This is a genomic window from Paenibacillus sp. FSL K6-2859, assembly GCF_038008265.1.
In the GTDB taxonomy this organism is placed as follows: Bacteria; Bacillota; Bacilli; order Paenibacillales; family Paenibacillaceae; genus Paenibacillus_AQ; species Paenibacillus_AQ nitricinens.
Genome location: NZ_JBBOYU010000001.1, coordinates 1,614,525 through 1,845,210, shown reverse-complemented (window position 1 = coordinate 1,845,210; position 230,686 = coordinate 1,614,525). Strand labels below are relative to the sequence as shown.

General features: G+C 44.7%; 177 protein-coding genes and 1 riboswitch (2 of these 178 only partly in view). Of the genes, 44 read left to right on the top strand and 133 right to left on the bottom strand.

Translation table 11 applies throughout. The features are described from left to right. The 9 genes from glcT to MHB64_RS08010 form a co-directional block, all read right to left on the bottom strand. Window positions 1–134, bottom strand: partial view of a glucose PTS transporter transcription antiterminator GlcT gene (glcT, locus tag MHB64_RS08050; RefSeq protein WP_094870606.1) — the 5' portion only. It extends 742 nt beyond the left edge of the window; the window shows 134 of its 876 coding nt (coding positions 1–134); it begins with the start codon at window positions 132–134; the stop codon falls past the left edge of the window. A 128-nt stretch (window positions 135–262) separates the two neighbouring features. Beyond that, entirely contained in the window at window positions 263–1,876 is a 1,614-nt protein-coding gene (locus MHB64_RS08045; RefSeq protein WP_341134124.1) for a hypothetical protein, read from the bottom strand. Beyond that, a complete protein-coding gene (locus tag MHB64_RS08040) occupies window positions 1,869–2,576 on the bottom strand; it encodes an ABC transporter ATP-binding protein (protein ID WP_094870604.1) in 708 nt (235 codons plus the stop codon). Before MHB64_RS08040 ends, MHB64_RS08045 begins: the two co-directional genes overlap by 8 nt. A 110-nt stretch (window positions 2,577–2,686) precedes the next feature. After that, window positions 2,687–4,261, bottom strand: coding sequence for a flotillin family protein (locus tag MHB64_RS08035; RefSeq protein WP_280787410.1), 1,575 nt, complete (start codon window positions 4,259–4,261; stop codon window positions 2,687–2,689). Then, window positions 4,261–4,797, bottom strand: a complete 537-nt coding sequence (locus MHB64_RS08030; RefSeq protein WP_341134123.1) for a protease — start codon at window positions 4,795–4,797, stop codon at window positions 4,261–4,263. The genes MHB64_RS08035 and MHB64_RS08030 overlap by 1 nt, the downstream gene beginning before the upstream one ends. A gap of 290 nt (window positions 4,798–5,087) precedes the next feature. Next, window positions 5,088–6,251, bottom strand: coding sequence for an iron-containing alcohol dehydrogenase (locus MHB64_RS08025; protein WP_094870603.1), 1,164 nt, complete (start codon window positions 6,249–6,251; stop codon window positions 5,088–5,090). 152 nt (window positions 6,252–6,403) lie between these two features. Next, complete coding sequence (locus tag MHB64_RS08020; protein ID WP_341134122.1) at window positions 6,404–7,984, bottom strand: UDP-glucose--hexose-1-phosphate uridylyltransferase; 1,581 nt, start codon at window positions 7,982–7,984, stop codon at window positions 6,404–6,406. A 55-nt stretch (window positions 7,985–8,039) separates the two neighbouring features. Then, window positions 8,040–9,026 (bottom strand): UDP-glucose 4-epimerase GalE, encoded by a 987-nt coding sequence (gene galE / locus MHB64_RS08015; RefSeq protein ID WP_094870601.1) that lies wholly within the window; start codon window positions 9,024–9,026, stop codon window positions 8,040–8,042. A 4-nt stretch (window positions 9,027–9,030) separates the two neighbouring features. Then, window positions 9,031–10,206, bottom strand: a complete 1,176-nt coding sequence (locus MHB64_RS08010; RefSeq protein ID WP_341134121.1) for a galactokinase — start codon at window positions 10,204–10,206, stop codon at window positions 9,031–9,033. Between the two features lie 218 nt (window positions 10,207–10,424). On the opposite strand from MHB64_RS08010, the gene MHB64_RS08005 reads away from it, so the two are divergent. After that, complete coding sequence (locus MHB64_RS08005) at window positions 10,425–11,291, top strand: AraC family transcriptional regulator (protein WP_094870599.1); 867 nt, start codon at window positions 10,425–10,427, stop codon at window positions 11,289–11,291. An 86-nt stretch (window positions 11,292–11,377) separates the two neighbouring features. Here MHB64_RS08005 and MHB64_RS08000 read toward each other — a convergent pair whose 3' ends face one another. The 5 genes from MHB64_RS08000 to MHB64_RS07980 form a co-directional block, all read right to left on the bottom strand. Continuing rightward, the gene (locus MHB64_RS08000) at window positions 11,378–12,376 is read right to left on the bottom strand and encodes an aminoglycoside phosphotransferase family protein (RefSeq protein WP_094870598.1); all 999 of its coding nucleotides are present in this window, start codon (window positions 12,374–12,376) and stop codon (window positions 11,378–11,380) included. A 32-nt stretch (window positions 12,377–12,408) separates the two neighbouring features. After that, window positions 12,409–13,413: an L-glyceraldehyde 3-phosphate reductase gene (gene mgrA / locus MHB64_RS07995; protein ID WP_341134120.1), complete on the bottom strand. Its 1,005-nt coding sequence runs from the start codon at window positions 13,411–13,413 to the stop codon at window positions 12,409–12,411. Window positions 13,414–13,512: 99 nt separating this feature from the next. Then, the gene (locus MHB64_RS07990; RefSeq protein ID WP_341134119.1) at window positions 13,513–14,253 is read right to left on the bottom strand and encodes an NAD-dependent protein deacylase; all 741 of its coding nucleotides are present in this window, start codon (window positions 14,251–14,253) and stop codon (window positions 13,513–13,515) included. Between the two features lie 34 nt (window positions 14,254–14,287). Next, window positions 14,288–15,052, bottom strand: coding sequence for an HAD family hydrolase (locus MHB64_RS07985; protein ID WP_094870595.1), 765 nt, complete (start codon window positions 15,050–15,052; stop codon window positions 14,288–14,290). Window positions 15,053–15,086: 34 nt separating this feature from the next. Next, window positions 15,087–15,830, bottom strand: a complete 744-nt coding sequence (locus MHB64_RS07980) for an alpha/beta hydrolase (RefSeq protein ID WP_094870594.1) — start codon at window positions 15,828–15,830, stop codon at window positions 15,087–15,089. Between the two features lie 199 nt (window positions 15,831–16,029). Here MHB64_RS07980 and MHB64_RS07975 point away from each other — a divergent pair, with 199 nt between their 5' ends. Further along, window positions 16,030–17,070, top strand: a complete 1,041-nt coding sequence (locus MHB64_RS07975) for an acyltransferase family protein (RefSeq protein WP_341134118.1) — start codon at window positions 16,030–16,032, stop codon at window positions 17,068–17,070. Window positions 17,071–17,158: 88 nt separating this feature from the next. Here MHB64_RS07975 and MHB64_RS07970 read toward each other — a convergent pair whose 3' ends face one another. The 8 genes from MHB64_RS07970 to MHB64_RS07935 form a co-directional block, all read right to left on the bottom strand. Then, entirely contained in the window at window positions 17,159–18,106 is a 948-nt protein-coding gene (locus tag MHB64_RS07970; protein ID WP_094870592.1) for an ArsR/SmtB family transcription factor, read from the bottom strand. A gap of 144 nt (window positions 18,107–18,250) precedes the next feature. Next, entirely contained in the window at window positions 18,251–19,645 is a 1,395-nt protein-coding gene (locus tag MHB64_RS07965) for a family 43 glycosylhydrolase (RefSeq protein ID WP_341134117.1), read from the bottom strand. 42 nt (window positions 19,646–19,687) lie between these two features. Continuing rightward, window positions 19,688–21,436 (bottom strand): glycoside hydrolase family 2 protein, encoded by a 1,749-nt coding sequence (locus tag MHB64_RS07960; RefSeq protein WP_341134116.1) that lies wholly within the window; start codon window positions 21,434–21,436, stop codon window positions 19,688–19,690. Between the two features lie 27 nt (window positions 21,437–21,463). Then, window positions 21,464–23,245, bottom strand: coding sequence for a glycoside hydrolase family 2 protein (locus MHB64_RS07955; RefSeq protein WP_094870590.1), 1,782 nt, complete (start codon window positions 23,243–23,245; stop codon window positions 21,464–21,466). A 57-nt stretch (window positions 23,246–23,302) separates the two neighbouring features. Then, a complete protein-coding gene (locus tag MHB64_RS07950) occupies window positions 23,303–24,238 on the bottom strand; it encodes a carbohydrate ABC transporter permease (RefSeq protein WP_094870589.1) in 936 nt (311 codons plus the stop codon). Between the two features lie 15 nt (window positions 24,239–24,253). Beyond that, window positions 24,254–25,225, bottom strand: a complete 972-nt coding sequence (locus MHB64_RS07945; RefSeq protein WP_094870588.1) for an ABC transporter permease — start codon at window positions 25,223–25,225, stop codon at window positions 24,254–24,256. Between the two features lie 11 nt (window positions 25,226–25,236). After that, window positions 25,237–26,982 (bottom strand): extracellular solute-binding protein, encoded by a 1,746-nt coding sequence (locus MHB64_RS07940; RefSeq protein ID WP_094870587.1) that lies wholly within the window; start codon window positions 26,980–26,982, stop codon window positions 25,237–25,239. 404 nt (window positions 26,983–27,386) lie between these two features. Continuing rightward, entirely contained in the window at window positions 27,387–28,340 is a 954-nt protein-coding gene (locus MHB64_RS07935; RefSeq protein WP_341134115.1) for a glycoside hydrolase family 43 protein, read from the bottom strand. A gap of 493 nt (window positions 28,341–28,833) precedes the next feature. On the opposite strand from MHB64_RS07935, the gene ilvD reads away from it, so the two are divergent. After that, the gene (gene ilvD, locus MHB64_RS07930; RefSeq protein ID WP_094870585.1) at window positions 28,834–30,519 is read left to right on the top strand and encodes a dihydroxy-acid dehydratase; all 1,686 of its coding nucleotides are present in this window, start codon (window positions 28,834–28,836) and stop codon (window positions 30,517–30,519) included. A gap of 172 nt (window positions 30,520–30,691) precedes the next feature. Here ilvD and MHB64_RS07925 read toward each other — a convergent pair whose 3' ends face one another. Then, window positions 30,692–32,092: a polysaccharide deacetylase family protein gene (locus tag MHB64_RS07925; protein ID WP_094870584.1), complete on the bottom strand. Its 1,401-nt coding sequence runs from the start codon at window positions 32,090–32,092 to the stop codon at window positions 30,692–30,694. A 209-nt stretch (window positions 32,093–32,301) separates the two neighbouring features. Between MHB64_RS07925 and MHB64_RS07920 the strand changes: the two genes are divergently transcribed. Continuing rightward, window positions 32,302–33,492: an AI-2E family transporter gene (locus MHB64_RS07920; RefSeq protein WP_094870583.1), complete on the top strand. Its 1,191-nt coding sequence runs from the start codon at window positions 32,302–32,304 to the stop codon at window positions 33,490–33,492. On the opposite strand, the gene MHB64_RS07915 is transcribed toward MHB64_RS07920, so the two are convergent. The 8 genes from MHB64_RS07915 to MHB64_RS07880 all read right to left on the bottom strand — a co-directional run bounded on the left by MHB64_RS07915 (window position 33,453) and on the right by MHB64_RS07880 (window position 44,653). Continuing rightward, window positions 33,453–35,261, bottom strand: coding sequence for a peptidoglycan D,D-transpeptidase FtsI family protein (locus MHB64_RS07915; RefSeq protein WP_341134114.1), 1,809 nt, complete (start codon window positions 35,259–35,261; stop codon window positions 33,453–33,455). The genes MHB64_RS07920 and MHB64_RS07915 overlap by 40 nt on opposite strands. Window positions 35,262–35,443: 182 nt before the next feature. Next, window positions 35,444–37,516 (bottom strand): methyl-accepting chemotaxis protein, encoded by a 2,073-nt coding sequence (locus MHB64_RS07910; RefSeq protein WP_341134113.1) that lies wholly within the window; start codon window positions 37,514–37,516, stop codon window positions 35,444–35,446. 48 nt (window positions 37,517–37,564) lie between these two features. Then, on the bottom strand, window positions 37,565–38,527 hold the full coding sequence (locus tag MHB64_RS07905) for an acetylxylan esterase (protein WP_341134112.1): 963 nt from the start codon (window positions 38,525–38,527) through the stop codon (window positions 37,565–37,567). A 702-nt stretch (window positions 38,528–39,229) separates the two neighbouring features. Beyond that, the gene (locus tag MHB64_RS07900) at window positions 39,230–40,261 is read right to left on the bottom strand and encodes a glycoside hydrolase family 130 protein (RefSeq protein ID WP_094870579.1); all 1,032 of its coding nucleotides are present in this window, start codon (window positions 40,259–40,261) and stop codon (window positions 39,230–39,232) included. Between the two features lie 76 nt (window positions 40,262–40,337). Next, complete coding sequence (locus MHB64_RS07895) at window positions 40,338–41,171, bottom strand: carbohydrate ABC transporter permease (RefSeq protein ID WP_042186110.1); 834 nt, start codon at window positions 41,169–41,171, stop codon at window positions 40,338–40,340. A 3-nt stretch (window positions 41,172–41,174) separates the two neighbouring features. Next, window positions 41,175–42,056, bottom strand: coding sequence for a carbohydrate ABC transporter permease (locus MHB64_RS07890; protein WP_042186108.1), 882 nt, complete (start codon window positions 42,054–42,056; stop codon window positions 41,175–41,177). A gap of 128 nt (window positions 42,057–42,184) precedes the next feature. Beyond that, a complete protein-coding gene (locus MHB64_RS07885) occupies window positions 42,185–43,555 on the bottom strand; it encodes an ABC transporter substrate-binding protein (RefSeq protein ID WP_341134111.1) in 1,371 nt (456 codons plus the stop codon). Window positions 43,556–43,873: 318 nt separating this feature from the next. After that, window positions 43,874–44,653 (bottom strand): response regulator transcription factor, encoded by a 780-nt coding sequence (locus tag MHB64_RS07880; protein ID WP_094870577.1) that lies wholly within the window; start codon window positions 44,651–44,653, stop codon window positions 43,874–43,876. Window positions 44,654–44,949: 296 nt separating this feature from the next. On the opposite strand from MHB64_RS07880, the gene MHB64_RS07875 reads away from it, so the two are divergent. From MHB64_RS07875 to MHB64_RS33880, 4 genes are all read left to right on the top strand, one after another. Then, a complete protein-coding gene (locus tag MHB64_RS07875; protein ID WP_280787430.1) occupies window positions 44,950–45,900 on the top strand; it encodes a glycoside hydrolase family 113 in 951 nt (316 codons plus the stop codon). Between the two features lie 22 nt (window positions 45,901–45,922). Continuing rightward, on the top strand, window positions 45,923–47,137 hold the full coding sequence (locus MHB64_RS07870) for an AGE family epimerase/isomerase (protein ID WP_094870575.1): 1,215 nt from the start codon (window positions 45,923–45,925) through the stop codon (window positions 47,135–47,137). Then, entirely contained in the window at window positions 47,137–48,309 is a 1,173-nt protein-coding gene (locus tag MHB64_RS07865) for a glycoside hydrolase family 130 protein (RefSeq protein ID WP_094870574.1), read from the top strand. Before MHB64_RS07870 ends, MHB64_RS07865 begins: the two co-directional genes overlap by 1 nt. Window positions 48,310–48,516: 207 nt before the next feature. Further along, window positions 48,517–48,756 (top strand): manganese catalase family protein, encoded by a 240-nt coding sequence (locus tag MHB64_RS33880; protein ID WP_373455820.1) that lies wholly within the window; start codon window positions 48,517–48,519, stop codon window positions 48,754–48,756. Here the strand turns inward: MHB64_RS33880 and MHB64_RS07855 are convergent. The 14 genes from MHB64_RS07855 to MHB64_RS07790 form a co-directional block, all read right to left on the bottom strand. After that, the gene (locus tag MHB64_RS07855; RefSeq protein WP_341134110.1) at window positions 48,643–49,203 is read right to left on the bottom strand and encodes a GNAT family N-acetyltransferase; all 561 of its coding nucleotides are present in this window, start codon (window positions 49,201–49,203) and stop codon (window positions 48,643–48,645) included. The two genes, MHB64_RS33880 and MHB64_RS07855, sit on opposite strands and share 114 nt — an antisense overlap. A 65-nt stretch (window positions 49,204–49,268) precedes the next feature. Next, entirely contained in the window at window positions 49,269–50,333 is a 1,065-nt protein-coding gene (locus MHB64_RS07850) for a LacI family DNA-binding transcriptional regulator (RefSeq protein ID WP_094876584.1), read from the bottom strand. A 45-nt stretch (window positions 50,334–50,378) separates the two neighbouring features. Further along, entirely contained in the window at window positions 50,379–51,686 is a 1,308-nt protein-coding gene (locus MHB64_RS07845; RefSeq protein ID WP_094870571.1) for an ABC transporter substrate-binding protein, read from the bottom strand. 22 nt (window positions 51,687–51,708) lie between these two features. Beyond that, window positions 51,709–53,589 (bottom strand): cache domain-containing sensor histidine kinase, encoded by a 1,881-nt coding sequence (locus tag MHB64_RS07840; RefSeq protein ID WP_341134109.1) that lies wholly within the window; start codon window positions 53,587–53,589, stop codon window positions 51,709–51,711. A 162-nt stretch (window positions 53,590–53,751) separates the two neighbouring features. Beyond that, entirely contained in the window at window positions 53,752–55,929 is a 2,178-nt protein-coding gene (locus MHB64_RS07835; RefSeq protein ID WP_341134108.1) for a methyl-accepting chemotaxis protein, read from the bottom strand. 318 nt (window positions 55,930–56,247) lie between these two features. Next, window positions 56,248–57,579 carry a peptidase U32 family protein gene (locus MHB64_RS07830; protein ID WP_094870568.1) on the bottom strand — a complete coding sequence of 444 codons (1,332 nt, stop codon included), beginning with the start codon at window positions 57,577–57,579 and terminating at the stop codon, window positions 56,248–56,250. 97 nt (window positions 57,580–57,676) lie between these two features. Then, on the bottom strand, window positions 57,677–58,609 hold the full coding sequence (locus tag MHB64_RS07825; RefSeq protein ID WP_341134107.1) for a peptidase U32 family protein: 933 nt from the start codon (window positions 58,607–58,609) through the stop codon (window positions 57,677–57,679). A 56-nt stretch (window positions 58,610–58,665) separates the two neighbouring features. Beyond that, a complete protein-coding gene (gene mltG / locus MHB64_RS07820) occupies window positions 58,666–59,715 on the bottom strand; it encodes an endolytic transglycosylase MltG (RefSeq protein ID WP_341134106.1) in 1,050 nt (349 codons plus the stop codon). Window positions 59,716–59,891: 176 nt separating this feature from the next. Next, on the bottom strand, window positions 59,892–60,200 hold the full coding sequence (locus tag MHB64_RS07815; RefSeq protein WP_094870566.1) for a DUF1292 domain-containing protein: 309 nt from the start codon (window positions 60,198–60,200) through the stop codon (window positions 59,892–59,894). Next, a complete protein-coding gene (locus MHB64_RS07810) occupies window positions 60,193–60,501 on the bottom strand; it encodes a DUF1292 domain-containing protein (protein ID WP_038569507.1) in 309 nt (102 codons plus the stop codon). The genes MHB64_RS07815 and MHB64_RS07810 overlap by 8 nt, the downstream gene beginning before the upstream one ends. Before the next feature lie 13 nt (window positions 60,502–60,514). Then, window positions 60,515–60,931, bottom strand: coding sequence for a Holliday junction resolvase RuvX (gene ruvX / locus MHB64_RS07805; protein WP_094870613.1), 417 nt, complete (start codon window positions 60,929–60,931; stop codon window positions 60,515–60,517). Next, window positions 60,931–61,206, bottom strand: coding sequence for an IreB family regulatory phosphoprotein (locus MHB64_RS07800; RefSeq protein WP_042125473.1), 276 nt, complete (start codon window positions 61,204–61,206; stop codon window positions 60,931–60,933). The genes ruvX and MHB64_RS07800 overlap by 1 nt, the downstream gene beginning before the upstream one ends. Before the next feature lie 316 nt (window positions 61,207–61,522). After that, complete coding sequence (gene alaS / locus MHB64_RS07795; RefSeq protein ID WP_094870565.1) at window positions 61,523–64,156, bottom strand: alanine--tRNA ligase; 2,634 nt, start codon at window positions 64,154–64,156, stop codon at window positions 61,523–61,525. A gap of 229 nt (window positions 64,157–64,385) precedes the next feature. Then, the gene (locus tag MHB64_RS07790; RefSeq protein WP_341134105.1) at window positions 64,386–64,556 is read right to left on the bottom strand and encodes a hypothetical protein; all 171 of its coding nucleotides are present in this window, start codon (window positions 64,554–64,556) and stop codon (window positions 64,386–64,388) included. Between the two features lie 462 nt (window positions 64,557–65,018). Here MHB64_RS07790 and MHB64_RS33875 point away from each other — a divergent pair, with 462 nt between their 5' ends. After that, window positions 65,019–65,339 (top strand): CPBP family glutamic-type intramembrane protease, encoded by a 321-nt coding sequence (locus tag MHB64_RS33875; RefSeq protein ID WP_445671605.1) that lies wholly within the window; start codon window positions 65,019–65,021, stop codon window positions 65,337–65,339. A 203-nt stretch (window positions 65,340–65,542) separates the two neighbouring features. Here the strand turns inward: MHB64_RS33875 and MHB64_RS07785 are convergent, their stop codons facing one another. From MHB64_RS07785 to MHB64_RS07760, 6 genes are all read right to left on the bottom strand, one after another. Then, window positions 65,543–66,928 (bottom strand): MATE family efflux transporter, encoded by a 1,386-nt coding sequence (locus MHB64_RS07785; protein WP_094876576.1) that lies wholly within the window; start codon window positions 66,926–66,928, stop codon window positions 65,543–65,545. Between the two features lie 2,563 nt (window positions 66,929–69,491). Next, window positions 69,492–70,409, bottom strand: coding sequence for a DUF5692 family protein (locus tag MHB64_RS07780; protein WP_094876867.1), 918 nt, complete (start codon window positions 70,407–70,409; stop codon window positions 69,492–69,494). 440 nt (window positions 70,410–70,849) lie between these two features. After that, window positions 70,850–72,112, bottom strand: a complete 1,263-nt coding sequence (locus MHB64_RS07775; protein WP_094871637.1) for an FAD-dependent oxidoreductase — start codon at window positions 72,110–72,112, stop codon at window positions 70,850–70,852. 3 nt (window positions 72,113–72,115) lie between these two features. After that, complete coding sequence (locus MHB64_RS07770) at window positions 72,116–73,153, bottom strand: helix-turn-helix domain-containing protein (protein ID WP_341134104.1); 1,038 nt, start codon at window positions 73,151–73,153, stop codon at window positions 72,116–72,118. A 124-nt stretch (window positions 73,154–73,277) separates the two neighbouring features. Beyond that, window positions 73,278–74,009: a metallophosphoesterase family protein gene (locus tag MHB64_RS07765; protein ID WP_341136058.1), complete on the bottom strand. Its 732-nt coding sequence runs from the start codon at window positions 74,007–74,009 to the stop codon at window positions 73,278–73,280. 185 nt (window positions 74,010–74,194) lie between these two features. Continuing rightward, window positions 74,195–74,716, bottom strand: coding sequence for a MarR family winged helix-turn-helix transcriptional regulator (locus tag MHB64_RS07760; RefSeq protein ID WP_094871634.1), 522 nt, complete (start codon window positions 74,714–74,716; stop codon window positions 74,195–74,197). Window positions 74,717–74,933: 217 nt separating this feature from the next. On the opposite strand from MHB64_RS07760, the gene MHB64_RS07755 reads away from it, so the two are divergent. Further along, a complete protein-coding gene (locus tag MHB64_RS07755) occupies window positions 74,934–76,565 on the top strand; it encodes an MDR family MFS transporter (RefSeq protein ID WP_445671629.1) in 1,632 nt (543 codons plus the stop codon). Between the two features lie 75 nt (window positions 76,566–76,640). Here MHB64_RS07755 and MHB64_RS07750 read toward each other — a convergent pair whose 3' ends face one another. Continuing rightward, window positions 76,641–77,108, bottom strand: coding sequence for a MarR family winged helix-turn-helix transcriptional regulator (locus tag MHB64_RS07750; protein ID WP_042186061.1), 468 nt, complete (start codon window positions 77,106–77,108; stop codon window positions 76,641–76,643). Between the two features lie 216 nt (window positions 77,109–77,324). Between MHB64_RS07750 and MHB64_RS07745 the strand changes: the two genes are divergently transcribed. Further along, window positions 77,325–78,824, top strand: coding sequence for an amidase (locus MHB64_RS07745; RefSeq protein ID WP_341134102.1), 1,500 nt, complete (start codon window positions 77,325–77,327; stop codon window positions 78,822–78,824). 29 nt (window positions 78,825–78,853) lie between these two features. Here MHB64_RS07745 and MHB64_RS07740 read toward each other — a convergent pair whose 3' ends face one another. After that, complete coding sequence (locus MHB64_RS07740; RefSeq protein ID WP_341134101.1) at window positions 78,854–79,408, bottom strand: TetR/AcrR family transcriptional regulator; 555 nt, start codon at window positions 79,406–79,408, stop codon at window positions 78,854–78,856. 183 nt (window positions 79,409–79,591) lie between these two features. On the opposite strand from MHB64_RS07740, the gene MHB64_RS07735 reads away from it, so the two are divergent. Both MHB64_RS07735 and MHB64_RS07730 read left to right on the top strand, forming a co-directional pair. Further along, a complete protein-coding gene (locus tag MHB64_RS07735) occupies window positions 79,592–80,479 on the top strand; it encodes an ABC transporter ATP-binding protein (protein WP_094871622.1) in 888 nt (295 codons plus the stop codon). Next, entirely contained in the window at window positions 80,476–81,288 is an 813-nt protein-coding gene (locus MHB64_RS07730; protein WP_341134100.1) for an ABC transporter permease subunit, read from the top strand. Before MHB64_RS07735 ends, MHB64_RS07730 begins: the two co-directional genes overlap by 4 nt. Window positions 81,289–81,384: 96 nt before the next feature. Here MHB64_RS07730 and MHB64_RS07725 read toward each other — a convergent pair whose 3' ends face one another. From MHB64_RS07725 to MHB64_RS07710, 4 genes are all read right to left on the bottom strand, one after another. Then, window positions 81,385–82,347: a glycoside hydrolase family 43 protein gene (locus tag MHB64_RS07725; protein WP_341134099.1), complete on the bottom strand. Its 963-nt coding sequence runs from the start codon at window positions 82,345–82,347 to the stop codon at window positions 81,385–81,387. Window positions 82,348–82,452: 105 nt separating this feature from the next. Beyond that, the gene (locus MHB64_RS07720) at window positions 82,453–83,364 is read right to left on the bottom strand and encodes a carbohydrate ABC transporter permease (protein WP_094871617.1); all 912 of its coding nucleotides are present in this window, start codon (window positions 83,362–83,364) and stop codon (window positions 82,453–82,455) included. 53 nt (window positions 83,365–83,417) lie between these two features. Continuing rightward, a complete protein-coding gene (locus MHB64_RS07715; protein ID WP_094871615.1) occupies window positions 83,418–84,296 on the bottom strand; it encodes a carbohydrate ABC transporter permease in 879 nt (292 codons plus the stop codon). Between the two features lie 79 nt (window positions 84,297–84,375). Further along, window positions 84,376–85,620, bottom strand: coding sequence for an extracellular solute-binding protein (locus tag MHB64_RS07710; RefSeq protein WP_341134098.1), 1,245 nt, complete (start codon window positions 85,618–85,620; stop codon window positions 84,376–84,378). 275 nt (window positions 85,621–85,895) lie between these two features. On the opposite strand from MHB64_RS07710, the gene MHB64_RS07705 reads away from it, so the two are divergent. The 3 genes from MHB64_RS07705 (at window position 85,896) to MHB64_RS07695 (ending at window position 93,085) form a co-directional block, all read left to right on the top strand. After that, a complete protein-coding gene (locus MHB64_RS07705; RefSeq protein WP_042186035.1) occupies window positions 85,896–86,801 on the top strand; it encodes an ArsR/SmtB family transcription factor in 906 nt (301 codons plus the stop codon). A 460-nt stretch (window positions 86,802–87,261) separates the two neighbouring features. Next, window positions 87,262–92,004 (top strand): LamG-like jellyroll fold domain-containing protein, encoded by a 4,743-nt coding sequence (locus MHB64_RS07700; protein ID WP_341134097.1) that lies wholly within the window; start codon window positions 87,262–87,264, stop codon window positions 92,002–92,004. A 172-nt stretch (window positions 92,005–92,176) separates the two neighbouring features. Then, window positions 92,177–93,085 carry an ArsR/SmtB family transcription factor gene (locus MHB64_RS07695; RefSeq protein ID WP_280787446.1) on the top strand — a complete coding sequence of 303 codons (909 nt, stop codon included), beginning with the start codon at window positions 92,177–92,179 and terminating at the stop codon, window positions 93,083–93,085. Between the two features lie 148 nt (window positions 93,086–93,233). On the opposite strand, the gene MHB64_RS07690 is transcribed toward MHB64_RS07695, so the two are convergent. The 13 genes from MHB64_RS07690 to MHB64_RS07630 form a co-directional block, all read right to left on the bottom strand. Further along, window positions 93,234–93,521 carry a hypothetical protein gene (locus MHB64_RS07690; protein ID WP_341134096.1) on the bottom strand — a complete coding sequence of 96 codons (288 nt, stop codon included), beginning with the start codon at window positions 93,519–93,521 and terminating at the stop codon, window positions 93,234–93,236. Between the two features lie 12 nt (window positions 93,522–93,533). Next, window positions 93,534–95,030, bottom strand: coding sequence for an alpha-N-arabinofuranosidase (locus tag MHB64_RS07685; RefSeq protein ID WP_341134095.1), 1,497 nt, complete (start codon window positions 95,028–95,030; stop codon window positions 93,534–93,536). Window positions 95,031–95,138: 108 nt separating this feature from the next. Next, a complete protein-coding gene (locus MHB64_RS07680) occupies window positions 95,139–95,846 on the bottom strand; it encodes a DUF421 domain-containing protein (protein WP_094876856.1) in 708 nt (235 codons plus the stop codon). 161 nt (window positions 95,847–96,007) lie between these two features. After that, on the bottom strand, window positions 96,008–103,975 hold the full coding sequence (locus tag MHB64_RS07675; RefSeq protein ID WP_341134094.1) for a polysaccharide lyase family 8 super-sandwich domain-containing protein: 7,968 nt from the start codon (window positions 103,973–103,975) through the stop codon (window positions 96,008–96,010). Window positions 103,976–104,016: 41 nt separating this feature from the next. Continuing rightward, the gene (locus MHB64_RS07670) at window positions 104,017–105,843 is read right to left on the bottom strand and encodes a glycoside hydrolase family 35 protein (protein WP_341134093.1); all 1,827 of its coding nucleotides are present in this window, start codon (window positions 105,841–105,843) and stop codon (window positions 104,017–104,019) included. 25 nt (window positions 105,844–105,868) lie between these two features. Beyond that, window positions 105,869–107,143 carry an alpha-L-fucosidase gene (locus MHB64_RS07665; RefSeq protein WP_341134092.1) on the bottom strand — a complete coding sequence of 425 codons (1,275 nt, stop codon included), beginning with the start codon at window positions 107,141–107,143 and terminating at the stop codon, window positions 105,869–105,871. Between the two features lie 115 nt (window positions 107,144–107,258). Continuing rightward, a complete protein-coding gene (locus MHB64_RS07660) occupies window positions 107,259–108,656 on the bottom strand; it encodes an ABC transporter substrate-binding protein (RefSeq protein ID WP_341134091.1) in 1,398 nt (465 codons plus the stop codon). Window positions 108,657–108,800: 144 nt separating this feature from the next. Then, window positions 108,801–109,637 (bottom strand): carbohydrate ABC transporter permease, encoded by an 837-nt coding sequence (locus tag MHB64_RS07655; protein ID WP_042186014.1) that lies wholly within the window; start codon window positions 109,635–109,637, stop codon window positions 108,801–108,803. Window positions 109,638–109,653: 16 nt separating this feature from the next. Next, entirely contained in the window at window positions 109,654–110,583 is a 930-nt protein-coding gene (locus tag MHB64_RS07650) for a carbohydrate ABC transporter permease (RefSeq protein WP_042125419.1), read from the bottom strand. A 170-nt stretch (window positions 110,584–110,753) separates the two neighbouring features. Further along, window positions 110,754–112,337 (bottom strand): response regulator transcription factor, encoded by a 1,584-nt coding sequence (locus tag MHB64_RS07645; protein ID WP_094871601.1) that lies wholly within the window; start codon window positions 112,335–112,337, stop codon window positions 110,754–110,756. Next, a complete protein-coding gene (locus tag MHB64_RS07640; protein WP_094871600.1) occupies window positions 112,337–114,058 on the bottom strand; it encodes a sensor histidine kinase in 1,722 nt (573 codons plus the stop codon). The genes MHB64_RS07645 and MHB64_RS07640 overlap by 1 nt, the downstream gene beginning before the upstream one ends. A 67-nt stretch (window positions 114,059–114,125) precedes the next feature. Next, window positions 114,126–116,288 carry an alginate lyase family protein gene (locus MHB64_RS07635; protein ID WP_341134090.1) on the bottom strand — a complete coding sequence of 721 codons (2,163 nt, stop codon included), beginning with the start codon at window positions 116,286–116,288 and terminating at the stop codon, window positions 114,126–114,128. After that, on the bottom strand, window positions 116,278–117,399 hold the full coding sequence (locus MHB64_RS07630; RefSeq protein ID WP_094871596.1) for a glycoside hydrolase family 88 protein: 1,122 nt from the start codon (window positions 117,397–117,399) through the stop codon (window positions 116,278–116,280). The genes MHB64_RS07635 and MHB64_RS07630 overlap by 11 nt, the downstream gene beginning before the upstream one ends. A gap of 258 nt (window positions 117,400–117,657) precedes the next feature. Here MHB64_RS07630 and MHB64_RS07625 point away from each other — a divergent pair, with 258 nt between their 5' ends. Further along, window positions 117,658–118,920, top strand: coding sequence for a TraB/GumN family protein (locus tag MHB64_RS07625; RefSeq protein WP_341134089.1), 1,263 nt, complete (start codon window positions 117,658–117,660; stop codon window positions 118,918–118,920). 300 nt (window positions 118,921–119,220) lie between these two features. Here the strand turns inward: MHB64_RS07625 and MHB64_RS07620 are convergent, their stop codons facing one another. Beyond that, complete coding sequence (locus MHB64_RS07620; RefSeq protein ID WP_341134088.1) at window positions 119,221–120,507, bottom strand: Gfo/Idh/MocA family protein; 1,287 nt, start codon at window positions 120,505–120,507, stop codon at window positions 119,221–119,223. Between the two features lie 146 nt (window positions 120,508–120,653). Here MHB64_RS07620 and MHB64_RS07615 point away from each other — a divergent pair, with 146 nt between their 5' ends. Then, complete coding sequence (locus MHB64_RS07615) at window positions 120,654–121,481, top strand: helix-turn-helix transcriptional regulator (protein ID WP_341134087.1); 828 nt, start codon at window positions 120,654–120,656, stop codon at window positions 121,479–121,481. Between the two features lie 3 nt (window positions 121,482–121,484). On the opposite strand, the gene fucU is transcribed toward MHB64_RS07615, so the two are convergent. Genes fucU through MHB64_RS07595 form a run of 4 tightly spaced genes read right to left on the bottom strand, consistent with a single transcriptional unit; the run spans window position 121,485 to window position 125,837 of the window. After that, entirely contained in the window at window positions 121,485–121,913 is a 429-nt protein-coding gene (fucU, locus tag MHB64_RS07610) for an L-fucose mutarotase (RefSeq protein WP_341134086.1), read from the bottom strand. A gap of 12 nt (window positions 121,914–121,925) precedes the next feature. Continuing rightward, window positions 121,926–122,576, bottom strand: coding sequence for a class II aldolase/adducin family protein (locus MHB64_RS07605; RefSeq protein WP_094871588.1), 651 nt, complete (start codon window positions 122,574–122,576; stop codon window positions 121,926–121,928). A gap of 18 nt (window positions 122,577–122,594) precedes the next feature. Continuing rightward, window positions 122,595–124,040, bottom strand: coding sequence for a rhamnulokinase (locus MHB64_RS07600; RefSeq protein WP_341134085.1), 1,446 nt, complete (start codon window positions 124,038–124,040; stop codon window positions 122,595–122,597). A gap of 30 nt (window positions 124,041–124,070) precedes the next feature. Then, window positions 124,071–125,837 carry an L-fucose isomerase gene (locus MHB64_RS07595; protein WP_094871585.1) on the bottom strand — a complete coding sequence of 589 codons (1,767 nt, stop codon included), beginning with the start codon at window positions 125,835–125,837 and terminating at the stop codon, window positions 124,071–124,073. Between the two features lie 244 nt (window positions 125,838–126,081). On the opposite strand from MHB64_RS07595, the gene MHB64_RS07590 reads away from it, so the two are divergent. Continuing rightward, window positions 126,082–126,852, top strand: coding sequence for a DeoR/GlpR family DNA-binding transcription regulator (locus MHB64_RS07590; protein ID WP_341134084.1), 771 nt, complete (start codon window positions 126,082–126,084; stop codon window positions 126,850–126,852). Window positions 126,853–126,895: 43 nt separating this feature from the next. Here MHB64_RS07590 and MHB64_RS07585 read toward each other — a convergent pair whose 3' ends face one another. Then, window positions 126,896–127,564 carry an SGNH/GDSL hydrolase family protein gene (locus tag MHB64_RS07585; RefSeq protein WP_094871583.1) on the bottom strand — a complete coding sequence of 223 codons (669 nt, stop codon included), beginning with the start codon at window positions 127,562–127,564 and terminating at the stop codon, window positions 126,896–126,898. 109 nt (window positions 127,565–127,673) lie between these two features. Here MHB64_RS07585 and MHB64_RS07580 point away from each other — a divergent pair, with 109 nt between their 5' ends. Then, entirely contained in the window at window positions 127,674–128,648 is a 975-nt protein-coding gene (locus MHB64_RS07580; RefSeq protein ID WP_341134083.1) for an aldo/keto reductase family protein, read from the top strand. Between the two features lie 58 nt (window positions 128,649–128,706). On the opposite strand, the gene MHB64_RS07575 is transcribed toward MHB64_RS07580, so the two are convergent. Continuing rightward, window positions 128,707–131,382, bottom strand: a complete 2,676-nt coding sequence (locus MHB64_RS07575; RefSeq protein WP_341134082.1) for a YhgE/Pip domain-containing protein — start codon at window positions 131,380–131,382, stop codon at window positions 128,707–128,709. A 235-nt stretch (window positions 131,383–131,617) separates the two neighbouring features. Here MHB64_RS07575 and MHB64_RS07570 point away from each other — a divergent pair, with 235 nt between their 5' ends. Then, entirely contained in the window at window positions 131,618–132,145 is a 528-nt protein-coding gene (locus MHB64_RS07570; RefSeq protein WP_341134081.1) for a hypothetical protein, read from the top strand. A gap of 92 nt (window positions 132,146–132,237) precedes the next feature. Here the strand turns inward: MHB64_RS07570 and MHB64_RS07565 are convergent, their stop codons facing one another. Both MHB64_RS07565 and MHB64_RS07560 read right to left on the bottom strand, forming a co-directional pair. After that, complete coding sequence (locus tag MHB64_RS07565; protein ID WP_341134080.1) at window positions 132,238–133,197, bottom strand: glycoside hydrolase family 43 protein; 960 nt, start codon at window positions 133,195–133,197, stop codon at window positions 132,238–132,240. 12 nt (window positions 133,198–133,209) lie between these two features. Next, complete coding sequence (locus tag MHB64_RS07560) at window positions 133,210–134,475, bottom strand: glycoside hydrolase family 27 protein (RefSeq protein ID WP_445671604.1); 1,266 nt, start codon at window positions 134,473–134,475, stop codon at window positions 133,210–133,212. Between the two features lie 326 nt (window positions 134,476–134,801). Between MHB64_RS07560 and MHB64_RS07555 the strand changes: the two genes are divergently transcribed. Together MHB64_RS07555 and MHB64_RS07550 are read left to right on the top strand one after the other, a co-directional pair. Beyond that, a complete protein-coding gene (locus tag MHB64_RS07555; protein ID WP_094871572.1) occupies window positions 134,802–135,758 on the top strand; it encodes an ArsR/SmtB family transcription factor in 957 nt (318 codons plus the stop codon). A gap of 127 nt (window positions 135,759–135,885) precedes the next feature. Further along, the gene (locus MHB64_RS07550) at window positions 135,886–136,044 is read left to right on the top strand and encodes a hypothetical protein (protein WP_036675694.1); all 159 of its coding nucleotides are present in this window, start codon (window positions 135,886–135,888) and stop codon (window positions 136,042–136,044) included. A 132-nt stretch (window positions 136,045–136,176) separates the two neighbouring features. Here the strand turns inward: MHB64_RS07550 and MHB64_RS07545 are convergent, their stop codons facing one another. From MHB64_RS07545 to spoVAC, 15 genes are all read right to left on the bottom strand, one after another. After that, window positions 136,177–136,947 (bottom strand): class I SAM-dependent DNA methyltransferase, encoded by a 771-nt coding sequence (locus MHB64_RS07545; protein ID WP_280787459.1) that lies wholly within the window; start codon window positions 136,945–136,947, stop codon window positions 136,177–136,179. Between the two features lie 154 nt (window positions 136,948–137,101). Then, a complete protein-coding gene (locus MHB64_RS07540; RefSeq protein ID WP_094878361.1) occupies window positions 137,102–138,028 on the bottom strand; it encodes a CvfB family protein in 927 nt (308 codons plus the stop codon). Beyond that, entirely contained in the window at window positions 138,025–138,372 is a 348-nt protein-coding gene (gene rsfS / locus MHB64_RS07535; protein WP_042185972.1) for a ribosome silencing factor, read from the bottom strand. The genes MHB64_RS07540 and rsfS overlap by 4 nt, the downstream gene beginning before the upstream one ends. Beyond that, the gene (gene yqeK / locus MHB64_RS07530) at window positions 138,369–138,947 is read right to left on the bottom strand and encodes a bis(5'-nucleosyl)-tetraphosphatase (symmetrical) YqeK (RefSeq protein WP_094878360.1); all 579 of its coding nucleotides are present in this window, start codon (window positions 138,945–138,947) and stop codon (window positions 138,369–138,371) included. Before yqeK ends, rsfS begins: the two co-directional genes overlap by 4 nt. Then, window positions 138,919–139,521, bottom strand: coding sequence for a nicotinate-nucleotide adenylyltransferase (locus tag MHB64_RS07525; RefSeq protein ID WP_094874286.1), 603 nt, complete (start codon window positions 139,519–139,521; stop codon window positions 138,919–138,921). The genes yqeK and MHB64_RS07525 overlap by 29 nt, the downstream gene beginning before the upstream one ends. Before the next feature lie 34 nt (window positions 139,522–139,555). After that, entirely contained in the window at window positions 139,556–139,849 is a 294-nt protein-coding gene (yhbY, locus tag MHB64_RS07520; RefSeq protein ID WP_042185967.1) for a ribosome assembly RNA-binding protein YhbY, read from the bottom strand. 57 nt (window positions 139,850–139,906) lie between these two features. Further along, window positions 139,907–140,782, bottom strand: a complete 876-nt coding sequence (aroE, locus tag MHB64_RS07515) for a shikimate dehydrogenase (protein WP_256990039.1) — start codon at window positions 140,780–140,782, stop codon at window positions 139,907–139,909. Window positions 140,783–140,798: 16 nt separating this feature from the next. Continuing rightward, window positions 140,799–141,926 (bottom strand): ribosome biogenesis GTPase YqeH, encoded by a 1,128-nt coding sequence (gene yqeH, locus MHB64_RS07510; protein WP_094874287.1) that lies wholly within the window; start codon window positions 141,924–141,926, stop codon window positions 140,799–140,801. A 2-nt stretch (window positions 141,927–141,928) separates the two neighbouring features. After that, window positions 141,929–142,450 carry a YqeG family HAD IIIA-type phosphatase gene (locus MHB64_RS07505; RefSeq protein WP_094874299.1) on the bottom strand — a complete coding sequence of 174 codons (522 nt, stop codon included), beginning with the start codon at window positions 142,448–142,450 and terminating at the stop codon, window positions 141,929–141,931. An 88-nt stretch (window positions 142,451–142,538) separates the two neighbouring features. Continuing rightward, complete coding sequence (locus MHB64_RS07500; RefSeq protein ID WP_341134078.1) at window positions 142,539–144,776, bottom strand: DUF4129 domain-containing transglutaminase family protein; 2,238 nt, start codon at window positions 144,774–144,776, stop codon at window positions 142,539–142,541. Window position 144,777: 1 nt separating this feature from the next. Further along, the gene (locus MHB64_RS07495; RefSeq protein ID WP_094874289.1) at window positions 144,778–146,022 is read right to left on the bottom strand and encodes a DUF58 domain-containing protein; all 1,245 of its coding nucleotides are present in this window, start codon (window positions 146,020–146,022) and stop codon (window positions 144,778–144,780) included. Between the two features lies 1 nt (window position 146,023). Beyond that, window positions 146,024–146,980, bottom strand: coding sequence for an AAA family ATPase (locus MHB64_RS07490; RefSeq protein WP_076284318.1), 957 nt, complete (start codon window positions 146,978–146,980; stop codon window positions 146,024–146,026). Window positions 146,981–147,171: 191 nt separating this feature from the next. Beyond that, the gene (spoVAE, locus tag MHB64_RS07485) at window positions 147,172–147,522 is read right to left on the bottom strand and encodes a stage V sporulation protein AE (RefSeq protein WP_036675923.1); all 351 of its coding nucleotides are present in this window, start codon (window positions 147,520–147,522) and stop codon (window positions 147,172–147,174) included. A gap of 2 nt (window positions 147,523–147,524) precedes the next feature. Beyond that, window positions 147,525–148,556 carry a stage V sporulation protein AD gene (spoVAD, locus tag MHB64_RS07480; RefSeq protein WP_094874290.1) on the bottom strand — a complete coding sequence of 344 codons (1,032 nt, stop codon included), beginning with the start codon at window positions 148,554–148,556 and terminating at the stop codon, window positions 147,525–147,527. Beyond that, window positions 148,553–149,056, bottom strand: a complete 504-nt coding sequence (spoVAC, locus tag MHB64_RS07475; protein ID WP_042185955.1) for a stage V sporulation protein AC — start codon at window positions 149,054–149,056, stop codon at window positions 148,553–148,555. The genes spoVAD and spoVAC overlap by 4 nt, the downstream gene beginning before the upstream one ends. A gap of 547 nt (window positions 149,057–149,603) precedes the next feature. Between spoVAC and MHB64_RS07470 the strand changes: the two genes are divergently transcribed. Further along, window positions 149,604–150,677, top strand: a complete 1,074-nt coding sequence (locus MHB64_RS07470) for a M42 family metallopeptidase (RefSeq protein WP_042185952.1) — start codon at window positions 149,604–149,606, stop codon at window positions 150,675–150,677. 55 nt (window positions 150,678–150,732) lie between these two features. Here the strand turns inward: MHB64_RS07470 and MHB64_RS07465 are convergent, their stop codons facing one another. From MHB64_RS07465 to MHB64_RS07425, 9 genes are all read right to left on the bottom strand, one after another. Continuing rightward, window positions 150,733–151,881 (bottom strand): mannitol-1-phosphate 5-dehydrogenase, encoded by a 1,149-nt coding sequence (locus tag MHB64_RS07465; protein ID WP_094874292.1) that lies wholly within the window; start codon window positions 151,879–151,881, stop codon window positions 150,733–150,735. Then, on the bottom strand, window positions 151,881–152,315 hold the full coding sequence (locus MHB64_RS07460; protein ID WP_341134077.1) for a PTS sugar transporter subunit IIA: 435 nt from the start codon (window positions 152,313–152,315) through the stop codon (window positions 151,881–151,883). The genes MHB64_RS07465 and MHB64_RS07460 overlap by 1 nt, the downstream gene beginning before the upstream one ends. A gap of 16 nt (window positions 152,316–152,331) precedes the next feature. Beyond that, entirely contained in the window at window positions 152,332–154,398 is a 2,067-nt protein-coding gene (locus MHB64_RS07455; RefSeq protein ID WP_341134076.1) for a BglG family transcription antiterminator, read from the bottom strand. 96 nt (window positions 154,399–154,494) lie between these two features. Next, window positions 154,495–155,964 (bottom strand): PTS mannitol transporter subunit IICB, encoded by a 1,470-nt coding sequence (locus tag MHB64_RS07450; RefSeq protein ID WP_341134075.1) that lies wholly within the window; start codon window positions 155,962–155,964, stop codon window positions 154,495–154,497. 351 nt (window positions 155,965–156,315) lie between these two features. Beyond that, complete coding sequence (locus tag MHB64_RS07445) at window positions 156,316–156,513, bottom strand: hypothetical protein (RefSeq protein ID WP_341134074.1); 198 nt, start codon at window positions 156,511–156,513, stop codon at window positions 156,316–156,318. Between the two features lie 101 nt (window positions 156,514–156,614). After that, a complete protein-coding gene (locus MHB64_RS07440; RefSeq protein WP_341134073.1) occupies window positions 156,615–157,514 on the bottom strand; it encodes an aldo/keto reductase in 900 nt (299 codons plus the stop codon). Window positions 157,515–157,648: 134 nt separating this feature from the next. Next, the gene (locus MHB64_RS07435) at window positions 157,649–157,963 is read right to left on the bottom strand and encodes a DMT family transporter (protein WP_042125359.1); all 315 of its coding nucleotides are present in this window, start codon (window positions 157,961–157,963) and stop codon (window positions 157,649–157,651) included. Beyond that, the gene (locus MHB64_RS07430; RefSeq protein ID WP_094874297.1) at window positions 157,964–158,311 is read right to left on the bottom strand and encodes a DMT family transporter; all 348 of its coding nucleotides are present in this window, start codon (window positions 158,309–158,311) and stop codon (window positions 157,964–157,966) included. It abuts the gene before it with no gap. 86 nt (window positions 158,312–158,397) lie between these two features. Then, a riboswitch (guanidine-I (ykkC/yxkD leader) is annotated at window positions 158,398–158,506 on the bottom strand. Window positions 158,507–158,739: 233 nt separating this feature from the next. Continuing rightward, complete coding sequence (locus tag MHB64_RS07425) at window positions 158,740–162,915, bottom strand: S-layer homology domain-containing protein (protein ID WP_341134072.1); 4,176 nt, start codon at window positions 162,913–162,915, stop codon at window positions 158,740–158,742. 354 nt (window positions 162,916–163,269) lie between these two features. Here MHB64_RS07425 and MHB64_RS07420 point away from each other — a divergent pair, with 354 nt between their 5' ends. Continuing rightward, window positions 163,270–163,590: a hypothetical protein gene (locus MHB64_RS07420; protein ID WP_280787468.1), complete on the top strand. Its 321-nt coding sequence runs from the start codon at window positions 163,270–163,272 to the stop codon at window positions 163,588–163,590. A gap of 65 nt (window positions 163,591–163,655) precedes the next feature. On the opposite strand, the gene MHB64_RS07415 is transcribed toward MHB64_RS07420, so the two are convergent. From MHB64_RS07415 to MHB64_RS07390, 6 genes are all read right to left on the bottom strand, one after another. After that, window positions 163,656–164,072 (bottom strand): HIT family protein, encoded by a 417-nt coding sequence (locus tag MHB64_RS07415; protein ID WP_341134071.1) that lies wholly within the window; start codon window positions 164,070–164,072, stop codon window positions 163,656–163,658. 38 nt (window positions 164,073–164,110) lie between these two features. Next, the gene (locus MHB64_RS07410; RefSeq protein ID WP_341134070.1) at window positions 164,111–166,942 is read right to left on the bottom strand and encodes a glycoside hydrolase family 3 protein; all 2,832 of its coding nucleotides are present in this window, start codon (window positions 166,940–166,942) and stop codon (window positions 164,111–164,113) included. Window positions 166,943–167,514: 572 nt separating this feature from the next. Next, the gene (locus MHB64_RS07405; protein WP_094874734.1) at window positions 167,515–168,192 is read right to left on the bottom strand and encodes a winged helix-turn-helix domain-containing protein; all 678 of its coding nucleotides are present in this window, start codon (window positions 168,190–168,192) and stop codon (window positions 167,515–167,517) included. 393 nt (window positions 168,193–168,585) lie between these two features. Beyond that, window positions 168,586–168,954, bottom strand: coding sequence for a rhodanese-like domain-containing protein (locus MHB64_RS07400; RefSeq protein ID WP_094874735.1), 369 nt, complete (start codon window positions 168,952–168,954; stop codon window positions 168,586–168,588). Continuing rightward, window positions 168,954–169,367, bottom strand: a complete 414-nt coding sequence (locus MHB64_RS07395; RefSeq protein WP_256990719.1) for a rhodanese-like domain-containing protein — start codon at window positions 169,365–169,367, stop codon at window positions 168,954–168,956. Before MHB64_RS07395 ends, MHB64_RS07400 begins: the two co-directional genes overlap by 1 nt. A gap of 10 nt (window positions 169,368–169,377) precedes the next feature. Further along, the gene (locus MHB64_RS07390) at window positions 169,378–169,698 is read right to left on the bottom strand and encodes a rhodanese-like domain-containing protein (RefSeq protein ID WP_094874737.1); all 321 of its coding nucleotides are present in this window, start codon (window positions 169,696–169,698) and stop codon (window positions 169,378–169,380) included. A 102-nt stretch (window positions 169,699–169,800) separates the two neighbouring features. On the opposite strand from MHB64_RS07390, the gene MHB64_RS07385 reads away from it, so the two are divergent. Together MHB64_RS07385 and MHB64_RS07380 are read left to right on the top strand one after the other, a co-directional pair. Next, entirely contained in the window at window positions 169,801–170,085 is a 285-nt protein-coding gene (locus MHB64_RS07385; protein WP_036675735.1) for an ArsR/SmtB family transcription factor, read from the top strand. A 6-nt stretch (window positions 170,086–170,091) separates the two neighbouring features. Continuing rightward, entirely contained in the window at window positions 170,092–172,677 is a 2,586-nt protein-coding gene (locus tag MHB64_RS07380; protein WP_341134069.1) for an FAD-dependent oxidoreductase, read from the top strand. Between the two features lie 173 nt (window positions 172,678–172,850). On the opposite strand, the gene MHB64_RS07375 is transcribed toward MHB64_RS07380, so the two are convergent. The 5 genes from MHB64_RS07375 to MHB64_RS07355 all read right to left on the bottom strand — a co-directional run bounded on the left by MHB64_RS07375 (window position 172,851) and on the right by MHB64_RS07355 (window position 182,130). Continuing rightward, entirely contained in the window at window positions 172,851–172,982 is a 132-nt protein-coding gene (locus MHB64_RS07375; RefSeq protein ID WP_256990073.1) for a hypothetical protein, read from the bottom strand. 190 nt (window positions 172,983–173,172) lie between these two features. Next, window positions 173,173–175,005, bottom strand: coding sequence for an RCC1 domain-containing protein (locus MHB64_RS07370; protein WP_341134068.1), 1,833 nt, complete (start codon window positions 175,003–175,005; stop codon window positions 173,173–173,175). Between the two features lie 52 nt (window positions 175,006–175,057). Continuing rightward, a complete protein-coding gene (locus MHB64_RS07365) occupies window positions 175,058–177,574 on the bottom strand; it encodes an exosporium glycoprotein BclB-related protein (protein WP_341134067.1) in 2,517 nt (838 codons plus the stop codon). A gap of 13 nt (window positions 177,575–177,587) precedes the next feature. Further along, window positions 177,588–179,429, bottom strand: a complete 1,842-nt coding sequence (locus MHB64_RS07360) for a glycosyltransferase (RefSeq protein WP_094874744.1) — start codon at window positions 179,427–179,429, stop codon at window positions 177,588–177,590. A 436-nt stretch (window positions 179,430–179,865) separates the two neighbouring features. Beyond that, the gene (locus MHB64_RS07355) at window positions 179,866–182,130 is read right to left on the bottom strand and encodes a beta-glucosidase family protein (RefSeq protein ID WP_341134066.1); all 2,265 of its coding nucleotides are present in this window, start codon (window positions 182,128–182,130) and stop codon (window positions 179,866–179,868) included. Between the two features lie 111 nt (window positions 182,131–182,241). Between MHB64_RS07355 and MHB64_RS07350 the strand changes: the two genes are divergently transcribed. The 4 genes from MHB64_RS07350 to MHB64_RS07335 all read left to right on the top strand — a co-directional run bounded on the left by MHB64_RS07350 (window position 182,242) and on the right by MHB64_RS07335 (window position 185,403). Further along, the gene (locus MHB64_RS07350) at window positions 182,242–183,525 is read left to right on the top strand and encodes an AraC family transcriptional regulator (RefSeq protein WP_341134065.1); all 1,284 of its coding nucleotides are present in this window, start codon (window positions 182,242–182,244) and stop codon (window positions 183,523–183,525) included. A gap of 175 nt (window positions 183,526–183,700) precedes the next feature. After that, window positions 183,701–184,018, top strand: coding sequence for a PadR family transcriptional regulator (locus tag MHB64_RS07345; RefSeq protein ID WP_094874741.1), 318 nt, complete (start codon window positions 183,701–183,703; stop codon window positions 184,016–184,018). After that, the gene (locus MHB64_RS07340; protein ID WP_094874740.1) at window positions 184,011–184,604 is read left to right on the top strand and encodes a DUF1700 domain-containing protein; all 594 of its coding nucleotides are present in this window, start codon (window positions 184,011–184,013) and stop codon (window positions 184,602–184,604) included. The genes MHB64_RS07345 and MHB64_RS07340 overlap by 8 nt, the downstream gene beginning before the upstream one ends. Continuing rightward, on the top strand, window positions 184,585–185,403 hold the full coding sequence (locus MHB64_RS07335; RefSeq protein ID WP_341134064.1) for a DUF4097 family beta strand repeat-containing protein: 819 nt from the start codon (window positions 184,585–184,587) through the stop codon (window positions 185,401–185,403). The genes MHB64_RS07340 and MHB64_RS07335 overlap by 20 nt, the downstream gene beginning before the upstream one ends. Window positions 185,404–185,505: 102 nt before the next feature. Here the strand turns inward: MHB64_RS07335 and MHB64_RS07330 are convergent, their stop codons facing one another. Both MHB64_RS07330 and MHB64_RS07325 read right to left on the bottom strand, forming a co-directional pair. Then, window positions 185,506–186,666 (bottom strand): serine hydrolase domain-containing protein, encoded by a 1,161-nt coding sequence (locus MHB64_RS07330; protein ID WP_341134063.1) that lies wholly within the window; start codon window positions 186,664–186,666, stop codon window positions 185,506–185,508. 188 nt (window positions 186,667–186,854) lie between these two features. After that, complete coding sequence (locus tag MHB64_RS07325; RefSeq protein ID WP_280787478.1) at window positions 186,855–187,688, bottom strand: metallophosphoesterase family protein; 834 nt, start codon at window positions 187,686–187,688, stop codon at window positions 186,855–186,857. A 228-nt stretch (window positions 187,689–187,916) separates the two neighbouring features. On the opposite strand from MHB64_RS07325, the gene MHB64_RS07320 reads away from it, so the two are divergent. The 4 genes from MHB64_RS07320 (at window position 187,917) to MHB64_RS07305 (ending at window position 192,710) form a co-directional block, all read left to right on the top strand. Continuing rightward, on the top strand, window positions 187,917–189,569 hold the full coding sequence (locus tag MHB64_RS07320; RefSeq protein WP_341134062.1) for a helix-turn-helix domain-containing protein: 1,653 nt from the start codon (window positions 187,917–187,919) through the stop codon (window positions 189,567–189,569). 176 nt (window positions 189,570–189,745) lie between these two features. After that, window positions 189,746–190,693, top strand: coding sequence for an iron-hydroxamate ABC transporter substrate-binding protein (locus MHB64_RS07315; RefSeq protein ID WP_341134061.1), 948 nt, complete (start codon window positions 189,746–189,748; stop codon window positions 190,691–190,693). Window positions 190,694–190,698: 5 nt separating this feature from the next. Further along, a complete protein-coding gene (locus tag MHB64_RS07310) occupies window positions 190,699–191,706 on the top strand; it encodes a FecCD family ABC transporter permease (protein ID WP_341134060.1) in 1,008 nt (335 codons plus the stop codon). Further along, window positions 191,703–192,710 (top strand): FecCD family ABC transporter permease, encoded by a 1,008-nt coding sequence (locus MHB64_RS07305; protein WP_094872244.1) that lies wholly within the window; start codon window positions 191,703–191,705, stop codon window positions 192,708–192,710. Before MHB64_RS07310 ends, MHB64_RS07305 begins: the two co-directional genes overlap by 4 nt. Before the next feature lie 189 nt (window positions 192,711–192,899). On the opposite strand, the gene MHB64_RS07300 is transcribed toward MHB64_RS07305, so the two are convergent. Genes MHB64_RS07300 through MHB64_RS07290 form a run of 3 tightly spaced genes read right to left on the bottom strand, consistent with a single transcriptional unit; the run spans window position 192,900 to window position 194,249 of the window. After that, window positions 192,900–193,598 (bottom strand): SDR family oxidoreductase, encoded by a 699-nt coding sequence (locus tag MHB64_RS07300; protein ID WP_341134059.1) that lies wholly within the window; start codon window positions 193,596–193,598, stop codon window positions 192,900–192,902. Window positions 193,599–193,600: 2 nt separating this feature from the next. Continuing rightward, window positions 193,601–194,068, bottom strand: a complete 468-nt coding sequence (locus MHB64_RS07295; protein WP_094872241.1) for a VOC family protein — start codon at window positions 194,066–194,068, stop codon at window positions 193,601–193,603. Window positions 194,069–194,126: 58 nt separating this feature from the next. Beyond that, window positions 194,127–194,249 carry a hypothetical protein gene (locus MHB64_RS07290; protein ID WP_341134058.1) on the bottom strand — a complete coding sequence of 41 codons (123 nt, stop codon included), beginning with the start codon at window positions 194,247–194,249 and terminating at the stop codon, window positions 194,127–194,129. A 125-nt stretch (window positions 194,250–194,374) separates the two neighbouring features. Here MHB64_RS07290 and MHB64_RS07285 point away from each other — a divergent pair, with 125 nt between their 5' ends. Continuing rightward, a complete protein-coding gene (locus MHB64_RS07285; RefSeq protein WP_094872239.1) occupies window positions 194,375–195,256 on the top strand; it encodes a carbohydrate ABC transporter permease in 882 nt (293 codons plus the stop codon). Then, window positions 195,256–196,095 carry a carbohydrate ABC transporter permease gene (locus MHB64_RS07280; RefSeq protein WP_076284347.1) on the top strand — a complete coding sequence of 280 codons (840 nt, stop codon included), beginning with the start codon at window positions 195,256–195,258 and terminating at the stop codon, window positions 196,093–196,095. The genes MHB64_RS07285 and MHB64_RS07280 overlap by 1 nt, the downstream gene beginning before the upstream one ends. Here MHB64_RS07280 and MHB64_RS07275 read toward each other — a convergent pair. Beyond that, the gene (locus MHB64_RS07275) at window positions 196,092–196,241 is read right to left on the bottom strand and encodes a hypothetical protein (protein WP_341136142.1); all 150 of its coding nucleotides are present in this window, start codon (window positions 196,239–196,241) and stop codon (window positions 196,092–196,094) included. The two genes, MHB64_RS07280 and MHB64_RS07275, sit on opposite strands and share 4 nt — an antisense overlap. Here MHB64_RS07275 and MHB64_RS07270 point away from each other — a divergent pair. Beyond that, window positions 196,236–197,399: an ABC transporter substrate-binding protein gene (locus tag MHB64_RS07270; protein ID WP_445671603.1), complete on the top strand. Its 1,164-nt coding sequence runs from the start codon at window positions 196,236–196,238 to the stop codon at window positions 197,397–197,399. The genes MHB64_RS07275 and MHB64_RS07270 overlap by 6 nt on opposite strands. Window positions 197,400–197,467: 68 nt before the next feature. Here MHB64_RS07270 and MHB64_RS07265 read toward each other — a convergent pair whose 3' ends face one another. Further along, complete coding sequence (locus MHB64_RS07265; protein ID WP_094872235.1) at window positions 197,468–198,049, bottom strand: TetR/AcrR family transcriptional regulator; 582 nt, start codon at window positions 198,047–198,049, stop codon at window positions 197,468–197,470. A gap of 294 nt (window positions 198,050–198,343) precedes the next feature. Here MHB64_RS07265 and MHB64_RS07260 point away from each other — a divergent pair, with 294 nt between their 5' ends. The 3 genes from MHB64_RS07260 (at window position 198,344) to MHB64_RS07250 (ending at window position 203,057) form a co-directional block, all read left to right on the top strand. Then, a complete protein-coding gene (locus MHB64_RS07260; protein ID WP_256989924.1) occupies window positions 198,344–199,786 on the top strand; it encodes a DHA2 family efflux MFS transporter permease subunit in 1,443 nt (480 codons plus the stop codon). A gap of 257 nt (window positions 199,787–200,043) precedes the next feature. Next, the gene (locus tag MHB64_RS07255) at window positions 200,044–200,661 is read left to right on the top strand and encodes a TetR/AcrR family transcriptional regulator (protein WP_094872232.1); all 618 of its coding nucleotides are present in this window, start codon (window positions 200,044–200,046) and stop codon (window positions 200,659–200,661) included. A gap of 29 nt (window positions 200,662–200,690) precedes the next feature. After that, complete coding sequence (locus tag MHB64_RS07250; protein ID WP_341134057.1) at window positions 200,691–203,057, top strand: MMPL family transporter; 2,367 nt, start codon at window positions 200,691–200,693, stop codon at window positions 203,055–203,057. A gap of 381 nt (window positions 203,058–203,438) precedes the next feature. Here MHB64_RS07250 and MHB64_RS07245 read toward each other — a convergent pair whose 3' ends face one another. Beyond that, a complete protein-coding gene (locus MHB64_RS07245) occupies window positions 203,439–207,986 on the bottom strand; it encodes an endo-1,4-beta-xylanase (protein ID WP_341134056.1) in 4,548 nt (1,515 codons plus the stop codon). Window positions 207,987–208,507: 521 nt separating this feature from the next. On the opposite strand from MHB64_RS07245, the gene MHB64_RS07240 reads away from it, so the two are divergent. Beyond that, window positions 208,508–211,162, top strand: coding sequence for a cation-translocating P-type ATPase (locus MHB64_RS07240; RefSeq protein ID WP_094872227.1), 2,655 nt, complete (start codon window positions 208,508–208,510; stop codon window positions 211,160–211,162). A gap of 320 nt (window positions 211,163–211,482) precedes the next feature. Next, the gene (locus MHB64_RS07235) at window positions 211,483–213,414 is read left to right on the top strand and encodes an ATP-dependent DNA helicase (RefSeq protein WP_341134055.1); all 1,932 of its coding nucleotides are present in this window, start codon (window positions 211,483–211,485) and stop codon (window positions 213,412–213,414) included. A gap of 360 nt (window positions 213,415–213,774) precedes the next feature. On the opposite strand, the gene MHB64_RS07230 is transcribed toward MHB64_RS07235, so the two are convergent. The 5 genes from MHB64_RS07230 to MHB64_RS07210 form a co-directional block, all read right to left on the bottom strand. Beyond that, window positions 213,775–216,435, bottom strand: coding sequence for an ABC transporter permease (locus MHB64_RS07230; protein ID WP_341134054.1), 2,661 nt, complete (start codon window positions 216,433–216,435; stop codon window positions 213,775–213,777). Then, window positions 216,432–217,118: an ABC transporter ATP-binding protein gene (locus tag MHB64_RS07225; protein ID WP_094872222.1), complete on the bottom strand. Its 687-nt coding sequence runs from the start codon at window positions 217,116–217,118 to the stop codon at window positions 216,432–216,434. Before MHB64_RS07225 ends, MHB64_RS07230 begins: the two co-directional genes overlap by 4 nt. Window positions 217,119–217,222: 104 nt before the next feature. Then, window positions 217,223–218,467, bottom strand: a complete 1,245-nt coding sequence (locus MHB64_RS07220; protein ID WP_341134053.1) for a HAMP domain-containing sensor histidine kinase — start codon at window positions 218,465–218,467, stop codon at window positions 217,223–217,225. Window positions 218,468–218,470: 3 nt separating this feature from the next. Continuing rightward, window positions 218,471–219,166, bottom strand: coding sequence for a response regulator transcription factor (locus MHB64_RS07215; protein ID WP_094872219.1), 696 nt, complete (start codon window positions 219,164–219,166; stop codon window positions 218,471–218,473). Between the two features lie 120 nt (window positions 219,167–219,286). Then, window positions 219,287–220,192, bottom strand: coding sequence for a DMT family transporter (locus MHB64_RS07210; protein WP_341134052.1), 906 nt, complete (start codon window positions 220,190–220,192; stop codon window positions 219,287–219,289). 125 nt (window positions 220,193–220,317) lie between these two features. Between MHB64_RS07210 and MHB64_RS07205 the strand changes: the two genes are divergently transcribed. Further along, window positions 220,318–221,214 (top strand): AraC family transcriptional regulator, encoded by an 897-nt coding sequence (locus MHB64_RS07205; RefSeq protein WP_341134051.1) that lies wholly within the window; start codon window positions 220,318–220,320, stop codon window positions 221,212–221,214. Between the two features lie 88 nt (window positions 221,215–221,302). Here the strand turns inward: MHB64_RS07205 and MHB64_RS07200 are convergent, their stop codons facing one another. The 6 genes from MHB64_RS07200 to MHB64_RS07175 all read right to left on the bottom strand — a co-directional run. Next, window positions 221,303–222,484, bottom strand: a complete 1,182-nt coding sequence (locus MHB64_RS07200) for a sensor histidine kinase (protein ID WP_179281671.1) — start codon at window positions 222,482–222,484, stop codon at window positions 221,303–221,305. A gap of 382 nt (window positions 222,485–222,866) precedes the next feature. Next, a complete protein-coding gene (locus MHB64_RS07195; protein ID WP_179281670.1) occupies window positions 222,867–224,084 on the bottom strand; it encodes an MFS transporter in 1,218 nt (405 codons plus the stop codon). A 260-nt stretch (window positions 224,085–224,344) separates the two neighbouring features. Further along, window positions 224,345–225,325, bottom strand: a complete 981-nt coding sequence (locus tag MHB64_RS07190; protein ID WP_445671628.1) for an ROK family protein — start codon at window positions 225,323–225,325, stop codon at window positions 224,345–224,347. Between the two features lie 195 nt (window positions 225,326–225,520). Beyond that, window positions 225,521–229,246, bottom strand: a complete 3,726-nt coding sequence (locus MHB64_RS07185; protein ID WP_341134049.1) for a GH32 C-terminal domain-containing protein — start codon at window positions 229,244–229,246, stop codon at window positions 225,521–225,523. Window positions 229,247–229,354: 108 nt separating this feature from the next. After that, entirely contained in the window at window positions 229,355–230,248 is an 894-nt protein-coding gene (locus MHB64_RS07180; protein WP_094872207.1) for an ROK family protein, read from the bottom strand. A gap of 21 nt (window positions 230,249–230,269) precedes the next feature. Continuing rightward, window positions 230,270–230,686: the end of a glycoside hydrolase family 32 protein gene (locus MHB64_RS07175; RefSeq protein ID WP_341134048.1), read on the bottom strand. The gene runs 1,065 nt beyond the window's last position; only the last 417 of its 1,482 coding nucleotides appear in the window; its start codon lies beyond the right edge, outside the window; it ends in the stop codon at window positions 230,270–230,272.

Here is a 230,686-nt window from a genome sequence, read left to right as displayed (position 1 = left end):
GATAGGTTAATCCGATCATGCAATTTTCGATTAAACCCTATCCCTTTGCCAATCACTACAACCTCGGAATATTGGGGATGGTCCGCAATGATAACGTTGTTATTTAACACCTTTGCTACAGTTATGCTACTCATTATTGCCACCTCTTTTATCTCTAAACACCTGACTTCCAAGCAGCAAACGCAACATGAAACGGTACGATTAAAAAACTCTCGTTACCATCATATCATCAACATTCCGATATTAGAAGGATACCCGCGTTCTATTTTACCCGGAAAGTTCTGCTGGAGAACTTATATACCAATGTGAGGGCAATAACCATATAAGCAATCGTTCCCACAAGAACAACTAGTGTAAAAATTGACGATCCTTTTGGGAATCCGATAGAAGCCACGCTTAGTCCTAATACAACGCTATTGACGATAAAAAAGAATGGATTCTTCATATTGAGCTCCGTGCTGTATGGTTGAAAAATATAATACATGAACAAGTGATGCACGGAGAAGAACAAGGAAAGACACAGAATCGTCACCCAAAAAATCAACGCATCCCTCAACCCCCAATCCTCACCCGAGAATAGAAACAGTAGAGTACATGCTAAACATATGGCGACAGCAGGAAGAAGATTAAGGCCACTCAATTTAATAAGACGAATCTTAAAATTGTCCAGAATCGCAGCTTGCTCACGATAGAATCCATAGCGCAACAAGCTTAAATCACAATTGTAAAACATCGCTTTGCATACGCGCTCACCTATAGAGGTATAGTTCATAATAAATACAAAAAAGGGAAGTCCACCAAGCAGATAAGTCGTATACTTAGACGAAGTCTCCGGCGAAATGAGTATGATTAGAACAGCCGCTATAAAGAGCACACCAATGATAATTAAGCGTCTCTGGATGGGTTGAATTAACAAGCGTTTATGTCTGGAGAAAAAAATAGCATTCAGGTAGGCGTAACCTTTTTTTCCTTGAAAAGCTTTCCCCTTAAGTTCTTCCAACGAAAAGTCCTTCTCCTTGGTCTGAACATCTGCTACCCTTGCTTCTTTCATCATCCGGTTCATATCCAGCAGTGGATCATCTATCTTGGTAACGACGTCTACAGCGCTGCGGTAGTTAGGATATTTTCCAATATACACAGCTGCAATTCCTCCAAGTACAACGATCACAAGACTCACTGGGATACTAAATCCTGTCGCATCATTTACGAAAGCATATCCTAGATAAAGGGGCATATAGGCAAATAGAGCACCTAGTCCAATCACCGACCATACCCAGCTCATCTTTTTAACTAACACAATTCCTTTTTTGTCAAAAAACCAAAGATTCAGCGCCTCGGTGACTATTCTCCAAGCCGTTAACAGTAGTGCAAGCCATACGCCATGCCACAACGGGGCCCCAAAAAAGCCCGCAAACACGGTTAATGCCGGAATAAAATATAAAAAGAACGTTAGCCCTTTAAGCAAAAGTGTAGCATGCATATACTGTTTAGCCTGAATTCTCATCAGCTTCACACATATATATTTATCCCGTTTGGGCTCTAATATAAACACATTCGAAACCGCAGCCACAATAAAGCTAAGAATTATAAAAATATGTAAGAACAAAGCATACTGTTCGGCGAGCGGCAATTCTTTGTGTGTGAGGACAATTGGCAAATAGATCACAATTCCCAAATAGGCAAACTTGCCTAAAAACCCCCACACCACCTTCAATGCAAGTACTATCCCAGCGAAGAGTTGTTTTAGTGCAATGTTAGAATAAATATCCCCATTTAAAAGTTTGCCAAGAACAGGTAGCATCTTGAAATAGTAAATCAGCCGATTGGCTCCGGACGAACCTCTAATCCTCTGAATGCTGCGAAGTGTACTAATCATTGTTGCCATCCTGAAGTAAAGCTATAATTTGCTCCTCAAATTCTGGACTTTGCAGAGTCTCACGCGGAATTTCTTGAAGGGTTCCATGATTTAGAATAACCAACTCGTCACATAAATCGGCGGCTAATTGTAAAATATGCGTAGAAAAAATAATGATGTGATCCTGCTTCATCTCACGCAGCAATTTCTTGATCTCAAGAGCCACAACCACATCAAAAGAAGTTAGGGGCTCATCTAGCAAAATCAAAGGCGGGCGAGTAATGATAAAGCAGAGCATTTGGATTTTATTCTTCATCCCGTGGGAATAACCCTTAATCAGCCGGTGTCGATCTTCTTCCTCAAACTTAATAATGGAAAAATAATCTTCAATGCTTTTATCCGGATCGATCTTCTCACGGTTAATGTCCATATAAAACTTAACGAACTCATAACCTGTCAGAAACTCAGGCAAAATGGGTAGGGAAAATACATATCCGATGTCCTCGTCACGAAGCGGACGGGTACTATCCTTCTCACCAATAAAGGCAGCTCCGCTATCCATTGGAATCTCACCACTTAGGCAATTGAAAAGTGTGGTTTTACCTGCTCCATTCCGTCCGAGTAGCCCATAGATCTTCCCTCTTTCAAAGGTGAAATCTGCATCTTTAATCACCTGTTTACCATCGAAGCTTTTATGGATATGGTCTAAAATTAGTTGCACGCTCGCGCACCTCTCCCATTCTATAGCTAAGACCTAGAAACCTAGAGTAAGCCCGGTAGCAATCACCGAGCTTACCTTAAGTTAAATCATTCTAGTAGTTATTGCTTTAACTATTCTTCAGGTTGCTCAGCCACAGAAGTTGAAGCTTTGCTCGATACAACAGATGCTGCTGGAGTTGGCAGGGAAGCTGCCGTTGCGACTGGAACAGCCTTGCTTCCAGTTGACCCTGAGGATCTAGTCGTCAGCCCTTTGATCATGGCCTCTACGTCAATTCCAGAGACACTCTTCAGCATCTCAGGAGCCGTAGACATCAACTGAGTTACATAGTTGCTGACACGTGCCGCACCTTCACCATTACCGGTATCTACAACAGTAAGCTTATCAATGGATGCCAGCGGCTTCGCAATTTGTCCAGCCAAATCTGGCAGCATTTTGACGATAATATCCAGCACAGCGGCTTCCCCGAACTTCTGGAACGCTTCCGCCAGTTTCTCTTTCGCTTCCGCTTCCGCTAGACCACGCAACCGGATAACTTCAGCATCCGCTGTACCTTTAGCCAGCTCTGCATCCGCCATCGCTTGACCTTCAAGGCGCTTCTGCTCCGCTGTAGCCTTAGCTTGCGTCTCGATACTGTATTGCAAGGCATCCGCTTCGCGCATTCTCTTCGCCTTATCGGCTTCCGCTGCTTGCTCTACTGCGTAACGATCCGCTTCCGCTTTTTTCTTCACTTCTGCATCGTACTGCTTCTCACGAACTTGAATTTCTTTAGCCTGTAGATCGATTTCACGTTCCTTACGTACCAGCTCAACCTTCATTTGCTCTTCAACAACGGTCTGCTTCGCACGTGCCTCTTGAATATGGTAAGCCTGATCGGCTTCCGCTTTCGCCGTGTCCTGATCCCGTTTAAACGCAGCCACCTTAAGCTGGTTTTCCTTGGAGGCTTCGGCGATATTCGTATCCCGCAGCAGTTCTGCTTTTTGCCCTTGCTCTTCAGCGTTTGCCTTTTGAATTCTCGCATCCCGCACTGCTTCTGCTTCAGCGATCTCTGCATCACGCTTCACCGCAGCGATTCGCGGTTTACCCAATGCGTCAAGATATCCATGTTTATCTCGCACATCCTTGATAGTAAAGGAAACAATTTGCAGACCCATTTTCTTAAGATCACGTGCCGCCACGCCTTGAACCTCTTGCGCAAAACGGTCGCGGTTACGATATACTTCCTCAACGGTCATTGAACCGAGAATGGCCCGCAGATGACCCTCAAGAACTTCTTGCGCCTCACTTTTCAGTGCTTCGATCGGTTTGCCCATGAATTGCTCAGCAGCTGTCGCCACATCTTCAGTCGAGCTGCCCACTTTAATAATCGCTACACCGTCAGCAATAACCGGAACCCCTTGTTCGGTATATACTTCCGGAGTCATCACATCGAGTTTATGAGAAAGAAGCGACATAAATTCAGCCTTCTGAAAGATAGGGAGGATAAAGGCCCCGCCCCCACGAACAATTTTAATCTTACGTCCAGATCCATCGTCAGAAATGTGATTTTTACCTAAAAACGAACCTGTTACGATCATCCCTTCATCTGGTCCAACAGTTTTGTAACGTGCCCAGAATGCGATACCTAGCACAAACAAAACAGCAACGACAACAGCAGGGACTAACAAATACTCAGGAATACCGAACATTAAAGATCCACTCCTCTTCTCTTTTCGAATTCTGACACCAATGCAACGCCTTCTCTAACCTCCACTACAACAACTTTGATCCCTGCCGGAAGCAGCTCATGATCAAAGCTTGCTGCCGTATGCAGGCTATTGCCGGCGCCAAACTTTACCATAATCTCACCATAACCCGCGGCGGGAACAGGAATTGTGATTTCCCCGATCTTGCCAGGCAGATCACTCATTGAGAAACCATTGGACATTTCGCTTTTTTCCATGGGCTTAACCACCCCTAGATACATAAGTACTCCCAAAAAAGCGGCGGCTAACAAAGACAAAGCAATGATCGCCCCAGCTTCCAGAGCGCTGTACCGGGTTAGAAGAATGCCCGCTCCGCCGAACACGGTTATTCCTCCTGCCAGTACGGTGGGATTCAGAAAATCTACGGATACGAAATCAAAGACTCCATGCAAAGCATCTCCGATCACATCACCCACCAGGACGCTGACTATGGCAAATATGACGCCTAGCGCCAAGCAGCCTAAATACAGCGTTTGCATATTTACTTCCTCCTGTCTTCATTCAGGACTGTCATATTAGTTTAAACGAATAAAGTAGGTCATTGGTTTCACAAACTTTGGATATTCACCCATAAAAGTTCCATTCTGAGGATAAACGTACGAAAAATGCGGTCAGCAGCAGCGGAGATCGGGGACGAAGTCGAGGAGAAATCCACAGTAGAGCATAAACGCAAAGAAGCGATTCATCCATAACAGGAGAATCGCTTCCTTGACTTTCAAGTACGTCTTCTAGAATAAAGACTGATAGTCTTTTTCGTAGATGAATCTACTTACAGAGCCATTTTATAAATTTCTACTACATCCTCACGGTCAAGCTTGCGGAAATTACCAAACGGTCCGAAACGAACAGCCTTATCAGCCATACTGCCGATCTCGCTGTCATCAATATCATAATCAGCGAGTGTCTTCGGTGCACCAATGGAATCCCAGAAGCTACGTAGCGCTGCAATTCCTTCCAGCCCTATTTCCTTATCGTTCTTGCCAGTAGGATCAATTCCAAACACGTTTACAGCAAGCTTGCGGAAACGGGCAGGATCTGTATCGATATTATATTTCATCCATTGCGGGAACAGAATGGCCAGTCCTCCACCGTGTGGAATGTCGTATACTGCTGATACTGCGTGCTCGATATTGTGAGTCGCCCAATCTCCTGCAAAACCCATGCTAACCATACCGTTAAGCGCCATTGTTCCGCAGTACATGATCGTCTCACGCAGTTCGTAATTATTCAAATCTTCAATAAGCTTCGGTGCGGTTTCGATCACCGTACGTAGCAAAGTCTCACAGAAGCCGTCTTGTACCGGTGTGTTGGTGTCGTTATGGAAATAGTGTTCCAGAACATGAGACATGATATCCACCATGCCGTAGACCGTCTGATCACGCGGCAGAGTGAAGGTATTCTCTGGGTCAAGAATCGAAAATGCCGGGAATGCATGAATACTGCCCCAGCCCATTTTTTCCTTGGTCACCTCGTTAGTGATTACAGAGCCGCTGTTCATTTCTGATCCTGTAGCTGCCATCGTCAGCACTGTACCGAGTGGGAGAGCATCTTGAGCAGCTGCCTTACGTTCAACAAAGTCCCACATGTCACCTTCATATTTCGCCCCAACAGCAACTGCTTTAGCGCAGTCCAATACGCTACCGCCGCCTACAGCAAGGATGAGGTCGATATTATGCTCGTGACACAGCTCTACACCTTTATGTACGGTGGAAAGGCGTGGATTAGGCTCTACGCCCGAGAGTTCAGTGACCACAGCATCTATTGCGCTCAACTCAGCCATTACTTTATCGTACAGTCCGCTACGCTTGATACTACCGCCACCGTACATCAACAATACATTCTTACCGTACTTAGGAACCTCAGTCTTCAACGCTTCCAGCGTACCCTGTCCAAAGATCAACTTGGTAGGATTATAAAAATCAAAATTACGCATATGTGTAAACCTCCATTAGTTATTTCAGAATGTTGTGCCCACTCGTATTATAAACCTCTGAATAGCTGCATTCAAATGGAGTAGCTTCAAGCGTCATAAAAAAGGGGGATATCCTTAAGACCTAAGGCCTTAAGAACATCCCCTATCCAAACTTACAACGCGCCGAAGCTCTTCACGAAACGACGGAAAGCAGCTTGCCCTTCCGGAGTCCGTTTATAGACGCCCGCGTGTTCAAGAATATGAGTAAACTTGATGCCGACTTCGTTCTGCACAATCTTGACGGCTTCATCATGCTGCAACGCCGTTCCGAAACGTTCTACAAGCTCCTGAACCCAAGCAGCATGCTGCGCAAGTGGATGACTAGGATCATTCTTTACCGATTCTAATAGCGCTTGATCTCCTGCAAGGATGCTCGCAATAGAATCAAGCTCTTCCTTCAGACGGCCTGGCAGAATTGCGAGTCCCATGACCTCAATCAAGCCGATATTTTCTTTCTTGATATGGTGCATCTCCCGATGGGGATGGAAAATCCCTTCCGGATATTGCTCGTTAGTTCGATTATTACGCAGCACAAGATCCATCTCAAAGCTGCCATCTTCTGCCCGACGAACGATTGGAGTAACGGTATTATGAGGCTGCACTTCACCATCAGCTTCACTGAACGCCAATACTTCTGCTTCAAGATCACTATACACTTTCCAAGCTTCATAAAGTGCATTACCACACTCCAGCAATACCGCCGGATCTACACCATTCAAACGTAATACGGACATAGGCCATTTTACGATATTAATGCTGACACCCGGATAAGATGCATGCGTGAACGTATCTTCCTTAGGCGCTTTCTGAATAGGGAAGGTATGACGTCCACCTTGAAAATGGTCATGCGTTAGAATCGATCCGCCCACAATCGGCAAATCTGCATTCGAGCCAATAAAATAGTGCGGAAAAGATTCCACGAAGCTAAGCAGCCGCTTCAAGGTATCCTTGGTAAGCTTCATTGGCACATGATCATGATGGAATACAATACAGTGCTCGTTGTAGTAAACATATGGCGAATACTGAAAGAGCCATTTCTCATTATTCAGCTGAAGTGGAATGACACGCAGGTTCTGACGCGGCGGATGATTAACCCGACCAGCATACCCCACATTCTCGCGGCACAGCAGACATTTTGGATAGACCGGCGGCGGGAGCAAACGGGCCATAGCAATTTCCTTCGGGCTCTTCTCAGGCTTGGACAAATTAATTGTCATCTCGATATCACCGTAAGGCGAATCCTGCAGCCAGTAGACATTCTTGGAAATCCGGTCCATCCGGATATAGTTGGAATCTATGCTTAATTTATAAAAGCGATCTGTAGCCGCGGAGATACCTTTTTCAGCAGCTAAACGGTTGAACTCTGCATTTACGTCTGATGGACGGGCCATTAAGAGTCCCATAATCTTAGCATCCAGTAAGTCACGGTAAGTGTCGCTATTCTCTGGAATCAATCCGATTTCAAAACCATAATCAATCAGTGTATCCAGTGGAACCTGCGGACCTGTAAGTGGACTTTGATCGACCTCGCCAACGAACGGCTCACTAAATCCGAACTGATCTAGCAGCACATTACGGCTATAGTCTTCATCAGTTGGAGCAATGAGCTGCTCACGTTGTGCGAACAGAACTAGCTGCTCAATCGCATGTAAGGCTTTCTGGTCAGTAGACGCAACCTTATTCTCGTTGTGCATTTTCAATTCTCCTTAAGTAGGGTCTCATGCTCTAGTTAAGCTATGCTAAAGCCCCTTATTCTCCGTACCCCTGCGGATTGGCAGAATGCCAGTTCCAGGCGCTTTGAATGATATTCTCTAAGTCCGCATGCTGCGGGTTCCATCCAAGGATAGAACGCGCTTTGTCGGAGGAAGCTACCAGTACAGCAGGATCTCCAGCACGGCGTTCTTGAATAACTACAGGGATTTCTAGTCCCGTGACTTTCTTTGCAGTTTCAATAACCTGTTTCACCGAGAAACCAAGTCCATTTCCCAAGTTAAAAATATTACTGCTGCTTCCGCTACGCAGATAAGTTACTGCACGAACATGGGCGTCAGCCAGATCGCTAACATGAATGTAGTCGCGCACACAAGTACCGTCTTCTGTAGGATAGTCGTCTCCGAACACGGCGATGCTCTCTCGTTGCTTCAAAGCGGTTTGCAATACTAGCGGAACCAAATGACTTTCCGGACGATGATCTTCACCAATTTTGCCACTAGCATGTGCACCTGCAGCATTAAAGTAACGAAGCGCTACATATTTGATACCCAGTACTTTATCAAACCATGCCATCATGCGTTCCATAGTCAGCTTAGTTTCGCCATATACGTTTGCTGGCTCGGTACGGTCTGTTTCTTCAATCGGCACCTTTTCCGGTTCACCATAGGTTGCAGCTGTAGACGAGAATACGATTTTGTTCACGCCAGCTTTTTGCATAGCTTCCAAAAGGCATTGTGTGCCGTATACGTTGTTGTCATAGTATTTCACAGGGTCCTTCATGCTTTCACCAACCAATGAGCTTGCCGCAAAATGTATAACCGCATCAATCTCATTCTCGGCGAACAGCTTGCCAAGCAGCTCCTTATCACGCAGATCACCTTCGTACAGCTTGCCACCCAATAGTGCCTCACGATGCCCTGTTAGCAGATTGTCGATGACTACCACTTCTTCGCCGCGTTCCAACAGCTCTGCTACCGTATGAGATCCAATATACCCCGCTCCACCTGTTACTAAAATTGCCATTTGATTACACTCCCTTCAATTCTTGGACACCATTACCGATGCCGCAAACGTAGAACTCACCAACCAAACCAGATCTTGTGGTATATGCCTCGCCTACTTCACGAATGAAACGTTCTATATCATCTTCATGTACCAAGGATACAGTACAGCCACCGAAACCTGCGCCAGTCATACGGGAACCGAGTGTACCGGGAATACGCTGTGCTTCTTCAACCATAATATCCAGCTCATCACAGCTAACTTCATACAAATCACGTAGGGAAGTATGTGAGTCATTCATGAACTGTCCAAACTGCTTCAGATCATTGTTCTTTAAGACCTCAACGGATTCTAGTACACGTTGATTCTCTTCCACAACATGGCGAGCGCGGCGTCTAACAATTTCATCTGTGATTTTATCTTGATGCGCTTCAAACTGTTCACGATTGAACTGTGCCAGATAAGCAAGTGAAGGCACTTCTTTTTGCAAAATAGACAGGGCCTCATCACACTGCTGACGACGCTCATTGTACTTGGAATCTACAAGTCCTCTGCGTTTGTTCGTGTTGCCGATAACCAGTTTGTAAGCACCTGTGATGAAAGGTACCAGATTATATTCAAGCGTATCGCACATTAACAGGATTGCATGATCTTGTTTGCCATTAGCAACTGCGAACTGATCCATAATTCCGGAGTTTACACCTACATACTGGTTCTCAGCACGCTGAGACAAGAGTGCAATCTCAACGGTATCCGTGTCGCCGCCTTCGAGCGTCAGGAAAGCATAAGCAGTCACGACTTCAAGAGAAGCCGATGAGGACAAGCCTGCGCCATTCGGAATATCACCATGGAACAGCAGATCGTAACCTTTAGATACCGGAGTGTTTTTCTTCTCCAATTCAACCATTACTCCAACCGGATAGTCGATCCATTCTCCGGTTTTGGCCTTGCCAATTTCACTATAATCAATAGTTGCTTCATAAGGAAAATTAGTAGATGCAAAATTCACTTTGCTGTCACTGCGTGGACGCACAATCAACGTTGTTCCGAATTCCAAAGCTGCCGGCAGCACGTATCCACCGTTATAATCCAAGTGCTCTCCAATGAGATTAACACGGCCTGGTGCATAAAATACTTGAGCTTCTTGCTCGCTTACCCCGTACTTTTCGATGAATTTCTTGTTAAGTTCCTGTATGCTCATTAATGCCACTCCATCCTTTCGCTGCTTCAGCCAGTGGGAATTAGTAAAGCGTTCTTTATGTATTCATTATAATAGAATCAGTCATCCTCTGATAATGCAATCATGTGTGTAATGTATGGATAAATGTGACTTCCCATAATATAATAATTACACAAATAATTAACACACCTTAAACTATAAGCCATAAAATTACAATAACACAAGAAAGGCTGTCTCAAATGGAGCATACTTATTCCGTAGGATCTAATCCCGTGTATTACGATAAACAAAATCTCCATGTACTGTTTGCTGGTCAGAGTCAGACGATTCCTATGCATCAAGCTGGCCCTAAGATTTACGATTATTATTTACTTCACTTTATTGAGTCTGGCTCAGGGGTTTTCCGTACTGAACATCATCAATATGCACTGGAAAAAGGTGACTTCTTCCTTATTCATCCAGGACAGCTGGTCAGTTATATTTCGGATAAAGATCAGCCCTGGTGCTATCGCTGGGCAGCTTTTACAGGGAGTGAGGCTGATAGCCTTGTGCTGCAGACAGGCTTTACACCTCAAAAACCTGTGGTGACTACAACAGGTGATAGCGTCATCCCAGGTGCCCTTTCCAGTATCATGCAAGCCTTCAAAGCAAACAAAGAAAGTGCCCACCTGACTTCTCTAGGGTATCTTTATCTCATTGTAGGTGAAGCTGCAGATTTACTCTCTTCCTTCTCCCGTCTTCCTGGAGCTGAATCACAGGTTAAGCGTACTGTGAAGCAAATGATCCACTACATGGCCTCCCAATATGCTCATCCAGTATCCATTGAACAAATGTGTGATACTCTTGGCTATAACCGGGCTTATCTATCCCGTGTATTTAAGCAAGAGACCGGATTATCTCCGGTGACCTACCTGCTGAAGCTGCGCATTGAAAAATCCAGACAGCTGCTGCGTGAACGGCCCGAGCTGTCCGTGGAACAGGTAGCAGCATCCGTAGGGCTCACCGATGCTTTATACTTCTCACGCCAATTCAAACGGTTTTGTGCTCAGTCACCCACCGCTTACCGTCTCACAACGACTAGACATGTAAAAAAGACAAATGAGTAAGGGAGGCCTTAAAAAAAGGGATTCACATATTAGGCAAGTCCAATATGTGAATCCCTTTTTTAAGCTGATCTTTCAGTTTGCTGCGGTTATTTTGCATATTGATTCAGATATTCAGGGTAAGCTCGTAGATGTATCTCTTTCGCCCTTTTCTGAGCCATTTCTTTCAGTTCTGGCACATGCTCCGCATCCACATAGTCAGCGAGAACATCAATCACATCATCAAGAAGCTTCGCTCTAAAATAAAACTCAATCCGTTCCATTATTGCAATGCCTGCTAAATCAATAACCAGATCTCTACAGTAAGTCCAATCTTTTGATTTATAGAGCGGCCAAAGTAGTACGGAATAATCCATGGCAGCGTCTCCAAATACCGTTAGGTCATCCCAATCAATGATCCAAAATTCATTAGGATCATTGACTAAGATATTCTGCCAATTCACATCATTGTGTACGATGTCGGACGCCTTTCTCTGAAAAGAAGGGTGCTGACTAACCATTATTCTCAAAGCTTCCACTTCTGTATCGAACCATTCTAAAGTGTCCGCCGTTACGAAGTCTAGCAAATGCTTCTCCGCTCTAATAATTTGCAGATCTTCTTCAAATCGATTGATGTATTCGTCAGTAAATGCGGCGGCATAGTTGTAGTTCTTATCTTCACTTGCAACTGCCAGCCTAATCTCTTTATCCCCATGTAATTGATGAAGTGACCTCAGAACCTTTTCAATCACTGGCAGTGGATCGGAAATGGAGCTTAATGGTTTACCTTCGATAAAATCAAACACTAAACCATAAGAATAACCAGAGGTTATTTCTTGTGTAATCTCCCTAATCAACCGTGGTGCTTTGTAATTATAAGTCAAATGTTCACTGATCTTAACCCACTGTTTAAGTCCTGCTGCTTTTTGTACTTGCGAGAGTTTTAAATGACGAGAGGATTGACCATCCGTTATGCGATAAGATTGGTTTACAAACCCTCCAGGATTCCAAATATACTTAGCCTCAATCTTCGACCTGTTTAAGCCCATAGATCCCGAGTTGGCTTCGGCCCACTCTTTCACCTTGTTCTCATCTTGAAGCAACTCCATTGATGTCGCTCATCCCTTCACCCGCGTCTTCATCAAGTTCCATTCCCCGTTTGAAGAATAGTCTCAATGCGATCCAATTCTGCCTGCGAGAACTCCAAATGCTGAAGTGCAGCTATATTCTCTTCAATCTGACTAATTCTGCTAGCCCCTATCAATGCAGAAGTAATCCTCCCATCACGTAGTGTCCAAGCTAGTGCAAGCTGCGCTAAACTCTGGCCTCTTGAAACAGCAAGCTGATTTAACGCGTGGATCTTGCGCTTCACATCCGGTGTTATCCGGCTTTCATTTAACGCAGCAGAGGGTTTGGTCGCTCTTGATCCTTCTGGGATTCCATTTAAATACTTATTGGTTAACAATCCTTGAGCCAAAGGTGTAAAAGCGATACTGCCAACTCCGCTCTGTTCCAGCACATCCTGTAAACTACCCTCAATCCAGCGATCGAGCATAGAATAACTAGGCTGATGAATTAAGAGCGGTGTTCCTAAACTATTCAGAATTCTAATCGATTCGAGCGTCTGCTCCGCGGTATAGTTAGATAATCCTATATACAGAGCTTTGCCGGAACGGACAGCATGGTCAAGCGCCTGCATGGTTTCTTCAAGAGGTGTTTCCGGGTCCGGCCGGTGCGAATAATAGATATCAACATAATCTAGGCCCAGCCGCTTCAGACTCTGATCCAGACTGGCCAGCATATATTTACGCGAACCCCATTCTCCATAAGGGCCGGGCCACATGTTATACCCTGCTTTCGTTGAAATTACCATTTCATCTCGATATGGAGCCATATCACTAGCAAGCACTTTTGCAAACAGTTCTTCTGCTGAACCTGCTGGTGGTCCATAGTTGTTGGCCAGATCAAAATGAGTAATTCCAAGATCAAAGGCACGGGTGATCATTTCTCGGCCATTCTCGTAAGGATCAATTCCACCAAAATTCTGCCATAGTCCTAATGAGATTGCCGGAAGCTTAAGACCTGAGTTCCCGCAACGGCTATAACACATCTCAACATACCGTTCATCACTTGCTACATATACCATTGCTTACCCCTGCCTCTCATTGCGCGCTACTTCGTTCTTCCTTATCTTTAAACTTCTGAGCGCAATAATAATCTGACAAAAGACAAGCCATGAGAACCTCTAACCAAGCATATCCTTTACACTTCCAAGTACTTTCCCAATCCGGTCTGTAATCAAAAGATCAGCTTGATCATCAAAAGGGGTGGGGTCCCCATTCAGCAGCACCGTGCGTTTGCCCCGAAAATAAGTGACCAGACTAGCCGCAGGCTGAACTGTAAGAGAAGTTCCACCAATAATTAGCATATCTGCAGCGGCTATCGCTTCGACAGAACTAATCAGCAACGAATGGTCCAGTTCTTCTTCATAAAGCACAACATCTGGTTTGATAATGCCACCACAGTCGGGGCAGTGAGGGACGATCTCAGTGGTACCCAGAAGCTGATCCAGCCCGTAATAACGTGAGCAGTCCATGCAATAGTTACGATGAATGGAACCATGCAGCTCAAGTACCTTTTGGCTACCCGCCAGCTGGTGTAAGCCATCAATATTTTGCGTAATCACTGCCTTAAGCTTGCCCTGCCGTTCCAATTCTGCAAGCAGCTGATGCGCGCCATTTGGACGAGCATCAGGATGAAGCATTTTACTACGGTAAAAATCAAAAAAAATGTCCGGTGAGGACATAAAAAAAGTACGGCTCAGCATCACTTCAGGCGGATAAGGTGAATTGTGCTGAGTCTGGTATAATCCTGCTGCCGAGCGGAAATCCGGAATCCCACTCTCGGTTGATGTACCTGCCCCTCCGAAAAAAATGATGTTGTCACAGTCTTTAATCCAAGAAGCAAGTGTCTGCAATTGATCCATTTGTTGTAGCACATCCTTTCCATTAGTATGCTGATCAGTAGGTGATCCTTAGCTCATTAAAGCTAGAAATAATCACATCTGCGTCAATCAAGTGATTCCCATCACCCATGTTGGAGATTCCAACGGCGAGGCGTAAGCCTGCACCTTTACCCAATTGCATATCTGCATTACTGTCACCAATTATAATCGTCACTTCAGGAGACAGCCCAAGCTCCCGGCAGGCTAATTCAGCCATTTCAGGTGCGGGTTTTCCGTTTAATACTCTGTCTCTTGTAACTACCGAATGGAAGTAATGAGCAATACCAAGCCAATCCAGATGCTCCTGAGTGGTCTTTGCGCCATCTGAGGTAACCACCCCTAGCTTGAGTGATGCAGCCGCGCACTGTTCCAGAAAAGGAAGAAGCCCTTCCAGGGGTTGTGCCGTGCGGCGTTTGCGTAATTCATACATAGCGTCCTTAGCTATACTCTTTACACGGGTCAACGCTTCATTCCAAGGAACACCCGCAGCATACAGCTGCCATGCAAGCACACCATAACTTTCTTCTTCTGTAGCCATGGTGAGCGGCCCTGCCGGATCATAACCAATCAGCTTTCCTGCAGCATCATGCTGGGTACCCAGCACTTTACTCCGATCCACGATAAAATCGGTTTCCATAATCGCAAGCTGATTTTCCATTCCACACAGTACAAGCTCGGCCCAATTCCCCCAAGTGGCTAATAGATCCAATAACGTCCCGTCTTTATCGAACAATATTCCGGTGCAGGGAACGCATTCATCTTTAATGTGTAATACTGGCATGAATTGTTTCCTCCCTCTGTTGAATGAGCCATAGCTACCTCAGATTTCCCAGCCAATCCAACAGGGCACTTACTGTGCGACTCTGCTGCTCTTCCTCAGATATTGTGGCTTCACCGTCCCCCTTCTGAGGCCCGTAGCTGCCAAATTGCGCGTGATTCCCACCTATAATTGAACTATAAACTGTGTTATCTGGCAGATAGGAACGGCCTTTGTTGTAACTGTCTCTGTCAATCACTTGATCCTCAGTACCCACAACCGACAACACTGACAATGTAGTCTCTCGCAGACTTCCTTTGTCATCTGGATAAGAGGCTAAGAAAAACACACCTTCCAGCTGGTCCGCATGCTGAATTGCGTAACGTGAGGCCATAACACCCCCAAGTGAATGTCCACCCAGCACAAATGACTGCTTCGGATGCACACGAATGATCTCTTCTGCGGCATCACCCTTGGTTACGGCTAAATTAAACGGCATTTTGGCGATGTAGAAGGGATGCCCTTCAGCAGCGACGCTCTTCGCAAGAGGGGAATAAGCTTCCGGTTTAACCAAAGCCCCAGGATAAAATATAATCGAGGCGCCTTTAGTGATGGAAGGTTCGAACGAGATCCAATTATCATTCTGTTCGACGGTAACTCCACCACTTGAAATCAGTGCAGTTTCGGCTTCTTGAGCCGGTGCATATGGCGTTAAATATCTCCACAACAGCAATCCGGCTACAACAAGAATGATTATTACAATTAAACCAATACGACGCTTAGTTATTCTTTTCTTCAACATGCTCCACTCCCGGATGTTACTGCATATAAGAAAATTATAGTAGAAACCCACTATTCTAACAACCTTCAACACATCGCCACATTTGATACTTATGACAACGCTTTCAATAGTGAGTTAATTCACAATTCAATTGAAGAAAATCTTGTATTTTAAAATTAAATTAATCAATTTGCATACAGCACAACTTGGAGGCTAAATCATGGTAGGGGGAAACTCGCTGGAAGCGCGCGGAGGAATCTTTTTTCTCAACCTGCGTTTTATGCTTATGATCACTGTTTTTGCCGGTAATGCAATTGAACCTCTGATTAACAAAATAGGCGGAATACACGGATTATATATGTGGATTTTCAGCTTTCACATGCCGCTGTTCGTACTGGTAACCGGCTATTTCGCCAGAAAAAGCCTTGCCGGAACTAACGGCCGCAAAATGCTGCTGCAAATTGGATTGCAATACCTCATTTTTCAAAGCTTATATTCTGCACTCGACGTTTCTCTCTTTCACGTAAGTAACATCCAGCATTCCATTTTCGCACCCTATCTGCTCCTGTGGTTTCTGGCCAGTCATGCCTGCTGGCGCCTCCTGATGCTCGGAATGAGCAAATGGTCCGTAACCGCTAAGCTCCTCTTCGCTGTAACAGCGGGGGTGGCTGTCGGATATCTCCAGCTGGACGGTGTATGGTTCAGCATCAGCCGTACCTTTGTATATTTGCCTTTTTTCGTTATCGGCTATCATTTTTCGTTCGAAACCTTCGTCAAGCTCTATCAGAAATATATCAAAATCATTGCAGCTGCTGCCTCTATTATACTCTTTGCCGTCATGGCAGGATGGGGTGCGGGATTCCCCTTAGGCTGGTTATATGGCAACATGACCTATATGCAGCTTGATGCCAATGTATGGTATGCAGGCGTATACCGCCTGGGACTGTACGGACTACAAATTGTCGCTTCGCTCGCTTTCCTCGGCCTTGTACCTTACGGAGCGAGCCGCATGACCGACTGCGGGCGCCGCACATTGTATGTCTTCCTGCTTCATGGTTTTATCGTTCGTCTGGCCGCTGTTTCCGATATTTACACCTATATTGGCAATGCTGCTGGGGCAGTGGTTCTGCTGCTCACCGCCGTATTATTCACCATATTGCTGGCTCAGCCGTCAGTTAAACGTCTCTTTCACCCGCTGGTTGAGCCGTCCGTTGACTGGATGATCACCCTTCAGCGTGCCGCCCTAAGGCGCACACTCTGACTTTACATCCAGAACGAACAAATCAAGGCGGTTCCTTGGATACAAAGATTCGTTTCCGAGGCCCCCCTTGATTTGTTCATCTCCTAAGCTAAAGCTCTACTTCATCCTGATCCATTGTATATTTTACTTTCATCATAATATGTTGTTCATAATCACCAAACTGGCGCCCGAACAGGTTCAGTCCGCCCTGATGAACTGCATCAGGATTGATTCCGATGCGCAGCCGCAATTTGGGGCTCCGGTTTATCAGAAGATCATTTAAGGAAACATTCGACACCTTCTCCATATCAAGCGTCGTCTTTTCATTGTCAACACGCCAGGTCTTGAGAAACCCGTATTGTGTGGATCCATCCCACCACCAATTAGGATTCAGCTTGCCCCGCCGGTCACCGAAATCACCAGGACTGGTCCACATGCCGATCTCGGAACCATTCACCCATACGGAAATGTTCGAAGGCCAATTCTGGTCATAATTCGGAGCTTCGGAACAGATCTCCATTGATAATTCAAGCGATTCAATTTGTGCTCCGGAGGGGATATCCATAGGCAGCAAATATTCCAGGAATCCTTTGCGGAGCCAGATCAGCTGAGCGTTGACATGTTTTGGGTGATAGAAGCTCGACGGTTCATCTTCTTTGATAATAAGACCCTCGCTATTAGCCATCCCGCAAGTAGGAGATACCTCACAGTCGCTATAATGACCGATTGGCATCTCTACTTCATAGACATGTGTTAATCCCTTTGACATTGGTTCTTTCAGATTCAAGGCAATATGAAGATCATCATAATTCCGGCTGCAGACTTTCATCGCCCCGCGTGAAGCCGGAAGCAATTCTGTATGAATTAACTCTGCTGCTTCTAATACTTTGATGTTGCTGGCTACTGTCGACACTGGAAGCTTCAGCTTCTCAGCGATTTCAATAATGTTTAAGTTTTTGGAGTTTAAGAGCCGAAGAATATCAACCCTAGAACGAGTTGATAATGCATGCGTTACTTTGACTAATTTTTCCGGGTCGTTTAAGCTAAGTTCCAGCACAAATCAGCTCTCCTTGTATCCTAATAATTATCCTAATCTTACTTCTTAATGAGATGAAAAACAATTACACCAACAGGTCCTTTCACCTAAAATGACCTCCGGAAAACCGGAAGCCATTTCATAGGTCTCTTTGGTTTGTTCGATTCACAATGGCTTAATATCAATGAAATCAATTTCTCCGTAACCATCGCCTTTGGTAAAACGAAGCTTGTTCATGCCTGCCTTCAGTTGAATCCGTGCTGTGGACAGCCCCCAATTCTCCCACCCTTTATTGGTGATATAAAATGGGCTGGATGGTCCTGCATTGACACTCAGCTGAAAATCCGACCAATTCCCGCCAGCCGTTCCATTCGCCGTTCGAGCCAAAAGAATATATTCGCCTGCGGCTGCCCCATCAACTGAAAATTCCACGTAACTGTCCGGCGTATCAATATGGCCAGCCTTCAGTCCACCCGAGCCCTTGGGACTAGAAGAAGCATAGGCAATACCGCCAAACGCCCCTTTTTCTGCTTCGTAGCGGGTATGCATGGTTTCACCTGAAGGTAAAGCTATCGGAAGATTAGGGTCAACGGGAATACCCAGATTAGGGGTATGATCAGCATTCCAGCTGAATTGCTGCATCCGCACCTCGCGGTTCCAGCCTGCGTTATTGTATTTGGCGACATGGTACATAATCCAATCCTCTTGGCCGTCAGGAGACTTAGTAAACGAATGGTGTCCAGGTCCGTAAAGTCCATTGCCTGAGAAAAAGATAGGCTGATTGCGTTTATGCCATGATGCCGGATTTAACAGATTACTGGAGATGTCTGCGGTGATCAGCCCCAGACAATAATCATTGGTCCAGCTTCCACTTGCCGAATAGACCAAACTAATGACTTCTCCATTTATAATCACCTGCGGTCCTTCATTCACATATGGGGAATGATTCGTTTCCCAGCTATACGTTGGTCTTGAAATCTCTACGCGTTCGGAATCAATAGTCCAGGGATTACTCATATGCGCGATATAGAGATTCTGCCGCACATTGACATTCTCCTCCCAGCCGGACCAGATAAAATACAGCTCGCCGTTCACTTGCAGTACAGTACCGTCTATAGCCCACATATTGCTTGAATCTGTAATCTGGCCTTTATACTGCCAAGTTCCCTGCATCGGATCTGCCGCTGTGTTCTCCATTACATGCATGCGGTGGTTGACGTTATCTCCATCGTCCATCGCATAGTAAATATACCAAGCTCCGTTTATATAATGCAGCTCAGGCGCCCAGATACCGCTTCCGCCCGTGTTGACAACTTTTGTAGGCGCTGCATCAATAGTGGTCAACTGGGCTGACTTCCAGAGGGTAACATTACCGCCAGTTGTTTTGGTGAAATAATAGAAGCCGTCTGTATGTTTATATACCCATGGGTCCGCCCCGTCCTGCATGACCACGTTGTAAAAGTCATTATGATCAGAGACTGCAAGGGTCGCCTTCTCCATTGGAAGAATAAGAAGGACACTTAAGGCGACCAGACATTTTTGCCGGAAATTCACTTTCATAATCTATCACATTCCTTTCGAATGAATAGTTACGTAGCGCCTCTAATCTTCAATTGCAGCCTTGCGCGCATTGATGCGGCGGATACGCTCCGGATCGAACTTCGGCTGTCTGTCATAAGTGTACAGTCCATTGACTTCCTGCTCCACATCGTACAGCTGGGTATAGCAGAATCCAAACATCAGCGGATGATCCAATAGTACATTCGTCAGCCCCTCGTAGCGTTCGATAAACATTTGCTCTGAGGTCGGTCTGTCCCCATACCCCCATGATTTCTCATCTTTCTGCTGTGGGTTCCACCAAATTCCGCCATATTCGCTGATGAAGTAAGGTTGACCTTCATACGTTTGGCGAGCCGGGAAGGTATTAAATACTTCACCGCCATGCTTCATCGGTTCATATCTTTCCCGGAACGTCTGCGGATTCTGGTCATAGTCATGAAGATCGAAGATATCTGTAGCCACATGGAAGTTACCGCTCGTATCAATTACCGGACGAGTTGGATCCATACATTTTGATACGTCATAAACAATCTGGAGCACAGCGTTATGCTGTTTCACACCGTCCCGGTCCCAGGTCTCATTAAAAGGACACCAGCCGATCAGCGCAGGATGATTGAAATCACGCTGCATACCTTCAAGCCATTCCGGCAGGAAGTGCGATAGACTATCCGCTCCAGTAATATCCAACCCCCAATTGGCATGTTCTCCCCAGACAAGATAACCTAATTGGTCAGCCCAATAAAGATAACGCGGCTCAAAAATCTTCTCGTGAAGTCTCGCACCATTAAAACCAAGCCCCATCGAGATTTCGATGTCTCTGCGCAGATCTTCATCAGTAGGAGCGGTATAGATTCCCTCCGGATAGAAACCTTGATCCAACACTAACCGCTGAAATACGGATTTTCCATTGATCCGGAATTTCATCCCATCCAGTCGTACAGTGCGGAGTCCAAAATAAGAATGGACGACATCACTCTCCCGTCCCTGACTATGCAAAGACAGCTTCAGGTCATACAATCTGGCGTTTCCAACTTCCCATAAGTGAATCTCTGTCAGTGGAATCGTAAGTTTTATAGAGAGCCCGGAAACAATCACACTGCTGTCCCCAACGGATTTGCCGCCATAAAGAGCAGTAGCGCTAAGTATATCTCCCGCTGCGTTCCCTTGTACCTTCATTTCCAGATGTACGCAGCTATTGTCGGGATCAGCGATAACTTTCATAGTAGACAGATAGGTTTCAGGCACTTGCTCAAGCCATACCGTCTGCCAGATTCCTGTAGTGCGTGTATAATCACAGCCATGCGAATGGAACTGTTCACTCTGCTTGCCCCGCGGCTGTCGTCCCGATCGAACGTCGTCTTCAGCATATACAGTAATCACATTACTGCCCGGTAAAAGATTAGAAGTAATATCAAAGCTAAACGGAGTATATCCTCCGCGATGCGTACCTACGGATACTCCATTCACCCAGATCTCTGCCATATAATCAACGGCGCCAAAATGAAGGATAACTCTGCCATTTATCCAGTTCTCCGGCATATTAAACTCCCTTTTATACCATACGGCAGCCATAAAATCTTTGTATTCTACACCGGACAGCTTGCTTTCCGGACAGAAGGGCACAGTAATTGTCCCTGAGAGATTATGTTCGTTAACAGGGTATCCGCGTTCCTTCCCACTTTTGCCATGATCAATTTCAAATTGCCACTGGCCGTTCAGATTGATCCACTCTGGTCGAACAAAGTCAGGGCGGGGATATTCAGGACGTGGAAGCGTTACTTGTTGTGTCATGGTGTAACTCCTTTTAGTAATCGTTATTTATTGGATATGCATCATGATATTGCGGATCGCTTCAAGCGGAGCTTTGGACTGTCTATCATAGGTGAGCAGTCCGTTGATTTCCTGCTCGACATCCGTCAGCTGAGTATAGCAATAACCTTGGATCACCGGGGAAGTGAACATCGGGTCAACCACTGCCTTGAGCTTCATCAGGAAATCCTCTTCGTTCTCTGCCCCAGAATAACCCCAGCCCTCCCACTCGCTTTTCTTGAAGGCAATTCCACCAAACTCGGATACGAGAATCGGCTGGCCTTGATACGAAGCTCCACCGACGAATATTTTGCGGTTGGCCGGCATCGCATTTACAGAAGATTCTGCCGTGGCATATCTCTCCTCCAGTACTTCCTGATGGCTCTCATAGTCATGAATAGTTACAAGATCTGTAGTCATATGCTCCCACCCATCGTTATACACAACAGGTCTCATCCCATCCAAGGATTTCGTTAAATGATACATTGCCAATCCGTGCTGCTGCTGGCGTGTATCAATCTGGACATTGGGAACGCCCCAGCTCTCATTAAGCGGAACCCAGGTCACGATACAAGGATGGTTATAGTCGCGCTCAATGATCTCCTGCCATTCCTTCGTGTAGCGGCGCACATACGCCTCGGAATATTCATAAGCATTAGCCGCCTCACTCCATACCAACAGGCCGAGCTTATCACACCAATACAGAAACCGGGGGTCCTCTGTCTTCTGATGTTTTCTCACCCCGTTAAAACCCATTTCCTTTGTCAGCTGGGCATCACGTTTCAGCTCTTCGTCTGTAGGTGCAGTTAATATCCCGTCAGGGAAGTACCCCTGATCCAGCACCAGTCTCTGGAAATATGGACGGTTATTCAAGCATAGCTTGCCATTTTCAATCGACACCTTGCGCATGCCGAAATAACTCACTGCTTCATCAATTACTTCCTCATTTCGAAGCAATTGGAATTGAATATCATACAAATTCGGATGCTCAGGGCTCCATAAACGTCCAAGACCATGATCCGCAAAATCACCCAAGCCGATAGTCCGCAGCTGTTCAGCATTCAGGACCAAATATTGATCTTCTGCAATCACTTCACCGTCATACGATACCGTTATGCGCAGCTTGAGCTGCTCAGCAGACTTAAATCCTTGCAGAAATGTCCGAAGCCGTATTTCATTGCGGTCAATATCAGGTGTCATCATAGCTTTGCTCAGATGCACTGCAGACAGCGGTTCAAGCCAGACACTCTGCCAGATTCCGGTTGTGCGGGTATAGAAGATGGCAGCAGACTGTTCCAGCCAATATTGCTTGCCCCGCGGCAAAGTGACATCCCGGCTGAAATCCTCTGCGCGCAGTATAATAGTATTACTTCCTTTAATTAGCGAAGGAGTGATATCAGCCTGAAATGGCGTATGTCCGCCTTCATGCATGGCCACCAGCTGACCATTCACCCAGACTTTTGCCAAATAATCAACGGCACCGAAATGGAGGACAATCCTTTTCCCGTTCCAACCCTCAGGAACTTCGAAAGCTCTTCTATACCACACAACATCATGAAAGGAAGGATCTTCAATTCCGCTCAGCTTGCTCTGAAATGCAAAGGGCACTTGAATAGCCCGTGAAAATAGACCCTTAATGTCCGCCCGATACCATTGTTCTTCCTCACCGACATCTTCATCATCAAACGTAAAATCCCATTCTCCATTTAGGCTAAGCCAATCCTTACGGGCAAATTGGGGTCTTGGATATTCTGGACGTGGAACGGATGTGCTGCTCGCTTCTGTCAACATGGTGTACTTCACTCCTATTAATAATTCTATATAAGATGAACTTGGGGGTTTTGCCCGCTATCCTTTGATCGAACCTACGTAAACACCTTTAACAAAATATTTTTGCAAGAAAGGATATACCATTAATATAGGAAGCGTAGAAACGACGATCGCACAATACTTAACCAGCTCGCGGAAAGCCGTCTGGCTCTGGGCACTATCGATGACTACACCGCCTGCACTGCCGATCGAGGTTGCGGTTGCATCATTAGCTACTAATATTTCCTTCATTAATAGCTGCAGCGGGAACAGCTGTCTGTCCTTCAACAACACCATCGCATTAAACCATGAGTTCCAATTCCCAACTAAATAGTATAAAAAGATTACAGCCAGCGTAGCTTTGGACAGCGGCAGAATCACTTTCGTTAAAATATGGGCCTGACTTGCCCCGTCAATGGTAGCCGCTTCTTCCAATTCCTGCGGAATGGCTTGAAAGCTTGTTCGTAAAATAATAATGTTCCATGTACTTAAAGCACTTGGCAAAATCATAGCCCACAAATTATTGTACAAACCAATATCCTTCATTAATAGGAACCAAGGAATCAACCCGCCACCAAAGAACATGGTGATTGTAATCAGGATCATGATGAAGTTTTTGAAATACAAACCTCGTCTGGACAATACATAAGCTCCCAGAATGGTCATGATCATGTTGACTAATGTGCCTAACCCTACATATATAATCGTGTTTTTATAGCCGTTGATCAGACTGTTATCTTTAAACACCAGCTTATAGCCATCCAAAGTAAACCCCAGCGGTCTTAGCAAGATTCCTTTATGGGCAACTAATGAGCTAGGATCACTGACGGAAGCAAACAATATATGCAGGATAGGATAAAAGCACACCAGCGTTAATGCGGTTAATAAGGCATACAGTGAATAGTCGAATATTCTGTCCCCTGTGGATCTATGCTTTCTGATTTTTTTCGATTTAGGCTGCAGATTATCTTTCATGGCTGTCCCTCTTTCTTACCATAAGCTGGCCTCGGATCTGCGTTTGGCTATACTATTGGTCATCCACAGTAGCCCGAAGTTAACAATCGAACTGATTAACCCCACCGCCGTAGAATAACTGAGACTGGCTTCTCTTAAGCCGCGACGGTAAACATAAGATGCAATGACATCAGCAGTATCGTAAATCAGAGGATTGTATAGCAGAATAATTTTCTCGTAGCCGGATGACATTAACCCTCCAATTGCAAAAATGAACAAGATGATGATCACCGGGCTAATCTGCGGCAATGTAATATGCCACATTTTCTTTATTCTTCCTACGCCATCGATTTCAGCTGCTTCATATAAAGAAGTATCAATTGAGCTCATCGCAGCGAGGTAAATGATACTGTCCCAACCAATGCTCTGCCAAATGCCAGAGAATGTATAAAGCGGCCGGAAGAAAGAAGAATATCCGAGCAGTGAAGAATATTCTTTTCCGGTAATAAATTGCAGGATTTGCGTAATAATCCCTTCATCCGCAGCAAAAATATGGATGATCCCGCAGACAACCACGAGTGAAATAAAGTGAGGCATATAGGTAATGGTTTGAACGGTTTTCTTAAACTTAGCCCCACGAATTTCATTCAGCATTAAAGCTAAAATAATCGGCGCTGTAAATCCGAAGACGATTCCCCAAACATTAAGCAGCAAGGTATTCTTAACAACTCTCCAAAAATACGGACCTTGGAAGAAATCAATAAAGTGCTTGAACCCTACCCACTCGCTCTGGCCAAACCCCAGCAGGGGTTTAAAATCCTTAAAAGCGATCATAACCCCCCACATCGGCCCGTAGCAGAAAATCAGGAACCACGCCACTACAGGAACGGCCAACAGATATACAAACCAGTTTTTTTTCAAATCTTTCTTAATCACTAGCTTGGTATTTTTAGGTTTAGCGAACTCAGGAATCGGCTTTATTTCTCTATTTTTTCTTAATATCTCCATAAAACAACCACCTATCGTTTGTTATATCGATCTAAGGCTGCCTGATGGATATTTAAGAATTCATCCAGTCCCATATTCTGAGCTTCTTTCAAGAACTTATCATAGGCATCAACCGACAATTCTCCCATTACAATCTTTGCAAAATACTCTCCACGTAGAGTTGACAATTGGTTACCAAGTTCAGCTTCCCGTGAGGCCTCCTCTTTGGTAAAGGAAATCGGCGGCATGGCCATGCTGGTATCCATATTCTCAGTCCAGTATTTCCGGATATCTCCGGAGTAGCTTCCTTTGGTAGCAATCAGCGGATTGGCATGATGCTCGTCACGGATATTCGGCCAATTATGCATACGGTATTTGAATAACGTAGTCGATACCGGCTGACCTTCAGGATCCTTATAGATATAGCTGTTCTCCGGATAATAAGGCATTCCCGCCTCATCAATTAGATGTACCGTTCCATACTCGCCAAAGTTAATCAATTCCCAGCCCTTTTTACTGTAATTGAAATCAAGCCAGGCCATTGCCGCTTCCACATTCTCACTTTGGGTAGTGATCGCAGCTTCGGTCCCTGCTCTTTTAAAATTCTTGTATGTGGTAGCAGATTTATCCCCTTTATTCAGAACCGGGTTCAGCGCCCCCACAAAGTCGATTCCGCTTTGCTCTTTCCAATAACTCCACATCGTATCCGGAGAGTCCATCATCACAGCGGTGTCCCCCGAAATAGCGCTGGCCATTCTTTGGTTAAAATCTGCCGTCGCCCAGTCCGGGTTCAACAATCCTTCTTTGTTCCATTGCTGCATAGTGGTCAAATATTCCTTAGCTTTCGGCTGCGCCGGCCCCCAGGCTACTTTGCCGTTCTTATCAAGGAAGGTCCAATCCCAAACTCCATAAGCACCATTTATGATGCCGGTGAAGATCTGCCCATAAGTCGATCCGTAATTGAGTGGAGCTTTGTATCCAACTTCCTTTGCTTTTGTCAGGAAGGTATGCCATTCGTCAATCGTATTTGGAACCTCAAGCCCAGTTTTATCCAGTGCCTCCTGCTTAATCAACGTCCCAAACCAAGTCCACTCCGAGTATGGGGCAATCCCATAAAAACCGAGCAGCTTGCCGTCATCCGTGACCGTGGTTTTTCTTCTTGATTCATCCGAATTGCGCCACTTCGTATAGTTCGGAGCATTTTTTTCCATCAGATCAGTCAGATCGATATAAGCACCGTCATTTACACCTGCTTCAAGTCCCCCTGGGTAGCGTCCCGGCTCAATGATAATGTCTGGCAGATCACCGGAGGAGATCATCAACGTAAAGGCATCCGCTTCCTGGCCGATTGGCGGCGTGATGAAGTTTACTTTGATGCCCGTCAATTGCTCGACCTGCTTCTGGACGGCATGATTGTTCATATCCGGAATATTAGAATTCGCAGGCATCCATACATCCAGAACCACATCACCTTTAACAGGGTAAGCTGAGTAATCATTTGGAATGACTTCATCGAAGACGTCGCCGAGGTATGTATCATTCAAGGAATGATTAACTTCGTCGATTTGCTCTTGGGTTGGGGCTGTATTGCCGCGTATGTCCGCGCTGATATCTGTAAAATCAACCGGGTCTTTGGCTGTGCTCTCTTTCTCTTTGTTGTTGGAGACACCTTTATCCGCCCCATTGTTTGCACTGTTGCCACTACATGCTGTTACAGTCGAAATGATCAGTATTAACACAAATAAAAGACTAAAATAACGCTTTGCATTGTTCTTCATACTTAACCTCCCACTATAAAATATTTGCCACAACGCCTTAAGCAAATCCAAAGCTTGGAACCACGCCCTTTTTGCCACGTAGATAGCTCCCCTTGATTAATACAGTTTTTCTGTATCTCAGATCGAATTATAAGCATCCAAAATCAAAATGTCAACGCTTTCATACAATATTTTTGTAACCTTATGGACTTTCCTCAAATAAATATATGACTATATCACACTACAAATCTATTAAAAAACATACCAGCAAAACTATAGATTTATGAAATAACCCTTACCAATCAGGCGTTTTCCGTCAATCATTATGGACAATGATTAAAAATATCCACATTAAATGAAAAGGCCATTCATTACAGTTTTCCTGTAATGAATGGCCTTTTCTATCTTGATTTTATGTTTTAATGTTACTCTCCCGATGGCGCAGTCTGAGCAAGCGTATCACTACAAGGTACCCCAAAATCCGGTGTTCCATCCACATTCCAGCCAAATTTCTGGATACGGGTTGCGCGTAAAGACACATCCGCTCCAGCGGAAGGAAGCGCATGATAGACTATCCAATCTTCCTCGCCGTCAGGAGATCGGGTGAAACTATTGTGTCCCGTAGCAAAAATCCCGTTCTCTACACTTTTGCAGAATACAGGTGACATTGATTTCTCCCATGAGAGCGGTTGCAAAGGATCTGCTGCTTCGCTCATGGTGAGCATACCTAGTGCGTAATCCTCAGACCACGTCGTACTGGCCGAATAAACCATGAAAATACGATTGTTTCGCTGCAAAATAACCGGACCTTCGTTAATCGCCATGCCACCTTGCTTCTCCCATGACAGAGTTGGAGCTGTGAGCAGATGTTGCTCACCTTCCAAGGTCCATGGATTACTCATTCGCATAATGTATATGGCTGACCCATAATCAGGGAAATGACCATATCCCGCATACAGAAAGTACAGCTGTTCCCGCAAAGTCATTACTGTTCCATCCAACCCTGAGACAGGTGTCTGCAGTGCACCTCTCCATACCCACAGTCCTTCCAGCGGATTAGCCGTTTCATTTTCCAGCACGCAAATCCGCCGAGACTCGTCGCCTCCTCCGTCATTCGCAGTGTAGTAAATGTACCATTTGTTATCCAAATGATGAATTTCCGGCGCCCACAGATTGTAACTGTAGGTGCCCCCAGGTTCGGGAGACCAGATCACTTTCTTGTCACCCTCTGCAAGACCGGTCAATGTTCTAGATCTCGTCAGCTCCAGACATTTACCTTTCGTTGCCATAAAGTAATAATAGCCATCGGTATGTTTGAATACCCACGGGTCTCCCGAGCTTGCTACAATTGGATTTAAAAAAGTTGTACGCTGTGACATTCTCTTTTCCTCCTTAGCTATTCATCCCCGTACAAACAATCTACCACGGCGGTAATTGTAGACGAATCCCGATTTTCCAGCACCTCCCATAAAATAATAATTCCCATCATACTCAGCTCTCCTAAAGTTGTCTAGAGTGGCAAATAGATCCATCAGAACCCTGATCTATTTCCAAATAAAGCACTTTCCTTACGAAAATGGGCTTTTCCTTCACTTCCCACGCTCTTCGTCAATCGACAAATCTCACATTGTCCGGTAGAAAAAACGTGCTCTTTGTGATAGACTCACTAATAACAATGACTTCTCCGTTCATTTTAGGCGGTAACTGTTTATACCAAAACAGCGGCTTTTTTTATAGAAACGGCATCGCTTTTCTTATTCAGGAAGCAGGTCCCCGTTCTTTCTATAAACCGTATATACGCAGGTCTTTGGAGTTCATTGCGTTAATGCGACACTATATTTGATTGAAATTCATTTAGGGGGGAATGTCATTATGGCAGCCAAGAAAATGCGTTCAGACATGATTAAAAAAGGCTTTGACCGTGCTCCACACCGTAGTCTCCTGCGTGCAGCCGGAGTAAAAGAAGAAGATTTCGGAAAGCCGTTTATTGCGGTCTGCAATTCCTATATTGATATTGTTCCAGGTCATGTGCATCTTCAAGAGTTCGGTAAGATTGTTAAGGAAGCGATTCGTGAAGCTGGCGGCGTTCCTTTCGAATTCAATACGATCGGTGTTGATGACGGTATCGCAATGGGACATATCGGTATGCGTTATTCCCTGCCAAGCCGTGAGATCATCGCTGACTCCTTGGAAACTGTCGTTTCCGCGCATTGGTTCGATGGCATGGTCTGCATCCCTAACTGCGATAAAATCACACCAGGCATGATGATGGGCGCATTGCGCGTCAACATCCCGACCATGTTCGTAAGTGGCGGTCCAATGAAAGCCGGCGTAGACAGTAAAGGTAAAAAACTCTCCCTTACCTCCGTATTCGAGGGCGTAGGTGCTCATCAAGTTGGAAAAATCAATGATGCTGAGTTACTTGAATTAGAACAATTCGGTTGTCCTACCTGCGGATCTTGTTCAGGAATGTTCACTGCCAACTCCATGAACTGCCTTGCAGAGGCACTTGGACTGGCATTGCCAGGTAATGGTACCATCCTAGCTGTAGCCGATGAGCGCAGAGAATTTGTACGCAGATCTGCTACTCAACTGATGGAATTGATTAAGTTGGACCTTAAACCAAGAGATATCGTAACTAAAGAATCACTCGATAACGCGTTTGCACTGGATATGGCAATGGGCGGTTCTACTAACACAGTACTGCACACCCTTGCCCTGGCTCAAGAAGCTGGTATCGATTATCCGCTTGAACGCATTAACGAAGTGGCTAACCGGGTTCCTTATTTGGCGAAGCTGGCTCCAGCATCCGATATTTTCATTGAAGATGTGGACCGCGCAGGCGGCGTTAGTGCCGTCTTGAATGAATTGCTGAAGAAACCAGGTGCTCTTTACGGAGACTGCATGACAGTTACCGGCAAAACATTAGCCGAGAACGTAATCGGTCATGAAATCCAAGATACTTCCGTCATTCATAAGATCGATAATCCTTACTCCGAAAGAGGCGGTCTCGCCGTCCTATACGGCAACCTGGCTCCAGAAGGTTCCATCATTAAAGTAGGTGCAGTTGATGCTTCTGTTGGTGGATATCACAAAGGTCCTGCGATCTGCTTTGATTCCCAAGAATCCGCACTCGAAGGTATCGCTAACGGTAAGGTTAAAGAAGGTCATGTAGTCGTTATTCGTTATGAGGGTCCAAAGGGTGGACCGGGTATGCCGGAAATGCTAGCTCCTACTTCGCTAATCGTGGGGATGGGTCTTGGTGCTAAGGTCGGTCTGATTACAGACGGACGTTTCTCGGGGGCTTCCCGCGGAATTAGCATCGGTCATATCTCTCCAGAAGCTGCAGAAGGCGGTCCAATCGCTTTTGTTGAGGATGGAGACATCATTGAACTGGATCTCAACAACCGTAAGATTGAATTGCTGGTTGAAGAAGAAGTTTTGGCGGTTCGCCGTACCGGCTGGAAAGAGTTTGAGCCTAAAGTTAAGACTGGTTACCTGGCTCGCTATTCCAAAATGGTTACCAACGCAAGTAACGGTGCAGTCCTGAAGATTTAATTAGCAAACCCGAATTCTAGTTGTTCCTTGCATACAAGAGCAGTCTACCTTAGATAATCTATGGTCGGACTGCTCTTTTTTATTGGACACAAGAAAAAATGCCCCACAATCCATTGCTGGTTTGTGAGGCATCTATATTACGGCTCATTATAAGTCTAAATAATATCATGAATCAATTCGTTACTGTTGCTCCTGGTAATTCCACTTCTGTGAGTGAATCGTTAAGCGACAATGCTTCCTCTTGCTGTGGTTTACGCTTCCTTACCGACCTTTCATCATGAGGCAGTTGCTTATTCATCTTCTTGAATAATTCTGAGACAGGCATCAGGATTAGCTTCGGTACAAGTACCTCACTACGCTCCTTGAGCCTAGCACCACCATCTGGATGAATTACACTTAACAGGATCTTTAAGTAAAACTTGGTGGAGCGTGCGAATATGCCATCGGGCAAATCATGTACACTAAAACCGAATTTCTCTGGCCCACGGTTAATCATACTAACACCATAAAGTGCTTTGGCTTGCGCGAGGTTTACATCATCGGCAATAACTTCTGCTAGCATCGGTAACCCTTTCTCCATTCTGCGGATCATTCGAATCGCAAGTTGAGCAGAAGAACGAGAATGAATACCTAACTCGAATAATTGCCTGTTATCAATATGCAGCTCAATGACTTTATCACCTTTACTCAGCAAGGTTCCATCACCAAGTTCAACAGGTTCTCCCTGATATTTACGCATTCGATAATGCATGAACGGATCGGCCGGGTTAATCGTCTTGAGCTGGAACAATACTTGGAATACCTGCTCCCAAGCCAACCAGAGTCCGACCAGTACTCTTTTACTAAAGGATAACCGCCGAATCGGTGATTTCTCCGCCATTTTGATCATGTCGTCCACTCGAATACTGCGCAATCCTCTTTTTTGGGCCTCCTGCAGCGTCAGTTCAAGAGCTATAAGCATATTCTCGGGTGCGCCCGGATCGGCACCTAATGTTGTGCCACTATCATGCAGCAGCATCACTTCACCGGGGTTCAATCGCGCCAGCATCTTCTCAGTGAGACGCTGCGCACCAAGCTTCTCACGCCAATCTCCAAACATTACCGACCATAGAACAATTTCAACTTGGCGACGTTTGGAAATATCGAATAAATTAACAATCCCCCAAGGTGGACGGTAATAAGTACTACGCTCGCCTATTATGTTATAGATAATATCATTCGTGCGCTGAATCTGCCGACGAACGGTTGCGGGCCGCATGAGCCAGTTCGTCTTGTGAACATAATTATGAATTCCAATAAGATGTCCCTCTCCATGTATCCGCCTAATAAGATCCGGATAACGTTCAGCGTTAGATCCTACTACAAAAAAGGTAGCTTTTGCATCGTACTTCTTCAATAAATCCAGAAGTAACGGCGTAAACCGAGGGTCAGGCCCATCATCAAAGGTCAACGCAAACTCATTTTGCCCAGTTCCTTTACGAAAGACACGAAAACCAAAAATGCGACTAATCATACCAGGGATAAAAGCATAAAAAGTGGAGATATAAAATAACCAGAGCAGCAAAGTCTGCATATGAATTCCTCGCTTTTCCAGAGTTGACTTTGGCTCGCCTTACGTCTGCAAGCAGAACCTGTGATACGGCCAAGTGAAGTTAGTTAAAAAATACGTTACCCCCTATTTTAACACATGTATCAAAGAAATAGACGGTTTTTACGTAAAATCATGTACAATGTATTCAAGCTGACCTATCAACTTAATTAAAAAGGGAGTTGTTTATATCTATGCTGCCGTTGTACAAAAAATATTGGCGCACGTTCTTCGACATTGGATTAATTGTCCTCACGGTCTATCTGGTTATGTTCGCCTTCAGTAAATTGTATCAGTTAGCTGCACCTGTATTCCTATCTTTTTTTGTATTTTTGCTTATTGAACCACTTGCCCGTTTCTTGAACCGGCGCGGACTTGCCAAACCCTTCGCTTCGGCGATCTCAGTGCTGCTATTCCTAATCATTCTTCTAGGTACGTTATTTGGCGCTGGACTATTGGTCACCATCCAAGCTCTTCACTTTCAAGAAAACCTTCCTAAATATACATATGTGGTACAACAACATTTCGTAGAATCCACAACCTATCTTCAGCAAAAAATCAATAATTTGCCGCCGGATATTACCGACAAAGTAAATGGATACTTTAAAGATGCCACGAATGTCCTTACACATTGGCTTGTTACTTTTCTAAAGTATATGGTCGGTGTGCTCGGATCCTTCTCCTCCTTCATGGCTAATTTTGGGATCGCCATTATTTTAGCATTTTTCCTTAGTATGGAGATTAAAGATTGGCGCAAGGTTGCCCATGACAAAATGCCAAAAACATTTAAAACCGCTTATGCCTTTTTGCAGGGCAACGTCTTCAAAGCCATCGGCTCTTATTTAAAAGCCCAGCTTATTCTGATTAGCATTACCTTTGTTATCGTACTGGTTGGCTTATTCATACTAAGGACCGGTAACGAAATCACTATGGCGCTTATCTGTGCTGTATTTGATGTCTTACCGCTCCTTGGTGTAACGACGATTTTAGTCCCTTGGATCATCTACCTGTTTATTGTTGGTAATACCTCTTTAGCCATCGGTTTAATCGTACTCCTGGCGATTGTATTGATTGTAAGACAACTGCTTGAACCGAAGATTACCGGGAATTCGATCGGCGTATCATCTGCTTTTCTGATGCTGTCCTTTGTCATTCTGTCCACATCCGCTTTCGGTATGGCCGGTCTGATCCTGTCGCCGATTCTGCTTATTCTGATCAAAGAACTAATTCAACAAGGATATCTTCAGAGCTGGATCTATTTGCCTCAAGAGGAGTTTATCGTTTCGCCCTTTGCTGCAAATGGCCCTTCATCTAAGGGCAAGGCCACTGCTACTCCTCCGGAGCCTCAAGCTTCTGTAGAAGATGATAATAAATCAAATATCTGACCGAACAGCTTAATGGCAAGATGCGGACTATCGGGAGCGACATTCTCTACAGCAACTGATACAGCATATCTTGGGTGATCATCCGGACCGTAGCCGATAAACCATTGATTATTGCGTGCTACGCCCTTAACCAGCGTCTGTGCTGTCCCTGATTTACCTGCAAGAGGCCAGTGTGTGCTTTGTAGACGGGCTCCCGTTCCATCAGTCACAACTTTGCGCATCATAGACAGTAACTGGCGGGCTGTAGACTCAGAAATCCTCCCTGCAGAAGAAGGGGACAGATGTCCCGGCAGATCCTCCAGCTTCTGCCCGTTGGCAAATGTGACTCGCTGCAGAATCCTTGGCGCTCTTACTTCACCTCCATGCAGTAGCGTTACAATAAGATTAGCTGCTTGTAGAGGGGTTACTTGTACATCTCGCTGTCCAATTGCAGTCTGCACCCTGGCTCCCTTGTCATCCGGCAGTAAGGTAGTAAAGATGGTTCCCTTTTGCTCTCCGGATAGTGGTTTTAGAATTGGAAACCCAAGCGTCTTCTCGGCTTGCCAGCTGATATCTCTACCGAGTCCTAGCGCCAGTGCAGTCGATTGAAGCTGGATACCGCTTAAGCGCTCTGCCAGAGCAGCAAATACAGTATTACAGGACACGGCGAATCCTTGCGCCAGCGTAAGGGGGCCGTGTCCTTTTCCTGTCATACAAGACAAACCATATTTCTCGTATTGCCCTGAACAATAAAAAAGCTCATCAGCGGAGGTTATACCTGCTTCTAACGCCGCGGCGGCTGTAACGATTTTGAAGATCGATCCAGGAACGGCAGCCTGGAGTGCCCGATTGTTCCATTCCCCTCCTTGCGGAGATACCTTCTCTGGATTATAGAAGGGTAAAGATACCATGGCTTCAATATCGCCCGTCCCGGTATCTAACACCACTATGGCTCCTTCCTTCATTCCGGATTTGAGCGCAAGCTCCTCAATTCCCTCCTGAAGCTTCTTATCAACCGTTGTATATAAAGAAAGAGGGAAATATGGATTGCCCGGAGCTTTAACTTGAATGGGACTGCCTGGAAGGCGATTCCCACGCGCATCCACTTGAACATATGCTTCCGTGTGTCCTACCCCTTGAAGCAAAGGCTCTAATGTCTTCTCTAAACCGTCCGTTCCCGTCATAGGAACTCTAAGACCCGTAGGAGAAGCTTTAGCTCCAGCATGCATAGTGGCTTCCGATAAATAGCCTAGCCATTGCCGACCTGAAGAAATTCCATCATATCTGCGTGCGAAAGGGAGCACGCCTACTCCGTCGATCCCCAGTGTACTCACTTCTTCTGCCTGTGCCTGAGACAACGCGAGTGGTCCTTTTCCCACTGAAGATGGCCATAGCAAAGGTTCTTTCAGTGACGACCGCTTATTTAACAGTTGTTCATAGCTGACACCCAGAATCTCCGCCAGTCGGTGCATGGGTTTAGCTTCTTCGTAAACAACCTTCGTCACAGATTTCTTAGCCATCTCCTCTTGTGGAAAAAAAGCCGCTGTCCAAATGGTTTCCCCCGCAAGAGGCTCATTCTTGCGGTCATACAGACGTCCCCGACCGCTGTCCAGTACAGTTTCCCGTTCACTTTGAATTTCCGCCATCTTCGCAAGTGTATATTTTGTTCCAGGAACCTTCTGTTCCTTCATAATTAGTTGAACCCACGCCAGCCTAAGGATCAACACGGCTACAGCCGCAGATAAAATAAGAAGACCGCTGAATACACGCCGATGTTTGTTATTACGCAATGTCTTCCCTCCTGAGCAGAATCCACACCTATTATGTCCTATCTACATCCATTAGAATCGCCATAAAATGTTCATTACAACATCACAATCAAAAAAATATTTAAATTAAAAGTAAAAATCAAAGAACCGCTTCTCCTAAAGGAATAAGCGGTTCTTTAATTTAGTATTCTGTTACGGCTATCCTACACGCTGAATTTCGATAACTTCTCCTTTAACTGTAAAGATGCATCCTCCAGCTTCAAAGAAAGCTCTACCAAATGATCACTTACACTTTGTTGCTCTCCACTAAGCGAGGCAACTTCTTGAGAGGCAGCTGATGATTCCTCAGCTATAGAGCTTACGTTACTCATCGAATCGGATAGAACCTTTTGCGATTGACTCAGGCTGTCCATCGACACAGTTACAGCATTCAGACGAGCGATAAAATGCTGCATTTGATCCTGCACAGATACGAAAATATCGCTAGTGCTCTGCACGGAAGTCATTTGCTGATTAAAGAGCGGTGCAACTTCTGAAAGGACCACAACCGTCTCGTTCATATCTCTCATAACGGTATCTGTTATTTCAGCCACAACAGCAATAGACTCTTTCGATTGATCTGCAAGCTGACGTATTTCATCGGCTACCACCATGAATCCGCGTCCAGCCTCGCCTGCTCTTGCTGCTTCAATGGTGGCATTCAGTGACAGGATATTCGTCTGCTGTGTAATATTTTGCATGACATTAAGAACCTTTATAACGGAAGATGCCGTTTCTGTCAGCTCGTTAACCTTCATCACAAGCTGATTCGTCTTCAGGCCCGTCCTATTTGTCTCATTAAGCAGTTCTTTTAATCTATTGAAGCCTTCCTCACTGAGTTCGCCGATGCTGTGTGCGGTGTGATCCATCTCGTGAGTAGCTGAATTAACTAAATCCATCTGTACCGAAATTTGTCCTGTCAACTCATTGCCACGATCAGCTTCCAAGGCCAAACTTCCTGCACCACCCGCAATTTCTTCCGTGGCCGCGGCAATATCCATAGCTGCATCAGCTGTCTTCCGCGAAACACCGCTAAGCTCATCGGCGGTTTCCAGTACCTTCCGGGCGGTTTCATTCGTATGAATAACCAGCTCTGTTATCCGTTCCATCATCATGTTAAAAGAGCTGGATAACTGACCGATCTCATCACGTGAGGTGATATTCGTACGCACCCCTAGATTCCCTTCGGCTCCCTCTGACATCAAATTCTTAAGTCTGGTCAGGGGCCGAGATACCATTCTGAACATCCAATATCCAATCAGAATGGCGATAACAGCAGCTACAGCAACAATAATATAAGTAGTCTTGAGAATACGCAGCGCGTCTTTCGTCAAGTTCTCAGCCGGTACAACACCAAGTAATCTCCATCCCGAGGTTTCTAGTGTTCCGTATACAGCTAATATAGATTTTCCCTTTTCATCCTTTGTTGGCAATGAGCCTGCTGTATTCTGCAGACCACCCAGAAGCGTCCCTCCCAAATTCAGATATGTATCTGTCCCCACTTGCTGGGAGGAGGCAATCAATTCATCCTTATTCGTCAGCAATTGCATGTAGGAGCTTGTTCCAAGATCCACTTTACGAAGCTGATTTTCTAATTCGCTAATTCTAATATCGTTAATAACTATGTATCCCTTGCTTTTAGAATCACCGGCAATCGATTTGGCCAAATGGAAAACACCTGACGTATTTCCTTCCTGGCCCTGTAATTCACGTGGAATCCATACACTCTGTGGCTTCTCCTGTAGCTGCTTAAACCATGAGGATTCTCTGAAACTCTCAATAAAAGCGCTATCTTTTGTCCCTGCCGAAGAAATTGGAAAACCTTCATTCATCGGAATAAGGTATACGGCCTCCACACCGTTTGATGCCGTGAGCCAATCATTTAGCTGCGCACTAATCTGGTTAGATAGTACCTTACGTTTCTCATTACTTGTAGTGTGATTATTCCCTTGATTAAGTGCATTTTGAATTTCATTGTCATACAAGATTCTTCCTAGACCATCCTCATAACGTAACAATTCCACATCAAACTTCTCAGCGGTTTGAACGACTGTCTGTTGATTGGCTGACAGCGCATTCGTCTCGATCGTATGCTCAGCTACGGAATAGGAAGTGTAGCCGAGAGAGAGCACGAGCACCATCGTCGAAACAAAGAAGATGAGAAAAAGCCGCACCCCAATGGATTTGGATGGATGCAGCTGGAATCGTCTTTTTTCTTTTTTCACTTGTACTTTCATCTAATCATTCACCACCGTTGTCGTCTGTTATGCCTACTGGCTTATCGTTTACAAGGTCATGAACATTTGTAACACCCGATCGGAAAGATATGGCAAATACTCATGACCGTACTCATAATAAACCATAAGCTCTTTGGGCGCTAGTACTTTGTTGTATGCGGCAAACTGCGTTGAAGGTGGACAAATCACATCGGATAACCCTGTAACCCACAACATTTTAGCTTGAATTCGCTCCGCGAGATTCTGAATATCGATGTAACCCAGTCTATTAAAAATCTCGTCCTCACGTAAATGATGGGGATCAAAAAAGCGGAAATAATAGTTAATTTCCTCATAAGCTGACGTAGTGATATCAAGCTCCCAAGCCCGTCTATAATCTGAAAGAAACGGATACACAGGAACGGCCATGCTCACACGCGGCTCTAATGCTGCACAAGCTACAGTAAGCGCTCCGCCTTGAGATAAACCAAAAGCACCTACTCGTGCAGGATCAACTTCCTCCATAGACATCAATATTCGAGCAGTCTGTGCTGTATCCAGAAACACATTACGATAGTAAAGGTTGTGCGGATTAGGATCGTCAATGCCGCGAATAATATGTCCACGAATGGTTGTACCTTTTACTGTAAGATTATCCTCGGAAAGTCCGCCTTGTCCCCGGCAATCCATCGCAAGGACACTAATCCCATGGGCCGCATAAGTCACCTTCTCCATCCAATCCCCGCTGTCACAGGAATATCCATGAAACATCACGACACCAGAACTTTTTTCTGAACTCCTTTTCTTCGGTCTTACATATTTACAATGAATTCTTGCTCCGCCAACGCCGGTAAAATAAAGATGAAAACATTCCGCCAGCTCGCTGACGAACTCCGCAGGCTCTAGTTCATAATCTAGTGACTGGGCGTCCAGATCACGCAAAGCCAGCTCCCAAAACGCGTCAAAGTCTATCGGCTTTGGGCTGCTTCCGTTATATTCTTTTAATTGTGACAATGTCATGTCGTTTCCCATATTAAGGTCCTCCTTAAGGTTTTTTCACTTAAAAACAATGGAAACGGAAAACCCGCATATGTGGATTTTCCGTTAGTTTCTACTAATAACAAGAGCTCGCTAGCTGCACTTTGTGCAACTATTACAGCTAAGTAAGTTGTGTTGTTCATTTAATTGCACTCTATACAACTAAAATTGCTCACAGCGGGGTTTCCGGGGCAAAATCGCCTGAAATAAGTGTACAATGTGCAACTATTTACACTAAACACCACCAAACAGGTTAGTTTAAGTGCACTTTGTGCAACTGCGGCTTTAGCCTAGACATACTGGCGTCTCATGAATGAGCTCATAGTACTCACTCGTGGCTCTTGCGCTGCACTTTGTGCAATAGAATCTCTCCATATGAGTGTCCGTCTTTGTTCTATTGCACTTTGCGCAATCAGTTCGAACGAAAATGAGCATAAAATTGATTTTTGCGGAAATCCATTGCAGAGAGTGCAATAGATTCTTTTTTTCAGACGAAATCGAGAGTTTCTATTGCAGAGAATGCAATGAAAAGCCGAAGCTACATAACACATAACACAAAGCGCGCAACGTGCAGAACCCAGCACACAAAACACATTACACTGCACGCTGTAAACTTCTTTCGAACGCTACACGACCACCAAGCATCTACTTCACTTCACTCTATCTAAGGTTGTTCCCCAAAGCTTGTTCACCCTATTAAATTTTGCCTAAACCCGCATCATCGCCAACCTCTTCATGGGTATCGATGACATAGTTGACGATTTCATCAACGGTTGTATATGCAACGCCTACATAAGTATCAGCAGCGCCATAATAGATGGCGATACGGCCGGTTTCTGCATCATGCAGAGTGGCACATGGGAAAAGAACGTTGTTCACGAAACCTCTTTCCTCATACCATTCTTCAGGAGTTAGCACAAAATTTTTCGAGCGATATTTTACTTTCGAGGGCTCGTTAATATCCAAAATAACTGCACCCATACTATATACAAGTCCGTTACAAGTTCCAGTAACGCCATGGTAGAACATCAACCAGCCTTCAGAGGTTTCAATCGGTGCAGGTCCGCCGCCAATCTTCACACTTTGCCACCAGCCTTGCCCCCCTTTGCTCATCACGTGACGGTGTTTACCCCAATATACAAAGTCAGGGCTTTCGCTAAGGAATACATCGCCGAATGGTGTATGTCCGCTGTCACTTGGACGGGACAACATCACGAAGTTATTGTTGATTTTTCTAGGGAACAATACGCCGTTCCGGTTGAAGGGCAGGAATGGATTTTCCAAGCTGATAAATGTTTTGAAATCTTGTGTTTTGGCAACACCAATGGCTGCGCCGTAAAAATCTGTACACCAGATAATATAAAATGTATCTTCGACCTTAACCAGACGTGGATCGTAAGCATACCGCGGCTGATAAGGGTTACCTTCTTCATCTATAAATCGGATCGGCTCATCATCGATTTTCCAATCTAGACCATCAACACTATGTCCCATACGCAAATGCGGACGAGTCGTGTTATCTTCTACACGAAATACTCCAATAAAACTCCCTTCATACGCAGCAACCGCACTATTAAAAATACGGGCTACACCTTTTGCGGGATTTCTTTTGATAACCGGGTTATCATTATGTCTCCAAATGGGGTTCTCGTATCCAGCAGGCTTATCCTGCCAAGGCATGTTCGGGATGTTCACTGCACTTGCTCCTACCAATTTCACTTCACTCATTAGTATTCCCTCCAAATGTATGCAACTTTTTAGATTGCTATTTTATCTAGTACTGTTATGAAATCTACTACTAAGCTTACTTCACGGAACCTTGCGAAAATCCATTGTAGATATACTTTTGCAACGCGGTAAACACAACCAAGGTCGGGATAATTGCGATCATAATCGCCGCACATATAACTTCCCACTGTGATCCGTACGGACCTTTAAACTTAAAGAGCGCTGTGGAGATCGTTTGGAGATCTGTTTTCGGCATATAAAGGAAAGGAGTGTAAAAATCGTTATAAATATTTACGCCCTTCACAATAATTACTGTTACAATCGCCGGTTTCAGCAGCGGCAAAATAATTCTCCAATAAATCGTCCAATACGAAGCCCCGTCCAGCATCGCGGATTCATCCAGTGACTCGGAAATCGAATCCAAGAACTGCATGAAAATATATACAGCGATAATATCCGTACCGAGGTACATCACGATGGGTGCCCATCTGGTATTAAACAAGCCCAAGTGATTGATGATTTGGAAAGTTGCTACTTGCGTAGTAACACCCGGAATCAGAGTAGCAATCAGAAACATACTGATGAGAACTTTACTGCCTTTAAATTTGAAGCGGGATAAAATATAAGCCATCATTGAACCCGTCAGCGTTGCACCCAGGATAGAGATCACAACGATAATGACCGTGTTTTTAAATCCCAGAAGCATTTTCCCATCAACAAAAGCCTTAGTGTAGTTGGAGAAATTCAGCCAATTCTCTGGCAGCGTTAACGGTCCGGTTGAAGCGTATTCTGGCCCTGTTTTTAATGAAGCAAAAAATACAACTACGATAGGTATCAACGCTGCAAGTGCTCCCAAAATCAAGGTGAGATATTTGAATATACTAGCAGTGGTATATTTTACAGAATGCATAGTTTATTTCTCCTCCTTGATCAGAACGCGCTGCAAAATAGTAACTACTATAACGATACCCAGCAAAACTACGGCCATCGCTGACGCTAATCCAACTTTGCTATATTTGAAAGCTACATCGACCGTCTGAATAACAAATGTGCTACTTCCGTTAGATCCGCCTGTCATGACGTATGGAATTTCAAATACCCCAATGGCGCCACTAACCGCTAAGATCAAGTTCAACTGCAGAATTCGCTTAATACTTGGCAAAATAATATGCATAAACTGATGCCATCGGTTTGCACCATCAATCTCAGCAGCTTCATAAATATCCGAACCGATCGAGGAAATAGCCCCAAGGAAGATCAGGAAATTCATCCCCATGTATCTCCACAGTGACGCACCTGCAAGTGAGAAGTTAATCAAATTCGGATTGAGCAGCCACTTCTGCTGTAAGCCGCTGAGTCCGAGCAGGTTAAGAATCGTATCTAGCGTTCCATCTGGTTTGAAAAAGAACAAAAAGATAAAGCCGATCGCTACACCGTTTAGCAAGGTTGGGAAGAACAAGATCCCTTTGAATAAATTTTTCATGCGAACACTAAAGCTCAGAATGGTTGCAAAATACAAAGCAAGCGCCATCTGAATAAAGGTGGTAAAGAAATAATACAAGCTGACCTTAAATACGGAAAAATACTCCGGTTTCGTAAAAATGGTTTTGTAGTTCTCTAACCCAACGTACTCCATATTTTTACTTAGGCCATTCCAGCTGGTGAAGCTGTACCGAAACATACTGATGACTGGATAATAAGCAAACGTGAGTAGCAATACGATCGGTACTAATGAGAACAAGCATATGATGGCAATACGTTGATTTTTGTAACTCAAATTCGAAAACTTGAACACCCGATACACCTCCAGAAAAGCATCCTCATTTATTTATGACTCGTTTAAATGTGAAGGGGGAAATGCCCGATCGCATATCCCCTTCCACTTCCACTACCGCCTAAAGCATTTAAGAAAGCTTATAGTTGTTACTGTGCTGTGACTTTCGTGCGAGCGGCTTTCCACTTGTCGTTGAGGTCCTTCATGATGTCATCATAGGATTCTTTTCTGTTGCCAATTGCGGCTTCAATAATACGTTTCTTGAAGTCTGGTTGCCAAGCACCGATTTCGGCTTGTTTGTCGATTTCATCAGACCAGCCTTCTTCACCGGCTTTAGCAGCTGCAAGTGTATCAAAGGTTACTTCAGTGCCTTCATATTGTTTCAGAATTTCTGGAAGCTCAGCACCGATAGCCGGGCTCATACCGCCACCTTCTGTCGTTGGGTAGCCAGATTCGTTAATGAACCAATCCACCCAAGCTCTAGCAGCTTCTTTGTTTTTACTATGAACGCTGACACCCAGATTGTAGTCACCAGCAAGCGGTACAAGGATTTTTTCTGCATTCGTAGGGAATGGCATGAAGCCAACATCATCTGGATTCGTTGCTAAACCTTTGATTTGACCGATTGCCCAAGATCCAAGAACCATCGTGCCGATTTTTCCGTTAGCCAGATCCGCTTTAGAAGATTCCCAATCTGTAGTCGTTGGATCTTCTTCAATCAAACCTTTTTGTGCTGCATCGTACAGGATTTTGTACAGCTCATAGTGAGGTTGACCTGGAACATAGTTGTCGTCGCTAGCCACTTGACCAATGTTCACATAATCACGGTTACCAGCTACTGTAGCCAGATCCGCTTCCCATTGGGTCAATGTCCAGCCAGCTGCGTAGTTTGTATACAGAGGCACAGCTTTCGTTTTGTCTTTAACAGATTGCAGAGCAGTTAAGAATTGTTCAGGAGTTCTTGGAACCTCTGTAATCCCTGCATCCTTGAAGACTTGTTTGTTGTAAATAATACCGTTAAAGTTGATGGTCATTGGAATTCCGTAAGCCACTCCGTCTACTGCTCGTTCTTCTACCCCTGTATATTGTTTTTGCATATCTTCGAGTGTACCCAGTGGTTCGAAGAAATCGGGAATATCTTTAATAGCTATGCTTGTAGGTAACAAAAGAACGTCGCCATAGTCACTAGTGCTCATGCGAATTTTAATTTGATCTTCATAAGTAGCAAGCGCTTCAAAATTCACCTTTACATCAGGATATTTCTCATTGAACTTAGCCGCATACTCTTTGAATACGGTATCAACAATATCCGTTCTTTGCGTAATAACCGTGATATCCCCTTTAATATCCTTGGCTGCTGCATCATCAGCCGGAGCTGCCGTCGCCTCTGTTGAGGATCCATTGCTTCCTGTGTTTTTAGTGCCTTCATTGTTGGTGTTGTTGTTTGAGGAACAACCGCTAAACAATCCTGCCATAAGTGTCAGTACCATCAAGCCCATCATTGTTTTTCCTTTTTTCATGCTTTTACGACCCCTCTCTTCCATTCAACTCTAATTTGGTTTAATAACAAAAATAATAACTTTTATCATCACCATTAATTTAACAGAGTAATTACCATTATCAAACTAACAGAAATACTCTTGAAAAAAGTGATGATATCGCTTACAAACCCATTATAGATCTATTTTTCACGCAAAACGATGGTTTGAATTGCTTTTTCTGGTCTTGTATTTGTTATTTTTGTTTTTGTTATGGTGTTTTTATTATCTAATTTATTGAAAATAACCACAAAAAAAGAGAGCTTATCGCTCTCCTAAATAATAGCTTCCTATATAGGACTAAACCTCACGTTCCATTTTCGGTAATTTACAGCCACTTTTGTAATCCTTAGGTGTCATCCCACACATTTTCTTGAACAATTTATTAAAATAAACCGGATCACTATAGCCAACCTTATCGGCAATTTCATAATTTTTTAGGTCGGGATGCTCGATCAGCAATTCTTTCGCCTTAGTAATTCGAATTTGAATTAGATATTCGGTGATGGTTTGCCCCGTCTTTATTTTGAATAACCGGCTAAGGTAGCTCGCATTCATACCGACGGTCTCCGCCAAACGCTCAAGTTCGAAGTTCTGATCATACTCCCTCTCCAGTATGCTTTTAGTCTGTTCAACTACGTAATGCTCTCCACCATCCGCCGCTTGGGAGATGATCTCCTCCTGGTCTTTAACGCTCTTTTTCTTTGTATCCTCTACTCTTTTGAGCAATTCATATAGCTGAGTCTTATCAATAGGTTTTAATAAATAATCTATCACCCCATGACGGATGGCTCGGCGGGCATATTCAAATTCACTAAAACCGCTAAGAACGGCAATAGGTAAATCCTCCATATAACCTCTAACCTGTTCAATAAGCATAAAGCCGTCCATTCTAGGCATTTTTATATCTGTAATAAGCAGATCTATTTCCGCTCGGGATAACTTTTCAATATGCTCCCAGGCCTCCAACCCGTTACCGTAGGATCCAATTACATGTACGTCCAGCTCCATCCTGGATGTGATTTTTTCGAGCCCCCTGCGAATGACCTCCTCGTCGTCCGCAATCATAACATTTATCATTTGAGCACTTCCCTCCAGCTGTATCTGCCAGTTATTATGATTGCACCATCATCACGAATAGAATTCTTCCTATGTCTTAAGTCAATGTACGATTTCGCTCTTTTATAGTCTTGCATTTACTATAACGAAAGTTATTCTAATTTCCCAGCCGCCACTATAAATTGTCCTTGAAATCATCTCCGAAAAAGTATATAACTGAATTAAGTTGTTATTATAAACTAACAAATTAATAATAACTATATAACAAATTAACATAATAATTATCTTTTCTATTTTCATGTAAGGTGGGATTCTCGATGGTATTTAACAACGAATACATTGCAGGCATAACCTGGGGCTTCTCGGGTACACGTGGTTCTTGGACAACAGAAGAAGCGGAACGTTCGATGGAACTCATGTCTTCAGTCACCGGGGCGAACTGGACAGCCATTGCACTTAGTGCACTTCAATCAACCGCTCATTCTACGGAAATCCCCTATTGGGAGGCTCCAACCGTTACTGACGAAGAAGTGAAACAGGCCATTAGTAAAGCAAAGTCACTGCAGCTTAAGGTATGCCTTAAGCCGATTGTTAATTGTGCGGACGGAACTTGGCGTGCTCACATTAACTTTTTCGATAAGGATGTCCCTTGTGAGCCTAAATGGTCGGAATGGTTCCGCTCTTATACTAAATTTATTCTGCATTATGCTGCTATCGCTGAAGAATCGGGTTGTGAGATGTTCTGTATCGGCTGCGAGCTTGTCCAAGCGGATAGACGCGATGCCGAATGGCGCACGCTTATTGCCGAGGTTCGGAAGGTTTACTCAGGAATTCTCACTTATAATTGCGATAAATATCAGGAGGATAACGTGACCTGGTGGGATGCGCTCGATGTGATTTCTTCAAGTGGATATTATCCAGCTAATGATTGGGAAGCTCAGCTCGACCGGATTGAAAGTGTGGTTAGATCGCAGAATAAGCCATTCTTTTTTATGGAGGCGGGTTGCCCAAGCCGAAGTGGGAGCGCGGCAATTCCTAATGATTGGACCTTAAAGGGTGAACCAAGTCAAGCAGAACAAAGCAAATTCTATCAGGCAATGTTTCAAGGCTGTGAGCGCAGAGATTGGGTTCAGGGCTTTATGCTTTGGGATTGGCCTACTCATCTTTATCCAATTCATGAAGCAGAACACAATGATGATTATTGTATGTATGGCAAACAAGCCGCTGGGATCATTAAAGAATACTTCACCTCGAAAATCAATAAGTAATGTGAGGAGTGACTACTTACCAATGATTAATTCACCAGAATTATGGTTGACCCAGCTTGAGGATGAGCTACAGGGTAATATTCTTAGTTTTTGGATGAAACAGACGAAGGACGAAATCAATGGCGGTTTTGTTGGTGAAATCGACAATCAGCTAAACATAACACCTGACGCGGAGAAAAGTCTTGTGCTTAATGCACGTATTCTTTGGTCCTTTGCGAGCGCTTACCGAATCTACGGCAAGACAGAATATCTGGTTATGGCAGAACGTGCTTATATCTATCTAATGGATCATTTCATCGATAAAGAATATGGCGGTTTATACTGGATGGTGGATGCTGAGGGCAGACCTTCACAGGAGAAAAAACAGATCTATGGCCAAGCTTTTGCTATCTACGCATTGGCTGAATTCTACCGCGCGACTGGGCGGCCTGAGGTATTAGATGAGGCCATTCAAATATTCCAGCTCGTTGAGAAATACGGCTATGATTCTATTTATAAAGGTTATGTTGAAGCTTTATCACGGGAATGGCAAATCACGGATAACCTCAGCCTTAGCAGCAAGGACTTGAATGAGAAAAAATCAATGAACACACATCTACACGTGTTAGAAGCGTATACCGGACTTTATCGAGTATGGAAGTCAGAGGAGCTGGAAAACACGCTGGCTGAGCTAATTGAAACGATGCTGGACCATATCATTGATAACGAAGGCAAGCATTTTCATCTTTTCTTTGATGAGGCCTGGAATGTTAAGTCAGATATTATCTCCTATGGACATGATATCGAAGGCAGCTGGCTGCTTGTGGAAGCCGCAGAAATACTTGGAGAAGAAAAGCTGCTACAGCGTGTTCGAATTGTCGCTATCTCCATGGCAGAAGCTGTTCTTGCAGAAGGTATAGATACCGATGGCGGGATATGGAATGAAGCTGATCTGAGCGGATTGCTAAGCAAAGATAAAGATTGGTGGCCGCAAGCGGAGGCGGTTGTCGGATTCTATAATGCTTATCAGCTGACCGGTAACAGCAAATTTAACGAGGCTGCCCAAGCCTCCTGGACTTTTATTGATAAATATATGGTGGATCACAAATTAGGCGAATGGTACTGGGGTGTGGACGAGAAGCATCTGCCTCTCCCTGACGCAACCAAGGTTAGTGCCTGGAAATGCCCTTATCATAACAGCAGAGCCTGCTTTGAAATGATCGGACGAATCAAACCAACTATAAAGGAGACTGTATAATGTCATCATTATTTCAAGAACGCAAACAACAACTTACAGAACGTTATGAGGCACTGATCACCCGTAACAATGAAAAGCTCCCTTATGGAAACGGTATTTATGACCGTTATACTCATCCACTGCTTACCGCTGAGCACGCTCCTCTAATCTGGCGTTACGACTTCAACCCTGACACCAATCCATACTTCGCTGAAAGAATCGGTGTCAACGGCGTTTTCAACCCTGGTGCCATAGAACTTAACGGTAAGTTTTATCTTGTTGCCCGCGTGGAAGGTAATGACCGTAAATCTTTTTTTGCTGTAGCTGAAAGTGATAATGGTGTGGATGGCTTCCGCTTCTGGGATCGTCCAGTCGTGCTGCCCGAGACAGATGTTCCGGATATTAACGTTTACGACATGCGCCTTGTAAGCCATGAAGATGGCTGGATTTATGGCCTTTTTTGTACAGAACGTAAAGATCCAGATGCCCCACACGGTGACCTTTCTAGCGCAGTAGCCCAATGTGGTATTGTTCGCACAAAAGATCTGAAGACCTGGGAACGTCTGGCCGATCTCCAAACAGGGTCAGCTCAGCAGCGTAATGTTGTGCTCCATCCTGAATATGTTGATGGAAAATACGCCTTCTACACTCGCCCACAGGATGGCTTTATTGATGCAGGTTCCGGTGGCGGAATTGGCTGGGGGCTCTCGGATTCAATTGAGGCTGCCGTGATTACGAGTGAAACCATCATGGATGAGCGCCATTACCATACCATCAAGGAAGTTAAGAATGGTCAAGGTCCAGCTCCAATCAAAACTGAAAAAGGCTGGTTGCATATTGCTCATGGTGTGCGAAACACTGCTGCTGGGCTTAGATACGTGCTTTATGCCTTTTTAACTGATTTGGAGGAGCCAAACAAAGTTACCCATTCCCCAGGCGGTCATTTCATCGCACCAGACGGTGAGGAACGTGTCGGTGATGTATCCAACGTCGTATTCTGTAATGGTGTGATTGCACGCGATAACGGTGAGATTTATATCTACTACGCTTCCTCCGACACTCGCATCCATGTAGCGACAACTACCGTTGACCAAATGTTAGATTATGTACTGAACACACCAGAAGACCCGCTTCGCTCTTATGCTTGTGTACAGCAACGCATCGCCCTCATTGATCGTAATTTAGCGCTGTAAGTAAGAGTTCAGAGTCCATAAAAATCAACAGAACAGCGATTCTCCTGTTATCGGAGGATCGCTGTTCTGTTTTTTTGGATCATTGGCGGCTTGCTTATATCGTATATCCATCATCCCCGGAGCTTACGGACTCAGATGACGCTATTGCTTGGTAAGAAGCTCAAAATTGCTCAGTAATCCCCTAACTCGAAGGAGGATGAGATATAAATGTTCAAACGTATGGATGAGATCATGATCGAAATTCCTGAAGTAAAGAAGCCAGATCCCAATGCTGCTGCCGCTGTACAAGAACTGCTAGGCGGAAAGTTCGGAGAAATGTCGACGAGCAAATTTTTAATTGTACAAAGCCCGATATTCATCTTCCAGTATAGACATCAGAATCATGTTATGAAATTCTCCGTCTACATAAAGAGCATCCCGCTCCACACCATCGCGCTTGAAACCTAGCTTCTCATAGACATGAATCGCTCTTGGATTAAAAGGATATACACCCAGATGGATACGATGCAGCTTCAAGGCTTCAAAGCCATATCGCAGCATTAGAGTCATAGCTTCAGTACCGTACCCCTTCCCTCTATGTTTATGACTACGAATCCCAATTCGAATGTTTGCGCTACGGTTGTCTGGATCCATTTCGTTCAGCACCACTTCTCCAATGAGCTCATCCGTTTCCTTGACGATAATCATAAGATCCACACGATCTTCAGCTGGAACACTAATCTTACGAATCCAGGCTGCAGTTTGCTCGCGTGAGATTTCTCCTTGCGACCCTGTTAGACGTCCCATCTCTTCATCAAGTAAAAATTTGCAATAGGCCTCCAGATCGGACTCTTCTACACCACGCAGATGAATATTCTCGCCCTCAATCTTTGGTATTGCAACTGCTTCTGACATAACTGAATTCCCCCTAACCATAACCATAATTTCATGGCGTTCAATTATTTTTAATCGGCTAATCTCTAATCTCGCGGTATATCCACAGAATCACGATGCACTATGTCTGCTGCGATCAGGATTTTCTCCAGCGGTGCAGAGGGGTGCCCAATCCGACTTAGCAGTTTCTCCACTGCCGCCCGACCCATCGCTTCTTTAGGGACATGCACAGTAGTAAGCGGCGGAACGCCTCTTGAGGCATCCTCAATATTATCAAAGCCCGTAACCGAGATATCCCCAGGAATATTAATACCATCTGCCTTCAGGATATCACTGACCGTAAGTGCTGTTTTGTCATTGGCGCAGACCAAGGCGGTGGGGAGTGTCTTAGCTTTTTTCCGTTTCATCACCCAATTTTTAAAATCCTCTTGGAATACCTCTTCCTCCACCCCTTCCAAAAAGAGATTCGCATCATCTTCCAAAGGCAGTCTTATCCCACTCTCCTCCAGCGCACTCCGAAAGCCGATCCACCGATCCCGGAAACTGCGTGAAAATCCAATATTCCCGATAAAATGCATTTGTGTATGGCCTGTCCCCATCAAATGATTAGTAAGTCGAGCCATGGAATCCACATTGTTCGCGAATACAGTATCACTTGGAATTAATGGATCTTCATGGTCAATCAACACCATCGGCAGACCGATGCGATGCACCTCAAGTAGTAAAGAAGTGGAGATTTCGCCCACACCTACCAAACCAAGAATCCCGCTTGGGTTCAAGATATTCACGAAATTATCCGCACGATTCTCAGAGATGATCACCATTCCAAGTCCTTCTTGATCCAGCGCAAGGGCAATACCGTCCACAATTTTCCCCCAATACAAGGAATCCTGAGTTTGCGAGCGGATATTCGGCATTAATACAAGCACAGATTGCTTATTCCGATCACTGGCCCCTACCGGAGGAGTACGCTTGACACCTTGGACAAAAGCATTCTTTTGCGTAAAATAGCCTAACTGCGAAGCCGCTTGTATCACTCGTTCTCTGGTCATCTCATTAACGCCAGCTTTACCAGAAAGTGACTTAGAGACAACAAATTTGGATACACCGAGATGATCAGCTATTTTTTGCATGGTGACTTTTTTAGCCATATTAAACCCTCCAGAGATTGTATTAAAATTAATGTTGAACTAAAGTTAAGGCTGAGAAGTTACCTGTGTACCTGCCCGCGCTTCCGTCCATTTTGCATTTAATTCGTCAAAAGACTTTTGTAAATCAGGCGCAGCAAGTAACTCCTGAATATAATCCCCGGACCAAAAGGATAACTTAGCTCCATTCGCCAGATCGATGAACGCATCACTTTGTACCGTGCCATAAACCAGCTTTGGTTCATAAGATAAAAATTCACGGTACTGCGGCATAAAAGGGTTCAGACTACCATCAGCAGGAAGGAATCCCCAATCATCTGAATACGAAGTCTCTTTTACAAAAAAATTCAACCAAGCCATAGCAAGCTCTTTATTCTTACTGTATTTGCTAACACCCACGAACCAGTCTGGATTGATCGGCGCATAGTGAGTACTACTATTATCATAAGGAAAAGGGAAGAATCCGATATCATCTGGTGAAGCCCCCATATCAAGCACTTGACCAACCGCCCAATTTCCAAGTAAATACATGCCAGCTTGACCTTTAGCGAGTCTAGTCTTAGAGATCTCCCAATTGTTCGAGAAAAGTTCATGCTCTACATAACCTTTAGCAATTAAGGTTCGAGCAATGGAAATGGATTTCCCCCACTCATTATCAAGCTGCCATGGACTATCCTCATTTACCATATTATTTAGATACTCAGGGTTGCCTGTCATATAATTGACCAGACTATTTCCCCATTCACGCAGTGGCCAGACGGCTCCATAATTCATATACAGCGGGATAATTCCAGCCTCTTTTAATTTAGCGCAAGCTTCGTAGAATTGATCCAGTGTCTGTGGAACCGCGGTAATTCCTGCTTTTTCGAAGGATCTTTTATTATAGACAATCCCTACCGTGGTAGTTCCCGTAGATAGCCCATATCGCTTACCATCATAAGTAGCATAAGAAGTGAAGCGCTCACTAGCCGAAGTTTCTTCATCCAACGGTTCAAAAAAATAATCCAGTTCCTTTGATGGAAGATTCACAGGAAGCAAAAGTACATCTCCGGCGTCCTTGGTGGATAGTCTTACCAGAATGTCCGTTGCGTAATTGGATAAACCTTCAAATTCAACATTCGCTTCGGGGTACTTTTGCTTGAATTGATCCGCGTACCCTTGAAAGGTTCCGTTCTCAATCAGATCTATTCGATTGGTCATCATGACTATGGTGCCGGATAAGTCAGACTTCCCCTCATCTCCAACTGGAGGCACTGTTGATTCCGTCTGCTTGGTGTTGTTCTCACAGCCACTTATCGATAACAAAAAGAGAAGCAGCAGTATGGTACGCGTAGTCCAGTGTAATCTCATCCCCATCAACGGACAGCCTCCTCTTATTTCAGTCAGATAATCTAATCATTTCCGGTTCCAGCAACGGCAGCGACAAAATAACATCCGTCCCTTGTCCAAGCTCACTAAATACCTCAATTCCAAAAGCCGCTCCATAATGAAGACGCACTCGCTGCTGTATATTTTTCATACCAATCCCCCCATTGATACTTTTCTTAGGAGGACTTTCTTTCTGCAGCCCATCGTTCAATCTCTCCAAAGTGATCTTATCCATTCCACAGCCATCGTCTTTAATATGAAAGAACAGCATTTGCTCAGTCATCTCACAACGGATACTTAAATGCATTTGTGGTTTATTATCATCCAAGCCATGATAAGCAGCATTCTCTATGATCGGCTGGAAGACCAGCTTGATAATAGAGTAATTATCTAGCTCCTTCGGCACGTCGATTTCGAGTACGAAACGATTAGGGTAACGACAGTTCAGCAGCTCAACATAATTCCGTACATATCCAAGCTCTTGCTTCATTGTCGTTTTGCCGCTCAAATCACTTGTACTATACCGTAGCAGTTTACCTAAAATTGAGATCATATCCGCAGCTTCAATATCATCATTGAGCTCAGCGGTCATTCGGATCGACTCCAGTGTATTATAGATAAAATGAGGATTAATCTGACTCTGCAGAGCATGAAGCTCCGCTTCCTTCTTCTGCTCTTCAATTCGGTAGATATCCTGAATTAACTGCCTGATCCGAGCCAGCATTCGATTAAACTGATGCCCGAGCAGACCAATCTCGTCACGCCGTCTAACCCTAAACATCACCTCTAGATCGCCGCCCTGAACCTTTTTCATCAGTTGAATCATCTGCGATAGTGATTTAGTGAGTGCAAAGGAAAGGATAATAGAGATAATTAACGCCAGTACAATGATACTTAGTGTAGCAACGAGCGTTGTATTACGGGTTACCTTCACATCCCGCATCAGAACATCCACAGGAATAGAGATAATGGCCTTCCAATTGGTCTTGCTAGAGCTTGAGTAAATATTCAGAAATTCTTTTCCGTTGACTGTATCATAGAAACTTCCGGATTTCCCATCGGCCCTTTTGAATAGCTCTGAATCAGATACATCCGTGGCAAGAAGCTTTTTGTCACTGTTGTACACGACCATCCCCATCTCATCAACAATCAGAGATTTGCCATGCGTTACTTTATCCAACTCCGTAACCCGATTCTCCAAATTGCTAATATTCGCTTCAACCGCGATAAGCCCAATCGGATTTAACAAACCATCCACGATTTTGCGAACAACGGTAAAAGCATATCGAGTGCTCTGCAAATTACTCGTAAATGATTGGGTACCAAACAAAAGTGCCTCTCCGCTGGAATTCTTCGTCTGCTGACTCCAATACTTATAGCTTTGATCGAGGTCGAGCCGTACTCCACCATCTTTGGCAGAATAATACCCATTTCCATACGCGTCAAAAATATAAACCGTGTTCGCGCCTCGTTTAATATTGTTAATAAATGAAATGTTGCCTTCTATGCCCCGTTGAATGGACAAAAGTAAATCAAAATCTCCGGGTAACAATGTAGCACTGCCTGATTCGCCACCCATGATCTCTTTCTGCTCATGGTATTGGTTTGAACGAATTAAATTTTGTTTAATATCGTTCACATAGGCTGGCATAGATGAAATACGCTTCATATCTTCGATATAATCATCTACTCCATCCATCATTTGATCGATTAACTTCTCAGAATAAGCAATAGTGTTGCCCTGTATAGATTCTGAATAACTCTTATAAGTAAACACACTAATGAAGGTAAGCGGAAGGGTAATAATTATTAAAAAGACGAGGAGCAGCTTGCGTTCCATACTCATGTCCCCGATAACGGACCACCAGCCAAAGATGCGTTTACCTTTCATACGGTCCTTCTCCTTAACCCTTTTTTACCTAACTTGTTATTATTATTTACCTAACAAAATTATTATACGGGGAAGTCCTTCTTTACACAATAACAAAACCGCTTCCTCATAACGAAGAAGCGGTTTTGTTATGTAAATCATAAAAAAATTAGTTAGATCCAGTTATTTTATCGTGAATAATGACAATTTATCCTTTAACTGTCCTGAAGCACTTTCCAGCTTACCTGACAATGAAACAAGTTGATCACTTACACTTTGCTGTTCATTACTGAGTGAAGCCACTTCTTCGGAAGTCGCTGATGATTGCTCAGCTACAGCACTTACGTTACCCATTGCTTCCGACAATACAACCTGTGAATGATTCAAGCTACTGATCGCTGTTGTCACCGATTCCAGACTAGTAATGAACTCATCCATCTGTCCTTTTACCGATACAAAGATATCGCTCGTGTTCTTCACTGAGCTTATTTGCTCTTTAAAGAGAGGAGCCACTTCAGATAATACAGCTTCCGTTTCGTTCATTTCCGTTATGATCTTGTCGGTGATTCCGGCTACTAGAGCAATAGACTGCTTCGATTGGTCGGCAAGCTGTCTTACCTCACCGGCTACCACCATAAAGCCCTTGCCAGCTTCGCCTGCACGTGCAGCTTCTATCGTCGCATTTAATGACAAAATATTCGTCTGTTGTGTGATACTCTTCATCACATCCAGCACCTTAATCACAGAGAATACTGTTTCTTTCAAATTGTTAACACGTTCTACAAGCGCACCTGTCTTTTCCCCAGTACGGCTAGTCTGTTCCAGTAAATCCGTTAATTGCTTGGCACCTTGAGCGCTGGCTTCTCCAACCCCGCGTGCGGCCTCATCCATCTCACTGTTGGCATTAATCACGGTCTGCATTTGCGTAGCTATCACGTCTGTAAGCTCATTACCACGTTCAGCTTCAAGTGCCAGACTGCCTGCTCCTCCAGCGATTTCTTCCGTAGCGGCTGCTATCTCCTTCGCGGATATAGCCGTCTTACGCGAAGCTTCTCCAAGCTCGCCAGCGGTCTCTAGCACATCTCGAGCAGTTTCTCTAGTTTGCGATACAAGCTCAGTAATACGCTCCATCATCAAGTTAAAGGAGGCTGAAAGTTGTCCAATCTCATCCTTAGACACATATTCTGTACGTACACTCAAATCCCCGCTTGCACCTTGAACCATAAGATTCTTCAATCGTGCCAGAGGCTGAGCGATCATACGAACCATCCAAATCCCGATCAATATTGCAAGCAGTGCCGCACCAGCAGCCGTAATGAACGTCGTCAACAGAATCGGACGGGCTTCCTTCACTAACTCGTCTGTAGGCACTACGCCTGATAGCTTCCAATCCGCCCGTATCATCGGATTAAAGACTGCCAGAATTTCTTTTCCATTTGGATCTTTAGCTTCTAGGCTACTGTTATTTTTCTTACTCTCTTTAATAAAAGAAAACTCCGATGGCTTACCATCGTCTACCGAATTAGAAGAAGCTACAACTGTACCTTCAGGAGATACTAGTTGAATACGGGAGCCATCTCCCAGCTTCACACTTGCAAAAGATTCCTCCAGCAGTGTGTTTTTCAACACAAGCATGATTATGTATCCTTTTTCTGATCCCAAATTTTTAAGGGATCTTACCATAGCAATCTCCTTATCTTCATTTCCTTGAATAGAAGTGGAGAACCAAATATTCTTCGCGCCGCCTTTGTCACCGTCCGAATAATATGAATTATACTCTTTGGTGTCGGCTACAATCTTCTTGTACCATTCTTGTTCACGTAATCCGTCAAGACTAATGCCAGCACTACCACTAGTAACGATATCCTGCTCAGGTGTCTCTGGAATCAAAGAGACACTGATAATATTAGAATCAGTTGTCGTCTGACTGGACAATTTCTTACTTATTGCACTTGTTGCTTCAAATTTCTCGTAAGCTGTTTGTGCAGTAGACAAAGCCTTCAGATCTGTTTGCATTTGCGCATCAAAATAAAGCTGTAATGCCAAGTTCTCATACTGTTTCAAGGTAATATCCAGCTTCTCAGCAGTCTGGATAATAGTCTGACGATAGGCTTCGGATACATTATTCTTTATCGTTGTTTTCGCCTTCGAATAAGATATAAGTCCAAGTGACATAACTACAATTACAGTGGAACATAGGAATATTAGAAATAACTTCACTCCTACGGATTGGATAGGATTAACTCTCTTGATTTGGCTTCCCCAACCCAACATCATTTTCTTAGCCTCTAACTTTGATGTCTTTCCTGTCACTACTTCATTGCCCTGTGCATTTACAGATTTTTTATTGTTCTTCTTCATCTCTCTAACCTTCTCTCTTTATGCTATTCACTAATACTATCTTGATCAGGATCCCCATCATGATCATCTACCCGCTAATATTAGAGGACATATGAAAGCGCTAACTATATTATATATCGGTTTATTAGGCCTTTTTTCTTAGCTTTACTATACTTTTTTTATAACTTTTAACCTATGTATGTTTCGACAAATAAACTCCCTTCGTTCTACCCTCCTTCTTGGATTTATTTGTTAGTTACTAATATATATAACTTATTGTTAGCTTTGTCAAAAGAAAAACAGGGATGCCCTTTTTGCAAAGAACATCCCTGTATCTTATCAAGATTTTTTCTTACGCATCATATCAAAGTATGCTACGGGCTGATCTACCTTCATGCGAACACGCTGCAGAGGATGACGGGCTGCGTCAAGCGGGTTACCTGCTTCATCCCACAATTCCGCTACAGTCTGCTTAAAGAATGTATCATTGGGTCCGAAGAATTCAACTTCCTGACCAGGCTTGAAGTGATTACGTTGTTGAATTAGCGCCATTCCACTCTCAGCATCGTATTCCAGTACAAGTCCGGCAAAATCATAAGGAGCCGCTTTTTCTTCAGGCTCATAGATATGATCTTCATGATCCGGAGTATCGTAGAAGAATCCTGTGTTAAGCGGACGGTTCGCCGCTTTGTTCAGCTCATCCAACCACTCTTGCTTCAACTCGTATCCTTCAGGATCAGCCATGTAAGCATCAATAGCTTTACGATAAGCGTTAACGACAGTGGCTACATAGTGAATCGATTTCATCCGTCCCTCGATCTTAAAGCTATCGATACCTACTTCAATAAGTTCAGGGATACTTTCCAGCATGCACAAATCCTTAGATCCCATAGAGAAAGGATTATCTCCTTGCTGATGCAGTGGAATCTGAGTTACACCTGGAAGCATAGGTGCCGGAGATTGTGCTTCAGCTTGATCTTCTTCAGACACCCAAGTGTCCTCAGGCCGCGCATCCTCGAACAGATCATATTTCCAGCGGCAAGACTGGCAGCAGCCTCCCCGATTGGAGTCACGGTCTGTAAAGTGATTGGATAATACGCATCTTCCTGAGTATGAAGAGCACATCGCTCCATGGATGAAGCTTTCGATTTCAATATCAACATGCTTCTTAATCTCAGCGATTTCTTCCAGGCTTGTCTCACGTCCGAGTACGACACGTGGCAGACCCTCTTCTTTCCAGAAGGATACCGCTTGCCAGTTTAGTGTAGACTGCTGAGTACTCAAATGTACCTCTAATCCAGGTACTAAACGGCGTGCTGTATCTACAATGACCGGATCAGCAACGATAATAGCAGCAATACCAACTTCATATAAGTTACGCAGATATTCTTCAATCCCTGCGACATCTTCATTGTGAGCATAGATGTTCGTTGCAACAAATACCTTAGCGCCGTATTTCTTGGCGAATTCAACACCTTCACGCATTTCCTCAAAGCTGAAATTGTCTGCTCCTGAACGCAAGCCGTATTTCTGCCCTCCGATATAAACAGCATCCGCACCATAGTGTACTGCGAATTTTAATTTTTCCAAATTACCGGCCGGAGCTAGGAGCTCCGGTTTATCCAGACGGTATCGTTTGCCCTTGTATTGCGGCTTTGTCATGGTTCCCATTCCTGTTCTCCCCTCCATCGCCCCACAAAGTGATGTCTATGCATGATTACTGCACCTAGTCTTTGCGGGGATCTAAAAAACTCTCATTAAATTAAACTTAATATACTTGCTCTTTATAGAAAAATCCGAAGCTTAGCTCCCGTTCTGGATCCTGCAGCGTTCTGATAGCTTCCATCCAATCCTCTTGGAAAGAATAAGCTTCTGGATCAGCTGCATAAAGATCAATAGCTTTGCGATAAGTCTTAACAACCGCCACATTATACGCTGTTGATTTCAACAATCCTTCAATCTTAAAACTCTGCACGCCTGCAGCCATAAGAATATGAAGATCCTCCAAAATACAAATATCTTCCGAACTCATAATATGTGTACCGTTCTCGTCTTCATAGATCGGGAACTTTTGGTCATCTCGTTCTGCCTCGATCAAAAATAGACCACGTTCCTTACCAAGACTGCCGCCCTCGCTTGGACGTCCTTGATGTGACATATAGCTTTCTACAAGCTTACGCTTGGAATGGTATATATTGGTCATGCCGTGAACCTGAACCTGTGCCTCTACCTCTAAAAGCGGAACCATTTCCGTCATTTCATCCATATTCAGCTCACGCGCAAGAACTACGCGAGTAGCACCTTTACGCCCCCAATAATTCGCGGTTGCGTAATTGGTAGAGGTCATTTCCGCATTCCAATGCAGATTCATACCCGGCGCTTCCTTCTTCACTGTGGTTAATACCGCAGGATCACCGAACTCAACACCGTCAACACCAAGTTCACCTATAGCTTTCACATAGGCAGGGAGCTCTTCCAGAAGAAGGTTGGACATGAGTCCACCTAGTCCAGCATATACTTTGCAGCCACGCGCATGTGTCATTTCTACAACAGCAGCTGTATCCTCCAAAGAAAAATGTCCGGCAAGACGCATGCCGAAACGGTCATCCCCGATGAGCAATGCATCTGCTCCGGCATCCAGCAAAGCAGCAGCTTCCTCTAAAGATACTGCTGTCGCCAGCAATTCCGGTTTGTTAATCATGTTGTACCTCCTACTTGTACAGTTATTTCAACCGCACCACTCTTCATTTTAATATTTTATTTCGATTCTTGCTTACTTTTTTCGATATTGGCTAAATGTTCCTTGTAGGTCTTAGCAAACAAATGGCCCTGTGTACCATCTTTCTTAGTCACATAGAAGTAATATTCAGATGCCTGAGGTTCAAGTGCTGCCTGAATGGAGGCCAGCCCCGGATTACTAATAGGTCCCGGAGGAAGCCCAATATTTCTATACGTATTATAAGGACTGTCAACTTCCAAATCTTTATATAACAGTCTTTCCTTCTGTTTGTCGAGCAAATATTGAACCGTAGCATCGATCTCAAGCTTCTGCTCTTTCTTTAAGCGGTTATAAATCACGCCAGCAACTAGTGGTCGTTCACTATCTACAACAACCTCACGTTCGACTAACGAGGCCACTGTCAACAGCCCATGAAGTGTCATTCCACGTGCTTCAAGCTTTTGCTTCCAGTTCGGGATCGTATCCAGTTTCTGCTGGAACTGATCCAATAATGCTTCTACAACTTCCTGCGGCGTACTATCCTTGGCCAGTTCATATGTTTCAGGGAACAAATATCCTTCAAGACGATGACGAAGGTTCTTATCCTGTGGGATACCTAGAGCATCAATTCCCTTCAAGCCTGCACCGGTATTCATGATTTCAAGAAAAATAGCAGCATCCTGATTCCAAGCCTCAGCAAGCTTCTTGGCAATCTGCTCAGCAGTATATCCTTCCGGAATCGTGAAAGTCACGGTCTCTTCTTTAACAACATCACCAGCATTTAACCTCTCGATGAGCTCGTCATAGGTGTCTCCTGGACTAGCAACATAAGTACCAGCTTTAAAGCTGGAGCCTTCTTTAGTCCATTTCAAATATCCCTTAAAAAAAAGACTGTTCCGAATAATGCCGTTTTGTTCGAGCAGATCAGCAATTTCCGCGCTGCCCATGCCCTTTTCTATCGTAAATGTTACGGCAGGACCTGCAGGTTCTACCGGCTGCATCCCGTTCCAAATGTACCAAGCGCCTCCACCTCCTGCTGCTACCAGCAAAAGAATAACGATAAGCACCGTACGGATTGCGGATTTCAAGTCAGGTTCCTCACTTTCCGACTATAAAGTATAAAAGTGTACTACTTAAAATTCAATACATATTTCATGATCATGATTGTTGTTTTAATTATATTGATCGTATTCCAAGCAAAAAGAGCGCGGAATTCTCCGCCCTCTTCCGTACTCATCATAAATGTAACGTACATGTTTAAAGTTTATTCTGCATCGTCCACTGGAAACGTCATCTCATCATATAGCTCAGAGATGTCTTCCCACTCTTCATCGTCCACGATGTTCTCTAGTTCCGGAAGTCCGTTAGGAGAGACAACGATACGCAGAATTTCATATTCCACGTCTTTACCAGCGCCTTTCAGCACCGCATAGCCAATACCACCGACTTCAAATTCGGCGATAATATCGTAAATGGAAGACTTGCCCTGCTCATCTTCCAGTTCTACTGTTTCTCCATAGGCTTCCTTAAGCCGCGAGGACCATACCGCTTGATCAGCGGATACATCAGTCATTCTCTGATCCTCCGTCCAACTCGTCAACCAGTGTGTTGAAAGTCTCTTCGACAATCGCCCACTCCTCGTCATTATCGATCATGAACAATTGAAGATCATCGCCTTCTTCCACATAACGGAACGCATAAACCTCATCGGTTTCCTCGTCCTCGGAATCAAGCGGAACCACCATCATGTACTTAGCGTCCGAGCCATCAACCTCAAACTTCATAATGACCTCGAATTCCTCTTCATTACCTTCCTCATCAGGAATATAGATAATTTCCGGTTCTTCCTCTTGGCCAATCTGTTCGTTTGTCATATCCTCGCACCCCTCACCTTTTACTGTTAGCATCCAAAAAATTTTGCAAAATCAGGGCTGCAGCCATTTTGTCCACAATCCCTTTGCGTTTCTTCCGGCTGACGTCCCCTTCAATCAGCACCCGCTCTGCGGATACCGTCGTCAGACGCTCATCCCAAAGGTGTACGGGCATTGCAAATTGCTCCCGTAGCTTGTCAGCGAACTCTATGCAGATTTCGCCCCGGGGTCCTACTGAGCCGTTCATATTCTTCGGTAGACCAACGACAATCTCTCCAATTTCGTGCTCCGTAATAAGTTCACGAATACGTTCGAACTCATTACCAGTACCGCGGCGCTCAATCGTTTCAAGAGCTTGTGCCGTCCATCCAAAAACATCGCTTGTGGCTACACCGATTCTACGGTCGCCGTAATCCAATCCTAACTTCTTCATCATCTGGGATTATCCACCTTGTGATTGACGAGGTAGAATCTAACCAGCTCTTCAATCAGCTCATCACGTTCTTTTCTCCGGACCAAACTTCTCGCATTGTTATGACGCGGAATGTAAGCTGGGTCTCCGGAAAGTAGATACCCTACGATCTGATTGATCGGATGATACTCTTTCTCCACCAGTGCATCGTATACAGCGAGCAATATTTCCTGGGGAGAAGCTTCCTTTTCGTCGCCCTTCACATTGAATTTGACCGTTTTGTCCATGGAGTCCATTTGTGACACCTTCCTTCTGCAAAATCACCCTAAAAGGGCGGCTTCGCAAAGTTGCTACTGTGCAGCTCACTTGCTTCCTTTATCATAACATATTCATAGCCCAACGAGGAAATCCTGCGCGTGGAATCACGCTTTTTTTGGCATTTCCTCTACAAAAATAATGATATTTTTGGCTTTTAAGCTATTGTCAAGCACAACTATTCATGAAAATCTAACCACCTGTTAATAAAGAGTAGCGGTACTGATGTCATACTCTCAGTACCGCTATGTTTTTTCGTAATACGTTTAAATTAAGAAATAGTTTCGTAATTTTTATTTATGCTAGGGAAGCCACTAATTCTTCTGCTTTAGCCAGTGCCTCGCCAAGCTTGGAGGCATCTTTACCACCAGCTTGTGCCATATCTGGACGTCCTCCACCGCCGCCACCGCATACTGCTGCGACTTCTTTAACAATCTTACCAGCGTGGAAGCCCTTCTTCACCAGATCCTGTGGTACAGCAACAACAAAGTTCACCTTGTCGTCCATGGCTGCACCCAGAACAAGCACAGCATCCGGGAGCTTGGATTTCAATTCATCTGCAGTAGAACGCAGAGCGTCCATATTTCCTGCTTGAACAGCAACAGCAAGAAGCTGTGTACCTGCACCAACCGTCTTCACACTGCTTGTTAGTTCAGCGGCAAAGGTTGCGCTAAGCTTAGATTGCAAGGATTCATTCTCACGCGAAAGCTCACGCACTTGGTTATGCAATGCTTCAATCCGTTTTGGAACGTCGTTCAGAGAAGACTTCAGCAGACCCGCAGATTGCTTGAGCAGATCCAGTTGGCTCTCAGTAAACTGGTAAGCGAAACGTCCAGTTACTGCCTCGATACGGCGCACTCCGGAACCAATGCCGCTTTCGCTAAGCAGCTTGAAAATCCCAATTTGAGATGTGTTGGATACATGGCATCCACCACAAAGCTCAAGGCTGTAATCGCCGACTTGAACGACACGGACGATATTGCCATATTTTTCACCAAATAGTGCCATGGCTCCCATAGCCTTAGCTTCATCAATTGGCTTGTTCTCAATGACTACATCAAGACCACGCCAGATTTGTGCATTCACGCGATGCTCGATGTCGCTTAGTTCCTCCGGTGTAATCGCTCCGAAATGGGAGAAGTCAAACCGTAAACGTGCACCTTCCACTAAAGATCCTGCTTGGTTGACATGACCGCCCAGAACCTCTTTGAGCGCTTTATGCAGTAGGTGAGTAGCTGTATGGTTCTTCACGATATCTTCACGCTGTGCACGATCCACTTCAGCGCGAACCGATTCGCCTACTTTCAATTCTCCAGCTTCCACAGTTACCAAATGTACATGTTGACCATGTGGAGCCTTGAACAATCCTTTTACCTTAGCTGTAACTGAACCGCCAGTAAGCAGTCCTGTGTCACTCACTTGTCCACCACTTTCAGCATAGAACGGTGTTGCCTCAAGAATTACTTGGCACTCTACGCCTTCACCAGCGGTATCGACCAATTCATCACCCACAACAATAGCCATGATTTTCGACTCTGTTACCGAGTCATTATATCCAACAAATTCACTTTTAACCGTCAGGTCCGCTAATGCGCCACCTTGGATCTTCATGCTGCCACCGTCATGACGTGCAGCTCTTGCACGATCACGCTGTTCTTGCATAGCGACATCGAAGCCTTCACGGTCTACAGTTAATCCTTGCTCTGCTGCGAAATCTTCCGTCAGGTCAAATGGGAATCCGTAAGTGTCATATAGCTTAAATGCATCGGATCCAGCAATCGTGCTGAGTCCATCTGCTTTTGCTTTAGCACTGATCTCACCTAAGATAGCCAATCCATCAGATAATGTCTCATGGAAACGTTCTTCTTCTGTACGGATAATCTTGGCGATATATTCCCGATTCTCGACAACGGATGGATAATACACACCCATAATCTCACCAACTGTTTCTGTCAGTTCATGCAGGAACGGACGATCCAGACCCAGGGTCTTTCCGTAGCGAACAGCACGGCGCAGCAAACGGCGGATAATATAACCACGACCTTCATTAGAAGGAAGTACTCCATCCCCTACGGCAAAAGTAACGGTACGCACATGATCTGCGATAACTTTTAGCGCGATATCCTGTTCAACATTATCCTTGTAAGTTACACCAGCAAGCTCAGCTGTTTTTTGAATAATCGGTTGGAACAAATCGGTATCGAAGTTGGAATCTACATCTTGAAGAATTGATGCAAAACGCTCCAGTCCAGCACCGGTATCAATGTTCTTGTTCGGAAGCGGCGTATAGCTGCCATCCTTATTATGGTTGAATTGTGAGAACACAAGGTTCCATACTTCGAGCCAACGTTCGTTTTCTCCACCTGGATACATTTCTGGATCACTCATGTCGCTGCCGTAAGCTTCGCCGCGGTCATAAAAGATTTCCGAGCAAGGACCACAAGGACCTTCGCCGATATCCCAGAAGTTCTCATCTCCCAGCTTAATGATGCGTTCTGCTGGCAAGCCTACTTTTTCATTCCACAGCTTGAAAGCTTCCTCATCCTCAGCATACACAGTTACGGAGATACGTTCTGGATCGAAGCCGATCCACTCCTTGCCGGTCAAGAATTCCCAAGCCCATGTGATCGCCTCTTCTTTAAAATAATCGCCGATAGAGAAGTTACCTAACATTTCGAAGAACGTATGGTGACGGCGTGTCTTCCCTACATTCTCGATATCATTGGTACGAATACATTTCTGCGAGTTCGTCAGGCGCGGATTCTCAGGAATCTCACGGCCATCGAAGTATGCTTTCAGCGGCGCCATACCTGCGTTGATCCACAACAGCGAAGGATCGTTATGCGGTACGAGAGATGCACTAGGTTCAATTTTGTGACCTTTACTTTCAAAAAACTTAAGCCATTTGGAACGAATTTCACTTGCTTTCATTGTTTACAGCTCCCGTCTCATTTTTTTAATTCGGCGCATGCGCCAGATTTTACAAATTTTCTAAAAAATAAAAACAAAAAAACGCCCCTGAATAATTCAGGGACGATTAATATCGCGGTACCACCCTGGTTATCGCCTTGACCCAATTTACGGGAAAGTTAAAGGGCGATCGCCTTGTCGCGGCTGATAACGGGTGCCCCCGGTGAGCTTGTGATCTCACACTCCGAAATTAGCTTTCCACCGGCCTGTCTTCAAGGTTCTCCCAGCCATTACGAAACGCTTTCGTAAAGGAACCTGTTCTCTGATCAAGCCATCCTCCGGTGTACTTCATTTTCATCAACGTTTTATCCGATTTGCATTTTAACATTTCAAGTATAGCCAGTGCCCCTTCATCTGTCAATCTGGGGAGGAGTTAAGGATACGTGAGAATATATGATTTTTTAATGGTGAACTCAAGCACTTAAAGAATATAGTAAATCTCAGATATTATTTGGGAAATTATGTATTATAAATAGTGCTCTATAATACTCAATTCTCGGGTAAAACCTAAGGAGGATTACAAATCATGCTGCGCAATAAAGTAACTGAGGAGCTATCGATGGATAAAGTTAAGCCTACATCAATACGCTTTATGGTCAGTCTCATTTTTATTAGCAGCACTTTTCGGTAGTTTATTATTTTGGCTCGCTATAAACATTGTTGATTTAGGTATGACATTACTGACTCACTCAAGTTTAACATTCAATAATGATATCTTTACGAATTCAAACGTCGTTTTTGGTGAATTCCTGGGACAGATTTTCGGAAATGCTATCTCTTATTAAAAAAAGGCGATAACAATACTTCACGAATCGGATAAGCAATGCTTATCTCACAATCTATCTATGTCGCTATACATATCCCAAATCGGATCTATTCAGGATTAGTCAGAAAGGATTTTGTTTATGATTTTATCGCACTATTAATTCTAGGGGTCATATTCTCATTACTCTATGTCCTAACCAAGAATCTATTTTTCGTGATAGGCGTCCATGCCTTAATGAATGTTCAGATTATGTTTTGGGATAGTAGTTTCACTTATACAGCTACTTTAATCTGTGTGTTATTACTGACTTGTCTTTTAATTTGTTACAAAAGGAAGGAATTCCGAGCGCAGAAATCAGAGGGGGCAGTGCCAAGCTGAATAGATGGAGTCGGAGAATTTTCTAGAGTGGTGACTGACCCAGTCCTAATCATAATCAGCTAATGCAAGCAGTCGATAACCAAAACGTAGGGCAGCGATTCTCAAGTAAATATGAGAATCGCTGCCCTGTGCTGTATTTTCACGTTTTTAATAGCTACGTTTCCGGCAACAGGCGTTGGCAGTACGTATCCTTATCAACAATTCTAAATCAGCTTATGCGCAAACCACTTTTTGCCCTTGAAGCGCCACAGAAAAATGCCCCCCCGAACGGCCCACTCGCAGTTCATTGCCAGCCAGACACCCATGACGCCGTAGCCCAGCTGGATCCCAAGGATGTATCCAAAAATCACCCGAAACAGCCACATCGTCAGCATCGAGGTAATTGAGGTGAAGCGGGAATCTCCCGCTGCCCGCAGTGCGGACGGCAAAATAAAGCTGACGGCCCACAGCGGAACTTGGGCAATGGAATTCACCAGCAGCACCACAAACAGATCATCAATGATCTCGGAAGGTGGGGAAAAGATCGATACCAGCGGGTGGAATAGCGGCATCAGAATCAAGGCGATCAACGCCAAAGAGCCGGACCCGATCCAGAGAAAGGACTTGATGAACTTTCTGGCTTCTGAGACATTCCCTCGCCCGATACATTGGCCGACCACCGTTACAATAGTTAGCGACAGCGCGCTGGCTGGAATTTGAAACACCAGAGCCAGCGAGCCGGCAATCGCATTGGTCGCAATGGCATAAGTGCCTAGGCTGACAATAAACACCTGGGTGAGCAGTTTACCCCCGTTGAAGAACATCTGCTCCGCCGCGAACGGCACGCCGATAAACATGATTCTCCGCAGCATGGTCAGAGGGATTCGGAATAGGTCACGAAAACGCACCCGCAGGGCCGTATCCACTTTGAACAGATACACCAGGGCACAAACCATACCTGCATACCGCGCGATATTAATCGCAAGCGTCATCCCCAGCACACCCATGTGCAACAGGTTAATGAAGACCACGTTCAGGATAACATACAGCAGGTTCATGATGAGCGACAGCATCAAAGAAGCCCGAGTCTTGCCCACTCCTCGCAGAGCCCCGCATACCGCCTGAACCACCGCGATGCCCAGATATGAGATGCTGCTGCCGATCAGGTAGATGCGGGCATTGTCCAGCACTTCGGGTGAGGCGGTTCCGAATAAAAGGTTCAATATAGGAGTATGTAAGCCCATCAGCAGCAGACCAATTCCCAAAGCGATCAGCGACACCGAGGCGACCGAAGCCGCCGTAGCCTGGGACACCATCCGGTCATTTCCGCTCCCTTTATACTGCGCGACTACCACTGTCCCCCCGGTTGCAACCGCCACGAACACATTGATCAGAAAAATATTCAGCGAATCCACCATATTCACTGCACTGACCGCCGCCATCCCGGACGAGCTGATCATTGCGGTATTTACCAGATTAAGTCCAATAATGAAGGCCTGGTCAATCAGAATTGGAATAAATAAAGCTATAATTTGCCGATAATCCATCCCCTCCCCAGAAAGATATTTCTCCAGCAATCTTTTCTTCTGAAGACTCGCGCGAAGCTGCATAACATATCACATTCTTTTCTGTAAAATGGAAAAAACTCTTCATCCGAAGAGCTTTTTAACAAATTATACCCATTATACCGTGGGCACTTTACATTCAGTTTACTATAGATACACTTTTAAGTCTTTAATCAGGAGTCAAAAAACAGCAACTGTCCTTCACATATTTGGAGAACATAAACTTCATCATAATTATGTAGCTTCAGACCATAGAATCATTCGTTCAGACTCTCTCCTTCAAGGTTGGAACTTCGATTGAAAAGGCTTCGAACGATGTCGCACCTATTGTCTGATATTTCATCTAAATTATATCTTAATATCACTTAAAGCCGCTGCAATAATACAGCATTTTGTTCAGATATCCTCTTCACTACATCTAAAAACTGCAAATGCGAATGTGTAGGAATATTCTTACTTGTGACTCGAAAGCTTCTTATAAGCAAGAACTTCGTAGTAAGACTCGGAGAGACGGACCGTATTGCACTTATTCCCTAATAACAAGCCCATTCCCGGGTGACTTGGGGCGAATAACGGCGCTGGCTCGCTTACGTTACCGTCGGCACATTGTATTTGGTTTTTCGCATACATTTGGCTCGTTTACGTTACTGTCGGCACATTGTATTCGGTTTTTCACATACATTCGGCTCGTTTACGTTACTTGCGGCACATTGTATTCGGTTTTTCGCATACATTTGGCTCGTTACGTTACCGTCGGCACATTGTATTCGGTTTTCCTACATTTGGCTCGTTTACGTTACCGTCGGCACATTGTATTCGGTTTTTCGCATACATTTGGCTCGTTTACCTTACCATCAGCACATTGTATTCAGTTTTCCGCATACATTTGGCTCGTTTCGTTACCGTCGGCACATTGTATTCGGTTTTTCGCATACATTCGGCTCGTTTACTTTACCGTCGGCACATTGTATTCGGTTTTCCGCATACATTTCCCTCGTTTACGTTACCGTCGGCACATTGTATTCGGTTTTCCGCATACATTTCCCTCGTTTACGTTACCGTCGGCACATTGTATTTAGTTTTTCGCATACATTTAGCTCGCTTACGTTACCATCGTTTTTCACATACATTCGGCTCGTTTACGTTACTAGCGACACATTGTATTTGGTATTTAGTTTTTCGCATACATTTGGCTCGCTTACGTTACCATCGGCACATTGTATTCGGTTTTTCACATACATTCGGCTCGTTTACGTTACTAGCGGCACATTGTATTCGGTTTTTCACATACATTCGGCTCGTTTACGTTACTTGCGGCACATTGTATTCGGTTTTTCGCATACATTTGGCTCGTTACGTTACCGTCGGCACATTGTATTCGGTTTTCCTACATTTGGCTCGTTTACGTTACCGTCGGCACATTGTATTCGGTTTTTCGCATACATTTGGCTCGTTTACCTTACCATCAGCACATTGTATTCAGTTTTCCGCATACATTTGGCTCGTTTCGTTACCGTCGGCACATTGTATTCGGTTTTTCGCATACATTCGGCTCGTTTACTTTACCGTCGGCACATTGTATTCGGTTTTCCGCATACATTTCCCTCGTTTACGTTACCGTCGGCACATTGTATTCGGTTTTCCGCATACATTTCCCTCGTTTACGTTACCGTCGGCACATTGTATTTAGTTTTTCGCATACATTTAGCTCGCTTACGTTACCATCGTTTTTCACATACATTCGGCTCGTTTACGTTACTAGCGACACATTGTATTTGGTATTTAGTTTTTCGCATACATTTGGCTCGCTTACGTTACCATCGGCACATTGTATTCGGTTTTTCACATACATTCGGCTCGTTTACGTTACTAGCGGCACATTGTATTCGGTTTTTCACATACATTCGGCTCGTTTACGTTACTTGCGGCACATTGTATTCGGTTTTTCGCATACATTTGGCTCGTTACGTTACCGTCGGCACATTGTATTCGGTTTTCCTACATTTGGCTCGTTTACGTTACCGTCGGCACATTGTATTCGGTTTTTCGCATACATTTGGCTCGTTTACCTTACCATCAGCACATTGTATTCAGTTTTCCGCATACATTTGGCTCGTTTCGTTACCGTCGGCACATTGTATTCGGTTTTTCGCATACATTCGGCTCGTTTACTTTACCGTCGGCACATTGTATTCGGTTTTCCGCATACATTTCCCTCGTTTACGTTACCGTCGGCACATTGTATTCGGTTTTCCGCATACATTTCCCTCGTTTACGTTACCGTCGGCACATTGTATTTAGTTTTTCGCATACATTTAGCTCGCTTACGTTACCGTCGGCACATTGTATTTGGTTTTTCGCATACATTTGTCCGTAAGCTCGACTAAAACATGCATTTCGAAGGATATAAGGTGCGCTCGGCCCGTTATACATCCCAAAGAGGCGTGTGCTTAATTAAAAACAGGGCTCCCCATCGCCACCAGTTGAATATAGGCCCATCCCATAAATTCGTTTCACATTTCTCCGAAATCCCGTAATTTTATAAATTCTATTCCATAAAAAAACCCGCGCTAGGCGCGGATTCTTAAAGAAGCTATTAATTCTTCTATTATTTCGCACTCTCCGCAATCGTCTTATAAGCCGCTAAATCTGTATACACTTCCACTTTAAGCGGATTGCGTTTATGTTTGATAATCTTATAGAAGTGATAGCCAAACACTGCAATATTAGCAGCTAAAGACAATGCACTCACAACCCAAAGCGCCGTTTCGCTGTGAGAAGATTGTACGGAGAACTTTGAATCGCCAACAAACGCCGGGAACGACATTGTAAACATCATCCAAATCGCCAAAGTCTGTGCACGGTGCTGTAGCCATGCTCCCTTTTTGAAGAAGAATGCTGGAATGGTACAAGAGATCAGAAGCGCTGCACCTGCATAGAAGGAATGATCAGAAACTGCGTTATATACATAGGCAAAGTTCCAAATGTCATAAGCAATGATCCAGAACCAAAGCTGGTCCGGCCACAACATATCCTTACTCTTATCTTTACTAATAACAATACCCATCCAACCAGAAATCGTAATAATGTTCAGAATACCTGCGATCCCGTTCATAATGTTCCAAGGACCGCCTACCATCATTACGCCATCCACCATGCCTTGCAAGCTGTACACTTGGAAATCACGGATAACGGCTTCAAGAATGTTAACTGCAAGGATAATCGCCGGGAACATTAATATATATTTATTTTTGTCCCATCCTTTAACATAACGGATAGCCATAAACCCTATACATCCTGCCAAGGCAGAATATACTTTTACCCAGTGAAACCATGTTCCAGTACTGGAGCCTTCGCCTGCCGTATTTGGCCAGACCGCTATGGTAAGCACAATAGGGACAACGACAAACAAAATGATTGAGAACCACTTGCTTCTTCGAGCTATTTCGTTGAAAAACATTAATCCTGCAAGTACTACCAACCACATTAGAGCAGAGTACCAGGGAATCGATTCGAATAAAAACATAATGTATTCCTCCTAAAAGTTTTATGAGCATAAGCATCACTGATTGTCTTCGTGCAAAACTAGCTTCGTAAGCATTCGTGTTTTTTGTATGTAAGTGATGTCTTGAGACCAATATATCCCATCCTCCTTCGAACGATCAAACCGATCAAAACGTTGATTTATCAGGGTTTTCATAGTTTCATTTCAAGTTGAGTTTACACATCAATAGGACTGGAATTCATCCAAGGTCCTACCCCAAGTAAGGGAATCTATTAGAAACTATGTCTACAGAACTACAGACTGTAAACCTAACTTGAACGTAAAATATCCCCTACAAAGTGGAGTTTTGCTTTAATGCTTACTCAGGTACTTTGTGAGAGGCCCAAAATATATACTTTCTGCAATAAAAAAGCCTTGCCGACAAATTTCTTTGTGGACAAGGCTACTGTTAACGCTATATTTCAAAAAAATCTGTCAACCAAATATTTCGAATATACGATACAGTTCTCCAGTGTAGGAAAATTCATAATTTCTCCAGCATAATAGATTTCATCTCTGCCCTGCATCTGATCAAGCCGTTCATAAAAGCCGTCACGGATCGCATTAGAATCTACATGGGGGAATTGCCTCCAGCGCTTCATCATATACAGACGGATGTTCTCGCCGCCCAGCTCGTGAAGTTTATTTTCTACCTTTTCCCGCATCTCCAGATCTGTCATTTCATCATTCTCCGCTACGTAAACCGTAACTAAATCCGTTGTGCCCATATCTGCCCACCTGTAATACCATGCCATCATATGTCCCTTGCGTTCAGGATTCATATTACAAGGGATATATCCAGAAAGCTCCGGTAACCCCTTTACTCTGTAGGCGTATACTCTAAACTGTTCATAGGTGATGCTCTCTAATAATGTTCTATCTTCAGAAGACAAGTGCACCATATCGCCTAAATGCTCTAAAGAAGCTGTATAAATAACCTTGTCAAAATAAAAGATATCCTGATTTGTTTCCACCCGAACTTGGCCGTTTGCCTCTTGCTCCATCTGTAGCACTTCACAAGTCAGACGCAGATCCTCTACTTGGTCAGCCATTCTTCTAATGAGTTCTGTGACTCCCTTAGGCCAGGTTATCATGTGAGTAATCTCAATAAAGGATAATAAATTATCATAAGTAAGAAATTTCAATACATAAGCGGCCGGCACATCCTGAATACTCCCAAAACCAAAAGTATTGAAGTAATGCATATACACCTGCCCAATAACAGAAAGATCATTCTCCGTACACCATTCTGAAAAAGGCTGGCATAAATCTGCTGGTAAGTGGAGAAAACCCGGTTCTAGCAGGGACTCATAACGCTTCAAAATATCAGGCAACCGTTTAAATTCTTGTGTAAACACCTGAATCTGATCCATGGGAATCTGTGAAGTCTTGCGCCCGTTTGTATCAAAAAATCCCCGTTCCAAAAGTGGCCCCTTATCCATAAGGTCGAACTCTCTCATAAGTTCTATCGTATGTTTATAAGTTGGCAAGCCGATTAGGGTTCCCATTTCATAGGTTTTCCCCTTGTATTCAATCGAATGACACTTGCCACCTACACGGTCTGACTTCTCAAGGAGAGTAATATGGGTATATCCTTTTTTCGCTAGCTGGTAGGCAGCTGTAACCCCAGAAATCCCTGCACCGATGATCCCTATTCTGTCTTCATACTTCACATTAGTCATCATCCGTTATCTCCTTGTAAATAACCATAATGGCAAGGTCTCACGCTGACCCGAATACTCAAGTGCGACATCTGATGGTATTTTCCCCCGATTAGGTCCGTCTGTGATTACCCTGCTAAAATTATAGATTCTCAAGTATTCGTGTAAGCGCTTTTCCAAAGTCTCAAAGGAACCTATCGAAACATCCAACCAAGCCTGCTGGTAAAATTCTTTCGACAACACCGCTACAAATTGCTGTAATGGCTGAAATACTTCGGTCTGATCTGCAGTTATGGCTACTTGATTTATGTTGTTCTTATGTAAAAAATCGCTGTATTTATGTTTGCCTCTATCCCAGTTTGTAGTAAACTCACGACTTTTGTTCGTAACCAAATTGTCGATTTGGAATTCTAATGTCTTCATTAATGGGATGACCTTCAGATGCATAAAATCGATAAATTGAATGGAAGACTTCCGATTATAAAGCTTAACTAAGCCTAATCTGGAATAGGCATCGTAGACCACGTATTGATACACCTTTCCTACCCTTGGGAACACTCCCATATAGCTAATGCTCTGTTGGCACATATACCCGGGATGAGCATTTTCCGGATTTTTCATCTTATAGTCCAGAGGTTTTGGTTTCTCTTTACATCCTCTGCTGTTAGCCGCTTGCGCGCCGTCCCTCTTCTTTGCTTTGATTTCTTTGGCGTAAGCCTCACGTTCTATTCTCTTACTAAGCCTATTTCGACGCAGCACATTATAAATACCTGACTCCCCTATGTTCACACCCTCATCCTGCAGTTCGTAAAAGATTCGCTTGGGTCCATCTTCAGGAAATTTGGCAACGTATTGTAAGATCAATCTTTCCGTTCGCTTATCCACTTTATTAGGCATTACCGGCCTTCGTTCCTTCTCTGCCAGTCCATCCATCCCCTGCTCTTGGTAAGCTTTACACCACTGATAATAGATCGTCCGGGATATACCAAACTCCTTACACGTTTCGCTCACATTGTTGCTGATAGTCCCTTGCATGAGGATATGATATTTGTTGTTTGCATTCATCTATTACACCCCCTATTCTCTTTATTTTATACATAGTCGGCGTTTAATACAGTGCTATTCTACAATTTCTTAAGTTCTTTTCATGACTTATATAACAAGAAATCCATTAAAAAAGAGAGACCGCTCAAGGCTTCTCCCCATTTTGAACAAAATGTGTAATGTATTCCCCTCCAGAAATCTCCAAGCAGTTCAGACGTTGGCCATAGGCACATCCACCATCCACACCAATCTTATCGCCCAGCGGACTAAACCAGATGTCTTCCGAATCATGCAGTTCCGTCGTTGACGTATGTCCAAAAACTACCGTTTTGTTAGTGTTAACTACAGGTTTCGTATAAAATGGTTCTCTGATCCAAATAAAATCATACGGCTCCTGCTGCTTCCAATCCTCAAGTAATGGATTAATGCCTGCATGAACAAAGATATGCTCGCCTGTCTCATAATAGAGGGGTAATGAACCTAGAAAGTCCAAATGATGTTTGTATTTCTGTCTAATTTCTTCTTTCAGCAACATATAATCACGCCAGCCAAAATCTGCTTTAAAAAAGTCAGAATCCGCCTCACAATAGCTCATCAATGTATACAAACCGCCGTTGTTAAGCCAATGTGTATCCAGTTTATCATCCTCGCTGGTGAGCGCGTCATAGGCCATTTTATCATGATTACCTTTTAGAACTGTGACGCCCCATTCCCGCTTTTGGGCCATAACTTGATCCACAATTCCTTTACTATTGAGACCTCTGTCCACATAATCCCCCATCAGGATGAGCTTGTCCTCGGATGGCCGATAGTTTATTTTTTTTAATAATGCGTTGAATTCGGAATAGCTTCCGTGAATGTCGCTAATCGCTAATATTCTGATAGTAATTCCTCCTGGCTCTGGATGCTACAAGCTAAAACGCCTTCGGCGTCCTTTAAAGGACGGTTAGCGTTTATGCGAGAATTATAAGGATAAAATATATCGTGAAACTTATACTTTCTTATAATTAAAAAAAGACGTTCCGGGCAAAGGCACCGAAATATCTTTTTTTGAAATGGTGGCTATACGGAATCCAAAACGAGTGGATCTTCATCGGATGGATTAAAAAACTGGCGGCTTCTGACTTCATGCACTGCTTCTTGAAAACGATCGCACAGAAAAATCAACTGGTCGATCTCTTTCTTACCCACCTTTTCCGTAACTTCACTTAAAATACCTGAAAAAGTAGCCATCTGGGAATCATAAATCTGCTCCCCTTCATTCGTCAGACCAATATATACAACCCGCCGATCAGTATCGGACGTTGTTCGCACCACATAACCCTTCTCCTCCAAACTGTTAACCATTTGTGTCGCAGTAGGTCTGCTAATTTGGAGCAAGTCGCTTAATCTAGAAATCATGACTCCCTGCTGCTCTTCGACTTCGTCTGAAAGCTTCTTTCGCTTCATTAAATTGTTTATGACATACATCATCATAAATTCTCTATACGAAATCGCTTCCTTCGAGGACGGACGAGAGGTCAAACGCTTAATATTTTCAAAGGCTATAATTAGCTTTTGCTCTTGACTATTTTGAGTATCCATAGGGCACCTCCAATTTAACTCAATCTAATTAGATTACTTACCTATTTCCAAAAAATCAAGTCCAATTCACATTCTGTTTCCATAAAAATTAAATAATTAAACAGTTGTGCTAAATGATGAATTTGTGTATTATACATAAATGATAGTTTGGCTACCTAATTAATAAGACATGAATTCCCAAACTACAATATATAGAAGTTAAAGGAGAGGAACAGCTCTGGAGCATCTTACGCAAAAGAAAAAAGTTACAATTATGATTGCTTTAATGGCGGCTATGTTTTTCGCAGCAATCAACCAGACCATTGTAGGCACTGCAATGCCCCGAATTATTGCGATGTTAGGAGGCATTGAACATTATACTTGGGTAATTACCATCTATATGCTCACCTCCACAATCGCTACCGTACTTGTCGGAAAACTATCTGATATTTACGGGAGAAAGCCATTCCTGCTAGCAGGGATCGTTATTTTTATTATAGGCGCTTTCCTGTCCGGATTGTCGACCAATATTTTTCAAATGATCACTTATCGCGGGATTCAAGGTCTTGGCGGCGGGATTCTAATGTCCGCTACCGTAACCGCTGTAGGTGATTTGTTCGCTCCAAGAGAGAGAGCCAAATGGACTGGAATTATGATGGCCATATTTGGATTCTCTAGTGTAATTGGTCCTACCCTTGGCGGCTTCATGGTGGATCACATGGCTTGGAAATGGATCTTCTGGATCTTCTTGCCTTTCGGTATCGTGGCTTTCTTTATGATTTGGAAAATGTTCCCTAAAACTACACGCTCCACTTCAGAATCCATTGACTACTTAGGCTCCATTTTCCTTTCCCTTACCATTGTTGCACTCTTGCTCGGCTTTTCATGGGCGGGTACAAAATATGAATGGGGTTCCCCAGAGATACTCAGCTTGTTCGGGGCATCTATTCTCGGAGTTATTATTTTAATTCTGATTGAACGAAAAGCTAAAAGTCCAGTATTGCCATTATCCTTATTTAAGAATTCCATCGTAACCATCTCCATGGTTGTCGGCTTCCTGATGAATGCCGGTATGATGGGCGCAATGATCTATCTGCCATTTTTTGTCCAAGGTGTAGAAGGCGTCTCCCCAACCAACTCGGGATTCATTAATATGCCGATGTCACTGGCAATGATTGTACTTAGTACGCTCGTGGGCAGATGGATCTCCAAATCAGGTAAATACAAGCGTTATGCCCTGATTGGTATGCCATTTATGGTTGCAGCCATGATCTTAATGGCCTTTATGAGCAACATTGCGATGGCCGTAGTCAGCATGATTGTCTTCGGTATTGGCTTAGGACTATCGATGCCTGTATTTACCTTAACCGTACAAAATGCCGTAGCGCCTTCCATGCTAGGGGTTGCTACTGCAACAAATACTTTGTTCCGTAATTTAGGCGGAACCATTGGTATTGCTATTATGGGTACCATCATGAATACTACATTAACGAATAAACTAGAGGCAGCGGTGTCCTCTGGCAAGGGTCCAGATTTAACCAAACTTGACCCTGAATCCGCTAAACAGCTTTCCGCATTTATGAATCCGCAAATGCTGCTGGATCAGCCTAAGCTGAAGGAACTGCACGCAACGCTGCCAGAGCAAATCCAACCGCTCTTCAATCAATTGATTGAGATGCTGCGAAATGCACTAAGCGATTCCCTGACGGTTGTATTCTTAAGCGGCACCGCACTGTTAGTCATTGCAGCATTGCTTGTCTTGTTCCTAAAAGAGATTCCGTTACGAAGTGGTGAGAAAAAAACAGAGGTCACTGCAGAGGGAAAAAGCGAAGGCAAAAACATTGAAAAGTCAGTACCTGCTGCACACTAATCACAAATAAATATACATTAGAGATGTCCGTAAACAGCTTAGGCTGTGCGGCATCTCTTTTTTATGTGAAGGAGATTAGGATTCGGTTGGTTGATCGTTCAATTCTTCGAAATAATCGTAGACTTCGTTTAACAGCTCCATTAACGAATCTGTCTTTTCTCTGCCCATATAATCAATCATGCCTTTAAAGGTATTTCGGGATTTCGTTACGGCCATTTCGGCCAAATGCTCTCCTTTTTCCGTAAGCGTGATTTCACTGATTCGGCGATCCTGGGCATCGGCAGAACGCACTACATATCCCTGTGCAATCAGACTATTGACCATCTGTGTAACCGTAGGAGAAGTGACTTTAAGAAACTTGCTGATATCTGAAACCGTCTGCCCCTTCTTCCCTTCCCGTTCCTTGCCGAGCTTTAAAGAAACCAACATCCGAACCTCACTTGGCTTCAATCCCCAGACTGTAGTTTTACGCCAATTCATCCTGGCAAATTGCTGGAAAGCTTCCATTAGTCCATCAACATTCTGATATTTATCTTCGTTCATCAGTACACCCCATAAGATCCATTTAACACTAAGTATAGCCTAATCGGACATAAAAAAGAATTGATAGATGTCAGGGATCCATTTTCAAATCATTACTAGCGCGATGTATAATAAGATCAGATGAAAGGGCTTGGTCGTCCTTTACTGACGATAAATGATACATTGTTATATATAAAATACAGGCCATTCACGCCTATTCGAAAGAGGTTATCTATCATGTCCTTTTCTTATTCTACACATGACGCTCTAGGGCTTGCTGCGCTTGTCAAAGCACGTGAAGTCTCCCCTCGCGAGTTGGTCGAAGCCGCCTTCGCCCGGCTCGATGAAGTCAATCCAGTCCTTAATGCGGTCGTACGCACTCGTAGAGAAGCTGCTCTTAAGGAAGCTGACGATATGCCTGTCCAGGATAGTGCTCGCCCTTTTGCTGGCGTTCCTTTCCTGCTGAAGGATATCTCCCAAGCTATTGCTGGAGAACCTCTTACTTCGGGTGCCTTGCTTATGAAAGACAATATTGCTAGACGTGACTCGAACTACGTAGCACGAATCAGAAACGGCGGATTTATTCCGCTTGGACATACGAATACACCAGAATTCGGCCTCAAAAATATTACCGAGAACATCCTTCATGGCCCGGCACGTAATCCATGGAATCCCGAATATTCCCCCGGTGGTTCGAGTGGCGGCGCTGCTGCTGCGGTAGCTTCTGGTATTGTTCCGGCAGCGGGAGCTAGTGATGGTGGTGGATCGATCCGTATCCCCGCCTCGTTCACCGGCTTGTTCGGGCTAAAGCCAACCCGTGGACGCACTCCAGTAGGACCAGGTGTAGGCCGTCAATGGCAAGGTGCTTCTATCGATTTTGCATTGACAAGGTCAGTTCGCGATACCGCTGCTATGCTGGATTTACTGCAGGTTGTGCAGCCAGAGGCTGCTTTTCAAACACCGTTATATCCTGGTGTCTATCTGGATGATCTATTCAAGCCAACACAGCGAAAACTACGCATAGCGTTCACAACCGCTTCCCCAGTAGGCACACCAGTAACGAATGAAGCCGTAATTGCTGTGCTCAAAACTGTAAAATGGCTCGAAGCTGAAGGGTATGAAGTGGAAGAAAAGCTGAGTCCAGTAAATGGTGTAAGGCTAATGGAGAATTACTATACGATGAATACCGGGGAAGTGGCAGCGATGTTCGTATCGCTGGAGAAGATGAAGGGACGTTCCATTACTGCCAGTGAAGTAGATATCGTCACTTGGGTCCTCGGAGAAGCTGGGAGAAAAGTCTCTGCAGCTGAATTTGTGCATAGTCTGGATGAATGGGATATTGCAGCCGCTCAAATGGCAGGTCTGCTTAATCGCTACGATCTGTATATCACACCAACAAATGCGGATTCAGCACCTAAGATTGGCGAGCTGACGCATAGCGCTGCTGAGATCGAAAAGCTGCTGCATGTACATGAATTGCCGAAAGAAGAGCAGCAGCGCATGATTTACGCGATGTTTGAACCAAGCTTAACTTATACACCGTTCACCCAACTCGCCAATTTGACGGGTCAACCGGCTATGAGTGTTCCTGTCCATATGTCGCGAGAGGGTCTGCCGTTGGGGGTACAGGTAATGGCTGCGAAAGGCCGGGAAGATATACTGCTTCAGCTTGCAGCCCAGCTTGAACAATCCGAACTGTGGATAGGGATGACAGGGAATCCGCTGTTCCCAGAATGAATTAGAGGGAACAGGTTGCAAACCTTACGCTACTCCTGCTCCCGCCCGCAAATGCCATAGAAGAAGAGATGGATGGCTTCGTCCAGGAAGGCATCTATATCTTCTTGTTTGCTGGCTTCATCTAGCATTTCCCCAGAACTTCGCATGTACATTCCCATAAATGAAAGAATCCCTTTGGTCGACACTTTACTTGAGATTTCTCCTCGTGCTTTTCCATCCTCCACCATCTTGACCATCAATGGTAAAACGTCATTCGTGTACCGTTCCTCAATATAATGAAACATTTCCTGGTCTTCAACCATAAGCTCTTTTACCGTCGCGGGAGGCAATGAACTGTAGGTTTCTCTTTCCATCGTCATAATATATTGAATAATCTCTTTCAGAGAATGCGCCCCATGAATGTAATCTTCAAAGTCACGAATGGCCTTCTCTATAAAATCCTTAAAGGACTCACTAAGCAGAGCTTCCTTACTGCCAAAATAATTATAAATCGTCACCTGTGAGACCCCTGCTTCTTTGGCAATGTCTGCGATTCGAAGACGTTTGGGCTCCCAAAGCTTGAGCATATCCATTGTAGTTTTCATAATTTTGAGCTTTATCTGTGCCGCTCTTTTCTCAAATCCATTCATGCTATCCACCCTTATTTAATGAAATATTCATAATCAATTATTTCATAATTTCATTGACTTCGTTGTTCACTAGGAATAATATAACATATGAAATATCCAATTAATAATAGTTCATTATTTTGCAGTGGGGGTGGCGGCATGCTTGTAGTTGAAGGCTTAACCAAACGATTTTCGAATGGCAAGGGCATCGAAGATGTTACGTTTACCGTAAATAAAGGCGAGGTGTTTGGATTTCTGGGGCCTAACGGCGCAGGTAAATCAACGACTATAAGACATATCATGGGATTTATGGTGCCGGATCGAGGTTACGCGAGCATCCATGGACTTGATGTATGGAAAGCACAGGGTACGGTCCAGAAGCATATCGGTTATCTCCCTGGTGAGATCAATTTTTTTGACGGGATGACGGGCATTTCCTTTCTTAAATTCATGTCTGGCATGCAAGGGATGAAGAATACCACTAAACGTGACCACCTGATTGAACGCCTGCAATTTGATGCCGCAACTCCGATCCGCAAAATGTCAAAGGGAATGAAGCAAAAAGTCGGTATTGTCGCAGCTTTCATGCACAATCCTGAAGTTATCATTCTGGATGAACCTACCTCGGGTCTCGACCCGCTTATGCAAAAGGTATTTATAGATCTCGTATTGGAGGAAAAAGCAGCCGGAACCACTTTTCTAATGTCCTCTCACAGCTTTCAAGAAATTGAGCGAACCTGTGACCGCGCTGCAATCATTAAAGACGGACGTATCATCACTGTAAAAGATATTCACGAATTACAATCGATGCAGCGGAAGCTGTTTGAGGTTGTTTTCACAAATCGTGAAGATGCAGAGCAATTTGCCGCCTCTGGTCTTCAAGTGGAAGCTCGCGAAGGGAATATGGTCCGCATTGCTGTACAAGGCAATTACGATCGATTCATTCAGGAGACTGGTAAATACAATATCCGCAGTATGGATGTGTTCACGCAGAATTTAGAGGATATCTTCATGGACTATTATGACCGTGAGGGGGCCGTGCAATGAATCTTCCACTCTATAAAGAAATGATGAGAGTGAACCTGAAAGGAATTATGAATTACGCCTTCGGTTCTGCCTTCTATATTCTGTTTATGATCTGGCTCTATCCAGGGATCGCTGGAAGCACACAAGCTATCGATGATCTCATTAAAGCTATGCCAGAAGGTGTGGGAAAAGCTTTTGGATTAAATAGCGGATTCACCAGTGCTGAGGCGTTTATCTCAGGAGAATATTACGGACTTATTCTGGTGCTGATTCTATCCATTGTCTGTGTACAAATGTCAACACAGCTCATGGCTCGGCTGGTGGATCGCGGCTCTATGGCTTATCTGCTTATAACACCAACTACGCGAAGAAAAGTAGCTACCACGCAGGCGCTTGTACTCACGACAGCGTTGCTCCTGATTATGGGTGTGACTACACTCGCCGGACTATTAGGTAAAGCATGGTTCCTCGGCAGTGAATACGAATTTAACAGCGGACGTTTTGTACAGTTGAATACCGTTGCCTTTTTATTGTTTTTTGCCGTTGCGGGACTGACTTTTCTGATTTCCTCGATATGTAATGATGAGAAAAAAGCGCTTGGGATTTCCGGTGCCATCACCTTCGGATTCTTCACTTTGGACTTGCTTGCTAAAATAAGTGATAAAATGGAGGGGTTACGTTACCTGACCCTATTCTCCTTCTATCAGCCGGGTAAAATCGTTCAAGGTAACATGGAGATTATTCAGATTTCTAGTTGGTTACTGTTGATCGGTGTTCTCGCTTTCGCCTTAGGGATCGAGCTGTTTAAACGACGGGATCTTTCATTATAAGAAAAGGGGGACACTCCGATAGCATATTGCTAACGAAGCGTCCCCCTTTATTAAAAGAAGAATATAAAAGCTTCTTCACACTAGAGAAGCATTATTTTAAGATTTCGTATCCGGTCTAGGGGCACCAAAGTTTGGCGTTCCATCTTCATTCCACTCGATCACTTGCACACGCGCATGCCGATTAGGGTCATATAACGGGTCTCCTACAATCTCCTTATAGCTTCTAGCATGGAACACCAGGATATCCTGTGTGCCATCTTCAGAAACTGTAAAGCTATTATGCCCCGGACCATACTGACCGTTTTCTTCAGAAGTCGTAAACACAGGTTCTGGTGTTTTGACCCATGATTTTGGATCCATTAAATCACTGTTCTCATCAGCAGTTAACAACCCCATACAGTAGTTATGATCTGTCGCACTTGCCGAGAAAGTCATGAAAATACGTCCATTCCGCTTAAGAACTGCCGCACCCTCATTCACCAGGAAGCCGATTTTTTCCCATTCATATTCAGGCGTGGTGATGCACACCTGCTCTCCTTTTAATGTCCAAGGATTCTCCATTTCGGAGATATACATATTAGAATTACCAGGAACATCAGGATCCTTTTGTGCCCAAACGTAGTATCTAACCCCTCTGTGTTCAAAAGTGGTTGCATCCAGGGCAAAGGATTCCCATTTCGTTTTGATTTGACCCTTCTCCACCCATTCCCCTTCCAAAGGATTTGCGGATGAATTTTCTATGGCAAACATGCGATGATCAAATAAGCCATCTTTCGTATCGGAAGTATGTGCTGCTGCAAAATACACATACCATTTTCCATCAATATAGTGAATCTCAGGCGCCCAAATGTTGGCACTCATTAAGCCAGTTTCATGCTTCACCCAAATGGTCTTCCCCTCAGCCTCAGCTAATCCCTGAATGGATTCAGAACGACGAAGCTCGATTCTATCAAACTCCGGAACCGAAGCTATGAAATAATAATAACCATCAGTATGTTTATAGATCCATGGATCTGCCCTTTGCTCAATAAGCGGATTTTTCGCATTGAATTCTCTCATGATGACAACTCCTATATCTCTCTTTATTTTTAATTTTATGGGTCACCAAAACACACCCTTCCTTATAAAGAAGGTAAGGTGTATTTAAGTTTATGTTCATTGGATCTACCCTTTAATACCTGAATTCAAGTTAATAGATTGAACGAAGTATTTTTGAGCAAATATAAATAGCAGCAAGGTTGGAATGATCGCCAAAATCGCCGACCCCATTAATTGCCCGATCATACGATAGTTTCCATAGATATCTTGAAGCAAGAGCAAACCCGCTGTAACCGGCATTTTGTCTACATCTGTGTACACGATAACCGGCCAGAGGAAGTCATTCCAAGATCCCGTAAAGGAGAACAATCCGCAAACAATCAAAATTGGCTTAACTAGCGGCAATATAATTTGTGCGAAAATTCTAAAATCACTAGCACCGTCAACTTTTGCAGACTCATCTAATTCTTTGGGGATACCGTTCATAAACTGTCTGACCAAGAAGATGTTCCCCATACCCGCAAGACCCGGAATAATCATTGCCCAGGAAGTATTCACCCAACCCAAGGAATCGATAATTTTGTAAGAAGGAATCAAGTTAACCACACCGGGGAAGAAAGAGATGCCTAGCAAAGTGAAGAACAACGTGTCTCTTCCTTTAAAGTTAATCCGGGTATAACCAAAGCCAGTAATCGAAATCACAATAACCACCAGGATGGTGTGGGATGTCGCGATAAATAATGAATTGCCTAACCAACGTAGAATCGGGGCTGTTGAAGTATTGTTCAGAATCGTTACATAGTTCTCAAAAACCCATGTTTCAGGAAATAGTCTAAAGCCGGTGGAAACCACTTCCGTTTGTGATCTAAAAGATGTGGAAATCCCGAATATAACCGGAATAATCCAAATCACACAAAGGATAAGCAAAAAAGCATATGATACATATTTTGAAATGCTAATATTGGATGAGCCTTTTACTTTGCCTGTTCTATTTACAACTGGACGATTATCTAGGCCATTTAACGCCTGATTTGACATTTTAGTACACCTACCTTTTCCATTTCCTTGTTAATCCATTAGTTCCGAGAACCTTATGTAGCATTTCGGTTCATTACATAATATTGCAGTGCGGAGATCACCAAGATTACTAATCCCAATAACACTGCCATCGCCGATGCCATCCCTGCAATGGATTCACCATTACCGAAAGCTAATTGACGAATATACATCATGAGTACATGTGTACTTTGTCGAGGCCCGCCATCGGTCATCATTAACGGTTGGCCGAATACATTGAAGGCTCCAGCAGTTGTCATAACAAAGGTATAGATTAATGGAAAACGAATAGACGGCAAGGTGATACTTGTGAATCTTTTAATTGAACCCGCACCATCGAGCTCTGCCGATTCATATAATTCCTGCGCAACACCACTTAAGGAAGCACGATAAATAATCATGTTGCCCCCAATACCACCCCATAGTGTAATTACAATGATGATAATCCACGCATACGGTTGATTTGCTGGCCAAGCAATTTGTGATCCGAATAGATTACCAGTAATCCCTAATTGCTTATTAAAGATCAAAAGCCAGATTAGTGCTGCCGCAGAAATTGAAATTAAGCCTGGAATATAGAGAATAGATTGAATTAAGCTCTTCATTTTAACTTTTTTATGTTCAAGTGCAACAGCAACCATTAATGGGATAACTATTAATAATGGAACAGAGAGAACCACAAAAACCAGCGTATTTTTCAGACCTCTGAAAAATTGAGTATGAAACGTTGATTTGCCATCAAAAAGAATGGCCTTATAGTTATCAAAGCCTACCCATACCGGGTCACTCATTAAATTCCACTTTGTAAATGAAGCATAAATCCCATAAATCGTTGGCAATAAAATGAAGATAGCAAACAAAATGACGTGCGGACCTACAAAGAAGGCAGGTGCCCAGTTTATTTTCTTTTTCATAGGATTTCATTTCTCCTTTTGCACAAAGTAATGCACCACAGTACGGCACATTACTTCGTACAATCTATTCTATTTCGCTTTATTTCGCTGCACTGCTGCTTTCTGCGATCTTATCTTCTACAAACTTCTGCATGGTTGCCAAGGTCTCATCTAGATCAACGTTACCGCGAACGATATCTGCGCAATAAGTATCTACTGCTTCTGCAATGTATGGGTAGTACTCATATGTGTAAATGTAAAGGGATTCAATTTCTTTTTCATTAGAAGTAAAGAAGGATTGCATGTAGTTTTGGTATTCCGGACTTTGGTTAACTACGTTACTGGCTACGTTTTGACCAGCTTTTGCCCATTCCATTGAGTTTGTACGCACATATTCTAAGAAGTTAGCAATCCCTACTTCTTTTTCATCTGTTCTCTTGTCGTTCTTAAGCATAGCGAACAAGTGAGAAGAAGATCTGTTCGTGAATTTATCAGCGGTTGGAGAATAAATGTTAGTCACACCAAAGTTCAAGCCTTCAACTCCGGCATGTGCGGTAGAACTCCAAGTTCCATCTGTGGAGAAGAGTACATTTTGGGATTGGAACATCAAGTAACCGTCTTCACCAAATGGAGTCATCAAACCCGCATCGGCAATTTTCTTAACATCTTCAAAAGCTTGTTTAAATACTGGGGAGTTAACAGCCGGTTTGCCATCCACCTGAATATCTCCGCCCAAGTTTTGAATTTGAGCCAGGATAACCCATCCGAGCAAGGCATCATTCACTACATAGTCGCCTTCATCCAATTTACCTTCCAAGGAAAGCATTTCATCAATCGTAACAACGTTATCATCCAAGAAAGATTCAGCATTATATTTCTTGAGCAAATCTTTATTGTAATACATTACGTTACTGTGGATATCAAGAGGTACTGTGTATTGCGTTCCGTCGATGTTACCAGTGTTCCAAGCTTGTGGTAAGTAATTTTCAGCTTTTAGTTCAGGTTGTGCCGGCAATACAGTATCTTGCATGGGTTCTAAGACACCTTGCTTAACAAACCCAGGAACACGGTCAGCGTGGATAATGGCTAAATCAGGAACACCTTTGCTGGAAGCCAAAACGGTAGAAATTTTCGTGTACATATCAGCTGTAATAACGTGCTTCACTTTAATCTCTGGATTCGTTGCATTGTATTCTTTAACGATTTGATCCATATAAGCACCATCATCACCGGTCAGCGGTGTCCAGAACGTAATCGTCTTACTATCATCTTTACCACCACATCCTGCTAACACTGTCGTTAACATTAGAACCGTTGCTAATACTACTCCAAATTTCTTTTTCATTACTCTCTCCCCCTGCAGCTGTAATGTTAAGATAATCATTCACATTAACTTTGTTGGAAACGATTAACTTAAACTTAGTATACAGTCGATTTGAAAGCGTAGTCAATAACTTTTAAATAAACTTAATTGATTTTTTTAAATCTTAGTTAACCTTTTAGTTCATTAAGAGAAGATGAAAGCGATATATTATTTACTTCAGTTACCTTTCGTGTTACTTTATATAGAGATTAATAAACTTTACAGTATATGAAATTACTTTGAAAGAAGTGGATAAAATGCAATTGGAAATAGACAAGTCCTCTCTCGTTGTTTATGAAGCCTTGGCAAGTGAAGTACGAATAAAAATCATTCAGTTACTCTCCAAAAATAAGATGAACATCAAAGATTTGGCAGAAGAACTTAAAATAAGCAGTCCCATCGTAACAAAACATATTAAAAAGTTAGAAGATGCAGGCATCATAAAAACAGAAAAGGTTCCTGGTAAATCCGGAATGCAAAAAATTTCAATTCTTAGAGTCGATCATATTGAGATTAACTTCCCTAAGAAAATCTTTCATTCCTTTGCCTCCTATGAGACATCCGTGCCGATTGGTCATTATACGGACTATGATCTGAAGCCTACATGCGGACTTGCCACAGAGAAAGAGTTTATCGGCAGAGTAGACGAACCCAAGTATTTCATGGACTCAAAAAGAGTCGATGCAGAGATTCTATGGTTTACCCAAGGTTATGTTCAATACAACATTGCCAATTTCCTAAAAAAAGATGAAACCTTACAGCAATTTGAGATTAGCTTAGAGCTTTCTTCTGAATTCCCATTTGCCAATGACGTATGGCCTTCAGACATTACCTTTTCATTGAACGGCTTGGAACTAGGTACTTGGACAAGCCCTGGCGATTTTGCTGATGCAAGAGGTAAATTCACACCTGAGTGGTGGCCGCACAATATTAACCAGTATGGATTACTAAAAACGATTAGAATCACTAATCACAATGGAACTTACATTGACGGTGACCCCATGTCTTCCGTTTCGATAGAGGATTTAGATACGACCTGTGACCGATGGACTTTCCGGATCGAAGTGAAGGAAGATGCAAAACACGTCGGAGGCGCGACAATTTTCGGAAAAAAATTCGGAAATCATGATCAAGATATTATGTTCAAAATGTATTACCTTTAAAATCTTCTAGTATGCTTAAGAATCAAGGCTGGTTCTTTCATGGGGGCGAACAACTAATTAGTATTTATTCTTCCTTAGCCCCCCTATCTGTTCTGTGATATGAACCAGTTATCACTTTCCCCTATCCAGCTCTTTATCGCCCACATCTCCCACCTTCTTTTACTTTCCACAACTTCAGTAGTAATCTACAGTACTTTTCATACGCTATCCAAACCCAACTCCCTTTTATTAATAAAAATATAAATAGATTCATCATTTTATAAATTTCTATTTGACTATATGCTAATATCATGCTTAAAATGAGATCAATATACAACGTTTTCCACGATATGGTTTGTATGAACATAAAACAAATCCATTTTGATTTGTGAAAAACGTTTTTTTAGTAGTTTTATTGTAAGCGTTTTACATTTTTCGTACCGCCGCAATCTCTAATCAATAGAATCGGAGGATCATAAATTTGAGGAAAACAACTCGTAAGCTAACCGCTTCACTTCTTGCACTCACGCTGCTAGTACCTGCACCATTCATTTCAGCAGCTTCTGCAAGCGATTCCAAAACAATCGCACTATCCACGCATCAACAGGCTGTCGATTATTCAGGCCACTGGGCACAGAAAGATTTTCAATCCTGGGTGGATAAGGGCTTGATTTCAGGCTATGGAAATGGAATTTACAAACCGAATCAAGAGATCACCCGCGCGGAATGGGTCACATTGATCAATCGGGCCTTTAATTTGCAGGAAAAATCAGAAATTGCCTTCACGGATGTACTGGAGTCAGGCGCTTATTACAGCGATATCCAGAAAGCTTCGGCTGCAGGATATGTATCAGGATATAGCGATGGCACCTTCCGTCCAACACAGGTAGTAAGCCGTCAAGAAGCCGCGGTTATGCTGCACAGACTATTCCAGCTCAATTCTTCTGCAAATACTACTGCACCAAAAGATGTTGAAGATTTACCCTCATGGAGCCAAGAAGCTGTAATATCTTTATTTGGTGAAGGTTATTTGAATGGTTATAGTGACGGCAGCTTTAAAGGCGCAAAAGCCGTAACAAGAGCGGAAGCACTGCGCATGATTGAGAAGTTGGCCGGGCAAATCACTTCTAAGAGCGGGAGTTATACGGGGATTACCACTCAGAATATGGTAATTAATAGCCCGGGTGTTGAGTTGAACAACTCCACCATCTCCGGAAACCTGTACCTTACCGAAGGGATTGCAGAAGGCGATATCACGCTGAATAACGTCACTGTTAAAGGAACAATATTCGTATCCGGCGGCGGCGAAAATAGTATCGTGCTTAGTAACTCTAATGCAGGTGACATGGTTGTAGATAAGCGTAATGGGAGACTTCGCGTCGTTACTAAAGGAACGAGTGCCGTACCAAGCGTACGTGTACATTCCGGTGTAGCGCTTGAGGAAGATACTACTTTGACGGGAGCAGGCTTCGGTCGGGTCGTTATAGAGAATACGCTCCCGAACGATTCAATCATCAGGCTGAGAGGAAACTTTGATTCTGCTGAGGTACGGGCGTTAGGAGTGCCTACACTTCATCTAGCTGCAGGCAGTATTACTGAAGTTACATTGAACCAATTAGCCAAGCTGCGTGTAGATGCTGGTGCAGCAATCAAGAATCTTATCCTTGGCATAAACGAGATGATTACTATCCAAGGCACCGGTAAGATTAGCTTTGACAGTAAATACAGTAATCTAATCAAATTTGAAATACCTACTCCGACAGCTACGGCAACGTCTGGTTCTGGTGGCTCAGGTTCTGGTGGATCGGACGGCGGCGCTGTGGCTACACCTTCTCCGGTTCCTACACCTACAGCGACTCCTACTGCTACACCGGGTCCGTCAGCAACGGCACCAGCACTCTCCAATGTTTCTGTACATGATCCGTCAGTGGCTGTAGACAAAGGAACGTATTATGTATTCGGGTCTCATATCGATGCTGCCAAAAGCGATGATCTGCTGAACTGGACTCGTTTCACAAATGGTTATACAACACCGGGCAACGTACTCTTTGGTGATCTTTCCGCGAATCTGGCAGAATCCTTTAAATGGGCTGGAGAGAACGATTCTGACAGTAAAGGCGGATTCTCCATATGGGCTCCAGACGTTTTCTGGAATGAGGATTATAAGAATGCGGACGGGACCACTGGTGCTTATATGATGTATTATAGCGCTTCTTCCACTTACATCCGCTCAGCGATCGGCTTTGCCACTTCGCAAAATATTGAAGGTCCTTATACCTATGGAAATACCGTAATTTATTCCGGCTTCACCAAGGAAGAAGATTACGATACTAACAGCAAAATTAATAAAAAATGGACAAACACAAATATTCAAAAGCTTATTAATAACGGAACATTAGAAGATGCCAACCCAGATTGGTTTGACGCAGGCGGTTCTTATAAGAACAAAACGTATACAAACGCAATTGACCCGACGTTATTCTACGATAAAGACGGCAAGCTGTGGATGACTTATGGATCATGGTCAGGCGGCATATTTATTCTAGAAATCGATCCAGCTTCCGGCGAGCCTAAATATCCGGGTAAAGATGGAACGACCGCTGATGGACGTCTAATCGACCGGTATTTCGGTACCCATATTTCTGGCGGTATGACCAAATCGGGCGAAGGTCCGTATATCGTTTACGACAAGAATACTGGTTACTACTTCTTATATGTAACTTATGGAGGACTTGCGTCCGACGGTGGTTACAATATGCGTCAGTTCCGTTCAACGAATCCGGATGGTCCTTATGTGGATGCTGCCGGACAAAGTGCAGTGCTGGCAACAAGCAATGACCATTCGGGCGTTGGCAACAAAGTTCTTGGTAACTTCTTGTTCACGAACGTGAATAGTGATCCAGACTTTCAAACCTACGGCTATGTTGCTTCAGGCCATAATTCAGTGAATTATGATGAAGAGACAGGTAAAATATTCAACTTCTTCCACACTCGTTTCCCGCAGCGTGGTGAAACACATGAGCTTCGTGTGCATCAAATGTTCACCAACGAGGATGGATGGCCGCTCACTTCTCCTCATCGTTACACTGGTGAAACTATCGCTGCTGTTATGCAGGATGATGTTATTGGAGCTTATCAGTTCGTGAATCACGGGAAAGATACTTCTGCTAAAATTAAATCCACAACAGCTATCGAACTGCGAGGTGATGGAACTATTACAGGGTCCGTAACCGGTTCTTGGGCGCTAAAAGGAGAGTATTACGCCGACCTGCTCATCAATGAAACAGAAAACGGAGCTACTGTACAAAATCTCTACAAAGGTGTATTCGTAAAACAATGGGATTCCACTCGTCAGAGCAATGTTATGACTTTCACAGCCATGTCCAATAAGGGTGTTACCGTCTGGGGCAGCCAAATTGAACTGCTGAGCACAGATCAAATTGTATCCAATGTTAAAGATAGTTTAAGCCTAGGCAACACAAGTAAAGTGTACAAAGATCTTACGCTCCCAACTGAGGCCGTAAGCGGAACAGTCATTACGTGGTCATCTTCCAATGAAGCCGTAGTAGGAAACGATGGTTCAGTGGTTCGTCCCGAAAAAGGACTCGGCAACGCAACGATTGAACTTACTGCTACGATTGTGCTGGGTGAGTCTACTGCAACTAAGACCTTTACTATCGTTGTAATGGAACTGACTGGAAATATACTGGAAGACGGTTTGGTGGCAGCGTATGATTTTGAAGGAGGTCTTTCAGAGAACGGAGATCGTACTGAGAAGGGTACAATTACCGGCAATCGGATTAACAATACTGGTGGGAACATCACCTATGAGACTGGTGAAGTTGGTCTTGCAGCTAAATTCGACGGTAGCTCCGGTATTCGCCTACCAAATGGTTTGATTAAAGGCAACACCTACACAGTAGGCATGTGGCTTAACCCACAAGAATTGACTCAATTCACTACAGCCTTCTTTGGTGCTACAACAGATACGAATTGGATTAGTCTCTTGCCTTATGGAAACGGCGGAGCTACAACCCGGATGTGGTTTGGCAGTCAAACCTTCCATGATGCAGAAGCAGGCATCCAGATTCCAGTTAACCAATGGTCGCATATAGCTTTCACTTACGATGCTGGGACTGCGAAGCTCTATGTAAACGGAGTATTGAAGTACACTGGAAAAGGATTTACGGATGTATTTGACAGCGCAGATGCAGTATTCTCCTTGGGCGTAAACTATTGGGATATCCCCTACAAAGGATTGATAGATGACCTGCGAATCTATGAAAGTGCACTCTCCGCAGAAGCGGTTGACTTGCTGGTAAACGGTCAGCCTGACAGCAATGTTAAAGTAAGTACGATAACCATCAGTGCTGCTGAAATGGATGTGGCTGTGGGGAATACCTTTACTCCTCAAGTAAATGTACTGCCTACCAATGCAGGAAATAAGAAACTCACTTGGAGTTCTAGTGATCCTAGCGCCGTTTCAATAGATGGTACAACCGGAACCATAACAGCACTAACGGTCGGTGGTGAAGCAGTAATTACTGCTACTGCGGCTGATGGTAGTGGTGTCTCAGCAGACTATAAGGTAAACGTTACGGATGGAAAAGTAGCCTATTATGCTTTTGACGGAAACCTTGATGACTCCCTCCAATTGGTCGGTACTGGCCAGGTTACGGGAATAAAAATCGAAGCTCCAACTGTAGGTAACATTACTTACGGTAGCGGTATCATTAATCAAGCAGCAGTATTTGACGGTGTTTCCGGAATCCGGTTACCTGATGGATTAATTGACAGCAATACCTATACTGTATCTATGTGGTTAAACCCTGAGCAGCTTACTGATGCAACAACAACCTTCTTCGGTGCTGCTTCGATAAACAGCTGGATTAGCTTCGTTCCTCAGAACGGCGGAGGTAAAACACTCCTATGGTCTGGCGAGGCCTGGTATGATGCTGTTTCCGCTATGAAGATTCCAGAGAATAAATGGACGCATGTAGCATTTACGGTCAACAACGGTACCGTGAAGGTATACCTCGACGGAGTTGAGCAATTCTCCGGTGAGGGCTTCCCGAATGTGTTTAAGAACAAGAATGGTGTATTCGCACTTGGCGTAAACTATTGGGACGTACCTTATAAGGGAATGATTGATGAACTGAAGATTTACAGCAGAGCACTCAAATCAGACGAAATACTGACCGAATATAACTCAAATGTAAATTAAGAGAATCATCATTTGGAAAGAGAGCGGAGCCTCAGGCTCCGTTCTTTTTATCTTAAATCACGCGATTAAAGTGAATGAGCATCCAGAAAGTTTCTCACCTTCGTATTGTAAAACAAGCATTTAAATAATATAATCATTAACTATACGTCTTGAACTAAATTGGAGGCCATCTATGAAACTTGACCTGTCGGAAGAATCCCTTCCCGTCTACGAAGCTTTAGCCAGTTCAGTTCGTCTGCACCTGCTGCGCTTGCTTGCCGAGAACCCAATGAATGTCAAGGAATTGGCCGCAGCAGTAAATTTGAGCAGCGCCATTATGACAATGCATGTGCGTAAGCTGGAAGCTGCAGGACTTATCCAGACACATATGGCACCTGGACGAAGTGGTCTGCAAAAGATCTGTACGCTGGCTGCTGAAAGTGCCGAGATAACCTTTCCAGGCAGACAAATTAATGAGCGCAAAAGCTACCGCAAGGAGATTCCTGTTGGACATTATTCCGACTTCATGATCGAGCCTACCTGCGGTCTCGCCACTACAGAGCAAGTGATTGGCAGCTTTGATGATCCCCGTTATTTCTGGGATCTCGAGCGTATGAATGCTGGTATTCTCTGGTTCGGCAAAGGATATATCGAATATAAAATTCCTAACTTCCTTCTCTCCAGTCAACAGCCCGAGGAGCTAATCATTACGATGGAGATTGCCTCCGAAGCACCTTCCATTAATAATAATTGGCCCTCCGACATCACCTTCACACTAAACGGAGTGCAGCTTGGATTCTGGACAAGTCCGGGTGACTACGGAGATCGACGCGGTAAATACACGCCAGCTTGGTGGCCAGCACTCACGAATCAATACGGCCTTCTTAAGCAGCTGCGCATTACATCTAAAGGCACGTTTATGGACGGCTTGAAATTGTCCGACGTTACGCTGGATCAAGTGAACATCCGCAACAAGCAATGGACTTTTAAGCTTTCCGTCGATGAAGAGGCCGAGCATATTGGCGGCATTACTCTTTTTGGCAAAGGCTTCGGCAACTATAATGATGATCTAATCGTTGAGCTGTTCTACACAGATACTTAAGAAGAAACGACGTTGTCGTCTTTTAAAGACGATACCCGTTTCTTGAAAAATATAAGATCTAAACTATAGCGTGAAACTTATACTTTCTTATATTTCATGAATAAAGCCGCATTCATCTCCCGTTGGAGAGTCGAATGCGGCTCTTATTTTACCTTATTTCATGTTCAATGAAGGGTCCCCATAATCCGCCACCAGGCAGCGGACAGCTACGTTCCTTAAGCTTAGCTACAACGGGAATAATGCAGCCACAAGCGACGCAAGTCACATTCTCATGCAGCTTAGGACAAGTCCCGCAAAGAGAAATCCGTTCAGCATAAACCTCATCTGGAACACAAAGCTCTGTCTTAAACATGGATGATGACAGGATACGCTTTATCTGTGCTTCGGTAACCTTATAATCGTCGCGACACCCCTTGCATGCAGATGTTGTTGACATGATAACACCACCTTATGCCTTCGGCGTAATCTCCAGCACAGTTACTGACATTGGAGCCAGCTCTACATTAAGAAGATCACCTTCAAGTGTAAAGGCTGTAAAAGCTTGCGGTACAACAGCATCCGGCTGGTTAAATGTATTATGAGCGTCTATCTTGTTACCTGTGAGCGTAGTGCCTGTCACTTCAACCTTCTGCCCGGAAAGGCCACGTAGCTCGAGGGGTACCGCAGCTGATGCAGCGTGATTCAAGTTGCAAAGACTGACATGAATGATCCCAGCGTCAGTGACGGAAGCTGAAGCAGATACTTCAGGAATCTCGCGGCCCTCAAAGCTGTAAGTCCCACTATCGATTGTTAAATCCAACAACACAGCATCCTGATGGACTTTGAACATATTAAATACATGATAGGTAGGCGTTAGCAGCATTTTTTCGCCTTCGGTTAAAATCACCGCTTGAAGCACATTAATGGTCTGCGCAATATTTGCCATCCGTACCCGGTCACTGTGTTTATGGAAAATATTCAGGGTCACGCCAGCTACAAGGGCATCCCGAATCGAATTTTGTTGATATAGGAATCCCGGGTTCGTGCCTGGCTCAACATCGTACCAAGTTCCCCACTCGTCAACGATAAGGCCTACTCTTTTATCTGGGTCATATTTATCCATAATAACGCCATGTTTAGTAATCAGCTCATCCATACGAAGGGCCTTCTCTAAAGTGCTAAACCACTCACTAGTTTCAAAGCCTGTTGCTGCCCCTTTATCCTCCCAAGCTGGTCCAGGAATCGTATAATAATGAAGAGTAATCGAGTCCATAAAGCGCGTAGCTTCACGCATCAGAACTTCCATCCAGTGATAATCATCCACGTTAGGACCACAAGCGATCCGGTGAATACGATTGTCCCCATAATTACGTACATACGTCTGATATTGGCGATAAAGATCTGCATAATATTCCGGACGCATATTCCCGCCACAGCCCCAGTTCTCATTACCGACGCCAAAATAAGTCACGGCCCAAGGCTCTTGATGGCCGTTCTGCTGGCGAAGCTCAGACATCGGGGAGACACCGCCAAAGGTTAAATACTCTACCCATTCGGACATCTCTTGAACCGTACCACTGCCCACATTACCATTGATATAAGGTTCACATTCCAGCATCTCACATAATTCCATAAATTCATGTGTACCAAAATGGTTGTTCTCAACCGTGCCGCCCCAATGCGTATTGATCATACGTTTACGAACTTCGCGATCGCCAATACCATCTTTCCAATGATATTCATCTGCAAAACATCCACCCGGCCAGCGAAGCACTGGAATCTGAATTTCTTTAAGCGCTTTCACAACATCATTACGTATACCTTTAGTGTTAGGAATCGGTGAATCTTCTCCGACCCAAATGCCTTCATAAATACAACGTCCTAGATGCTCAGAGAAGTGTCCATAAATATTTTTGTTTATCGTACCTTTGCGAATGTCTGTGTTAAGGATTGCGCGATCTGCCATGAATAAACTCCGCCCTTCAACATTTATATTTTTATTAACTAATTAATAATTATACAAACATTATAGAGCGGTCCTCAGCGATCCGTCAATCTCCAATTTGAATAAACATTATTCTTTATCAATAGGTTCTTTTATCCCGTCTTCATAGTAGTCAAAAACAAGCTGCTGCTGCGTTCCTCTTACCCCGTAAAATACGTCGGAGATCCTTTTCCCCTTCCGTCTTAATTCGTTCTCCAGCCATTCTTTGGTCAGTCCATTATTCTCAAGATTCTCTTCCATAAGAACGCCATCCATAATTAACTCAACGGGAAAGCTCTGAGGAACCGAAAGAAGCTTCAAATCTTTTCGAGTAACATATTGATACTCTTGTTTCTTTAAGACGGATACCATTCCGTTATCTTCTAATACGGCATACTCTACTACCTCTAGATTAAAAATTTCTTTTTCCCTCAGCGCCTGATCCAAGGAGTCTAAAGAATACCTTACTTTTTTCATATTCCCTTCAAGAATTTTCCCGTTTTCGATAAGTACCGTAGGTGATCCTGAGATCCAGCTTCTCATTCTACGATTCTTTAAAGCGAGAACAGAAAATAAAAAAGACACGGCTACAACGACTAGAAGGGCCACGATCATATACGAAGATTTCAGATCTTTATTAAATGCTAAATTCGATGCAATCGATCCTAAAATAATTCCTGTCACGAAATCGTGGAACGTCAGATTAGAAATAGTCTGTTTGCCCAATATTTTAGCGGTCAATAAGAGCATGATCATAGCAACAACAGCCCGCAGCACTATATCCATATATTCTTGCATCTCTAATGCTCCCTTCCTATTCAATCCTCCATTATTCACAAACCGAGTAGAAATGAAACCTCAACGAAAGCTTTGTCCATCCAAACCGGCAGATTTCTCTAAACGCCAAAAGGGCTTTGGAATGGTTCTACTGAACCTTCCCAAAGCCTTGGCTTCAATTCTTAATTTTCAGTCTTAATTGCTAAAAGATTGTGTAGAACCATTGCACTCTCAGCTCGAGTTGCTGAGCCTCCCGGAGCAAATTGCTGGTCACTTCGTCCCTGGATAAGTCCAAGGGCTTGGGCAGCGCTGATCGATTCACGGGCCCATGAGGCAGCCGCACGCAAGTCACCGAATTGGATTACAGGCTTCGGCTCCACCTTTCTCCCGCTGACATATTCGTACGCTCGCATCACCATGACCGCCATTTCTTGGCGGGAAATAAGAGCTTCTGGGGCGAAGCGAGTCTCACTCACCCCATGGACTATCCCCGCCTCTACAGCCCGCGCCACTTCCCCCGCATACCACTGATCCGCAGATACATCCGCAAATGCTGTAGATCCTTTCGCTTCAAGTCCTAGCAAGCGGACCAGCATAGCTGTAAATTCGGCACGGGTCACTGATCGGTTCGGCTCGAAATTCCGAGGTCCGACGCCTTGAATCAGATGTTTGGCCGACAGCTCTTTCACAACCGCCGCCACCCAATGTCCAGAAGGAATATCGTCATACGATTTGTTATATTCCAGCACGGCATATGTGCCTAAGTGTTCGGTGTGCAGAGCCACCTTGCCCTTCAGCCAGGAACCACCCGCATACTCCATATTTCCGGACTCCGGAAAATAATAGCCGCCGAGCAAATTCCTTTTTGCCTCAGGGTAAATGTTAAGCTCCAATGTAACGGGCTCAACAAATGGGTGAAGTATGCTTCGTGTACCGTCACCAGCGACAATATACAGGTTAAAGAGAAGGAACTCCCCTGCCTGGTTCAATGCTGCACCAGATTGCCGCTCCGCGTTAGCTAGTATTCTCTGCTTCGCTCCCCCATTTACCTCGGAAGCCTCCAGAAGGATTTGGCTATCGGCCAATTGCTCCGCAGGAACCAAAGCCTGCAATTGTTGAAGCACCACTGCCGGAAGGGTCACATTGAAGTTAGAAGCCTCTACCCGAAGCGGCTTCTGGTTCAGCATGTCTGCTGCCATCCCCGGCAATACTAGCATTCTCAATTTACCCTTGTAGACAATTGCTGCCGAAAGATCGTTCAACGAGGCTGCATTTAGTTGCAGTCGTCCCGCCGTTTCCTCCGGTACGGAAGGTACTTGTGGTTGCGGACTCGGAACAGTTGAAGTATTGTCTTCCGTTTGTAGAATCTGAAGCGTCAGACTGCTCTGCTGTCCTCCGTAACTTGCAGTAATCACAGTCATGCCCGGATCGAGTGCTTGCAGCTGCCCTGTTGCCGTTACTGTGGCTACCTTCCTGTTACTGCTCTCGTAGATCACACCCTCGGTTACCGTATGGCGGCTATCATCACTATATACTGCTGTTGTGACCACCGTACCACTCTGCCCTGTTTCCAAGGATGTCGGACCGCTTAACGAAATGGAGAGAAGCTCCGGCGGCTGTTCATACACCTTTAATGAATAGGAAGCGGTCATGCTGTCATAAACGGATGAAATAACCGAAACACCCGGGCCTTTTGCTTCAATATGGCCATCTTTGCCTATACTTGCGACGTTAGTATCGCTGCTCTCATAGATTATGCCTTCGGTTACTATATAACGGCTGCCATCGCTGTATACAACCGAAGTAACCGCCGTTCCGGTCTCCCCGACAGTCAGGATTGCCGGACCGCTGATTGCCGTTGAGACTCTTTCTGTAGGCTCCATGACCGTCACCTGAAGCTGCCGGAACGGCTCTACATTGCCAGCCTTATCCACCGAACGATAATCAATGCTGAAGGTTCCGGGGTTCTCAATATATACGCTCTGAGTAACCGCATTCCATGCACCTCCGTTGAGCCGGTATTCCGTCCGCTTGACTCCCCAGCCAACAGCCCCCCCATTGGATTGGTCGGTAACATCAAAAGTGATATTGACTTTGCCCTTAAATGCGCCCCCTTCTCCTGCTTCTCCAAGTACAGTCGCCTTCGTGACTGGAGGTGTTGTATCTTTCGGCAGAATCTCCAGATTCGCAGCATATTTGCCATTCTCGTTCTTGCGGCTTCTTATATCTGTGGCGAGATTATAGCCTACCTGCCTGAACGCCAAGCTTATCACCGGATCGGAAGGGAACTCTTTACCAACCCATGAGGTGATATCGAACTGCCGCCACTGCTCCGGTCCGGAAAAAGTCTGCAGCGCGGCTTGAGTACCGATTGTTGGAGCATTATTGTAATTTATCGTTGCCTCTGTCCAAGAATCATCTTGGACTCCAAATATACCAATATCGGACAAAGTGCCTGCCCCGTCATTTGTCTTTCCGAACACATTCAGCTTCACAGAACCAACTTCGCCGACAAATGTACTCAGATCGAATTTCAGATAAGCCCTTCTGTCTGTGTCCCCGCTGCCATTTCTGATTTGCAAGTAATTGACCGAACCATAATTGACTGCAGCTTTCGATCCTCCATTGACATACGCATCTTCAGAAACATACAGCTTCGTTATTGCCGCTTCATCTGGTTCCGAAGCAGAGGGCTCGGAAGGCTCGGCATTCGGATCAATTCTGAACTTGACTACATGGCTTTTCCCTTTAGATCCGCTCGTATGGATAGCGAGTTCGATCCTCGGCGAGCTCTGCAGTACCGTCACGGTTGGATCTTTCATCAGCTCTTCCAGCGCGGTTCTGCCGACATCCACATTCACCACGGTTTGAGACTGTGTCGGGTCCGAAATGGCTATCGTCAGTTCATCTCCAGACTCCTTGACGATAATGGAAGCTGGCTGATTGGCACGCACGGATTCGATCATTCCCGGAACCCAGAAGTTCATAGCCGTAAGTCCCAGCTTCTGTTCCTTGACGGCTTGAACACTATCCGTGTTGGCTATAATTTCGATGTCAGGACTACTGCTGTAGCGCGCTGTCGCCGTTTCATCCTGATTCGGCAGCAGCACATACGAATACGATTGATTCACCGGATTCGTTCCCTGAGCAATCGACAGGCTGGCATAATTTCTCGTAATCGGCTCCGTGGATCCCCCTTGATTAATATCCTTCCATGCGCCAGTCCGAGACTCTCGCAGACCGTCTATCATTGGGGCATCAGGGAAATAATAACCGATCCCTGAACCAGGAACATTGCCTTCAAGATGTGCCCAATGCACCTGATTCATTGACTCAGACCAGCCCAGCGCGGATGGTTTAACCTCTCCGTTGACCGTAAGTACATTATCTCCGCTCGCCTTGAGCTTACGGTTATCTACGATGGTCTCCACCTTGCGGTTATCCGTGCTTGTAATGCCTGCACCAAGCGCTACGATTTCATCATCGAACATGAACCAGGACTTTTTACCGGACAATGTGCTGTTATCCGGATCCAGATCCATGCCGGCCGCTCCGTAAAGACCGTCTATGGATGATCCTCCCACCCATGTTTTAGATGTGGTCTTGCCTGCACCGCGCGTTGCCCCATCCGATGTAACCCCAGGCAGACGGTAAGCGTTCACGGTTGGCCAGAATGCATCTGCATATTGATCCAGATCCTGGTTATACAGATAGGTCATGCCTTCACCTGTATACCAGCCCTTCAGGTTCTCTGTGCCAGCTTCATAGTTGGCGATTCGGGCGGATGACATGCTGATCCCAAAGGCATATCCAGGCCGATGGTGGACAATCCGGTCCATAGCCGCGAACTGCTTATGCACGGTAAGGTCTCCTGATGGCTGCACCTCAGGATCATTCATAAGACTCTGAAGCAGAACAACATCAGCTACTCGTAGACCCTCGTAATAACTTTCTACTACCGTATCGGCTTCAAACCAATACTTTACCATCGATTTAAATCGGGCCGCTTGCTCCGGTGGCGCGGAAGAGGCCAGCCGCAGAATATGTGACCAAGGCACGAGCTGCCTGTTGCCCCGAGCTATCGATCTGCCGAACACCATATCCATCATTAATTTTCTGTAGACAAGAGGTTCATAAGAATCCGTTACCCAGTTGTATACATTCTTCATATTGGCATCCGTCAGCGGCCAGGAGGACCCTGTCAGCAGAGTCATCATTTTCATCATATCGCCAAGCAATACAGCCCCATAACTGCCGGTATAAGCAATATTATTATGCTGGATAAAGGAGCCGTCCTCATAAAAGCCGTCTCCGCGGGTCACATAGGGCAATACCTGGCTAACCGCATCCCGTCCTTGTTTGATCTTTGCGCTGTCACGATTATGAATGCCCCTCAGGACCACCGCCAGTGCTTTATCCAGCCGATTCGCACCGGTTTCCATCAACGAGGGCTGATTGGTCCGTTTGGTTGGGTCCGGACAGAACTTATCAATGGCTTTGGTATATTTATTAATCTGATCGGCTGACAAATACTCGAACATCAAGGCCATTGTATCTCCCATTGCAAGCGGAATACCGATCTCCCATTCGAACCAATTGCCTTTCTCCAGTTTGGTTTCGTTATACCAATTCACATATAGGAAATCTAAACCGTCTAGAATATCTGATTTCAGCTGCTTGTTCTCGTATAATGGTGAGCCAGTTGTTGAAAAGGCAATAGCCATATCCTTCAACCGATTATAAGAGGCGGCCGTATCAAAAGCATCCGCTGTGCTGCCCGGCTTATCACTCCATAAATAAGTACGGTTCATTTGCTTGTTCATCGTATCCCAGAATCCAGTTTGCTCCTGATTGCTAATCTTATCTGATAAAATCTTTATGGACTTGGCAATGTCCGGATGATTCGGGTTGAAGGATTGCCCTCCGGTCAAATACTCCACCCATCTTCCACGAAGCTCATCATATTCGTCTTTTGGAGCCTCTCCTTCAGTAATCTTAAATTTCAATGCATGTGTAGCCCCTATAGAATCCTTCACATCCACCGTAATAACAGTATTTCCCGAAGCCTGCATCACATCTGTCTTGCTGTCTTTGCTGAGCAGTGTCAATCCCGGTATATCCAGTTCCAGGGACAATTGATTTTGTGACTGTGTAGGATCAGACACCGAAACTACAAGCTCCTGATCGATCTGCCGAATCATCACGGAAGCCGGATTGCGCGCCTTGATGAAATCTACCGTTCCTGGATTCCAGAAATTAGCGGCGGTTATGCCCAGCTTCTTCTCTCTGACCGCATGCGCATCCTCTGTATTGCGCAGCACTTCGATATCCGGGTTGCCACTGTAACCCTCAGTACCTGAAATGTCACGATTAGGCAACAGAACATAACTGTATGAGTCATTCGTAGGCGTATCCCCATGCTCAACTGCCAGGCTTAAATAGTTGCGCGTAATGGGAGCATCGGATTGAGAAGCATTAATCTCTTTCCAACTGCCAGTTCTGGACTCGCGTTGCGCCCGAATACTTGGAGCTTCAGGGAAATAGTAGCCAATGTCGGAACCTGGCATATTCCCCTTCAGATGGGCCCATTGAACATTCTTCAATGTCTCTGACCATCCCGTCTGTGACGGTTCTACAGCTCCGTTGATTACAAGTTTGTTGTTTCCCACTTCGTTCAGCATCCGGTTATCGATAATCGTCTCAACAGACTGCGGGCCGGCAGTTGTTTTGGAAATTCCCGAACCAAGCGCCACAATCTCGTCATCGAACATGAACCAGGATTTCTTGCCCTGCAAATCGCTGCCGGTCACTTGCGAGAGTGAGAAATCCATACCGGCTGCACCGTAAAGGCCTTCCAGCGACGATCCACCCACCCAGGTTTTGGGATTCATGTAGCTTTTCCATTCCACAGGTACCATCCCTTGCCCAGATCCATCCGTTGTCGTGCCAGGCAAGCGGTAGGAATTGACGGTAGGCCAGAAGTCATTGCGGTATTGAGCCAGATCCTGATCATATAAATAGGTCATCCCAATCCCCGTATACCAACCTTTCAGGTTCTCGTTGTTCCCTTTCTCAAACGCCGAGATGCGATTCGAGAACAGACTCAAGCCGAAGCCGTAACCTTCTCGCAGATGAACTACCCGATCCATGCCGGCGAATACCTGATTCTTAATAAGAGCTCCTCTTGGATGGATCTTCCCGTCATTCATCAGCTTTTTTAAAATCGTTATATCGGCAAGCGACAACCCTTCATAATAATTGCCGGATGCCATATTCGCTGAGATCCATTCTTTTGAGGCTTGCTTAATGGATACTGCAATATTGTCCGGAGCAGTTTCAGCCATCCGCAGCAGGGTGACAATTAACCCCCTTGCGCTGCCGCTCCCTTTTCTAGAAATACCTCTACCATTTACCGAATCCATAAATTGACCGTTGTAGATCACCGGCTCGTAAGTCTGAGCCACCCATTCGTAAATGTTCAGAACATTCGGGTCCGTTATTGGCCATGGAGAATCGGTCAGCAGATAAGACATATCAGCCGTCCCTTTGAGCCAGACCGAACCATAACCTCCCGTATAGGCAATATTATTATGCTGAACGAGCGAACCATCCTTATATACACCATCTCCATGGGTTGTGTACACATACTCGGAGCCAATGGAATCACGGCCCTGAATGATCTTCGCGCTGTTGTTGCCAATCACGCCTCTTACCGTGACCACAAGCGCTTTATCCAGCAGGTTTGCTCCCGTCATCTTTGTGCCTTTGACGCCAAGCACCGACCCTACTCTGGGATCCGGGCAGAAGGCATCAATAGCCGCAAGATACTGATTGATTTGCTGCGGCGTCAGATGGTCATACATGAGCACCATAAGATCATTTACAACCTGCGGCGTGCCGATCTCCCAGTCCCACCAGTTCCCATAAGCACTTTTTCCCGGATTATAACGGTTGGTGTACATCCAATTGATTGCGCTTACAATATCATTGGCCAAAACGCTGCTGCCATAAAGCTCCGAGCCCTCCACAGAATAGGCCAATGCCATAGTCTTCAAGCGATTGTAAGCGCTTGTAATAAACTGTGAATCTGTAGTGCTCGCGGTATCACTCCACAAGGAGGTGCGGCCGGAGGATTTGTTCATACTCTCCCAAAATGCAGCAGCCGTCACAGCCTGAGCATTTATACTGGCAGCGATATCAGGATCATTCCCATCGTATTGGCCACCACTTAATCGGTCATACCATTTCAGCCTCAGTTTTTTATAGGCCTGTATCGTGTCAGGAGCTTCAACAGTAACCAGACATTCGGCTGCGAGGCTACCATCCGGCGTGGCAATCTTGATGGTCGAAGATCCGATCCCCGTACCCGTTACATTACCAAATGCATCCACAGTCGCAGCTTCTGGATTGCTTGAAGTCCACACTACCGTTTTATCCACCGCCGTTAAAGGAGATAATGTCGGCAGAAGTGCAACGGTGTCCCCTTTGACCATAGAGAAGGCCGTCCGGTCCAGTGCAATCCCCGTAAGACCCGTATATTCCTCCAATAGGATATCATCTATCCAAAGCTTTCCTTTTCCAGTCTCCAAAAAAGGCTCGATGACAAGCTTCGTCGCATTAGCCGGCATAGTTAAAAGTACTTGCTGCATACTCCAGTCCTGTGTGCCTGTTATTTTGGGAGAAGAAGGTCCATCTCCCACTTTGGCAGTATTGTAATACTGTGTTCTAAAGTAGGCTCCCTGCCCAGTGACGTTGTCCGTCTTTAGCCAGACTTTAAGTCTGTAGGATTTACCGGGGATAACCGAAGTTACCCCCTGATTGATGGAAATCCTGCTTGTGGCAAAGGCATCAAACAGCATGGACCGGGTTCCTTCATGCGCAGTGCCAGCGTCTATCTTGATATTCGCTGTTTTATTCGTGCCTTTCCCGCTACCTGTAGGGACCCATAAGCTCCAGCCCACCGGAGCAGCGTCTGTAACCCCTGTCCAGGTTGAATCCAGGGTTGTCGTTGTATTCTCAAAGCTTCCGTTAAGCATGAGATTTGATGCAGCCGCTGAGGCTTTACCATCAGCGTTGTAATGAATTCCTACGCATGAAGAAAAAAGATCAACCATGAGAACTAACACTAAAACCAGACTTGATTTCCGCATTTGTTCACCCCAATCTTTGAATTGTTTAAAGCTAAAAATATCTACACATTATCTTCCTGTACAAAATTCAGCACGGCATCGTCGACGGCCGAAGTTTTTCCCAGATCAGGGCAATTCACAAGCTCAACTTCGCATGTCTCCGCACAGCCGTGCAGTTCAAAAAGAACCAGTTCATTACGACCTTTGCGCAGCAATGGACCGGGGATATATAGCGCCCTTTGCGGTCCTGCGTTCCAGTAGCGGCCCAGATTAAACCCGTTAATCCAGGCAACCCCTTTTTTCCATCCATCGAATCTTAGAAAGGTATCCCCTATTTCCTCCGCCTCGAAGCTGCCCCGGTAAAATCCAGGTAGATCCGAAGGTGTCGTAGCTTCCTGCTGCTCCACCGGAGGTTCCTTATACACAAGTAAATCTAGCGATCCAGATTCCAGTGGCAGTGTACGGATCGTCCAGTTATATTGCAGCTGGTTATCGATTCTAACCCCATCTAAGATCCCTTTAGGATCACGAATGAGCGGCCCATAATTGATCCGCCCCATATTCTCGACGAGAATATCCAGCTGCGCTCCCCCGGCAGGAATGGAAAGTTCAAGTGGCTGCGGATTCCAGCGTTCAATTACCCCAAGTACCTGTCCATCCAGGAAGACCTGCGCCCGATCACGCACGCCCTCGATGTAAAGCTTCTGCCTGGACCGTGGTCCCTGCACATAAGTGCTGTACAATATAAAACCATAAGATTGTCCTAGCTTTTCCATCGGCTGCACACACACACTATTCACCGGCTCGGATAACTTTGCCAAATTGGAAGTCAGTTCCGCTCTTTCCATCAAGGCAACTTTCCCGTAGGAAATCTTCGGAATCGGCTCAGGGAGCGGACAAGTCGGTGCAAATCCATGTTTGCCCAGTACCGACCGAACAGCTTCAAATTTCGCTGTCATATCTCCCCATTCCGTGAGCGGGGCATCATAATCATAGCTTGTAGTCGTCGGCTCGTAGGCGACGATATGATTCGCCCCATTAAAGAAGCCAAAATTGGTCCCTCCGTGGAACATGTACATATTGAGTGAGGAGCCGTGCGTCAGGATATCATCCAGAACGCCAGCTACATCTTCAGCATCGCGCACATGATGATCCTCCATCCAATGATCGAACCAGCCATTCCAATATTCCATCACCATCAGCGGCTCTTCAGATCGGTATTCCCGGTATTTGCGGAAGGATTCCTCTGCACAGGAGCCAAAATTGACTGTAGCATGCACATCTTCCAGTGTTCCGCCGAGCAACATTTCATCGGTTGGTCCGTCGGAGGTAAAGAGCAACACATCGACCCCTCTGCTGAGGAGTCCATTACGCATATATCTCAGGTAACTACTGTCATTGCCATAGCTGCCATATTCATTCTCTACCTGGACGGCCAGAATCGGCCCGCCATGTGTGGAGAGCAGAGGAACCAGCCGAGGAATCAGCTCATCGTAATACCTGTCCACTTTGCTTAAATAAAGAGGATCACAACAGCGAAGCTGAAGTTCACTGTAAGCCAGTAGCCAGGCCGGCAGACCTCCGAACTCCCATTCCGCACAGATGAATGGACTTGGTCTGACAATTACATGGAGCCCAAGCTCTCCGGCCAGTTCAATAAAAGAGACCACATCGGCCATGCCATCAAATACGAACTCCCCTTCTTTAGGTTCATGCATATTCCAGGCGATGTAGGTCTCCACGGTATTGAATCCGCAGGCTTTCAATTTCAGCAGCCGGTCTTTCCAGTATTCAGGCACAACCCGAAAATAATGAATGGCTCCCGATACGATCCGGTAAGGCTGTCCGTCCAGCAAATAGTGTCCATCGTTCCAAGTGAGTAGGCTCATACTCTACAACCTCCTTTTTCAACATCTATTCTATCGTTTCTCCACAGTGATAAACGGCAAGCCGTCTGATCTCGGCACTTGCGGAAGCTTCCATCACCCGCAGCCGTATTTTTTCTGCATATACTGGAGGGAAAGCGTCAATTTTCTTATGGCCAATCGCGCTACCGCGCTTTAACTCCAGCCACTCCCCATTGCTGTACGCTTCCAGTACATAGCTTTCCACCCGCTCTCCGTAAGCAATGTCCTCCATCATCTCGGCATGGTCAATCACAGCAGCCGCAGGCAGTTCCAGCTCAATAAGCTCTCCAGTGCCTGTCGTTACCGCCAGAGCCTCGCCGAATCTATGCTTAATCTCCTTACCGAATTCCAGCAGACGCTGCACATCGGCCTCCGGAAACAGCCCGCGGTTGTCAGGCGCCACATTGAGCAGCAAAGTCGCCCCATGCCCAACCGAACGATAATAAATGTCCATTAGCTGTTCTAGGGACAGCAGCAAATGCTCTTCCTCAGGATGCCAGAACCAACGGTCTTTACGGATAGGCACATCGCATTCCGCAGGCACCCACTTCGGTGTTCCGGGCAGCCAGTTTAGCGAAGCTTCACTGAACATGCTCCCCCTTGCGGTATTCGCAGTGTTCCAGCATGGATAAGGAGCAACCCCCTCCTCATTGCCAACCCAGCGAATCGTTGGTGCTCCCATATTAAACACCATAGCGCTTGGCTGATGGAGCTTAATCAGCTCCATAATCCGCCGCCAATCATAATTGCGTCCCTCTGATCCTGCACCGTCGAACCAAATCTCCGTAAGCGGACCATATCCCGTAAGTAATTCCTGCAATTGCAGGGCATAGAAATCATCGTACGCTTGCGGATCCGCATAACATCGCTCATGTCTGTCCCATGGAGACAAATAAATGCCAAAGCCGACCCCAAGTTCCCGGCAAGCTTCTGCGCACTCCTTAACGATATCGCCGCGTCCTTTTTTCCATGGACTGGAAGCCACAGAATAGGTGCTTGTCGCAGTCGGCCACAGGCAGAAGCCGTCATGATGCTTAGCCGTCAGTATAAAATAACGGAATCCAGCTTCTTTGGCTGTACTAACCCATTGGCGGGCATCCAGCTCAAGCGGATTAAAAACGGCAGGTGAATCGCCGCCTTCTCCCCACTCCTGATCGCAAAATGTATTGATACCAAAATGGCAGAACATCCCCAGCTCCAGGTCTTGCCAAGCCATCTGCTCTCTGGAAGGCAACGCTGCTTGCTCTTCGGACTTGTTCTTTGAAGAAATACTTTCCATCATTTTTATACTCTCCCATATATTTGTGTAGCCCAATGTATAAATAAGGCTTTGGAAAGCCGGTTGATGACCTTCCAAAGCCCCGTCCCCAACTTGGGATACCTCGCTAATTGCCTATTTATTTGATGACGCCTTTTTCATTGATGATTTTCGTTGCTTCATCAACCATCCATTGCTGCACTTTATCCACTGATTCATTGCCGAGCATAAATCTGCTGAACCCGTCATCGATAACTTTGGTCAACTCGGAAGTCGCCGTCGTCATCACCTGCGCACCGTCGAGGAACTGAATTCCGCTATCGAAGAGTGTATATTTGAGTGAATCCATATCATACATATCTTCTTTTCCAGCAACTAATTTAGTCAGTAGAGCCTCATTGTCAGCTTTTTTATAGCCGGAGAATTCCAGTCTGTTATCACTAACAGCCGTTGACATGAATCTCATCAGTTTAAAGGAAGCTTCTTTGTTCTTCGAAGTTGCACCCATCGCCAGCATGTTGCCGCTGGTGAAGTATTTGCCTTCATATTCTTTCGGTTCCGATCCTGCCGGAGGTACCGGAACCGGAGCAAAGGCTGTCTTAAATCCATGTGGGTACTGCTCTGTATTACCTGGGTCAGCAATCGTCCAGTTCCCTGCCAGAATCATAGCAGCTTCTTCATTGAAGAATTCAGTCCGGTAGTTGAGCTTTGCAGCAAGAGCATCCGCATAAGATTTTGCAGACTTATCAACCGACTCCATGTCTTTACGTAGCTGGAAGAAATATTTATAGGTTGGATCCGCGAAAATGGTTGTTCCATCATCATATACGAACGGATCTTTCATCATCGTTTGGGCTGGAGCGTTCATGTATAGCTCCCAAGTGTGAAAGTATGTGCCGTAACGTTTGTCCACACCTTCGCCTTTAGTCAATTTTTTAGCATAGTCGCGGTAGTCATCCCATGTCCAGCCAAAAGTAGGGACAGGCAACCCCGCTTCATCCAGCGCGTCCTTGTTCAGCATCACATAGTTGCTGCTCTTAGTGTATTGCATCCCATAATATTTGCTATCGACCTTAGCGTTTACATAATATTCATCCTCAGGAACGAGGTTATCCTTCTCATAGAATTCATTCAGCGGGGCAAGCGCTCCCCGAGTCGCCCGTTCAAGCACACCGCCAAGACTTGGTACCTGCACAACGTCAATCGCTTCGCCGGAAGAAATCAGGAAGTCAAGTTTCTTCAGCATTTCTACGGAATCCCCAGGAACGAGTGTCACATGCTCTACCTTGATGTCCGGGTTCTGATCCATAAATTCCTTCAGCATAGCATCGGTTCCTGCCGACTGCGCTTCATTGTCCCAGTTGTAATACTTGATGGCGACCTGCTTGCCCGCCTTAGCATTCCCTGCATTTGCACTTGCGTCAGCACTGCCATTCTCGGCTGTATTGCCGGAATTACCACAAGCGCTTAGCGTTAAGGAAACTGCTAGCATGGAGCCTAATACAACGGATAATCCTTTTTTGCTCTTTGTTTTCATTTTATTTCCCCCCGCACTGAATTTTAAGTATAGTGCCTTGTTCATTTCTTATTATAGGCACCTGCTATACAGGCCAAGTGCACAATTTTGCTGTTGTAGGATTACATTTTTGACTTTTCCCCATCTTTTGGTGCAGCTGCTTGATCAGCCCTTTACACCACCTAAGGAAATCCCGTTAATGACTTGCTTCTGTAAGGCAATGAACACAATGACCAGAGGGATGATCGCAGACACCGCTGCCGTCATCATAATCGCATAGTTGTTCGAATAATCGTCCCGGAACAGTGTCATACCGAGTGGGATAGTGTACAAATTCTTATTTAGTAAGAAGATCAGCGGATTCTGGTAATCATTCCAGGTCCAGATAAATTTGATGATCGCCACCGTAGCGAGCACCGGCTTGCAGAGCGGAATAATGATAGACCAGAATATCCGTAAATGGCCTGCACCGTCAATTCGCGCCGCTTCAATATATTCGTCGCTGACACCAATCATAAATTGCCGCAGCAGGAACGTGAAGTAGATGGAGAACATACTCATTAATATGATTGCAGCATGAGTATCATAAAGACCGAACCAGCGAATCAGCAGAAAGCGCGGAATCAGTGTGGCCTGGTCAGGTATAATCATGAACGACAGCAGCGCCAGAAACACCATATTTCGTCCTTTGAACTTGATTTTGGTCAAGGCGTACGCCGACATAGATGAAATGATAAGTGTAATTAAGGTTGTAATAATCGCAACTTTAAAGGAATTTAAATAGAAATGAGAAAAAGGTACTCGTCCCATCCAAACCATCTTGAAATTATACGCTACATTGATCTTCTCGGGAATCCATTGGATCGGGAAGCGCATAACATCTTTCTCATATTTAAAGGCTGCGGAAATCATCCAGATCAGAGGAATAAGAAATACAATGGACAAAGCCCCCATGATGCAGGTAGTGATCACTCTGGACATATTTTTTCTAATCAGTTGCATGTTAATCTCCCCCCCTTTATTCTTCATTTCTCATTTTCCAAGTAGCTGCAGTGATCAAGCCTATGACGGCGAATAGCAGCCAGGAAATTGCAGAAGCATAGCCCATGTTGTAGTATTTGAACCCTTCCTCATAGATCCTGAACACAAGCACGGTAGAAGAATTGTTCGGGCCGCCTTCGGTCAAAAAGGCGATGATGTCGAACACCTTAAACGAGCCGATCAGCATGGTTATAAGTAAGAAGAACGTGGTTGGACGCAGCATCGGAACCGTGATAGCAAAGAATTTTTTCAGTGCGCTGGCTCCGTCTATTTCTGCAGCCTCGTAGATTTCATCGGAAATATTCGTCAAGCCGGCCATATAGATAATAATGGTGTAACCCAGACTCGCCCAAGAACTGATAATGGCAATCGATAACAGCGAGGTCTTTGGATCCACCAGCCATTTTGGAGGGCTGGAAATTCCAAGCTCCATCAAGAACTGATTAATCGGTCCAAGGGATGGATGGAACAATGCGCTCCATACAGCGGCAATTGCAATAATCGAAGAAATATAAGGGATAAAGAAGGCAACTTTGAAATAATTTTTAAGAAATACACTATTTTGAATCAATGCCGCCAGCACCAAAGCAATCGCAATCGGTATCGGCACGGTCATAATCATATAAATAGCATTGTTCTTCAAAGCTTGAATGATGCTCGGATCATGGAACATTTTGATATAGTTATCCAATCCGATAAACTCGATCCCTTGAACCCCCGACAATAGATCCCATTTCGAGAAGCTTAAATAAAGTGAGAATCCAAGTGCAAATACATTAAGAAAAAGCATTCCGACAATTTCCGGAGCTAGAAACAGCCACCCGGTCAAAGCCTCTTTCCGCTGCGGAGTCCAGAACTTCCGCTTCTCCTGCAGAATTTTTGGCACAGGTTGTTTTGCAGCCTCCACGTTGTATCACCTCGACAATTTGATTTGTCATTATAGTAATATATCTGCCTTCCGCATGAAGGAGTGATTATGACCCGAGATGTGCAAGATTTTGACCTTTGTCCGCTGACAATAAAAAGACCGCCCGGGAGGGGCGGCGGCTCTGTTCAGAACGATAGGCATTAATCTTCTCAGCGTACCGAGTGTTTGGATTTATATTCGCTCGGCGTTGTTCCCACATATTTTTTAAACACTTTTGAAAAATAGGTTCTGTCCGAATATCCCAGACCAACGGCTAGCGATTCCAGGTTCTGGCTGGAGATTTTCAGCATTTTGGTCGCAACCTTCATCTTGTGCTGATGTACATAGTCCGTAAAGGTCAGACCTGTCATGCGTTTGAAATAACGCGAGAAATAGCTCGGGTCCAGAAAGAGATAACGTGCCATATCGATTGAAGTGATGTTATCGCCAAGATGCTGATCGATAAATTGCTGGATAAGCTGCAGCTTGGGCTCCTGCGGGGGAGTTCCCGCCACCTGCTGTTTGTTGCCTGTAATCTGCACAAGCTTTCTTTCCACCAGTTCCATCGTATCCTCCAGTGTGCGGGTTTGCACGAGATAGACGAACAGATCCTCATCGAATGTTAGGCTAGTGAACATCAGCTCGATCCCGCGGAGCATAAAGGATAAATCCCGGACGAAATCTCCCGGATGGATAGCCATAACTTTTGCAGTCCTAGCGATTTCCTGAAGAGTGCCACGGATGGCTTCAAGATCATTTTTAATCACGGCCCGTTCCATCTGCGGGATATAACTATCCAGAAATCCTTGAGGAGCAGGCTGGAAGCGAGGTGTAGCGATTTGCAGAGTATCCAGAACTGTGTAATCCGCACTCGCATAAAACTCGCACTTGTCCTGGACAATTTGCCGATGAATCTGTCCAATCGCCTGTAGCTCTATTTTCTCAGTGACTGCAATGATGCCCGGTTGAATCTTAAGGAGATGGGAGCACTCAGAACACAATCGCTGTAAATAATCATGAAAATAAAGACTGGCATTCTGCGCCAGATTCACACGGTAATTATACAGAATCACAATATTCTTCTGCTCCAAAAAAGGCGTAATCCCCTCACACGCTTCGGACAGCTCTAGGGCTATATTGTAAATGGCATATAAAATAAGTGGATACTCGCTCTGCTTGTACCTCTTCTCGAAACTGGAAAAGTGAATACTGACCGTGCCCAGCATGAACCACGGGTACGTCCAGGATATGCCGATTTGCGTCGCATAGGCTAACGTGGTTTCGGGCGGAGCGCCGCCAATCACCCTTTGCAGCAGATTCTGCCGGAATAGCTGGCTGTTGTAACCCGTCTCCCCATGCTTGATTAACCCGATCTTCGATTTAAGCAAACGTACAGACTTGGCAAGGCTTTTCTCCAGTTGCTCGTCTGTAAGCTGGTCCTTGATTAAATAGTCATCCACCTTCAGCTTTACCGCTTGCTGAGCATAATGGAAATCCTCATGACAGGTCAGGAAAATAATTCTGACCTCCGGCTTCATCCGGGTAAAGTAATCGGCCAGCTCAATCCCGTTCTTTTGCGGCAAGCCTATATCCGTGATCACGATGTCGGGCTGCACTTCCTCAAACATTAATAACGCCTTGGCACTGGAATAGGTGCTGCCGACAATCTGCAAGCTATGTGCTTCCCAGTCAATCATCTGCTGAAGCACTTTGAGCATAGGAACATCATCATCTATGAGCATCACTTTATACATCAATATCCCTCTCTCTCGGGCAGATTAACCTGATGATTGCCTTGCGGCAAATACAGAGAAACGGACACCCCACCTTGCGGCAAATTATGAAGCGACAAGCGGGTATCCTGACCATAGGTCAGCCTCAGTCTTTGGACCACGTTAATTAAACCGACCCTTTGATAAGCTCCATCCTGTTCATCGTCCTTGTAGAGCAATCTGCGGTTCAGTCCTGCCAGAATTTCTGCCCCTGCTCCGCAGCCATTGTCTTCGACTTCAATCATAATCCCATCAGTAATCGTTCGGGCACGTACGACAATACGCGGTGCCGGGTGGTCAACTAGACCGTGAACGATCGCATTCTCTACGAGAGGCTGCAGAATAAGTTTAGGAACGATGAGCTTCTCTGTATCCGCTTCCAGATCGACCTCCAGTTCAAGAGGGATTTCGTTGCGGATCTTCATGATGTCGATATAATGGCCAAGCAGTCTGCATTCTTCCCGTAAGGTAGCCGGTTCATTGACCTTCAAATAGGCACGGAGAAGACTCATTAGCGAATCAATGATCCCGCTGTGCAGCTTATCTTTAGCCAAAATAAGGCTACATTTGATCGAATTCAACGTGTTGATCAAAAAGTGGGGACGAATCTGCATAAACAGGGCCTCAAGTTCCATCACTCGCTTCTGTTCTTGCTCCAGCTCGATGTCGTGAATCAATCCTTGCAGTTGATCCAGCATAGTATTCAATGTCTGCCCCAGCTCAGCGATTTCATCCTTGCCCTTGACCTCCAGCCTGACATCAAGATTCCCCATTCCGAACTGGCGCACAACGCGCTGCAGCTTCATAATCGGACTATGCAATCTTTTGGCAATCAGCATGGAAGTGGCGGAAAAGACAATAAACAAGAGAAGCACTAAACCAATACCACTATAAAAAGTTCGCGAAATCTGGCCCGACCATTCTTTCTCTGAAGCTTCATAGACCAGCTCCCAATTGGATTTGTCGATGGCTCTGGCCGTACGCACGCTCCCTCTATCTGCCTTGCCTTCTGGGGCTAGCTCTGAGTTCCCTGCGATCAGACCTCCTCTGGAATCAAACAACGCCAGCTTGCCAAACTCAACCGGCCCGAGCAATTTATTGAAATAGGCATCAGGAATCGAGATGAGAAGCACGGACACCTGCTGTTTCTCCCGGCTATCATAGATTACTCTGGCAATATAGTAGCTGCTGCTTTTACCGGAACCGCTGTCGGCCATCCCAAGCCATTGCAAGGTCTCCGGTTCGTGAATATTGACACGTCCCATCAGCTTGTCCATGTTGGCATTAATCACGGATAAATTCTCAGTCCCAGAGGAGATCACAAAGTGTTTCCGGTTAACCAAATACATACGAATGTTATTATTTAGCGGCTTAGAGTTGATGAGCGAAAACACATCCTGAATTTGCGTAAAATGTACGTAATCCTGATAGGTGTTCAGTCGCCCGGTATCTGCAAAGACCTTCAGATTGGCGCGAAAATTGGTATCGTTTACAATAAAATGCGATGCAAATGTCACATCATCAATGGTCTTGTTTAGTTCGTCAATCATAACGTTCAGGAAGTTATCGTTGCTGAGCTGTAGCTTTTCTACCATCGTATCCCGAATAAGCACAAAGGAGATGATCGATACTGCAATCAGCGGGATAAAAATCAGCAAAAGAAATGATGCCTGGATACGTCTATAGTAAGTGAATTTGAACATGTTTTCTCCGCGCCTCTCTCATGCTCTTTTCTTTTATTCTATCAGCCCGTTATCCAGTATACATGCATTATCTGATTACCGTGACTTTCTTTCGACCGTTTGCGAAAACAATAAGCACTACTTCACCAAATATTTGTATATCTTCTACTACATAGGAATCCAAGTGACTGGATGGAAGCTTATGGCTGATCACGATAATATGCTCCTCATTCCTTTCAGGGAAGCTGATGCGGCATGCCTCCGCCTGTACAGCATCCACAGGTTCACCCGTATGGCGGTAAATCGGCACCTGTTCAACCTGTGGACAGAATGGCTCACCGGAAGGCTGCGGGTACAGCATCTGCATCATCGATACCGTTCCTTTTCCCGTTCGGGAATAAACGGCATGCTGATTGGGTTCCAGCAGATTGTATTCGCGGGAGATTACCCCGTCATCAATCTTGCCCTGAAGTCCTTTAACATTAACGGGAATGATGCTAAGATTGGCTTCCCTATCTTTTGTTGTACGGCAAATGAATGTCTCGTCTTCCATCTGAACCGCTCCGGGTGCAAAATGAAAATGCTGGGAAAACGTATGCTCCTGACGGCAGCTAAAGCTGTCGACCAGAAGCCAGTAATAAGGCTTGATGAATATGATCCTCCTTAGCAGGTGTACCGGATCATCCAAATGAAGGTAGCCATCATGGCTGCCTTCAACATAATCAAAATCCGGATTGCTGATCCATTTGCTGCCTGTCGGCTTCGCAATTTGGGAGAAGGACCATGTATCCGTGATTTCAGTGAATCCAATTCCGTCAACAGTAGTCGTATTATGGGCAGCGCTTTCTTTTAACGCTTTTCTGAGTGGTGTGTGATCACTATAGTTGTATCTGCCCAGATCGGTAAGCATATCCCGCCCAAAGGCATGCAGATCGAAATGTAGCAAATCCGCGTGACCATGTCCACCCCCAAGCGGCCCGCAGTGGAAATATAGATACAAGTCCTGCTCGTCCCAACCCGTTCGCATCACATAATGACCGGAATGTGCGAAAGAGCGCGACAAGTAAGGCGGTTCCTCCGCAATCAGCTGCTCGTAGCCTTCAACTCCACTCGTTCCGAACAACCAGGCATTGTCATAATCCATATGATCGTATCCGCCAAAGCGGAGCACAGAATCTTGAAACAACCAACCTGCATAAGTCAATATCGAACGGACATCGCTATCATCGCTATCCCCGAGCATCGGCTGCCGATGATTCGGTTTGGCCCAATACAAGGAAGCGGCGGCCATTTTTTGAACTTTTTGCTGAAGTTCAGCCTGTAGCTCCAGTCCATTCATGCGAGCCAAGCGGATGCAGTCGAGAAAACATACCAGAACCTCATGATGATAGGTGGGCGATTGCTCCCAATGGATACCGTCTGCCATGACCTGGATTCTAGCCGTTTCCCCCAATCTCTCCTCACCGAGCCGTCGCCAAATCTTAGCCCTTGTGAACTCAGGGAAGTAGAGCGCGGTTTGGAATAAGCCACAAGTCTCCAGAACTCCCCAATTGCTGATATTCTTCCAGCCCGTAAACGATAAAGACAAATATTCGCTGTGTTCATGAAGGGATATCATCACTTTCGCCAGAAGCGTCGGTGTAAGCAGCGGGCTATCCTGTATACAGGACAGCGCTTTGATCCAGTTCGCACATCGAAGACCCGCTTCAATGGTGCGCCAAGTCAACGTATCATTCGTAGGCATGTCTGGAACAGGATTACGGTCCATCCAATCTTCAAGCTGACAACAAAATGTTCTCGCATACTCCTCATTACCTGTTATCGTATAGGCTTGTCCTAATGCCACCCAGTAGCGGTGGCGATTCAGCATATAAGCCCATTCTACATCCTTATCGGGAATATAACGCCAGTCAATTTCTTCCTCAAAAGTGACCGGAATGCGGCTGCGTTCCATATCCCAGGGAAACCGAAAAAGAAACGTCTGCTCCATAACTTCATCCGCCGTCTTCATTACGACTTCCAGCTCTTCTGCGCAATATCGCTGTATATAATCGATATGCTGCTGTTTCCGACTGTCCTCTGCCCGCCAGCCCGGCATGCTCCGACTAGTCAAATAACGATGCAATTCAGTTAGCGCATCTTCCTGCCGTGCTTGGCTGAGCGCATCCTTCACGGGCGCTAAAGCAGGTAACTCAAGGTCGAGTAGCGTAAAGACAGCATAGGGATAGGTTGATCGGCCATCAGCGTTCATACCAGTACCCCCTGGTGCCTTTTTGCAGCCGCAGCAACGCTTCGAGGTAGAAATAATCTCCCCAGATCATGAAATCATCCGGAGACAGACCGCCGCGCACATGGTAAGAGCCGTGCTTCAGCAGCCCCTCCGCGTCTTCACCGATCGTGGAATAGTTCTGCACAAGTGAAGTCATCGACTGTATTAATCCTTGATGAAAATAAGCCCGTTCGGGATCTTCCTCCTCCATTAGCTCCAGCAGTTCCTGCAGTCCAGCCGCAACAATTGCAGAGGCCGAGCTATCCCGGTACGTATCCGCAGACACTGGAGCATTAAAGTCCCAGTAAGCGACATGATCCTCTGGTAAATGTTCTAAAAAATAACGGGCCATCCGCTTGGACGTTTCCAAATACAACGGATCCTTAGTATAGCGATAAGATAATGCAAAACCGTAGACGCCCCAGGCCTGCCCTCGCGTCCAAGTTGATCCGTTAGTATAACCCTGGTGTGTAGCGCCGCCAATCGGCTCTCCAGTCTTCTGGTCGAAGAAAAACGTATGGTAGGAGCTGTCATCTCCCCGCACCAGATAACGTTTCGTTTTATCCGCCTGCATGACCGCCACCTGACGGTATAGTGAATCACCAGTTTGTTGTTCCGCCCAGTACAAAAGAGGTAGATTCAACAGACAATCAATAATGATGCGTCCACCTTCCTTGGCATCTCCCACAGGTCCCCAAGCCTGAATATAACCGCCGCCTGTCCGCCAGCGCTTCAGTAGTAAATCTGCCGCTTGCAGTGTCAACTGACGTGCGGATTCGTCTTTATCAATCATCCACTGGGCCTTGGAGGATAATGAATACAAAAAACCGATGTCGTGATGATCAAGCACCGTCTTTGCCGAGAAACGGCGCCGGAAATCCTCTACGGTATGAGATGCCGCAATACGAAAGCTGTCATCCTGCGTATATTCATAGCACAACCACAACATGCCGCTCCAGAATCCATTGGTCCAATCATCGTTGTTATTAAGCTGGTAAGTTCCATTGATGCTGACATGAGGGAATCTGCCCCCAAATCGGTCAATGTTCTTACGTACCTTCTCTATTGCATCTTCAATCGCACTGCTCCACATAAGCTCCTTGCTCCCTTCGGGCTCTTCGTTTCTTATGTTTCATGATAAGGAGAGTGAACAGGATCTAATAGGGGCGATTTTTGCTTTGATGTGCATTATTTTGACTTTTGTACGAAGTAAAGTGATACAGGTTCGCTTTCCAATCCTAGGCATCAAATCAATATAGTAACAAAACGTATAACTATTTATGGAAAAATACGTTAAAATCAAAAAGTGACTTACAACTTTCATTCTTTTTAGAAACGGAGTGTCCTATTAATGAAAAAGCTAGGTGCATTATTTTTATCCATTTTCATGGTTATGTCTGTCTTTACCACTGCCCATGCGGCTGAAAAGCCTGTCGGTGTGTGGATTGATGGAACAGAAGTAAAGTTAGGCAATTCTAACCCAATTGTTGAAAAAGGAACGACCTTGGTTCCTATGCGTCCACTCCTAGAGAAGCTAAATGTAAATATGAATTGGAATAAAAAGACCCAAACCGTAACGGGGACCAAAAATGGACTGGCCCTTTCACTGACTATCGGCAGCACCACAGCAACGGTAAACGGGGAGAAGAAAAAACTAGAGGTGGCTCCTAAAACCATCAACAATGTCACCTATGTTCCTGTCCGCTTTATCGGTGAAACGATCGGCTATAAGGTAGAATGGAGTGCGGCGCAGCGCACCATCACCTTTGTAGCTAATAACGAGGCTGCTGGTAGCAACGGATTCTTATGGAAAGTGAAGAACAACGGTAATACCGTCTATCTACTTGGCTCTATCCATGTGGCTAACGACAAAATGTACCCGCTACGCCCGGAAATTGAAGCTGCTTTTGAAGCATCTCAATATCTCGGGGTTGAAGTTGACTTAACAAAGGTTGATCAAACGGAGATGCAAAAGTTCCTTGCGGAGAAAGGTTCTTATACAGATGGGACCAAACTCAAGGATCACGTATCTGCTGATACCTATAACAAAGTTGTTGCGGTTCTGAAAGCGAATGGTCTTGCAGGAAATGCATTCGATTCCTATAAGCCATGGGTCGTTACTCAAGGTATCTCAAGCCTACAAATGCAAACAACAGATTATACACCGGATACGGGGATCGACCTATATTTCACACAGAAGGCAGGCAAACTGAATAAACCTATCATTGAATTGGAAAATATGCAATTGCAGCTGAATATGTTTAATCAATTCTCAGATGGATTGCAAGAAAAGCTTCTCCTCGATACACTCGATAGCCTCAAGCAAACGGACAATGCTGCAGCAACGGCCTCGTTGGATGCATTATCCCAAATGTGGATGCAGGGGGATGAACAATCACTCGTAGCTATGACACAAGCGGTCGCTAAGGAGCCAGAATACTATAAAGGTCTCGTTTCGGATCGGAATGCCAACATGGTGAAGCATGTAAAAGAATATTTGAATAGTGATAAAAAAGCGACTTATCTTGTCATTGTTGGTGCACTACACATGCTGGGTGATGATGGCATTGTGACTCAATTGCAAAAAGACGGCTTCAACGTCGTCAAACAATAATTTCTATAGCCAAAATAAATAAGGCTGTCTCTTAGTCATCTACGATGACTTTAGAGGCAGCCTTTTATTTTTACTTTTTTAGCTCAATCTAAAAATAGTAGTAAATTGACGTGAAGACAGAGCGGAGGGGTGGAGGGATTCTGGAGAAACGCCAGTGTTCGCCTTTAAAGACCAATTTCAACTACTAATCTTTCTACTATCCAGAAATTGGGCTTTAACAGCGATCGTAAGAACCCTCCACTCCACAGCGGTTTGTTCACAAACAGGCTACTACTAATTTTGGTTTTGAGCTTTTTCCTTCTACCATTTGATTAACTGATCCACCTTCACCGGCAGTCCAGTAGCGATCGAACGATTAGCCGCAATCCCGGTCATAATAGACAACGCCCCATCCACATGGGAAGCTGCACGATTAAACCGATCCTCCACAGGTCGTTCAAAAATATCACGAAGCATGACCGGATCTCCACCCCCATGTCCCCCAACGCCTTCTTCAATTTCCACTTCATAAGGCGGCGCAAAATGAGGGAATACAGTGATCTGCTTGTCCTTTAGTCCCCCTTCATCTTCTTTCTTCCCCCCGGCGTTTACATAGGACTGTTCAACAACCTTAACTTCCATCCGCCCCTTCGTCCCGTTAAATACTACAATGAAGCCCTCCCAAGGCAAATAAGCATTAAGTGAATAGTTCATAATCGTCTTGTTTTTGTATTTGACCATGACTGCCATCGTATCCTCAATGCTGATATTATCACCGAATACACTTTGATCTCGCAGGTACCCATCTTCATGCTCGGCATCCAGATACATCTGCTTAAGCTGCTCGTTGTCTTTTAGATGAAGCGCAAAGGGATCATTTTCCGCTGCACTACTCCCATGGGCACGCTGATAAAACTCCGTCACCCCGCGCTTCTCCGCGTTCTCTCTGCCATAGAACCTTAAATCTCCCATGGCATAGATCGTATCCGGACGAGAGCCCAACCAGAAATTCATCAAATCGAAATGATGTGTTGATTTATGAACTAACAACCCTCCGCTGTTCCGTTTATCCCGATGCCATCTGCGGAAGTAATCCGCCCCATGCTGCGTATTTAGCAGCCACTCAAAATTGACGGATAACACTTCTCCAATCGCCCCATCCATGATCAATTCACGGATTTTGGTATTATGCGGGGCGTAGCGGTAATTGAACGTAACACGCAGTTTTTTCCCCGTCCGCTCAACCGCTTCAAGAATTTCCTGACATTTCTCTTCATCCACCGTCATTGGTTTCTCCGAAATCACATCACAGCCAAGCTCCATCGCCCGGATAATATAATGGTGATGTGTGCGGTCAATACTCGTAACGATAACCACATCCGGCTTGGTCTCTTCAACCATACGATCAAACTCATGAGCTTTATAAGTAGGAACCGCATGATAATGATATTTCCCTTTCAGTAATCGATTCGCATAATCCATTCTTGTCCCATTCACATCGCAAAAGCCTACAATTTCTGAAGTTTCACGATAATTCGTAGTTATCTCACCATAGAAGAACTCCGCTCGGCCACCAGTACCTACGAATACATATTTCTTCTTCGACACAAGGATCACTCCATCGCTATTGATTTAGATGCCGTTTCTTCTTATAGTTTATAGTATAAAATACATCCAAATCTAAGCGATTATTAGTAGAAATAACGAAAACTTTGCATATATTAGCTTCATTATCTGAAAGGGGGGGATATAGAATGGAACAGGTGCTTGAACCTCCATTTTTCATTGAGCAAATCAAAAGAGCCGGTCCATTCAGCATGGATTCCGACCATTATCACGAAACATATGAGATTTATTATTTACTCGCAGGTGAGCGCAGCTATTATATCAATAATCTGATTTATACCTTACGCAAAGGTGATTTAATATTTATTAACAAAAATGAACTCCATCGCACCACTTCTAAGGGCTCAGCGCGCCATGAACGAATATTGATTAACTTTGAGGAGGTCTTTCTGCAAAAAACGTTGGCGAACTACGACCTAAGTATTCCTTTTTTAACTACACAAAGCTTACTTCTGCGTCCCGGAGTACATGAACAAGGAGCCATCGAATCTATCCTCTTCTCCATGCTTAAAGAACAAGAAGAACATCGATCACAGCAAGTCCCCTATCTTCAGACACTGCTCATCCAGTTATTTATTGAAATGAACAGAGTACAAGAAATAAGCCGCGAGCCCATCGCTCCTGAGAGCAGTGAGAAGCAGCTTAAAGTCTACGAAATTATCGATTATTTACAGGCACATTATGTTGAAAAGCTTACATTAGAGCAGCTATCCGGCACTTTTTTCATCAGCAGTACTTATCTTTGCCGTTTATTCAAACAGACCACTGGCTTCACCATTGTTGAATATCTAAACTACATTCGGATCAAGGAAGCCCAGCGACTCTTGCAGAGTACCAACGCTAAAGTCATGACCATTGCCGAAAATACAGGCTTTGACAGCATTGCTCACTTTGGGCGGGTGTTTAAGCAAATCGCAAAATGCTCACCTCTGCAATACCGTAAGCAGAATCGCTGACCATCAGGCCTTGATTACACCTTTTTTGATAATAATATTTCCATAGAGTGCTTCTTCACCAGTAACTACAATAGCATAGCTTTGCTTGGAACGATTGTAGAAATCAAACCGCTTCTCATATTTAATCGTCGCTTCAGCGTCATGTTTGGCGATTATCGACTCGTACGTGGACCAGATCACCGGCACCGTAGGATCTCCCTCAACCACAGCCATAAACGCCACCTGATGTTCCACATAATGATCAAGTGGCAGCAGTTCCAATATTGCATCCAAAAGATCAGGTATTCCAATGCCATCATATCTTAGTACTTTTGAGTTTAAGGAGTGTCCTGGATAATTAGCATCTGCCAGTACAAGCTCATCACCATGACCCATCTCCATCATCACTCGTACCAGTTCCGGAGAGAGTAGCTTAGGAATTTTTTTCAACATCCAAGCACCTCATTACTTCCCATAAAAAGATCTCAAAGCAACCAGCTCATCAATCCGATGCTGTGGCAGTTCTCTCTCCCCGTCAATCATACGTGTAATAAAGGTAATCTTGGCTGTATATTCGAGTCTCTCCATATTCAGATAAGCCTCCATAACATCCGTTCCCCAAGTAAGTGCTCCGTGATTTTCGAGCAGGACTGCTGTTTTTTTGCCAAGGAAAGGCATCAGTGAGTCCGGGATTTCTTCTGTTGAAGGTGTTCCGTATTCCGCCAAAGGAATATCCCCGATCATGATAACCGACTCTGGCATCATCATTTTATCGAGCGCCTCACCTTTAATGGCAAAAGCGGTAGCATACGGGGGATGTGCATGAACCACACCATTCATCTCAGGTAGCTCATTATAAATTCTCAAATGCATTTTGGTTTCCGTTGAAGGTCTGTATCCTTCCGCCGCTTCAAGAACTTCACCTTGCAGGTTTACTTTTACAATCATATGTGGCTCTAAATATCCCTTGCTTACGGCTCTGGGGGTAGTGAGAATTTCATTCTCTGATAACCGTGCTGAAATATTCCCATCATTGGCGGCAATGAAATCTTTAGTAAACAAATTTCTGCCAATATCACAAATCTGCGAACGTAGTTTTTGTTCCAAGTTATCCATAAGTTCTCTCCTCATATCCTATTTTTTAGAGTTCTTCACCAAAGAAGGCTGGTATGTCTTAAAGGTAAAAGATCGTGCCACGAACTCTTTCGCCTTAGAAACCTCCAATTTCCCCAGGGCAGCCAGCTGGACAATAATATTGCCTATTCCACTGGCCTCCACAGGCCCTGCAACGACTTCTCTACCCGTAGCATCAGCGGTGAGCTGGCATAATAGCTCATTTTGAATCCCACCGCCAACCATATGAATGATAGTGATTGTCTTGCCGGTGATCTCTTCCATTTCTTCAATCGTTCTACAGTATGATTGCGCAAGGCTCTCAAGGATAACGCGTATAAATTCAGCTTTCGTATTAGGCGACTGTTGCCCCGTTCGCTCACAATATTCCTGAATCCGCTGCATCATCACACCAGGTGTGCTGAAAAGCTGGTCATTCGGGTCAATGATCGCTGGCGACCCATTAATCGTTTGGGCTAATTCAACCATTTCACTTTGACTAAAATTCTCTCCTGCTTTCGCCCAATTCCTCTGGAGCTCCTGTAGAATCCATAGTCCCGTTGTGTTTTTTAGCAAACGATTAGAATTACCGTAGCAACGTTCATTTGTGAAACCATATTCATAGCTTTTCTCTGAAATGACCGGCTCAGGCGTCTCCATCCCCACCAACGACCACGTACCACAGCTTAAAAATGCAGCTTCATCCTTACGAGTATACGGAATCGAAGCCACTGCTGAAGCCGTATCATGTGAAGCGCCGGCAATCACTTTCATCGGTCCGATACTAAGCTCCTCTTGAATAACCGGAAGGATTGATCCAATAACTGTCCCCGCATGAACCTTATGTGGAACTAGATGACTCGGAATCCCCAGCCTGCTAAATAATTCAGAGGAGAGTTCTCCCGTAACAGCATCCATTAAGCCGCTTGTACTCCAGATCGTGCGTTCTGCTGCTTTTATACCAGAAAATAGATAATGAAATAGATCTGGCATCATTAAAATAGTGTCCGCAGTCTCCCTAACAGAATCATTATCCTGAAAGTCAGAGAACAACTGATAGACTGTATTAATCACACTTGGTTGAATACCGGTCATACGGAACTGCTCTGCCGGCGACAGTAACGCTTCCAATTTGAGACGGTGAACCTCCATCCTCCGATCCCTATAATGATGTGGGGAATAGAGCAGCATTCCATTTTTATCGATAAAACCGTAGTCGACGCCCCATGTATCCACACTTAAAGACGTCAATTCTCCATGTTGCCTAAAGGCTTTTTGAACCCCTTGCTTCATTTCATGGAACAGTCTAAGAACATCCCAATATAAGTGCCCGTTGATCTGTACCGGCGTATTATCAAACCGATGAATTTCTTCCATTTGTAGCCTATCGCCACCATATATCCCCAGCATCACTCTTCCGGAGCTGGCGCCGAGATCTATGGCTAGAAGCTTAATCGTATCACCCATTGTTCACCACACCTGCTTCACAGGAAGATTTTAATAGAGAGGTCCAAAGTTCTGACAGGCTCTGTAATCGGCTCCCTCTAGATCTTCAGTGCCAAATAATGACCATACCCGTGGTCTAAAAATACGTGATTCCTCAACGTTATGCATGCTGACTGGAATGCGTAAAATGGACGCCAGTGTAATCAAATCCGCTCCAATATGCCCATAACTAATCGCCCCATGATTGGCGCCCCAATTATCCATGACATCATAAACCGATTGGAATGAACCACTATTAGTTAGCTTAGGTGCAAACCAGGTCGTTGGCCAAGTTGGGTCTGTTCTTTGATCCAGTGTATGGTGAACATCCTCAGGCAGCTCTACGGTATAACCTTCTACAAGCTGAAGAACAGGCCCAAGTCCTTTTACCAAGTTCAAACGTGCCATGGTAACTGGCATCCCGCCTTTGGTTAAATAATTCGTAGAAAAGCCACCCCCACGGAAATATTCTTGAGAAGCTGGGCGGAATTGTGTATGGCTTAAACAAGCTTCTACCTCATCCTCTGTAATTTCCCAAAAAGGTTTAATCGCAGGTTTGCCGTCTATCGTCTGTTCACCCGTACCATCAAGAGCAGCCGAACCCGAGTTGATCAAGTGTAGTATTCCGTGTGCTGCCTCACCTTGCAATTGATGACCTGTTACACGCTTAACAGCATCTGGACTCCAAAAGGTGCGGACATCCGCAAAGATTTGTGCAGTATTCGTCAGCAGATAATTGAACAGCATCGTTACTCCGTTCAGGCTATCATTCTCTGTCGCTATGATATAAGGTGTACGTTTACCGTTCCAGTCAAAAGAGGAGTTCAGTATCGTCTCCATGAAATCCCCATTAGGAAAATGATCCGTCCATTGGCGCTGACCTTGGAAGCCACCAACAATCGCATGATGACCATTGGCCTCTTCCTCAAAGCCCAGCTCAGCGAGAACAGGATTACCGATCATCAGATCCCGGGCGATCAATGTCATTTTCACACAAGTCTCCCACTGCTTCTCTTTCTCATCATCACTTATTTGCAGATGCTTCGGATTATTATCGGCACCAACTTGGCAGTTTTCTTTAGTCCACGCGAGGGCTCGTTTATATTCCTCTTTATCATAAATCTCCTCTTCAAAGCGGCGTACATATTCTGACATATCTATATATTCATTGCGCATCCCCAGATACTCTTGGAAGAACTGTTCATTCACAATCGATCCAGCAATCCCCATCGAAACAGAACCCATAGATAAATAGGACTTCCCTCTCATTTGAGCAACTGCCATCCCTGCTTTAGCGAACTGTAGCAATTTCGTCTGCACATCCGCTGGAATCTCCTCACTGCCAGACTCCTGAACATCCTCACCATAGATACCAAACGCCGGAATTCCTTTTTGTGCATAAGCAGAGAGAACAGCAGCTAGATAGACGGCGCCTGGGCGTTCCGTTCCGTTAAATCCCCAAACCGCATGCGGGATCGAGGCGTCCATATCCATCGTCTCAGAACCATAACACCAGCAAGGGGTCACAGTAATCGATACGCCAACATTAGCCCCAGCAAATTTCTGAGCCGCAGCCGCAGCTTCTTTAACACCACCAATCGTAGTATCGGCAATGATACACTCCACGGGGCGGCCATCTGGATAAAATAAGTTCTCTTCAATAAACTTAGCTACCCGCTGTGCCATACCCATGGTTTGAGCTTCTAGCGATTCGCGAACCCCTCTTCTTCTGCCATCAATGGTCGGACGGATACCAATTTTCGGATAGTTTTCTATCACTGCTGTTCCTCCTCAAGATCATCTTTAATCTTATCGATAATGGAATGATTTCTCCTCCATCATAAAATATGGAAACGCTTTAGTCAACATAAATCAACATATTTATAGATAAATAATGTGGTTTTATGTGGTATTTATAACATAACACTGTGGTATTATGTGAGTATGAGGTTATTTTTTGATTTTGATTTTTATGACAATGTAGTAAACTAGGAAGTAGATGATGATAGAGGTGAGTGAACGGATGAAAGCATTTGAACGGCGGGATCTAATCATTAATGAGCTGTATAGACAAAAGAAAGTCCATGTCGCTCAGCTGGCGCAAAAATTCAATGTCTCGGAAGAGACCATTCGGCGGGATCTGGATAAACTGGACAAGGAAGGCCTTGCCAAGAAAAATTATGGCGGTGCAATTCTTAATGCCCACACGAATGAGGACCCTCCCTATGTGAGTAGGCATCAGGTAAATATAGAGGCCAAACGTACGATAGCTGATCATGTTCTCCAATTAATTAATGATGGGGATAGCTTGGTGACGGATACGAGCTCAACCGTTTTTGAAGCTTTACGGAGAATTATAGAGGAGAAAAACAATCTGACGATTATTACGAATTCTTTGGTTGTATTATCCGAATTTCAACATTCTGGGCAAAAGCTTATTTCCACTGGTGGGATACTAGGGCCTGAGACAAGCTCCTTCGTTGGGCATACCGCCTCACAGACCATTCAAAAATATAATGTGGATGTAGCTATATTCAGCTGTAAAGCGTTATCCATGACTGGCGGACTCAGCGATTCGAATGAAGAAGAAAGTGAACTGAAGATTCTTATGCAACAACAGGCGAATAAAGTCGTTCTGCTCGCAGATCACTCTAAGTTCGACAGGACTGCGTTCATCAAATTATTCAGTTTCGATAAAGTGGATTATATCGTTACAGACGAGAAGCCTTCTGAGGAATGGATCGAGTTTCTGAATCACTATCATATATCTCTTATCTATGCACCCGCTGAGTAATCAGTAGGTGCATAGATAAAGATTGGGAGAATCCTTTATTTCACTAGTCTTTTAAAATACCGCTTTTCTCTACGATCTTCAGCCACTCCCCGGCAATCAGATTATGCCCGGCTGCTGTCGGGTGAACGCCGTCCCACAGCCAGTAGGCTGCATCTGTTCTACGAGTAGCTGCATCAAATGCTTCCTGTAAAGGAACAAACACAGCATTAAATTCCTCTGCAAGCTGCTTAACAACCCCCTGATAATGAGTAATCCGCTCTTTCCATTCGTCCCATTGTTCTGCCGGAGCTCCGGTATTTAGAATAAAGGGCTCACACAAGACCAGCTTCGTTTGCGGAAGTACTTCCCCGGTTTCCTCAAGCACATGACGGTACGCACGTTCAAAACGATCCGTTACTCCACTTGGTTCCCCTTTCATTGTTCTCCAAAGATCATTAACACCAATCAAAATACTGATGACATCTGGCTGAAGGTAAATCGCATCCTCATTCCAGCGTGCATACAGATCGGAAATTCGATCCCCACTGATCCCACGGTTAAAGAACACTAGATTCTGCTCAGCCCGTTCATTGCCTAGCTTGCCTCCAATAATATACGCATAGCTATGTCCCAGAATATGATTGGGGTCTTCATCACGACCACGGTTCCCATCCGTAATAGAGTCGCCCTGAAATAAAATCACTTTTTTAGCTTTAGAAGTTGGAATAGTCATTCCTATGATTCATCTCCTTGATCTCTTCTTTCACATGAAACACTCAAGTTGAATATTCCATAAGATACAAGTAAAGTTAACATATACAACTCAAGGAGGGAAGAAAATAATGAAATACAGAAGGCTAGGCAATTCAGGTCTAAAAATCAGTGAAATCGGCTTAGGCAGCTGGCTTACATATGGAACAGCAGCAGAGCAAAAGGCAGCAGACGCCTGCATCAGCAAAGCTTTTGAATGCGGTATCAATTTCTTTGATACAGCTAATGCTTATAACCGTGGTGAAGGCGAAAAAGCAATGGGTGCTGCTCTTCGCGCCTATGAAAGATCGTCTTATGTGCTGAGTACAAAGGTATTCTTTCCGATGGGCGATGATGTGAATAATCGTGGTTTATCACGTAAGCACATCATAGAGCAATGCGAAGCTAGCCTACGGCGTTTAGGAACCGATTATATTGATGTTTATTTTTGTCATCGATTTGACAGAGAGACGCCTGTGGAGGAAACTTTGCGCGCGCTGGACGACCTAACTGCACAAGGTAAAATTCTATATTCGGCAGTGAGCGAATGGAGCGCAGCTCAAATTTCTGACGCCACCGGCATTTCACGCAGACTAAATCTGCGTCCGCTTATTTCCAATCAGCCTATCTATAACATGTTCGAGCGGTACATTGAAGATGAGGTACTTGAGGTATGTCAGCGTGAGGGCCTCGGACAAGTGGTCTTTTCTCCACTCGCCCAAGGTATTCTGACAGGTAAATACAAACCTGGACAACAGCCTCCGGCAGGAACCCGCGCAGCTGATGATTCGGTAAATGGCGTCATTCGCAGCTACTTCCGCGATGATGTATTGACTGTTGTCGGACAGCTCGATGAACTAGCTAGCCGTCTTGATTTGAAGCTGTCGCAACTAGCGTTAGCTTGGACCCTACGTCAACCCGGCGTAAGTTCTGCTATTATCGGGGCCAGTAAGCCAGCGCAGGTGGAAGAGAATGCCCAAGCTGTTGATGCCGTATTGTCTCCTGAAACTTTGGAGAGAATTGAAGAGCTTCTAAAGCCAGTAGCCGATTTCGCTCCCGCGAGATAATCTGAAAGAGGTTGTACCAAAAGCCACAGCAATTGGCTTAGGTACAACCTCTTTTTTCTTAAGAAATCAATTTGGATTCTTCGGCTTGTTCAGCCGCCTTTTCGATATAACGCTCCAGCGGCTTCTTGAGCGTTAGCGCCAGTAAGAGTGCTATTACACCGAATAGGATCAAATAAAGACAATCGCGAATCGCCACTTCCGGCAGAATCCCCCCTACCGCCTCCCGCATCAAACTAATCGCATAAGTAAATGGCATAAACGGATTCAACATTTGAAAAAAATGGCCTGTTGTACTGATTGGAAACGTACCGCCAGAGCTTGAGAATTGAAGCACCATGAATACGATCGCTATCCCCTTTCCAACGTTGCCGAATACGGAGACAAGCGTAAAAACAATCGTCACGAATACGATACTAATTAATACTGCAAAAAGGACAAACCACACCTTGTCCACCACATAACATTTCAGAATAAAGAGATTACCGAGTACAGCCACCAGCGCTTGAAGAATTCCAACCGTAAGAAACGTCAGCAAACGTCCAAAATACAATTGATACCGCTTGTACACAATTCCCTCCGTATCCACTCCCGTACGAAGAAGTGAGATTAGGAGTGTGCCACCTACCCATAAGGAAAGTACAACATAAAAAGGAGTCATAGCCGAACCATAATTCGGAATAGGATATAACTTATTCTCTTTTAATACTACCGGGTTGGCCAAAAAATCACTTTTGCTCTTAATATCCCCTCCGAGCAGCTCTGCAATCTCTCCCAGATCCACCTCATCTTTGATCTGACGGATGGTAGCTGCCGCTTTACGAATCGAATCTTCCAGGATCGGAAGATCATTTCGCACCATATCCGCTGCGACCGCCACTCCCTTATCCGCTCGGGGGAGACCTGTACGTATCAGATCAGAAATCTGATGCACCCGTTCCTCTACAGCCGGCAGATCCTGACGGACGAAATTTGCAGCTTGTTGTATTTTTGCTCCTGCAACAGGTAAGCTGCTCTGAATTAGTGGAAGTGTATCGCGAACAAAAGCACCAAAGCTCTGTGTCTTATCTGCGACACCGCTAGCTGCTGTATGTACCGCTTCACGAATAGCTGGTAAGTCCTGCTGTAGACTAGCCAAGCTTGATTGTCCGAACTCAATTGCTGCCATAGTCTCCTCAAGAAGGGTACCCAGCGCCGATAGACGATCCGGAACTTGTTCCAGGGCAGTGGCTGTAGTCTCTGCAGCAGTGGATATTTGCTCTAACGTATTTTTTATAGCAGGGATAGTTGCCGCTTCATATTCGGAAATAAGCTTCGCTATGGCTAAGTTCCCTTCGCCAGATTTAAGACCTAATTGCTTAACATCACTCGGATCTGGCTGACCTTCATTTTGTAAATCCAATACCAACGAATTTACCAAAGAAGTCTGTCTGCTCAAGGTATTATTTACATCCTTCAAGGCGCCAATCTCAGCATTAGGCACTGTTCCTGGCGAGAATGTATTCAGTGCCGATAACAAAGAAAGCGTATGATCCATCACGTTACTTCCCGACCCCAGCTGAGCGGAAACAGACTCAAGTTGCTCGCGGACCGCTTGCGGGTCAATATCTTCTCCCTGCAGCAGTTCAGCAAGCTGAACTACTGCATTCTCCGTTTTTTGCAGCAGGTATATATTTTGTTTGAGGGCGGCAGGTACCGCTTCAAATGCAGCATTACTCTTCTCTAAGAACTGTTGAAGCTCTAGAACAAAATCATTTCCAGCAGTTGCAATCTTGTCCGCCTTAGGTAGCGCAGTTAGGGCAGTGCTAACAACTTTATTTGCTTCCGTAAGACCTTCAGACGCCTTGTCCATAATTTGTTCAACTTCACCAAAATGATGATCAAGTTGAACGATTAGCTGTGCTGCTTGTTCAATTTTGGGCAGCTTATCCTGCAGCTCTCCTAAATGATCTGCAATATTGGCAATTTGAGGCCAATGTTCAGCTATTTTTTCTAAAGCCAATCCCGCCTTTTCAACCTCTGGCAGCTTATTCTCCAGCTTAGAGATGCGCGCTGCCGATGCATGAATTTGCGGCCATTGCGCCTCCATTTTCAATACATGTTGGCCTGCCGTTTCAATTTCGGGGAGACTTGCCTCTAACTGAAAAAGTCCTTTTTCTACCTTGCGTATAATAGGCAATTCAGATTGGAACTTTGAATCGATTTGTTTTAAGGCTGTAAATACGGTTTCGCTAATGGTTTCCGTAAAATTCTCACTGATCTGTGTCGTGATTGAAGAGGCACCTTTATCCGTGATTTTAGGCGCAATCGCGTTTATCTTCTCATTGACGGTGTATTCAATCTCTGGTTTCACGATCCTGCCTTCAAGGATTCCTGTCATTCTTTTGGAGAAATCAGCAGGGATAACAATACTCGCATAATAATCTCCACGCTTCACACCATTGTGCGCAGCTTCTGCATCTACGAAGGTCCACCCTAAGCTTTTATTATTCCGAAGACTTTCCATGACATCATTGCCGATATTGAAGCTCTTATCCTTCACAGTGGTCCCTTCATCCAGACTAGTTACAGCAATCTTAATGCCAGAGGTATTACTGTAGGGATCCCACACCGCCGCAACGTTAAACCAATCATACACAGAAGGTAACACCACCAAAGCAGCGATCAGGAACACGGCCACAGGAACCTTAAAAACGTTGCGCCAGTCGTTCCTATAAATCCGTAGTATTCCACCCATTCGTTGCTCCCCCTAATCTGTATGTTTTGACATTTTAATATGCCCGAGGAGACAAACTTTTACTATCATTTTCAGTGGATTCACGACTGGCATCTTTTTTCAGAAATTTTTAAAAAAAATTGCAACAAAACCTGCCCGTTTAACGTAATAGAAGTATATAGCCCGTTTAGGAAAAAACATAGCGGGTAATAAGCTATATACAACCTTTTTACATATCTCAAGGGGGAGATTTCTAATGTTTAAGAAAAAGTCAGCGTATGTGTTACCGGTTGTTGTTCTATTGTTTCTTTCCCTAATTACTACTGCTAGTACCGTTGGAACACGAGTAGATGCGCAAGATAGTGGCAAGACTCAGCAACAGACGGTATATATTCATACTATTCAATCCGAGAATGGCAAGCTTTCCATTACAGCCGATGAAATAAACTGGTATCAGGGTGCTGATGCTGACCGAGTCTTTGCTGAAAGAGACCCGGAAGGTGCAGCAGAAATTGGCGGAGCTCCAGACGGATATTATGTTGTTAATGATGTTGATACACTGACAACCTATCCGATCGCTGATAACGCAACAGTCACCATGCAGATCTTTGATCACACTGGTAACATTGAGGACTTAGACATTCAGTGGAACGAAGCCATTACCTTACAGCAATTTATCGATCAATTTAATAAGACGGATATTTTCGATCTAAGCCAATTCCCTTATCACCTTACGATTCAGGACGGCCTAATCACTTCCATCGTGCAACAATATATACCTTAAGCAGCAACACGTAACATATGAAAAAGAGGGTTACCCAGCGGCCATTAACGTGGCTTATGGGTAACCCTCTTTTTTTGCAAAACGGAGTATTTTTAGTGTGCATCCTTAACAGGAACTCCAAAATTCGGTGTGCCATCTTCATTCCAATGGAAGACCTGAGCACGAGTATGACGGTTTGGATCATAAAGAGGATCGCCAGTAATTTCTTTATAATTGCGGCAGTGGTAGATGAGCACATCTTCCCCATTTCCATTGACCGTAAAGCTATTGTGGCCAGGACCGAATTGTCCATTTTCTTCATTCGTTTGAAATACAGGATTGGGTAGTTTAGTCCATGAAGCGGCCTCCAGAAGTTCACTGTCTTCATCCGCAACTAATAGTCCCATACAATAATTGTAGTCTGTAGCACTCGCCGAGAAGCTGATAAAGATACGACCATTACGTTTCAATACTGCTGCACCTTCATTGACTGTGTACCCAATAAATTCCCAGTCATGTTCAGGCGTAGCAATCATAGTCTGAGGACCTGTGAGTGTCCACGGATTGCTCATTTCAGAGATATACAGATTAGAATTCCCCTCAATATTCAGATCCTTCTGAGCCCATACATAGTACAGTTTTCCTTTATGCTGAAACGTGGTCGCATCCAAAGCGAACGATTCCCAAGCGGTCTTCACTTGACCTTTTTCTACCCATGTTCCTTCTAAGGGATTAGCAGATGCATTCTCGAGCGCAAACATCCGGTGATCGAACAAACCATCCGTCGTCTCCGTAGTCCGTGCTGCGGCAAAGTAAATGTACCATTTCCCGTCTATGTAATGAATTTCCGGCGCCCAAATGTTAGCACTAAGTGGCCCCGTCTCATACTTGCGCCAAGCTACAACTGGTTCTGCAGTAGTTAATCCTTCGATGGTTGTCGATCTTCTTACTTCGATCCGGTCGTATTCTGGAACTGAAGCTGTGAAATAGTAATATCCATCCGTATGTTTATATACCCATGGATCAGCACGTTGCTCCACCAATGGGTTGTTGTACGCTCTACTCGTATCCATAATCTCTCTCCTCTATAAAAGCTGTAACAATGCAGAACCATGCGGTGGAAGAAGCTGCTTAACCCCTTCATTAACAACCTCCAGGTCGCGGCCTAGCCATAGATCACGGATCGTGCTTGGAATGGAAACATGAAGCTGTTGAAACGATATTTGAAGCGTCGACTCTTCATCACTGAGATTGAACAACGCTACATAATGGTTACCTTGCTCATCCTCAGAAGTCCAGATCGCATACTCTTCATTCCGCTCTACCTGTCTACCACCCTTACCAAAATGATGCAGATGAAGCACTTCCTTATTGGTTAACAAAGATAAAGTCCACTCATCATTGTCTCTTAGTTCTCCTCCGAACATTAAAGGCGAACGGAAAATAGCCCAGAGTGTCATCATGGTAACCTGTTCGTCAGGAGTAAACCTTGTAAATCGGTCTCCCCCGCCATCAACGGAACGAATCCCAAGATGACCTAGCGGCAACATATCACAGTCTGGCCAATGGCCAGGCTGAACGTAAGGAGCCCATTTTTCGCAGCGCTCGAACATTCCACGCAGCAAATGCCAATGATCCCAATAATCGTCGGTCATTCTCCACAGGTTAGCATGTTCAGCTAAGTGTTCAGCCTCTTCTACCGGAGCAGGTCCAGGTGAAAGACTAAGCACCATTTCACGACCACAGCGGTCGATAGCCTTACGGATCATGGCAACTTCGTCTTTGTGGTATCCATAAATACGTGAAGCGGCAATATCATCCACCTTCACATAATCTACGCCCCAACTGGCATACAGCTGGAAGAGAGAATCATAGTAAGCCTGACTGCCTTCTTTAGAAGCATCTACTCCATACATATCTGTATTCCACGGACATATAGAATTGGGATGTGCGATATCACGTGCGGTTTGCTCAGATCCAAGAATGGAACTTGCCGCATGAACGGCCTGTCGAGGGATTCCACGCATAATATGGATGCCGAATTTCAACCCTAATCCATGCACATATTCAGCGAGTGGGGCAAAACCTTTGCCTCCCTTTGCGGAAGGAAAACGATTTTCTGCCGGTTGAAGTCTGGAATACTCGTCCATGACCAGCGGTACAAAGTTACGATATTGCGAAGAGTTCGCTCCAGGCTCATACCACTGAATATCCACAACAACATATTCCCAGCCAAATTCCTTCAAATGAGCAGCCATATATTCGGCGTTGCCTCTTACCTCTTCTTCATTAACACTAGCTCCGTAACAGTCCCAGCTATTCCAGCCCATTGGGGGCGTTGCAGCTAACATAATGATTTTCACGTCCTTTTCTAAGACTTTCAGTTTAAAAATAGCATAGAGAAAAAGACTTGTAAATATATTTATTTAAACCTTTTAATACTTTTATAAAATAAATAGTGAAAATAACATGATTTCGTTGTAAAACCATCTTATCTTGTGAATTAGTTTCATTAATTTTTAAATTAAATTAGATTAATTACAAAAACAGGAAAAACTCCCCCTTATTTTTATCATTCTACAAAATAAGGAAGGATGCTTTATTTATATGCTATATTAGTTTATAATTTCATAAAACAGTATTCATTTATGACCATTTGGAAGAAGGTATTGATAAAATGATCTATATTAAAGATTTAATGAGTGGTCTTGAAATATTCAAGGCGCTTAGTTCTGAAATCAGAATCCTCATACTCGAACTTTTAGCTACCAATCAAGCACTGAATCTGAATGAAATTGCCAAGAAGCTGAATCTCAGCAATGGCGCAATCACGATGCATATTAAAAAGCTAGAAGAAAGCGGTCTCATCGAGATAAACACATCCGTGGGTAAACACGGTATTCAGAAGGTCTGCTATTTAAATAAGGATAAGCTTATTGTTGATCTTCGCAGCAAGGATGTTGATAATCTCTACGAAGTAGAAATCCAAGTAGGACATTATAGCAACTATCAGGCTGTTCCGACCTGCGGACTTGCTACCAAAGACAGCATAATCGGGGATTTTGATGAGCCGCGTTATTTTGCAGACCCCCAACGGATTGAAGCCGAGATCATATGGATGGGCGAAGGCTTTCTCGAATATAGAGTTCCGAACTATCTTAAAGCTAATCAAACGTTCCGTGAAATCCAATTCTCGATGGAGATTGGCTCGGAGGCCCCAGGATCTAACGATAACTACCCTTCCGATCTTTATTTTTACTTAAATGGAATTGAAATCGGCTACTGGACTAGTCCTGGAGATTTCGGAGACACCCGTGGAACGTTTAATCCAGACTGGTGGCCTCCACATTTAAACCAATATGGTATGCTCAAACTGATCCGTATTAATAATGAAGGCAGCTTTATTGACGGCTGCCGGATTTCTGACGTGACCCTGGATGATATCCAGCTGGATTACAAGAGCGAGCTTACTTTCCGGATAGCTGTAACGGACAAGCCTGTAAACAAACGCGGACTCACCATTTACGGCAAACATTTCGGCAACTATAGCCAGGACTTGCTGGCGCGTGTACTATATGATGTTCATGAAGTTGAAATTGGCGCTTCTCGTACTGCTGTTACCTTATCAGAGTAAACCATTTAAACAAAAAGACCGCAGAAGCAGAAATTTCTGTTCTCCGGTCTTTTTTACCTTCGTATATTTTTTTGGGTTTGACTCATAATAATCTTGTCTCCCAAACCACCGAGAAGGAGTGTTTCGAATGCGTGAAGGTCTAATTCCCGCTGTTCTTGGAACCGTCGTAACCGCTTCAAGCGCCGCTTTTCTTGGAAGCAAGTATAAGATGGCAGCAACAGGCGTACTTGGATTTGGTCTGGCTCATGTCGTATTGGGTGCCATTGATCTGTTTGAGCATCGGTAAGGATTGGAAGATGCCGGGTGGCATAAACACTGCCCGGTTTTTTGTTTTACATAAGTACGAAGTCAAAAAAAGGGTGTCCCATCAGCTATTTTCATAGCTAATGAGACACCCCTCTTATTATTATGGAAATATTTATTTTATAGCAATATAAAATAAACGTTCCGCATCATCATCCGCCTCTATCCACTCGAAATCGGCGTAAGTCTTCACATCACTAAATCCAGCCTTAAGCAGTTCATCCATCATCCACTGGGGATCGTAGGCACGCTGAATATGCGTCTCTTCGAAACGGCGATATACATCACTCCGTCCCTCTTCGCGGGCGAAAATAGACAGATGATGTTCTATTTCGCGGCGTGGAACATCCATCTCACAAGTCCAAATATAAGACACCGATGGTTCATCCAGAATAAAAGGCTGTTCTTCTTCATAACGGATCAGTGTATTTGGATGATGCACATCGAACAGAAAGGTGCCGCCTTGCTTCAGTCCTGCGAAGGTACTAGCAAAGACAGCTCTGATATCGTCTTCTTCCAGCACATAATTCAGACAATCACAGAAAGAAATCACAGAATCCACAAGCTCTGGAAGCTCCCATTCCTTCATATTTTGTCTAATCCAACGAACACTACCTTCGCGCAAGAAGCGCCGTCCCTGGGGATGCTCTTCCATTTTGCGCTGTGCCACTGAGAGCATATCTGAAGATAGATCGATTCCGGTCATATGATACCCTGAACCCGCCAAAGGAATAGTGATACTCCCGGTGCCGCAGCCAAGCTCAGCCACGGTTACAGGCTTACCGTATTTACTCCATGCGGTTTCAGCAAAGGAGATCCAATCAGGATACGGCATATCTGCCATGAGCTCATCGTATACATAAGCAAATTTCCCATAGGAAGACACTAGTACACCGCTTTCTATTACAACATTTAATGTAAATCTGTTATTGACCCATCAAGCATAAACGCCCTCGGCGTCCCTACAAGGACGGTAAGCGTTTAAGCGAGAAATATAAGGATAAAATATAGTGTGAAACTTATACTTTCTTATATTTTAATTATTCAGTTTCAGTTGTACCTTCATTTCCCTCGGTTGAATCTTCCTCTTCCTTAGGAGCAAGATACGTCCAATTCTCTTTTTGGGTAATATGGCCTTCCTTCATCAGCTTTCCAAGCGCACGCTTAAAGGCTGATTTACTAATTCCGAAGCGCTGCTTGATAATATCCGGTGGTGTTGCATCCGAATAAGGCATCGCTCCACCCGGACGGGCATGCAAGAATTCTAAAATCGTGGCAGAGTCAACATCCATGCCTACTTCTTTACGGAGCCCCATAGAAAGGTTAACCCGACCATCCTCGCGAATATGGGAGACACGTGCTTCGAACTGCTCTCCAAGACGTAGTAGACGACTCCGTTCAGAGGAATGGACCATACCGATAATACCAAAGCCTAAAACCCCAGCATCTACAAGAACAAAAGTCCCCATCTGCAGCGGTTTGTAGACCCGGGCTGTCACAGTCTGTCCCATCCAGGATTCAGGCGCAGGAAGAGCTAACGGAGCTAGTTCCTGTTCTCCGGCTAGTTTAGCACGAAGACGTCCCTGTTTATCATGCTCCATAATCGCATACACATAGTCGCCGATCTGAGGGCGCAGCTCTGGAAGCTCCGGAAGCTCGCGAATGGGCAGCAGCAGCTGCCGTCCGAGACCCATTTCCAAGAAGCAGCCTAGACGCGGATGGATATCAGCCACTTCCAATAAGGCCATTTCGCCCAATGTTAGAAACGGTTTCTTCATTGTTGCCGCTAGACGATCCTCGGTATCGAAGAAGATAAAGACTTCAACTTTATCGCCTGTCTTAACCTTCTCGGTAAGCTCCGTATAATGCAGCATAACATCCTGATCTCCTGCGTTCAGGAAAAATCCGTATGGGGATACCTCTCTTACTACATTAAGTGTAACTGTAGTTCCTGCAATCAGGCTCATACAGTCTCCACTACCTTCGCATCCGACCACAGACGCTCGATATTGTAGTATTCACGTTCATCGCGGTGGAAAATATGAACAATAACATCTCCAAGATCCATCAGCACCCAACGTGCTGAATCCATTCCTTCGATCCCCTTAATTACGCCGCCTGCTTCATGGACCACTTTACGGACTTCGGTAGCGATGGACTGAACTTGAGTATCCGAATTACCGTGACAGACAACAAAGTAATCACTAATCGGTGAAACAGTACGCAGATCTAATGCCACTACGTTCATTGCTTTTTTATCTTCCACAGCCTTAAGGGCCAGTTCTAACAGCTTGCTTGGTTGTACACTCATATTTTATCCTCCAATATTCTAACTAAATCATTACGCGCCAGTACCGTTAACGGAAAGATCACTCGGCGTTTTTCCAGTAGTAAACTAATCGTAGAATCAAATCCAGCGACTAGTCCTTCTTCCAAACTTACTTTTGCCAGCTTACGTATCTTATCAACCCCTGGAAAATCGCGGCCAGGCTCGATATAGTCGGCGAGACAGACAATTTTCTCAAGTAAACTCATATCTTCACGACCTGAGGTGTGAAAACGGATTGCATTAAGAATATCTGGATCTGTGATCCCATAATCTTTCTCTGCTACAAAGGCACCTACTTCCGAATGCCACAGCTGTTTGTCATGCTTCAGAAGATTCAAGTTCAGATGATTCTGCTCGATAATCTCCTTCATTCTCTCCACAGGCCAATACTTGGCCACATCATGCAGAATTGCCGCTGTCTCCGCACGCTCAGGATCAGCGCCATATTGCTCTGCTAGTTGAATGGATGACTGCATGACGCCCAGTGTATGCTTCCAGCGCTTAGCAGGCATTTGTGTCGAGACCGCCTCAATCAGAGCTTCGCGGCTGTATGCCATACAATCCACTCCTTTGAACATATTCGAACACTGCCTCAGGTACCATATAACGTATGGATTTGCCAGTTGCAGCCCGTTCTCTTAACATCGTTGACGAAATATCAACCAGAGGCATATCTGCTAGCAGTACCTTCTCTGCTATATAGGTTGGCAAAACGTCTAGATCAAGAGGTGTCCCCGGACGACCTACGCCGATAAATGTAAGCCGCTGCACAAGCTCTTCAATCTCGTTCCATTTCGGTAAATACTGGACCATATCCGCTCCGATAATGAAATAAAGATCGAAATGCGGATACGTCTCTTGCAGCCGTCTTATGGTCTCATACGTATAGGAAACGCCACCTCTGACAACTTCCCAATCTAATGTGCGAAAAGCTTCATGATTGTGTATCGCTTCCTCCACCATTGCCAGCCGATCTGCTCCAGATACCCCTGCCTCATGTTTATGAGGCGGAATATGCGAAGGCATAAACCATACTTCTTGAAGTCCATAAGTTTCTCTGGCTGCTTCCGCTGCCATCATATGTCCAATATGAAGAGGATCAAAGGTACCTCCCATAATTCCAACTTTCAAGAGGACGACCTCCTCGGTAGTATGCTTTCAGGTATTAGCGGGGCAGCTCAATGGTTTTGTTGTCACGCGATTCTTTGTACAAGACAATGGTCTTTCCGATCACTTGTACAAGCTCAGAACCCGATTGTTCAGCCAGCGCAGCACCGATCTCCTTGGGATTCTCAATATTGTTGCTCAGTATACTAATCTTCATAAGCTCACGCTTCTCAATAGCTTCTTCAATGTGGCGTACGAGGTGATCGTTTACTCCACCTTTGCCCACTTGGAAAATAGGATCGAGGTGATGCGCCAATGAACGAAGATACCGTGTTTGTTTACCAGTTAACATAAATGAATAACTCCTTAATTAACATATATTATTACCCTAAATTGATGAATCCATTTCTTATTCTTTTCCACCCAGACAATTGAGTATGGTCTTTCGCATGATTTCCGTAGGCGCAGGCTGTCCTGTCCAATACTCCAGTGCATAAGCCCCCTGATAGACAAACATCCCGAGGCCTCCATGAATCGTACAACCCCGTTCAAGTCCTTCTAACAATAGACGAGTGCGCAGTGGATTATAAATTAGATCACTTATGACCATCCCTGCACGAAGCAGTTCAGGATCTATAGGTGTCTCATCCATGTGAGGATACATGCCTACGGAAGTTGTATTGATCAGTACATCAATACCATCTAGCATTTCCGCTACTTCGTTCATGCTAATCCCGATCACATTCCCTTTGCTCTGGCACTCTGCAGCCAAGTCCTGTGCCTTATCAACACTGCGATTAGCGATAAGGATAGACGAAGGCTTCTCCTGAAGCAGTGCGGCAACAATTCCTCTTGCTGCGCCGCCCGCTCCAATCACCATAATCTTCGTACCTGACAAATCAGAAATAGCTTCCGCTTTAAGCGAACGTACATAACCGATTCCATCCGTATTATATCCGGTGAGTATTCCGTTATTGTTAACAATCGTATTGACTGCACCAACGGCTACCGCACTTTCATCTAATAGATCTACATAAGCCATCACCGCAACCTTATGCGGAATCGTCACATTTACCCCACGGAATCCAAGGGTGCGAATCGCTTGCACCGCATTCTCCAGATTGTCTGGAAGGATATGAAGCGGCACGTAAGCACCCGGAATTCCCAATGCTTGGAGTGCTGCTTCATGCATAATAGGCGATTTTGATTGTATAATAGGATCTCCCATTACGCCCAGTAAAATATTCCCGGTATTGTAGCCCTCGGTTGCAGTTATCAAAGACACTGTAATAGCCTCCCCGTTAGATCATCGAAGGGCGGGTAAGCACCTTCACACCACGCGGAACATGGATAGCCACGACTGCGCCTTCTGTCCCATTGACCTTAATCCAGCCCAAACCTGAAATATATAGATCGCTCCGACTGCCTTTATTAATTCGGAACTCATGCCGTTGCCATGGTGGCAGCTTGTCCATCCGGTCACTTCCTGGAGGAGACAACATTTCACCACGATGGTCCGCATAAAGGGAATCTGCACGTTCCAGTTTGGTGCGATGGATTTTTAAAGTACCACTAATAAAGCAAGTGAACGATTGATGCGGACCTTGCACGAAATCAAAACGTCCCAGTCCACCGAAAAATAACGTCTGTCCTTCATTCAACTGATAGACGGCAGGCTTCAACGGATTGGCTGGCATAACTGCATCCAGATCCTGACGCTCAACTAGTTCACTATAACGCCATGGATACACGATCCCTGGTGTATCAATAATATAGTGGCCATCATCTAGTGGGATTTTGACCGTATCAAGTGTAGTACCAGGGTAACGTGAAGTGGTTAACTCCTGTTCCAAATCGCTGTAGTCCGAAATCAGACGATTGATAAGCGTAGATTTCCCTACATTCGTTGCACCGACTACATAAACATCACGCTCACCACGCAGCTCTGTTACGGCTTCCAGTAAACGATCAAAGCCTTGATTACGTTTCGCACTGCAAAGTACGATTTCAGCTGTCCGCAATCCTTCTTCTTTACAGCGTTGTTGCATCCAGTTACGCAGTTTATTCCAGTTCGTAACCTTAGGTAGCAGATCACATTTATTCACTGCAAGAATAACTGGGTTATTACCGACAAACCGCTGAAGACCGGAAATCAAACTGCCTTCAAAATCGAAAATGTCAACAATATGAATAACAAGTGCATTCTTCTCCCCTACTCCACTCAGCAAGCGAAGAAATTCATCCTGGTTCACAGAAACAGATGAAGCCTCGTTATAATTCTTAATCCGGAAACAGCGTTGGCAAATCACAGGGTCCCGGTCTAGTGCGACTTCCGGAAGGTATCCTGGTTGATCCTTATGCTCCATCTGAAGCTTGATACCACAACCGCTACACTTCTCAGGACGCTGTGTTTCACTTTGTTCGTTCATTACTATTTTTCCTCCTCGTGCCACAATCCTTTTTTACGAAGCCGTGTCAGAGCCACTCGCTCTACCCGACGATTAAATCTTGTGCCGAACCCTTCATCCTTCACGGAGATTGGCAGCACCAATACGGTATACAGGCCAAGCCGATTGCCGCCGTATACATCTGTAAGCATTTGGTCGCCCACCACAATCGTTTGCTCCGGTGGTAACTCCATCTGCTTCATCGCTTTGAGAAAAGGAGCATTACTCGGTTTCCGAGCCTGATGCACAAATTCAATATTAAGCGGTGTAGCAAAGCGTGACACCCGGTCCATGTTGTTATTGGATACGATGATGAGCTTAAAGCCCACTTCCTTCACCTTCTCAAACCACAACAACAGCTCCGGAGTAGCCACAGGCGCTTTGGCACCGACCAGTGTGTTATCCAGATCCGTAATGATTCCACGGTATCCCTGTCGATACAGCTCTTCTAGAGAAATATCGAATACCGTATTCACCCGGAGTTTGGGAACTAACATTTCAAACAATACGTTCACCTCGATTTCATACAAAAAACTATAACATACTCCATGCGCTACGCAAATAAATCTATAGCAATGATTTACTGCCTAAACGCTATTTCTTGGATCTTATCGTTCTCCGCAGCCGCAAAGCTTCAGTATACACGCTCTGCCAGTCTTTGTCTTCAATAACATCAGGGCTATACTTTGCTTGTTCAAACATCGTTAGCAGTGAAGAAAGATGATTGGCCACAGCAGGTCGTTCCTGACTCCAGCGGACTACGGCTTCACGCAATGTTTCATGCTCTTCCTTCATCATTCCCTTACGATGCAAATACCTTACCCAACGCTCAGTTTCAGCCACAACTTTCTGATCAGGCGTTAAAGGTCGGCCCATTCGCATCTGTTGAACGAAGAAGCGCAACTTAAAGCGAATATGCCAAACTTTAAAAATAGTCCAGGATAATAATACAACCACTGCTGCCAAAACTACCCATAAACCCACATGGAAGCCTTGATCTGCTTGTGCATTAGTCACAGGTGCAGGTGTTGGTTCTGCCATTTCATCTTGATCTTCCTGATCTGTCTCAGGTATTTGCTCATTCTTAGTCAGGAGAGGAGTATTAAACCCTGGTGTAGCTTCAACAGGAATCCAACCATACTCACCAAAATAGACCTCTGCCCAGGAATGGGCATCTGCATTGGTAATCGTGTAATTATTATTTGCGGTACCTACCTGCTGCGCCAAATTCATAGGCAATTCCGCCTGTTCTCCAGGTGCATAACCCTTAACCCATCTTGCAGGGATGTTTAGGGAACGTGCCATAGTGACTAATGCCGTAGAATAATAATCACAGTAACCTTCCTTCAGCTCGAACAAAAAACCATCTACAAAATCCTCACTTGAAACACGTGTTATATCCGGCTTGTTGGTATATGGAAAGGTTTGTTGTAAGTATTGTTGCAAAAGTGCTGTTTTTTCATACGGTGTTGTTCCTTGTGCTGTAATTTCCTCGGCCAGATCTTTAACCCGTTGAGGGAAGTCATCAGGCAGCTGAAGAAAGCTTTCCTCCAGATCATTCCCTTTGTATAGTTCCTTATAGGTCTTTGCTGTCAATTCCTGAACAGGAATGACCGGAACTTCAGAAGTCAGCTCAAAGGTCGAAGGATAGTCGAGTTTCTTCCCGTCTATATCCCATAGAAGCTCACTATCACGATCTCTCCAGAAAAGACCCTTCCCAGCTGCCTCACCATTCAATGAATCCACCGAAGCTACAGAATAAGCACCGAATAACACCGGAAATTCATTATTGTTAAGCACTTTAACCGTCTGTTTCAATGTGCGGGTAGTGACCTTAGAAGCCGCATTTTGCTCCAAGGATTTCCCCGTCTCCACCTCTTCTAAAGGTCCTCGCTTCAATCGATCCTTATCCGACCATCCACTTCCAGAATAGACTCTGCGTGTTTCTCCTCGCATATAAATACGTAAATCTGAAACCACTGTCATCACCGGGGTATAATCGAAGTTAAAGCCCCCGCCTAGGTTGTCATCATTCAGACTATAGCCTGACGAAGTATTGTTAACAGAGGAACCTGAACCCGTATTGGAGTTTGTTGTTCCAGTTGTGCTCTTACCAGAAGATTTTCCAATTCCATTCCACTCTTGCCACGCCGTATAAGGATCCTTCAAAGTAGGCCTTACATCCGGCATATTTACACCGATTAAAATAACCAGAGAGAAGACGATTGCGATATTCATGACTATTTTCGAGGGATATTCCAGCAAATGTACCCATCCACGCGGATAATGTAACTGAAAACTTCTTAGGTGCTGGCTGACAAGCCAGCACATACCCGCAAATACCGTCCAAGCCACTTCCTGCCACAAAACAATAGATGTAAAGGAATCAAGCGCAGCCAGCGCTACAATGTTCATTCCTATAAACCATAAGATACGCTTCTTCGAGGATACCCACCAAGACGATAGCAACAACAAGGCAGAGGCACCAAGAGCAAACCAGATATACGGCACCATATACACACTAATATCCTGAAGCTTATCAAGAAGGGTTGTAGCCCATGGATCTGGAACATAAATTCCATAATTAGTAATGTTGCGATAAACGATATAGATAATAGCTGCTGCTTCTATAATCAGTCTGAATTGAACTTTAACAGGAATAAAAATCTCAATGATGGTAATCGTTAACAGGGCAGCCCATACAGAAGCAGTGGTTTGATTAAGCCAGATGGGTTCCGTATAAGAAATCCACTGCTGTGCAATAATCAATAGCCATAACAGGCCGACGGAACGGTGCCAGGAGAATTTTATCTGATTCCACCAGGTTCTCATATCAACCTTCCCCTCCTAACACTGAGGGAAGCTCTTGAAGCGAGCTAATACCATAGCCGGTTATTCCACGAGATCTAAGGACGTCTATCCAATCGTTACCTCTACTTATCTCTGCGGAATTTCGCACATGAATGTGAGAAGCAGTCATTCCTCTGCTGTCAGCCCAACGTAGGGCATCAAGTACAGGCTGTCCACGCTGTGGACTAATTAACACAAAGTAAGAGCCTTTAGGAAACATACGATATCCTTTTTCCAATCGGGAGATAAGCGGACCGCGCCCCTCAGCGTTTAGATCGATTAAATATTGAATCATCTTCTGACGCTCAGCAGCACCTTCAACAGGTGCGAACACCTTCGTCGACTTATCCAAACAACATAGACCAATTCCAATTCTCTCCCGAATGCCGAAGCCGAGGAGTGATGCCGTCACCGAAACTGCTAATTCGAATTGATTCGTATTCATATAAGCTGATGTGCTTCCGTCAAGGACTAGAATGGTTTTGGGAATCGACTCATGCTCAAACTCTTTGGATTTCCAAGAGCCTGTCTTAGCAGTTGCGTTCCAGTGAATTCGCGTCAAGCGATCACCATATACATAGTCACGGACGCCATTAATCTGTGTGGTTTCACGCCGAGATTGAACAACGGAAGCCTGCGGCCCGGATAGCCGAGATTTTCTCTCATATAACTGCCAGCGCGGAACGTAGATCGCACGAGGCAAAACCTGAAATTGTCCTTCCGATAAAAATGTTCCCTTATGCTCGACAAGCCCAAATATATCTTGGCTGATAATATCTGTATTAGAGAATGTGTAAGTTCCACGCTCTAAGGCCGGTGTCTGAAACTTTAGTTCCCCAATGCCTCTGAGGCTTGGGACTACACTTTCCTCAAATACCCACGATTCTCCATTATGCCGCTTAAGAACCTCCCTTACAACAACGTAAGGCAAGGGCAAAATCCCGGGAATTGTAATCTTTAGTTTTACACGAAGATGCCCTCCGGCAGAGAGCAAATCCCCCTTGTCTTGTTCAGAATAAAGACTGCGAGTGCCCTTAGCTCGCCGAACGCCTCCTAAACCTCCAGCAATCAAATATGCAATAAGTACAGAGACCATGATAAACAACATAAATGCAGTTTTCCCGCCCTGAAAAAGTACATATAAGAGTGTAATACTCCAAATTACAAGGATGCTTGCAAGCTTAGATGGCTGAATGATGGCTGCAACCGACGACAAATAACGTCTCATATCATTGCCTCATCGTAACAGGCACATGGATGCTCTGCAGAAGCTTTTGAAGCAAAGATTCTACGCTAATATTATCTAGTCGCGACTCTGGACGCAGCAATATACGATGTCCCAAGGCAAATGGAGTAAGGATCTTCACATCATCAGGCAGAACGTAATCTCGGCCTTGCAAAAAGGCATAAGCTTTACAAGCCATCATAAAGGATAGTGAGGCACGTGGACTTGCACCCAGCATTACCAGTGGATGTTCTCTTGTCTGCCGCACAATATCTAACAAGTAATTCAGCACGGGATCGCTCATGAAGATGTCGCGGATCTCTTCCTGAATTCCTGCAATTTGTTCCATGCTTGTTACTGGCGAAAGCCTGTCCACCGGTTGGCCTTCCTGATGGCTCAGCAATAAATTCTTCTCCGTCGCTGCATCAGGATATCCAAGGCTAATTCTCAGCATGAATCGATCTAATTGGGCTTCTGGCAGAGTATAGGTTCCCTCAAAGTCTATCGGATTCTGGGTAGCGCATAACATGAAAGGATGAGGAAGTGGATACGTCTCACCATCTACGGTAACGTTTCGTTCCTCCATCACTTCCAGAAGTGCGGATTGTGTCTTCGTAGTAGCACGGTTAATTTCATCGGCTAGCAAAATATTCGTCATCACCGGACCAGGCCGGAAATGAAACATCTCATCCCTAGGGTGATAGACAGATACACCTGTAATATCACTCGGGAGTATATCTGGATTACACTGAATCCGGCGATATTCACCCGACATTGATCTTGAAAGTGCTCGTATCAGCTGGGTTTTTCCTGTTCCCGGTACATCCTCGATCAATACATGACCACCAGCAAGCAGAGCGGTTAACAGTAATTGTATTTCAAATGATTTTCCAAGTATGCAGGATTCCAAATTAGTGCGTACAGCATTCATAGTGTGCATCGATTCTTGTCGTACGGGCATATATGATCCTCCTAGCCAGAATAAGCAGTATTATTTATATTTTACATGATTAGGGGACCCAAAGTACATTGTTGAAGATCACGAAGTGAGGATACAAAAAAAAACATAAGATGAAACATCCTACAATTTTAAAATAACAAAAAAAGGCTGCCGTCTTTTTCTGACGACAACCTTTTCATGCAGCATCAACTTTACCCCTTCGGCCGTACAACTAAAGCTGCCAAAAAGGAGAACACAATAGCTGACGAGATGCCCGCACTTGTAATATCAAAAATACCCGTAACTACACCGATCCAGCCATCCCGCTCCAGCTCCGTTAATGCCCCATGAACCAAGGAGTTCCCAAAGCTTGTGATCGGGATGGTTGCTCCAGCACCCGCAAATTTCACAAGTGGATCGTAGATACCAAAAGCATCAGCAATCGCTCCGGCTACAACTAGGGTACTCATCGTATGTGCAGGTGTCAGCTTCAATACATCGAACATCAGCTGCCCTATAACGCAAATGGCTCCTCCAATCAGAAAAGCCCATAAGTAAATCATCATTATGCTTGACCTCCGCTCTCTATGGATACGGCATGAGCAACACATGGAATACTCTCTCCCTGCTGATAAGACAAAGGCGATAAAAGTGCGCCCGTTGCCACTATGAGCACCCGTTTAAGTTCACCTTTTTTTAACCGCTTAAGGATATGACCATAGGTTACAACCGCTGAGCACCCGCAGCCACTTCCACCAGCGATCACATATTTCTGTTTCTCCAAGTCGTAGATAAGCAGACCACAATCATTAAAAGTAGTTTGCTCCATAGGAATTCCCTCTTTGGCCAACAGGGTTTTGGCTATAGGTAACCCCACGGATGCCAGGTCGCCAGTAACAATTAAATCATAGTGCCCGGGCGATAGACCTGTATCCCGAAAATGGGCAGTGATTGTATCCGCGGCCGCAGGTGCCATAGCCGTCCCCATATTAAAAGGATCTGTCAAACCAAGATCCATAATACGTCCTAATGTGGCTGAGACCACGACTGGATGGCTGCCAGAGCCGTCATTCTGTCCCACTACAGCACAGCCTGAGCCTGTTACTGTATATTGCGCCGTTGGGGGTTTCTGTGAACCATATTCCGTTGGATAACGAAACTGCTTCTCTACTGTACAGTTATGGCTGGATGTTCCCGCTAGCGCATACTTACCGCCACCAGAATCAACGATCATTGAGGCAATCGCAAGGCTCTCCATAGAGGTTGAGCAAGCACCAAAGACTCCGAGGTAAGGCACACCCAATTTTCTGGCCGCAAAAGAGCTGCTGATAATCTGGTTCATCAAATCTCCGCCGACAAAAAACTCCAGCTTTTGTTTATCGATATTCGCATTAATCAGAGCCAGATGGGAAGCCTTCTCGAACAGAGCGCGCTCGGCCTTCTCCCATGTCTTCTCATCCATTTCCAGAGTATCAAATATAAAATCAAAGTCTGAAGCTAAAGGACCTTCTCCCTCTTCCGGTCCAACTACTGCGGAAGAGCCTAAAATAACGGGACGGTTCGTGAACTCCCATGTCTGACTACCAAGCTGTTTCATGTATGGTGTGCACCTCCTGTGCCCAAAAAGATATAGACGATACCAATTATGAAAGCAGCGACGGCACCAAATACGATGACCGAACCCGCAAGCTTAAACATATTGCCGCCTACACCAAGTACAAGCCCCTCAGCGCGGTGCTCCAGAGCTGCAGAGCACATACTGTTTGCAAACCCGGTCACAGGAACTGCAGTTCCTGCACCAGCCCATTGCGCCATTTTGTCGTACACGCCAAAGCTGGTCAGAATTACAGAGAGTAGGATCATCACCGCGACTGTCGGACTGGCGGCTTCTTTGGAGGTCATATCGAAGATTGCCATAAAAGCCTCCTGAATCCCTTGTCCAATAACACAGATTATGCCGCCAGCAATAAACGCTCGTATGCAGTTTTTGAATACGGGCCTAGCAGGAACAAAAGGCTTGGACAATTTCTCATAATCTTGTGGAGTCAGGGTGTCAAGCTTCAGCTTGACACCCGATTTCTTAGTTTTCGCCGGCATTGAGGCACCTCCTGAAAGTTAGGCGAAGGGGGCTGACAAGCATCATAGTACTCACTTTAAGCCCCTTAAGTTGTTCTTCGCTTAGAAGTTTTCCTTATTGTTTGCCATCCTCCGCTTCGTTATGTCCCTCCAGTTCAGGAAAAATACAGTAACACAACAATCAGCAATAAAAAGAGCACAAAAATAAGTACTGCTTCTCTTTCCCTTGGATTGTGGCGCCAGTATCGTCTGCGCGTTCCGTTTCCTTGTAGGCTCCTACTTGATAATCCTCCCTGCACCCTTCTTGGGGGTACGCTACCCGCTACCCTCATTCATCTTCGCATCCTCTCTAAGGCTCCTGCCACCAAAGCCTCTAATGCATAGTATTCGTGGAGCTCGTGCCCGGTGTTCATTGTCTCTTGTCATGGACAAGTGAGCCCAGAATGTTCATACTAGGTTGCAGGAAGAAATAACGATGTGATCCATTATGGATAACATCCGTTTCTCGTAGAAATATAAGAATGATGTATAAATGTGTTCTTATATTTTAATAAAGGAGTGAATTCATATGAATCAAGAAACATTGGACATGTTCAAAACACTTACCGAATTTCCCTCAGCCCCAGGATTTGAACGCGAACTCCGCGCTTACGTCAAGGATGCTATGACTCCTTATACTGAAGAGTTCGTACAGGATCGTCTCGGTAGTTTGTTCGGCGTATTGCGGGGCGAAGAGAACGGGCCAAAGATTATGGTCGCCGGGCATTTTGACGAAGTAGGTTTCATGGTAACCGGAATTACTAACACCGGAATGATCCGTTTTCAACCACTTGGCGGCTGGCTTGCCTCTGCTGTTGCATCCCAGCGCCTACATATCATTACACCTAAAGGAACGCTGACCGGAGTTGTTGGCAGTACGCCTATCCATTTGCTAAGCAATGAAGAACGTGGTAAGACTGGTGAAATCAGCAAAATGTATATTGATATCGGTGCAGACAGCCGCGAAGAAGCAGAAAGCTTTGGCGTTAGACCAGGCCAACAGGTTCTGCCGATTTGTCCATTCACTCCCCTTGCTAATCCGAAAAAAATCTTGGCGAAAGCTTGGGATAACCGTTACGGCGTAGGTCTCGCCATTGAACTAGTTAAAGCATTGCACGGTAAAAAGCTGCCAAATACCGTTTTCGCTGGTGCCACTGTACAAGAGGAAGTAGGTCTTCGGGGCGCGCGTACTGCGGCTAATCTCCTGTCACCAGACATCTTCTTCGGTCTGGACGCGAGCGCTGCTGCCGATATGACGGGTGATAGTCAGGCATTTGGCCATCTGGGCAAAGGAGCTCTCTTGCGTATTTTTGATCCTACGATGGTTACACATCGCGGTCTGATTGAATATGTACAAGATACAGCGGATACCCACCGGATCAAATATCAGTATTTTGTATCCCAAGGCGGAACAGATGCAGGTCAGGTTCATGTTAGTGGAATTGGCGTTCCTTCCGCAGTAATCGGAATATGCTCCCGCTACATACACACCGCTTCATCAGTGATTCACAGTGATGACTACGATGCTGCTAAAGAGCTTCTGATCAAACTGGTAGAAGGCCTTGACCGGACTACACTACAGACAATTATTGAGAACAGCTAAAGGTAATGCAAAAGAACCACAGTGGCTATTTCTGCCCCTGTGGTTCTTTTGCATTTCATAATTTCAATTGCTCATATTCTGCCATAACCGACTGATGCACCGGATGACCTGAGGCAATGCCTGTATACTTCGTAACGGTTGCCGGAACTCCAATGTCAGCAATGGATGCCTGTAGCTCTACGGCCTCTGGATCATCCTTCACGTCAAACAGCAGCGCTGTCGCCATGGAACGGGTTAGAGCCGAATAGCTCAGTTCCCGGTCATAAGCCTGAAGTGCCGGGGATACGAGCCTGTCGTTCGGCGACAGCTTGCGGATTGGCGAGCGGCCAACCCGGGAGACTTCATCCGTCAACGCCGGATTGCGGAAGCGTTCGAGGATTTTATCGATATATTTGCTGTGCTCCGCTTGATCAAAGCCATGTTTATTCACCAGCACTGCTCCGGTTTCTTCTAGAACTTCCCGGACGCGCGCTGTCAATTCCTCATCGCCCATGGCTTGCTGAATGGTCTCATAGCCACGAAGGTAGCCAAGATAAGCTGCAGAGCAGTGTCCGGTATTTACTGTAAACAGCTTGCGCTCGATATAAGGTTCCAGATTATCTACGTAGTGAATCCCTTCAACAGGGGTATAGCCCGGAAGCATTTGCGATGCATCCACAACCCATTCATAGAATGGCTCTACCACAACTTTGAGAATATCTTCATGCTGCTGCAGTGGCACAATCCGGTCCACTGCTGCATTAGGAAATGCTACAGAAGCATCAGCTTTTCCGCGGGCTGCTTCATCCAATTGTGCGTACACAAGATCTTTGAGCTGAGCGCTCCCGCCAATGGCGTTCTCACAGGCAATCACATGCAGAGGTGTCGAGGAAACCGCCACTCGTCTGCCGATGCCCTCGGCAAGTACTCCGGCGATATGCTTCAGAATTGACACGCCAACAGCTGTCGTAACGAGATCTGCTTCAGCAATGGCAGCAGCTACTTCGTCGGCATGAGTTATACTGCTAAGTGCTGTCACATTTGTAACGGTAACCGTCTCCTGGCCTTCGCTGGCCAGCGTTACCGGGTATTCACCACGCTCCTTAAGCTGGGAGACGAACGCTTCATTCACATCCACGAAGCATACTTCATACCCTGCCTTTGACAGCAGCAGACCAATAAATCCGCGGCCGATATTTCCCGCACCAAAATGGACTGCTTTCATTACTCAACTCCTCCTTCGAAGATGGCAATGACATCCGCAGGTGTCCCCGCACTCATCACCCGTTCGATCGCATCATCTTCGCTAAAGATCATCGCCACATTTGTCAATATTTCCATGTGTCCGTCTCCTGCAGCCGCAATTCCGATTACCACAAACGCAGGCTCCTCCCCTCCAAAATCCACACCATCCGGAAACCGGACGATGGACAATCCTGTAGATTTGATAAAAGGCCGGGCATCCTTGGTCCCGTGCGGAATGGCCAAGCCTTCACCCATGTATGTGGAGACTACCTCTTCCCGCTCTAGCATTTTGGGAATATATTCCTCCGTTACATGTCCTGCATCTACCAGCAGCTGGCCAGCCATAGTGATCGCTTCATATTTATCTTTTGCGGCACCATTCATAATTACTTTATTCTCTGTCAGTATACTCATATGGTTTCTCTCGCTTTCACATTTTATTTTCAAAAAAACGTAGCAACTCCGACGACAAATAGCCTCGAATTTCCAGCTCCGACCGTTCTTCAAGCAGTCTTACAAGCTCTGAATTTAGCAGCAGGGCGCTGATCTCACTAAGCACTTCCAGGCTTTCCTTAGAAAGTTTGCGCGGGGCGAGCATCAACAGAATAACCCTGACTTCGGTATCTCCTCCCAGTAAAACAGGCTCCCGGAGCCGGTATAACGTTATGGAAGACATTAGAACATGGCTGCTCCTTGTATGAAAAAGCGCCAGTCCGGTATCCGGGATTACCTGGCTGGCCATTCTTTCTCGCTCCAGCAGACGCTCCAGAAGAATCTCGGCATCCCCGACGACTCCGCTGCCGTTCAGCAGATCCAGCATCGCGGCGAGTGTCCGGGAAAGGCTCATTCCGCTATTATCCAGCGGATGGAACTGAAAACGTTCCAACAATCTGACTATCTCATCCAGAATTCCTTTATAGCTCTTCAGGCGGTCCAAAGACGCTTCCTCACGAACCGTAGGGTCCGGCTCACCAGCGGTAGGTGTATTTCGTTCCTTCAACGTAGTATTCTGGATGTAATTCAGTAATTTCTCTATTTCTTCCCCGGTCAGCAGGGGGCTGATTTTGATATAGCGGTCTTTATCCAACGGAAGATCAATGGTTGAGATGATCAGATCATAATCTTCCTGCGGCAGGCGGGCTGCCTCATACCAGGAAATATTCCTGAGAATTTCGATCTGCGGCATCTCTTTCGTAAGCCTTGTAGCCAGCAGCCGGGAGGAGCTAAGTCCACTGGCGCACACCAGAATCGCCCGCACATTGCGCCTGAGCTGATTTAGCCTTTCCACAGATGCGCCAAAATGCATGACCAGAAACCCGATCTCTTCATCCGGAATCTCCAGCTCCAGCTGTATATCCTCCACTGCCGCCCGAACTATAGTAAACAGATATTCATAATCCCTGCGAATAGGAACGAGCAGGGGATTACGAATCCTTGTGCCTTCACGAATCCGTTTTAGCGCCGGATCAATATGCTCTAGCAGCCCTTCCCGTAAAGAACGGTCGGTCTGAAATGGAATTCCGGTCCGCTTGATGACACTTTCCGTCAGCCGGTAAACGATCTCCATCAGTTCAATGTCGCCGTAAGCGTAGCCCGCGGAGGAAAAGGAGTCCTGCGCCAAGTCAAACAAGCCTGCGATATATAGAATTTCTGTCCTATGAAATTGAAACTCCAGCGTCTCTCCCAGTCGCCTTACAAAATCCTCTGCATCTGCAATATTGCAGTGATCCGACAGCCGTGAATAACCAGCTTCTTCGGCATTGCTGATGCCCCTTCCGAGTTCCAGCCTGCGTACAGCAACAGATAATCCGAGCAGCAGCTCCATGTAGACAATCTCCGGCAGTTCAGCCGTCCAATTCCATTCCATGTCCCACAGGGTATTCTCAACATCCATCAGATTGCTTTTTCCCACCGTTGACAACAGCATCTTGAAGACCGGATTCCCCTCACCCTGCAGATTGTGCCCCACCAGATCAGACTGATCCAGATGCTCGGCGGCCAATCGGCCAATGGCCCGGCGCTTATCCATCTCGCCTCCGGTTATTTCAACACCGTACCCTCTTCTGCGCACCAGCTGCAGGCCGAATTTACGGACCCACGGCTCCAGTTCGTCAAGGTCATAGCTGACGGTTGCCACGGTAACTTTTAAGGAATGAGCCAGGGCGAACAGCTTCACCGGCTCCTCCGCTTCAAGCAGGGAACATAGCTCATACACCTTACGGTCCTCGCCCGAATATTCTACCGGCTTCTCTTCCAGCAGAAATAGGCGAAGCTCTGTCAGCCCGCTCTCCGAGCCACTCAATTGAATACCTTTTCCCGACTTTCTGATGAGATCCAGTCCAAAATCCTGCAAGACCTTTTCGATGTCTTCCATTTCCCGGTGCACGGTTCTGACGCTGACTCCAGTACTTCCCGCAATCTCTGCGGCCGTGATCTCTTCGTTTGCCTCTAAAAGCAGCGAGATCATTTGACGCTGCCTGGCGGTTATTTTCCTCATGTGGGGAACCCTCGCCTTATATGGAGACAAACGCTGGCTTGGGGGCCAGCGTCTCCTTTTTGATAACAAATATAAATTATCGTTCACCCACTCTCTTTACTTCAAACGTTCCACAAGCTCATCATATTTCGGGCTCTTCAGGAAGTTATCAATAGAGATGTGCTCTGCGTTAGGGTTTCTGGCAATCGCCCGTTCGGTCAGAGTCTTCTGGGTCACTACAATGTCTGCGTCAGACGGAATCTCGCTGACTGCGGAGTTAACGACGGTAATGTTCACCCCTGCGCTCTGCAGTTTCTTCCTTAGAACAGACGCGCCCATGGCACTAGAACCCATTCCAGCATCACAAGCGAAGACGATTTTATTGACGTCAGCTTTGTTGCGGACATTCCCAGCTACGTTCGCAGCAATTCCAGGAGTTATTGCATGATTCACAGTAGTTGCTGATTGAGCGACAGTACCTGCAGATTTCATTTCTCTCACTTTAGCTGCTGCTTCTTCCAGATCATCCTCATCTTCGTTATTCTTACGGCTAGTTTTCAGTAGCAGCGAAGCAATCAGGAAAGATACAACAGTTGCAACGATTACACCTGCGAACATCGGGAAGAATCCACCTTTTGGCGTCATTGCGATGTAGGCGAAGATACTACCAGGAGAAGGTGAGGCTGTAAGCCCTGCACCAAGCAATTGGAACGTAAATGTACCTGTAACACCACCACCGATAACAGCCAGGATCAAGCGAGGATTCATTAAGATGTACGGGAAGTAAATCTCGTGAATCCCACCCAGGAAGTGAATGATTACGGCGCCAGGAGCAGACGATTTTGCCGATCCGCGTCCAAAGAGCCAGTAAGCAAGCAGGATACCCAGACCTGGACCAGGGTTAGATTCCAGCATGAACAGGATAGATTTACCTATTCTCGCAGATTCCTCTGCCGCAATTGGACTCAGTATTCCGTGGTTAATCGCATTGTTCAGGAACAAGATCTTGGCTGGCTCAATAATGATGTTAACGAGTGGCAGCAGGCTATGGTTAACCAGGAACTGCACACCATCGGATAGCAAATTGGTTAGACCTTGTACAAGGGGTCCGACTCCTTTGTATGCCCCGAGAGTCAGAAGACCCCCTATAATACCAAGTGAGAAATTGTTAACCAGCATTTCGAAGCCGGCTTTGATTTTGCCATCAACTGCACGGTCGAATTGCTTCAGTACCCAACCGGATAAGGGGCCCACGATCATTGCGCCGAGGAACATTGGAATGTCCGAGCCGACAATAACGCCCATCGTCACTATAGCCCCGATTACACCTCCGCGTTTACCATGTATCATCTGCCCGCCGGTATAACCGATCAGGAGTGGCAGCAGGTAAGTAATCATTGGACCTACTAATTTCGCCAAGCTTTCAACAGGAAACCAGCCTGTAGGAATAAATAATGCCGTAATTAACCCCCAAGCGATAAATGCGCCGATGTTCGGCATCACCATTCCGCTTAGCATACGGCCGAATTGTTGAACTTTCACCCGTACACCACCGGATGAACTTTTCTGTGTTGCTGTTGTGGCCATTTAAAATGCCCCCTTTAATTATTGAATGGGACCCTTCTTTACTTAAATGCATTAAAGGTTATCCCTTATGGTCACATCCTAAATTAAAACGCTTTCTTTGTCATCAAATTGAAAACACGGTTTCGGCATGATCATTGTTGACAACATTTAAGAGTTCCTGCCACAGCCCATACAGAAGCCAACTAGCTTTTGATCCGACCCGGAAAATAAGGATGGTTTGGATTTATTTACTTTAGCGGTTCAACACCTCCAGAAGAACCTGTTTCGTTATTCTGACCAGTGAGACTTATATCTATGAAATAAACCTTGCGTTGCACGCTAATCCCTCATCTTCCCAACTCCCTCGTTCCTCTAAACCAAACCTGCTCCGGATGCCATCACTCCGATTGCCCATCCGCACCCTTTTCCAAAAAGCAGCTTATTTACCTTACCAGCCATGTACAAGGGTTCAGACCCAAGAAAAAACGGAAGCCTGCGAATGTTCGCAAGACTTCCGTTCCTGATCAGCTCCTCTGCCATCCACAGGCTCATCATTATAACAAGCACCATTCTCTTAGACCCTCCAATATCCGTATGATCACAGCCTACATTGGATTTATCACAACTAAAAAAGCCCACCTTTTCGGTGAGCTTTTTTGGCTAATCTGATCTTAAATTATATCCAGCGGAACTTTCCAAGATGGTATTGGGAAGGCTTCATCAAGCTTCCATCTTTCTTCTTCACTTAGCGTAATTAAACCTGCAGAGGCATTCTCAATGACATGTTCACGAGAAGATGCTTTTGGAATCGTAATGATATCCTCTTCGCGAATCGTCCAAGCTAACATAATCTGAAGTGGTGTTACGTTATGAACACGGGCGATTTCCTGAACGACTTCACTCTCGACCACTCCTTTTCGGAGTGAACCTGCTTGAGCAAGCGGTGAGTAAGCCATTACCGGGATCTTGTGACTTCTCTGCCATGGCAGCAGTTCAGTTTCAATTCCTCTGGACCCTAGATGATATAGAATCTGATTGGTTGCACAATGAGTTCCCCCTTCAATACCAAGCAGCTCTTTCATATCGTCGATATCGAAATTGGATACACCCCATCCTGCTATTTTTCCTTGAGAGACCAGTTTCTCCATTCCTACAACAGTCTCTTCTAGTGGGAAATCCCCCCGCCAATGCAGCAAATAAAGATCAAGATGATCCGTATTCAAGCGTTTCAAGCTTTCTTCACAGCTGCGGATAAGGCGCTCACTACCGGCATTATGTGGATAAACTTTTGACACCAAGAAAACTTGATCCCGAATGCCTTGGATAGCCTCACCCACTAAAAGCTCCGAGCGTCCGTCCCCATACATCTCAGCCGTATCTATTAAATCCATGCCTAGTTCCACGCCTAATCGCAGGGCAGCAATCTCTTCCTCCCTACGGGAATTGTCGTCACCCATATTCCAAGTTCCCTGCCCAATTCTGGGAAGTGACGTTCCATCTGGAAGCAGTATGCGGTTAGATTGGTTCATTTTTGTGATTTCAGCCAAATGTTCGATTGAATCCTTAGTCATATTAAAAATCCCCTTATTGAAGTATTGTATACTTACTTTATACGACCTATAAGAACCTTTCTAAACATCTGAATCGTGTCCAATTTATAACTAATCGCTCTTTTGAAGAGAAAAAGTAAAGATTGAATACTAAACTAAGCTATCAGCTTTAGTCCCACAGCGGCCCCCAGAATCATAATAATACAGACGATCCGGCGCCAGTCTTTGGCCTCTCCATACAATATCATCCCCAGAATCGCTCCGCCGGATGCGCCGATCCCCGTCCATACCGCATATGCTGTTCCCATCGGCAGACTCTTCATAGCTAAAGACAGAAACAGAAAACTTGCTCCGAAACCAAGAAAGAGCAGTGCGAACGACAAGAAATTCCGGTGTTTATTCAACCTATTAATCATAGCTACTCCAAACATTTCAAATAAACCAGCAACGACCAGAAATACCCATGCCATTTAAGACTCCCCCTCTACTTCGGCTTCTTTGGTCACCATTTTCAATCCTATAACGCCTGCCAGCAAAATAACCACTAGAACCAGCTTCATCAACTTGAACGGTTCTCCGAATAAAACCATGTCCGCAACTACTGTACCTGCAGTTCCTAGACCAACAAACACGGAGTATACTGTACCGACCGGCAATTTGGTACTCGCTGAAATCATCACATAGAAGCTTATTATTATAGCTACCACAGTTATCAGCCACTCCCACATCGTGGAGGCATGTTTTAAGCCAATGACCCACATGACCTCGAAAACAGCTGCACCAACTACCTTTAACCACTCTGAATTGTTGTTCTTCATTCCAAGCCCTCCTTCAATTCACTAACTTTATAATTGCCCACGAAACAAACAAATAAGCCCGGAAGGTCATCGTCATTTATAACGATACCTCCCGGGCTTTTATCCCTCCGTGTAAACACGAACGATGCTGTTCGTGCGTTTTCCCTCGGACCAGACCAGCTGTGTACCAGCTACGGAACCCTAGAAAACAATAACTATTAAGTTACATCGTATGGTAGCAAATCGGGGTGATAAAATCAACCCTTTCTATATAAAATTCTGACCAGAATTATTGGTGAGTACATTACATTCCAAGCAATTAAATTTACATGCTTCTTCTGAAAGTGCCATATAGACAACAAAAAAGACACCTTGAGGGTGTCTTTCACTTTAATTCAATGCCTATAGAACGAGATGTGAACCAGAAAACCCACAATTCACCGACTTCTTTATTCGGCATTTGTAAGCTTCAGTACCTTCATCAATTGGTACAATAGCAACGCACTTTCTTGACGCTCAGTTTTCTTACCCGCCTGAAATTGAAATGGACTGTTCGTCGGCAATATTTCATTATCTTGGGCAATAACATAATAAGGCTTTACCCAATCCGGCAACTTATCAGGCAACACAGGTGAAGAGGTTTTATTTACTGTAGTGTCCGTTTTGCCATACTTCAGCGCGTTGACCAGCATAACAATCATCTCTTGATGCGTAATTTCTTGACTCGGGCGGAAATTCCCATCCGCAAAGCCGTTTATGAGGCCAGCGTCGACGGCTGCATTTACCTGCGACGAATACCAAACTCCATTCTTAACATCCTTAAAGCTTTTAGAAGCCTGAAGCTTCGGCATAATACCTAAGGCACGATTAAGCATGGCGGCAAATTCAGCACGCGTGACAACCGATTCTGCTTTGAAACTTCCATCAGAATAACCTTTAATGATACTTCGGTTAGCTAAAGCTAAGATACTGTCTTTAAATGGATTGCTGTTATTCAAATCATTAAATTGAGCATGGTTTTGAACAACAGTATATACAGAATTCCCCTTACGCTTCATAGTCACCTGCAAAACTCCATCCTTCCATTCCCAGGTGGTCGGAACAGGAACGTAGGTCTCAGTGACCAGATCATAAGTTAGACCTGTATAGACGGCCTTTGCATCTTGGTTTACGTTGAATTTCATCATATGACTGACATAATCAGAGAAACTGGAAAGAATGCGATCCTGACCGCTTCCAATCAGCTTAACCTGATACTCCATTGGATATCCCAACGTAATACTAGTAGAGTTGCTTAGTTGAGTAGTCAATTTGGCTTTGTAGTCGCTTGCAGCTTGAGCAATCGTAATGACGACCCTCTGCTCCGAACCACTGTACCCGGAAATTGCCGAGAACAATGAATTTACAGGAAGCTGAAGCTTGCCCGATGATGATTCCAGAATAAGTACAGCTTCCTTCGAGTTATTATTAATATTTGTTAACAAACTTAAATCTATCTGGAATTGGCTGCTCTGAGTTGCCGTTTTTTCATCAGCCTTAATAATGATTAACGGATTTTTCTTAAATTCAGGATCGTTCATTGCCTTTGAAATAAATTCAGCTGCTACTTCAGTCAAAGACGAGCGGGTTCCATCTATGTTTTCTTTGATTGTTGTTACTACCTTGGCACTGTCAGTAGGGACCGCACCCGTGCTGCCACCGCTATCAGTTCCACCGCCGCCAGTTCCACCGCCGCCAGTTCCGCCGCCACCAGTTCCTCCGCCACCAGTTCCTCCGCCACCAGTTCCTCCGCCACCAGTTCCGCCGCCGCCAGTTCCGCCGCCACCAGTTCCTCCGCCACCAGTTCCGCCGCCGCTATCATTTGTAATAGGAGGTACAACGACTAAAGTCCCCATACTTTCAATTTTCTTAGATGATTGCCTAGTTATAAGGAGTTTCTCCCCCGGATATCCAATGTTAATAATAGTAATCGTAATAGTAGTCTTGTCCGGATCAACGATCCCGTAACCTAGTAAGCGGGTAAGTCGTTCATTGTAAACTCGAACGATATCTCCAGCAACCAGGTTATTCACAACGATGTTATCCGCTTGCACCTGGTATTTATGTACAGTAATGGACGATACCAGGATATCCGCTGTCACTTTATCTTCAAGTATTGCCCTGCTATAGAAAGGAGGAATGAAATCATCATTTTCCGTGAAAACACCGAGTGCTAAAGCTTCCTCCGGCACATTTCTTTCGGAAATAGTAAGAGAGTAACTCTTTTGCCCACCATTAACAATAGCGATGGCATCTCCAAGCGCACCTTCTTCGTTAATAAAATATAAGGAATAACGGGCACCTGGTAGTTCAGCTGTTCCAGGTTTCCATGTCACTGTACCTGTAAATATATTGATGTCCGAATTCGTATCTGTAATTGATAAGTCCACAGGCAGATAACTTGGTGCATCATAGATAGGGGCCGAAATATGAATATCAAGTGTCCCCTCACTGCCATAATTGTTAATACCGACAACCGGATAAAGCCCAATACTTACTGCTCCAGTCGGCAGGCTCGAATATGATATTTCATAAACTAAGAATGAATCCGTTGATAATTCTGAGTTCTTATATATTCCTACTTGCTTAAGTTTATTTCCATTCTGATCAAGATAATATGCGGCATAACCCGTAATCCCATCCTGATCAGCCGGAGGTTCAAAGGACAGATATCCGTCAATTATACCGGAGGTTAAATTTTCATCCACAAAAACAGCATTAGAAGGAATGCGAGCCTCATTCATGACTGTCTGCATCTCTCCAAAGCTATGAAATTTATATAATCGGTTATTACTAGATATAAAAATAGTTTGATCTGTATCAACATATGCGTGTTGCATGTACATCAATAAATCATGAATTTTAGTAAAGCTGTCTCTGTCGTAGACGGCTCTGTTACTAAACACAAGACTGCCACGAGCATAAATAATTTTTTCTGGATAGGTTCCATATAATATGGATGTTTGGGTTGCATCGATCCTACGACTCCCATAATATAAATTGTTTCCATCCAGGAGGATATTGGAATTATAATAACCACTTTGTATGTCTTGTCTTTCAATTAACTTGAAATTTTGACTGTTATATTTATAGAGGGAGAAACTATCTACGCCATAGAGGATCTTTTGATCTAGGTCTAGTGTGTAACTGTCTGAATTATAAATCCCTGCACTTTTTTCATTGTACACCGCATCTGTAACATTGCTATAGACAGACGATGTCACGCTGATGCCACCATCAAATACCCCGCTATTATACAGAATCCGATTATTGTTATCAGGATAGACTTCAAACGGGTAGTGCTTAGTGGTAATTTTGGCAGTGGCTGCTTCTGATGGAATACCACCTTCCAAATCCATAATATTGATATGATTTTCACCCTTAAAGATGACATAAACTTTGTTATTGAAAATTTTTATGTCAGTTGGGTTTGAACCAATAAACATCTTCTTTACTACACTCAAATCTTCCTTATTGATAACAACAAGTTCATTGGTGCTTGCAACAATGGCATAAATATACGGGGACTTGTCCGTAGTAGCCCAATCCGTAATCATTTGATCGCTTTTAATAGAATAAGAATCCGTGGTAAGGTTTACAGTTATTCTTTGTGGTATCGTAAGATCGATTCGACTAATCTTTTTTGCATCATCATACCAATTCTCTATGCCTCCAAGAAACGCATAGCCGTTCGAGTCGAGCAAAGCAAACCTTTTGTTAGAAGGAAATAGAACTAACGGAGTATATGTATATTTATCGTACACTCCTTGTGTAGTAAGAACATAGGCGTCAGATACATCCAAAATTACAGCTTCGAGATAAGTATAATCGTCATTCGTTCTTGAATAAGTACCAGTGGTCTCTATCAAATTCCTTTTATTGAACTGATGCCCACCAAAATATACGAATTGATCATCAATAAATATATGCTTGAGAGAAATAGAAGAGCCACCAATTTCCATATTGTCATCAATGTCCTGACTGAGTAATGCTCCGGTTTCAGCGTTTATAGCCTTGATCCCAGCATATGAGGATAATTCACCAACATAAAGTGTATTGGAAGACTCATCAACTGCTAGAGTAATATTATTCGTCATAAAATCAGTGAATAATAAGCTGCTCGTTCGAGTTACCTTATCATATTTGTAGATTTTCCCATCACCAGTCCCGTAGAAAAGATGAGTGGAAGTAGCAGCAACCGCATTAGGTACTGTTTTTGTTATGATTGTGTCCGAAATTTGTTGAGTGGAGAGGTTAACCGTTTTTATCATCGTCGCTCCGGAAAGCGCAATCTGCAAAGATTGCCCATCCTTTGCAATATAATAAGGGTTCGAACCTACATTCAGCGTTTTCTCAATCTTAAGATCACTAAGCCGAATAAAATAGAGATTATTTTCCGCACTAGAGATGGCATAGATATAACCTGCATTTTCATCTAATACCCAGTCCGTCAAATTAGCAGGAAGCTCGAGTTCTAGCGACGCCGGTGAGGAATCTGCACTGGCGGTGGGAACCCCAACTTCCAGTGAGTTAATCAGTAAAATAAATAATAAAAGTAAAATGAAATAATTCTTCCCCTGTTTCATGTGCGGCGCCCCTTGTATTTTTTTGTAATTCTAGCAAATTTGATAATACTATAGAATACCAATATTTTCTACTTCAATTTAGGACCCTGACCTCTTGACAGAGTTCGTAATCCAAAAATTAAACTATAAAGAAGCAGAGCCCTTGTAGAACATCTTCCCACAACACTGATAGCCAAGGCACTGAGATTGATTAACCATTGAGAACAAATCCATGCCGAGACTATTTTCCTCTTTTTGGTAGCATCAGCGAATCAAATCAACTAGCCTTCCACACTTTTTTAAATCCATTTATTCAATATTATGGTACAATTTAAGAGAATATAGCTTATAATGAACAACTAGGAGGGCGATCTAATGGTCTTTGGGATACTGTTTATTGGAGTTATTGTATTTATAATCATACAATCCGTAGTTCGTAATGGTTCAAGCTCGAACAGCAACAGATTTGAGGGAAATAGACGTGATGATGCCGCCAGCATGTCTTTTATGGCAGCTAGCCATCCAGATCTGCTGGATCCAAATAATTCGAATCATTCTAATCAACACCATCACGGGGGTGGCTCCCATCACCATTCTGGGCATGACAGCGGTCATAGCTGGGGCGGGGATAGCGGGCACAGCAGCGGGGGAGATTTCGGTGGCGGAGATGCTGGTGGCGGTGGCGGATGTGATTAGAGTGTTACTCTATAACAAAAGGAAAGGGCATTCCTGATATTACTTCAGGAATGCCCTTTTTATGTTTAGTCCTCTTTTAATATGTCAAGAATCTTTCTTTGCGTCTGACTCAAAAACTTCTCAGCACCGTGCGGGTGTAGTGGTTCACTCCAAACAAATCCATCGCCTTCGTATCTAGGGATGATGTGCATATGATAGTGGGTCAAATCGTTAAACTTTCCGCCATTTTGGCAAATGCTTATGCCATCTGGTTCGAACAAAGTCTTCAGAACAACTGACAGCCTCTTCGCCCCGTCCATTATCGCATAGGAAGTCTCTGAGTCGATTTCTTCGAGATCCCAGTAATGCTTTTTAGGAAGGATCAGAGTATGCCCTTCATTAAACGGAGCTATATCTAGCACACAAGTAATAAATTCATTCTCATATACTACCTTTACGTTAGACTCAATTCCGTTAGCAATCCGACATCCCAAGCACTCCATATGTGCACACTCCATCCCATAATCAAAGGTCATCTCTATTATTGTTTAAATTCAAACCGGCTGAGAAGCACCTCGCCGTTAAAAACTACATAAACATCGCTAGTACCTGTCTCCACGGATACTTCGCCTTTCAATGTGCTCCACTGTTGCAGAACTCCACCAGAAGGGACGGTCACGGTTCCAGCCAGTTTCCCAGCTGCGCTTCCGGTTCTGATCTCAATGCTACCACCTTTTGCGGAGGAGACCAGAGCTTCAATTGCTACTGCTCCATGATCGAACAATACGTCATTAAAAGCGATCCAAGCGCCCTCTTTTACCGGATATACCGAAGCCCCGCCTGCTTTGCATTCGTCCAGATATACACCTTCGTAGTCATCATAGTTCTCTGCTTTGGTGTTGTTATATAAATTCCGGGAAGGAATGATGTCCCCTTTCACCGTTACTACTGAAGATAATTTAATATCAGCAGAAGAACGACCAATCAGAATCGTGTATTCTCCATTTTCGACGCAATATTGCTCACGTGTGACATCCCAGAATGCCAGCTCGGAGACTGGTAGAACAAACTCTATTGTACGCGATTGACCTGCGGCGATACTCACTTTTTCAAAGCCTTTCAACTGTTTAATCGGACGTTTAACCCGGGAATTCAAAGCCTGCACATATAACTGAACAACCTCATCCCCATCGACTGCTCCAGTATTATCCACTTGAACGGAAAGTTTAAGCCTATCTTCTTGCTGCAGCTCCTTTGTGTTCAAATTTAGATTCTTGTAATTCACTTCAGCATAACTTAGGCCGTGACCAAAAGGATACAATGGCTTACCGTCAAAGTACATATAGGTTCGTTTACCTTTGATAATATCATAATCCATCAGCTCAGGCAGCTGCTCCACAGAACGGAACCAAGTCATATTCAGTTTGCCGGAAGGACTGTAATCTCCGAACAACACTTCTGCAACCGCATTGCCCAGCTCTTGTCCACTGTGGGATGTATACAAAACTGCCGGGATATTCTCGTCAATCCAAGTGGATGAAATCGGATAACTGCCGACAATAACTACCACTGTATTCGGATTCGCTTCATAGACTGCTTTGACCAGGCGCTCCTGCTCCTCTGGAAGCACAATATCGGGTCTGTCGATTTCTTCTTTTCCGTTAAGAAGCGGATGATTACCGACAAAAACCACTGCCACTTCAGCTGCTTTGGCAGCTTCTACCGCAGCGTCCAGTCCGTTTGTAACGATGTTCTTTTTAAAAAGACGAGCGTCCGCACTTGCATCCTGATCAGCAACCTGCAGCTTGCCATCCTCCGGATTTACGGAGATCAGTTTGTCATTCCAAGTCCGCAAAGATACCGTATCCTTGGTTTCAGGTACGATGTTAATGGATTCTTTTACAAACCACCCGTAAATTTCGTCCGCAGATGCTGTAAGAGTCTCCGATTCGCTTAAAGTTACATATTGTCCACGACTCGTCGCCTTCAGAGTATTGCTAGTCCAGCCCCAAGCGGTATGTTGGAACAATTCTCCGTGCTCTGCTATAACATGTTGTACAGCCAGCCTTCCGTCCTCGCCCGTAATTCCAATGGCTTGACCGCTTGCGGCTGAGGTAAGAATGATCTGATCTGCGCCACTCTCAAAAGTAACGTGTTTACCAGGCAGCTTTTTGCTAACACCCTGCAGCGGAGTCACTCCATAAGGTAATGTGCCGGAATACCAGTCTCTGAATGCTTCATCACCAAGCGGACCAATAATCGCCACTTTGTTTAATTCGGTCTTATTCAATGGCAAAGTAGCTTGCTCATTCTTCAGCAGCACAATGGATTGTTTGGCAGCTTCCATGGACAGTGCGGCATGTTTTTTGTTAAGAATAACGGAATCGTCGATTGCTGCGTATGGGTTCCCTTCAGCCGGGTCAAACTCTCCCAGACGGAAACGAACTCTAAATGTGTTAGTTAGTGCACGATCCAGATCTTCCTCTACTAGTAGGCCTTGGTCTAGTGCTTCATGAAGAACCTTGATCGTCTCTTCGGTTTCTTCTGTTACGCTGTCAATTCCGTTTTTGATAGACTCAGCCATCGACTGTGCAAATGATTCATAATACTTATGATCCTTCACAATCCCAAAAAGATCGCCGGCATCACTTACGATAAAACCGTCCATGTCCCATTCGCCTTTGACAACATCTATCACTGCTGGGTGAAGAATAACAGGCACGCCATTCACCGAGTTATAAGCGGTCATCATGGACTGTGCGCCTCCTTCTTGAAAAGCAGGCTTAAATGCTTCCAGATAATACTCGCGCATATTTCTCGGGTCGATGCTGGCGGAACAGTTTCCTCGTTCGATCTCGTTGTTGTTCCCTAGGAAGTGCTTAAGCGTTGCGACCGCTTTCAAATACACCGGGTGATCGCCTTGGATTCCTTGAACAAGAGATGTACTGAGTTGTCCAGTTAATTCTGGATCTTCACCGTAAGCTTCTTCCGTTCTACCCCACCGCGGGTCACGCTCCATATCCACCGTTGGTGCCCATAACGTCAGGCCATTCACCGTTGGATTCTTTTTGTAAAATGCTCTTGCTTCATCTCCAATGGCCGAGCCGATTTCCTTCATTAGCTCTGGGTTCCAGGTACAAGCCAGTCCGCTCGGCTGAGGAAAAGAGGTCGCTTTTCCAAGCCAGGAGATTCCGTGTGCCGCTTCTGTACCGTGTTTATACGCTCCAACACCTAAACGCTCTATGGCCGCTTGATACTGAGGGATCAGACTTACTTTTTCATCTAGCGTTAATCTGGAGATCAAATCCTGCACTCGGTCATTTAAGGGTAAATCAATCTGTTGAAATGGATATTTAGATGTCACTGTTTCCATCAAAATCGCTCCTTCGATTCAAGTTGATAGCGGTTTCATATGTTCTCGAGGTAGTTATCTGTGTTTAACACAAATCTGGTCTATCAACCTAATCATAGAAGATTAGCTCGATAAGTAACACCTTAACAATCTAAGCGAAAATCAGGTCAAAATTAGAGATTTATGGGGGGCTTCGCTCGCCCGTATCCATAAGTGAAGTGAGATGCGGATGATAACGGGGCCAGGTGGATTGGAGAGGGCTGATCGGGGGTATTTCTCCCCCTCTTTTGCTCATTTTCCGCCCCACGACCCCATTCTACGGGATTTATACCGTTCTTTTGCTCGTGTTCCGCCCCACGACCCCATTCTACGGGATTTATACCGTTCTTTTGCTCGTGTTCCGCCCCACGACCCCATTCTACGGGATTTATACCGTTCTTTTGCTCGTTTTCCTTCCCACGACCCCATTCTACGGGATTTATACCGTTCTTTTGCTCGTTTTCCTTCCCACGACCCCATTCTACGGGATTTATATCGTACTTTTACTCATATCTCGCCCAATAGCTCTATTCAACGGAGTTTATACCGTTCATTCACCACATATGAAAATCACTAAAAGAATGAACATATTCATAACGACAAACTCTACCGCTTACCTGGGAAACTACCGGATTGAACCTTCCTTTCTCAGAGAGAGACTTCATATACTTCCTAGCCGTCCTAAGATCAATCCCAAGCTCCCTCACCAAATCAACCGGCCGGATGCACCCATTCGAACGCACAGCAATCCGTAAAATATCACGTTCCAGTCGGCTAAACTCCCTTTTCTCCTCCATTTTCACAGCGAGGTACGGCATCAGCAATGGTCTTAACAAAGTAATCGTAAGTTCAGGACTCGCATCCAGATCATCATAAGGAATAGCGACCACCCGATAACCCGCGATTTGCAGATAAGTCTCTCGATTCAGCTCCTGCCTGTAGCGCGTTCGGTCTGTATTTTGTACATGTGGGCCGTAGCCCTTTACTTCAAATGCAAACTTAACCTGTCCAGGCTTCCACACAAAATCAACAAAGTAGGGCTTGCTACGCCAATCCACCACTTCGTATTCAGGATGAAGGTCATTGAAATGCCCCATCATAGGCCACCATACTTTCTCCAAAAACATCCGCTCACCATGGCCATGTCCCCGCTCCAATCTCCCCCGACGTTCTCCTGTTCTTCGACTAATATGATCCTCTAACCACTTACGATGCTCTTCCGCAAATCCCATACTTTACACTCCTCCTTGGCATAAAAAAATCCCGCACCCAATATGGGTACGGGACGTGCTTCATCCTATTACTCAAAAGTATAGTATTCACTTTCTAATACTGTCAATAACACTCAACAGCCAACACTAGATCCAGCTAAATAAAACTTATCCAGCAAAAAAGCTAATTAGTTTAAAGTACGTAGCGATAAAGTAAGGTCAGCTAAGTTAGCTAAATACAGCAGTTCAGTTACAGTAAGTTAAATTAGTGCTAACTAACCTAGTTAGCACAGTTAGAGTAATTCATCTACATTTGCCTCACCACAGCATTCAGTTCCATTAAAAAAGCTAATTGGTTTAAGTACGTTAAAGCTACCTCAGGTGAACTATGCTCAGTACCAAATCCCCTAAAGCCTACCGTCGACTCAACTTCCCATCCCAGCTGCTTACCCCGCCCTGCAAATGTGCAAGCCGAGTATACCCCTGCTTACTCAGAATCGACGCTGCGCTTTTGCTTCGCATACCGCTGCGGCAGTAGAGTAACACATCCCGATCCTTCGGGATCTCACCGAGCCGCTTTTCCAACTGAGACAGCGGGATGTTTTTCGCCCCCGGAATAAATCCACTCTTGTATTCATCCGGTTCACGGACATCGATCAGCAGCTTATTTTTGGATTGCTCCATTTCGCTACGAAACTCTGCCACCTTCAAGGTTTTTACCCTTACAGTTACACTTTCGCTTTTGCCAAATCCAAGACGGGACATTAATGAGCTTAAATCCATTATCCTTCACAACAACCTTTCACCGAAATGTCGGAAAGCGTTCTTTTATTCCCTAAAAAATCACCATTTACCGCATATAACTTTCGAAAGCCCTGCTTATAAAGAATTCTCGCAGCTTTGTTTCTTTTATAGTAACTATCAGCAAGAATTAGAATCGAATCGTCCGGAGATAGACAGTGCTGCCAGACATAGGCTAACCGCCCTATTGATATATTTATCGAGCCACGGATACTTTCCTTCTCATAATCTACGGCATCTCTTACATCGAGCATTTTCATATCCAATGTTTCATCTGCTAATTCTCGAACGTCGCGGGCTTCTACATAGGAGAGTGAGCGCACTGGCCAAACGGAACGTAAGAACCTTACAATACTAAAAGCAATTAATATACTTAGTAGGATCCTAAACACCATATTCACGCTATTACCCCCGTTCCAAATAATCATCCGTCCAAGCACTTAATCCACCCATCATATTCACAACATTATATCCCTTTTCGCTCAGCAGCTCACATGCCAGTCCACTTCGACCACCACTTAGGCACATCACAATCATCTCATCATTAGGATCTAGTTCATCTATACGCATTAACAGCTGTCCAATCGGAATATGCTTAGCACCAATCACATGTCCTTCCACATATTCAGCGGGTTCACGTACATCAAGCAGCGTAGGAGTCTCTCCATTCTTCAGAAGTTCCGCGACTTGCTGTGGGGTAATTTCCTTTGAAATTTTAAAAGACATCGAGCATCTCTCCTTCTCTTTTTTAAAAAATAACTTGATTTTCATATCACTATATCATAATATTACGATATAAGGATATTGTAAAGCGAGGAGTTCATAACCATGGACAAAAATTTCAAAGCCTATAACCAAACCGCCGAAACCTTAAAGGCTATCGCTCATCCCGTTCGCTTGTGCATCATTAAAGGACTGCTTGAAAAAGGCAGCTGCAACGTTAGTTTTATGCAGGACTGTCTCGACCTTCCACAATCTACGGTATCCCAACATTTGCAGAAGCTTAGATCGCTTGGCATTGTGGAGACCGAACGTAATGGACTTGAAATTAACTATTCTGTGAAAGACGAGAAGATCAAACATTTAATTCAGCTATTTCTTGGGGAGGAATAAATCATCATGAGTAAAAAAGTACTGATTGTCGGTGGAGTTGCAGGAGGCGCATCAGCGGCCGCCAGGCTTCGGAGATTAGATGAAGAGGCTCATATCGTTATGTTTGAGCGTGATCCATACATTTCTTTTGCTAATTGCGGACTACCTTATTATATCGGAGGTTCCATTCAGGATCGCTCCAAGCTGCTGGTTCAGACACCTGAGGCGATGCATAAACGTTTTAACATCGATGTTCGGATTGAAAGCGAAGTGGTGTCTATCGACCCTGTAAACAAGAAAGTACGAGTAGAAAGCAAGGAACGTGGTTCCTATGAAGAGAGTTATGATGCGCTTATTTTATCGCCAGGCGCTAAACCGATTCGTCCGAATTCACCTGGTATCGAGAGCTCCAAAATTCACATGCTGCGTAACATTCCCGACACTGACAAAATCAAAACCAAAGTCGCTGCCGAAGGTACTCGTTCCGCCGTTGTGATCGGTGGTGGGTTTATCGGTGTTGAAATGGCTGAGAACTTGAGAGAAGCTGGACTGGAAGTTTCCTTAATTGAGGCAGGCCCGCAAATCTTAGCTCCTTTCGATACCGAAATGTCTTCTATTTTGGCAAAAGAGCTCGACGAGCATGGCGTTAATCTTATTTTTTCGGATATGGTCCAAGGGTTTGCAGAAGTTGGCGAACAAATAGAAGTTCAATTAGCGAGTGGCACTGTGCTGCAAAGTGATATGGTTCTGCTGGCTATCGGCGTTTCGCCGGATACCTCTTTCCTGAAGGATAGTGGTTTAGAGTTCGGTCCACGCGGGCATATCTTGGTCAACGAGCGCATGGAAACAAATTTGGATCAGGTATACGCAGTTGGTGACGCGGTCGAGGTGGTTGATTTCGTAAACGGAACTAAAACCGCCATTCCACTAGCAGGCCCTGCCAATAAGCAAGGACGGATTGTAGCGGACAACGTTAGCGGTCTAGGTACGACTTACAAAGGCTCCCAAGGAACTTCTATCATTAAAGTATTTGGTGTGACAGGTGCTTCTACCGGTAATAATGAAAAAACACTTCAGCGTTTAGGCTTACCTTATCACGTGATTTACGTACATCCAAGCTCTCATGCAACTTATTATCCGGGGGCAACTCCAATATCAATGAAGCTGATTTTTGATCCAAAAGGTACGGTGCTCGGTGCACAAGCTGTTGGTTATAGTGGAGTAGATAAACGTATCGACGATATCGCTACAGTGATTCGTTTTAGAGGTACGGTTACTGATTTAACGGAATTGGAGCTTTCTTATGCCCCTCCTTACTCTTCCGCTAAAGATCCAGTGAATATGGCTGGCTTTGCCGCTGAAAATATTTTGAAAGGTATGACCACAGTATTCGTTCCTAAGGATTTAGAAGGTCGTGACAACAACAATACCATTTTAGTTGACGTACGTTCGGAAATCGAGCATGCCTACGGCCATATTGAAGGCTCTATTAACATCCCTGTAGATGATCTGCGTGGTCGTCTAGCCGAGCTTGACCCTAGTAAAGAAATTTGGGTGTATTGCCAAGTTGGACTTAGAGGCTATACCGCTTCCCGGATTTTGCAGCAAAAGGGTTTCCGTGTGAAGAATCTGACCGGAGGCTATAAGACATATCAACTGAGTAATTATTCGCCTAAAAAAAAAGATAGTTTAACACCAAACGCAGGTATTTCAGCAGCCCGTAAAGAAATCGCAGCAACGGGAGCACCGACGGGAACTGACACTAGCAATGGTACTGGGACTAGCACTGCTGCAGCCAATACCAACGCTACAGCTTTCGCATCCAACTTCAGCGCATCTGTATCCGCCACTGCCAACCAAGAATGGAATCTAACACCTGATTCCGTACTTGATGCTTGCGGCCTATGCTGCCCTGGGCCGTTGATCCAAGTCAAAATGAGCATGGACCCGCTCTTGGACGGCCAAGTCTTAAAGGTAACGGCTTCCGATCCAGGATTCTATGAAGATATCAAGGCATGGGCTCGTATGTCGAAGCACACGCTTTTGCAATTAACGAAGCTGCCTACGGGCATGATAGAAGCTTATCTGCGCAAAGGTATTCCTGCGGATTCCATACCAACAGGAGCACAACCTGTCCAAACTAGTAACGCAAGTACGATGGTTGTATTCAGCGGTGATTTGGATAAAGCGATCGCTTCCTTCATCATTGCCAACGGAGCAGCCTCCAGCGGCAAAAAAGTAACGATGTTCTTTACCTTCTGGGGCCTTAATATTATCCGCAAGGATGAAAAAGTACCTGTGAACAAGAATTTCATCGGCAAAATGTTCGGAGCGATGATGCCACGTGGCAGTCGGAAGCTAACACTTTCGAATATGAACATGATGGGTATGGGCTCCAAAATGATTCGCTCTGTAATGAAGAACAATAATGTCTCATCTTTGGAAGAATTGATTCAAATGGCTGTCGACCAAGGCGTCGAGATCGTTGCCTGCCAAATGTCTATGGATCTTATGGGCATCACCCGTGAAGAACTTATCGACGGCGTGGGAATTGGCGGCGTTGGGTATTACCTCGGTCAAGCCGATCAATCTAGTCATAATCTATTTATCTAAATACCTTAACACCGCAAAAAGACTCCTCTATTTATATAGAAGAGTCTTTTTTACTTATCAAATAAGAAGGTTAAGAAGCATTCTAGTCTCATTATATGATCACCTGCCAAAATTGATAGGATACGGTTCACGATCCAGAAAAACGACATTTCTATTGTGTTAGTCGGCGTGGATCATTCCATCCTTCTGTACCATTGTCCATCACTCGCCGACGTTTCCGTAATATAAGCCCCTTCCAAATCGGTTACAGCTTCGGGTAAGACAAGGCACTTACGAGGTTCATTATCCGGGTAAAGACGGAGCAAGAACTTTTCTCCCCCATCAGTTAAAATGCGGAAGGTGACATGTTCGGATACATCATTTTAATAGTCATGCAGTCATGAGGATAGCTGTAGTGATAAAGTTATGAATATTAAAAGAATTTTCTCTTTTGGTCCTCATATAAAAAATAGGGAATCCACTGCACTTTGGCTTGGAATTCCCTACTTTTCAAATTTAATTAGTTTCTTCTACAAGTGGAATTGTAACCGGATCTATGACATTAGTATAAGTGCCATTACCAAGCTGGGCCAATCCATTGTAACCCCAAGTCAGCAAGGTTCCCTCCTCGCTAACCGCACCGCCGCTCATATACCCTGCACTAATAGTGACGATGCGACTGCCAATATCGAGCTTAGACGCGATGGAACGCTCCGACTCGGTTCCGCCACCGAGCTGGCCCTCGTTGTTCGCTCCCCATATCCATACGGTTCCGTCGCTCTTCAGCGCCATACTATGCAAGGCGCCAGCGGATACGCTGATCACTGAACCCAGATCCACCGCTTGAGCGGGAGTATAATGATCTTCGGATGTCCCATCACCCAAGATCCCCTTGACGTTCGTTCCCCAGCTCCATACGGTTCCGTCCTTTTTCACTGCCATGCTGTGATAAAAGCCGGCAGATACGGATGCAACGCCGCTTATTTCAGCAACCTGCACGGGAGTCGCGCGGTCAATCTTTGTGTTATCGCCGAGTTGACCATACGCATTGAACCCCCATGCGTAAACCTGACCATCGCGACTAACCGCTAGATTATGAAAGGCTCCGGCCGAGATCGATGCGATAGACTCCAACCCTGCAACCTGCACTGGTAATGCGCTATTTTCGGTGGTCCCATCTCCAAGCTGCCCGTATGCGTTAAGTCCCCATGCCCACACCGTTCCATCGGACAATAACGCTAACGAATGCTGCTCACCCGCTTGAACCGCTACGACACGCGCTAATCCAGGCACTTGCTGCGGCATAAGCTGGGACTCCAACGTACCATTACCCAGCTGGCCCACACTATTGCCTCCCCATGTCCAAACCGTTCCGTCCGTCGCGAGTGCGATGGAATGGTCTTGTCCAACGGATGCAGCGCTGATCTCCGGCAAACCAACAATTCGCACAGGCTTATTACGAGTAATGGTCGTGCTATCACCGAGCTGACCTTTCCTATTATTGCCCCAAGCCCATACGGTACCATCCGGCTGCACAGTTAATGTATGGAAGGAATTCCCGTTGCCCATGCTCATAACCGGACCAACCACACTTACATCATCAAGTGTACTAACCTTCAACTCGTTACTGATTGCTGATTTATTCCCCGTTTCGTCTATAGCTTGTACAAAAAAAGTGTATTCCTGTCCAGCCTTCAAGTTGACAGCCGTGTAGACTGTTGTGCTGACCGTTACTTCTGCCAACAGATTGGAGTCTTGATATAGAACATATTCCGCAACTCCGACATTATCCTCGGATGAACTCCATGCCAAGCTAATACTATCCGATGTGCGACCGATAAGACTTAGCTCAGGGGTACTCGGCGGTTCTTGATCGGCTAGTGGGAGTTCCTCTTCCTTCGTTGTCGGAGATTGTGCTTCTGCTGGAAGCGTACCTGCAATTAAAGGGAGGCTTATTTTGGACACAGGTCCAGATAAATTTACCGCTTGGACCGTGAATGTATAATTCCGGTCGGAAGCTAATCCCTTCACCGTATACTCCGTTAATCCACCTGAATCAAAGGTGTATACCACATCGGTCACGCTAGAATTGGTCTGCTCCACTAGGCTTACCTTATAACTCACATCGGAGTCAGAGCTTCCCACTACGGCATCCCAGGTAAGGCCGATGCTTGTAGAGGTTGTGCCGCTAACTGCAAAATTCGCCGGTGCAGCCAGCAGCTTTACCTGTTCAGAAGAGCGCCCTTTTGCATACCCCGCAGACGATGGGAATGGAATGACGAATGAAAATATAAGAACTAACGCCAACAATAAACTCAATCTTTTTTTCGAAACTAGTTTCCTGGCCATATTAATCACTTCCAATCAAAGAAGATGGATGATTCCAACCCTAAATCTTAAATTACTTAATCTCAATTCCGGCGCTGGCATATCCTGTTACAGCATTTATCAAGGTTAGTCCTGCAGCTGTAGATGAGAATACTAACATTAAGCGATCACCTGCCTGAACAGTCGCATTTAATCCTGTTGCTGATCCGGTACTAATAGATCCGATAGATATTACTCCCGTAAAACCAGGCGCAAAGGGTACTGCTGCACCACTAATAGGAGTAAAACTGTTGCTGTTACTACCCGCTTTATACATTTGTGCGTGAATGTTTACGGTTGTGCCTATTAAAGACATTGCTGTAGTTGTGCTGAAGAAAGCATACATGGAAGTGATCGTACCATTACGCGGAACGACAAACGCCTGGTTATATGGATCCTTTGTAGGATTCGAACCATTATTTGTAGTCAAATCTATTGTATTACCTGTTATCCTAGCTCCTGAGAACGAATTGCCAAATCCAAGCATCGCCACCGTGCCGGTTAATCCCCCGGCGATTGTTGTTACGGTAATTGGTGCTCCGGAAGAGAATGGAATTATTGTTGATGCGCCAGATGCCCCGGTGGCTCCCTGTGCGCCCGTAGGTCCCGTCGCTCCGGTTACCCCTTGAACTCCTTGAATGCCTTGGACTCCCTGTGCTCCAGTCGCTCCCGTTGCTCCCGTTGCTCCAGTCGCTCCGACTGCTCCTGTTACACCGTTTGCTCCAGTCGCTCCGACCGCACCTGTTACTCCGTTTGCTCCAGCCACTCCGGTGGCTCCAGTCGCGCCGACCGCTCCAGTTGCACCCTTAATTCCAGCCGCTCCAGTGGCTCCGACCGCACCTGTTACTCCGTTTGCTCCAACCGCTCCGGTGGCTCCAGTCGCCCCAACTGCACCTGTTACACCGTTTGCTCCAGCCGCTCCGGTGGCTCCAGTCGCACCAACTGCTCCTGTTACTCCGTTAGCTCCAGCCGCTCCGGTCACTCCGGTCGCTCCAGTCGCTCCGACCGCACCAGTTGCACCCTTAGCTCCAGCCGCTCCGGTCGCTCCGGTTGCTCCAGTCGCACCAACTGCTCCTGTTACACCGTTTGCTCCAGCCGCTCCGGTTGCTCCAGCCGCTCCGACCGCTCCAGTTGCACCCTTAGCTCCAGCCGCTCCAGTGGCTCCAGTGGCTCCGACTGCTCCTGTTACTCCGTTAGCTCCAGTCGCCCCAACTGCACCTGTTACACCGTTTGCTCCAGCCGCTCCGGTTGCTCCAGTCGCACCGACCGCACCAGTTGCACCCTTAGCTCCAGTCGCTCCGGTGGCTCCAGTCGCGCCGACCGCACCTGTTACTCCGTTAACTCCAGCCACTCCGGTGGCTCCAGTCGCGCCGACCGCACCTGTTGCTCCCCTAGCTCCAGCCGCTCCGGTGGCTCCAGTCGCGCCGACCGCACCTGTTACTCCGTTAACTCCAGCCACTCCGGTGGCTCCGACTGCTCCATTTACACCGTTAGCTCCGGTCGCTCCAGTTGCTCCCGTTGCTCCTTGCGGTCCACTGGAACCAGAGTACCCGTTTTGACCTGCTGCGCCAGTTGCGCCCGTATCTCCCTTATCGCCTTTTTCACCTTTCGAACCTGCCTGCCCTGCTGCCCCCATTCCCAATACTTCAACGAAGGAAGCTACTCCTCCATTATGGATGAGCGTCACCAATGCTCCTGTAGGCAGTACACCCTTGCCATTGTCTCCGAACAGAACTGAATGGGTATTGATTTCGAACTTCGACGTCTGGCCGCTGCTGCTTAACACTTCGATTGAATTCTTCGACATCGAGACAACAGAGCCATGGATAATTCGATCGGATACCGTGCTCGCAAATATTTCGGTCTTAGATAAAATAGCAGCAAACTCGGCACGAGTAGCCGTCTGCTTAGGTTTAAAAGTATTATTAGGGAAACCCGAAATGACATTACGGTTTACTGCAGCATTAATGTAGCCTGCTGCCCAGTCCGATGCGTCTGATGCATCGGAAAAACCGATGTTGCCGTCCTTTAACTCTATCGCCTCAGATTCCTTGCCTGCCGCACGAATAATTAGACGTGTTATCCACTCTCTACTCGCTTGTTCTTTTCCCCAGATGACGGTGTTTGGTCTCTCTTCCTCACTTGGAATTACTAGGCCGATGTCAATAGCTTGCTGCAACCATACAGTTGCCCATGAATCTACAGTGAAGGGCAGGCTCACGCCATTTGCCTTAGGCTGCTCATATCCCATGAACCTGAGGACCATAACGACCGCTTCCTGATTTGTGACAGGACGGCTCGGGTTGAAGTTGCCTGAACCGTCTCCTTCAATTACCCCTAGTGCGGACGCTTTGGTGATATACGGGTACGCCCATGAAGAAGTATTGACATCGCTGTAAGCCGCGGCGCTTGCCCGGGGTAGAATACCACTATTAGCAGGACTCAATGGTGCAATTAACTGACTCATTAGAATAAATGCCATTGAGCTCTTGTAGGCTAACGAATTTCCACTCTTCTTCCCACTTGCCTTTGCTCTCTTTAGTCTTGCCATTACCATATCCCCCTCAAGTATATAAAGTTACGTATTGCTTTAAATAATCGCGATTTGCCATGACGCTCGGATGCTTCGGTACATAACTCCCAGCTAATTCATTGTGATAGTTAGCTTCTTCGTGTTGACCTAAGCGATCATAACAAACGCATAATTGCAAATGTGGCAGCCACGTCCATGCCGAATTGTCTATTCTAGCGTTAGGTTCAGTCGGCTTAGGAACTTCTGTGGCTAGCTTGTACCAAAAAATAGCATTCTCGAACCGTTGTTCAATTAGCTCATAAGCCCCTAATTGGCAACAAGCTTCTGCTCGGGGAGGTGTCAATGCAAAGGCTTGAAGTACTTTAAGCTTAGCTTCTTGAAAGCGGCTTAATTGTGCCAATGCATCGGCGGCACGCCGGCTCGCTAGCAGCTTGTCCTCCATCCAGCCATCCGGCATTTCAATGAAGGTATCATATTGCTCTATCGCTCGCTGCCATAGGCCGTGATCATACAACTCGTTAGCATAATAAAATAAATCCCGCGGAGTGAAGCTCGCGTGCGCTTCTATCATCCCCTCATAGATAAGCAGATTACGCGAAGACTGCGTATGCTTTCTATCATGCGTTATGCCTAACTCGGCATAGAGGACTTTGCCTTCGACCTCCAGGTACTCATGAACGATTCCAATCCAACGGAAACCACAACTTCGTCTAACCAGACGATTCCGCCTTAAACTCGAAGTTACGTTACCGTCCTTATCCCGCTCGAGATAATAATGAATCGACACGGCATCGATATCCCATGCTAATCCGGATACAATGGACCCTAGAGCCTCTGCATCCTCTGACTGCAGATAATCATCCGCATCCAACCACAGCAGGTATTCTTGAGTCGCGAGACTGAAGGCATAATTTCTTGCCTTAGCGAAATCGTTCACCCATTCGAAATCATAAACCCGAGCCCCATAAGAAGCTGCGAGCGCTTTGGTTCCATCACTCGAACCCGTATCCACAATAATGATCTCGTCGACTAGCTCCCTCACGCTGGATAAACAACGTCCTAAGGTTTGCTCTTCATTCTTCACGATCATGCATAAGCTGACCGTGACCTTCCGCGTGCCGCAATGCAAGGAAGAAGTTAAATCGAATCCCCATTTGCTTATAGCCTTAGCACGATTCAAGATCAATCTATTATTGTACCAATCGGGATCATTGGGATTTACTGAAGGAGGTTCCTTCCGGAAGACTACGCATCCTTCCGCTATGTAAACATCCAGATTCATTGATAACGCGCGATAACACAGATCATCATCCTCATAGGATTCGACCTCAAACCTCTCATCGAAGGACCCAATCTCCTCAAAATAGCGACGCGGCATCATCATTAGCAAACTAACAAGCCTAGAAACCCGGGTCCAAGACATTGACTTCCCAATAGCAAGCATGGATGCCGACTGATAGAGTTGCTCCATGTTCTGATAAACAATGGGAATCCTTTGACCACCGCTAACGTCATTCATTCTAGGACCCACGATCGCAGCATTCGGATAATGATCCAAACAGCTCGACAACTGCTCTAGCCATCCCTCATTTACCATGATCTGATCGCGGATAAATACAAGACGATCACCAGAAGCTGACCGCGCGCCCAGATTAAATGCAGCTGCAACCCCTTTACTCCTGCTATGAATGACATGAACACCGTATTCATATGCAAGAAAATTCGACACTTCAGTAGATTCGTAATCCGAGACGACGATCAGCTCATAGGGCATAGGCGTATATTGCTTGATTCGATCCAGACATTGTACGGTTAGATTAAAGTGCTGAGCCAACAATATAATGCTAATATTCATTCGCTTTGTACCATCCATTATTAGTTAGTTGTAGATCGCTTCCAGACATGATTAACTCCTTAAAGCTCATTTTTCCTCCTAATTCGACGGTTTTTCTAATCTATCATCCAAACAACAATGCAAACAAGACAACTAAAGTTGCTATTTAAAAATCACCCGCACATCAAGAAGGTTATCGAATATCGTATTTTTCCATACCTCCATCTGCATCTAACACATGTCATTTCATCAATATATATATAAAAAGAGCATTTAAATAGTGTACGTTGTCATCAATTTAGTCATATGACATTATGGTATTTAATGTAATATAAGTCATATAGAAGAGAATGAATGAATAATTTAGATTCATTAACTCAATCCTTCAAAATTCAAAAAAGCCGCCTCTACGGGCAGCCTTTTTCTAAATATATCGTGAAGTGCGAACGTTGAGGTTTACTCCCTACTATTCCACCTACTCTACAGCCAAAGCATTAAATTCTTGCAGATCCTTCGCTAAATCTTCATCCGTGTATTTCCCTTGACCGAACCCAACCAGTGCCCGCAGCGGCATATATTTCATCATCGCCATGAACATTTCCGGATTATCGTCCATCGCATCTTCCATTCCAAAAATACTGCTGAACTCCTTCACTTTATCCGCCGTACGTGGATTGTCTAGCAAATCACCAACGGTACTGTTGCGATGATAACTTAACGGAAGTGGAACAGTCGATTCTACTTCAATCGAAGCAGTCAGACGAATATCTCGTGAAGATGAACCAACAGCAATATCAAAAACTCCACTTTCCACATGCCAATCGCCAATGTTGACGTTGTAATAAGCAAAGGAGCGTTTATCCAGTTCAAAAGAAACCTCTTGCTCTTCACCAGGCTGAAGCGTTAGCTTCTGGAAGCCCTTAAGCTCCTTAAGTGGGCGGATCACGCTGCTCTTCACGTCGCTAACATAGAGCTGAACGATTTCTTTTCCTGCGCGAGTACCCGTGTTTTTGACGGTAGCCGTAACTTGTACGTTCTCGGTGTCTTTTATGCTGCTCTTGGAGATTCTCAAATTGCTGTATTGAAACGCGGTGTAGCTTAGACCAAAGCCGAAAGGAAACAGCGGTTCAAGCTCTTTTTTATCATAATAACGATAGCCTACAAACAAGCCTTCTTTGTACTCTACCGTATCCCCTTCACCTGGGAAATTAAGGAAGGACGGATTATCGCTCAGCTTCATCGGGAAGGTCTCTGCCAGTTTGCCACTTGGACTAACCTCTCCAAACAGTAAATCTGCCACTGCACCGCCAAAAGCCTGACCACCTAGATAACCTTCAAGAATACCCTTCGTTTTATGAATCCAAGGCATTTCTATGGGTGAACCATTGCTGAGTACAACGACGATATTGCTTTGTACCTCAGCTACTGCATCGATTAACGCTTTATGGCTCTCTGGAAGTGACAAATGACTGCGATCATAACCCTCTGATTCATAATTATCCGGAAGTCCAAGGAACAATACGGCTACATTCCCTTTTGCCGCTGTATTCCGTGCCTCTTGTAGCAAAGCTTCATTAATCGCGTCATGATTCAGTTCATATCCTTGCGCATACAGCAGTTCGGCAGAACCTGCATGAGCCTTCATCTCTTCAAAAGCATCATCCAATTTCGTCGGATTCACATGTGAGCTGCCTCCGCCCTGATAACGCGGATTTTTAGCAAACTCGCCGATCACCGCAATAGTCCCTTGCTTAGACAACGGCAGAATGCCATCCTCATTTCTAAGTAACACCATGCTCTCCCGGGCTACTTCGCGTGCCAAACGATGATGATCCTCAACATTAAATGAGGCATTCTCTTTACGGCTCTCTACCGCTTTAATAACAAAAGTAAGCAATCGCTCTACCGCAAGATCCAATATTTCTTCAGCTAGTTCACCATTTTGTACAGCCTTTACAATCTGGGCATCGCCAAGTCCTCCGGTGGATGGCATTTCAAGTTCCAGCCCTGCTTGCAGTGCCTTCACTCGCTCATTGACCGCCCCCCAGTCGGAAACGACGAATCCTGCGTAGCCCCATTCCTCTCTAAGAATCTTTGTCAGGAGAAACTCACTTTCTGAAGCATATTCACCGTTTAAGCGATTGTAAGAGCACATCACACTCCATGGCTGACTCTTCTTAACTGCACCTTCAAAGCTAGCCAGATAAATCTCCCGCAGCGTCCGCTCATCAATAACGGCATCAACGGACATTCTCCGGTGCTCCTGATTATTTGCGGCAAAATGCTTGAGTGAGGTCCCTACTCCTTCACTTTGCACACCATTGATATGATTTCCACCCATCTCCGACGAAAGATAAGGATCTTCCGAAAAATATTCAAAGTTACGACCATTTAATGGGGAGCGCTTAATATTTGTTCCCGGCCCGAGCAGAACAGCGACATTCTCTGCCTGACACTCTTTCCCTAGTGCTGCACCCACACGTCCGATTAAATCCCGATCCCAGGAAGAAGCCATCCCTGCTGCTGAAGGAAAACAAGTTGCAGGTACACTGTTATGGAGCCCGAGGTGATCGGCACTCTCTTTTTGCTTACGTAAACCATGAGGTCCGTCCGTTACCATTAAAGAGGGGATTCCGAGTCGTTCAATGCCCTTAGTATGCCAAAAATCAAGCCCTGAGCAGAGTCCTGCTTTCTCCTCAAGGGTCATTTGTGCAATGAGTTCATGAATGTTGGTTTTCATAAAAAATACCTCCTCTGAATGAATACTATCCTCATTTTAATCTACTTCACGCTGGATTTATGGCATTATTATTGCATTTTTGGTATTCTAGTTGGGTAAGGGGGCTTTAAAATGTTGAATTATTTGGAAGATCATGAAGGAGCTCAATATATCTGTAAAGCGCTGTATGAATCGCTTCAAATTCCTGTGTTTCTGCTTGACTCCAATCGGAGAATCGAGCTGTCGCTGCCTTCCACTTCAGAGCTTGCCCCTTGGGTGCATAACATCAATGACCTACTTTCAGAGATTACAGATTCTACTAAACACGAGAACCATTCTAATAACGATAACTCCTGGAATTCTTCCATACCAATCATTCGCACCACTAATTTCCTAGAAAATTATATCCTTCTCGCTCTTCCTTTAGAGCATCATGGCGGAGGCACCATTGTAATGGGACCCTCGTTATTTACTCAACTCTCAGGAGACACTATCTCCAGTCGATTGCGTGACAATGAAGTACCCTATGGACTTCAGGATCAATGCCTTACTTACTATCGCAGTCTGCCTGTAATGAACCGGATGAGATTGTACCATACCGCTATGCTTCTCTATTCTCTTGTTACTGGAAAAACTCTGACCTTGAGCGAACTACTGCTTGACTCTCGAATGCTTGAACCCAAACAACCCTCTAGCGACAGCTTGGATTTGGATGTCTCTTACCGTAGAGAGAATACATGGTTTCATCACGAACCTATGCTGGAAAAAGCTCTATTTTACCATATTAAAAATGGGAATAAAGCCGAGCTGCTACGAACCCAAGCTTCATTCCCCGAAGAAAATTACGGTGTACTCTCTAAAAAAAGTCAGTTACGCAGTAAAAAAAATCTGGCGGTTTCCTGTATTACACTCGCTACACGTGCAGCGATAGATGGAGGGCTGTATTGGGAGATTTCCTATACCCTCAGCGATTTTCATATCCAGCATATCGAAGAACTGAAGGATATTCCCGCTGTAGATAACGCTCTTCTTCATGCAATTTGTGATTTCGCCGACCATGTCAGAAACAATAGAAGTGCACAACTGTCGCGAACCGTGGCCCTCTGTCAGAATTATATTTTTAATCATCTGTATGAAGAGCTTTCCTTAGATAATCTGGCTATGGTTGCAGGCTTGAACAGGAGTTATCTCTCTCAGCTATTCAAGAAAGAGACCGGGTTCACCGTTAGCGATTTTATTCAAATCGAACGAATTGAAGAAGCTAAACGGCTAATTGAATTACCTGGAATCCACCTATCCGACATTGCTACCCGTCTGCAATTCAACGACCAGAGCTATTTCACCAAAGTATTTAAAAAATACACAGGCATCACCCCTAGACAATTCAAGACCAATAAGGAAACTAACCGTAATTAATGAAAGAGCGGCAGTCTCGGACGAAGAAACTGAGTCCGAGACTGCCACTCTTTTTCGCTTTTTCCAGAAGTAAAACCCGCTTCCATGGCCTCTTTCAAAAGCGCTAAAATTTCGTCATGTTGTAATACTATGCAGTGCATAGTATAATGTGTCAAAGGGTGTTAGGGGGGATATCGTGGATACACAATTAAAACGGGGCTTGCTGGATGTATGCGTGTTGACCGTTCTTTCAAAAGAAGATTCCTATGGATACAAAATCGTCAAAGATCTTTCTGAGCATATTGAAATTTCCGAATCAACGCTATATCCAATTCTAAAGCGTTTGGAGACACAAAACTGCGTGACCGTGTATTCGACTGAACACAATAGTCGATTGCGAAAATATTATAAAATCACGCCACAAGGGAAAGATAAAATCCATGATTTTCTAAAGGAATGGGAGACTGTCTTAGCGCTGCATAAATTCATTAAAGGAGGTGCCGATTATGAATAAAGCAATTTTTTTGTCCGAACTTGCTGATAAACTTGAAGCCCTGCCTCGAATCGAAGTGAATAAGTCGCTTGCATTTTATTCTGAGATCATTGACGATCGCATGGAAGAAGGTATGGGCGAGGAAGAAGCGGTTTGTGGACTTGGCAACATCGAAGAGATTGCACGAGAAGTAATGCTTGATTCCACCCCTCTTAAGAAGATCATATTGCCCAGTGATCCCATTTCCAAATTGGATTACACACTATTAATTTTGAGTATCCCATTACTCCTTCTCTTATTTGCACTGATATTCGTATTTTACGTAACGATTTGGTTAGTGGTTATCGCACTATTTTTAGTCGAATTTTCCTTTCTCTTGGCTGGTATAGCAGGAATTGTTGCTGCGATCATTGATTTCAGTAATAATATTTCATTCAATTCACTTATGATTGTTGGTGGTTTAATTTCTCTTGGTCTGGGTATATTTACGTTTGCCCCATTTAAAAAAGTTTGCAAAAAAATCATGGGACTTACGACTTGGTTTATGCGGAAAATAAAATCCATATTTTTAGAAAGAGGTCATATAAATGTTGAAAAAAATCTTTAGTAACACTGCCGCAGTCACTGTCACCCTCAGTTTGGCGCTCTTTGCTACAGCATGTACAACAAATTCTAGTGCTGACAAGCAAGGCAATTCTACCCCATACGAACAAAAAAGCTATTCCGTAGATGCAGGTAAGGTTAACCAAATTTCACTCTCCACCACAAACCGTAAGATTGAACTGGTCCAATCCACTGACAATGAGATTCATATCGATTATTTCGAAAACAATAAGGAATCGTATGAACTAAATGTTACCGACGATAAAAAATTAGTCATGGAAGCTGTATCCAATAAACAGTGGAAAGACTATATCGGTCTGGACTCAGACAAAACACATCGTGATATAAAAATAGCTATACCCAATCATACTGCCAGCGATATTACATTAAACACATCCAAAGGTGATATTGTCGTTTCAGAACTAAACATAGCCGGTTCCGTCCATGCAAAAACTTCCGATGGAAAAATTGATTTTAGCAATGTAGAGATGGATAAGGATCTGAATATCGAGACCAAAAATGACCATGCGTTGTTGTCCGGAGTGAGCGTAAAAGGTTCCATCGATGCAACCCTTTCAAATGGCGATTTAGAGGTAACAAAAGTTGTGGTCGGGGATACTTTGAAAATGAAAGCAAAAAATGGGGACATCACTGGAACCGTGATTGGGTCATATGATGTCTTTGACATTACAAGCAAAGCATCCAAAGGGAAAAATAATCTTCCGGAAAGTAAAAGTGGTGGAGATAAGAAATTAGAGGTCAGCACTAATAATGGAGATATAGATCTTACATTTGTTGATTAAGGATAATCTCTTCATTAACATGAGTTGGAATAGGAAAAAAGCCTGAGGGAACCTATTTAATAGGTTCCCTCAGGCTTTTTTTAGAATGGTAACCAAATTCGATTAAAGATCAGTGATGGCTGCCAGAACAGTATTGTTGAAGTAATCAACATACATATTTTTAAATGGCTTCTGGTGATCCAACTCTACGGATAAATGAACGGTCACCGTCTGATAAATCGGATCAACGCAAAGGAAAGGACCTGCCGCGCCCCAGTGTGAATAGGCTTCTGGAGAGAACAAATCTCCACCATCACGCTTCGAGCCGTTAATCGCCCATCCGTACCCCCAATACGCTTCTGGAAAAACCTCGTCTCTATATTGTGAGGATACGCCTGGAATTTGGTTGCGGGTCATTTCTTTTACGGTAACCGGACTAAGAAATCGTACTCCGTTATATATCCCACCGTTAAGAAACATCTGGCCAAAGACAGCCAAATCCATAGCCGTGGAGTACGCGCCGCCCCCCGCAGATACGGAATTCAAATTATACTCGCTGTCTACCCATTCCGCGCACGCCGCTTCTGGTGCACGTCTTACTACTTTGTCCAGCACGTCCATGGGTACACGATAATATGTATTTTCCATACCAAGCGGTTTAAAAATGGTTTCCTTTACGAATACATCATAAGCCTGTCCGCTAACGCGCCGGATGATTTCACCCAACAGCTCATAACCATATCCGCAATAAGACATCATCGTACCAGGTTCGTTACTAAGCGGTGCATCATAACCGCCATATAAGTACTTATGCTGATCTGGATCTTGATTAGGTTCGTGTGGAGGGTATTCTCCTTGTTCCTTTTTCAACTGTCCGTTCTGCCAAATCACCTCACCCTCCAGGCCAGAGGTATGTGTCAATAAGTGATGTACGCATACCTTAGTTTTGCCTTCACCTGTAAATTCGGGGATGTAATCGGAAACAGGTCTGTTTAGACCAATCTTCCCTTGTTCCATTAACATCATTATAGCGGTTGCCGTAAACAGTTTTGTTATAGAACACAGCGGATAAATAGCATCTACAGTTAATTCCGCTGCGCCTGGCTCCGGACCGAATTTCCCGTTCGCTTGATGGACCAGTAGCGTACCCTTTCTTGCAGCAACAATAACTTGTGCCGGTGTGATGTTGTCTTCAACCATTTGTGCAGCTGCTATACGTATGCGCTCTACACCGTAAGCCGACACACCTGCTTGTTCTAAAGAATGAAATAATAGTTCTTTCATGGATAGCCCCCCTAAACAAATTTATTCAATACATATATAAACTATTATACAAATATATTAAATAATCCTACTTACTCACTATTTACCTGTGACTCCATGGTTAATGGGCTATTCTTAATAAAAGAAAACGCTAATCTCGGGTTTATCCCGAAAATTAGCGTTTTATTTTAACCGCATCCACTTCTTCACTAAGAGACCGCTACCTTAAAAGCATCGACATTTAATGCCGTCCCATTGATGGTTAGTGTGGCGTTGTAATAACCGCGATCACCACTCGGCTTACATTTATAATCACCCGAACATCCGCACACAAAGAATTTTGTATTTGTATACCCTGGATATATATTAGTAAGCTTTCGGTAAAACAAATGCCCATGATGTGTAAAAATAGCCAGTACTTTATCTCTCACCTTTACAGGAATAGACGTAAAAAACTTAGCAGTCTCCGCCGCGCTTAATACATGGCTAGGATCGACCGTGATCCCGCTCACTTTTAAAGGCCAATGAAAATCAATAATGTAGTAATGCTGGTCATCTAAATTCTTTAATAGATTTATACTGGCCGGCGAAAATTTTCCAAGCGCACAATTGAGCCATACGTACTTCACTTTGCCCTGTGTCCCAGGGAAATTCATTTGTCCTTCAACAGCCCCTAAATATTGTGTGAATAAGGACTGGGTACTTGCCTCCCAATTTCCAATCGATGCTTTATAGGGGATGCTTCCGAGCGTGCTAGTAACTGTATCCTTGAAGTCCTTGTAATAGGCATTTGCATTATTTCCATGATTCGCTCCCGCTTGCGTGTTATCTCCTCCAAAAATAACAAACCTCTTATTCCCGCTCCCCACAGCCTTTGGCAGAAGATTTCTAAAAATGCTTGCGCTATTCCCATATCCCACATGGCTATCCCCAATAACCGCGAAATTAATAGTCTGGGCTTTTGCTTTAAGATTCAGATTACGTTTGGGCTTAGGACTGGCAAGAAGCCTTCGCTTCTTAGTGGAGGCTATCTGCTTTTTCATCTTAATCACCTCTTTAAAATGGATGAAGAATTCCTGGTAGTATGTATATTCGATCCAATGTGCTTTCTCTTGGACAGACGTATCCTTTAAAAAGAATATATAGAGCAGATAATTAACAGGCTTATCTAAAAAGGTAAGATGTTATAATGAGTTCCACAGACGTCAATAATACAGTTCAATCTATAGCATTATAGTTTCAAAATATATTCAAGTAACGGAGGCCTTATTTTGAATAACGTTATCCCGGAATGGGCCGAATCTCATTTTCCTTTATATAGCGCTGGCAGCATTCAATCGATGTATGGGACCTCAAATCTACCAAGAGTTCAGATTCATGAGAATCTAACCGTATTACTGGCCGTTGCCGCTGGTAAAGGAAGCCTTGAAGTCAATAATCTAACTTATGAGCTTACGGAAGGAAGCGTAATCCTTCTCCCCGCTAATACTCATGCCTCTATAATTACAAATCTCCAGCAGCCGCTTCATGCCTATAAGCTCACCATCTGGATTCAAGAGCAGACTCAGGCTATACCTGGCAGTACGATGGTACGAAAAAGCGAAATGGCTTCGAGTTCAAATATGCTGTTGTTTCCTTATGAGCCTACCATTGTATCCAGTGTCAAGGAGTTGTATCTTCACCGACTGCCAGATCGAGAAACACGTCATGTACAGAATCAAATGCTCTTTCATCAGATTATTCTACAATTGCTTGAACAGCAGGAAGCCAGATATACAGTCAACGAGCAGCCATCGATGGAACGGAGCATTTCTTACCTGGAGAATCACTTTAGCGAAAAAATAACACGTGAGCACTTAGCCGCCATTGCGGGTGTAAGCAGCTCGCATTATTCAACGCTGTTCAAGCAGGTAACAGGCTTCAGCCAGAGCGAATACTTGTCGCGGCTACGGGTCCATAGTGCCAAGGAGCTTTTGCTTAACGGTTCAGGTACACTTAGGGAAATTGCGCTAAAGGTAGGCTACAAGGATGAATTTTATCTCAGCCGTCGTTTTAAGCTGCAGACAGGCGCATCTCCATCTGGTTACAGCCGAAGCTCTTTCCAGCGAGTTGCCGTAATGCTCACCCCATATGCAAGCCATTTACTGTTACTTGGCTTAGAACCTGCGGTTACCATCTCTGAAAGTAGTGAATATTTGAATCTTTCGGATCAGGAGCCACCTCAGTCGATGAAGTTTATCAACACAAATAGCTCGGCTGAACAGATCCGATCGCTTTTACTTGATGCCAACGTTGAACTGATTATTGCGGCCAAAGAGCATTTGGAAGAATACGGATTGAATGCTGGGCAGCTACGGGCAGTAGCCCCTATTATGGAAGTCTCTTGGAACGAAATCGGCTGGAAAGATCAGCTCCGCCTAATTGGCCGAGCCATTCAGCGGAGTAATCGGGCTGAGCAGTGGCTAGATGCCTTTGAACAAGAAGAACTAGAAGCTCGTGCCGTGATACAGCAAGGTGCGATCGCTAACGAAATTGTGACCCTTCTGATCATTAAACCGGACGAGCTACTCGTTTACGGGGCAAGAAATGTAGGCTATGTGATATACCAATCCCTTGGACTTAGAGCTCCGACCTTGATTGACAACGAGATTAAAAGACTTGGAGACCAGTTCCATTCAATTTCGATTGAAGTTTCAGATCTTGCAGATTATGCTGGAGACCGAATTTTAGTCATTGTATTTCCCGATGCCAAAGGCTCTACCGCGCACACTGAAGCGATCTTTCAATCCCCTTATTGGAGCCAGCTTTCCGCAGTGCAGCAGAAGAAAGTCCATTTACTTGATCTGGATGATTGGGTTCCTTATAACCCCGCTTCGATTCGCTTACAACTAGGACGTGCTGTAGCTTTATTCGGAGGCAAATAATAGTCCAAGTCTTTTTTCCAACAAAAAGGCATGGTTAGGCACATAAGGGATCCCTATAATGATTACAAATGCGAATGATTCTCATAATCACTCTAAAGCATAGGCTGAAGATTGATTTACACGGTTTGAATTGTTCAAAGTAACACTGCCATACAAAAAAAGGGGAGAATGATTTAATGAGAAAGATATTTATTCCGTTTGTACTTATTATGGGGATTGCACTCAGTGCTTGTGGGGGAAATCAGGCGAAGAATGATGCTAGTCCTACAAACAGCCCATCTTCTACTCCTGCTGCGGAGTCAGAAAGTGCGACTTTTATTTATCAATCCGAAGACGGACCTGTTGAGGTTCCAACACATCCTCAGCGTGTCGTTGTACTCACCCGTTTTTTAACAGGGAATGTCATGGCACTTGGTGTACCTGTTGTAGGTGTAGACGAAATGTCCAAAACCAATCCACGCTTTGAAGAACAGCTAAAAGACGTAGAAGCGGTTAGCGATGAAAGCCTGGAGAAAATCATTGAACTGCAGCCGGATTTGATCATCGGGCTCTCCGATATTAAGAATATCGATAAATTCAAGCAAATCGCACCGACCGTTACTTATACTTATAATAAAGTGGATTACTTAACCCAACAGCTGGAAGTCGGCAAATTGGTAAATAAAGAAAAAGAAGCTCAGGCTTGGGTCGATGATTTTAGTGCCCGTACCAAAAAAGCGGGTGAAGAAATCAGAGCGAAGATCGGTGATAATGCCACTGTCTCTGTTATTGAGACCTTTAATAAGCAATTGTATGTATACGGGTATAACTTTGGCCGCGGAACTGAACTCCTCTATGGGGACTTCAAGCTTGGCATGCCAGAAACAGTAAAGGAAAGCACCAAAACAGATGGATTCTTTGCTGTCTCGACAGAAGTGCTGAAGGATTATCTGGGCGATTACGTTATTTTCAGTAAAAATGCGGATGAGGACAATTCCTTCCAGAATACAGAAATCTACAAGAGCATCCCTGCTGTCAAAAATAATCATGTCTACGAAGCTGATGCAAAAGCATTCTATTTTAACGATCCACTTAGCCTTGAGTACCAGTTGGAATTCTTTGAACAACAATTTCTTGGAAAATAAAGATAATGACTACGAAGCAAACTTCCATTTCATTTTTATATAAGCTGCTTGGTAGCGTGCTGGTAATGGTTATATGCCTCGTGATTGCTATGCTATTCGGGGCTAAAGAAACCACTTTCAATGATCTGTGGCTCGCCATCACCTCAAATTCAAAAGCAGACAATGTCCTTATTCTGCGTGAGATCCGGCTGCCTCGCGAACTCGCCGCCATGCTGATCGGTGCGGCCTTTGCCGTATCCGGTGCTATCATGCAGGGGGTTACACGCAATCCATTAGCCGACCCAGGCCTGCTCGGTCTGACCTCGGGCGCGAATATGGCGCTGGCTCTTACGTTTGTATTTCTGCCGGGACTGAATTATTTTGGTACCATGATCGCTTGTTTCTTTGGCGCTGCCCTAGGAGCCGTGCTAGTGCTTGTTCTCGGTTCTGTTCGCCAAGGTGGCTTCTCTCCGATTCGAATCGTACTCGCCGGTGCAGCGGTATCTGCCTTTCTGTATGCTATCGCAAGTGGCGTAAGCATTGCCTTCAAAATATCCAAGGATGTATCCATGTGGACAGCGGGTGGATTGATTGGCACAACCTGGGGCCAGCTTCAGGCTATCGCACCTGTGATCCTCATCGGCATCGTGGTCGCATTATTTTTTTCAAACCAGTTAACCATTCTTAGCTTAAGTGACGAGGTAGCCATCGGTTTAGGCCAAAACCTAGCTTTGGTTAAAGGGATTCTATTCACTCTTATTATTCTGCTGACTGGAGCATCGGTCGCTCTAATTGGGGATATGGCTTTTGTGGGGCTGATGATTCCGCATATTGTCCGTAAGATTGTCGGTACCGATTACCGGTATATATTGCCGATCTCGATCTTTACAGGTGCATCGTTCATGCTTCTCGCGGATACAATTGGACGGACAATCCATGCACCTTATGAGACGCCAGTGGTCGCCGTAGTAGCTATGCTTGGGCTACCTTTCTTCTTGTTTGTTGTTCGGAAAGGAGGTAAAACACTCTCATGATTTCCTCTGCTCCCGTACGAAAGCAACGTATTATCCTATGTGTATGCAGCGGATTGATTCTGCTGACAGCAATCGTCAGCATGGGAATCGGATATTCTTCTCTATCTTTTGACAGACTGCTTCCGGTTCTATTCGGGCATGGAACCTTTAAAGAGGACTTTGTATTATTCTCTGTAAGATTGCCGCGGATTCTGATTACATTGCTGGCAGGTATGGCCTTGGCGTTATCCGGTTCCATTCTGCAAAGCGTTACACGAAACGATCTAGCCGACCCCGGTATTATTGGTATCAACTCCGGTGCAGGTGTGGCAGTCGCTGCTTTCTTTCTCTTTTTCCCGGTTAGCGCCGGATCATTCATTTATGCGCTGCCGCTGGTTGCTTTCATAGGGGCATTACTTACGGCAGCGTTAATCTATCTTTTTTCATATAGTCGGACTAAGGGGCTTGACCCTGTTCGGTTAGTGCTTGTTGGGGTAGGGTTCTCCCTAGCGCTGTCTGGCGTTATGATCGTGATCATTTCCTCCGCGGATCGTGCCAAGGTAGATTTTATTGCTAAATGGATCGCGGGGAATATATGGGGTACAGATTGGCCATTCATCTGGGCTTTACTGCCTTGGTTGATCTTACTAGTTCCCTTTACCCTGTACAAATCGCAGCGACTCAACCTGCTCAGCCTAAGTGAAGTATCTGCCATTGGTGTCGGGCTGAATCTCGAACGTGAACGTATCGTTCTGATTCTCACGGCAGTTGCAGCTTCAGCCTCCGCAGTTTCTGTCACAGGTGGGATCGCCTTCATCGGACTGATGGCTCCACATATTGCGAAATCGCTAGTCGGCCCGCGTAATCAGATGTTTATTCCCGTCGCTGTGTTGTTGGGCGGCTGGCTACTTCTGATCGCGGACACCGTTGGCCGCAATCTCGTCGATCCTGACGGTATTCCGGCAGGAATCATGGTGTCGCTAATCGGCGTACCTTATTTCGCTTATTTATTGCTTAAGAAATAAGCATTTGTTTAGACAAAAAAACCTCGGCACATTTACCGAGGTTCTTTCTACTGCCACTCCTATTTATATAGGCTGAATAAAAGATTATAACGAATAGCGAGAAGGATCGGAGGGGAAGTTTGGAACTGTAGCAACGTAGTGACCGCCTTTGTCATCAGATTTCAACCGAGAAGAGCGGTATCTAATCAGCTAAATCTTCATATCCTTACCCGTATAATCTACAAACATGAAATGACCTTCCCGTGTAGTTCGCTTCTCGATCAGGTCTAGGATTCCCTCGGCACTATGATTAGGATTTGTTGGTGCCTCTGGCCCGCCCATATCCGTTTGCATCCAGCCGGGATGCACGCTGAGCACTTGAATCCCGCGTTCTTTTACATACACATGCAGCTGCTGTGAGAACATATTGAGCGCCGTTTTGGAAATGCCATAAGGATAGTCGTTCGGGTAAGCATTCGTTATACTTCCTGCTTCCGACGATATATTGATGATCGAGCATTCGGGTTCCGTGAGTAACGGCAAGAAATGCTTAACCACTCGCATTGGTCCATACAGATTAATATCCATCGTTGTGAGCATATCTTGGAAATCCAATACTTCAATCGATGTATCCCGGGCGCTGAGCACCGCCGCATTATTAATAATGGCACCGAGCGAGCGTCCTTGCTCTTGTAGACTCGCAGCAAGTGCCGCGATTCCCGTCTCGTCCGTCACGTCCAGCGCAGCGATGGTAAGCTTATCTCCATAGGTTTCAGCAAGCTGGGATAACGCTGTTTGTTCCTGAGCGGGACGGCGAACCCCGGCAATAACTCCATGACCACGCTTCAGCGCTTCAGCCGCCAGCTCATAACCTAGTCCACGTCCTGCACCGGTAATAATAATATTCATAATTACTCCTCCCCGTTATCCTTATCGTTCTCTAGCAGCTCCACAATCACCTTTAACTCCTTGAAAGTGTCCATATAAGCATAACGCCCACCGGTATACTCACCCTTTTGCTGAAGTGGGAAGCCTTTGCCTTCTAGCAGCATTATCTTTTCTTTCATTCCTTCAACCACAAAAGCAATATGATGAGGTCCCTCACCATGCTCATTCAAGTAATCGCGCCACGTACTCGGCTCATGATCCGGTTCAATCAATTCCAGCTGCAAAGAGCCCATATCAAAAAAAGCCAGCTTAGCCCGCGCCTGCGTCGCCACGCCATTATGCCGTGTCTGTGCAACATCTTCTGTATCTGTAACGATAATTTCCGGCTTTTTGAGTCCAAAAAACTCGGCATATGCCGTACTTACCTTTTCAACATCATTCACTAATATTCCAATCTGCGTAACAAAATGATTGCCTAGCCATCCTGACATGCGTATCAACCTCCTATTAGTCTGACAAGTCCACCATACCGATTCTTTGAAAGGGCTGTCAAGCCCGAAAAGAAATCGCTCCGAGCCAGTGAAAATAAAGCCCAGCCACTTTCGGCGCTATCAGTGGCATTTTCGCCTCTCTTTTCTCCAAATCGACCACTTTCAGCGCTATCAAAGGCATTTTCGCCTCTCCGATACCGTAACTGGTTAAGATTACTTTGTGCGTGATATTACTTTTTGTTTCGCTTAATCACCAATCCGGTTATAGAATGAAAAGTTTACATTAACAAAAAGGGGTGAGGAACGATGGACCATAGAAAAAGATCACGCCTGATGCAGCAGTTTATTTTTGTCGGGCCGACTTCCTTGTTTTTCTTTATGATTGTGCTGATTCCTTTCTTTTTAGGACTCTATTATTCATTTACCAGCTGGAACGGAATCTCGCGTCATGTGGAGTGGGCCGGACTCCGGAACTATCTACATATATTCACGAAGGACCCTTCCTTTCTTCATTCATTCTGGTTCACAGCGAAGTTCACTTTATTTGGCCTGGTGCTGACCAATCTGCTCGGCTTCGCACTCGCTTATGTACTGACCCGTAAGCTGTTCACGCGTAATGTCCTGAGAACGGTATTTTTTGTCCCTCATGTCATTGGTGGACTTTTGCTCGGGTTCATTTGGCAGTTTATTTTTGTAAGAGGATTCTCCTCGATTGGACAGGCTACGGGCTGGTCCTTCTTTAATCTTCCGTGGCTGGGCACCGGAGGGACAGCCTTCTGGGCGATAGTGATCGTATTTGTCTGGCAAAATGCAGGGTACCTAATGGTCATCTACATTTCTGCAATCAACAACGTTCCCAAAAGCCTGCTTGAAGCCTCAAAAGTGGATGGCGCCGGACGCTTTCAGGCTCTACGCCATGTCATCATCCCGCTGGTTATGCCGGCTGTAACCGTTTGTCTGTTCCTTTCTATCTCCTGGTCGTTTAAGCTGTTCGACCTTAACCTGTCGCTGACCAAGGGTGGTCCCTTCAAAGCTACCGAATCTGTAGCGTTGAATATTTACAATGAGGCCTACACTATTAGCCGATTTGGGATGGGCTCAGCGAAAGCGATGATTTTCTTCGTCATTGTGGCCTTGATCTCCCTGCTACAGGTTAGAGCAACTAAGAAAAGAGAGGTGGAGCTGTAATGGAGACTACCGCCAAGAAATTCAATGTGCCCCTGCTTCTCGTCGAAGTGATTGTGATCCTGCTGGGCCTTCTATTCCTAGTACCGTTTTACTTTCTGCTAGCTAACTCGGTTAAAAGCTATAGTGAGATTCTTTCGGATTCCGCTGCGCTGCCCTCCGTATTCCAGTGGAGCAACTACGCCGAAGCTTGGAAAGCCATTAATTTTCCTCGTGCCTTCCTAAACTCTTTTATTATCACGGTGATTAGTAATATTCTGCTAGCGTTCCTCTGCTCTATGTGCGCTTACAAAATGGTCCGCAATAACAGCTTATATAACCGCATACTTTATATTGCCTTAGTGGCCGCTATGGTTATTCCATTTCAGGCGATCATGATCCCGCTGGTGCAAGTCGTTAGCGGTCTGGGCGTCATGGATTCAACCGCAGGTTTGATTTTAGCGTACCTTGGATTTGGCGCCCCTATGACTGTATTTCTGTTCCATGGCTTCGTCAAATCGGTACCTCTTGATATTGAGGAGGCTTCGAGAGTAGATGGCAACAGTCCTTATGGTACCTTTTTCCGGATTGTGCTTCCGCTCATGCAGCCGATTATTGTCACTGTCATTATTCTGAATACCCTGTGGATCTGGAACGATTACTTAATGCCTTCGCTTATTCTGCAGGACCCGGTGCTTCGCACCATTCCCATCGCCACTTATAGCTTCTTCGGACAATATACGAAACAGTGGGATTTGGCGCTTCCGGGACTTGTGCTCGGGATTACGCCTGTGGTCATTTTTTTCCTAGCGATGCAAAAATATATTATTGAAGGCATTGCCCAAGGCTCCGTAAAGGGCTAACGATACATGTTATTTTCAGCCAGAGAGGATGAATGAATATGAGAACCAAACGTGGAATTCTCCTCGCATGCTCCCTGCTGCTGGCTGCCCTGACAGCCGGCTGCGGAGATAACAGCGACAATGCGAATGGAGTTAAAACCGTGCATATCTACCAGTTCAAGGTTGAAATATCTGAAGCGCTTGCTTCGCTTAAGACTGAATTTGAGAAGGAACACCCCAATATTAAGCTGGAGGTCCAAAGCGTCGGTGGCGGGACCGATTACGGCGCCTCCCTACGCGCCAAGTTCTCATCTGGAGATGAACCGGATATCTTCACCATCGGCGGCAACAATGAACGTGATATGTGGCTGGAATATCTGGAGGACCTGAGCGGCGAAGCTTGGGTCAAGGATGTAAAGCCACTTGCAGCAGAACAAATGACCATCGATGGCAAGCTCTATGGCATGCCGATGAATCTGGAAGGATACGGCTTCATCTATAATAAGGACCTATTTAAAAAGGCCGGCATCACCGAGAAGCCATTGACGCTAACCGCTCTGCGCGAAGCCTCAGAGAAATTGAAGGCGGCTGGCATCACACCTTTTGCGAATGGCTACCAGGAATGGTTCGTGCTTGGCAATCATAATGTGAACGTACCTTTCGCCCAGCAGCCTGATCCGGAGGCATTCATCGCCGGACTTACAGACGGCTCCAAAACCTTCGCCGGAGACCCTATTTTCTCCAAGTGGATCGATCTACTCGACCTTACTGTAGAGTACGGCAATAAGAACCCTCTCTCGACAGACTATAATACCCAAGTCACTATGCTAGCGAGCGGAGAAGCCGCAATGATGCAGCAGGGCAACTGGACGCAAGGACAGATCGATGGTATCGATCCTAATCTAAATTTGGGTATCCTGCCGATGCCCATTGATGACACCCCCGAAGACAACGACAAGCTGTATGTAGGCGTGCCAAGTAATTGGGTGATCAATAAAAACTCCCCCGTTAAGCAGGAAGCCAAGGTCTTCCTGGATTGGCTGGTCACCTCCGAGACTGGGAAAAAGTATATCACTAAGGAATTCCAGTTCATCCCTGCGCTCGACAGCATTAAGGGCACCGAAGAAGATCTTGGAGCGCTGGGCGCCGAAGTGTTAGCCTATACCGATAAGGATCAAGCACTAACCTGGAACTGGACCCGTCTGCCGAACGGGATGCCACAGGAATTATCCAGCAGCATTCAAGGCTATCTCGGTGGAAAGCTGACGAAAGAAGGCATGCTGAAGGAATTTCAAGTGAACTGGGATAATCTCAGTGTGCAGTGAGTAACCCGCTCTGCACATCAAAAGCCGCGCAATGATGCGCGGCTTTTCCTTTGATCGCATTCATTTGACTAGTTAGCACGCAGCATACTTATTTGTCTGGCAAGATACACTGGCGTATAGGGCATGTCATCTCGAAGCCAAGAAATAACCGTGCCAATTAAGGCTGCAGAACCGTACCAAACGGCAATGTCCTTCTGTATGGGCATCTTGGAATGATCAGCCGCACCCTCCTTTTTCTCCTGGTGTGCAGAAATGATTTCCGCCATCAAGTCAAACAGTCGATCAGTAAAAATCGGGCTCCGTTTCGATGTGAGTATAACTTTGTAGAATTTTGCATTTTCCGCAATATGCTTTAGCAGACTCTCAAGTATTCTTAAATTCTCTTCTTCAACCGATTCGTGATCATTATCTTCGTTGTTCACTACTTGTAGAATGTCCTCCACCATTTCATCCGCCATCTTTTCTAACATATCCGGCAGGTCCCGGTAATGCAGATAAAAAGTAACCCGATTGATTTTAGCCCGCTCTGCAATACGGTTTACTGATATTTTCTCAATATCCATTTCCTCAAGCAATTCAATCACAGCATCTCTAAGCAATTGACGTGTACGAAGTACCCGTGGATCTGTACGTTGCGATGTGTTATTCATCCTACTCTCTCCAATCTTTTACATTCATATCGTAAACTACAATTTTTAATAAATTGTTGTTTTTTCATGAGAAAACACTACAAATTTAAAATAAATGTAAACTATTTTACATTTTTTCGCAAATCGTTGCTTGATTACATGAAAATTTCATTTATAATCTAATTCATGCATTGTAAACTATACAACACACTGTAAATTTAGTCCATGATCGACGATTTGAAAGGATGGAGTGGAGTGAGTACAAAGACAGAAGTAACAAGCAGTTCCGTAAAAAAGGGACCCATCTTATTCATTATGATTTTGGGCGCCTTTCTTGCAACACTGAATCAAACGGTAATGAGCGTTGCCGTTCCGGAGTTAATGCATGATTTTAATATCACGGCTGCTACCGCTCAGTGGCTCACAACAGGCTATATGCTGATTAATGGGGTTCTGATCCCAATTACAGCATATTTGATGCAACGGTTTACGACGCGAGAGCTTTTTCAAGCATCCATGTTTATATTTTTGGCTGGAACGATCGTTTCGGCTCTCGCAACTAACTTCCCTATTCTACTGACCGGTCGTATGATTCAGGCAGCTGGTGCCGGGATTATCATGCCACTGCTCACGAATGTCATCTTGACCCTGTTCCCTCCGGAAAAGAGAGGGGCGGCCATGGGGATGGTAGGGTTAGCCATTATTTTTGCGCCTGCCATTGGACCTACTCTAGCCGGATATATTTTGGAGCATTATTCTTGGGAAACTATGTTCTATGGCATGATTCCTTTGACCGTTATTGTAATTATCTGCGGATTTATTTATTTAAAAAATGTATCGGAGCGCATCTTTCCCAAGTTGGATATTGTTAGCGTAATTCTTTCTACGATTGGTTTTGGAACCTTGCTGTATGGCTTCAGCCGCGCTGCAAGCGCAGGCTGGTCAAGCGCGGAAGTGCTGTTGTCTTTGGGCCTGGGTGTCCTTTCCCTTGGCTTGTTTACTTGGAAACAGCTAGCTTCCCAGAACCCGCTACTTGATCTTCGAGCCTTCAAATACAGTATGTTTTCCTTAACGACTGTCATCAGTATCGCAGTTACCATCGTGATGTATGCAGATATGATGCTGTTGCCTCTGTATCTGCAGAATGCCCGTGGCTTTACAGCGATGGAATCCGGCTTGCTGCTGCTTCCTGGTGCACTCATTATGGGTTTACTAATGCCGATAACCGGGAAGCTGTTCGACCGGTTCGGGGCAAAATGGCTTGCCATCATCGGTCTACTCATTACAATTGCAACTACGCTAAGCTTTGTGAACTTAACGGACTCAACCAGTTATATGTATCTGGTCTATATGTCAACAGGACGCCGGATCGGGATGGCTCTGCTCCTGATGCCTATCCAAACTTTAGGGCTAAATCAATTGCCTTCCAAGCTTAGTGCGCACGGTACAGCGATCTCGAATACCATTCGACAAGTGGCTGGCGCCGTGGGGACTTCCCTACTCGTCACCGTAATGACGAGTCGTACCACAACGCATATGAAGGATATGCTAGCCTCCGGTAGCACACAAAACGGAACACAGGAACATATGATTATGGAGGCTTCCATCCAAGGTATCAATGATTCCTATCTAGTCATTGTTGGTATCGGCATTCTCGGCCTGCTGCTCTCTTTCTTCATTAAACGTGTTGGGCAAGCGCCTGATCTTGAGCAAGAACCCGAAGTGAAGCTCAAAAAGATCATCGCCAAAGAAGCTTAATATATAAAAGCAAATAGCACTATTTAAAGTAAATTGCAAAAGAGATCAGCAATGTTAATCATTGCTGATCTCTTTTTAGTCTGACAACTACCCTGCTTACAACCTCGGACGGTTCACTATCCTGTATCCTGAATATAACCTCCACTCGTTTCTTAAAAATTGCCCATTGCGCAATTTTGCCCTTTGGGCAATAATATAAAAATAGAAAATAGAGCACAGAATATCCTCTGTACTTAAGAAAGGAGATCGCATAGAATTTGAACCCCAAACAGACGCTGCGCGACAAAAAAAAAGAAGCTACTGCCTATGCCTTAGCCAAATCTGCCTTCGAGCTTGCGCTTGAACTAGGGATGGACGGCTTCATCGTCGACGACGTTGTCCAGAAAGCCGGCTACTCCCGGCGGACCTTTGCCAACTACTTCTCATGCAAAGAGGAGGCGGTAGCCGCATATTTTATCAGCAACTCTTCAAGAGAGGGTCAGAGCAAGCTATTCGAGGACCTGCCACCAGATGCAACACCGCTGGATGCTCTGTATAAATTGTTCAAGCTGCAGTTCACTTCCGAGTTTCTGTATCAATTGCGGCAATTCGTATCGCTGGCTAATCAATATCAGTCACTGGAGCCTTATATCCTCAGCGTATTCCGCCGCCTGCAGATTGCCGCGCAGGAAGTGCTCGAACAGTTCACTCATGGGCGCTATGCCGACGGATATACACATCTTCTCGCTGGTGCCGTTTACGGAGCGTTCGTGCCGATTCTGGATGGACGTCTGAATGTCATGCTACCAGGTGAAGCGCAGGATGAACACTCCGATGCCATATCGTTCGACCAATATCTAAATTCAATGTTCACTTATTTACGAAAAGGTTTCTAATTTAGAGATACAAAGGAGAAAACCATAATATGTCTACATTTCTGTACCGATTGGGTAAATCTGCATATACCAAGCCCTGGTATTTTCTTACGGTCTGGATTCTGATTCTTGGTGTTATAGGCGCATTGCTTGGTGTCAATGGTATCCAGTCCAGCTCGGAAATGAAAATTGAAGGCACTGAATCGCAAAAAGTACTGGATATGCTGGTCAAGGAGCTTCCAGCGGCTGCTGGCGGTCAGGCGAGCGTTGCCTTCACCGCGCCTGATGGAGAACGGCTAGATACGCCGGAGAGATCAGCAGTGATTCTGAAGGCTATAAATGATGTCTACAGCATGGATTATATCATCAATCCTGCTGAACTGGCCGCGCAAGCCGCGGCGGCTGCGGGTCAAGCTGCAGGAGCAGACCCATCTGCAGCTGCCGGTGGCCAGACTGCCACTTCGGACCCTTCGGCGGCGGGTCAGACAGACGCTGCGGGTCAAGCTACTGCTGCAGCTCAGGCCGCTCCTTACGGGCCACTAATCGTTGATGGTGCTCCGGTTCCCGGCGTCATGCTGTCTGCCGACGGCAGCATCGCCCTGTTCCAATTCCAGTTCACGGTTCAGCAGACATCTCTCCCCTCTTCTGTACCAGATAACGTTATTAAGGCTGTAACCGAGGTGGAGCAGGCAGGCTCCGGGATCACAGCCATTCCGAGTGATTCGCTCAAAAGCACACCGTCCATCGGATCTACGGAAGCGATCGGCGTAGCCGTCGCAGCAGTTGTGCTGTTTATTACACTCGGTTCGATTGTTGCAGCCGGACTGCCGCTGATTACCGCTCTCCTTGGCGTCGCGATTAGCGTCGGCGGTGCTTTTGCTCTTTCGAATATTGTGCACATGAATGACATTACACCCATTCTCGCAGTCATGATCGGTCTGGCTGTCGGTATCGACTACTCTTTATTTATCGTGAACCGGCAGCGGCGGTTAATTCTCGATGAGAATTTAAGTGCCAAGGAAGCAGCAAGCCGAGCGGTCGGCACCGCCGGCAGTGCAGTATTCTTCGCCGGACTGACCGTCATCATCGCCCTTTGCGGCATGTTGGTCATCGGCATCGGCTTCTTGTCAACCATGGCTCTCGTTGCTGCTGTCAGCGTTCTGATCACTGTTCTGTTGGCGCTTACCCTGCTGCCTGCACTGCTGGGTCTGGTAGGCGAACGGATCTGCACTGTCAAGGCACGTTCAAAGAACGTAGCTTCCGCGGGCAAAGCCCGCCACGGGTTCTCACACCGCTGGGCGAACGCTACGGTAAAATACCGCTGGGCTATCATTGTTCTAGTGGTCTTCGTTCTTGGCACAGCGGCGATTCCAGTCACCAAAATGGAGTTAGGTATTCCTTCTGGCGCTTCAGCAAATCTGGACACTCCAGCACGCCAGAGCTATGACATCATCTCCAAGGGCTTCGGCGAAGGGTTCAACGGTCCGCTACTCCTTGTGGCCCAGCCAAACAACCCGTCCGACAAGATTTCAATGCAGACACTTGGCAAGCTGGTTCAAGAGCTGCAAATGCATGATAACGTCACGCTAGTGTCCCCAATGGGCGTCAACGCGACCGGAGATATTGCTATTATCAGTCTGATTCCTAAAACCGGCCCTACAGATACAAAAACGAGAGATTTGGTGCAGGATCTGCGCAATCCCGCTTCCAGCCTCGCATCAGCAAATGATGTAACGCTTGGCGTGACCGGTTTCACTGCGATTAATATCGATATGTCTTCTAAGCTATCCGACGCGTTTCCCTTGTATATTGGCATCATCGTAATCCTATCACTAATTATTCTATTACTCGTTTTCCGGTCAGTCATCGTTCCGATCAAGGCGACGGTAGGCTTTATTCTCAGCATCCTCGCTACTTTTGGCCTAACCACGGCCGTCTACCAGTGGGGATGGCTGCACTCTCTGTTTGGTTTTGACACAGGAGGCCCACTGCTCAGCTTTATGCCAATTCTGGTCACCGGCATTCTGTACGGACTGGCGATGGATTATCAGGTATTCCTCGTCAGCTCCATGCGTGAGGCTTACGTCCATGGACGTCATGGCAACGACAGTGTCGTTCACGGTTACGATCTCGCCAGCCGCGTCGTACTTGCCGCAGGCGTAATCATGGTTTCCGTCTTCGCTGGCTTCATCTTCGCACCTGATGCGATGATCAAGCAGATCGGATTTGCGCTGGCTTTCGGCATCCTGATCGATGCTTTCATCATCCGAATGACGCTCGTTCCGGCGGTAATGGCCGTCTTCGGCGACAAAGCCTGGTGGCTTCCGAAATGGCTAGACCGTTTGCTTCCGAACCTCGATGTCGAGGGTGATAAGCTAATTGCCATGCTCAATGCCAAGGGAGAAGGTAAGAAATAAGAAGTGGAAAGCCTTTAGACAGTCTCCCCAAAATTTTGAAGAGCATGACCCTGCGAACTACCTGCAGGGTCTGCTTTACTTTTTACGTCTTTATGGTTCTGCCTGTGTCTGAAATCTTCTCTATATTGATCGACGAACAAATTAACCTATCGGGTGAGTTGGTTTCTGTTAGTATAAATTTATAGCTTACGGAGCACATATTGTTGTACTTTCCACAGATTCTCGTTGCCTCCTTTCTGGCATAGCCATATCCCTTGTCCTATACATATACAAGAACAGCGATTCTCCAAGGATGGGAGAATCGCTGTTTTGTGTCGTTAACGTTTTTTTTTGATATTTCTTGCTACCAAATTATAAAGGCGTCTTCTTTCTAAGCTGAGCTTACAGCTTCCAGATGCGGTACAAGATCACTCCTGCTTCAGCACGGGTAAGCGTGTCGTTAGGCGAAATTCTACCATTCTTACCGTTCACAATCCCGAATTTGATCAACAAGGATGCACTGTCTTTCGCGTAGCTGGAGATACTTGCTTCATCGAGATAAGCAATTAAAGCGCCGCTCGCCTTGACTTGCTTGCCGGATACCGCCAGTGCCCGTGCGGTCAGCACCATCATATCTTGACGAGAGATTTCACTGTATGGTCGGAACGTATCATCTTCAAAGCCTGTGGCAATTCCCAGTTCCTTCGCGATAACTAGTTCATCATAATAATAGTCTGTCTTTTGAACATCGCTGAACATCGCTGAACTATTGCCCGTTCCCTTCAGTTCAAGCACTCTGACAAGAAGAGCAATGAAATCTGCCCGCTTTATAGAATCTGCAGGTGAGAAATTATTCATGCTCGTTCCTTGGATGACATTGCGAGCTGCCATAACATCTATGGCTTGTTTTGCCCAAGTTACGCTCTGCAGGTCTCCGAAGTTTTTATTTACAAAGGTTACTGCATAAATGCTGAAGTGGGTCGTTTGAAATACAACCGTTTGGGTTGCAGCATCATATCGACCATTCGGAACCGGAGCTACGTTGCCTTTATCATCGATGTACCAAACAACGATTAAATCCGGATTACTTAGTTCCTCCGCTGTCGGTGTATACGGAATGGATACCGTGACAGGAGCTTTAGGGTTATTCCATGGAATGACTTTATCGCCTGATACAACACTTAGATCAATAACCGGACGGTTGCCGATCAAATTTCGATTGTATGCATTCAAGCTGTCCGTTGAAACCGTACTTATACGTATAGTTACTTGCTCAGCATTATCAGTTACGTTGGACAGCATATTGCTTGGAATTCGGATTGTAGCATTTTCCGTCTTAAGCAATAGCTCATAGTTTTCTTTCCCCATCAAGCTTTGGGTAGGAAATTGTATATCATACAATTTCGCATCCGTTTGCTTAGGCACTTCGATTATGATTTGTTTCTTGCCGTTAGCTGCTGGACTAGCTTGGTCAAGCGCTTTTTTCAAATTGTCGCTGGAGATCGTGCCTATCGCACGCCCGTTAACGGATTTCACCTCCGGTGTAATCGTAACAACACCATCTTTGTATGCAATGGCTGCAGGCTGTGGAGTTGTTACTGCACTGCCAATGTTGCTACTACCAGTTGGTTCTTTGGTTGGCGCTGGTGTTGCTGTAGGAACAGTAGTCGGAGTTGCTGATGGTTCCGTCGGATCTGTTGGATCTGTTGGGCTCGTCGGTGTTGGTGTTGGTGTCGGTGTTGGTGTTGGTGTTGGTTCCGAACCCGCAGATTTACCCTTGAGGGTAAGCACACCATACACAGATGTGTCCATATATCCAGTACCTGTCGTATCATTCCAAGCCGCAACACTTTGACGTGAGCCGTCTTTTGCATCATTGATTTGTACATCGAAACCAAGCTTTGTATCATCATCCGGAGTTATGCCTTGAAGTGGAATCTTCACTTCAACCGTATAGTTTGTTCCGGAAATGTGAGTTGCCGATTCGAAGCCAGCTGCGATACTTAAAGGATTAAATGAAGTCTCATTATCAAAGTTAATTCTGTACTGTCCATCATCTTCTTGGTAGAAGGTTGTTTTCCCGTTGTTTTTGTCCAAGAAGATTTCAACCGAATCCTGTTCATATGCATTCACACTGCTCTTATCAAGCTGCGTATCGCTAACTTGAATCAGGACATATAGATTTTCATCATCCCAGAGCGCTTTGGCCACTCCACTCGCTCCCTGCCAAGCTGTTTGATAACGGTTGATCGGGATTTCAGCGGTTTGGCTCCAGATCTCGTCAACTGTTCCGTCTATGACAGGTGTTGCGAATTTGACAGTAGAATGATTAGCTTCCACCGATTCAGGCTCATGCTCTTCAATGAAGGTATCAGGATCGATAACGCCATAGTAAGCTGGTTTAGCTTGCAGATTCTTATCAAACAGGAGCGGATTGGAGGAAGCTCTCCAACTTGTGTTATCATCCATTCCCCAGAAGGTAACACGTGTGATATGGTCCCTGTGAGCTCTGAAGACTTCTAGCAACTGCGCATACAGATAACCCTGTGCATTAGCAAGCTTCTCCGAAAGCTGATAGTTGCTTCCCGCCTGAATGTCCAGCTCGGTGATGCTTACTTCGACTCCCAAGGAAATGAACTTTTCCAAGGAAAGCTTCACATTCTCAGGGTTCGTATTGATATTATAGTGCGCCTGCATGCCGACACCGTCGATTAGCAGTTTACCAGGGTGAGTCAGCGCATACCTATCATTAATTTCTTTGACCATACTGTAGATGGCTTGTGCTTTATTCTGATTATCTTCGTTATAATCATTGTAATAGAGTTTAATATCCCAATCAGGATTCGCGTCTAATATTTCTCTTGCTGCCAGGAATGCCTGCTCTACGTAATCTGCTCCAATAGCACTTTTCCATGGGGCGGATCGCAGTGCAGTTTTCCAATCCGTTGGGTTAGATGGATTATCGCTCATCGCCTCATTAACAACATCCCAGGAGATCACCTTATCGCCAAAATGCTCCATAACATTTTTGATATGGGTTCTCAAATTTCCGAGCGCTTCATCGCGCCCCAAAGGGATCGTGTTGTTTTCTGCATCTGTTGTTGTATTCATCCATGCAGGTGATTGCTGATGCCACACCAGGACATGTCCATGCATCTGCATTCCCTCCGCCAGCACTTTATCTACAAGCGCATCTGCACCGGTGAACGTGAAGTTCCCCTTCGTAGGCTGCAACGCATCCGGCTTCATGGCATTTCCTGCCGTAGCGACATTATGATGCATTTTTAGAAGTTCAAGTCTGACACCTGCCAAATCCTCCGCCGATATTGCGTTTCCAATCAAAAAATCATTTGCATAAGCATCTTTAATCGGAATTAGATCTTTTTGAATGCCAACCGGACCCGATCCTGTTTTTTCAAAGCTGATATCGTCAATGTAGAAGGATGCGGTGCTGTTGCTGGAGCTTTCCACATAAAGGGTCAAATACTCACTGCTTACATTGTTATAGCGGTATGTTCCCTCGAACTGAACCCAGCCATCACTTGCACTGATGGTTTTAGGTGCGAGCGAAACATAATTGGCACTGCTTCCATTGCCAATCTGAGTAGACAACTGGAGCTGCGAGCTTGCGGGATCGATCAACTTAACCCAGAACGAAACTTTATACTCGTAGCCTTTGTCCACATATTTCTCCACACGTAATGATGGTCCATGCCAAGTACCTGTTCTTCCTTCTACCTTCAAAGCGTATGAACCATCATTCGTATGATTCGCTTCTTTGGTAACTGTAAGTGTTTCAGTACCTGCTCTGCCTTCAAAGCCACCTGTCGTTTGATCCTCAAAAGTAATTGTAGTAAAAGGTAAAGCTGGATCTCTAGGTATTTCTGGCGTTGGTGATGGTGTCGGCTCTGCTGTCACCTTTTCTGTAACCAACACATCGCCGATATAGAACGGAACTGTTTTCCCGACATCGTTGGATTGAACACGAATTTTCGTATCTTTGTTCGTATCCACAGTGAATTTGCCAGTCAAGGTGATCGCTTTGCCTGTTACATAATCCACATTTGCCAAAAGGGCATAACTGCCTATTGCTTGTATATAAGCTTGTGCACCGCTAGGAACAGTCACATCAGGATCAACGTATACTGTTGCGGTCACCGTGTAGGTTTTACCATTTTCCAGGCCTATGTCGCTAAATGTAAAATCAGCCGCATCCCAGTCATTTGTTCTATTGCTAACATATAATGCGGCACCATCAGCATTACCAGCAAAAACCTTACCTGTTACAGGTGTTAGAGCAGCGCTGCCTGATTGTGTGGCTAAACCCTTACCACTTGCAAAAGTTTCGTGATAAATTTCTTTATCCGTTTCTGTGACTGCTTTTTTTGCCGTGATGAGGATATCCCCAATGTAAAACGGCACGGCCTCACCAATCTCATTGGATTGAATTCGCAGCGTCGTATCTTTACTCGTGTCCACAGTGAGTTCTTTCGTCAGAGTGATCGCTTTTCCAGCTTCATAATTCACGCTTGCCAAAAGACCATAACTATTTATAGTTTGAAGATAAGCTTGTGCACCAGTAGGTACAACCACATCAGCGTCAACATAAACAGATGCGGACACCAAGTAGGTTTTACCGTTCTCTAAGCCCATGTCGCTAAACTTGAAATCAGCTGCGTCGTAGTTATTTTTTCTATTGCCAACATATAAAGCAGCACCGTCAGCATTTCCGTCAAAAACCTTACCGGTGACAGGGGTGAGACTAGCACCACCTGATTGACCTGCAACACCTATACCGTTCACAAAGGTTTCGTGATATACCGTTACCGTATCTGATGACGTTGTCGTATCCTGCGCCGTAGCTTTCGTAATCGGAGCTAACCAACCTGATGGAATAAGCAAAACAGCTGCGAGTAAAATCGAGATGACTTGTCTAAACATTCTATTCATTTGTCGCATTCCTCCTCAAGTTATTTTTCAAAGTGATTAATTACCTAAACCCTCTAGAAGCTGCCCTTAAAAATTGATATTAGAGATCCACCTCCATTTGTAACCGCTTACATGTGTGCTTACACCATTTTACATCTCGGACGCAATTGACAACTATACTAATACTAAAGGTGTTACCCCCCATAATCATAGGAAAACAACACGCAAGATCTAGGAATTCCCTATGTCTTCCCATGTAATAAGACTTCTTCATAGGTAATCCAATATTATTCATTAAAAAGATTTCACAATATGGACGATTACGAATGATCTTTTTTTAGATATGCGCATACTAAGCTCCATATTTTGAAACTTGCTTCAAGTTGAATCGTAAGTTTGAAGATAGGTCCTGAAGTCTACTGATTCGACGAACTGATATACCATACTTGTATAAAACACGCAGTTATGTGCATATATGCAGTAAATCGAAGCTTATGAGACCTAAAAAAAAGACACAGCACAGCGGAGAGGAGCTATCATTAGTGGAGTATTACCGCAAGAATGTAACAGACAGTTTACAGGAAGTGCAGAGTACAACTAACGGGCTTACGTCGGCAGAAGTCGACAAACGACTGGAACGTGATGGTTACAATGAATTAAAAGGAAAGAAAAAAGATCCCCTCTGGAAGCTTTTCCTTGAAAATTTCAAGGACCCTATGGTGGTCGTACTGCTTATTGCGGCTATTGTCCAGATTATTATGGGTCAAGTTATGGAGTCGCTTATCATTTTCCTCGTGTTGATTCTCAATGCAGTTATAAGTGTCATCCAAACTCGTAAAGCAGAGAGTTCACTCGATGCCTTGCAGCAGATGTCAGCACCCGAGGCTAAAGTGTTGCGGGATGGAGCCTTAAAAACCGTCCCTGCCAGAGAGCTTGTTCGCGGTGATATCGTATTACTGGAGGCTGGAGATTTTGTACCTGCCGACGGCCGCATCATAGAATCGGGAAGCTTGAAGATCAATGAAGGCATGCTGACCGGAGAATCCGAAGCTGTAGAGAAGCATACGGATCCCATCGCGAAGGAATCTCCACTCGGAGACCGTCGTAATATGGCGTTTAGTGGTTCTTTGGTTGTATATGGCCGTGGAACTCTTGTAGTAACAGGAACTGCACTGACAACCGAAATCGGCAAAATCGCTGAACTCATTGAGAGCGCCGAAGCCAAGCAGACGCCACTACAGCGTAAGCTCGAAACCTTTAGCAAGCAGCTGGGTGTAGCGATTATCGTGCTGTCCGTTTTGATCTTTGCCATCCAAGCCGGACGTGTTTGGCTGTCGAATGATACAGTAGATACCACGGAAGCCATCCTGAATGCCCTAATGTTTGCAGTCGCTGTGGCAGTCGCCGCTATTCCTGAAGCCCTATCCTCGATCGTAACGATTGTCTTATCCGTAGGTACGAATAAAATGGCTAAGCAGCATGCGATTATTCGTAAGCTACCAGCCGTCGAAGCACTTGGATCAACCAGTGTCATCTGTACGGACAAAACCGGTACGCTAACCCAAAATAAAATGACGGTTGTAGATTACTTTTTACCGGAAGGTGATCGTGATCAATTCAATCAAGAGCCCGAAGAATGGTCTGAGGAAGCCCGGCGCCTCCTACACATTGCCGTGCTTTGTAACGACTCTAACATTAATGAGGATGGTAAAGAACTAGGCGATCCAACTGAGGTGGCACTTATTGCCTTCAGTAACAGCATAAATAAAGATTACAAGGAAATACGCGACAATTTCCCTCGTGAAGCCGAACTTCCTTTTGACTCGGACCGTAAGCTGATGACGACCTTACACACGTTTAACGGACAAAAAGCAGTGATCACCAAAGGCGGACCAGATGTACTCTTTAGTCTTTGTACGCATGTACTACTAAGTGGACAAGAAGTGCCGATGACACCGGAGGTTCTTAATCGTTTCATTGAAGCCAATGAGGAATTCTCCAGCAGAGCACTACGTGTCCTTGCCTATGCTTACAAAACCGTACCCAATACGGTCACAGAAGTGGGCCTTGAGGATGAACAAAACCTGGTGCTCGTAGGCTTGACAGCTATGATTGATCCCCCCCGGGAAGCTGTCTATGGCGCGATCGCAGAATCCAAGAAGGCTGGAATTCGGACCATCATGATTACTGGTGATCATAAGACAACCGCCCAAGCGATCGGACGCGATATCGGCCTTATGACGGAGAAAGAAATTGCCGTAACCGGCCAAGAGCTTGATGCCATGTCCGACGAAGAACTGGATAATAAGCTTGAGCAGATTGGTGTGTACGCCCGAGTCTCCCCGGAGAATAAGATCAGAATTGTCCGGGCGTGGCAGCGAAAAGGCAAAATCACAGCCATGACCGGTGATGGCGTAAATGACGCACCTGCATTGAAGCAAGCAGACATCGGTGTTGCCATGGGTAGTGGAACTGACGTTGCTAAAGACGCGGCTGCCATGATTTTGACCGATGATAATTTTGTATCCATTGTGAATGCTGTATCTGTGGGCAGAACGGTATTCGACAATATCAAAAAAGCGATCGCCTATTTATTTTCAGGCAACCTGGGTGCGATTATCGCCATTCTGTTTGCCCTGATCTTCGACTGGATTAATCCCTTCACAGCGATTCAGCTTCTATTTATCAATCTGGCGAATGATTCACTGCCCGCCATTGCTCTTGGTATGGAGAAACCTGAACCTAACGTGATGAACAGAAATCCAAGAGAACTGAAAGAAGGTATATTTGCCGGAGGAATGATGCAGGCTATTATTACTCGTGGTCTACTTATAGGTATCGCCGTAATTATATCCCTGTATATCGGACTCCAGCATTCCCCTGATATGGGCGTGGCCATGGCATTTACAACCCTGATCCTGTCTCGTACGCTTCAGACCTTTGCCGCTCGCTCGAACAGTCAAACAGCTATTGAAGCTGGGTTCTTCAGCAACAAATACGTCATCGGAGCCGTTCTGGTCTGCTTTGCCTTTTACGGCATTGCGGTTCTTCCAGGGGTTAGAGAAATCTTCTCGATTCCGGCTTCATTCGGAATGTCCGATTGGCTGATTGCAAGCGGTCTGGCACTCGGTGCCGTCATTCTAATGGAATTGACGAAGATTGTTCGCAGAGCGTTTACTCCTAAATCAGCTTCTTGATCACAATTGAACAAAAAGACAAAACAGCGATTCTCCAAGGATGGAGAATCGCTGTTCTTCTGTCATTTACAGATCTAGATTAAAGCATCTGTATTATGATTAGATGACCAAGGGTTTAAAATCATTATTTTATATTCTGACACTTGACTGTTAGCGCTTCATCTACGATAATTACAACCTCACCCAAAAAACTGGGACTGGAAGAAAATTGATAGTGAAATGGGGCGGTCGTTATTAGCTGGTTAAGTGATCTATATAAATTACAGAAGCGGGAGCTAAAAAAGGACATTGAACCCTCTTTAGTCAATGCCATCTTTCGGATGTATGATAGATTTCCCAGGATTGGACTTAAAGAGCGGATCGGCCAGCAAGATATGTCTCTGGATATCGCTGATGCTTATATTGATGGTAGAAACGCAATGATTGAAGCTGGAGTCGGCATCGGTAAGTCCTTTGCATACCTCATTCCCAGCCTGCTCATTAACCAAGTCTCAAGGCAACCGATCATTATTGCAACATCCTCCATACAGCTTTCAGAACAGATTCATAAAGATCTGAGATTCATTGGAAGCCGGCTCGGATTTACATCGGTTCGCTCCGTAGTCGGAAAAGGCATGGGGCAATATGCTTGCCGATACAGGGCAACAGACCTTTTACAACCTGATGATTCAAGCTCTCCTCTGTCTGCGCTCGCCCAGCGTATTGTAAATTATGACATTGATGAGCGAGCAGATATTAAGGGCGGGGTTAGTGATGCAGTATGGTCTAATGTTTGTGTGAATGATTGTAAATTTGAACGATGCCATTATAAAAGCACCTGTTCATTTTACGAAATGAGAGCAAAGATTAACGCCGACGCCAGCGACATGGATTTTATTATTGTCAACCAGGACCTGCTCATCCGTGATTTGATCAAGAAAAAAGAAGGAACGAAGGGATTAATCACTGAACGGCCAGCTCTGATCGTAATTGATGAAGCTCATAATCTGGAAGCAAAGGTTAGAGATGCTAGAACGCTCGAGTTTACATACCGGGGAACCTGCCGTATTCTGGATGACACCTTACAGATTCTCTTCAAACAATCCGCAGATAACGGCCTTTTACCGCAATTTAAATTTTTAAAAAGATGCGTGGGTCATATTTTCAAACAGGTAGAGGCGGATTTGCTGCAAACAGCCAAGCAAGATAATGACCGGATAAAAGTGTCGGAGATCACAGGGATTCCGTTAAAGCGGGGGACTCAGGTTTTGAAAGAGTTTAGTCTCAGCTTATCCGTCTTAACTTCCAAGCATGAGCGAGAGATCGATAATCTTTTTGAAGCAATGAACGGACTTATAGATCTCTTTGATGTACTCGCCGGAGTACTGGATAGCTACCTGATTTGGGGAAGCAATACCCAGCGTGAGGCCACTATTAGTATCTGCCCTAAAGGCATAAGCCAGTTTCTTAGGTATACCTTATTTAACGGGAAGACATCTGTTATTTTAACGTCAGCCACCATGTGCCAAACCGGGGAAACACTAGAGGAACAATATGCATATCTGACGCAGTCGCTCGGTTACAAGGGAGATTATATGGAGCGCCAGGCTTCGCCGTTTGATTATGACAACCACACCATGCTGTATATTGCTAAAGATATCCCTTACTACAACCATCAGAACAAGGTAGGTTATCTTGAAGCGGCATACAAGGAAATGCTGAGGCTCTGTAATTTAACGGACGGACGGACATTGGTTCTTTTTTCAGCGAAGGAAGATATGAGATACATTCATAATAAGTTAAAATCCGAGAAGCTTGCATGGGCGGTGCATGTTCAAAGAGAAGGATCGTCTCAGGACGGAGTGATCGCTGAATTTCGTGGCAGTAAAGGCGTCCTACTTAGTACCGGTGTATTCTGGGAAGGCGTGAATATCGAAGGTTCTGATTTGTCGCAGTTAATTATTTTCCGTCTGCCCTTCCCTGTTCCTTCCGATCCTGTCTATGAATATAAAGCATCTTTGGCAAAGAATCCCTTAAATGACGTTTTTGTACCGGACATGCTGCTTCGGTTAAGACAAGGAACCGGGCGACTGATCCGTAGTGAGACTGACCTTGGTGTACTCAGCATACTTGATTCCCGTCTGTCTGCTGCTGCGAAAAAGGATTACAGGGATAAGGCACTGGACTCTTTACCCTTTAAAAAGGTTACCGAGGATTTTAGAGTGCTGGAGAAGTTTGTAAAAGAAAAAGAGATACAACTTAGTGATACGTAGAGAGATGAAAAAAAGTAACCCATCCGCAGATAAGTCGCTTCTAAACCCTGTAACGTTATCAGGCAATTAAACTACTTTATGTTTGAATACCCGCACCGCTAATAAATACGCAGGTTTGGCATTATAATCTGCATTGGCGTATTCTAATATTAGGGACTATTTAACCTATTTACATCATGGGATTTAGAAAGTATTGGACTTTGCTTTGTTAAGCAAGCTCATCCGGCGGATCTCCTGCCTTAAATGTGATTTCCGCCAAACTTGTAGCGAATGCCTAGCGCACCTAAAAAGTGCCCAATTTTGCAATACTGCAAAATTGAGCACCATCAAATTCACCCAAGCCGAAAGATATGCTCCTCCCTAATTTTCCCTCCGTAGAGCATCAACGATACTCACTTTATTCAATCTGTACATCGGCCCAATCGTTGCGAGGAAGGTTGTAATCATCGAACCGGCAAAAGCGATGCCGATACTGTACCACGGGAACACCCAATCTGTATCCAAAGCACCTCCAAAAAGGAAGTGTATTCCGTAATTCAGACACGTACCTATGATAATTCCGATAACGCCGGCAAACAAACCATAAAATATGCCTTCTAAAATAATCATTTTCCTTACTTCATGCTGGGTCATGCCGATGGCCTTAAGGGTTGCAAATTCTTTTGTACGAAGAATAAGATTCGTACTTACTGTATTGATAATATTCAGGAAAGCAATTAAAACGATAACACCTATAAAACCGTAAAGCAAAATACTGAAAGTTATTGCATCGTTTTTAGCTTGAGCAACCTCCGTCACTCGATCAAGATAGTTAAATCCAGCGTCTTTAACATTTAATAATTTTAAATAGTCCGTGATTGCTTGGTTCGATACATCAGGATTAGCAAGAATAAACATTCTGGAATACGCGTCGGTACCCATAATATTGGAATATACTTTAGGAGTCGTAATGAAAGAAAGAACTTCACTACCGTTATATTTCTCCGACAACAAATCATGATCGGCGATTCCTACCACTGTCACGGTTTGGTATCCTTTTTGGCTTCTGTCAAATGTTCGAACTTTGATGCGGTCCCCAACTTTAAATTGGGTTGAATCGATAATCAGCTGTTTTCCTTCATCCGTAAGCACACTTATTTTTTGTTGTATGATAACGCCGTTCTCCCGGTCCATTTGCTCCTTGTCGATCTTCCCGGACGTGAGTTTTGATTGCAGATCATCCAATCCATTGTCCCCATAGGACACAAAGGAGTTATTACTTGTTCGATATCCCTCTCCATCATCAACGACATATCGATCTTTTCTTAATTCATAATATTTGGGATTGACCTTATCTTTAGGGATAATTGCCATTACTTGATTACTGTAAAATTTATAGACCTGCTCAACAGCATCAAGCTGGGCAACATGCTGATACACCGTATCATCTATGCGTTTTGAAGGACCATCGTAGGAAATCGAATAAGAATACTGCGCACCTGAGACCTGTGTTGATTGCTGCATGAACTCAACCAATCCACTAAAGACAATAAATAAAATTATGCTAATAATCATGGAAAAGGCTGTGATACGGAAACGATTCTTGTTCCGCTGTAAATTTCTGCTGGCGAACTGCCCTACGAAGCCAAATAGCTTTTTAACAAAAAGGGCCTTTTTGACCTTTGTGATATGTTCAACCTTCGTTCCCCCTGTACTTTTAAGCGCTTCTAGGGGAGATACGCGAGCTGCTTGTTTTGCTGGTCGAATGGCGGAAATAAATACGCTCAGCAAGCCCAACACCCCGGCTGAGATCAGAATCGGCATGGAAATGACCATTCTCATATCCTTTAAGAAACCTAACGTTAACAAACTGATATAGTAGAACAATAACTTCATAAAAAGGGTTCCTGTAAGAAGCCCGATGGGTATGCCGATTAAACTCAGCAGCGTCGCTTCTTGCATCACAATTTTACGAATTTGGGTTGGTGTAGCTCCGATGCATCTCAACATGCCAAATTGTGAAATCCGTTCCAGTACAGAAATATGGAAAGTATTATAAATTACGGCAATCGTGCAAGTCATAATAATTGTAATGATAGCAGCGAACGCGAGGATTAAGCTGTGATTCACACCCTCATAAGTGCTCTTGCCATACAATTTAAGCAGTTCGTTGTTGTACTCTATTCTCACGTTCATCCTGGAATAATCCTTTCCCAGTTGCTGGGCAGAACCGACCTCGACTTTATCCATCTGCAAAGAGAGTGAGGACATCATGTCTTCCGTTTTCTTCTGAATGTCATTCAAAGATTTCATTTTAACGTAAACGAAGTGCTTTTTATTGTTGTCGATGGTCTTGTGATCATCGAAAGTAATAGCAGGAAAGATGTAACTGGAAGACCAATTCCCCGTTGGCGGCTTCATAAAACCGACGATGGTATATTCTTTTTGGGATTGAGCTTGGAAGGCTTCGTCAAGATCCCAACCAAAATCACCAAGTCCGTTAATTTTTATGTCTTCTCCGGTGGACGCAACCTTCCGAAGCCCAAGCTTCAGATATATCGTATCGCCAAGTTTCGGTTTTTCTGAAAAGTAACTCAAACTCGGTGATGAAAGGACAATTTCATTAGGATTTTTAGGCATCCTTCCCGAGTCGAGCTGTACCTGAAGCATGTTTATTGCATTTGCATCATATCCCTTAACATTCATGTACCGGTAGGGTGCGGCATAAGGATCTTCCCGTTTTTCCTTCTCTGTTGTTTCCTTAATGACAGTATATCCTTCTCTACTAATGATGCCAGCACTTTTTACGGATGAATTATTTTTCACTTTCGAGACCGCTTCTCCTGAAATGCCATTGAAGGAGACGTGATAATCTCCGAAGTCCCGCATAGTTTGTCTGATTGATTTATCCCAATAACTCATCCCGATCGTTCCAATGGACGTAAGCAGTGTAACCGACAAGATAATACCGAAGATCGTAAGCAGCGTTCTTTTTTTCTGACCCTTTAAGTATTTTCCAGTTAGAGCTGTGTAGCTTTTCAACGTTCACTCACCTCATTTGGTTGGTGAAGTATTCCGTCTTCAATTCTTACCACTCGATCTGCAGTTTTAGCAATATCCAGATCGTGGGTAATCATGATCAACGTCTGATTGTATTTTTTCACAGAAAACACAAGTAATTCCATTATTTCTTTACTGCTTTTACTATCCAGATTTCCGGTAGGTTCATCCGCTAAAATAATCGAAGGTTTATTAATTAGCGCACGGCCAATGGCCGTTCTTTGCTGTTGTCCACCTGACAATTCGGATGGAAGATGGTGTTTTCGTTTAGACAAACCTAAGATACCCATCAGTTCCTGCACATAGCCTTCATCTACTTTTTTGTTCTCCAATAACATCGGTAATTTGATATTTTCCTCCGTGGATAGAACCGGAATCAGATTGTAGGATTGAAAAATAAAGCCTATTTTTCGTCTTCGGAATATGGCGAGTTCCGTTTCGCTTTTGGCATAAAGATCTGTTCCATCAATGATGACCTGTCCACTAGATGGCTGGTCTACTCCACCTAAAAGGTGCATTAAAGTACTCTTTCCTGATCCACTTGCCCCCACGATAGCAACAAATTCCCCCTTTTGAGCGGAGAAATTGACGTTTTTTATAGCATCCACCTTCGCCTCTGCACTTCCATAAGTTTTGCATAAATTCACAGTTTTCAGTATCTCCACTTTGTTTTCCTCCTGAGCTTATCTTCACTTTGCATGTTTGTTATTATAAACATGCAAGCTTACAATAAAGTGAAGGGGAAGCTTACGTTATCGTAAGCTTCCCCTTATCTATCCCCTTTATTAAACGAAATTCTGAATTTCGCCCCTTGCCCTGGTTCACTAGCAACGGTAATTATACCACCCTGTTCTTCAATAATGGACTTAGATAAAGATAGGCCAATGCCAATACTTTGTGACTTTGTTGTGCTTCCGCCTCGATAAAACCGCTCAAATATGTGAGGCAAATCTTCTGGGGAAATGCCTTCCCCATGATCTTGAATGTGTATCGTTTTAAACAATGAATTTTCTTCTAAAGTAATATCAATTTTGCTCTCTGTTGGCGAATGCTCCAGTGCATTTTTAATTAAATTTATAAAAGCTTCAGTCAGCCACTCTTCATCTGCCCAAACGTACATTTGTTGGTCGCCATATATGCGGATCTTCTGCGTTCTTCCCTCGGATAATATTCGCAGCGAATGAACCGCATGATCGATCACTTCCCTTACCAGGATGCGTTCCCTACGAAACTTAATTGCTCCGGCTTCTACTCGTGCCAGCTTCAATAGACTAATGATCAGCCATTCCATTCGCTCTAGCTGCTGTCGGCTCCGTTCCAGAAACTTCATTCTCATTTCTTTTTTCATATGAGGGTCATTCAGCAAATTTTCATTAAAAACGATGAGGGATGCTAGAGGTGTTTTGAGTTGATGTGAAATATCGGAGAGCAGGTTGCGCAGAAATGTTTTTTCTTGTTTGAGTTGCCCAAGACTGTTGTGTAACCTTTCAGCCATCGCATTAAAGTTCCGTCCTAATGCGCCAAAGTCCCCTTCATCGTTTTCCGGAAGTTGCTTATCAAAATGATGTTCGACAACTAGCTCCGCGGCAAAGGATATGGTTCGAATTTTGCTAAATATTTTGCGGTATTCCCATAACAATAACAGTAGAAATGGAATACTTAATAGCAAAACTTGACTTGCTGTTATCAAGGGTAAAGCATTATTCGCGAGTACAGGCTGATCTCTTTCGGACATATCTTCCTTATAGGCATATTGCGCCAGAATTCGTTTTCCCTCTAAGATTTCATTTTCTTTCGCCCCTTGAGTGATAAAAGGAATAATCTCGTTTTCTAACTGAGGAACTTGCTTCAAAACGAAACCTATCAGCGCAGCATTCTGATTAACCACGGCCTTATTTATCTGGTCGACTTGATGACTCATAAAAAAGAACATAAGAACCGCTAACATAACTTGCATTATAATGACTTTAACGACGATAGACTTCCACTCTGGATTTCGGACAAATTCATTCATGCTTTATCGTCCTATAACAGTTGCATTCCATTTATATCCAACCCCTCGTACAGTAATAATATATTTCGGAGCAGCAGGATTATCCTCAATTTTCTCTCTTAACCTTCTGATATGGACCGAAAGGGTGTTGTCATCAATGAAATCTCCTGACATATCCCATAGACTGTTAAGGATGCTGCTTCTGCTGCAAATTTGTTTGGGGTGAGTCATTAACATCAACAGCAATCGATATTCCAGCCCAGTTAACAAAAGCTCTTGATTGTGTTTATGAACAGTTCCTTCGAGAACCCGAACTTCAATATCATCAGATATCCATCTATCCACTTCATCCTTAAGCTTGGGTTTGCGCCTTAATACGGCTTTCATTCTGGAGATAAGTTCTTTGGTTCGGATTGGTTTGGTCATATAATCATCCGCTCCCAAGTCCAGACCGGCAACAACATTTGCCTCTTCATCCAAAGCCGTCAAGAATATGATGGGGTTCTGAGAGGATACCCTGATTTCTCTGCATAGGTCATACCCTGAGCCATCAGGTAAATTGACGTCTAACAAAATTAAATCGACGGCAACTGTCTTTAATGCTTTTCTGGCTTCTTTTATGCTACCAGCAACTACGACCGTATAACCTTCACTCGTTAAGGTATATTCGATACCAAATGCCAAGTTTTCATCATCTTCAACCAGTAAAATTCGATTCATTGTGCACCTCATTTAACTTAGACCATTTTAAAGAAAGCTTACTTGCTGTCCTGCAGAAAAAATATTTCTATATCATTTCACATCATTTAATCATTATTCAAGATATGCCATAATTACCTATCACCTATTTGATGAAGTATCTCTATTAAAAGCTAAGACAAGAATCATTGCAAGGATGCAAAACGTTCCAATCCATTGGAACCATCCCAAAGGCTCCTTTAACCAAAATACGGTTGTTAATACGGCCGCCAACGGTTCCAAGCTTCCCAAAAGACTGGACTCTTTGGGAGATAAGCTGTTTAAGCTTTCAATATAAAACCAAAAGGCCAGCATCGTTCCAAAAACGATGACGAATATCAAATATAAGCAGGCTTCTAACGGTAAGCCTTTAATATTCATCTGCCAAGGAGGGTGAACAAAACTTAACGCAACTCCTCCAATCAGCATCGCCCAGCCAACAATGACTACTGAGTCATATTTTTCAAGAAAGCGAACAGCATACAAGGTATAGAATGCAAGGGCAATCCCGGATAGTATTCCCCAAACAACTGCATCAGAGGGTACAGATAATTGAGACAATGAGCCATTAGTTAACAAGAAAAAACAACCCAGCAAAGCGAGTGAAACTGTATACATATCTTTCCTTGTGGGAATTGATTGTTTGCGGGCTAATAAGTATAAAATAATCATTACAGGAGCTAAATATTGCAATAACGTAGCTACAGCAGCGTTTCCACTTTCTATCGAAGCCATATAGGTATATTGAACCCCAAGCATACCCACTAATCCAAAAATTAAAAGTTGAAATGATAATTTTTTATCTTTCCAGATCTCAAAAATTTCAGTATGACCTTTTTTAAAAATGTGAACAATTAGAAGCAGTAATCCTGCGATGAGTAGACGGATTGTAACGAACCAGCCCATATCGATGCCGTATTGTTGGAATAGCTTTTTTGCAACCGTTCCTCCGATTCCCCAAAAAACCGCTCCAGTAATGATGAAAAATATTCCTCTTCCTTTATTCATATGTCAACTCTCCATCAAAGTATTATAAAAGTAGCTTACTTACACTATAATAAAGAGGAAAGCTTTAAATATATACTAGGATCAAATCATAAAATATAAGCATATTGAGATTTGAGGTAATATGGATGCAAACGAAAAACTTTAAGATTGGTCAAAATTTTAAAGAGCTGACAGAACATCGAACTACAGTCTTACCTATCGCATGCTATCGCACAACTATTCGTCAAAACCTAAATGGATATATCCCTATGCACTGGCATGAAGAGTTTCAATTTGTTGTTATCATGAAGGGTCAAGCCATTTTTCAGATCCAAGAAGAAAAAGTGAAGCTGGAAGTAGGTGACGGAATTTTTATTAATAGCGGTTGCCTGCACCTGGCAAAAGATGATAACCACTCACAATGTGAGTATATTTGCTTAAATGTTTCGCCTAGTTTCGTTCTCTCTCAAGAGCTCTTTCGGACTTATGTATATCCTTATATCGAAGCAACTAACTTATCCTATATCATCCTGTCCGCAAGGGAAAGTTGGGCAAAAAACATCCTTGATGCGATTTTGGAAATTGACCGGCTGATCGATCAAAGTCCAGCATTATATGAAATAGATATTACAATGCAGTTAACTCACATATGGAGAAGCTTGGTGGTTAGCGGTTTTAAATTAGAGTACAAAGAAGCAGATATGTTGAAGAACCACAGAATGAAGCAAATGCTGCATTGGATCCATATCCATTTTGCTGAAAAAATCATTTTAGAGGATATCGCAAGGGCTGGGCAATTAAGCCGGTCCGAATGTTGCCGATATTTTAAACGCTTTCTAAAGAAGACACCTATGAATTATTTGATGGAGTACCGTATTCAAAAAAGCCTTATTTTACTGCAACAACCCGAATATAATATTACGGATGTTGCCTATCAGATAGGATTTAATAGCACAAGCTATTTCATCGGTCAATTTAGAAAATCAATGAACATGACACCTTTAGCCTATAAGAAGCAGAAGAAGATAACGTATTATACTTAAAACTTTCATTATAATAACTGCTGGCATCCGTCACATAGGTATCCTGGAAGTAAGCAGTCCCCTTCAATCATTCAAATTGTTCGTAGCCTCAAATGTGATAATCATTTGCCCAAGGTAAAGTGACCATCACGCTAGTACCTACCTGAACTTCTGAGTCTACCTTAATTTGTCCCCCATACATTTCTATTAATTGTTTACAAATTGATAATCCAATTCCTGTCCCTTTTTGCTTGGTTGTAAAGAAAGGGTCAAATATTCGATTTAGTTTATCCAGTGGAATTCCTTCTCCATTGTCTTTAAAAATAAGTATAATTTCGTTAGTGTCATTAGCGGTGCTAACTGTAATGTCTATTCTGCCTCTAAATGCTGTGAATGAATCGATACTATTTTTTAAAATGTTAAGGATTACCTGTTCTAGTTGAGAGGGGTTTCCATACGTCATTACTTTCTCTAGAGAATACTCCACGGAAAGAATAATATCATCACTAAGTATGAGTTGATTTACGATGTTATTAACTCTATGTATAACTTCAATAACGTTAAATACTACGCCATTATTCTTCGTACTATCACCTTTTCGAGCTAATACTAAGAAGTCTGTTACTAATCCATTCAGAGCATCAATCTCATTGATGGTTATATCCAGATACGCACGCAATTCATCCGCCTTGATCTCCGGTTCATATAGCCTGTTGTTTACAAGCTGGGCAAATCCTTTAATCGAAGCAAGCGGATTCCGTATTTCATGTGCCATACCAGCAGCCATTTGTCCCATAACTGCAATTTTTTGTTCATGCAAATTATCAATTTCTTGATTTTTATTAGATAAATAACCCGTTGCAAAGCCCGTAAAACCAGTCCAGTTGCTTTCCATTAAACGATTATAAAAAAACAATCGGGTCGTAGAATCATCTTCTATCTCTTCAATGATCTTAAACATAATATTCTGAGCGATTAAGTTTAAATCCTTGCTCATTTCAAGTAAGATATCAAAATGATCGCCAAATATTTCTGCAGTATAAACCCCTTGTTCAAAGCCCTTTTTTTCTAGTAAGTTTAGGTATTGGTCGTAATCAAAGGAATCCAAGAACAGTCCTTCTATCATACTCATTAATATCGTGCTGAATGTTGAATCTAACAATTCCTTATGCGTCTCTACAAACCAAGTGGATTCGATATTTTTCATAGTTATAGAATGGTAATGCCTGTCTAAAATAATTGGAACAGCTAGGGTTAATGACGAACGTAATGCATTGGCTCTGTATGACATTTTCATCCTCCCTCTTTGTTGTTTTGTATTCAATATATATGTATATTTTCCTGCTTCAAAAGAAACAGTAAGTCACTATATTTCACAAAACCAATAGTTTTACTCCATTTATAATTATAAGCGCTATATAAAGTGCAACACCCCAAGCTCTTCCGCCTGTAACGGAATGGTTTGGGGTGTTGCAATTGAAACGATATAGTCTTTGCACTATCAAAAAAAGCATTTGATCTAGGATCAGATGCTTTTTACGTTGCTCCTTGGTTATTCAAACAGATCATTCACGGAACGAATAGGCTTTACATCCATCGATTCCTTTGATGCGGCTAGATTCAAATACACTCCTACCCAGATGATTGCGCATAAAATGATATAAACCATCTCTTCATCCCCTCCCTTGCGTGGGTTTTATCAGCAATCTATTAATCGTCTCTGTACTCAAAAACATCAATGTTAGTAGGGTAAACACAACAAAGGGGAATAGATCTAGGCTTGTGTGTACAGCTAAAAATCCGAACAGTGGTGGAATTAATGTTGTTCCCGTGTACGCTACAGCCATTTGGTAGCCTATCAATCGGGCTGAATTCTCTCTGCCAAATCGGGAAGGTGTTTCATGCAGAAGACCCGGATAGATAGGCGCCAGACCGATACCGATCAAGAGGAATCCGAACAGCGATAAGGACGAATACAGCGGTAATAAAAGTATTACACCACCTACAATGGTTACCAGCTGACCGTAACGGATAAGAAAGCGGTTATGAACCTTTAATGCGATGAATCCAGTTGTTAACCTGCCAACTGTGATGCCACCATAGTATAAGGAAATCCAACGTGCAGCCACATCAGCTGTGACCTCTCTTGTACTGACCAGGTAACTAGCACCCCAGAGCCCGACAATCGTTTCTATCCCGCAATACAGCAGGAAGGTAAGGAGCGTTGGCCTCACACCCCGTAAACGAAGTACGTTAGTTTGTAGCTTCGTTGTTGCTGCAGCTTCAACATGAAAATTTTCTAGCAGCTCCCCATCCTTCGAAAGCAGTTTCTCCTGCGTTGTAGCCACGCGCTTCCAGAGGGGTAGCGTCACAAGAAGAATGATCACGAGTAGGAACTGAATGATCGCAACAACTGCATAACCACCTCTCCATGACTGAGAGTTCACAAGATTGACAGCCATGATCATCGGCCCCATCGTTGCCCCCACACCCCAAAAGCAGTGCAGCCAGTTCATATGATGGGCTTTGTAGTTTTCTGCCACATAGTGATTTAATGCCGCATCCACCGCTCCCGCCCCAAGACCAAGTGGAATGGCAAACACTATAAACCAGAGCATCGATGGAGCAATGGAAAATCCAAGTAGCGCAACCGCAGTAAGGAAACAACTGAACAATGTGATTCTACCCGTACCCAGACGCTCGACCATCCTTTTGCTGAACAGACTGGACACGATGGTCCCTCCCGCAATGATCATGGACACGATACCCGCCGAGCCAAGAGATGAACCAATCTCGGGCCAGATAACGGGCCATGCCGAGCCAAGTAAAGAGTCAGGAAGTCCTAGACTGATAAAAGCCAGATATATAACAATCAAAAACCAGGTAGACAAGCATGCTTCCCCCTCGTGATAAAAATGATTCGCCGCACGGGTAAAGAAATACATTTATACACTTAATAAATATACTTTATAAAGTCTATAAATTAAGTATGCGATATAACCATTCCTTTGTCAAGCAACCCATTCACTGATCCGGAGCTGTATCATTTGTTGCAGTGCATATCTGCAATTGGATTAATACTCATATTGATCACCTAAAAAAAGAGGCTTGTCCCATAAGTCATTCATCTCATGACTTATGGGACAACCTCTTAATGGAGCTCGACCAAATCCGGCTCCAATGACTTCAATGTCAACCAGCGCAGGCCGGCCTCGAAATCTTCTTGAAATGTATCTTGCATAACGATCTGTGGATAAATGGGCATTGGATGTCGAAGCTGATAAGCTTCCCAAGCAGATGTCCAGGTTTCTAACTCCACCTTATCCTGATATATTACAATTTTGTCCGGAGCAAGAACTGCATTCAGGGTTTGGATAATCCGGCAGGTAGTATCGATGAACGTGTCCTTGCCCATCTCCAGACTCCAGTCAGGCATGTCAGGCAGGAATTTTATTTCCCCTGACATGCCCTGATTGCCTTTAAGGATCTTTCCATTCAGATAGATCCCCATACCAGGCGGGTACCTGCTTGGAAAGTAAAGACCAAGCAAGTACTGCTTCTCTTCTCCCCCTTGGTTCATGCAATATCCGCTAATAGCTGCATTAACGTCATTTTCAACCAAGATAGGCAACTCAAATTGCTGCTCAATCTCTTGAATCATCCGTGAGCCAGTCAGCTCATGGTGGCTGCTGACTTTAATTTCGCCGTTGACAACCTGACCCGGAATGCCTATGCCAATAACCTTGATAGAAGGATACAAGGCTATAGAGTGTTCAATAATATCATAAAAAAATTGTCTCTCGAAGACTGGAATGATGTGTTCATCCTTCGCCAGAATTTCGTTCTCCAAATTCACGATGGTGGCTGAAATCAGCACCTGTCCCTCTTTATCCTTCAGATAAATGACCAGCCCGAGGCTGAAGTTGTAATTGTAGCGATAAGTTTGTGCTGGCCTACCGCCGTTTGATGGTACAGTCAAGTCTTCGAACAGCTCACCTAACTCGTGCAGCTCCTTGACTAATGAGTTTACTGTTACTACGCTCAGTTTGGTCAGTGCCGCCAGCTGGGGTTTGGTGGCTGTATTTATACGTTTCATCACTTGACGAACGTTGTTAAGGTTAATTTCCTTCATTAAGTTAGCGTTTGCTGTTCTCATAAGCCCCCCCTGCTCGATGAACGTATGGATTAATTCATCAGGTATTCGTTTTAAGTATGATTGTACCTTAATGTCGTCTTGTTTTCATCTTCATACCTTAAATACGACAGTGTTAAATAATAAATCACCGGGTCCATCAACTGAATTGCATAAAATTGAACCCGGTTCATGTTAATTCGTAATTACCCATTTTTGTCGATCTAGAGTAGGATCAAGTTCGCTTAGAGACAGTGTCGTTCCATCTGCTGATACTTCCAGCGCTTTCTTATGATAAGCAGAAGTAATACTAATGGTACCATCATCATTCTCGTGAAAAATCCAACGCTGATTGTTATATCCAAGATAATGGTATAACTGAATCTTATTTTGTCCTGTGTCGAGATCCAGCGCCTGACCAGCTGTTGTACGAATGGAATAGGAACCTGCATCATCTCCCGTCGGCACGAATACCCACTTCTGATCCGTAGAATTATTCGTTTCCTTCAAGGTAACCGCTTCACCATTTGCAAGATTTGCTGTGTAGAGAGATTTCTGTAGCTTTGCATTTACTAGACTGGATGTGGTCAAATTGGCAGGTGTTTCTCCACTCACGTTAACGTTTTGATATGAAACATATCCACCAAATACATGTAGTCCAAAGTGACCTTCTGCAAAAGTGCCATCCTGCAGGTCGATCACTTTCTGCCCGTCCACATAAACCACAATATGCGGGCCCTTGGCTTCGATTTTCACTTTATAGGTTTGACCCGGCTGAATGAACGTAGGTATTTTCGCCAGCATTTGACTCTCTTCAAAACGGCCTTCGATTTTATAAAAGAGACGTACGGACTTCATATTCGGATCCAGATTTAAGTAGTATCCGCTGCGTCCATCTTCGCTGGCACGGAACAACATAGAGCCCGCTCCACCGGATTTACCTAACATCATCTCTGCTTCATAAGTAAAGTCTCCTGCCCGCTTCTCTGCGACATAATTTGCGTCACTCAAGTAACTTCCACGAATTCCATTTTCACTAATGACCCAAGAGGCTGCAGAAAGATCTTTAGTCCATCCACCTAAGTTCGTATGAAATTCACCATCAGTTACCTTAACTAATATGCTTGTTGATGTCTTCCCATTTGGAGTAGAGACAGTAATGATCGACTCTCCTTCTTTTTTACCTACAATGGTTGCCTGTGAGTTATCTGCCACGTTTAGTTCAACTACATCTTTGTTACTGGAATTCCATTTCAGCGGCTGTGCACCATTACCTGTTCCATTCTCTATCATTGCCAAGAGTGTGTCGCTTTGCCCCTTGCTCAGTTCACGATCATTTGTATCCATCATTATCTTGGTAGCAGAATTAGAGTCCTGATTCCATACAGAGCCTAACCGGTTCACCTTCAGAGATACGACTTTTACGTTGCCCCCTTTGGTGTAAAAGCTTAAAGCCCTGCTGGCTGGATCTGGAAAAATGACATCAGACAAAACAACTTTACCGTTGTTGCCAAAAACCTCAACAGAAGACTCATCTACAAGGATACGCAGCTTAACACGCTTATTCTCCGTTGGCATTGGCGCTTCATGTCTTGTACTAAATAAACTCGAAAAATCCGTCAAACCAGATGCAGACCGATCCACAAAAATCTGACTCTCACTAGGTTTATATCCAACAACCGTTTGCTTACTTCCACTTTCACGAACGTTAAAGCCAAATTCACTCACCTGACTACCTGCAGGAACTTCCACTTCTGCTTCAATCTCGTATGCACCAGAGGTAATCCCTTTCAGTAGGTTCTGAGAAGAAGGAGTCACGACTTTATTAGCTGTAGAATACAGCTGACTACGCAGCGATTGGAGCTCCTTGATCGGACTTTGGGCGAGCTGAATCCCATCTTTAGTCGTTACCAATGTAACTTCTCTCGGGATAGACAGAACGCCTTTCCAGTTGGTCGTTGGAAAAGCAAACGGATAGTCCCAATTTGTCATCCATGCCATCATTACACTGCGATGATCTGGCATGTTCGAAAAAGACATTGAAGCGTAGAATTCTTTTCCAAAATCTGTTCGCAATACTTTCCCTGCTGAATTATCATTTACGAATTTACCTTCCGCCGTTAAATGACCCACAAAATATTCAGCATCTGATCCGCCTGTTTTTGAGTTCGCTCCTGTACTAATCATCAGAACCCATTTCTTCTGTGATGTTCCGTCTACCGAAAGTTGAAGCAAATCCGGACATTCCCAAACACCACCGCGAACATAATCCCCGTATCCCCAACTATCTGTCAGGGTCCAATCCAGTAGATTCGTTGAAGTAAAGAAACGAATATGATCTCCACCGGATACAACCATTACCCACCTGTTATTGTCGTTATCACGAATCACTTTCGGATCACGGAAATCCCAACCTCCGGGCTCCCCTCCATTATCGCCTGGATTCTCGATAACAATGGGTCGCGTTTTGGAATATTCCCAAGTACGACCTTGATCCTTGCTGTAAGCAAGACCGATACGCTGATTCCCATTCGGACTATCAGGATTATAGGAAGTGTAATATGCAATTAGCCCCTTACCTCCTGAATCTCCGAACAAGCCTGATGCATTCGTCAAATCTGCTACAGCCGATCCAGACCAGACATGTCCATGATCATTCCACGGCAGCGCAATCGGAAGCCGCTTCCAGTTCATCATATCTTTACTGACAGAATGTGCCCATGTGCCTCCGTCCTGATGAAATAGATGATATTCTCCTTCGAAGTAGACCAGTCCATTCGGATCACTGGCAGAACCACGAATTGGCGTATAGTGATACTGAGGACGATATTTTTCATTATAATAACTGCTGGCATCCGTCACATAGGTATCCTGGAAGTAAGCTGTTCCCTGTTTAACAACGATTCCTGCATATCCATCGGTGTAGGTTTTATCTGTTAGATCAATTGCAGCCGGGGTGTACCCGTCTAAGAAGACCTGAATTCTGTTTCCATTTGCCCTTATCTCTACGTGATGTTTTGCTCCGGTCTGACTTGGATAGATACGCTGTGAACTTCCAATGGTTGTTCCGTTAGCTTTCGTCAAGCTTAAACGGACCTGATTTCCTTCCTTTGTAAGTGTAGCTTCATATCCCTTTGTTCCATCAGCCGTTGAACGAAATGCGAGTGCTGCAACAGAATCAGATTGAAGGGTTATATTTCCTTCATATACAAAATCAGAAGCTTGCCTATTATAAATTTGCTGTGACTTATTCTGGTTTATTCCCCTTCCTTTTTTGCCGCCGATATTAGGCTGCCATTCTCCTTTATTTGTAACCACAGTACCCAGATTTCCTTTCAGATCACTTACGATAATGTTTTGGAACAAAGCAGAACCATCCCATACATTGAGTCCTAGCTTACCCGTACGATACGTTTGATCCTGAACCTCAATCACAGGTTTATATTTATTGTCCCAATATACTTTCAGCGATGAACCCTCAGCTGTGACCTTAAGATGATAGATCTCTCCTTCCTTCACAGTAATCTTTCGCTCCTCTTTTAATTTCCCTTCAGTACCACTTGCGTCTCGTAAGCGGATTATACCTGCATTCGGTACGATTTGGAGCATATAGGAATTCCAACCCTCTTCATTAGAACGGAAAAGCAAGGTCGCATCAGCATTCATATCCTTGATCATGACATCTGCTTCATAAATAAAATCCTCTGACACCGTTTCGGAGATGGCCATTACATTTTCTTTTGGTTCCGAAGTCAGTAAGATCCCGTCAGGCGTATCCACCAGCTGCCCTTTTCCTTTTATTTGCCAACCTGTTAAGTTCGTTTTTATTTTGGTTACGCTTTCAAAAATAGGAGCAGCCCAACCCGTACCGAGATTTGCAACATAAAGGCCTGCTGAAGTCATAACAAGTCCTGTGGCCATGAGAAAGCATAATACAATTTTTCCTTTATTCCTCATCTTCTTCACCCTCTTTTTAAAAATAAGAAGGAGGCCAATTCATCACTGCATTGACCTCCTCTATATATTCTTTTACAATGGAGCAGAAATCTGACTTTCCAGTGCTGTGAGTCCAAGAGCCAGAGCGCCGCATAATCCCGCCTGTTGGCCTAGACCTGGTGGAACGATATAATCATCTATGTGTTCCAAAATCGTACTTGAGCTAACATAGCCGTTCAGGTTCTGAAGCACAGCCTGCCGGATAAGTGGAAACAATTGTGACTGCTGCATAACACCGCCACCCAGAATGATTTTCTGAGGAGAGTTAAGCAATATAGCTCCCGTAATCGACTGTGCAATATAAAATGCTTCCATTTCCCATGCAAGGTGATCCATAGGAAGTTCATGCCCCTTCTTCCCCCATCTTGCTTCGATAGCAGGACCTGCCGCCATCCCTTCTAGGCAATCCCCATGATAGGGACATCCCCCCGGGAATACATCGTCAGGATGACGTCTCGTAAGAACATGCCCCCCCTCGGGATGCACAAGACCATGAATAAGCTTGCCTTCGGAATACACACCGACACCAATACCCGTGCCAACTGTATAGTACAAACAACTGGACAGCCCTTGGGCAGCGCCCCATTTAGCTTCACCGAATGCCGCTGCATTCACATCCGTGTCCCATCCAAAGGGAACCGAGAAGCTTTGCTGCAAAGTACCCAGCATATCGTAATTTCCCCACCCTGGCTTCGGTGTTGTTGTAACATAACCATATGTCGGGCTATTTGGATGTATATCGATCGGACCAAATGATCCAATTCCGATAGCTTCTACCTGCTTGCCTTGAAAATATTGAATAACTTTGGGCAACGTCACCTCAGGATGTTCTGTTGGGAAACTAAGCTGATCTTCAATTTTCCCATTTTCATTCCCAATGCCACATATAAACTTCGTCCCGCCAGCTTCAATCGCTCCTATACGCATATTCATGACTCCTCTCGGTGACTAATTCTTGTCTTGCCCAGCAGAGGGAGTAAGCTCATAGATATCCAGGGAAATCAGCAAGTCATTCTCATTTTCTGCAAACACAGCTATACCTTTAGATTCTAGTCCAGGGAATATAAGATCCGTAATCACTGCCTGACCTCTATTACTGAACGCCTCAACTGAAGAGCGATCCACAAAAATACGGAGATCATTTGACTCATCAAGCGCTTCGAGTTTGGCTGAATGATGTCCTACGAAATGTTCGTGGAAATCATGCTGACCTGAAGCCATCCGATCTACATAAAGCTCCTCGGTCTCACCGTTAATACCGATCACCGTTTGACTATCCGCACCTACTCTTACTTTGAAGCCTACAGATTTACCCTGAGTGAACTCAGCTATAATCTCATAAGATTCCAAGTGAATCTCCTTAAG

Bases quoted from the DNA above. Each gene is read 5' to 3' on its own strand.
- MHB64_RS08045 (WP_341134124.1), bottom strand. From the start codon at position 1,876: ATGATTAGTACACTTCGCAGCATTCAGAGGATTAGAGGTTCGTCCGGA.
- MHB64_RS08035 (WP_280787410.1), bottom strand. From the start codon at position 4,261: ATGTTCGGTATTCCTGAGTATTTGTTAGTCCCTGCTGTTGTCGTTGCT.
- MHB64_RS08030 (WP_341134123.1), bottom strand. From the start codon at position 4,797: ATGCAAACGCTGTATTTAGGCTGCTTGGCGCTAGGCGTCATATTTGCC.
- MHB64_RS08025 (WP_094870603.1), bottom strand. From the start codon at position 6,251: ATGCGTAATTTTGATTTTTATAATCCTACCAAGTTGATCTTTGGACAG.
- MHB64_RS08020 (WP_341134122.1), bottom strand. From the start codon at position 7,984: ATGCACAACGAGAATAAGGTTGCGTCTACTGACCAGAAAGCCTTACAT.
- galE (WP_094870601.1), bottom strand. From the start codon at position 9,026: ATGGCAATTTTAGTAACAGGTGGAGCGGGGTATATTGGATCTCATACG.
- MHB64_RS08010 (WP_341134121.1), bottom strand. From the start codon at position 10,206: ATGAGCATACAGGAACTTAACAAGAAATTCATCGAAAAGTACGGGGTA.
- MHB64_RS08005 (WP_094870599.1), top strand. From the start codon at position 10,425: ATGGAGCATACTTATTCCGTAGGATCTAATCCCGTGTATTACGATAAA.
- MHB64_RS08000 (WP_094870598.1), bottom strand. From the start codon at position 12,376: ATGGAGTTGCTTCAAGATGAGAACAAGGTGAAAGAGTGGGCCGAAGCC.
- mgrA (WP_341134120.1), bottom strand. From the start codon at position 13,413: ATGGTATATGTAGCAAGTGATGAACGGTATGTTGAGATGTGTTATAGC.
- MHB64_RS07990 (WP_341134119.1), bottom strand. From the start codon at position 14,253: ATGGATCAATTGCAGACACTTGCTTCTTGGATTAAAGACTGTGACAAC.
- MHB64_RS07985 (WP_094870595.1), bottom strand. From the start codon at position 15,052: ATGCCAGTATTACACATTAAAGATGAATGCGTTCCCTGCACCGGAATA.
- MHB64_RS07980 (WP_094870594.1), bottom strand. From the start codon at position 15,830: ATGTTGAAGAAAAGAATAACTAAGCGTCGTATTGGTTTAATTGTAATA.
- MHB64_RS07975 (WP_341134118.1), top strand. From the start codon at position 16,030: ATGGTAGGGGGAAACTCGCTGGAAGCGCGCGGAGGAATCTTTTTTCTC.
- MHB64_RS07965 (WP_341134117.1), bottom strand. From the start codon at position 19,645: ATGAAAGTGAATTTCCGGCAAAAATGTCTGGTCGCCTTAAGTGTCCTT.
- MHB64_RS07960 (WP_341134116.1), bottom strand. From the start codon at position 21,436: ATGACACAACAAGTAACGCTTCCACGTCCTGAATATCCCCGCCCTGAC.
- MHB64_RS07955 (WP_094870590.1), bottom strand. From the start codon at position 23,245: ATGTTGACAGAAGCGAGCAGCACATCCGTTCCACGTCCAGAATATCCA.
- MHB64_RS07950 (WP_094870589.1), bottom strand. From the start codon at position 24,238: ATGAAAGATAATCTGCAGCCTAAATCGAAAAAAATCAGAAAGCATAGA.
- MHB64_RS07945 (WP_094870588.1), bottom strand. From the start codon at position 25,225: ATGGAGATATTAAGAAAAAATAGAGAAATAAAGCCGATTCCTGAGTTC.
- MHB64_RS07940 (WP_094870587.1), bottom strand. From the start codon at position 26,982: ATGAAGAACAATGCAAAGCGTTATTTTAGTCTTTTATTTGTGTTAATA.
- MHB64_RS07935 (WP_341134115.1), bottom strand. From the start codon at position 28,340: ATGTCACAGCGTACAACTTTTTTAAATCCAATTGTAGCAAGCTCGGGA.
- ilvD (WP_094870585.1), top strand. From the start codon at position 28,834: ATGGCAGCCAAGAAAATGCGTTCAGACATGATTAAAAAAGGCTTTGAC.
- MHB64_RS07925 (WP_094870584.1), bottom strand. From the start codon at position 32,092: ATGCAGACTTTGCTGCTCTGGTTATTTTATATCTCCACTTTTTATGCT.
- MHB64_RS07920 (WP_094870583.1), top strand. From the start codon at position 32,302: ATGCTGCCGTTGTACAAAAAATATTGGCGCACGTTCTTCGACATTGGA.
- MHB64_RS07910 (WP_341134113.1), bottom strand. From the start codon at position 37,516: ATGAAAGTACAAGTGAAAAAAGAAAAAAGACGATTCCAGCTGCATCCA.
- MHB64_RS07905 (WP_341134112.1), bottom strand. From the start codon at position 38,527: ATGGGAAACGACATGACATTGTCACAATTAAAAGAATATAACGGAAGC.
- MHB64_RS07900 (WP_094870579.1), bottom strand. From the start codon at position 40,261: ATGAGTGAAGTGAAATTGGTAGGAGCAAGTGCAGTGAACATCCCGAAC.
- MHB64_RS07895 (WP_042186110.1), bottom strand. From the start codon at position 41,171: ATGCATTCTGTAAAATATACCACTGCTAGTATATTCAAATATCTCACC.
- MHB64_RS07885 (WP_341134111.1), bottom strand. From the start codon at position 43,555: ATGAAAAAAGGAAAAACAATGATGGGCTTGATGGTACTGACACTTATG.
- MHB64_RS07880 (WP_094870577.1), bottom strand. From the start codon at position 44,653: ATGATAAATGTTATGATTGCGGACGACGAGGAGGTCATTCGCAGGGGG.
- MHB64_RS07875 (WP_280787430.1), top strand. From the start codon at position 44,950: ATGGTATTTAACAACGAATACATTGCAGGCATAACCTGGGGCTTCTCG.
- MHB64_RS07870 (WP_094870575.1), top strand. From the start codon at position 45,923: ATGATTAATTCACCAGAATTATGGTTGACCCAGCTTGAGGATGAGCTA.
- MHB64_RS07865 (WP_094870574.1), top strand. From the start codon at position 47,137: ATGTCATCATTATTTCAAGAACGCAAACAACAACTTACAGAACGTTAT.
- MHB64_RS33880 (WP_373455820.1), top strand. From the start codon at position 48,517: ATGTTCAAACGTATGGATGAGATCATGATCGAAATTCCTGAAGTAAAG.
- MHB64_RS07855 (WP_341134110.1), bottom strand. From the start codon at position 49,203: ATGTCAGAAGCAGTTGCAATACCAAAGATTGAGGGCGAGAATATTCAT.
- MHB64_RS07850 (WP_094876584.1), bottom strand. From the start codon at position 50,333: ATGGCTAAAAAAGTCACCATGCAAAAAATAGCTGATCATCTCGGTGTA.
- MHB64_RS07845 (WP_094870571.1), bottom strand. From the start codon at position 51,686: ATGGGGATGAGATTACACTGGACTACGCGTACCATACTGCTGCTTCTC.
- MHB64_RS07840 (WP_341134109.1), bottom strand. From the start codon at position 53,589: ATGAAAGGTAAACGCATCTTTGGCTGGTGGTCCGTTATCGGGGACATG.
- MHB64_RS07835 (WP_341134108.1), bottom strand. From the start codon at position 55,929: ATGAAGAAGAACAATAAAAAATCTGTAAATGCACAGGGCAATGAAGTA.
- MHB64_RS07830 (WP_094870568.1), bottom strand. From the start codon at position 57,579: ATGGGAACCATGACAAAGCCGCAATACAAGGGCAAACGATACCGTCTG.
- MHB64_RS07825 (WP_341134107.1), bottom strand. From the start codon at position 58,609: ATGATTAACAAACCGGAATTGCTGGCGACAGCAGTATCTTTAGAGGAA.
- MHB64_RS07815 (WP_094870566.1), bottom strand. From the start codon at position 60,200: ATGACTGATGTATCCGCTGATCAAGCGGTATGGTCCTCGCGGCTTAAG.
- MHB64_RS07810 (WP_038569507.1), bottom strand. From the start codon at position 60,501: ATGACAAACGAACAGATTGGCCAAGAGGAAGAACCGGAAATTATCTAT.
- ruvX (WP_094870613.1), bottom strand. From the start codon at position 60,931: ATGAAGAAGTTAGGATTGGATTACGGCGACCGTAGAATCGGTGTAGCC.
- MHB64_RS07800 (WP_042125473.1), bottom strand. From the start codon at position 61,206: ATGGACTCCATGGACAAAACGGTCAAATTCAATGTGAAGGGCGACGAA.
- alaS (WP_094870565.1), bottom strand. From the start codon at position 64,156: ATGAAAGCAAGTGAAATTCGTTCCAAATGGCTTAAGTTTTTTGAAAGT.
- MHB64_RS33875 (WP_445671605.1), top strand. From the start codon at position 65,019: ATGCTTATCTCACAATCTATCTATGTCGCTATACATATCCCAAATCGG.
- MHB64_RS07785 (WP_094876576.1), bottom strand. From the start codon at position 66,928: ATGCAGCTTCGCGCGAGTCTTCAGAAGAAAAGATTGCTGGAGAAATAT.
- MHB64_RS07780 (WP_094876867.1), bottom strand. From the start codon at position 70,409: ATGTTTTTATTCGAATCGATTCCCTGGTACTCTGCTCTAATGTGGTTG.
- MHB64_RS07775 (WP_094871637.1), bottom strand. From the start codon at position 72,112: ATGATGACTAATGTGAAGTATGAAGACAGAATAGGGATCATCGGTGCA.
- MHB64_RS07770 (WP_341134104.1), bottom strand. From the start codon at position 73,153: ATGAATGCAAACAACAAATATCATATCCTCATGCAAGGGACTATCAGC.
- MHB64_RS07760 (WP_094871634.1), bottom strand. From the start codon at position 74,716: ATGGATACTCAAAATAGTCAAGAGCAAAAGCTAATTATAGCCTTTGAA.
- MHB64_RS07750 (WP_042186061.1), bottom strand. From the start codon at position 77,108: ATGAACGAAGATAAATATCAGAATGTTGATGGACTAATGGAAGCTTTC.
- MHB64_RS07745 (WP_341134102.1), top strand. From the start codon at position 77,325: ATGTCCTTTTCTTATTCTACACATGACGCTCTAGGGCTTGCTGCGCTT.
- MHB64_RS07740 (WP_341134101.1), bottom strand. From the start codon at position 79,408: ATGAAAACTACAATGGATATGCTCAAGCTTTGGGAGCCCAAACGTCTT.
- MHB64_RS07735 (WP_094871622.1), top strand. From the start codon at position 79,592: ATGCTTGTAGTTGAAGGCTTAACCAAACGATTTTCGAATGGCAAGGGC.
- MHB64_RS07730 (WP_341134100.1), top strand. From the start codon at position 80,476: ATGAATCTTCCACTCTATAAAGAAATGATGAGAGTGAACCTGAAAGGA.
- MHB64_RS07725 (WP_341134099.1), bottom strand. From the start codon at position 82,347: ATGAGAGAATTCAATGCGAAAAATCCGCTTATTGAGCAAAGGGCAGAT.
- MHB64_RS07720 (WP_094871617.1), bottom strand. From the start codon at position 83,364: ATGTCAAATCAGGCGTTAAATGGCCTAGATAATCGTCCAGTTGTAAAT.
- MHB64_RS07715 (WP_094871615.1), bottom strand. From the start codon at position 84,296: ATGAAAAAGAAAATAAACTGGGCACCTGCCTTCTTTGTAGGTCCGCAC.
- MHB64_RS07710 (WP_341134098.1), bottom strand. From the start codon at position 85,620: ATGAAAAAGAAATTTGGAGTAGTATTAGCAACGGTTCTAATGTTAACG.
- MHB64_RS07705 (WP_042186035.1), top strand. From the start codon at position 85,896: ATGCAATTGGAAATAGACAAGTCCTCTCTCGTTGTTTATGAAGCCTTG.
- MHB64_RS07695 (WP_280787446.1), top strand. From the start codon at position 92,177: ATGAAACTTGACCTGTCGGAAGAATCCCTTCCCGTCTACGAAGCTTTA.
- MHB64_RS07690 (WP_341134096.1), bottom strand. From the start codon at position 93,521: ATGTCAACAACATCTGCATGCAAGGGGTGTCGCGACGATTATAAGGTT.
- MHB64_RS07685 (WP_341134095.1), bottom strand. From the start codon at position 95,030: ATGGCAGATCGCGCAATCCTTAACACAGACATTCGCAAAGGTACGATA.
- MHB64_RS07680 (WP_094876856.1), bottom strand. From the start codon at position 95,846: ATGCAAGAATATATGGATATAGTGCTGCGGGCTGTTGTTGCTATGATC.
- MHB64_RS07675 (WP_341134094.1), bottom strand. From the start codon at position 103,975: ATGCGGAAATCAAGTCTGGTTTTAGTGTTAGTTCTCATGGTTGATCTT.
- MHB64_RS07670 (WP_341134093.1), bottom strand. From the start codon at position 105,843: ATGAGCCTACTCACTTGGAACGATGGACACTATTTGCTGGACGGACAG.
- MHB64_RS07665 (WP_341134092.1), bottom strand. From the start codon at position 107,143: ATGATGGAAAGTATTTCTTCAAAGAACAAGTCCGAAGAGCAAGCAGCG.
- MHB64_RS07660 (WP_341134091.1), bottom strand. From the start codon at position 108,656: ATGAAAACAAAGAGCAAAAAAGGATTATCCGTTGTATTAGGCTCCATG.
- MHB64_RS07655 (WP_042186014.1), bottom strand. From the start codon at position 109,637: ATGCAACTGATTAGAAAAAATATGTCCAGAGTGATCACTACCTGCATC.
- MHB64_RS07645 (WP_094871601.1), bottom strand. From the start codon at position 112,337: ATGTATAAAGTGATGCTCATAGATGATGATGTTCCTATGCTCAAAGTG.
- MHB64_RS07640 (WP_094871600.1), bottom strand. From the start codon at position 114,058: ATGTTCAAATTCACTTACTATAGACGTATCCAGGCATCATTTCTTTTG.
- MHB64_RS07635 (WP_341134090.1), bottom strand. From the start codon at position 116,288: ATGAACGCTGATGGCCGATCAACCTATCCCTATGCTGTCTTTACGCTA.
- MHB64_RS07630 (WP_094871596.1), bottom strand. From the start codon at position 117,399: ATGTGGAGCAGTGCGATTGAAGATGCAATAGAGAAGGTACGTAAGAAC.
- MHB64_RS07625 (WP_341134089.1), top strand. From the start codon at position 117,658: ATGAAAAAGCTAGGTGCATTATTTTTATCCATTTTCATGGTTATGTCT.
- MHB64_RS07615 (WP_341134087.1), top strand. From the start codon at position 120,654: ATGGAACAGGTGCTTGAACCTCCATTTTTCATTGAGCAAATCAAAAGA.
- fucU (WP_341134086.1), bottom strand. From the start codon at position 121,913: ATGTTGAAAAAAATTCCTAAGCTACTCTCTCCGGAACTGGTACGAGTG.
- MHB64_RS07605 (WP_094871588.1), bottom strand. From the start codon at position 122,576: ATGGATAACTTGGAACAAAAACTACGTTCGCAGATTTGTGATATTGGC.
- MHB64_RS07600 (WP_341134085.1), bottom strand. From the start codon at position 124,040: ATGGGTGATACGATTAAGCTTCTAGCCATAGATCTCGGCGCCAGCTCC.
- MHB64_RS07590 (WP_341134084.1), top strand. From the start codon at position 126,082: ATGAAAGCATTTGAACGGCGGGATCTAATCATTAATGAGCTGTATAGA.
- MHB64_RS07585 (WP_094871583.1), bottom strand. From the start codon at position 127,564: ATGACTATTCCAACTTCTAAAGCTAAAAAAGTGATTTTATTTCAGGGC.
- MHB64_RS07580 (WP_341134083.1), top strand. From the start codon at position 127,674: ATGAAATACAGAAGGCTAGGCAATTCAGGTCTAAAAATCAGTGAAATC.
- MHB64_RS07575 (WP_341134082.1), bottom strand. From the start codon at position 131,382: ATGGGTGGAATACTACGGATTTATAGGAACGACTGGCGCAACGTTTTT.
- MHB64_RS07570 (WP_341134081.1), top strand. From the start codon at position 131,618: ATGTTTAAGAAAAAGTCAGCGTATGTGTTACCGGTTGTTGTTCTATTG.
- MHB64_RS07565 (WP_341134080.1), bottom strand. From the start codon at position 133,197: ATGGATACGAGTAGAGCGTACAACAACCCATTGGTGGAGCAACGTGCT.
- MHB64_RS07560 (WP_445671604.1), bottom strand. From the start codon at position 134,475: ATGTTAGCTGCAACGCCCCCAATGGGCTGGAATAGCTGGGACTGTTAC.
- MHB64_RS07555 (WP_094871572.1), top strand. From the start codon at position 134,802: ATGATCTATATTAAAGATTTAATGAGTGGTCTTGAAATATTCAAGGCG.
- MHB64_RS07550 (WP_036675694.1), top strand. From the start codon at position 135,886: ATGCGTGAAGGTCTAATTCCCGCTGTTCTTGGAACCGTCGTAACCGCT.
- MHB64_RS07540 (WP_094878361.1), bottom strand. From the start codon at position 138,028: ATGAGCCTGATTGCAGGAACTACAGTTACACTTAATGTAGTAAGAGAG.
- rsfS (WP_042185972.1), bottom strand. From the start codon at position 138,372: ATGAGTGTACAACCAAGCAAGCTGTTAGAACTGGCCCTTAAGGCTGTG.
- yqeK (WP_094878360.1), bottom strand. From the start codon at position 138,947: ATGGCATACAGCCGCGAAGCTCTGATTGAGGCGGTCTCGACACAAATG.
- yhbY (WP_042185967.1), bottom strand. From the start codon at position 139,849: ATGTTAACTGGTAAACAAACACGGTATCTTCGTTCATTGGCGCATCAC.
- yqeH (WP_094874287.1), bottom strand. From the start codon at position 141,926: ATGAACGAACAAAGTGAAACACAGCGTCCTGAGAAGTGTAGCGGTTGT.
- MHB64_RS07500 (WP_341134078.1), bottom strand. From the start codon at position 144,776: ATGAGAACCTGGTGGAATCAGATAAAATTCTCCTGGCACCGTTCCGTC.
- MHB64_RS07495 (WP_094874289.1), bottom strand. From the start codon at position 146,022: ATGAGACGTTATTTGTCGTCGGTTGCAGCCATCATTCAGCCATCTAAG.
- MHB64_RS07490 (WP_076284318.1), bottom strand. From the start codon at position 146,980: ATGCCCGTACGACAAGAATCGATGCACACTATGAATGCTGTACGCACT.
- spoVAE (WP_036675923.1), bottom strand. From the start codon at position 147,522: ATGATTTACTTATGGGCTTTTCTGATTGGAGGAGCCATTTGCGTTATA.
- spoVAD (WP_094874290.1), bottom strand. From the start codon at position 148,556: ATGAAACAGCTTGGTAGTCAGACATGGGAGTTCACGAACCGTCCCGTT.
- spoVAC (WP_042185955.1), bottom strand. From the start codon at position 149,056: ATGCCGGCGAAAACTAAGAAATCGGGTGTCAAGCTGAAGCTTGACACC.
- MHB64_RS07470 (WP_042185952.1), top strand. From the start codon at position 149,604: ATGAATCAAGAAACATTGGACATGTTCAAAACACTTACCGAATTTCCC.
- MHB64_RS07465 (WP_094874292.1), bottom strand. From the start codon at position 151,881: ATGAAAGCAGTCCATTTTGGTGCGGGAAATATCGGCCGCGGATTTATT.
- MHB64_RS07460 (WP_341134077.1), bottom strand. From the start codon at position 152,315: ATGAGTATACTGACAGAGAATAAAGTAATTATGAATGGTGCCGCAAAA.
- MHB64_RS07455 (WP_341134076.1), bottom strand. From the start codon at position 154,398: ATGAGGAAAATAACCGCCAGGCAGCGTCAAATGATCTCGCTGCTTTTA.
- MHB64_RS07450 (WP_341134075.1), bottom strand. From the start codon at position 155,964: ATGGCCACAACAGCAACACAGAAAAGTTCATCCGGTGGTGTACGGGTG.
- MHB64_RS07445 (WP_341134074.1), bottom strand. From the start codon at position 156,513: ATGGTGCTTGTTATAATGATGAGCCTGTGGATGGCAGAGGAGCTGATC.
- MHB64_RS07440 (WP_341134073.1), bottom strand. From the start codon at position 157,514: ATGACTAAGGATTCAATCGAACATTTGGCTGAAATCACAAAAATGAAC.
- MHB64_RS07435 (WP_042125359.1), bottom strand. From the start codon at position 157,963: ATGGCATGGGTATTTCTGGTCGTTGCTGGTTTATTTGAAATGTTTGGA.
- MHB64_RS07430 (WP_094874297.1), bottom strand. From the start codon at position 158,311: ATGAAGAACAACAATTCAGAGTGGTTAAAGGTAGTTGGTGCAGCTGTT.
- MHB64_RS07425 (WP_341134072.1), bottom strand. From the start codon at position 162,915: ATGAAACAGGGGAAGAATTATTTCATTTTACTTTTATTATTTATTTTA.
- MHB64_RS07420 (WP_280787468.1), top strand. From the start codon at position 163,270: ATGGTCTTTGGGATACTGTTTATTGGAGTTATTGTATTTATAATCATA.
- MHB64_RS07415 (WP_341134071.1), bottom strand. From the start codon at position 164,072: ATGGAGTGCTTGGGATGTCGGATTGCTAACGGAATTGAGTCTAACGTA.
- MHB64_RS07410 (WP_341134070.1), bottom strand. From the start codon at position 166,942: ATGGAAACAGTGACATCTAAATATCCATTTCAACAGATTGATTTACCC.
- MHB64_RS07405 (WP_094874734.1), bottom strand. From the start codon at position 168,192: ATGGGATTTGCGGAAGAGCATCGTAAGTGGTTAGAGGATCATATTAGT.
- MHB64_RS07400 (WP_094874735.1), bottom strand. From the start codon at position 168,954: ATGGATTTAAGCTCATTAATGTCCCGTCTTGGATTTGGCAAAAGCGAA.
- MHB64_RS07395 (WP_256990719.1), bottom strand. From the start codon at position 169,367: ATGGTGTTTAGGATCCTACTAAGTATATTAATTGCTTTTAGTATTGTA.
- MHB64_RS07390 (WP_094874737.1), bottom strand. From the start codon at position 169,698: ATGTCTTTTAAAATTTCAAAGGAAATTACCCCACAGCAAGTCGCGGAA.
- MHB64_RS07385 (WP_036675735.1), top strand. From the start codon at position 169,801: ATGGACAAAAATTTCAAAGCCTATAACCAAACCGCCGAAACCTTAAAG.
- MHB64_RS07380 (WP_341134069.1), top strand. From the start codon at position 170,092: ATGAGTAAAAAAGTACTGATTGTCGGTGGAGTTGCAGGAGGCGCATCA.
- MHB64_RS07370 (WP_341134068.1), bottom strand. From the start codon at position 175,005: ATGGCCAGGAAACTAGTTTCGAAAAAAAGATTGAGTTTATTGTTGGCG.
- MHB64_RS07365 (WP_341134067.1), bottom strand. From the start codon at position 177,574: ATGGCAAGACTAAAGAGAGCAAAGGCAAGTGGGAAGAAGAGTGGAAAT.
- MHB64_RS07360 (WP_094874744.1), bottom strand. From the start codon at position 179,429: ATGGATGGTACAAAGCGAATGAATATTAGCATTATATTGTTGGCTCAG.
- MHB64_RS07355 (WP_341134066.1), bottom strand. From the start codon at position 182,130: ATGAAAACCAACATTCATGAACTCATTGCACAAATGACCCTTGAGGAG.
- MHB64_RS07350 (WP_341134065.1), top strand. From the start codon at position 182,242: ATGTTGAATTATTTGGAAGATCATGAAGGAGCTCAATATATCTGTAAA.
- MHB64_RS07340 (WP_094874740.1), top strand. From the start codon at position 184,011: ATGAATAAAGCAATTTTTTTGTCCGAACTTGCTGATAAACTTGAAGCC.
- MHB64_RS07335 (WP_341134064.1), top strand. From the start codon at position 184,585: ATGTTGAAAAAAATCTTTAGTAACACTGCCGCAGTCACTGTCACCCTC.
- MHB64_RS07330 (WP_341134063.1), bottom strand. From the start codon at position 186,666: ATGAAAGAACTATTATTTCATTCTTTAGAACAAGCAGGTGTGTCGGCT.
- MHB64_RS07325 (WP_280787478.1), bottom strand. From the start codon at position 187,688: ATGAAAAAGCAGATAGCCTCCACTAAGAAGCGAAGGCTTCTTGCCAGT.
- MHB64_RS07315 (WP_341134061.1), top strand. From the start codon at position 189,746: ATGAGAAAGATATTTATTCCGTTTGTACTTATTATGGGGATTGCACTC.
- MHB64_RS07310 (WP_341134060.1), top strand. From the start codon at position 190,699: ATGACTACGAAGCAAACTTCCATTTCATTTTTATATAAGCTGCTTGGT.
- MHB64_RS07305 (WP_094872244.1), top strand. From the start codon at position 191,703: ATGATTTCCTCTGCTCCCGTACGAAAGCAACGTATTATCCTATGTGTA.
- MHB64_RS07300 (WP_341134059.1), bottom strand. From the start codon at position 193,598: ATGAATATTATTATTACCGGTGCAGGACGTGGACTAGGTTATGAGCTG.
- MHB64_RS07295 (WP_094872241.1), bottom strand. From the start codon at position 194,068: ATGTCAGGATGGCTAGGCAATCATTTTGTTACGCAGATTGGAATATTA.
- MHB64_RS07290 (WP_341134058.1), bottom strand. From the start codon at position 194,249: ATGCCTTTGATAGCGCTGAAAGTGGTCGATTTGGAGAAAAGAGAGGCG.
- MHB64_RS07285 (WP_094872239.1), top strand. From the start codon at position 194,375: ATGGACCATAGAAAAAGATCACGCCTGATGCAGCAGTTTATTTTTGTC.
- MHB64_RS07280 (WP_076284347.1), top strand. From the start codon at position 195,256: ATGGAGACTACCGCCAAGAAATTCAATGTGCCCCTGCTTCTCGTCGAA.
- MHB64_RS07275 (WP_341136142.1), bottom strand. From the start codon at position 196,241: ATGCACGGTTTTAACTCCATTCGCATTGTCGCTGTTATCTCCGCAGCC.
- MHB64_RS07265 (WP_094872235.1), bottom strand. From the start codon at position 198,049: ATGAATAACACATCGCAACGTACAGATCCACGGGTACTTCGTACACGT.
- MHB64_RS07260 (WP_256989924.1), top strand. From the start codon at position 198,344: ATGATTTTGGGCGCCTTTCTTGCAACACTGAATCAAACGGTAATGAGC.
- MHB64_RS07250 (WP_341134057.1), top strand. From the start codon at position 200,691: ATGTCTACATTTCTGTACCGATTGGGTAAATCTGCATATACCAAGCCC.
- MHB64_RS07245 (WP_341134056.1), bottom strand. From the start codon at position 207,986: ATGAATAGAATGTTTAGACAAGTCATCTCGATTTTACTCGCAGCTGTT.
- MHB64_RS07235 (WP_341134055.1), top strand. From the start codon at position 211,483: ATGTATGATAGATTTCCCAGGATTGGACTTAAAGAGCGGATCGGCCAG.
- MHB64_RS07220 (WP_341134053.1), bottom strand. From the start codon at position 218,467: ATGAATGAATTTGTCCGAAATCCAGAGTGGAAGTCTATCGTCGTTAAA.
- MHB64_RS07215 (WP_094872219.1), bottom strand. From the start codon at position 219,166: ATGAATCGAATTTTACTGGTTGAAGATGATGAAAACTTGGCATTTGGT.
- MHB64_RS07210 (WP_341134052.1), bottom strand. From the start codon at position 220,192: ATGAATAAAGGAAGAGGAATATTTTTCATCATTACTGGAGCGGTTTTT.
- MHB64_RS07205 (WP_341134051.1), top strand. From the start codon at position 220,318: ATGCAAACGAAAAACTTTAAGATTGGTCAAAATTTTAAAGAGCTGACA.
- MHB64_RS07200 (WP_179281671.1), bottom strand. From the start codon at position 222,484: ATGTCATACAGAGCCAATGCATTACGTTCGTCATTAACCCTAGCTGTT.
- MHB64_RS07190 (WP_445671628.1), bottom strand. From the start codon at position 225,325: ATGAAGGAAATTAACCTTAACAACGTTCGTCAAGTGATGAAACGTATA.
- MHB64_RS07185 (WP_341134049.1), bottom strand. From the start codon at position 229,246: ATGGCCACAGGACTTGTTATGACTTCAGCAGGCCTTTATGTTGCAAAT.
- MHB64_RS07180 (WP_094872207.1), bottom strand. From the start codon at position 230,248: ATGCGTATAGGAGCGATTGAAGCTGGCGGGACGAAGTTTATATGTGGC.